At 59.7% G+C, this 189,630-nt stretch carries 155 protein-coding genes, 3 tRNA genes, 1 other RNA gene and 5 pseudogenes (1 of these 164 cut by a window edge); 66 read left to right on the plus strand and 98 right to left on the minus strand.

The window, feature by feature from the left end:
- Window positions 1–633 carry the 3' portion of an RNase adapter RapZ gene (rapZ, locus tag NPS56_RS06860; protein ID WP_083348227.1) on the plus strand. It extends 225 nt beyond the left edge of the window, so only the last 633 of its 858 coding nucleotides appear in the window; the start codon falls outside the window, past its left edge; its stop codon occupies window positions 631–633.
- A gap of 15 nt (window positions 634–648) precedes the next feature.
- Window positions 649–924 carry an HPr family phosphocarrier protein gene (locus NPS56_RS06865; RefSeq protein WP_046820553.1) on the plus strand — a complete coding sequence of 92 codons (276 nt, stop codon included), beginning with the start codon at window positions 649–651 and terminating at the stop codon, window positions 922–924.
- Window positions 925–1,010: 86 nt separating this feature from the next.
- Here NPS56_RS06865 and NPS56_RS06870 read toward each other — a convergent pair whose 3' ends face one another.
- The 6 genes from NPS56_RS06870 to pmbA all read right to left on the minus strand — a co-directional run bounded on the left by NPS56_RS06870 (window position 1,011) and on the right by pmbA (window position 6,377).
- On the minus strand, window positions 1,011–1,904 hold the full coding sequence (locus tag NPS56_RS06870) for a ZIP family metal transporter (protein WP_274074015.1): 894 nt from the start codon (window positions 1,902–1,904) through the stop codon (window positions 1,011–1,013).
- A gap of 30 nt (window positions 1,905–1,934) precedes the next feature.
- Window positions 1,935–2,546 (minus strand): superoxide dismutase, encoded by a 612-nt coding sequence (locus NPS56_RS06875; RefSeq protein WP_046820555.1) that lies wholly within the window; start codon window positions 2,544–2,546, stop codon window positions 1,935–1,937.
- Window positions 2,547–2,548: 2 nt separating this feature from the next.
- Window positions 2,549–2,989, minus strand: a complete 441-nt coding sequence (locus NPS56_RS06880) for a hypothetical protein (protein ID WP_274074016.1) — start codon at window positions 2,987–2,989, stop codon at window positions 2,549–2,551.
- A gap of 27 nt (window positions 2,990–3,016) precedes the next feature.
- A complete protein-coding gene (locus tag NPS56_RS06885) occupies window positions 3,017–4,393 on the minus strand; it encodes a class II fumarate hydratase (protein ID WP_274074017.1) in 1,377 nt (458 codons plus the stop codon).
- Window positions 4,374–4,781: a hypothetical protein gene (locus NPS56_RS06890; RefSeq protein WP_046820558.1), complete on the minus strand. Its 408-nt coding sequence runs from the start codon at window positions 4,779–4,781 to the stop codon at window positions 4,374–4,376. The genes NPS56_RS06885 and NPS56_RS06890 overlap by 20 nt, the downstream gene beginning before the upstream one ends.
- 249 nt (window positions 4,782–5,030) lie before the next feature.
- Complete coding sequence (pmbA, locus tag NPS56_RS06895; RefSeq protein ID WP_046820559.1) at window positions 5,031–6,377, minus strand: metalloprotease PmbA; 1,347 nt, start codon at window positions 6,375–6,377, stop codon at window positions 5,031–5,033.
- Window positions 6,378–6,485: 108 nt separating this feature from the next.
- Between pmbA and yjgA the strand changes: the two genes are divergently transcribed.
- Window positions 6,486–7,010, plus strand: coding sequence for a ribosome biogenesis factor YjgA (gene yjgA / locus NPS56_RS06900; protein WP_034148278.1), 525 nt, complete (start codon window positions 6,486–6,488; stop codon window positions 7,008–7,010).
- A 105-nt stretch (window positions 7,011–7,115) separates the two neighbouring features.
- Here the strand turns inward: yjgA and tldD are convergent, their stop codons facing one another.
- From tldD to mreB, 8 genes are all read right to left on the minus strand, one after another.
- The gene (tldD, locus tag NPS56_RS06905; protein WP_274074018.1) at window positions 7,116–8,558 is read right to left on the minus strand and encodes a metalloprotease TldD; all 1,443 of its coding nucleotides are present in this window, start codon (window positions 8,556–8,558) and stop codon (window positions 7,116–7,118) included.
- Between the two features lie 18 nt (window positions 8,559–8,576).
- Window positions 8,577–9,425: a carbon-nitrogen hydrolase family protein gene (locus NPS56_RS06910; RefSeq protein ID WP_274074137.1), complete on the minus strand. Its 849-nt coding sequence runs from the start codon at window positions 9,423–9,425 to the stop codon at window positions 8,577–8,579.
- A gap of 74 nt (window positions 9,426–9,499) precedes the next feature.
- Window positions 9,500–13,303, minus strand: a complete 3,804-nt coding sequence (locus NPS56_RS06915) for a YhdP family protein (RefSeq protein ID WP_274074019.1) — start codon at window positions 13,301–13,303, stop codon at window positions 9,500–9,502.
- Between the two features lie 75 nt (window positions 13,304–13,378).
- Window positions 13,379–14,836, minus strand: a complete 1,458-nt coding sequence (gene rng, locus NPS56_RS06920) for a ribonuclease G (RefSeq protein ID WP_020796631.1) — start codon at window positions 14,834–14,836, stop codon at window positions 13,379–13,381.
- Window positions 14,837–14,884: 48 nt separating this feature from the next.
- On the minus strand, window positions 14,885–15,481 hold the full coding sequence (locus NPS56_RS06925; RefSeq protein ID WP_274074020.1) for a Maf family protein: 597 nt from the start codon (window positions 15,479–15,481) through the stop codon (window positions 14,885–14,887).
- A 33-nt stretch (window positions 15,482–15,514) separates the two neighbouring features.
- Entirely contained in the window at window positions 15,515–16,006 is a 492-nt protein-coding gene (gene mreD, locus NPS56_RS06930) for a rod shape-determining protein MreD (protein WP_274074021.1), read from the minus strand.
- The gene (gene mreC, locus NPS56_RS06935) at window positions 16,006–17,103 is read right to left on the minus strand and encodes a rod shape-determining protein MreC (protein WP_274074138.1); all 1,098 of its coding nucleotides are present in this window, start codon (window positions 17,101–17,103) and stop codon (window positions 16,006–16,008) included. The genes mreD and mreC overlap by 1 nt, the downstream gene beginning before the upstream one ends.
- A gap of 141 nt (window positions 17,104–17,244) precedes the next feature.
- Window positions 17,245–18,282, minus strand: coding sequence for a rod shape-determining protein MreB (gene mreB, locus NPS56_RS06940; RefSeq protein WP_002555108.1), 1,038 nt, complete (start codon window positions 18,280–18,282; stop codon window positions 17,245–17,247).
- A 211-nt stretch (window positions 18,283–18,493) separates the two neighbouring features.
- Here mreB and gatC point away from each other — a divergent pair, with 211 nt between their 5' ends.
- The 7 genes from gatC (at window position 18,494) to NPS56_RS06975 (ending at window position 25,434) form a co-directional block, all read left to right on the plus strand.
- Window positions 18,494–18,781: an Asp-tRNA(Asn)/Glu-tRNA(Gln) amidotransferase subunit GatC gene (gene gatC, locus NPS56_RS06945; protein ID WP_003221657.1), complete on the plus strand. Its 288-nt coding sequence runs from the start codon at window positions 18,494–18,496 to the stop codon at window positions 18,779–18,781.
- A gap of 16 nt (window positions 18,782–18,797) precedes the next feature.
- On the plus strand, window positions 18,798–20,249 hold the full coding sequence (gene gatA, locus NPS56_RS06950; RefSeq protein WP_274074022.1) for an Asp-tRNA(Asn)/Glu-tRNA(Gln) amidotransferase subunit GatA: 1,452 nt from the start codon (window positions 18,798–18,800) through the stop codon (window positions 20,247–20,249).
- Window positions 20,250–20,259: 10 nt separating this feature from the next.
- Window positions 20,260–21,705 carry an Asp-tRNA(Asn)/Glu-tRNA(Gln) amidotransferase subunit GatB gene (gene gatB, locus NPS56_RS06955; RefSeq protein ID WP_274074023.1) on the plus strand — a complete coding sequence of 482 codons (1,446 nt, stop codon included), beginning with the start codon at window positions 20,260–20,262 and terminating at the stop codon, window positions 21,703–21,705.
- A 149-nt stretch (window positions 21,706–21,854) separates the two neighbouring features.
- Window positions 21,855–22,226: a septal ring lytic transglycosylase RlpA family protein gene (locus tag NPS56_RS06960; protein WP_274074024.1), complete on the plus strand. Its 372-nt coding sequence runs from the start codon at window positions 21,855–21,857 to the stop codon at window positions 22,224–22,226.
- Between the two features lie 50 nt (window positions 22,227–22,276).
- Window positions 22,277–23,338 carry a calcium/sodium antiporter gene (locus NPS56_RS06965; protein WP_274074025.1) on the plus strand — a complete coding sequence of 354 codons (1,062 nt, stop codon included), beginning with the start codon at window positions 22,277–22,279 and terminating at the stop codon, window positions 23,336–23,338.
- Window positions 23,335–23,706: a carboxymuconolactone decarboxylase family protein gene (locus tag NPS56_RS06970; RefSeq protein ID WP_274074026.1), complete on the plus strand. Its 372-nt coding sequence runs from the start codon at window positions 23,335–23,337 to the stop codon at window positions 23,704–23,706. Before NPS56_RS06965 ends, NPS56_RS06970 begins: the two co-directional genes overlap by 4 nt.
- 243 nt (window positions 23,707–23,949) lie before the next feature.
- On the plus strand, window positions 23,950–25,434 hold the full coding sequence (locus NPS56_RS06975) for a PhoPQ-activated pathogenicity-related family protein (RefSeq protein ID WP_274074027.1): 1,485 nt from the start codon (window positions 23,950–23,952) through the stop codon (window positions 25,432–25,434).
- Here NPS56_RS06975 and NPS56_RS06980 read toward each other — a convergent pair.
- The 9 genes from NPS56_RS06980 to NPS56_RS07020 all read right to left on the minus strand — a co-directional run bounded on the left by NPS56_RS06980 (window position 25,431) and on the right by NPS56_RS07020 (window position 36,916).
- Window positions 25,431–26,372 carry an AEC family transporter gene (locus NPS56_RS06980; protein WP_274074028.1) on the minus strand — a complete coding sequence of 314 codons (942 nt, stop codon included), beginning with the start codon at window positions 26,370–26,372 and terminating at the stop codon, window positions 25,431–25,433. The two genes, NPS56_RS06975 and NPS56_RS06980, sit on opposite strands and share 4 nt — an antisense overlap.
- A 185-nt stretch (window positions 26,373–26,557) precedes the next feature.
- The gene (garD, locus tag NPS56_RS06985; RefSeq protein ID WP_274074029.1) at window positions 26,558–28,111 is read right to left on the minus strand and encodes a galactarate dehydratase; all 1,554 of its coding nucleotides are present in this window, start codon (window positions 28,109–28,111) and stop codon (window positions 26,558–26,560) included.
- A gap of 11 nt (window positions 28,112–28,122) precedes the next feature.
- Complete coding sequence (locus NPS56_RS06990) at window positions 28,123–29,493, minus strand: MFS transporter (protein WP_274074030.1); 1,371 nt, start codon at window positions 29,491–29,493, stop codon at window positions 28,123–28,125.
- Window positions 29,494–29,642: 149 nt separating this feature from the next.
- On the minus strand, window positions 29,643–31,088 hold the full coding sequence (locus NPS56_RS06995) for an aldehyde dehydrogenase family protein (RefSeq protein WP_274074031.1): 1,446 nt from the start codon (window positions 31,086–31,088) through the stop codon (window positions 29,643–29,645).
- 61 nt (window positions 31,089–31,149) lie between these two features.
- A complete protein-coding gene (gene kdgD, locus NPS56_RS07000; protein WP_020796617.1) occupies window positions 31,150–32,061 on the minus strand; it encodes a 5-dehydro-4-deoxyglucarate dehydratase in 912 nt (303 codons plus the stop codon).
- 381 nt (window positions 32,062–32,442) lie between these two features.
- Complete coding sequence (locus tag NPS56_RS07005) at window positions 32,443–33,192, minus strand: FadR/GntR family transcriptional regulator (protein WP_274074032.1); 750 nt, start codon at window positions 33,190–33,192, stop codon at window positions 32,443–32,445.
- A 72-nt stretch (window positions 33,193–33,264) separates the two neighbouring features.
- A complete protein-coding gene (locus NPS56_RS07010; RefSeq protein ID WP_274074033.1) occupies window positions 33,265–34,992 on the minus strand; it encodes an ABC transporter ATP-binding protein/permease in 1,728 nt (575 codons plus the stop codon).
- Window positions 34,993–35,100: 108 nt separating this feature from the next.
- Entirely contained in the window at window positions 35,101–35,661 is a 561-nt protein-coding gene (locus NPS56_RS07015; RefSeq protein ID WP_008057484.1) for a response regulator transcription factor, read from the minus strand.
- Window positions 35,654–36,916, minus strand: coding sequence for an ATP-binding protein (locus NPS56_RS07020; RefSeq protein ID WP_274074034.1), 1,263 nt, complete (start codon window positions 36,914–36,916; stop codon window positions 35,654–35,656). The genes NPS56_RS07015 and NPS56_RS07020 overlap by 8 nt, the downstream gene beginning before the upstream one ends.
- A gap of 268 nt (window positions 36,917–37,184) precedes the next feature.
- Here NPS56_RS07020 and NPS56_RS07025 point away from each other — a divergent pair, with 268 nt between their 5' ends.
- The 10 genes from NPS56_RS07025 to NPS56_RS07070 all read left to right on the plus strand — a co-directional run bounded on the left by NPS56_RS07025 (window position 37,185) and on the right by NPS56_RS07070 (window position 50,648).
- Window positions 37,185–37,901 carry an SIMPL domain-containing protein gene (locus NPS56_RS07025; RefSeq protein WP_274074035.1) on the plus strand — a complete coding sequence of 239 codons (717 nt, stop codon included), beginning with the start codon at window positions 37,185–37,187 and terminating at the stop codon, window positions 37,899–37,901.
- A 555-nt stretch (window positions 37,902–38,456) separates the two neighbouring features.
- Window positions 38,457–40,082 carry an ABC transporter substrate-binding protein gene (locus NPS56_RS07030; protein WP_212625801.1) on the plus strand — a complete coding sequence of 542 codons (1,626 nt, stop codon included), beginning with the start codon at window positions 38,457–38,459 and terminating at the stop codon, window positions 40,080–40,082.
- A gap of 294 nt (window positions 40,083–40,376) precedes the next feature.
- The gene (locus tag NPS56_RS07035) at window positions 40,377–41,978 is read left to right on the plus strand and encodes an ABC transporter substrate-binding protein (RefSeq protein WP_274074036.1); all 1,602 of its coding nucleotides are present in this window, start codon (window positions 40,377–40,379) and stop codon (window positions 41,976–41,978) included.
- Window positions 41,979–42,151: 173 nt separating this feature from the next.
- Window positions 42,152–43,585, plus strand: a complete 1,434-nt coding sequence (locus tag NPS56_RS07040) for an OprD family porin (RefSeq protein WP_274074037.1) — start codon at window positions 42,152–42,154, stop codon at window positions 43,583–43,585.
- A 79-nt stretch (window positions 43,586–43,664) separates the two neighbouring features.
- A complete protein-coding gene (locus NPS56_RS07045) occupies window positions 43,665–45,260 on the plus strand; it encodes an ABC transporter substrate-binding protein (protein WP_274074038.1) in 1,596 nt (531 codons plus the stop codon).
- A 73-nt stretch (window positions 45,261–45,333) separates the two neighbouring features.
- Window positions 45,334–46,344: an ABC transporter permease subunit gene (locus tag NPS56_RS07050; RefSeq protein WP_274074039.1), complete on the plus strand. Its 1,011-nt coding sequence runs from the start codon at window positions 45,334–45,336 to the stop codon at window positions 46,342–46,344.
- Window positions 46,345–46,354: 10 nt separating this feature from the next.
- Complete coding sequence (locus NPS56_RS07055; RefSeq protein ID WP_274074040.1) at window positions 46,355–47,281, plus strand: ABC transporter permease subunit; 927 nt, start codon at window positions 46,355–46,357, stop codon at window positions 47,279–47,281.
- Between the two features lie 10 nt (window positions 47,282–47,291).
- Window positions 47,292–48,260, plus strand: a complete 969-nt coding sequence (locus NPS56_RS07060; protein ID WP_274074041.1) for an ABC transporter ATP-binding protein — start codon at window positions 47,292–47,294, stop codon at window positions 48,258–48,260.
- Window positions 48,260–49,240, plus strand: a complete 981-nt coding sequence (locus NPS56_RS07065; RefSeq protein ID WP_274074042.1) for a peptide ABC transporter ATP-binding protein — start codon at window positions 48,260–48,262, stop codon at window positions 49,238–49,240. The genes NPS56_RS07060 and NPS56_RS07065 overlap by 1 nt, the downstream gene beginning before the upstream one ends.
- Before the next feature lie 220 nt (window positions 49,241–49,460).
- Entirely contained in the window at window positions 49,461–50,648 is a 1,188-nt protein-coding gene (locus NPS56_RS07070; RefSeq protein WP_274074043.1) for a hypothetical protein, read from the plus strand.
- A gap of 134 nt (window positions 50,649–50,782) precedes the next feature.
- Here the strand turns inward: NPS56_RS07070 and NPS56_RS07075 are convergent, their stop codons facing one another.
- Window positions 50,783–51,040, minus strand: a complete 258-nt coding sequence (locus NPS56_RS07075; protein ID WP_274074044.1) for a hypothetical protein — start codon at window positions 51,038–51,040, stop codon at window positions 50,783–50,785.
- 324 nt (window positions 51,041–51,364) lie between these two features.
- Window positions 51,365–52,948, minus strand: coding sequence for a peptide chain release factor 3 (locus tag NPS56_RS07080; RefSeq protein ID WP_060541686.1), 1,584 nt, complete (start codon window positions 52,946–52,948; stop codon window positions 51,365–51,367).
- Window positions 52,949–53,388: 440 nt separating this feature from the next.
- Between NPS56_RS07080 and NPS56_RS07085 the strand changes: the two genes are divergently transcribed.
- From NPS56_RS07085 to NPS56_RS07105, 5 genes are all read left to right on the plus strand, one after another.
- On the plus strand, window positions 53,389–54,105 hold the full coding sequence (locus tag NPS56_RS07085) for an ABC transporter permease (protein ID WP_274074045.1): 717 nt from the start codon (window positions 53,389–53,391) through the stop codon (window positions 54,103–54,105).
- Between the two features lie 20 nt (window positions 54,106–54,125).
- Entirely contained in the window at window positions 54,126–55,019 is an 894-nt protein-coding gene (locus NPS56_RS07090) for a glycine betaine ABC transporter substrate-binding protein (protein WP_274074046.1), read from the plus strand.
- A gap of 12 nt (window positions 55,020–55,031) precedes the next feature.
- The gene (locus NPS56_RS07095) at window positions 55,032–55,685 is read left to right on the plus strand and encodes an ABC transporter permease (RefSeq protein WP_046820595.1); all 654 of its coding nucleotides are present in this window, start codon (window positions 55,032–55,034) and stop codon (window positions 55,683–55,685) included.
- The gene (locus NPS56_RS07100) at window positions 55,682–56,839 is read left to right on the plus strand and encodes a betaine/proline/choline family ABC transporter ATP-binding protein (RefSeq protein WP_274074047.1); all 1,158 of its coding nucleotides are present in this window, start codon (window positions 55,682–55,684) and stop codon (window positions 56,837–56,839) included. The genes NPS56_RS07095 and NPS56_RS07100 overlap by 4 nt, the downstream gene beginning before the upstream one ends.
- Before the next feature lie 657 nt (window positions 56,840–57,496).
- Window positions 57,497–58,660 (plus strand): type III PLP-dependent enzyme, encoded by a 1,164-nt coding sequence (locus tag NPS56_RS07105; protein ID WP_046820597.1) that lies wholly within the window; start codon window positions 57,497–57,499, stop codon window positions 58,658–58,660.
- A gap of 166 nt (window positions 58,661–58,826) precedes the next feature.
- Here the strand turns inward: NPS56_RS07105 and NPS56_RS07110 are convergent, their stop codons facing one another.
- Window positions 58,827–59,585, minus strand: a complete 759-nt coding sequence (locus NPS56_RS07110; RefSeq protein ID WP_274074048.1) for a tetratricopeptide repeat protein — start codon at window positions 59,583–59,585, stop codon at window positions 58,827–58,829.
- Window positions 59,582–60,262 carry a Fe2+-dependent dioxygenase gene (locus NPS56_RS07115; protein WP_274074049.1) on the minus strand — a complete coding sequence of 227 codons (681 nt, stop codon included), beginning with the start codon at window positions 60,260–60,262 and terminating at the stop codon, window positions 59,582–59,584. The genes NPS56_RS07110 and NPS56_RS07115 overlap by 4 nt, the downstream gene beginning before the upstream one ends.
- Before the next feature lie 208 nt (window positions 60,263–60,470).
- Between NPS56_RS07115 and NPS56_RS07120 the strand changes: the two genes are divergently transcribed.
- The gene (locus tag NPS56_RS07120) at window positions 60,471–62,789 is read left to right on the plus strand and encodes a TonB-dependent receptor (RefSeq protein ID WP_274074050.1); all 2,319 of its coding nucleotides are present in this window, start codon (window positions 60,471–60,473) and stop codon (window positions 62,787–62,789) included.
- Between the two features lie 281 nt (window positions 62,790–63,070).
- Window positions 63,071–65,599: a sulfite reductase flavoprotein subunit alpha gene (locus NPS56_RS07125; RefSeq protein ID WP_274074051.1), complete on the plus strand. Its 2,529-nt coding sequence runs from the start codon at window positions 63,071–63,073 to the stop codon at window positions 65,597–65,599.
- 110 nt (window positions 65,600–65,709) lie between these two features.
- On the opposite strand, the gene NPS56_RS07130 is transcribed toward NPS56_RS07125, so the two are convergent.
- From NPS56_RS07130 to ptsP, 4 genes are all read right to left on the minus strand, one after another.
- Window positions 65,710–67,251, minus strand: coding sequence for an alkaline phosphatase D family protein (locus NPS56_RS07130; RefSeq protein WP_274074052.1), 1,542 nt, complete (start codon window positions 67,249–67,251; stop codon window positions 65,710–65,712).
- Window positions 67,252–67,345: 94 nt separating this feature from the next.
- Window positions 67,346–69,085 carry a PTS fructose-like transporter subunit IIB gene (locus NPS56_RS07135; protein ID WP_274074053.1) on the minus strand — a complete coding sequence of 580 codons (1,740 nt, stop codon included), beginning with the start codon at window positions 69,083–69,085 and terminating at the stop codon, window positions 67,346–67,348.
- A gap of 11 nt (window positions 69,086–69,096) precedes the next feature.
- Window positions 69,097–70,038, minus strand: coding sequence for a 1-phosphofructokinase (gene pfkB, locus NPS56_RS07140; RefSeq protein WP_274074054.1), 942 nt, complete (start codon window positions 70,036–70,038; stop codon window positions 69,097–69,099).
- Complete coding sequence (ptsP, locus tag NPS56_RS07145) at window positions 70,038–72,899, minus strand: phosphoenolpyruvate--protein phosphotransferase (RefSeq protein ID WP_274074055.1); 2,862 nt, start codon at window positions 72,897–72,899, stop codon at window positions 70,038–70,040. The genes pfkB and ptsP overlap by 1 nt, the downstream gene beginning before the upstream one ends.
- A gap of 294 nt (window positions 72,900–73,193) precedes the next feature.
- On the opposite strand from ptsP, the gene cra reads away from it, so the two are divergent.
- Together cra and NPS56_RS07155 are read left to right on the plus strand one after the other, a co-directional pair.
- Window positions 73,194–74,189 carry a catabolite repressor/activator gene (gene cra, locus NPS56_RS07150; protein ID WP_274074056.1) on the plus strand — a complete coding sequence of 332 codons (996 nt, stop codon included), beginning with the start codon at window positions 73,194–73,196 and terminating at the stop codon, window positions 74,187–74,189.
- Window positions 74,190–74,192: 3 nt separating this feature from the next.
- Window positions 74,193–74,969 (plus strand): TatD family hydrolase, encoded by a 777-nt coding sequence (locus NPS56_RS07155; RefSeq protein ID WP_274074057.1) that lies wholly within the window; start codon window positions 74,193–74,195, stop codon window positions 74,967–74,969.
- On the opposite strand, the gene NPS56_RS07160 is transcribed toward NPS56_RS07155, so the two are convergent.
- From NPS56_RS07160 to NPS56_RS07180, 6 genes and pseudogenes are all read right to left on the minus strand, one after another.
- The gene (locus NPS56_RS07160) at window positions 74,970–75,359 is read right to left on the minus strand and encodes a hypothetical protein (RefSeq protein WP_274074058.1); all 390 of its coding nucleotides are present in this window, start codon (window positions 75,357–75,359) and stop codon (window positions 74,970–74,972) included.
- Between the two features lie 120 nt (window positions 75,360–75,479).
- Complete coding sequence (locus NPS56_RS31290) at window positions 75,480–76,409, minus strand: methyl-accepting chemotaxis protein (protein ID WP_406592381.1); 930 nt, start codon at window positions 76,407–76,409, stop codon at window positions 75,480–75,482.
- A pseudogene (locus NPS56_RS31295) lies at window positions 76,386–77,477 on the minus strand (methyl-accepting chemotaxis protein); the annotation flags it as partial. The gene NPS56_RS31290 and the pseudogene NPS56_RS31295, both read right to left, overlap by 24 nt.
- Window positions 77,478–77,855: 378 nt before the next feature.
- Window positions 77,856–78,692: a regulatory signaling modulator protein AmpE gene (gene ampE, locus NPS56_RS07170; RefSeq protein WP_274074060.1), complete on the minus strand. Its 837-nt coding sequence runs from the start codon at window positions 78,690–78,692 to the stop codon at window positions 77,856–77,858.
- On the minus strand, window positions 78,692–79,249 hold the full coding sequence (ampD, locus tag NPS56_RS07175) for a 1,6-anhydro-N-acetylmuramyl-L-alanine amidase AmpD (protein WP_274074061.1): 558 nt from the start codon (window positions 79,247–79,249) through the stop codon (window positions 78,692–78,694). The genes ampE and ampD overlap by 1 nt, the downstream gene beginning before the upstream one ends.
- Window positions 79,250–79,314: 65 nt before the next feature.
- Window positions 79,315–80,886 (minus strand): DUF1631 family protein, encoded by a 1,572-nt coding sequence (locus tag NPS56_RS07180; protein ID WP_274074062.1) that lies wholly within the window; start codon window positions 80,884–80,886, stop codon window positions 79,315–79,317.
- 221 nt (window positions 80,887–81,107) lie between these two features.
- Between NPS56_RS07180 and nadC the strand changes: the two genes are divergently transcribed.
- Window positions 81,108–81,956: a carboxylating nicotinate-nucleotide diphosphorylase gene (gene nadC / locus NPS56_RS07185; protein WP_274074063.1), complete on the plus strand. Its 849-nt coding sequence runs from the start codon at window positions 81,108–81,110 to the stop codon at window positions 81,954–81,956.
- An 87-nt stretch (window positions 81,957–82,043) separates the two neighbouring features.
- On the opposite strand, the gene NPS56_RS07190 is transcribed toward nadC, so the two are convergent.
- The 17 genes from NPS56_RS07190 to rlmE all read right to left on the minus strand — a co-directional run bounded on the left by NPS56_RS07190 (window position 82,044) and on the right by rlmE (window position 98,044).
- Window positions 82,044–82,349, minus strand: a complete 306-nt coding sequence (locus NPS56_RS07190; RefSeq protein WP_274074064.1) for a DUF6388 family protein — start codon at window positions 82,347–82,349, stop codon at window positions 82,044–82,046.
- Window positions 82,350–82,483: 134 nt separating this feature from the next.
- Window positions 82,484–82,559: transfer RNA gene (locus tag NPS56_RS07195), tRNA-Thr, on the minus strand.
- A 167-nt stretch (window positions 82,560–82,726) separates the two neighbouring features.
- Window positions 82,727–84,832, minus strand: a complete 2,106-nt coding sequence (gene pnp, locus NPS56_RS07200) for a polyribonucleotide nucleotidyltransferase (protein WP_007915263.1) — start codon at window positions 84,830–84,832, stop codon at window positions 82,727–82,729.
- 206 nt (window positions 84,833–85,038) lie between these two features.
- Entirely contained in the window at window positions 85,039–85,308 is a 270-nt protein-coding gene (rpsO, locus tag NPS56_RS07205) for a 30S ribosomal protein S15 (protein WP_046820615.1), read from the minus strand.
- 115 nt (window positions 85,309–85,423) lie between these two features.
- A complete protein-coding gene (truB, locus tag NPS56_RS07210; protein WP_274074065.1) occupies window positions 85,424–86,341 on the minus strand; it encodes a tRNA pseudouridine(55) synthase TruB in 918 nt (305 codons plus the stop codon).
- 3 nt (window positions 86,342–86,344) lie between these two features.
- Window positions 86,345–86,746, minus strand: coding sequence for a 30S ribosome-binding factor RbfA (gene rbfA / locus NPS56_RS07215; protein ID WP_008057429.1), 402 nt, complete (start codon window positions 86,744–86,746; stop codon window positions 86,345–86,347).
- Between the two features lie 159 nt (window positions 86,747–86,905).
- Window positions 86,906–89,431 carry a translation initiation factor IF-2 gene (gene infB, locus NPS56_RS07220; protein WP_274074066.1) on the minus strand — a complete coding sequence of 842 codons (2,526 nt, stop codon included), beginning with the start codon at window positions 89,429–89,431 and terminating at the stop codon, window positions 86,906–86,908.
- A 27-nt stretch (window positions 89,432–89,458) separates the two neighbouring features.
- Entirely contained in the window at window positions 89,459–90,940 is a 1,482-nt protein-coding gene (gene nusA, locus NPS56_RS07225; RefSeq protein ID WP_274074067.1) for a transcription termination factor NusA, read from the minus strand.
- Window positions 90,941–90,999: 59 nt separating this feature from the next.
- Entirely contained in the window at window positions 91,000–91,458 is a 459-nt protein-coding gene (rimP, locus tag NPS56_RS07230; RefSeq protein ID WP_007915250.1) for a ribosome maturation factor RimP, read from the minus strand.
- Between the two features lie 138 nt (window positions 91,459–91,596).
- Window positions 91,597–91,673 (minus strand) — tRNA-Met (locus NPS56_RS07235).
- A gap of 97 nt (window positions 91,674–91,770) precedes the next feature.
- Window positions 91,771–91,856, minus strand: a tRNA-Leu gene (locus NPS56_RS07240).
- Window positions 91,857–91,878: 22 nt separating this feature from the next.
- On the minus strand, window positions 91,879–92,262 hold the full coding sequence (secG, locus tag NPS56_RS07245; protein ID WP_017336473.1) for a preprotein translocase subunit SecG: 384 nt from the start codon (window positions 92,260–92,262) through the stop codon (window positions 91,879–91,881).
- Window positions 92,263–92,266: 4 nt separating this feature from the next.
- On the minus strand, window positions 92,267–93,022 hold the full coding sequence (gene tpiA / locus NPS56_RS07250) for a triose-phosphate isomerase (RefSeq protein ID WP_274074068.1): 756 nt from the start codon (window positions 93,020–93,022) through the stop codon (window positions 92,267–92,269).
- Window positions 93,023–93,088: 66 nt separating this feature from the next.
- Entirely contained in the window at window positions 93,089–94,426 is a 1,338-nt protein-coding gene (gene glmM, locus NPS56_RS07255; protein WP_274074069.1) for a phosphoglucosamine mutase, read from the minus strand.
- 16 nt (window positions 94,427–94,442) lie between these two features.
- The gene (folP, locus tag NPS56_RS07260; RefSeq protein WP_274074070.1) at window positions 94,443–95,294 is read right to left on the minus strand and encodes a dihydropteroate synthase; all 852 of its coding nucleotides are present in this window, start codon (window positions 95,292–95,294) and stop codon (window positions 94,443–94,445) included.
- 8 nt (window positions 95,295–95,302) lie between these two features.
- Window positions 95,303–97,213, minus strand: a complete 1,911-nt coding sequence (ftsH, locus tag NPS56_RS07265) for an ATP-dependent zinc metalloprotease FtsH (protein WP_020796530.1) — start codon at window positions 97,211–97,213, stop codon at window positions 95,303–95,305.
- A gap of 201 nt (window positions 97,214–97,414) precedes the next feature.
- Window positions 97,415–98,044 (minus strand): 23S rRNA (uridine(2552)-2'-O)-methyltransferase RlmE, encoded by a 630-nt coding sequence (gene rlmE / locus NPS56_RS07270; protein ID WP_274074071.1) that lies wholly within the window; start codon window positions 98,042–98,044, stop codon window positions 97,415–97,417.
- 101 nt (window positions 98,045–98,145) lie between these two features.
- Between rlmE and NPS56_RS07275 the strand changes: the two genes are divergently transcribed.
- Window positions 98,146–98,454 (plus strand): YhbY family RNA-binding protein, encoded by a 309-nt coding sequence (locus NPS56_RS07275; RefSeq protein WP_007942889.1) that lies wholly within the window; start codon window positions 98,146–98,148, stop codon window positions 98,452–98,454.
- Between the two features lie 9 nt (window positions 98,455–98,463).
- Here the strand turns inward: NPS56_RS07275 and NPS56_RS07280 are convergent, their stop codons facing one another.
- The 8 genes from NPS56_RS07280 to grpE form a co-directional block, all read right to left on the minus strand.
- The gene (locus NPS56_RS07280; protein ID WP_274074072.1) at window positions 98,464–98,868 is read right to left on the minus strand and encodes an MFS transporter; all 405 of its coding nucleotides are present in this window, start codon (window positions 98,866–98,868) and stop codon (window positions 98,464–98,466) included.
- Window positions 98,869–98,896: 28 nt separating this feature from the next.
- The gene (gene greA / locus NPS56_RS07285; protein WP_274074139.1) at window positions 98,897–99,373 is read right to left on the minus strand and encodes a transcription elongation factor GreA; all 477 of its coding nucleotides are present in this window, start codon (window positions 99,371–99,373) and stop codon (window positions 98,897–98,899) included.
- 2 nt (window positions 99,374–99,375) lie between these two features.
- Window positions 99,376–102,597, minus strand: coding sequence for a carbamoyl-phosphate synthase large subunit (carB, locus tag NPS56_RS07290; RefSeq protein WP_274074073.1), 3,222 nt, complete (start codon window positions 102,595–102,597; stop codon window positions 99,376–99,378).
- 118 nt (window positions 102,598–102,715) lie between these two features.
- Window positions 102,716–103,852, minus strand: a complete 1,137-nt coding sequence (gene carA, locus NPS56_RS07295) for a glutamine-hydrolyzing carbamoyl-phosphate synthase small subunit (RefSeq protein ID WP_046820625.1) — start codon at window positions 103,850–103,852, stop codon at window positions 102,716–102,718.
- Between the two features lie 259 nt (window positions 103,853–104,111).
- The gene (dapB, locus tag NPS56_RS07300; protein ID WP_274074074.1) at window positions 104,112–104,915 is read right to left on the minus strand and encodes a 4-hydroxy-tetrahydrodipicolinate reductase; all 804 of its coding nucleotides are present in this window, start codon (window positions 104,913–104,915) and stop codon (window positions 104,112–104,114) included.
- A 10-nt stretch (window positions 104,916–104,925) separates the two neighbouring features.
- Window positions 104,926–106,050: a molecular chaperone DnaJ gene (gene dnaJ / locus NPS56_RS07305; protein ID WP_274074075.1), complete on the minus strand. Its 1,125-nt coding sequence runs from the start codon at window positions 106,048–106,050 to the stop codon at window positions 104,926–104,928.
- A gap of 295 nt (window positions 106,051–106,345) precedes the next feature.
- Window positions 106,346–108,262: a molecular chaperone DnaK gene (dnaK, locus tag NPS56_RS07310; RefSeq protein WP_274074076.1), complete on the minus strand. Its 1,917-nt coding sequence runs from the start codon at window positions 108,260–108,262 to the stop codon at window positions 106,346–106,348.
- A gap of 102 nt (window positions 108,263–108,364) precedes the next feature.
- Window positions 108,365–108,931, minus strand: a complete 567-nt coding sequence (gene grpE, locus NPS56_RS07315; protein WP_274074077.1) for a nucleotide exchange factor GrpE — start codon at window positions 108,929–108,931, stop codon at window positions 108,365–108,367.
- Between the two features lie 240 nt (window positions 108,932–109,171).
- Between grpE and recN the strand changes: the two genes are divergently transcribed.
- Window positions 109,172–110,845, plus strand: coding sequence for a DNA repair protein RecN (gene recN, locus NPS56_RS07320; protein ID WP_274074078.1), 1,674 nt, complete (start codon window positions 109,172–109,174; stop codon window positions 110,843–110,845).
- A gap of 181 nt (window positions 110,846–111,026) precedes the next feature.
- Here recN and fur read toward each other — a convergent pair whose 3' ends face one another.
- Entirely contained in the window at window positions 111,027–111,431 is a 405-nt protein-coding gene (fur, locus tag NPS56_RS07325) for a ferric iron uptake transcriptional regulator (RefSeq protein ID WP_003197684.1), read from the minus strand.
- A 97-nt stretch (window positions 111,432–111,528) separates the two neighbouring features.
- On the opposite strand from fur, the gene NPS56_RS07330 reads away from it, so the two are divergent.
- Complete coding sequence (locus tag NPS56_RS07330) at window positions 111,529–112,056, plus strand: outer membrane protein assembly factor BamE (RefSeq protein ID WP_274074079.1); 528 nt, start codon at window positions 111,529–111,531, stop codon at window positions 112,054–112,056.
- A gap of 60 nt (window positions 112,057–112,116) precedes the next feature.
- Here NPS56_RS07330 and NPS56_RS07335 read toward each other — a convergent pair whose 3' ends face one another.
- Genes NPS56_RS07335 through NPS56_RS07345 form a run of 3 tightly spaced genes read right to left on the minus strand, consistent with a single transcriptional unit; the run spans window position 112,117 to window position 114,269 of the window.
- Window positions 112,117–112,431 (minus strand): RnfH family protein, encoded by a 315-nt coding sequence (locus NPS56_RS07335; protein WP_274074080.1) that lies wholly within the window; start codon window positions 112,429–112,431, stop codon window positions 112,117–112,119.
- On the minus strand, window positions 112,424–112,858 hold the full coding sequence (locus NPS56_RS07340; RefSeq protein ID WP_274074081.1) for a type II toxin-antitoxin system RatA family toxin: 435 nt from the start codon (window positions 112,856–112,858) through the stop codon (window positions 112,424–112,426). Before NPS56_RS07340 ends, NPS56_RS07335 begins: the two co-directional genes overlap by 8 nt.
- A 7-nt stretch (window positions 112,859–112,865) precedes the next feature.
- On the minus strand, window positions 112,866–114,269 hold the full coding sequence (locus tag NPS56_RS07345) for a sodium-dependent transporter (protein ID WP_274074082.1): 1,404 nt from the start codon (window positions 114,267–114,269) through the stop codon (window positions 112,866–112,868).
- Between the two features lie 118 nt (window positions 114,270–114,387).
- Here NPS56_RS07345 and smpB point away from each other — a divergent pair, with 118 nt between their 5' ends.
- A complete protein-coding gene (smpB, locus tag NPS56_RS07350; protein ID WP_008057382.1) occupies window positions 114,388–114,870 on the plus strand; it encodes an SsrA-binding protein SmpB in 483 nt (160 codons plus the stop codon).
- A 126-nt stretch (window positions 114,871–114,996) separates the two neighbouring features.
- On the opposite strand, the gene NPS56_RS07355 is transcribed toward smpB, so the two are convergent.
- Complete coding sequence (locus NPS56_RS07355; RefSeq protein WP_274074083.1) at window positions 114,997–115,764, minus strand: FCD domain-containing protein; 768 nt, start codon at window positions 115,762–115,764, stop codon at window positions 114,997–114,999.
- A 262-nt stretch (window positions 115,765–116,026) separates the two neighbouring features.
- Here NPS56_RS07355 and NPS56_RS07360 point away from each other — a divergent pair, with 262 nt between their 5' ends.
- From NPS56_RS07360 to NPS56_RS07405, 10 genes and pseudogenes are all read left to right on the plus strand, one after another.
- Window positions 116,027–117,721, plus strand: a complete 1,695-nt coding sequence (locus tag NPS56_RS07360) for a lactate permease LctP family transporter (protein ID WP_274074084.1) — start codon at window positions 116,027–116,029, stop codon at window positions 117,719–117,721.
- Between the two features lie 151 nt (window positions 117,722–117,872).
- A complete protein-coding gene (locus tag NPS56_RS07365) occupies window positions 117,873–118,697 on the plus strand; it encodes a (Fe-S)-binding protein (RefSeq protein ID WP_274074085.1) in 825 nt (274 codons plus the stop codon).
- Complete coding sequence (locus NPS56_RS07370) at window positions 118,694–120,148, plus strand: LutB/LldF family L-lactate oxidation iron-sulfur protein (RefSeq protein ID WP_274074086.1); 1,455 nt, start codon at window positions 118,694–118,696, stop codon at window positions 120,146–120,148. Before NPS56_RS07365 ends, NPS56_RS07370 begins: the two co-directional genes overlap by 4 nt.
- Complete coding sequence (locus NPS56_RS07375) at window positions 120,148–120,819, plus strand: LutC/YkgG family protein (RefSeq protein ID WP_274074087.1); 672 nt, start codon at window positions 120,148–120,150, stop codon at window positions 120,817–120,819. The genes NPS56_RS07370 and NPS56_RS07375 overlap by 1 nt, the downstream gene beginning before the upstream one ends.
- Window positions 120,816–123,629, plus strand: coding sequence for an FAD-binding and (Fe-S)-binding domain-containing protein (locus tag NPS56_RS07380; protein ID WP_274074088.1), 2,814 nt, complete (start codon window positions 120,816–120,818; stop codon window positions 123,627–123,629). The genes NPS56_RS07375 and NPS56_RS07380 overlap by 4 nt, the downstream gene beginning before the upstream one ends.
- Before the next feature lie 241 nt (window positions 123,630–123,870).
- Window positions 123,871–124,146 carry a hypothetical protein gene (locus tag NPS56_RS07385; RefSeq protein WP_274074089.1) on the plus strand — a complete coding sequence of 92 codons (276 nt, stop codon included), beginning with the start codon at window positions 123,871–123,873 and terminating at the stop codon, window positions 124,144–124,146.
- 95 nt (window positions 124,147–124,241) lie between these two features.
- Window positions 124,242–124,638, plus strand: a transfer-messenger RNA (tmRNA) gene (gene ssrA, locus NPS56_RS07390).
- 304 nt (window positions 124,639–124,942) lie between these two features.
- Window positions 124,943–126,077: pseudogene (locus NPS56_RS07395) on the plus strand (integrase domain-containing protein).
- A gap of 183 nt (window positions 126,078–126,260) precedes the next feature.
- Window positions 126,261–126,493, plus strand: a pseudogene (locus NPS56_RS07400) (transposase domain-containing protein); the annotation flags it as partial.
- A gap of 214 nt (window positions 126,494–126,707) precedes the next feature.
- Window positions 126,708–127,994 (plus strand): hypothetical protein, encoded by a 1,287-nt coding sequence (locus NPS56_RS07405; RefSeq protein WP_274074090.1) that lies wholly within the window; start codon window positions 126,708–126,710, stop codon window positions 127,992–127,994.
- Window positions 127,995–128,171: 177 nt separating this feature from the next.
- Here NPS56_RS07405 and tnpC read toward each other — a convergent pair whose 3' ends face one another.
- The 4 genes from tnpC to NPS56_RS07425 form a co-directional block, all read right to left on the minus strand.
- Window positions 128,172–129,698 (minus strand): IS66 family transposase, encoded by a 1,527-nt coding sequence (gene tnpC / locus NPS56_RS07410; protein ID WP_274074140.1) that lies wholly within the window; start codon window positions 129,696–129,698, stop codon window positions 128,172–128,174.
- An 83-nt stretch (window positions 129,699–129,781) separates the two neighbouring features.
- Window positions 129,782–130,117: an IS66 family insertion sequence element accessory protein TnpB gene (gene tnpB / locus NPS56_RS07415; RefSeq protein ID WP_017279403.1), complete on the minus strand. Its 336-nt coding sequence runs from the start codon at window positions 130,115–130,117 to the stop codon at window positions 129,782–129,784.
- Complete coding sequence (gene tnpA, locus NPS56_RS07420) at window positions 130,114–130,482, minus strand: IS66-like element accessory protein TnpA (RefSeq protein WP_130211361.1); 369 nt, start codon at window positions 130,480–130,482, stop codon at window positions 130,114–130,116. The genes tnpB and tnpA overlap by 4 nt, the downstream gene beginning before the upstream one ends.
- Window positions 130,483–130,826: 344 nt before the next feature.
- On the minus strand, window positions 130,827–134,975 hold the full coding sequence (locus NPS56_RS07425; protein WP_274074091.1) for an ATP-binding protein: 4,149 nt from the start codon (window positions 134,973–134,975) through the stop codon (window positions 130,827–130,829).
- A gap of 556 nt (window positions 134,976–135,531) precedes the next feature.
- Here NPS56_RS07425 and NPS56_RS07430 point away from each other — a divergent pair.
- The 5 genes from NPS56_RS07430 to NPS56_RS07450 are packed head-to-tail and all read left to right on the plus strand — an operon-like array spanning window position 135,532 to window position 140,164.
- The gene (locus tag NPS56_RS07430) at window positions 135,532–136,170 is read left to right on the plus strand and encodes a DUF2130 domain-containing protein (protein WP_274074092.1); all 639 of its coding nucleotides are present in this window, start codon (window positions 135,532–135,534) and stop codon (window positions 136,168–136,170) included.
- The gene (locus tag NPS56_RS07435) at window positions 136,167–136,940 is read left to right on the plus strand and encodes a DUF2130 domain-containing protein (protein WP_274074093.1); all 774 of its coding nucleotides are present in this window, start codon (window positions 136,167–136,169) and stop codon (window positions 136,938–136,940) included. The genes NPS56_RS07430 and NPS56_RS07435 overlap by 4 nt, the downstream gene beginning before the upstream one ends.
- Before the next feature lie 49 nt (window positions 136,941–136,989).
- Window positions 136,990–138,174, plus strand: coding sequence for an SIR2 family protein (locus NPS56_RS07440; protein WP_274074094.1), 1,185 nt, complete (start codon window positions 136,990–136,992; stop codon window positions 138,172–138,174).
- A complete protein-coding gene (locus tag NPS56_RS07445) occupies window positions 138,171–139,943 on the plus strand; it encodes an ATP-binding protein (RefSeq protein WP_122587948.1) in 1,773 nt (590 codons plus the stop codon). Before NPS56_RS07440 ends, NPS56_RS07445 begins: the two co-directional genes overlap by 4 nt.
- A gap of 8 nt (window positions 139,944–139,951) precedes the next feature.
- Complete coding sequence (locus NPS56_RS07450) at window positions 139,952–140,164, plus strand: KTSC domain-containing protein (RefSeq protein WP_122587949.1); 213 nt, start codon at window positions 139,952–139,954, stop codon at window positions 140,162–140,164.
- Between the two features lie 717 nt (window positions 140,165–140,881).
- On the opposite strand, the gene NPS56_RS07455 is transcribed toward NPS56_RS07450, so the two are convergent.
- The 3 genes from NPS56_RS07455 to NPS56_RS07465 form a co-directional block, all read right to left on the minus strand.
- Entirely contained in the window at window positions 140,882–141,433 is a 552-nt protein-coding gene (locus tag NPS56_RS07455) for a hypothetical protein (protein ID WP_274074095.1), read from the minus strand.
- A gap of 232 nt (window positions 141,434–141,665) precedes the next feature.
- Window positions 141,666–142,184: a transcriptional regulator gene (locus tag NPS56_RS07460; RefSeq protein WP_274074096.1), complete on the minus strand. Its 519-nt coding sequence runs from the start codon at window positions 142,182–142,184 to the stop codon at window positions 141,666–141,668.
- Window positions 142,185–142,193: 9 nt separating this feature from the next.
- Window positions 142,194–142,877, minus strand: a complete 684-nt coding sequence (locus NPS56_RS07465; RefSeq protein ID WP_274074097.1) for a hypothetical protein — start codon at window positions 142,875–142,877, stop codon at window positions 142,194–142,196.
- A 415-nt stretch (window positions 142,878–143,292) separates the two neighbouring features.
- Between NPS56_RS07465 and NPS56_RS07470 the strand changes: the two are divergent.
- Window positions 143,293–143,451 (plus strand): annotated as a pseudogene (locus tag NPS56_RS07470) (NAD(P)H-dependent oxidoreductase); the annotation flags it as partial.
- Between the two features lie 60 nt (window positions 143,452–143,511).
- On the opposite strand, the gene NPS56_RS07475 reads toward NPS56_RS07470, so the two are convergent.
- Window positions 143,512–144,282, minus strand: a complete 771-nt coding sequence (locus NPS56_RS07475) for an APH(3')-II family aminoglycoside O-phosphotransferase (RefSeq protein ID WP_274074098.1) — start codon at window positions 144,280–144,282, stop codon at window positions 143,512–143,514.
- Window positions 144,283–144,325: 43 nt separating this feature from the next.
- Here NPS56_RS07475 and NPS56_RS07480 point away from each other — a divergent pair, with 43 nt between their 5' ends.
- Entirely contained in the window at window positions 144,326–144,763 is a 438-nt protein-coding gene (locus NPS56_RS07480; protein ID WP_274074099.1) for an N-acetyltransferase, read from the plus strand.
- Window positions 144,764–144,779: 16 nt separating this feature from the next.
- Here NPS56_RS07480 and NPS56_RS07485 read toward each other — a convergent pair whose 3' ends face one another.
- Window positions 144,780–145,499, minus strand: a complete 720-nt coding sequence (locus NPS56_RS07485) for a hypothetical protein (RefSeq protein ID WP_274074100.1) — start codon at window positions 145,497–145,499, stop codon at window positions 144,780–144,782.
- A gap of 131 nt (window positions 145,500–145,630) precedes the next feature.
- Between NPS56_RS07485 and NPS56_RS07490 the strand changes: the two genes are divergently transcribed.
- On the plus strand, window positions 145,631–146,224 hold the full coding sequence (locus NPS56_RS07490) for a hypothetical protein (protein WP_274074101.1): 594 nt from the start codon (window positions 145,631–145,633) through the stop codon (window positions 146,222–146,224).
- Window positions 146,225–146,691: 467 nt separating this feature from the next.
- Window positions 146,692–146,958 (plus strand): DUF6124 family protein, encoded by a 267-nt coding sequence (locus NPS56_RS07495; protein WP_274074102.1) that lies wholly within the window; start codon window positions 146,692–146,694, stop codon window positions 146,956–146,958.
- 150 nt (window positions 146,959–147,108) lie between these two features.
- On the opposite strand, the gene NPS56_RS07500 is transcribed toward NPS56_RS07495, so the two are convergent.
- A complete protein-coding gene (locus NPS56_RS07500; protein WP_274074103.1) occupies window positions 147,109–147,942 on the minus strand; it encodes a phosphatase PAP2 family protein in 834 nt (277 codons plus the stop codon).
- A gap of 25 nt (window positions 147,943–147,967) precedes the next feature.
- Complete coding sequence (locus NPS56_RS07505; RefSeq protein ID WP_274074104.1) at window positions 147,968–148,639, minus strand: histidine phosphatase family protein; 672 nt, start codon at window positions 148,637–148,639, stop codon at window positions 147,968–147,970.
- Window positions 148,640–149,026: 387 nt separating this feature from the next.
- Here NPS56_RS07505 and NPS56_RS31300 point away from each other — a divergent pair.
- A pseudogene (locus NPS56_RS31300) lies at window positions 149,027–149,953 on the plus strand (methyl-accepting chemotaxis protein); the annotation flags it as partial.
- Between the two features lie 144 nt (window positions 149,954–150,097).
- Entirely contained in the window at window positions 150,098–150,811 is a 714-nt protein-coding gene (locus NPS56_RS31305; RefSeq protein ID WP_425313620.1) for a methyl-accepting chemotaxis protein, read from the plus strand.
- A gap of 85 nt (window positions 150,812–150,896) precedes the next feature.
- Here NPS56_RS31305 and NPS56_RS07515 read toward each other — a convergent pair whose 3' ends face one another.
- The 7 genes from NPS56_RS07515 to NPS56_RS07545 all read right to left on the minus strand — a co-directional run bounded on the left by NPS56_RS07515 (window position 150,897) and on the right by NPS56_RS07545 (window position 159,046).
- On the minus strand, window positions 150,897–152,360 hold the full coding sequence (locus NPS56_RS07515; protein WP_274074106.1) for an N-acyl-D-amino-acid deacylase family protein: 1,464 nt from the start codon (window positions 152,358–152,360) through the stop codon (window positions 150,897–150,899).
- A gap of 1 nt (window position 152,361) precedes the next feature.
- Window positions 152,362–153,222 carry a MurR/RpiR family transcriptional regulator gene (locus NPS56_RS07520; protein WP_274074107.1) on the minus strand — a complete coding sequence of 287 codons (861 nt, stop codon included), beginning with the start codon at window positions 153,220–153,222 and terminating at the stop codon, window positions 152,362–152,364.
- Between the two features lie 15 nt (window positions 153,223–153,237).
- On the minus strand, window positions 153,238–154,587 hold the full coding sequence (locus tag NPS56_RS07525) for a GntP family permease (RefSeq protein ID WP_274074108.1): 1,350 nt from the start codon (window positions 154,585–154,587) through the stop codon (window positions 153,238–153,240).
- A gap of 186 nt (window positions 154,588–154,773) precedes the next feature.
- Window positions 154,774–156,219, minus strand: a complete 1,446-nt coding sequence (locus NPS56_RS07530; RefSeq protein WP_274074109.1) for a SulP family inorganic anion transporter — start codon at window positions 156,217–156,219, stop codon at window positions 154,774–154,776.
- Between the two features lie 197 nt (window positions 156,220–156,416).
- Window positions 156,417–157,310: an NAD-dependent epimerase/dehydratase family protein gene (locus NPS56_RS07535; RefSeq protein ID WP_274074110.1), complete on the minus strand. Its 894-nt coding sequence runs from the start codon at window positions 157,308–157,310 to the stop codon at window positions 156,417–156,419.
- Window positions 157,311–157,413: 103 nt separating this feature from the next.
- Window positions 157,414–158,325: a LysR family transcriptional regulator gene (locus NPS56_RS07540; protein WP_274074111.1), complete on the minus strand. Its 912-nt coding sequence runs from the start codon at window positions 158,323–158,325 to the stop codon at window positions 157,414–157,416.
- Window positions 158,326–158,455: 130 nt separating this feature from the next.
- The gene (locus NPS56_RS07545) at window positions 158,456–159,046 is read right to left on the minus strand and encodes an NAD(P)H-dependent oxidoreductase (RefSeq protein ID WP_274074112.1); all 591 of its coding nucleotides are present in this window, start codon (window positions 159,044–159,046) and stop codon (window positions 158,456–158,458) included.
- 164 nt (window positions 159,047–159,210) lie between these two features.
- Here NPS56_RS07545 and NPS56_RS07550 point away from each other — a divergent pair, with 164 nt between their 5' ends.
- The gene (locus NPS56_RS07550) at window positions 159,211–159,525 is read left to right on the plus strand and encodes a putative quinol monooxygenase (protein ID WP_274074113.1); all 315 of its coding nucleotides are present in this window, start codon (window positions 159,211–159,213) and stop codon (window positions 159,523–159,525) included.
- Here the strand turns inward: NPS56_RS07550 and NPS56_RS07555 are convergent.
- The gene (locus NPS56_RS07555) at window positions 159,515–160,279 is read right to left on the minus strand and encodes a sulfite exporter TauE/SafE family protein (protein WP_274074114.1); all 765 of its coding nucleotides are present in this window, start codon (window positions 160,277–160,279) and stop codon (window positions 159,515–159,517) included. The two genes, NPS56_RS07550 and NPS56_RS07555, sit on opposite strands and share 11 nt — an antisense overlap.
- A gap of 205 nt (window positions 160,280–160,484) precedes the next feature.
- Here NPS56_RS07555 and NPS56_RS07560 point away from each other — a divergent pair, with 205 nt between their 5' ends.
- From NPS56_RS07560 to NPS56_RS07570, 3 genes are read left to right on the plus strand one after another with little or no spacing between them, the layout of a single operon-like run.
- On the plus strand, window positions 160,485–161,369 hold the full coding sequence (locus NPS56_RS07560; protein ID WP_274074115.1) for a LysR substrate-binding domain-containing protein: 885 nt from the start codon (window positions 160,485–160,487) through the stop codon (window positions 161,367–161,369).
- 46 nt (window positions 161,370–161,415) lie between these two features.
- Entirely contained in the window at window positions 161,416–161,991 is a 576-nt protein-coding gene (locus NPS56_RS07565) for an NAD(P)H-dependent oxidoreductase (protein ID WP_274074116.1), read from the plus strand.
- 59 nt (window positions 161,992–162,050) lie between these two features.
- Window positions 162,051–162,422 carry a MerR family transcriptional regulator gene (locus tag NPS56_RS07570; RefSeq protein WP_274074117.1) on the plus strand — a complete coding sequence of 124 codons (372 nt, stop codon included), beginning with the start codon at window positions 162,051–162,053 and terminating at the stop codon, window positions 162,420–162,422.
- Between the two features lie 30 nt (window positions 162,423–162,452).
- Here NPS56_RS07570 and NPS56_RS07575 read toward each other — a convergent pair whose 3' ends face one another.
- The 3 genes from NPS56_RS07575 to kynU form a co-directional block, all read right to left on the minus strand.
- Window positions 162,453–163,862 carry an amino acid permease gene (locus tag NPS56_RS07575; RefSeq protein ID WP_274074118.1) on the minus strand — a complete coding sequence of 470 codons (1,410 nt, stop codon included), beginning with the start codon at window positions 163,860–163,862 and terminating at the stop codon, window positions 162,453–162,455.
- 86 nt (window positions 163,863–163,948) lie between these two features.
- Window positions 163,949–165,262, minus strand: a complete 1,314-nt coding sequence (locus tag NPS56_RS07580; RefSeq protein ID WP_274074119.1) for an OprD family porin — start codon at window positions 165,260–165,262, stop codon at window positions 163,949–163,951.
- 102 nt (window positions 165,263–165,364) lie between these two features.
- The gene (gene kynU, locus NPS56_RS07585) at window positions 165,365–166,615 is read right to left on the minus strand and encodes a kynureninase (protein ID WP_274074120.1); all 1,251 of its coding nucleotides are present in this window, start codon (window positions 166,613–166,615) and stop codon (window positions 165,365–165,367) included.
- A 175-nt stretch (window positions 166,616–166,790) separates the two neighbouring features.
- Between kynU and NPS56_RS07590 the strand changes: the two genes are divergently transcribed.
- A complete protein-coding gene (locus tag NPS56_RS07590; protein ID WP_046820664.1) occupies window positions 166,791–167,264 on the plus strand; it encodes an Lrp/AsnC family transcriptional regulator in 474 nt (157 codons plus the stop codon).
- 120 nt (window positions 167,265–167,384) lie between these two features.
- Here the strand turns inward: NPS56_RS07590 and NPS56_RS07595 are convergent, their stop codons facing one another.
- The gene (locus NPS56_RS07595; RefSeq protein WP_274074121.1) at window positions 167,385–168,398 is read right to left on the minus strand and encodes an AraC family transcriptional regulator; all 1,014 of its coding nucleotides are present in this window, start codon (window positions 168,396–168,398) and stop codon (window positions 167,385–167,387) included.
- A 377-nt stretch (window positions 168,399–168,775) separates the two neighbouring features.
- Between NPS56_RS07595 and antA the strand changes: the two genes are divergently transcribed.
- Genes antA through NPS56_RS07615 form a run of 4 tightly spaced genes read left to right on the plus strand, consistent with a single transcriptional unit; the run spans window position 168,776 to window position 173,143 of the window.
- Window positions 168,776–170,167 carry an anthranilate 1,2-dioxygenase large subunit gene (gene antA / locus NPS56_RS07600; RefSeq protein ID WP_274074122.1) on the plus strand — a complete coding sequence of 464 codons (1,392 nt, stop codon included), beginning with the start codon at window positions 168,776–168,778 and terminating at the stop codon, window positions 170,165–170,167.
- Window positions 170,167–170,658 (plus strand): anthranilate 1,2-dioxygenase small subunit, encoded by a 492-nt coding sequence (gene antB / locus NPS56_RS07605; RefSeq protein WP_274074123.1) that lies wholly within the window; start codon window positions 170,167–170,169, stop codon window positions 170,656–170,658. Before antA ends, antB begins: the two co-directional genes overlap by 1 nt.
- Window positions 170,659–170,676: 18 nt before the next feature.
- The gene (antC, locus tag NPS56_RS07610) at window positions 170,677–171,696 is read left to right on the plus strand and encodes an anthranilate 1,2-dioxygenase electron transfer component AntC (RefSeq protein WP_274074124.1); all 1,020 of its coding nucleotides are present in this window, start codon (window positions 170,677–170,679) and stop codon (window positions 171,694–171,696) included.
- Window positions 171,697–171,739: 43 nt separating this feature from the next.
- Window positions 171,740–173,143: an amino acid permease gene (locus tag NPS56_RS07615; protein ID WP_274074125.1), complete on the plus strand. Its 1,404-nt coding sequence runs from the start codon at window positions 171,740–171,742 to the stop codon at window positions 173,141–173,143.
- A gap of 63 nt (window positions 173,144–173,206) precedes the next feature.
- Here NPS56_RS07615 and kynA read toward each other — a convergent pair whose 3' ends face one another.
- On the minus strand, window positions 173,207–174,061 hold the full coding sequence (kynA, locus tag NPS56_RS07620) for a tryptophan 2,3-dioxygenase (protein WP_274074126.1): 855 nt from the start codon (window positions 174,059–174,061) through the stop codon (window positions 173,207–173,209).
- Window positions 174,058–174,723 (minus strand): arylformamidase, encoded by a 666-nt coding sequence (kynB, locus tag NPS56_RS07625; RefSeq protein WP_274074127.1) that lies wholly within the window; start codon window positions 174,721–174,723, stop codon window positions 174,058–174,060. Before kynB ends, kynA begins: the two co-directional genes overlap by 4 nt.
- Before the next feature lie 264 nt (window positions 174,724–174,987).
- Between kynB and NPS56_RS07630 the strand changes: the two genes are divergently transcribed.
- A complete protein-coding gene (locus NPS56_RS07630; RefSeq protein WP_274074128.1) occupies window positions 174,988–175,332 on the plus strand; it encodes a cupin domain-containing protein in 345 nt (114 codons plus the stop codon).
- Between the two features lie 173 nt (window positions 175,333–175,505).
- Here the strand turns inward: NPS56_RS07630 and mmsB are convergent, their stop codons facing one another.
- Both mmsB and NPS56_RS07640 read right to left on the minus strand, forming a co-directional pair.
- The gene (mmsB, locus tag NPS56_RS07635; RefSeq protein ID WP_274074129.1) at window positions 175,506–176,393 is read right to left on the minus strand and encodes a 3-hydroxyisobutyrate dehydrogenase; all 888 of its coding nucleotides are present in this window, start codon (window positions 176,391–176,393) and stop codon (window positions 175,506–175,508) included.
- Window positions 176,394–176,403: 10 nt separating this feature from the next.
- A complete protein-coding gene (locus NPS56_RS07640; protein WP_274074130.1) occupies window positions 176,404–177,930 on the minus strand; it encodes a CoA-acylating methylmalonate-semialdehyde dehydrogenase in 1,527 nt (508 codons plus the stop codon).
- A 150-nt stretch (window positions 177,931–178,080) separates the two neighbouring features.
- Between NPS56_RS07640 and NPS56_RS07645 the strand changes: the two genes are divergently transcribed.
- Window positions 178,081–179,028 carry a LysR family transcriptional regulator gene (locus NPS56_RS07645; RefSeq protein ID WP_274074131.1) on the plus strand — a complete coding sequence of 316 codons (948 nt, stop codon included), beginning with the start codon at window positions 178,081–178,083 and terminating at the stop codon, window positions 179,026–179,028.
- A 31-nt stretch (window positions 179,029–179,059) separates the two neighbouring features.
- Here the strand turns inward: NPS56_RS07645 and NPS56_RS07650 are convergent, their stop codons facing one another.
- The 4 genes from NPS56_RS07650 to recC form a co-directional block, all read right to left on the minus strand.
- Window positions 179,060–180,070, minus strand: coding sequence for an acyltransferase family protein (locus NPS56_RS07650; RefSeq protein WP_274074132.1), 1,011 nt, complete (start codon window positions 180,068–180,070; stop codon window positions 179,060–179,062).
- A 223-nt stretch (window positions 180,071–180,293) separates the two neighbouring features.
- Window positions 180,294–182,393, minus strand: a complete 2,100-nt coding sequence (recD, locus tag NPS56_RS07655; protein WP_274074133.1) for an exodeoxyribonuclease V subunit alpha — start codon at window positions 182,391–182,393, stop codon at window positions 180,294–180,296.
- Window positions 182,390–186,082 (minus strand): exodeoxyribonuclease V subunit beta, encoded by a 3,693-nt coding sequence (gene recB / locus NPS56_RS07660; RefSeq protein ID WP_274074134.1) that lies wholly within the window; start codon window positions 186,080–186,082, stop codon window positions 182,390–182,392. The genes recD and recB overlap by 4 nt, the downstream gene beginning before the upstream one ends.
- The gene (gene recC, locus NPS56_RS07665) at window positions 186,079–189,531 is read right to left on the minus strand and encodes an exodeoxyribonuclease V subunit gamma (protein ID WP_274074135.1); all 3,453 of its coding nucleotides are present in this window, start codon (window positions 189,529–189,531) and stop codon (window positions 186,079–186,081) included. The genes recB and recC overlap by 4 nt, the downstream gene beginning before the upstream one ends.
- Window positions 189,532–189,630: the final 99 nt, after the last annotated feature.

A 189,630-nucleotide genomic window follows, 5' to 3' on the forward strand; every position in this document is an offset into this window, starting at 1 on the left:
GCCGAAGTGCGCAGCCGCCACATCCAGTGCGATGTCCTGTACCTGGATGCCGACGAGGAAACCCTGCTCAAGCGTTTCTCGGAAACCCGCCGCCGTCACCCGCTGAGCAATGCCAACCGCTCACTGGCCGAGGCGATCAACGACGAGACCACCCTGCTCGGGCCGATTGCCGACCTGGCCGACCTCAAGCTCAACACCACCAGCCTGAACCTGTACCAACTGCGCGATACCATCAAGCTGCGCCTGCTGAACCAGCCGGAACCCGGCACGGCATTCCTCGTGGAGTCGTTCGGGTTCAAGCGTGGCATGCCGGTCGACGCCGACCTGGTATTCGATGTGCGCTGCCTGCCCAATCCTTACTGGAAGCCGGAACTGCGCGAGCAGTCCGGGCTCGACCAACCGGTGGCCGATTACCTGGCGGCGCAACCCGATGTCGAGGAGATGTTCCAGGACATTTCTACGTACCTGCTCAAATGGCTGCCACGTTTTGCCGCCAGCAACCGCGCCTATGTCACTATTGCCATTGGCTGCACCGGCGGCCATCACCGCTCCGTCTACCTGACTGAACGTCTTGGCCAGGTCCTGCAGCAATCCCTGAAGAACGTCCAGGTTCGCCACCGCGACCTCAGCTAAAGGATTCACACCGCGATGCCTGCTCTGGAAATCGAAATCATCAACAAGCTGGGCCTGCATGCCCGCGCTTCGGCAAAATTCGTTGGAATCGCCGGTCAATTCAAGGATTGCACGATCAGGGTAGGACGCACGCCAGAGACCACCGTCGACGGTAAAAGCATCATGGCGATGATGATGCTGGCCGCCGGCAAGGGCACCAGGATTTACCTGAGCACGGAAGGCGAGCAGGAACAGGAAGCGCTGGATGCGCTGGTGAAGTTGATCAACAACTACTTCGACGAAGGCGAATAAAGGTCAAGATCAAAAGATCGCAGCCTGCGGCAGCTCCTACATGGGATCGTGTTTACCTGTAGGAGATGCCGCAGGCTGCGATCTTTTTAGGCCAACGCCGTATCCATCACCATCATCAGGCAAAACCCGATCAGCAGCCCAAGGCTTGCCAATTTGTCGTGACCATTGCGGCGCGACTCGGGAATCACTTCGTGGGTGACCACCAACAGCATCGCCCCCGCCGCCAGCGCCAACCCCAAAGGCAACAACAGTTCGGCCAGGCTCACCAGCCATGCGCACAACAGCGCGAACACTGGCTCCACCAACCCTGAAGCAGCACCGATCAGGAAAGCCTTGAACCGCGACATCCCGGCTCCCGCCAGCACCAGCGCGATCACCAACCCCTCCGGCACATCCTGCAGGGCAATGCCCATCGCCAGGCTGTCGGCGTCAGGCATGCCGCCACCGGCCGACACGCCGACCGCCATGCCTTCGGGGATGTTATGGGCAATGATGGCAAACACGAACAGCCAGATCCGTGGCGCAATGACCGGATGCTCCACGGTGCCGACGAGCATTTGCGGTGAAGCACCCGAGACCTGGCAATCCACCAGGAACAGACCGAAGGCGCCGAGCAGGATGCCAAGACACATCAGGCCGCTGGCAGCCCACGGACTCATGCCCAGGTTTTCTGCCGCGGCAATGCCCGGCATGATCAGCGAAAACGCTGTCGCCGCGAGCATGACGCCAGCACCAAAGCCCAGCAGGGAATCGCTGAGTGCCTGGGGCATGCGCCGGATCACCAGCACCGGCACAGCCCCGAGCGCCGTGCCCAGGGCGCAGATCGCACCGCCCTGCAACGCCCGCGACAGCCGCGGTTCAAGGTCCAGCCAGGCCAGCCCATGTGCAACCAGCAAGCTCATGCCCGCCAGCAGTAACAGCGATCCGAATGCGTAACGAAACATTCGTCCACTTCCGATCGCCAGCGTTTCAGTGCCCATAATCAGCCTTGGGTTGTTTTTATAAAGGACTCAGGCCAGTGCCGCTTGATAGCGCGCCGCAACTTCCGGCCAATTGATCACGTTGTAGAACGCGCTGATGTATTCCGGACGGCGATTCTGATACCGCAGGTAATAGGCGTGTTCCCACACATCCAGGCCGAGGATCGGCGTATTGCCGTTCATCAACGGGCTGTCCTGGTTGCCGCTGCTTTCCACGACCAGGGTCTTTTGTGGGGTTACGCTCAGCCACGCCCAGCCACTGCCGAAACGGGTCAACGCCGCCTTGGTGAAAGCGTCCTTGAAACTGTCGAGGCCACCCAGCTGCTCATCGATCGCCTTGGCCAGCGCGCCTTCAGGCTTGCCGCCGCCGTGCGGCGCCATGACTTCCCAGAACAATGAATGGTTGGCGTGGCCGCCGCCCTGGTTGATCACTGCCGCACGGAGCTTCTCCGGCAGTTGCTGCACGGCGGCCACCAGCTTTTCCACTGGCCACTCGGCGAACTCGGTGCCCTCGACCGCAGCGTTGAGGTTGTTGATATAGGTCTGGTGGTGTTTGGTGTAGTGGATTTCCATGGTCTGCGCATCGATGTGCGGTTCCAGGGCGTCGTAGGCATACGGCAAGGCAGGCAGGGTAAAAGCCATGTTCAGTGGACTCCATGATGGTGAGGCGCAGGGCGATGCGACGGTGAGGCAGTCTCGATGTGCAGCAACCGATGGGTGCGTGGATATTCACCGTGCTCGCTGATGAAATTCAGCAGTTCGACGTAGGTCTTGTTGCTCTGGCGCAGCGCCGCTTCACGCAGCGCTGGCGTCAGTCGCGGGTCCTGCACGGTCTGTAGCAGGCGCTGGTGGATGGCGCACAGGTACTCGGCGCTCTCCTCCGGCTGGTTCAGGCGCAAATGCAGGTCCGCCAGGTTGTGATGGGAGATCACGCAGGCCGCCACCGCTTCATCGGCATTTGCCCAGCGCTCGAACAGCACCTGGGCCAGGGCCAATGCCTGCAAGTAAGCCTCGCGGGCATCGACCAGCTCGCCCAACATGAAACAGCGATTTGCCCTTTCGATCGTGCGTTTCCAGTGTTCCATGGTGAGCCTCCAAAGCGGTGGTGGTGGTTACACGCCGCCAGCGGTGAGTTTTTCCGGGTTGAGCAACGTTTCCAGCTGGCTACGCGGAAGTTCGGTGTGCTCCAGTGCGACATCGATCACCGGGCGGCCCTGCTGATAAGCCTTCTTGGCGATTTCAGCGGCTTTCTGGTAGCCAATGATCGGGTTGAGTGCCGTCACCAGGATCGGGTTGCGCGAGAGCGCTTGCTTGATCCGGTCTTCGTTGACCTTGAAGCTGGCGATGGCCTTTTCCCCCAGCAGACGGCTGGAGTTGGCCAGCAATTCGATGCTGCCCAGCAGGTTCTGGGCGACGATGGGCAGCATCACGTTGAGCTCGAAATTGCCCGACTGACCGGCGATGGTGATCACCGTGTCGTTGCCGATTACCTGGGCGGCGACCATGGCGGTAGCCTCCGGGATCACCGGGTTGACCTTGCCGGGCATGATCGAAGACCCCGGCTGCAATGCTTCGAGCTCGATCTCACCCAGGCCAGCCAGAGGACCGGAGTTCATCCAGCGCAGGTCGTTGGCGATTTTCATCAGCGACACCGCGGTCGCCTTGAGCTGGCCGGAAACGGCAACGGCGGTGTCCTGGGAGCCGATCAAGGCAAACAGATCCACGCCCGGCGTAAATTGCACCTGGGTCAGCTTGCTCAGTTGTTGGCTGAAGCGCGCCGCGAATTCGGGATGCGCATTGACCCCGGTGCCCACTGCCGTACCGCCCTGGGCCAGGGATTGCAGGCTTGGCTGCAGGCCTTGCAAATGGCCGATGTTGGCCTTGAGTTGTTGCGCCCAACCATTGAGCACCTGGCTCATGCGCACCGGCATGGCATCCATCAGGTGGGTGCGCCCGGTCTTGACGTGGTGATGCACCTCTTGCGCCTTGCGCTCGATCACCTGAACCAGCCCGTTCAGGGCCGGCAACAACTGTTCGTGCAAGGCCAGCGCGGCACTGACGTGGATAGTGGTCGGGATGATGTCGTTGCTGCTCTGCCCGCAATTGACGTGATCGTTGGGGTTCACCGGCTCGCCGAGCAGGCGGCTGGCCAGGGTGGCGATCACTTCGTTGGCGTTCATGTTGGAGCTGGTGCCGGAACCGGTCTGGAACACATCCACCGGGAAGTGCTGCATGAAATCGCCTTCCAGCAAGCCTTGCGCAGCCTCGACGATGGCGATGCCCTGGGACTCGCTGATCTGCTTGAGCTCGATGTTGGCGCGCGCTGCTGCAGCCTTGGCCAGGATCAACGCGCGAATGAACTGCACCGGCATTGGCTTGCCGCTGATCGGGAAGTTATCCACTGCACGCTGAGTCTGTGCGCCATAGAGGGCGTCATGCGGGACCTGAAGCTCGCCCATGCTGTCGCGCTCAATACGTGTCTTGGTCATCTGAAAATCCTTGCACCAGTTCAGTTAAGGGAATCGAGGGTTGCAGCTCGCAGGTCGCCAGTTGCCAGGTGTAGCTCTGCCAGCGCTTGAGGCGGCATTTGCACAAGGCGAGGCGTTCGAGTTCGCGCAAAGGGCGCCAGGCCTGGTCGAGGCAGTAAGTGCGCCAGTGCCAGGGCAGCGCGACATCCGCAGCGGTGTCGAGCAGCAAACGGAAGGAGGTTTGGGCAATGGTCCAGGGCGAGGTTGCCGTGCAACAGGCCAGATACCGGCCTTCGGCCAGGTAATGATCGATCAGGCGCGGCTCGTCGGGATCCATCGCGCAACGGATCTGGCGACTCATCCAACGCCAGCTTTCGAGGTAAGGCTGCTCGTGCAAGGCAGAACTCATGATCCGGGGCTCATTCGGTAATGAGATTTATTATTAGATGATAATGAGAACCAACACAAGCTCGATAGCGCACGTAGAACTCACTGTGGGAGCGGGCTTGCTCGCGAAGAGGCCTGCACATTCAACATCTTCGTTGACTGGCGTGCCGCCTTCGCGAGCAAGCCCGCTCCCACATGGGATCTGTGTAAGGCATATAAAAAAAGGCGCGCCACCTGAGGGGTGGCGCGCCTTTTTGTGTAACGGCGAGGCTTAGCTGCCCGCCACCGTCATCCGCTCGATCAACACCGAACCGGTGCGAATGTTACTGCGCAGCTCCAGGTCATTACCCACGGCAACGATCTGCTTGAACATGTCGCGCATGTTGCCGGCGATGGTTACTTCCTGGACCGCGAACTGGATTTCGCCGTTCTCGACCCAGTAACCCGCCGCGCCACGGGAGTAATCGCCGGTCACCATGTTCAGGCCCTGGCCCATCAGTTCGGTCACCAGCAGGCCGCGGCCCATGCGACGCAGCAACGCAGCCTGGTCCTCATCACCGTGGGTGACGAACAGGTTGTGCACGCCGCCCGCGTTGGCGGTGCTCGGCATGCCAAGCTTGCGGCCGGAGTAGGTGCCGAGGATGTAGGACACCAGCTCGCCCTTTTCGACGAACGGTTTGGCGTAGGTTGCCAGGCCATCGCCGTCGAACGCAGCACTGCCCATGGCCCGCATCAGGTGCGGACGCTCGTCGATGGTCAGCCATTCCGGGAACAGCTTCTGCCCCAGGGTACCTTCGAGGAACGACGATTTGCGATACAGGCTGCCGCCGGAAATCGCCGACAGGAAACTGCCGAACAAACCACCGGCCAGCTCCGCGGAAAACAGCACCGGCACTTCGCAGGTCGGCACCGGACGCGCGCCCAGACGGCTCGCCGCGCGCTGGGCAGCACGTTGACCGATGCTCACCGGATCGGCCAGCAGGTTGCCCTGGCGGTTCACGTCGTACCAGTAATCGCGCTGCATCTGGCCATCGGCCTCGGCGATCATGACGCAGCTCAAGCTATGCCGGGTCGACGCATAACCGCCAACAAACCCGTGGCTATTGCCATAGACACGGCAGCCCTGATGGGTACTCAGGGTCGTACCATCGGCGTTCTTGATCCGGCTGTCAGCAGCAAAGGCTGCAGCTTCACAGGCCAGAGCCTGCTCGATCGCCTGTTCCGGAGTGATATCCCATTGGTGGAACAGGTCGAAGTCCTGCACGTCCTTGGCCATCAGCGCGGCATCCGCCAGGCCCGAGGCTTCGTCTTCCGAGGTGTGTTTGGCAATCGCCAGGGCAGCCGCTACGGTTTCACGAATCGCCTCAGGGCCACTGGCCGAGGTGCTGGCCGAGCCCTTGCGCTGACCGACGTACAGCGTGATGCCAAAACCCTGGTCGCGATTGAATTCGACGGTTTCGACTTCACGCTGACGAACCGTGGTCGACAGGCCTTGTTCCAGCGACACCGCCACTTCACAGGCACTGGCGCCCTGGCGCTTGGCTTCAGCGATGATCTGCTCGACCTGTTCTTGCAGTGCCGGCAACGCTTGTGGGCCGACGCTCTCAACTGCACTCATGCTGTTCTCCACTCAAATTCTGCTTTCGGTAACGGTCATCGAGCGACCGGGCCGGACAAGCGGCCCCCGACTGGTTATCATGGCGGCGTTTCTTTGCGGACGGCCACCATGGTTGATTCTTACGACGACTCCCTCGATACGGGAGAAAAAAGCAAATCCCAGGTTAAACGCGAGCTGCATGCTCTGGTTGACCTCGGCGAGCGCCTTACAACGCTCAAGCCTGACTTGCTGGCAAAGCTGCCGTTGACCGACGCCATGCGTCGGGCCCTGGCCGATGCGCCCAAGCACACCGCGAACATCGCGCGTAAACGGCACCTTCAGTTCATCGGCAAGCTGATGCGCGATCAGGACACTGACGCGATTCTGGTCTTGCTCGATCAACTCGATGCCTCCACCCGCCAGTACAACGAACGCTTCCATAACCTGGAACGTTGGCGCGATCGCCTGATCGCCGGCGACGATGCCGTACTGGAAAAATTCGTCGTCGACTACCCGGACGCGGACCGCCAGCAATTGCGTTCCCTGATCCGTCAGGCCCAGCACGAGGTTGCGCAAAACAAGCCTCCTGCTTCCAGCCGTAAAATCTTCAAGTACATCCGTGAGCTGGACGAGACTCAACGCGGTCTGCGTTAAGCCATCGCAACTCCTGTAGGAGCTGCCGCAGGCTGCGATCTTTTGATCTTCTAAAAAGCAAAAGATCGCAGCCTTCGGCAGCTCCTACAGGGGATGTATCAATCCCTATGCGCCCGTGCCACCCACGGTGATCGCATCAATTTTCAGCGTTGGCTGGCCGACACCCACCGGCACCGATTGCCCATCCTTGCCACACGTCCCCACGCCGCTGTCCAGTGCCAGGTCGTTACCGACCATCGACACCTTGCTCATGGCTTCAGGGCCGTTGCCGATCAACGTCGCGCCTTTGACCGGGGCGGTGATCTTGCCGTCCTCGATCAGGTACGCTTCGCTGGTGGAGAACACGAACTTGCCGCTGGTGATGTCCACCTGGCCACCGCCGAGGTTGGCGCAGTAGATGCCGCGTTTCACCGAGGCGATGATTTCTTCCGGATCGCTTTCGCCGGCCAGCATGTAGGTGTTGGTCATGCGCGGCATCGGCAGGTGCGCGTAGGATTCGCGACGACCGTTACCGGTGCGGGCCACGCCCATCAGGCGGGCGTTGAGCTTGTCCTGCATGTAGCCCTTGAGTACGCCGTTTTCGATCAGCGTGGTGCACTCGGTCGGCGTCCCTTCGTCGTCGACGCTCAAGGAACCGCGACGCCCGGCCAGGGTACCGTCATCGACGATGGTGCACAGCTTGGACGCAACCATCTCGCCCATGCGCCCGCTGTAGGCCGAACTGCCTTTGCGGTTGAAGTCGCCTTCCAGGCCGTGGCCGACCGCTTCGTGCAGCAACACGCCCGACCAGCCCGAACCCAGCACCACCGGCAAGGTACCGGCCGGCGCCGGAATGGCTTCCAGGTTGACCAAGGCCTGGCGCAGCGCCTCACGGGCATAGCTCATGGCGCGGTCTTCAGCGAGGAAATAACGGTAGTCGGTACGCCCGCCACCGCCGTGGCCACCGCGCTCGCGGCGGCCGTTCTGCTCGACGATCACGCTGACGTTGAAGCGCACCAGCGGCCGTACATCCGCCGCCAGGCCGCCGTCGGTGGACGCTACCAGGATCCGCTCCCAGACACCGGCCATGCTCACGGTGACCTGCTGGATGCGCGGATCGAGGGCTCGGGTGGCCGCATCGATGCGCTTGAGCAGATCGACTTTCTCGGCACGGGTCAGCACTTCCAGAGGATTGTCCGGCCCGTACAACTGCGCCACGTCCTGGCTGGTAAACGCTTGCACGGTGCCATTCTGCCCGGCTCGGGAGATCGACCGGGCAGCACGGGCCGCCGCGCCCAGGGCTTCCAGGGTGATGGCGTTGCTGTACGCAAAACCGGTCTTCTCACCGGATTGCGCGCGCACGCCAACCCCTTGGTCGAGGTTGAAGCTGCCTTCCTTGACGATGCCGTCTTCCAGCGCCCAGGACTCGGAAATCTGCCCCTGGAAATACAGGTCGGCGGCATCGATGCCTGGGCCGGCCAGGTCGCCAAGCACACCTTGCAGGCTTTCGATCGTTACGCCACCCGGCGCCAGGAGGTGTTCACTGACTGAGGACAACAACTCGCTCATATGCTTTACGCCTTAAATTCATCGTTCTGAGGCAGGTCGCTGGGCGCCCTGCGAGAAAAAGCGCCGGTGACTGGACACCGGCATCCGCGCCCGGATGGACGCCTGTTCGCTGCTATCGCGTTCGGCCAGCAGCACGGCCTCGCCTTGATCCTGTTGTGCCAGTACCCGCCCCCAGGGGTCGACAATGGCCGCGTGCCCCCAGGTTTCCCTCGACCCCGGATGCGTTCCACCCTGGGCGGCCGCGAGCACATAACACTGGGTTTCGATGGCTCGCGCACGAATCAGCACCTCCCAATGCGCCGCGCCGGTCACCGCGGTAAACGCCGATGGCACGGTAATCAACTCCGCCCCGGCAGCGCGTAATTCGCTATACAGCTCCGGGAAGCGCAGGTCATAACAGACCGTCAGGCCGACTCGCCCCACCGGTGTGTCCGCAACCACCACGCCACTGCCATAAGCATAGTCATCGGATTCGCGATAACGGCCGCGATTGTCCGCCACGTCCACGTCAAACAGGTGCAGCTTGTCGTAGCGCGCCACCGTCTCGCCGTGATCATTTACCAACAACGAGCAGGCATGCACCTTGGCCGTCGGTTGATCCACCGGCGGCAGCGGCAAGGTACCGGCCACTATCCATAACTTGAGGTCGCGGGCCGTCTGTTTCAACCACGGCAGGATCGGGCCTTCGCCCAGCGCCTCGGCGCGACCGATGTCGGCGACGTCGCGCCGGCCCATGGCGGCGAAGTTTTCCGGCAACACGGCCAGTTTCGCACCACCGGCGGCCGCCTGTTCCAGCAATTGGCGCGCCCGGGCCAGATTGGCCGGCACTTCGCTTTGGCTGACCATTTGAATTACCGCTACGGACATGGCCTTTTCCTGTTCGGATATCAACGCAGGGGGGGGTACGGCCATGCTACTCCATAGGCCAGGGCAGTGGTTTCTCAAAAAGCCTTGTCGAAGGTGATTTTCGGTTCTTTCCACGGCCCCTTGACCGTGTATTTCACGCTGGCAAAACGCGACACACGGTCACCGATCAACTTGTCGATCAGGAACAGCGCCCCGCCGATGGCCGGCGCGCCGACGATCAGTGCGGCAATGGGCAGGTTGTTGGTCACCGGCAAGGTCACCATCAGTTTTGCATCGATCTGATCGGCCACCATGTTCAGGGTACCGTTGAGCTCGATGGTGCTCGACGGGCCCGTCAGGCGGATAGGTTCGCGGGTCACGTACACACCGTTGGTCGCCACCAGCAGGCCCTTGACCCGGTCATAGCTCAGGCCTTTGCCGAACAGGTCGGAAAAGTCCAGGCGCAAGCGGCGGCCAATCGAGTTGAAGTTGAGCAGGCCAAACACCCGCAACGCCTGGGCACTGCCTTCGACCTCGACAAACTGGCCTTCATTGAGCGATGCATCGAGGGTGCCGGAGAAGCGCTTGGTGGCCAGCCATGCCGGCGAGCCGGGCCAGCGGCCGTCGACATCCATGTGGAATTCCTGGCTGGTGACGCTCGGCGCAAAGCCCCAGCCCTTGAGCACATCCGCAAGATTCTTGCCGCTGATCCGCCCCTTGTACCAGCTGGTGCTGGCGCCCGGCGCACCTTCCCAGCCGCCGCTGCCTTGCAGGAGGATGCCCTTGAGGCCCATGTCCAGCGAGTTGAGCGCTATACCCTTGGCCGTCGGACGCACTTTCAGCGACCAGGCACCGACCAGGTCGTTACCCTGGTACAGCTGGTTGATGGTGATATCCAGCGCCGGGATCTTTTTCGGGTCCACCGAGGCCAGGGGGTCCGGCGAGTTTTCATCGGCCAGCACCGTCGGGTCAGGTGCCGGCAGCCGCACGGTCTGCAGGTTGATCACCATCGGCGCGGCCTTGGCATCGGGGAGGCTGGCGTTGCCCTTGACCTGCTGGCTGTCGAGCTGCAAGGCCCAGGCGGAAGGTTTGCGTGTCAGCTGCACCGCTGCCTGGTCCAACGTTGTGCCGAAAGCGCGGAGCTTGCCGACCTTGACGTCCAATCCACTGAGCAACTGCTTGGCATTACCGCCTGGGTCTTGCCCGGCATACTTGTTCATCAGGTCCTGCCATGGGCCGATATCCAGCTCCGACAACGTGCCACGAATGCGCAGGCCCTTTGTGTCGGGCAACACGGCATTGCCATTGCCGAGGAACAACTCGCCACGGCCGTTGGCAAAGTTGCTGGCCGGTGCAGCAAACGTGAAGTTCGCCAGTTCACCGTAGTTTACCCAGTAGCGCCGCTCCTCGCCTTGCAGGGTCATGCGGAACGAGGTGTCGCGCCCGGCATCCGGCGCCAGGCCAAAGGGCGCCGGCAGATCGACGGCCACACCCCTGAGATTGGAATTGACCAGCAACTGGCTATCGGCGCCATTGAGGGTCAGTTGCAATTGATAGGGGATCACGCCGCTCACCGGCAACGGCTGGGTGACACTCAGCCAGTCCGTGAGTTTCTTCACTTCGACCTGCCCGGAAGCGGTGACCCGGGTGTTGAGCTTGCCCTCGCGACCCTCGGCGAAAATTTGCGCAGTCACCGGCTTGTCGAAGGCGCGCGCGCTGATGTTCTGCCCACTCAAGCCTTTGCTGCTGTCAAACCGGAAGTCACCCTTGAGCTGAGTCAGCTCAAGGGGCGGCTCGGGCAGTTTCAGGCGGGCCTTGGCCGTCTTGAAGTCGACCAGGATCTTCGGCGGCTCGCCCTTGGCCAGCGGAATATCCAGCTTGAGCTTGCCTTGCAGGTCGCCTTCGCCTTCCCAGCCAGCGAACGTTTCGGCCGTGCCAATCGGCGCTTCCTTGAGAATTTTCAGGCCATCGCCCAAGCCGCCAGCGAACGCGCCATCGAGAAATAGATGACTGTTCTGCCCGTCAGGCACGTGGGGAATATTGACGTAGATGTCGCGGACCTTGGTGTCGAGCAACTGCCCCTGGCTGGCCAGAACCCGCACGCCGCTGTCTTCTACGAACACATCACCGGTGACCTTGCTGACATGCGGCCAGCCAGGCTGAAACGCCAGTTCGGCATCGTGGACCTTGAAAAACAGGCTGATGCTGCGGGCCGTCTCCGCCGCGCCATGGTTCAACGAGCCCTGGTACTGGAAGAAACCCTCGTCCACCGCACCTTTGAGAATCGCCGTACGCAGCCATTCGTCCAGCGCCGGGCTGAGAACGGTCGGCAGGTATTTCGCGGTGTAGCGACCGTCGCCCTCCACCATGCCGACCCGCAGGTCCATGTAGTCTTCCTTCGTGTCATCGAAGAACAGGCGGATCAGGAAATCGCCGGCAATCTTGCCCTCTTCGCCCAACACCTTCAGGTACGGCGCGATCAGGGTGAAACTTTCCTTGTCGAGCTTCCAGGTCAAGGTGGCGTTGGCCTGGATGTATTGCCATGGCTTGGCGAAAATCGGGTCCAGGTGCAGCATGAAATCCTTGCTGTCCATGCGCAACTCGCCATGGCCAAGGTCCCCGCTGATGCTGCCCGAGACATTACGCGCCGCCGGCGCGCCGTGATACGCGTCAAAGCCGACCCGATCAAGGTTGGCCGCGAAGCTGAACCGGCTGTCGTCGGTGGCATTGGGTTTCACGTCGATCAGCACGTTGCGCAGTCCACCGGTGACCTTGAGCCGTTCGACCACCCTGGCAACACCTTCCGGCAAGGGCGCCAGGGCATTGAGCAGCGGTGTGAGCGGCGTCAGGTCGAGACGGTCGGCTTGCAGGTGCCAGAGATTCTGGGTGCTGTCCGCGGCCGTGGTCTGCTTCAATTGCAGGCGCGACTCCCAACGCGTTTCTGCAAGGTTCATGGCCAGGGAATCTACCGTGACCAGCATGCCCTCGGCGCTGCGCTGGAAATAACCGTTAAGCGCCAGGTTGTTGATCTGGATCGGCTTGCGCTCGGCATAGGCACCCTTGAGTTGCGGGGCATTCAAACGGATGGCGGCACTTTGCAGGGCGCCCTTGCCCCAGGTAACCCACAGCTCGCCACCGGCCTTGATCTCGGAGAAATTCCAATTCTGGGTCAGGGTTTCGGGCAACCATTTCGACCAGTCGCTTTGCGGCAGGCTCGCATAGGCTTCCACCTCGCCGTCCTTCCACTCGCTGGCGCGAATGCGGCTACGCAAACTCATGGCCAATGGCTGGCCATCGGGCAGGGTCAAGCGGGCATCGAGGCGCTGGCGGTAGGCGCCGGTTTTGAGACTCAAGCCGACGTACGTCAGGGTCAGCGGCGATTCCCCCCACGGCTGCAAAGTGACCTGGCTGTCGAGCACCGACAGCTGCTGGATCATCTGCATGCGATTGAGCAACTGCTCCGGGTCGAGGGGCTGATCGTCCTTTACCGGCAAACCTTCCAGCGCCCACTTGCCATCATCGCCTTGCTTGAGGCTGATCTTCAGGCCATTGAGTTCCAGGTTGGCGATGCGCACGTCACGTGCCAGCAGACTGGCCCACAGGTCCGGGATCGCCCGCACCTGCTCCAGGTGCAAGGCGTTGGCACCCTCGCCGACCGTCACGTCGTGAGCGGACAAAACAGGCGCGAAGCCGCTCCAACTGCCTTTCAACTCACCGATTTGCAGGGGCATGCCCAAGGCTTCGCTGGCCTTGGTTTCGACTTCGGCACGGTACTCGGCTACCAACGGCGCCAGTTCCCGGCCAAGGCTGACGTACAACGCCATCAACACCAAAACCAACGCGCACAGGCCCAGACCCCAGCGGGTCAGTGCGGCCAATATGCGTGTCAGACGCTCCATGTCAGTTGGCTCCCATGGCAAAAGTCTTGCAGAAAGCTGAGGCCAGCCGTTCAGGAAAATTCAAGACGCAGCAGTTCAGAGCAGCACGACGTCGTATTGTTCCTGGGAATACATGGTTTCGACCTGGAACCTGATGGTGCGCCCGATGAACACTTCAAGTTCGGCGACGTTGCCCGACTCTTCATCGAGCAGGCGGTCGACGACTCTCTGGTTCGCTAATACACGATAGCCTTCCGCTTGATAGGCGCGAGCCTCACGGAGGATTTCGCGGAAGATTTCATAGCAAATGGTTTCCGGCGTTTTCAGCTTGCCGCGCCCCTGGCAACTCGTGCACGGCTCGCACAGGACCTGCTCGAGGCTTTCGCGGGTGCGCTTGCGGGTCATCTGCACCAGGCCCAACTCGGTGATGCCGATGATGTTGGTCTTGGCGTGGTCACGCTCCAGTTGCTTCTCCAGCGTGCGCAGCACCTGGCGCTGGTGCTCTTCGTCTTCCATGTCGATGAAGTCGATGATGATGATGCCACCCAGGTTACGCAGCCTCAGCTGGCGTGCAATGGCGGTCGCCGCTTCGAGGTTGGTCTTGAAGATGGTTTCTTCAAGGTTGCGATGCCCGACGAACGCCCCGGTGTTGACGTCGATGGTGCTCATGGCTTCCGCCGGGTCGACCACCAGGTATCCGCCGGACTTCAGCGGGACTTTGCGCTCAAGGGCCTTCTGGATTTCGTCTTCGACGCCGTACAGGTCGAAAATCGGTCGCTCGCCCGGATAATGTTCCAGGCGATCGGCGATCTCCGGCATCAGTTCGGCGACGAACTGCGTGGTTTTCTGGAAGGTTTCCCGGGAATCGATGCGAATTTTCTCGATCTTCGGGCTCACCAGGTCCCGCAGCGTGCGTAGCGCCAGGCCAAGGTCTTCGTAAATAACGCTGGGGGCACTGATGGTCTTGATCTGCTCGCTGATCTGGTCCCACAACCGGCGCAGGTAGCGGATGTCCATGAGGATCTCATCGGCACCGGCGCCCTCGGCCGCCGTGCGCAGGATGAAACCGCCGGCTTCCTTGATGCCTTCCTTCGCCACGCAATCGGTCACCACTTGCTTGAGGCGATCGCGTTCGGCTTCGTCTTCGATCTTCAGCGAAATACCGACGTGCGCGGTGCGCGGCATGTACACCAGGTAACGCGAAGGGATCGACAGCTGCGTCGTCAGGCGCGCGCCTTTGGAGCCGATCGGGTCCTTGGTGACTTGCACCACCAGGCTCTGGCCTTCGTGCACCAGCGCACTGATGCTCTCGACCGCCGGCCCTTCACGCAGGGAGATTTCCGACGCATGAATGAACGCGGCGCGGTCCAGGCCGATATCGACAAACGCCGCCTGCATGCCCGGCAATACCCGCACCACCTTGCCCTTGTAGATGTTGCCGACGATCCCGCGCTTTTGCGTGCGCTCGACATGAACTTCTTGCAGGACACCGTTTTCGACCACCGCCACGCGCGATTCCATCGGCGTGATGTTGATCAGGATCTCTTCACTCATGGCAGGGTCTCGTTCAGGCATGTTCACGATAATGGCCGGATACAACGCTTAGCGCGCGTTATGGGGTTGCCAACAGGGTATGCCGAAATGGCCGAGCAGTTCCGCGGTTTCGCACAACGGCAGTCCAACCACCGCCGAGTAACTTCCAGTGAGCCCGGCGACAAACACCGCGCCCAGTCCTTGAATACCGTATCCACCGGCCTTGTCCCGGGGTTCGCCACTGGCCCAGTAGGCGGTCGCTTCATCAGGGCTGATAGCCCGAAAGCGGACCTGGCTGATGACCACCCGAGACTCACAGCGCTCGCCGTCGAGCAGCGCAATCGCGGTCAGGACCTGATGCTCGCGCCCGGACAACATCTTCAGCATGGCGCACGCGTCGGCTTCATCAACTGGTTTGCCAAGAATTTTTCCGTCGAGCACCACGGCGGTGTCGGCACCGAGCACGCAGCACGAGGCTGCAGGCGAGATCGCGCCGCGTCCGGCCTCGGCCTTGCCGCGCGCCAGGCGCTCGACATAGGCCGACGGGCTTTCATGGGTCAAAGGGGTTTCATCGATGTCCGCACTGACGGCGGTGAATGGCACGCCGATCTGCGTGAGCAACTCACGCCGACGCGGTGAGCCAGAGGCGAGGTACAGCTGTTTCATCAAGACCTCTCCCTGTCTGAATGCCGAGGCGAATTAATTGATTTTGTAGCGTCGACGCAATCCGCGCAAACCGAAGCTGATCCAGGGCCAGAGCAACGCGCTGACCAGTGCCGGCAATACCAGCGCCAGGGTCGGTTGACGGTTGCCGGTCAGGGCGCTGAGCCAGAGCTGTACCAGCTGGGCCAGGCCGAAGATCACCAGGATCACCAGGCTCTGTTGCCACATCGGGAACATGCGCAGGCGTTGTTGCAGCGCCAGCACCAGGTAGGTGATGAGCGTCAGGATCAACGCATTCTGGCCCAGCAGCGTGCCGTACAGCACATCCTCCGCCAGGCCCAGGCACCACGCGGTGACCATCCCGACTTTCTGCGGCAGCGCCAGCGCCCAGAACGCCAGCAGCAAGGCCAGCCACAGGGGGCGCAGGATCTCCATGAATTGCGGCAGCGGCGATACGCTGAGCAACATGCCGATGGCGAATGTCAGCCAGACGATCCAGCCGTTTCGGGAAGCTGTAACACCAACCATTATTCTCGTCCCCTGGTGGTAGCCGGCGCGGAGACAGGCGGTTTGGCCGCAGGCTTGGCGGCGGCGGGTTGCGCCGCCGGTGGCTTGGCGGGTGCAGTCGCGGCAGGCTTGGCCGGGGTGGTGGCAGCAGTCGGGGCGGCTGGAGCAGCGGGAGCGGCAACAGCCGCCGGAACAATCGCCGGCCTCGGCACAGTCGCCGGAATGATCGGCCCACCACCCTGCGCATCCAGGCTTTCCTGGGCCTGGGCAGCGTCGTTGGCGCGCTCTTCGGCGGTGCGGGTGTCGCTGAACACCAGCAGCAGGTAACGGCTGCGGTTCAAGGCGGCAGTCGGTACGGCGCGAACGATGGCGAACGGCTGGCCGGAATCGTGGATCACTTCCTTGACCGTCGCCACCGGGTAACCGGCCGGAAAACGCTGGCCGAGGCCGGAGCTGACCAGCAGGTCGCCTTCCTTGATATCGGCGGTATCGGCCACATGACGCAGTTCCAGGCGCTCCGGGTTGCCAGTGCCGCTGGCAATGGCGCGCAGGCCGTTGCGGTTGACCTGCACCGGAATACTGTGGGTGGAATCGGTCAGCAGCAGGACCCGGGACGTGTAGGGCATCAACTCGACCACCTGGCCCATCAGGCCACGGGCATCGAGTACCGGCTGACCAAGCACCACGCCGTCGCGCTCACCCTTGTTGATGATGATGCGATGGGTGAACGGGTTGGGGTCCATGCCGATCAGTTCGGCCACTTCGACCTTTTCGTTGACCAGTGCCGAAGAGTTGAGCAACTCGCGCAGCCGAACGTTCTGCTCGGTGAGGGAGGCAAGTTTTTGCATGCGCCCCTGCAACAGCAGGTTTTCGCTCTTGAGTTTTTCGTTTTCGGCGACGAGCTCGGTGCGGCTGCCAAACTGGCTGGCCACACCCTGCCATAGCCGCTGCGGCAGGTCGGTGATCCAGTAAGACTGCATCAGCACCAGCGACATCTGGCTACGCACTGGCTTGAACAGTGTGAAGCGGGCATCGACCACCATCAGCGCGACCGACAGCACGACCAGCACCAACAAGCGCACGCCCAGTGAGGGACCCTTGGTGAAAAGCGGTTTAATAAGCCGCTCCTCCCAGGCAAATGTTCTCTTTATTCATACGGCATCAAACCGGCCTGGATGCAGACGACAGAAGATAAACGCGAACAGGCAGCACTGCAAAGTGCCGCCTGCGCGCTCAACAGCATAGAGGCGATCCGGCATTTATTCGCTGGAGAGCAGGTCCATGGTGTGTTTATCCATCATTTCCAATGCACGGCCACCGCCGCGAGCAACGCAGGTCAACGGGTCTTCGGCGACGATCACCGGCAGGCCGGTTTCCTGGGCCAGCAACTTGTCGAGGTCACGCAGCAAGGCGCCACCACCGGTCAGCACCAGGCCACGCTCGGCGATGTCGGAAGCCAGTTCCGGCGGCGATTGCTCCAGGGCGCTTTTCACGGCCTGGACGATGGTCGCCAGCGACTCTTGCAGCGCTTCGAGCACTTCGTTGGAGTTCAGGGTGAATGCCCGTGGAACGCCTTCGGCCAGGTTGCGGCCACGAACGTCGACTTCGCGAACTTCGCCGCCCGGGTAGGCGGTACCGATTTCCTGCTTGATGCGCTCGGCCGTCGATTCACCGATCAGGCTGCCGTAGTTGCGGCGCACGTAGGTGATGATCGCTTCGTCGAAGCGGTCGCCGCCAACGCGTACGGATTCGGCATAGACCACACCGTTCAGGGAGATCAGCGCGATTTCGGTGGTACCACCACCGATATCCACGACCATCGAACCGCGGGCTTCTTCAACCGGCAGGCCGGCACCGATCGCGGCAGCCATCGGCTCTTCGATCAGGAATACTTCACGGGCACCGGCACCGAGTGCCGATTCACGGATGGCACGACGCTCAACCTGGGTGGATTTGCACGGAACGCAGATCAACACACGAGGGCTAGGCTGCAGGAAGCTGTTTTCATGAACCTTGTTGATAAAGTACTGCAGCATCTTTTCGCAGACGCTGAAGTCGGCGATCACGCCGTCTTTCATCGGACGAATGGCAGCAATGTTGCCCGGCGTACGGCCCAACATGCGCTTCGCTTCGGTGCCGACAGCAACGACACTTTTCTGGTTACCGTGCGTCCGAATGGCCACAACCGATGGCTCATTCAGGACGATACCGCGCTCACGCACGTAAATAAGGGTGTTGGCAGTGCCCAGGTCAATGGAAAGATCGCTGGAAAACATGCCACGCAGTTTCTTGAACATGGGAAAGGGACCCTAGGCAACGCGTGGGTAAAAAAGTGCGGCAAACTCTAACAACGACAGGGATTTTGGGCAAGGCGCCAATATGTTAAATTGACCGCTTTTATGTGCACCAAACCCCACAATCGCGGCCATATGACCGTAGAAGTGCGGTAGTGTTCCGACAATCTAACACACGGACGCCGTCCGTTTTGTTTTCCACTGGAGAATCCCAATGGCGCTTGAACGCTCCGACGTGGAAAAAATCGCTCATCTGGCCTGTCTGGGCCTCAATGATGCCGATCTTCCACACATCACTTCGGCCCTCAACAGCATTCTCGGGCTGGTCGACGAAATGCAGGCAGTCGATACCGACGGTATCGAACCGCTGGCCCACCCTCTGGAAGCCAGCCAGCGCCTGCGTGCGGACGTCGTGACCGAGACCAATCACCGCGAGGCCTACCAGTCCATCGCACCAGCGGTCGAAAACGGCCTGTACCTGGTTCCGAAAGTCATCGACTAAAGGGAAAGAGCCTGCAATGCATCAATTGACTCTGGCCGAGATCGCCCGCGGACTCGCCGATAAAAAGTTTTCCTCCGAAGAGCTGACCAAAGTCCTGCTGGCGCGCATCGCCCAGCTCGACCCGCAGCTCAACAGTTTCATCAGCCTCACCGAAGACCTGGCGCTCACGCAGGCGAAAGCCGCTGACGCACGCCGGGCCAACGGTGAGAGCGGCGCCCTGCTCGGCGCGCCGATCGCCCACAAGGACCTGTTCTGCACCCAGGGCATCCGCACCAGCTGTGGCTCGAAGATGCTCGACAACTTCAAGGCGCCGTACGACGCCACCGTTGTCGCCAAGCTGGCCGCTGCCGGGGCCGTGACCCTGGGCAAGACCAACATGGACGAATTCGCCATGGGTTCGGCCAACGAGTCGAGCTACTACGGCGCGGTGAAAAACCCGTGGAACCTGGAACACGTGCCCGGCGGTTCGTCCGGTGGCTCGGCCGCTGCGGTGGCCGCTCGTCTGTTGCCAGCCGCTACCGGTACCGACACCGGTGGCTCCATTCGTCAGCCCGCTGCGCTGACCAACCTGACGGGCCTGAAACCGACGTACGGTCGTGTTTCGCGCTGGGGCATGATCGCTTACGCCTCCAGCCTCGATCAGGGCGGTCCGTTGGCGCGCACGGCCGAAGACTGCGCAATATTGTTGCAAGGTATGGCCGGCTTCGATCCGAACGACTCCACCAGCATCGACGAGCCCGTGCCGGACTACAGCGCCAGCCTCAACGGTTCGCTGCAAGGCCTGCGCATCGGCGTGCCTAAAGAGTATTTCAGCGCCGGTCTCGACCCGCGCATCGCCGAGCTGATCCACAACAGCGTCAAGGAGCTGGAAAAGCTCGGTGCCGTGGTCAAGGAAATCAGCCTGCCGAACATGCAGCACGCGATCCCTGCGTACTACGTGATCGCCCCGGCGGAAGCCTCGTCCAACCTGTCGCGTTTCGACGGCGTGCGTTTCGGCTACCGCTGCGAAAACCCGGTCAACCTGATCGACCTGTACAAGCGCTCCCGTGGCGAAGGCTTCGGCCCGGAAGTGCAGCGCCGGATCATGGTCGGTGCCTACGCGCTGTCCGCCGGTTACTACGACGCCTACTACCTGAAGGCGCAGAAGATCCGTCGCCTGATCAAGAACGACTTCATGGCCGCCTTCAACGAGGTCGACATCATCCTCGGCCCAACCACGCCGAACCCGGCCTGGAAGCTCGGCGCCAAGAACAGTGATCCGGTCGCTGCCTACCTGGAAGACGTCTACACCATCACCGCCAACCTCGCCGGCCTGCCAGGCCTGTCGATGCCGGCCGGTTTTGTCGACGGCCTGCCGGTCGGCGTGCAACTGCTCGCTCCGTATTTCCAGGAAGGTCGCCTGTTGAACGTTGCCCACCAGTATCAGTTGAACACTGACTGGCACACCCGCACCCCAACCGGCTTCTGAGGAGACACACATGCAATGGGAAGTCGTGATCGGGCTGGAGATTCACACCCAGCTCACCACCCGGTCGAAAATCTTTTCCGGTAGTTCCACCACATTTGGTTCCGAGCCGAACACCCAGGCCAGCCTGATCGACCTGGGCATGCCCGGCGTGTTGCCGGTGTTGAACCAGGAAGCGGTGCGCATGGCGGTGATGTTCGGTCTGGCGATTGACGCCGAGATCGGCCAGCACAACGTGTTCGCCCGTAAAAACTACTTCTACCCTGACCTGCCCAAGGGCTACCAGATCAGCCAGATGGAACTGCCGATCGTCGGCAAGGGCCACCTGGACATCGCCCTTGAGGACGGCACGGTCAAACGCGTCGGCATCACCCGCGCGCACCTGGAAGAAGACGCCGGCAAGAGCCTGCACGAAGAATTCAGCGGCGCCAGCGGCATCGACCTGAACCGTGCCGGCACTCCGCTGCTGGAAATCGTTTCCGAGCCGGACATGCGCAGCGCCAAGGAAGCCGTGGCCTACGTCAAGGCGATCCACGCGCTGGTGCGCTACCTGGGCATCTGCGACGGCAACATGGCCGAAGGCTCGCTGCGTTGCGACTGCAACGTGTCGATCCGTCCGAAAGGCCAGGTCGAGTTCGGTACGCGCTGCGAGATCAAGAACGTCAACTCGTTCCGTTTCATCGAGAAGGCGATCAACAGCGAGATCCAACGCCAGATCGAGCTGATCGAAGACGGCGGCAAGGTGATCCAGCAGACTCGCCTGTACGACCCGAACAAGGACGAGACCCGTCCGATGCGCAGCAAAGAGGAAGCCAACGACTACCGTTACTTCCCCGATCCAGACCTGCTGCCAGTCGTGATCGAAAACACCTTCCTCGATGACGTGCGCGCCACCCTGCCGGAATTGCCACCGCAGAAACGCGAGCGTTTCCAGGAGCAGTTCGGCCTGTCGGTGTACGACGCCAGCGTCCTGGCCACCAGCCGCGAACAAGCCGACTACTTCGAGAAAGTCGCGAGCATTGGCGGCGACGCCAAGCTGGCGGCCAACTGGGTGATGGTCGAGTTGGGCAGCCTGCTCAACAAGCAAGGCCTGGACATCGATCAGTCGCCGGTTTCCGCCGAGCAACTGGGCGGCATGTTGCAGCGCATCAAGGACAACACCATCTCCGGCAAGATCGCCAAGGTGGTGTTCGAAGCCATGGCCAACGGCGAAGGCAGCGCGGACGAGATCATCGACAAGCGCGGCTTGAAGCAAGTGACCGACACCGGCGCCATTTCGGCAGTTCTGGACGAAATGCTCGCGGCCAACGCCGAGCAGGTCGAGCAATACCGCGCGGCAGACGAAGCCAAGCGCGGCAAGATGTTCGGTTTCTTCGTCGGCCAGGCCATGAAAGCCTCCAAAGGCAAGGCCAACCCGCAACAGGTGAACGAATTGCTTAAAAGCAAGCTCGAAGGCTGATCGGAATGGAGCCAGCCCAACACACTGGCTCCATTCCCCTGTGGGAGCGGGCTTGCTCGCGAATGCGGTTCGGCACTCAATACAAAGTTGACTGTCAGAATGCATTCGCGAGCAAGCCCGCTCCCACATTTGTTTCGGGAAACCTTCGAATGAAACGTCTGCTTGGCGCATGCGCCCTCCTGTCTCTACTCGCCGGTTGCGCCAGCAACGATGTTGTCGACCCCCACGGCTACGACAAAACCGGCGTTGCCTCTTACTACGGCGCCAAACACCAAGGCAAACGCACCGCCAGTGGCGAGCGCTTCAACAAGAATTCCCTGACCGCCGCCCATCGCCAGCTACCCTTCGGTACACGGGTGAAGGTCACCAACCTGAACAACGACAGATCCTGCGTGGTGCGCATCAACGACCGAGGCCCGCATACCCGTGGCCGCCTGATCGACCTGTCCCACGAAGCCGCCGAGCGCCTGGGCATGCTCAAGAGCGGCACCGCGCGGGTTCGCGTGCAAGCCCTCGACTGACCGACGGAGCCCCGACCATTTTCGGACTAGCCGATTTACCCCTGATCAGCGTGATCGAATTGCTCAGCGGGCTGGTGCTGCTGATTGCCGGCGCCGAACTGATGGTGCGCGCGGCCGTGCGCCTGGCGGCACGCCTGCATGTACGCCCGCTGATCATCGGCCTGACCATCGTCGCCCTTGGCAGCAGCGCACCGCAGATGGCGGTCAGCCTGCAAGCCACCCTGGCACATAACGCCGATATTGCCGTCGGCAGCGTGATCGGCAGCAGCATCTTCAACATCCTCGTGACCCTCGGGCTCTCCGCCCTGATCATACCGTTGCGGGTTTCCCGGCAACTGGTGCGCCTGGACATCCCGCTGATGATCGGCGCCAGCCTGCTGGTGTTCTTCCTGGCGTGGAATGAAGAGCTGACCCGTACCGACGGCGTCATGCTGCTGGTGGCACTGTTGTTGTACCTGGCCTTGTTGCTGCGCCAGTCGCGACATTCGGTGCGCCCGGTGTCGACTCATGGCCATACAGGGGAAGCGCCATGGTTCACCAGCCTGCTGATGATCGTCGCCGGCCTTGCGATGCTGGTGTACGCCGGGCATCTGCTGCTGGGGGCGGCAGTCGCGGTCGCCACCGACCTGGGGTTGTCGGAGCGGATCATCGGCCTGACCATCGTCGCCGTCGGCACCTCACTCCCGGAGCTGGCCACTTCCCTGATCGCCGCCTTGCGCGGTGAACGGGAAATTGCCGTGGGCAACGTGATCGGCAGCAATCTGTTCAACCTCCTGGGCGTGCTTGGCTTGACGGCGCTGATCGCGCCGTCGCCCTTGTCGGTATCGCCTAATGCGCTGGAATTCGACCTGCCGGTGATGCTCGGCGTCGCGGCGTTGTGCCTGCCGGTATTCTATTCCGGTTACCGGGTGACCCGCGCCGAAGGCCTGCTGTTTCTGGGCCTGTACCTGGCCTACGGCCTGCACGTGGTGTCGTTCACCACCGGCATGCCGCTGGCCGGCAAGCTTGAACACCTGATGCTGTTTTTTGTCCTGCCGGCACTGTTGGCGTTCCTGTTGTTCACGTCACTGCGCGCCTGGCGTCGCCAACACCAGAAGAGGGAATTGCCATGACCGAGAATAAAAAATCCGGCGTCGAAGTACGTCGCCAAGTGATGGGCGACAGCTTCGTCGACCGCGCCCTGGGCAACGCCACCGAGTTCACCCAGCCGCTGCAGGACTTCGTCAACGAACATGCCTGGGGCGGGGTGTGGAATCGCGAAGGCCTGCCGTTGAAAACCCGCAGCCTGATCACCCTGGCCGCGTTGACCGCGCTGAAGTGCCCGCAGGAATTGAAAGGTCATGTGCGCGGCGCGCTGAACAACGGCTGCACCGTGGAGGAGATTCGCGAGGCACTGCTGCATTGTGCGGTGTATGCCGGCGTGCCGGCGGCCATCGATGCGTTTCGCGCGGCGCAGGAAGTGATCGAGCAATATCAGTAACCCCCCTACCTGTTAAAACTTCGTTCGAGGGGACGGTGATTGATTTCGCCGTCCCGTCGAATGCATTCGACCGCCAGAACTCCAAGCCTACTTATATAAGTCACTTTCCATTACATATATCCAGAAAAACAACACCTACAAAATAACTTCCAATATCGATGACACGAAGACAATATTTTCCCGCGGCAAAAAAATTTCGCGATAACAATCATAAAATAAATTGAAACAAGCGAGACTAGTCCAATGCGATCCACACTTCGTGTCATTTTACCAAACATGTTATTAACTCTTGGATTGGCAAGCTTCACGGCACAAGCCGAAACGCTGGTCGACAAATGCTCTTCCCCCAACGACTTCAGCGAAATACTGAACTGCTATAAAAATCAGGAAGCCTCCAAACCATTACTCTACGTAGCAAAAGGCACCCAGGTCTTTCCTGGCGTAGAGAAGCGCAGCTTTGACCTGTCATCTCAACAGTGGTCGCCTGAAGGACTGGTCAGCCCGGAACAATGGAAACATAGTGTCGACATTTATATCCCACACAATGCCCTTCATGGACAGGCACTACTGGTGGCGAACAACGGAACCAACATACCCGCCGGCAACAAGGCTAAATCTGAACCTACAGATTTCACTCAAGCCATGGCCCTGGAAGTTGCACGCCAAACCAATACAATCGTCATCTCGCTCAGCAACATCCCCAATCAATATCTCACTTACGCCGATGACGGAGTTCCCCGCACAGAAGACTCAAGCGTCGCCCATAGTTGGAAATTATTTCTCGAAAGTCCTGAAACGCGCCCCTACATGTCTGCTCATGTTCCGATGATGGCGTCTCTGGTCAAGGCGATGGACCTTGCCCAGAAAGAACTGAAGCCATGGAACGTTGAACGATTTATTGCCAGTGGAGTGTCGAAACGCGCCTGGGCAGCCTGGCTGGCCGCTATTGCCGATGAGCGCGTCAACGCCGTCGTGCCATTTGTCATTGATGGACTCGGCACAGCCAAAGTGTTCGAACACACCTTTCAAACCTATGGCAAAAACTGGCCCCTGGCCTTCTATGACTATTACAGCGAAGGGGTGCTCCGTCTGCGCCACACCGAAAACTTCGAGAAACTGCTGAAAATCGTCGACCCCCTGGCTTATCTGGACAGTGCCTATGCCGAACGATTGGCCATTGCGAAATACATCGTCAACGCCAGCAGTGACGACTTTTTCACCCCTGACAATTCGGATATCTATTTCGATCGACTGCCTGGGCCGAAGAGCCTGCGGGTTGCCCCCAATTCCAGCCACAACGGCATCCGGCAATTCGTTGAAAGCTCACTGATTCCTGTGGTCAACCGGTGGCAGCAAGATCGCCCGTTACCCTCCGTGACGACAAGCGCAACAACCCATGGAACGGGCAAAGCCGTTTCGCTGCACTTTACCGAGGCGCCGGTTCAGGTCACTCAATGGACGGCCGTGAACCCGATGGCGCGAGACTTCCGGGATGCTTGCGGAATTCGTTATCAGCCACGGCATGTCACCCCTTCCACCCCATTGCATGCACAGGTACAGATAGAAACACCCGAACAGGGCTGGACAGCAACATTTGTCGAGGCGACCTTCGCCAATGGTTTTGTCGTCACCACACCGGTACAGGTCCTGCCTGATCGCTACCCGACCGCAGCACCTCCAGAGACCGGGCCACTGTGCAAAACCCTGCCCGAGATGGCCAGCCGCTAGATCCACCCACCCCACTGCAACAAAAAGATCCCGATGTTGGTGGTCACCGCCGCCATCAGCGTGGTGATCACGATGATCGCCGCCGCCAGTTCATGATTGCCATTGGCAGCCCGGGCCATGACAAAACTGGCGGCGGCGGTCGGGCTGCCGAAGTACAGGAACAGAATGCCCAGCTCTGCACCACGAAAACCCCAGAGCCACGCGCCGAGCGTCGCCAGGATCGGCAGACCGAGCATTTTCACCAGGCTTGAACTGAGCGCCATCGAGCCGCTTTTGCGCATGGCCGCCAGCGACAGCGTGCCGCCAATGCAGATCAACGCCAGCGGCAAGGTGGTTTGTGCCAGGTACTGGCCGGACGTCTCCAGCCAGCCCGGCAGGCTGATCTTGAAATAGGCAAAGGGCGCCGCCGTAATCACGCTGATGATCAGCGGATTGACCATCACGCTTTTGCAGATGCTCCACGGATCGGACTTGATCACCGGGCTGTAGACCGCCAGCACGATGGTCGACAGCGTGTTGTAGAACAGGATCACCAGCGCCGCCAGGATCGCCCCCAGGGAAATCCCGTAGTCGCCATACATGCTCGCGGCCAGTGCCAGGCCGATCACGCCGTTATTACCGCGAAACGCACCCTGGGTGTAGATCCCCCGGTCTTCGCGCGGGCACCTGAAGATCGCCCAGCCCCAGGCAATGGCGAAGCACACCAAGGTGGCGAGGGAGAAGTAGATCAGCAGTGCCGGTTGCAACGCGGCATGCAGATCGGCATGCAGGATGCCCAGGAACAGCAGCGCCGGCATGGTGACGTTGAACACCAGGGACGAGGCGGTATGGATGAAGTTGTCGTTGATCCAGTCGATGCGCTTGAGCAACACCCCGAGAAACAGCATGGCGAACACCGGTGCGGTGATGTTCAGGGTTTCGAGGAAAATTGCCAGCATGCCGGTGGGAACCTAGATGGTGTCGTTAGTTGGCTAATGATAAGCCACCAGGGACGTTGGCGTCTGGTAGATCGCTATCGCCAGCAGGCTGGCTCCCACAGGGGATCTTCTTTGTTGCACAAAATGTGCAATCACCGAAGATCACTGTGGGAGCCAGCCTGCTGGCGATGAACGATAACGCGGTTTCAGGTAATCGGCGCCGGGTTGAACAAGGTGATGTCGTTATGCAGCTTGTGCTTTTCAGCCCAGGTCTGCTGCTTGCCGCTGGCCACATCCAGGTAGTAGTGGAACAACTCCCAGCCAAGCTCCTCAATGGACGCGCGCCCGGTGGCAATGCGCCCGGCGTCGATGTCGATCAGGTCCGGCCAGCGCTGCGCCAGTTCGGTCCGGGTCGACACTTTCACCACCGGTGCCATGGCCAGTCCATAAGGCGTACCGCGCCCCGTGGTGAACACATGCAGGTTCATCCCCGCCGCCAGTTGCAACGTACCGCAGACAAAGTCACTGGCCGGGGTCGCGCAGAAGATCAGGCCTTTTTCCTTGAACCGCTCGCCAGGGCCGAGAACACCCGTGATAGCACTGCTGCCGGACTTGACGATCGAACCCAGGGACTTCTCGACGATGTTCGACAACCCGCCCTTCTTGTTACCCGGCGTGGTGTTGGCGCTGCGGTCCGCCTCACCCTTGGCCAGATAACGGTCGTACCAATCCATTTCCCGCACCAGTTCCTGCGCGACGTCCTCGGTTTTCGCGCGGGAGGTCAGCAGGTAGATCGCGTCGCGCACTTCGGTCACTTCGGAGAACATCACCGTCGCACCGGCACGCAGCAACAGGTCCGAGGCATAACCCAGGGCCGGGTTGGCAGTGATCCCGGAAAACGCATCACTGCCGCCACACTGCATGCCGAGGATCAGCTCCGACGCCGGCACGGTTTCCCGGCGGCGCTGGTCGAGTTTCTTCAGGCGGATTTCAGCCAGCTCCATGATCTGCTCGATCATCTCGGTAAAACCGTGGCTGGAATCCTGCAGGCGATACAGCCACGGCTCGCTTAGATCCACCGAGGCATCGCCCTCGTGCATCACCTGCCCAGCCTGCAATTTCTCGCAGCCCAGGCTGATCACCAGGGCTTCGCCGCCCAGGTTCGGGTTGCGCGCCAGGTTGCGCACGGTGCGGATCGGGATGTACGCGTCGGTGGCGGTGATTGCCACCCCACAGCCGTAGCTGTGGGTCAGCGCCACCACGTCATCGACGTGCGGGTACTTGGGCAGCAACTCGTCCTTGATGCGCTTGACCGCATGATCCAGCACACCCGTCACGCACTGCACCGTGGTGGTGATACCCAGGATGTTGCGCGTGCCGACCGTACCGTCGGCGTTGCGATAACCCTCGAACGTATAACCTTCCAGCGGTGCCTGCGCGGCCGGCACTTCGGTGGACAGCGGCAGGCTGTCCAGCGGCGGCGCAGTCGGCATGCGCAGTTGATCTTCCTTGACCCAACTGCCACGGGGAATCGGCTGCAGGGCGTAGCCGATGACCTGGCCGTAGCGAATCACCTGGCCACCCTCGGGAATGTCTTCAAGGGTGACCTTGTGGCTCTGTGGCACGAAGTCCACGGTGACCAGGCCATCCGGGAACTCGGTACCGGCCGGTACACCCTGGTCATTGACCACGATCACCACGTTGTCCCGCTCGTGCAGGCGGATGTAACGCGGCGAGTCGGAATGTTCAATCAACTGCATGACGCCGCTCCTCAGGAATGCGCTTGAGACAATTTACCGGATGCTTCAGGACCGTTTACCGGCGGCTCCTTGAGCACCACTCGCTTGATCGGACCGACGATGACCAGATAGCTGAACACCGCGACCAGTGCGTTGCAACCGACAAACACCAACGCCCACTTGAACGAACCGGTGGAGCTGATGATGTAACCGATGACGATTGGCGTGGTGATCGAGGCCAGGTTACCGAAGGTGTTGAACAGGCCACCGCTCAAACCGGCGATCTGCTTCGGTGAAGTATCGGACACCACGGCCCAACCCAATGCACCCACGCCTTTGCCGAAGAACGCCAGGGCCATGAAGCCCACGACCATCCATTCAACGTCCACGTAGTTGCAGGCGACGATGCTGCTGGACACCAGCAGGCCGGCGATGATCGGCGCCTTGCGGGCGAAGGTCAGGGAATGGCCCTTGCGCAGCAGATAGTCGGAAATCACCCCGCCGAGCACACCGCCGATGAAGCCGCAGATCGCCGGCAACGAGGCGATGAAACCAGCCTTGAGGATGGTCATGCCGCGCTCCTGCACCAGGTACACCGGGAACCAGGTCAGGAAGAAGTAGGTGATGCCGTTGATGCAGTATTGGCCCAGGTACACGCCGAGCATCATGCGGTTGGTCAGCAGTTGGCGGATGTAGTCCCACTTCGGGCCGTCAGTCTTCTTGCCTTTGCCCTTGTCCTGGTCCATGTCGACCATGCCGCCGTTGTCGGCGATGTGCTTGAACTCGGCATCATTGATCATCGGGTGCTGGCGTGGGCTGTAGATCACTTTCAGCCAGATGCCCGAAAAGATGATGCCGATCACGCCCATGACGATGAACACGTGCTGCCAGCCGAAGCTGTAGACGATCCAGCCCATCAGTGGCGCGAACAACACGGTGGCGAAGTATTGCGCCGAGTTGAAGATTGCCGAAGCGGTGCCGCGTTCAGCCGTCGGGAACCAGGCCGCGACGATGCGTGCGTTGCCGGGGAAGGATGGCGCTTCGGCCAGGCCCACCAGGAAGCGCAGCATGAACAGCGCAACCACCGCCGTGGACATGCCGAACTCGCCGACATACCCCTGCAACACGGTGAACAGCGACCAGGTGAAGATGCTCAAGGCATAGATTTTTTTCGAACCGAAACGGTCCAGCAGCCAGCCACCGGGAATTTGCCCGGCCACGTAGGCCCAACCGAATGCGGAGAAGATGTAGCCGAGGGTGACTGCGTCGATGCCGAGGTCTTTCTGCAGGCTGGAGCCGGCGATGGCGATTGTGGCGCGGTCGGCGTAGTTGATCGTGGTCACCAGAAACAGCATGAGCAGGATCAGATAGCGGACGTGAGTCGGCTTCTTGGTCGATTGCATGTAGATGTACTCCCACTGATTATTTTTATGCGGGGTGAATCTTTGGTTCACCCTGTAGGAGCTGACGAGTGAAACGAGGCTGCGATCTTTTGATCTTTAAAAGCAAAGATCGCAGCCTGCGGTAGCTCCTACAGGGGTATTGCGGTGTATCAGGAGCCGACGTAGGACGTTTTTACGACCGTGTAGAACTCTTGCGCATAGCGACCTTGCTCACGTGATCCATAGGATGAACCTTTACGCCCACCGAACGGAACGTGGTAATCCACGCCGGCGGTCGGCAGGTTGACCATCACCATCCCGGCCTGGGAGTGGCGCTTGAAGTGGTTGGCGTATTTCAACGAAGTCGTGGCGATGCCCGCGGACAAGCCGAATTCGGTGTCGTTGGCCATGGCCAGTGCGGCTTCGTAATCGGCCACGCGAACGATGTTGGCCACCGGGCCGAAGATCTCTTCGCGGCTGATGCGCATCGACGCTTCACTGTCGGCAAACAGCGTTGGCGCGAGGAAGTAGCCCTCGGTGTCGCAGGTCACCAGACCACCGCCGCTGACCAGGCGCGCACCTTCGGACTGGCCGATGTCGATGTACTTCATGTCCTGTTCGAGCTGGGCTTGCGAGACCACCGGACCGATGTCGGTGCCGGCTTTCAACGCGTGGCCGACCTTGATCGACTTCATGCGCTCGGCCATGGCTTCGACGAACTGGTCGTGGATCCCGGCGGTGACGATAAAGCGGCTCGATGCCGTGCAACGCTGGCCGGTGGAGTAGAACGCGCTCTGCACCGACAGCTCGACCGCTTGCTTGAGGTCGGCGTCGTCGAGAATGATCTGCGGGTTCTTGCCGCCCATTTCCAGCTGTACTTTGGCCTGGCGCGACACGCAGCTGACGGCGATCTGCCGACCGACGCCCACGGAACCGGTGAAGCTGATGCCATCGACTTTAGGGCTGTGCACCAGTGCATCGCCAACCACACGACCGCTGCCCATCACCAGGTTGAACACACCGGCCGGGAAGCCCGCACGGGAGATGATTTCAGCCAGGGCCCAGGCACAACCCGGCACCAGGTCGGCAGGCTTGAGTACCACGCAGTTACCATAGGCCAGGGCCGGGGCGATTTTCCACGCCGGGATGGCAATCGGGAAGTTCCACGGGGTGATCAGACCGACCACGCCCAGGGCTTCGCGGGTGACTTCCACGTTGACGCCAGGACGCACTGACGGCAGGTAGTCGCCGGACAGGCGCAGGCATTCACCGGCGAAGAACTTGAAGATGTTGCCGGCGCGGGTCACTTCGCCGATGGCTTCGGGCAGGGTCTTGCCCTCTTCCCGGGCCAGCAGGGTGCCGAGCTCTTCGCGACGGGCGAGGATTTCAGTGCCGACTTTATCCAGCGAGTCGTGACGCGCCTGGATACCGGACGTGGACCATGCCGGGAACGCGGCACGGGCAGCGTCGATGGCGGCGTTGACCTGGGCCAGGTCAGCCTTGGCGTAATCGCCGATGGCATCGGTCAGTTCGGACGGGTTGATGTTGGCCGAGTAATCGCCACCGGCAACCCATTCGCCATTGATGTAGTTATCGAAACGCTTTGCATCTGCCACTTTAAGATCTCCTCACGCAAAAGGCCGCTGATCGCTCAGCGGCCTTACTAAATCGGATGTATTACTGCGCACCCTGCTTGTCGATCAGCGCGGCGAGCATTTCGTACTCTTCGCCGGTCAGGTCGGTCAGCGGCGCACGCACAGGACCTGCGTCGTAGCCGGCAATTTTTGCCCCGGCCTTGACAATGCTCACTGCGTAACCGGCCTTGCGGTTACGGATGTCCAGGTACGGCAGGAAGAAGTCATCGATGATCTTGCCGACGGTGGCGTGATCTTCGCGAGCGATCGCGTGGTAGAAATCCATCGCGGTTTTCGGGATGAAGTTGAACACCGCCGAGGAGTAGACCGGCACGCCCAGCGCCTTGTAGGCCGCGGCATAGACTTCGGCGGTCGGCAGGCCACCCAGGTAGCTGAAGCGATCACCGAGGCGGCGACGGATCGACACCATCAACTCGATATCACCCAGGCCATCCTTGTAGCCGATCAGGTTCGGGCAGCGCTCGGCCAGACGTTCCAGCAGGGGCGCGTTCAGGCGGCAGACGTTACGGTTGTAGACCACCACGCCGATGTTGACCGACTTGCACACGGCTTCAACGTGGGCGGCAACGCCGTCCTGGCTGGCTTCGGTCAGGTAGTGCGGCAGCAGCAACAGGCCTTTGGCGCCAAGACGCTCGGCTTCCTGTGCGTACTCGATAGCCTGGCGGGTCGAACCGCCGACGCCGGCGAGGATTGGCACGCTGGTGGCGCAGGTGTCGACGGCAGTCTTGATGATTTCCGAATATTCGCTGGCCGCCAGGGAGAAGAACTCACCGGTGCCGCCTGCGGCGAACAGAGCCGAGGCGCCGTATGGGGCCAGCCATTCCAGACGCTTGATGTAGCCAGCGCGGTTGAAATCGCCCTGGGCATTGAAATCGGTGACCGGGAAAGACAGCAGACCGGAAGAGAGGATGGACTTCAGTTCTTGTGGATTCATTATTCGAACACCCTGGGTAGCGACGTTTGTGTGTGAGAAAACCGTTCAGCCTGCGCCGAAGTTGTAGGTCATCGTACAACTTAAAAAATAACCGTCAACTGCATTTCATCGCCAGGGGTGAAAATTGTTCGACAAGAAGAGCGCAAGCTCAGTTTTTCAAAGGCTTGCAGCGATAGGGAAAGCGGAGAGGAATGTGGCGTCTAGCGGGTTTGTAGGAGATACGTTGTCGGAAGATTAGCCCAAACAACCGAGAGATCTATGGGATGGCCGCTGGCCCTATCGCCAGCAGGCTAGCTCCCACATTGGAACGCGTACTCCTGTGGGAGCCAGCCTGCTGGCGATAGCGATAACCCAGACGATGGATGACACGAGGTAGATCGCTTACCCGCGCTGCGCCTCAGCCTCTTCATGGGCATGACGCAACCGCTCGCGGCTGTTGGTCAGGTGCAGGCGCATGGCGGCGCGCGCCGCGTCGGAGTCCTGGCGGGCGATGGCGTCGTAGATCTCTTCGTGCTCGCGGCTCAGGCGATTCATGTAGTGCTGCTGATCGTCATGGGCCAGGCGCGCGGAGTTCAGGCGGGTACGCGGAATGATGCTGGTACCCAAGTGGGTCATGATGTCGGTGAAGTAGCGGTTGCCGGTTGCCAGGGCAATCTGCAGGTGGAACTGGAAGTCCGAGGCCACGGCATCGCTGGCGTGGGAAACACTTTCGTTCAGCGCATCCAGTGCCGCGCGCATCAGCGCCAACTGCTCGGGGCTGCGGCGTTGCGCGGCGAGGCCGGCGGATTCCACTTCAAGGCTGATGCGCAGTTCCAGAATCGCCAGCACGTCACGCAGGGTGACCACAGTCGCCGGGTCGATGCGAAAACCGCTCGGGCTCGGGGTGTCGAGCACGAAGGTGCCTATGCCGTGACGGGTTTCCACCTGCCCCGCCGCCTGCAAACGGGAAATCGCTTCACGCACCACGGTGCGGCTGACGCCATGGGCATCCATGATCGCCGACTCGGTGGGCAACTTGTCGCCACGCTTGAGGTGACCGTCGCGGATCTGCTCGGACAGCACCGTCACCAGTTCCTGAGCGAGGCTGCGGCGCTTGCGAGGGAGGCGTGGTGCGGCGTTCGGGTTTTCCATGGTGAACATCTGTCTCGAAAAATTCGGCTGCTGAAACCGCATCATAGCGCAACGCGGTTGTACGATCACCCATCAGGCGGTCACGGTCTGGTCCACCAAATGCCCGTTCTCGATACGAACGTGCCGTGGGTGGAAACGCTTGAGGCTGCTGCGATGGCCGACGCTGACGATACTCAGGCCCGGCAACTCATCGATCAGTGCCTGGTACAGCGACGCCTCGTCTTCTTCATCCATCGCCGAAGTCGCTTCGTCCATGTACAGCCATTGCGGTGCATAAAGCAGTGCACGGGCGAAGGCCAGGCGTTGCTGCTCGCCCGGCGACAGCATGCGCTGCCAGTGATTGGCTTCGTCGAGTCGCGCCACCAGATGCGGCAAACGGCAGGTTTCCAGAACGTGCACGTAGCGCTCGTTGGGGTAGGTATCGCCGGCCTGTGGATAACTCAGCGCTTCGCGCAGCGTGCCAATCGGCAAGTAAGGCTTTTGCGGCAGGAACAGATAGCGCGCCGACGGCAAGCGAATACTGCCGTGCCCCGATGGCCACAGGTGCCCCATCGCCCGCAGCAAGGTCGACTTGCCGCTGCCGGAACGACCGCTGAGCATGACGCGCTCACCCTCCTCCACGGTCATGTCGGCACTGGTCAACAGGTGGCGACCGTCGGCCAGGTCGAGGCCGAGGTTGTGCACCTTCAAGGCCGAGCCCGCGTTCTGCACGTCAATGGCTGGCGCTCGTTGCTCGTTGTCGGTCATGGCCTGACGGAAGCTGAGCAGACGATCGCAGGTGGCGCGCCATGAGGCGAGGCTCTGGTACGCGGTGATGAACCAACTGAAGCTGTCCTGGACATTGCCGAACGCCGAGCTGATCTGCATCAGCTCACCCAGTTCGATCTTGCCGGAGAGATAACGTGGCGCGGCCACCATGAACGGGAAGATGATGGCGGCCTGCTCGTAGCCCGAAGTGAAGAAGGTCAGGCGCTTGGACACCTTCATGATGTCCCAGAAGTTGTGCCAGACCATCGAGAAACGCTGGGTCAGGCGGCGGTTCTCATTGGGCTCGCCGTTGTACAGCGCGATGCTTTCGGCATTTTCGCGAATCCGCACCATGGAGAAACGCAGGTCGGCTTCGAAGCGTTGTTGCCGGTTGTTCAGGCCGATCAGGCGGCGACCGATCAAATGCGTCAGCCAGCTACCCACCACGGCGTAGACCAGTACGCACCAGAACATGTAGCCGGGAATGGTCACCCCGAATACCTCGATGCTCCCTGACACACCCCAGAGGATGATCGAGAACGACACCAGGCTGACGACATTGCGCAACAGTCCGACGCCCAGGCTCAAGGTGTCGGAGGTGAAATTGTTGAGGTCTTCGGAAATGCGCTGGTCCGGGTTATCGGTGTAGCCGCCCTGCTCCAGCTGGTAGTAATTCTTGTTGCCCAGCCAGCGGGCGAAATGCTTTTCGGTGAGCCAGGCCCGCCAGCGAATCGTCAGCATCTGCGTCAGGTAGAGCCGGTACACCGCACCGACGATCGCCACCGCCGCAATCGCGCAGAAATACAGGATCAGTCGCCAGAACGCTTCCTCGTCCTTTTGCTGCAGGGCGTTGTAGAAATCCTTGTACCAGGTGTTGAACCACACCGAGATGCCCACGCTCATCAGCGACAACGCAATCACGGCGATCAGCAATGTCCAGGCCTTGACCTTTTCTTCGCTCTGCCAGTAAGGCGTGATCATCGCCCAGACTTTTCGAAAAAACTGCCCGCGCACAGCATCATTGACCGCGGAATATTCAGCGTTCTGATTCATGGATAAGGCTCGATAAGAAAAAATACATGCACGAACCGATCATAGATGATCGGTTCGGTTTGTCGCGAGGAGCGGCCCGCATTCGTTCAGCGTTGGTTCAGCGTTGGTTCAGCGTCGAACGGGACGCTTCTGCAGTTTGCGCTGCAGCGTGCGGCGGTGCATGCCCAGGGCGCGGGCGGTGGCGGAGATGTTGCCTTCGTGCTCGGTCAACACGCGCTGGATGTGTTCCCACTGCAGGCGGTCCACGGACATCGGGTTTTCCGGCACCAGGCTGTCGAGGTCGGCGTGTTCGGACAGCAGCGCCGCCAGCACGTCGTCGGCGTCGGCCGGCTTGCACAGGTAGTTGCAGGCGCCGCGCTTGATCGCCTCGACGGCCGTGGCGATGCTCGAATAACCGGTGAGGATCACCACGCGCATTTCCGGGTCCATTTCCAGCAACTTGGGCAGCAGCACCAGGCCCGAGTCGCCATCCATTTTCAGGTCCAGCGCGGCATAGTCCGGCAGATCGGCCTGGGCGATGGTCAGCCCTTCTTCGGCGGAACCGGCGGTGCTGACGCGAAAGCCACGGCGGGCCATGGCGCGGGCCATCACCCGGGTAAAGGTCGCGTCGTCGTCGACCAGCAGCAAATGCGGCAGTTCTTCGCCTTCAACTTGGATTTCGTCACTCATGTTCGTCTCCTCGGGCGCCATGGGGCAGGCGCAGCTCGGTGAGCGTGCCGCCTTCCTCATGACTGTAGAGTTTCACTGAGCCGCCGGCGCGTGTCACGCTGGCCTTGCTCAAAAACAGGCCCAGGCCGAAACCTTTGCCCTTGGTGGTAAAAAATGGCTTGCCGATCTGCTCGGCGATGGCCAGCGGCACGCCCGCACCGTGGTCGCGGATGCTGATGGTCAAGTCTTCGGCATTCCAGTCCAGGGTCACTTGCAGCCCTTCGGGACAGGCATCCGCCGCGTTGTTGAGTAAATTGAGCAACGCCTGGGTCAGGTCCGGCGGTGGTGCCATGCGCGGCACCGAGCCCTGGCCCAGGCGCTGGAAGCGATAACTGGCTTCCGGACGCATCAGGTGCCAGCGATTGAGCGCTTCGTCGAGCCAGTCGGTGACGTCCTGCATCTGCACGGCCAGCCGGCGATTGGCCTCCGCCGCCCGAACCAGCTGCTGCAAGGTCTCTTTGCACAACTTGACCTGATCCTGCAGCACTTTCAGGTCATCCTGCAGCATCGGGTCAGGATGATCCTGTTGCATCTCCTTGAGCAACACGCTCATGGTCGCCAGCGGCGTGCCCAGTTCATGGGCAGCGCCCGCCGCCTGGGTGGCGACGGCCAGCAGCTGCTGGTCGCGCAGGCCTTCTTCCCGGCGAATGGCCCGCAGCTCTTCCTGGCGACGCAGCTCTTCGGCCATGCGCGCGGCAAAGAACGTGATCACTGCCGCCGCCAGCGCGAAGCTCAACCACATCCCGTACACCTGCAGGTTTTCCCGGGCAATCGGGAAGGTTTGCAGCGGGTAGAAGCGCGCCAGCAGCAAGGTGTACATGGTCAGGGCGATACCCGACAAAATCACCGAATAACGCCATGGCAAGGTCACGGCTGCGATGGTCAGCGGCACCAGGTAATAAGAGACGAAGGGGTTGGTCGAGCCACCCGAGAAATACAGCAACGCACTGTGGATAAACAGGTCGCAGGCCAGTTGCACCGCGTATTCGAGCTCGGTGACCGGCCAGGTGGTGCGCAGCCGGATGGCCGTGAAAGCACACAGCAACATCGAGCAGCCGAGAGTCGCGGCCAATTGGAACCAGGGCAGTGGCAGCAGCTCGAACCAGTAGGCCAGGCCCACGGAACCAGCTTGAGCGGCCAATACCAGGGTGCGGATGAACGTCAGCCGCCAGAGATTCTGGCGTGTGGCGGAAGTGATTTGAACGGGGGCGAGCATGAGCTCTCCTGATGAGCGCTCCAGGCGGATCGACGGGAGTATAACCAAGCGCGGGGGCTGGCAGGCGAAAGTGCGGCAAACGGCCACACTCCCACACTCAAACGCATACCCCTGCAGGAGCGTGGCTTGCCCGCGATTGGCTGCGAAGCAGCCACCTGCAATCGTCTGTATAAAAGTTGTAAGTGCGCGAACCGGATCATCAAAGCTAGAGTCTGATGGTTTCACGCAGGCACGCACCAACAACCTGCGCACCCACCCAGGAGCCTTCATGCACACATTCCGCCGCAGCGCCGCCCTCCTCGCCCTGAGTGCCGGCACCCTCGCCGCCCTCCCGGCCATGGCCGCCGACGAGCTTCACTACAACCAGATTTCCCTGCGCGCCGAGGTCAGCCAGGAAGTGGCTCGCGACCTGATGATCGTGACCCTCTACACCGAAGATCAGAACACCGACCCGGCCAAACTCGCCGCGGACGTCAGCACCACCATGAACAAGGCCCTGGCCCAGGCCAAGCAAGTGAAGGACATCACCCTGCGCCAGGGCAGCCGCAACAGCTACCCGATCTACGACGCCAAGGGCCAGAAAATCACCGGCTGGCGCGAGCGTGCCGAACTGCGTCTGGAAAGCCCGGACTTCGCGGCCCTGTCCAAGCTGACCGGCGAACTGCTCGGCGACCTGAAAATGGGCGGCATGGATTTCGCCATCGCCACCCCCACCCGCAAGGCCAGCGAAGATGCCTTGCTGAAGGAGGCCGTGACGGCCTTCAAGGCCCGCGCCCAACTGGCCACTGACGCCCTGGGCGGCAAGGGTTACAAAATCGTCAACCTGAACTTCAACAGCAATGGTTACCCGCAACCGTACATGCGCGCACCGATGATGATGAAAGCCGCCAGCATGGACGCCGCTCCGGTGACCCCGGAAGTGGAAGCCGGCACCAGCCAGGTCAGCATGACGGCCGATGGCTCGATTGAAGTGCTGATGCCTTGATTCGATAACTGAATACAAAAAACGGCGATCACTCAGGTGACCGCCGTTTTTTTTCGAATTCAAACTGTAGGAGCTGCCGCAGGCTGCGATCTTTTGATCTTGTTCTATGCTCTCAAAGACATTTCAGCGGCGACCGCAAAGATCGCAGCCTGCGGCCGCTCCTACAGAGATGTCGTACAAATTGGAATGAAAAGTTGCACCTTGTACAACTCGCAACCCGCGACCAATACCAGTGCAACGATAACCACTCCCATTAAGTCCCACACCCCTCTCAAGGACTGGGTATAAATAGGTAACACCCCGCCCCACCCACGGGCAGCCCAAGGCTTTAACGCACCATAAAGGTGCGCCAGTTGCACTACAAAAACACCGCGCAAACGTTCAAATGCGCCAGGTTTTATACTAATGCGACATTAAGGTACGTTCGTGCCACTGTTTAATGCCTGTAGTCGCTCTGGATCTTGCATTGGGTATGGCCCCTGCATAAGTATCCGCAGGCACGACTCACGAGGTCGTCCTCAAAATCAAAAAATGACAACAAATCATGAGGCCACCATGCTTAAACAAGCGGTCATTCCGTTTTTATTAGGTGCCAGCTTGCTAGCTAGCGCACCGTTCGCCCAAGCTGCGACTAACCTGGTGTTCTGCTCCGAAGGGAGCCCGGCCGGTTTCGATCCAGGTCAATACACCACCGGAACCGACTTCGACGCCTCTGCCGAAACCATGTTCAACCGCCTGACCCAGTTCGAGCGCGGCGGTACCGCCGTCATTCCTGGCCTGGCGACCAGCTGGGACGTCTCCGATGACGGCCTGACCTACACCTTCCACCTGCGCGAAGGCGTCAAGTTCCACACCACCCCGTATTTCAAGCCGACTCGTGAGTTCAACGCGGACGACGTGCTGTTCACCTTCAATCGCATGATTAACAAGGATGACCCGTTCCGCAAAGCGTACCCGACTGAATTCCCGTACTTCACCGACATGGGGATGGACACCAACATCACCAAGATCGATAAAGTCGACGACAAAACCGTCAAGTTCACCCTGAAAGACGTCGATGCCGCGTTCATCCAGAACATGGCCATGAGCTTCGCCTCGATCCAGTCCGCCGAGTACGCCGCCCAACTGCTCAAAGAAGGCAAGGCCGCTGACATCAACCAGAAGCCGGTCGGCACTGGTCCGTTCGTGTTCAAGAGCTACCAGAAAGACTCCAACATCCGCTACACCGGGAACAAGGACTACTGGAAGCCGGACGACGTCAAGATCGACAACCTGATCTTCGCCATCACCACCGACCCGTCGGTACGCATCCAGAAGCTGAAGAAAAACGAGTGCCAGGTCACCCTGTTCCCTCGTCCAGCCGACCTGAAAGCGCTGCGCGAAGACAAGACCCTGAAGCTGCCTGACCAGGCTGGTTTCAACCTGGGTTACATCGCCTACAACGTGATGGACAAGGTCAAGGGCAGCAACGAGCCAAACCCGTTGGCCCAACTGAAAGTGCGTCAGGCACTGGACATGGCCGTCAACAAGCAACAGATCATCGACTCCGTGTACCAGGGCGCCGGCCAACTGGCCGTCAACGCCATGCCGCCGACCCAGTGGTCCTACGACACCACCATCAAGGATGCGCCGTACAACCCTGAGAAAGCCAAGGAGCTGCTCAAGGAAGCCGGTGTGAAAGAAGGCACCGAAATCGTTCTGTGGGCGATGCCGGTCCAGCGTCCATACAACCCGAACGCCAAGCTGATGGCAGAAATGCTGCAGTCCGACTGGGCGAAGGTCGGCCTCAAGGTCAAGATCCAGAGCTACGAGTGGGGCGAGTACATCAAGCGCTCCAAAGGTGGCGAGAACCAGGCGATGCTGATTGGCTGGAGCGGTGACAATGGTGATCCCGACAACTGGCTGAACGTGCTGTTCGGCTGCGACTCGCTGGAAGGCAACAACTTCTCCAAGTGGTGCGACAAGAAGTTCGACGACATCGTCAAACAAGCCAAGCGTACTTCAGACCAGGGCAAGCGCACCGAACTGTACAAACAGGCGCAACACGTCCTCAAAGATGCTGTTCCAATGACACCTATCGCTCACTCGACGGTGTTCCAACCCATGCGCGCCAATGTGCAGGACTTCAAGATCAGCCCGTTTGGCTTGAACTCCTTCTACGGCGTCAGCGTCAGCAAATAAGGTTCGGTAACGGCGACGTTTCTTGACGTCGCCGTTACGTTATCGACCGAGAAAGCAGGAATCCGCCCACCTCCAAATCGTCTGCTGCCTACAGCAGAGCATTAGGACGCGTCGCCTTTTCCTACGAGTCTTTAGGACTCTTCGTATTTACTGCCGGACCCACGGTTCATACCGTCGGGATTCGACCAGTTCATGCGTGGGTCATCGGTTTTGCTGCACGTCATGGATTGAGACCGATGAGGCCTCCCTTTACCCGGAGTTCTCATTGTCAAACACTGAACAAGAGAGAGCGTCATGCGCCATACCTTGGTTTTATCCGCATTGCTGGGCGCGGGCCTGTTGGCCGCCACGTCCATGAGCCAGGCTGCCTCCAATAGCCTGGTGTTCTGTTCCGAAGGCAGCCCCGCCGGCTTCGACACCGCGCAATACACCACCGCGACCGATAACGACGCCGCCGAACCGCTGTACAACCGCCTGGCCGAGTTCGAAAAAGGCTCGACCAATGTCGTACCGGGCCTGGCCACGAGTTGGGATATTTCCGAGGACGGCCTCAAGTACACTTTTCACCTGCGTCCCGGGGTGAAATTTCACACGACCAAGTACTTCACGCCGACCCGCGACTTCAACGCTGACGACGTGCTGTTCACCTTCAATCGCATGCTCGATCCGCAGCAACCGTTCCGTAAGGCCTATCCGACCGAATTCCCCTATTTCAACGGGATGAGCCTGAACAAGAATATCGCCAAGGTCGAAAAGACCGGGCCGCTGACCGTGGTCATGACGCTCAACAGCGTGGATGCCGCGTTCATCCAGAACATCGCCATGAGCTTCGCCGCGATTCTCTCCGCCGAGTACGCCGACAAGCTGCTCGCGGAAGGCAAGCCGAGCGACATCAACCAGAAGCCGATCGGCACCGGGCCGTTCGTGTTCAAGAGCTACCAGAAAGACTCAAACATCCGTTACACCGGCAACAAGCAATACTGGGCCCCTGACCGGGTCAAGCTCGACAATCTGATTTTCGCCATCAACACCGACGCCTCGGTGCGCGTGCAGAAGCTCAAGGCCAACGAGTGCCAGGTCACCCTGCACCCGCGCCCCGCCGACGTGACTGCGCTGAAAAACGACCCCGCGCTGCAGTTGATCGAAAAGCCCGGCTTCAACCTGGGTTACATCGCCTACAACGTACGGCACAAGCCCTTCGACCAGCTCGAAGTGCGCCAGGCGCTGGACATGGCGGTGAACAAGCAAAGCATTCTCAACGCCGTTTACCAGGGTGCGGGGCAACTGGCGGTCAACGCCATGCCGCCGACCCAATGGTCCTACGACGACAGTATCCAGGACGCCGCCTACAACCCGGAAAAAGCCAAGGAACTGCTCAAGGCTGCCGGCGTCAAGGAAGGCACCGAAATCACCCTGTGGGCCATGCCCGTACAGCGCCCCTACAACCCCAACGCCAAGTTGATGGCCGAGATGCTCCAGGCTGACTGGGCGAAGATCGGCCTCAAGGTCAAGATCGTCAGCTACGAATGGGGCGAGTACATCAAGCGCACCAAGAATGGCGAGCACGATATCAGCCTGATCGGCTGGACCGGCGACAACGGTGACCCGGACAACTGGCTCGGCACGCTGTACAGCTGCGACGCCATTGGCGGCAACAACTACTCCATGTGGTGTGATCCGGCTTACGACAAGCTGATCAAGCAGGCCAAGGTCGTGACCGACCGCGACCAGCGCACCGTGCTCTACAAACAGGCGCAGCAGTACCTCAAGCAGCAGGTACCGATCACGCCGGTCGCCCACTCGACGGTCAACCAGCCGTTGAGCGCCAAAGTCGAAGGGTTCAAGGTCAGCCCCTTCGGTCGCAACGTGTTCTCGGGTGTCGGCATCGAAAAATAAAACCGTGTAGCTGAAAACGCTGGGGGCGCATTGCGCCTCCACGCAAGCGTATTGCCGTCATTCGCCATTCTGGTCCACAGCAAACGTTTGCGATGTGTGCAAGTGTTCCAAAGCAAATAGCCGGATCACCAAAAAAGACCGGCATTAATAATAGAAAGTAAGGAGCTTCACCCATGAAACTGAGCAGCACTGCGATACTGGCCCTGGCCATTAGCAGCGTAACCGCCACGGCATACGCTGAAACCCAAAGCCAGGCGTATACCCCGGTTACCCTGAATGAAAAAAGCGCCCAGAGCGAAGCAACCGGCTTCCTGGAAGGCCAGTCGATCAGCGGCACGACCCGTAACTGGTACGCCAACGAACAACTGAAACGTGGGGCCAAATTTTCCTACAAGAAAGACGGCGTTTCGACCCCGACTGACCGCCGTATCAACTGGGTTCAAGGCACGATCGTCAAGTACAACTCGGGCTTCACCGAAGGTGCCCTCGGTTTCAGCACTGAAGTCGCGGCCTACAACGCCATCGCCCTGGACCAGGACCGCAAGGACCTGGCGTCCAACAACGGCGGCGCACCGGGCACTCGCCCAGGCGCGGGCAACAACCGTACCCTGACCGAAGAAGGCGGCGACGCCGTTGGCCAGTGGAGCAAGCTGGGCCTGGCCAACGTCAAGGCGCGTATTTCCAACACCACCCTGACTGCCGGTCGCCAGAACTTCAGCAGCCCGATGGTCGACGTCATCGGTAACCGTGCGCTGCCTTCGAGCTTCCAGGGTGTGGCGATCCACAGTGAAGAGCTGAACAACCTGCAATTCGACCTGGCCACCTTCGATCGCAACTCTCCGCGTACCGAAGAAAGCCAGCGCAAGTTCCGCACCGAATACGCCAACGGCATCGTTGAAACCGATCACGTCTACACCGGCGGCATCACCTACACCCCGTTCGCCAGCCTGACCACCAGCCTCTGGGCCACCCAGGCCGAAGACATCTGGAACCAGTACTACTTCGGCGCCACCCACGTACTGGGTGACAGCCAGGTCCTGAGCCTGACCACCGGCCTGAACTACTACAAGACCCAGGAAGAAGGCAAAGCACTGATCGGCGACATCGACAACGACACCTACTCCCTGTCATTCGGCCTGACTCATCAGGCGCACACCCTGACCTTCTCGTACCAGGAAGTGAACGGTAACGAGTACTTCGACTACCTGCACGAAACCAACGGCATCTACCTGGCCAACTCCCTGCTGTCGGACTTCAACGGCCCGAACGAGAAGTCGTTCCAGATCGCCTACGGCCTGAACATGGCCGAGTACGGCGTACCCGGCCTGAAGTTCAACATCTACCAGGCACGTGGCTGGGGCATCGACGGTACCCACTACACCGGCAACAAGGGCGTGGCGGACAAGGGCTACGACGGTATCCAGTCGCAAGACGGCGAACACCACTACGAATACGGCATCGGTGCAACCTACGCCGTGCAGAGCGGTCCGTTCAAGGCCACCACTATCCGTGGCACCTACACCGCTCACCGCGCCAGTGAAAACCAGGCTGATGGCAGCATCAACGAGTTCCGTCTGGTGACCACGGTTCCGTTCAACATCCTGTAAATGCACCCGCCGGATGGCTGATTCAGCGACGAATCAGCCGTCCGACTATTGTCCTTAAACCGATTGCAGAGGGTTCTTGATGAAAATGCTTCCCCTACGCGCGGCCATCGCGGCCGCCTTGCTGAGTGTCGCGGTGGGTGTATCGGCCAAGCCGCTGGTGGTCTGTACCGAAAACAGCCCCGAAGGCTTCGACATGGTCCAGTACACGACTGCAGTCACAGCCGATGCGGTGGCCGAAACCATCTTCAATCGCCTGGCGGACTTCAAACCAGGGACCACCGAGGTGATTCCGGCCCTGGCCGAATCCTGGGACATCAGTGAAGACGGCCTGACCTACACCTTCCACTTGCGCAAAGGCGTCAAGTTCCACACCACCGACTACTTCAAGCCGACCCGCGACATGAATGCCGACGACGTGGTCTGGAGCTTCCAGCGCCAGCTGGACCCGAACCATCCGTGGCACAAGCTCTCGAGCGTCGGTTTCCCGTACTTTGAAAGCATGGGCTTCAAAGAGCTGCTCAAGAGCGTCGAGAAGGTCGACGACAACACGGTCAAGTTCACCCTGACCCGCCGCGAAGCGCCGTTCCTGGCCGACATCGCCATGGCGTTCTCCTCGATCTACCCGGCCGAGTACGCCGACCAGCTGCTCAAGGCCAACAAGACCGGCGACCTCAACAGCAAGCCGATCGGCACCGGGCCGTTCGTCTTCCAGCGCTACAACAAGGACGCCCAGGTTCGCTTCAAGGCCAACCCGGACTACTTCCGTGGCAAGCCGCCGGCCGATTCGCTGATCCTGGCCATCGCCACCGACAACAACGTGCGCCTGCAGAAGCTCAAGGCCAACGAATGCCAGGTCGCGCTGTATCCGAAGCCGGATGACATCCCGAGCATCAAGAAAGACTCGAACCTGAAGGTCGAGGAAATGAACGCGATGACCGTCGCCTACATCGCCATCAACACCACGCACAAGTACTTGAGCGATGCGCGCGTGCGCAAGGCCATCGACATCGCGTTCGACAAGGAAGCCGCGGTCAACGCGCTGTTCGGCAAGGGCAATGCCACCGTGGCGGTCAACCCGTACCCGGACACCCTGCTGGGCTACAACCACACGCTGAAAAACCCGACCCGCGACCTGGACAAGGCGCGCGCCCTGCTCAAGGAAGCCGGCGTACCGGAAGGCACCACCTTCACCCTGTTCACCCGCAACGGTGGCGGCGCAACCAACCCGAACCCGATGCTTGCCGCGCAGATGATGCAGGCCGACCTGGCCAAGGTCGGGATCAAGATCGACATCCGCGTAATGGAATGGGGCGAGATGCTCAAGCGCGCGAAAAACGGCGAGCACGACATGGTTTCCGCCGGATGGGCGGGCGATAACGGCGACCCGGATAACTTCCTGACGCCTATGCTCAGTTGCGAGGCCGCGAAGAACGGCGAAAACTACGCTCGCTGGTGCAATGAAAAATTCCAGGCCCTGCTTGACCAGGCCCGTGAAAAAACCGACCCGGCCGAGCGTGCAGCGCTGTACGAACAGGCTCAGGTTATCTTTAACCAGGACCAGCCATGGATCAGCCTCGCACACACTAGAATGTTTACCGCAATGCGCAACAACGTAGAGGGCTACCAGATTAGCCCGCTCACCACCAATAACTTCGCCACCACCCAGGTGAAGTAGATAAGAAACTCCCGGCATTGCCGCACCCTGGCATGCCGGGCACGCCTAACCGGCTGATGAGGTACACCTTACGATGTTTAGTTTTATTGCCCGCCGACTGGGGTTACTGATCCCCACGTTCTTCGGCATCACCTTGCTGACATTCGCGTTGATTCGCATGATCCCTGGCGACCCCGTGGAAGTCATGATGGGCGAACGCAGAGTCGACCCGGAAATGCACGCTCAGGCAATGGAACGCCTAGGTCTGAACAAACCCCTGTATGCCCAGTACCTGGATTACATCGGCAAACTGGCCCACGGCGATCTCGGGGAATCCCTGCGTACCCGTGAAAGCGTCTGGAACGAGTTCACCTCCCTCTTCCCTGCGACCCTGGAACTGTCCATGGCCGCCCTGCTGTTCGCCGGCATCCTGGGCCTGCTGGCCGGGGTGATCGCGGCCCTCAAGCGAGGGTCCCTGTTCGACCATGGGGTGATGGGCATCTCCCTGGCGGGATACTCGATGCCGATCTTCTGGTGGGGCCTGATCCTGATCATGTTCTTCTCGGTGTCCCTGGGCTGGACCCCGGTGTCCGGGCGGATCGACCTGCTCTATGACATCGAGCCGCGCACCGGCTTCATGCTGATCGATACGCTGCTGGCCGATGACGTCGGCGCGTTCTTCGATGCCCTGCATCACCTGATCCTGCCGGCCATCGTGCTGGGCACCATCCCGCTGGCGGTAATTGCGCGGATGACCCGTTCGTCGATGCTCGAAGTGCTGCGTGAAGACTACATCCGTACCGCCCGCGCCAAAGGCCTGTCGCCGTCGCGCGTGGTGTTCGTGCACGGCCTGCGCAACGCGCTGATTCCGGTGCTGACCGTGGTCGGCCTGCAAGTCGGCACCCTGCTGGCCGGTGCGGTCCTGACCGAGACCATCTTCTCCTGGCCGGGCATCGGCAAATGGCTGATCGAAGCCATTGGTGCCCGTGACTACCCCGTCGTACAAAACGGCATCCTGTTAATCGCCTGCCTGGTGATTCTGGTCAACTTCGTAGTGGACATCCTCTACGGCTTTGCCAACCCACGCATCCGTCATCAGCGCTGAGGTCAATACCATGAGCACTCCAACATCCTCAGTAGCCACCACCACGTCCGCCGTGGATCAAAGCCTGCTGTATCCGTCGCCGTATAAAGAATTCTGGCAAGCGTTCTCCAGGAACAAAGGTGCCGTTGCCGGCCTGATGTTCATGCTGCTGGTGATTTTCTGCGCCATCTTCGCCCCGTGGGTTGCCCCCCATGACCCGAGCGAGCAGTACCGCGACTTCCTGCTCACCCCGCCAGCCTGGCTGGAAGGCGGGCAGATCCAGTTCCTGCTGGGGACCGATGAACTGGGTCGCGACCTGCTGTCGCGCCTGATCCAGGGTTCGCGCCTGTCGCTGCTGATCGGCTTGTCGTCGGTGGTGATGTCGCTGATACCGGGGATCCTGCTGGGCCTGTTCGCCGGCTTCTTCCCGAAAGCGGTCGGCCCGACCATCATGCGCCTGATGGACATCATGCTGGCCCTGCCGTCCCTGCTGCTGGCCGTGGCGATCGTCGCCATCCTCGGCCCTGGCCTGATCAACACCGTGATCGCCATCGCCGTGGTGTCCCTGCCGTCCTACGTGCGCCTGACCCGCGCCGCGGTGATGGGTGAACTGAACCGCGACTACGTGACCGCCGCGCGCCTGGCCGGTGCCGGCCTGCCACGCCTGATGTTCGTCACCGTGCTGCCCAACTGCATGGCGCCGCTGATCGTCCAGGCCACCCTGAGCTTCTCCTCGGCGATTCTCGATGCCGCCGCACTGGGCTTCCTCGGCCTTGGCGTTCAGCCGCCAACCCCTGAGTGGGGCACCATGCTGGCCTCGGCCCGTGACTACATCGAACGCGCCTGGTGGGTCGTGAGCCTGCCTGGTTTGACCATTTTGCTCAGCGTGCTGGCAATCAACTTGATGGGTGACGGCCTGCGCGACGCGCTGGACCCGAAACTCAAGAACGCCGCCTGAGGAGATTCCAATGTCACTGTTAGAAATCAAGAATCTCAACGTTCGCTTCGGCGACAAGAACGCCACGCCCGTGGTCGATGGCCTCGACCTGAAAGTGGACAAGGGCGAAGTGCTGGCCATCGTTGGCGAGTCGGGTTCGGGTAAATCCGTGACCATGATGGCGCTGATGGGCCTGATCGAACATCCCGGCATCGTCACCGCCGACTCGCTCAGCTTCGACGGCAAGGACATGCTCAAGCTCAGCAACCGTCAGCGTCGGCAGATCGTCGGCAAGGACCTGTCGATGGTCTTCCAGGACCCGATGACCGCGCTGAACCCGAGCTACACCGTCGGTTTCCAGATCGAAGAAGTGCTGCGCCTGCACTTGAAAATGTCCGGCAAGGCCGCGCGCAAGCGCGCCATCGAGTTGCTGGAAAAAGTGGAAATCCCGGGCGCGGCCAGCCGCATGGACGCCTACCCGCACCAACTGTCCGGTGGCATGAGCCAGCGCGTCGCGATCGCCATGGCGATTGCCGGCGAGCCGAAACTGCTGATCGCCGACGAACCGACCACAGCGCTGGACGTAACGATCCAGGCGCAGATCATGGATCTGCTGCTGGCGTTGCAGAAAGAGCAGAACATGGGCCTGGTGCTGATCACCCACGACCTCGCGGTCGTGGCCGAAACCGCCCAGCGCGTGTGCGTGATGTACGCCGGCCAAGCCGTCGAAGTCGGCCAGGTGCCGCAACTGTTCGACATTCCGGCGCACCCGTACAGCGAAGCGCTGCTCAAGGCGATTCCGGAACACAGCCTGGGCGCCTCGCGCCTGTCGACCCTGCCGGGCATCGTTCCCGGTCGCTACGACCGTCCGCAGGGCTGCCTGCTGTCGCCGCGCTGCCCGTACGTGCAGGACAACTGCCGTGTGCAGCGTCCGGCCCTTGACCCGAAAAGCAACAGCCTCGCCCGCTGCTTCTACCCGCTGAACCAGGAGGTGGCGTAATGGCCGTCGTACTTACCGCCCGCGACCTGACCCGTCACTACGAAGTGTCCCGTGGCCTGTTCAAGGGTCACGCTACCGTGCGCGCCCTCAACGGGGTGTCGTTCGAACTGGAAGCCGGCAAGACCCTCGCCGTGGTGGGTGAGTCGGGCTGTGGCAAGTCCACCCTGGCCCGTGCCCTGACCCTGATCGAGGAGCCGTCCTCCGGCTCCCTGAAAATCGCCGGCCAGGAAGTCGCCGGCGCCGACAAGGCCCAGCGCAAGCAACTGCGTAAAGACGTGCAGATGGTGTTCCAGAGCCCATACGCCTCGTTGAACCCACGGCAGAAAATCGGTGATCAGCTGGCAGAACCCTTGCTGATCAGCACCAACCTGTCGGCCACCGAACGTCGCGAAAAAGTCCAGGCGATGATGAAGCAGGTGGGCTTGCGTCCCGAGCACTACCAGCGCTATCCGCACATGTTCTCCGGCGGTCAGCGTCAGCGGATCGCCCTGGCCCGCGCCATGATGCTGCAACCGAAAGTGCTGGTGGCGGACGAACCGACCTCGGCGCTGGACGTGTCGATCCAGGCGCAGGTGCTCAACCTGTTCATGGACCTGCAGCAAGAGTTCAACACCGCCTACGTGTTCATCTCCCACAACCTGGCGGTGGTGCGTCACGTCGCCGACCACGTGATGGTGATGTACCTCGGCCGCCCGGTGGAAATGGGTCCCAAGGAAGACATCTACACCCGTCCCCTGCACCCGTACACCCAGGCGCTGTTGTCGGCCACGCCGACCATCCACCCGGACCCGGACAAACCGAAAATCAAGATCGTCGGCGAGTTGCCCAACCCGCTGAACCCGCCCGCCGGCTGCGCTTTCCACAAGCGCTGCCCTTACGCCACCGAGCGTTGCAGCACTGAAGAGCCGGCCTTGCGCCTGCTCGACAGTCGCCAGGTGGCTTGCCATTACGCCGAGCAATTCCTCGACGGCGCGGCGTAAATAACGCCTCGGTCACTGAGGCGCTTTAATCAGGCAAACCCCTTCTCTTTCGATTGCCATCAATCGAGGGAGGAGGGGTTTTTCTTTTGTTTGCACAAGTGCACTGTCTTTTCTGACAGTTACGCACGCCCAGCCGTTTTGTTTGAATCCCGTCGGAGAGTCACGCGACACAAGGCGTAGACCCGGAAACATTCAAACGACAGGGACAGGTGCAAGCATCATGGAAATTCAAACAACAATCGAAAACGCTGGTCAGCTAGACCCGGGATTTGGTGATTTTGGCCAGATCCGCCCCGACTTTCTGGCCGGCTCGGTCAGGGCCGTTGTGTTATCGGCTGAAGGTGCCCTGACCTACGCTACCCAGCAGGGAAAGGGTTTCACTCTGTACCGCACCGATTTTGACGGTATCAAGGACACGAACTTTGGTCATGACGGCAACACCGGTGAGTGGCAGTTTGTCCGCGGCAAACAGGCAACGCCGGTGCGCTTGCTACTGCAGGACGATTGCAAGATCCTGGTGATCGGCGAGACCCGGGAACCCGACGGTATCCGCCGGGCAGCACTGAGACGCTTTAATGCCAACGGCAGCCCTGACCTGGTCTTTGGCAGTGTCGTTGTTCCTGTGGCACAGCATGATTATTCCCAAGTGGAGTTGATCGACGGTTGTCTGCAGGCTGATGGAAAAGTGCTTGTGTCGTTCACCTATTACATCAGTGAATCCCAAGGGTCACTGCTGGTGCGCCTGCACGGTAATGGTGAACTCGATACCGGTTTCGGCACGAGGGGTTTTATCGAGATCGAAAACGGGGATGACTTCATCCGTGTTAACAGCGTTGTGATTCAAGGCGGAAAAATAGTTGTTGGCGGGACCACCCTATCCGGTCAGCTCTTTCTTGCACGTTATGATCTGCAAGGGAAGATCGATAGCCAATTTGGTGTCGATGGCTTTGCTTTCTTCGCAATAACGGATGGCTCACTCAGAATGCGTCAACTCATCGCACAGGCTGATGGCAAGCTGGTGTGTGCTGGCGGTCTGCTGGATACCATCGGCATGGTGATGAGATTTACCGCAGACGGTCTCCCCGACAAGGAGTGGAATGGCGGGCGTCCGGTATTGACCGACACCGGTCCTGAAACATTCTGGAGATCCTTGGCCCAGCAGCCGGATGGCAAGATTGTCGTGGTCGGTCACAATCGGGCACTGCATATCATCGCTGGCAGGTTGTTGCCCAATGGAGAGCATGACACCCGCTTCGGCCGGTCCGGGTCCGGGTGGGTTTCCTTTGGTCCTTCAGGAGGGTTGGCGTGGGATGTGAAGGTCCAGAGCGCTGCTCGAATTATCGTTGGCGCCGAGGCGTTCATCGACTTCGGTCATCACGGGCCAGTGGTCTACGGGCTTCAAGCCTGAGCCCAGAACTCCTGTAGGAGCGAGGTTGCTCGCGATGCACTCAAACACGCCGCATTCTTCCTGAAAGCACGTGTCATCGTTGACGTCCATCGCGAGCAAGCTCGCTCCTACAGGGGGGTTGTTTTGTCTGCCATTTACGTCTGGCTATCGCCTTCGTCCGAATCGTCGGAGTCCGGTTCATCGGTGGTCGAGTCATCATCGTTGTCGGCACCACCCTGCCCCTTGTCGCCCGGTTCCGATTCGGACTTGGCGATCATCAGCTCACCGTGGGTCCCCTGCCCGCTCGCCGCCTGGGTTTCATGATCCTCGCACTCGGCCCAGACCGCCGAACTGCCGAGGGCCAACATCACCAACACCTTCAACAGCAACACAACGCGTAGCAACCTGTTCATAGCCGAGTCCATCCTTTCGTAGAGTGCCTGTCTGGCGCTGATTAAATCTAGTCGCGATCAGCCCGGTTCTCCAGATAGGACGCTAACGGATGGGCGGAAATGCCATGAATGTAGAGACTGGTTTTGAATAAGGGTTATACCCAAACTCAATAACAACACTGTCCAGTGTGGGAGCGGGCTTGCTCGCGAAGAGTCCATCACACCCAATATCAATGTTGACTGACACTCCGCTTTCGCGAGCAAGCCCGCTCCCACATTGAACCGTGTGGTAACAAAAAACCCCGCAGCTTTCGCAACGGGGTTTTGGGTATTTCAACTTAACGCTTAGTGATGCTCGCGCGTCGCGCGGAATTTCACGTCCGGCCAGCGCTCTTCCATCAGGGCCAGGTTGACCCGGGTAGGCGCGAGGTAGGTCAGGTGACCGCCGCCGTCCAGTGCCAGGTTTTCCACGGCCTTGTTGGAGAATTCCTCAAGCTTCTTCTTGTCGCTGCATTCGATCCAGCGCGCGGAATAAACGGTGATTGGCTCGTAGGAGCACTCGACCTTGTATTCCTCCTTCAGGCGGCTGGCGACTACGTCGAACTGAAGCACACCGACGGCGCCGAGGATGATGTCGTTGCTGCGTTCCGGGAAGAACACCTGGGTCGCGCCTTCTTCGGCCAGCTGTTGCAGGCCCTGGCGCAGTTGCTTGGATTTCAGCGGGTCCTTCAGGCGTACGCGGCGGAACAGTTCCGGCGCGAAGTGCGGGATGCCGGTGAAGCCCAGGACTTCGCCTTCGCTGAAGGTGTCGCCGATCTGGATGGTGCCGTGGTTGTGCAGGCCGATGATGTCCCCGGCAAACGCTTCTTCCAGTTGCTCACGCTCGGAGGAGAAGAAGGTCAGCGCATCGCCGATGCGCACGTCCTTGCCGGTGCGCACGTGGCGCATCTTCATGCCTTTTTCGTACTTGCCGGAGCAGATGCGCATGAAGGCGATACGGTCGCGGTGTTTCGGGTCCATGTTCGCCTGGATCTTGAAGATGAAGCCCGAGAACTTCTCTTCCACCGGCTCCACGGTGCGCTCGTTGGCCACCCGGGCCAGTGGGCGCGGAGCCCAATCAACGACAGCGTCGAGGACGTGGTCGACACCGAAGTTGCCCAGTGCGGTACCGAAGAACACCGGGGTCAGCTGGCCATCGAGGAATTCCTGCTGGTTGAACTCGTGGCAGGCACCCTGCACCAGCTCCAGCTGCTCGATGAAACGCTCGTACTCGTCACCCAGGTGGGCGCGGGCTTCATCGGAATCGAGCTTCTCGATGATCTTGGTTTCGGTACGTTCGTGGCCGTGACCGGCGGTGTAGACGATGATGTAGTCGTCGGCGAGGTGATACACGCCTTTAAAATCACGGTAGCAGCCGATCGGCCAGGTGATCGGCGCGGCCTTGATCTTGAGGACCGCTTCGATTTCGTCGAGCAGTTCGATCGGGTCGCGGATGTCACGGTCGAGTTTGTTGATGAAGCTGACGATCGGCGTGTCACGCAGACGGCAGACGTCCATCAGGGCGATGGTCCGTGGCTCAACGCCCTTACCGCCGTCGAGGACCATCAAGGCCGAGTCCACTGCCGTCAGGGTGCGGTAGGTGTCTTCGGAAAAGTCTTCGTGGCCCGGGGTGTCGAGCAGGTTGATCATGTGCTCGCGATACGGGAACTGCATGACCGACGTGGTAATGGAAATACCCCGTTGTTTTTCCATTTCCATCCAGTCGGAGGTGGCATGGCGGTCGGATTTACGAGATTTCACCGTACCGGCTACCGCAATCGCCTTGCCCATCAGCAAGAGCTTCTCGGTGATGGTGGTCTTACCGGCATCGGGGTGGGAAATAATGGCGAAAGTGCGGCGTTTCGCGACTTCGGCGGCCTGTTTGGTCATGGGAAATCGCCTGGCAGGTGATTCAAAAAAGGGCGCAGATTATAGCCCAAGTTGAGTCAATAACCGAACCGTTGAGCACATCAGGGGTGGCCAAATGCTGCCGTAGATGGGAACCTTTTAAAGCACGGAGACGTCCACTCCCCCGTAACGACCACTCGTCGGGGGCCTGAAACACCCGCATTTCAGCCTGACGAGGCTGTGCTCATGGCTCGATAGCCGTGCGCTAGCCCTCTGTAGGAGCGAGCTTGCTCGCGATGGACGTCAACGATAACGCTGGGCACCTGTATGTACGCGTTGTCTGGACTTTTTTCGCGAGCAAGCTCGCTCCAACAGTGGAAAGCGCTTGGCATGAGCTGCATCTCGCGATCACTTTTTCGGCAGCCAGGAATGGCGTTGCCACACGGGGAAGTGTTCGCCGACTGAAAAAAAGGAGTCCGCCTGTGGCTATTCGCTATGGCAAAGGGCTGATAGGAGGCGCGCTGGTAATCGCCCTTCTGGCCCTGCTGATCCACTGGATCGGCATCAACACGATCGAACACTACCGCGACGATTTGTTGTTTTACCTGCAAGCTCATCTGATTCTCGTCCTCGCTTCCATGCTGGCCGCCCTCGTTGTGGGCATCCCCGCCGGCATCTTCCTCAGCCGCCCGAGCATGGTGGGCCGCGCCGAGCGCTTCATGCAGATCTTCAACATCGGCAACACCGTGCCGCCTCTCGCCGTACTGGCCATCGCCCTGGGCATCCTCGGCATCGGTAGCGGCCCCGCGATCTTCGCCCTGTTCCTCGCTTCACTGTTGCCCATCGTGCGCAACACCTACGAAGGCCTGAAAAACGTCCAGGGTTCGCTCAAGGAAGCCGCCGTCGGCATCGGCATGACCCCGTCTCAAGTGCTGTGGCGGGTCGAACTGCCGAATGCCGTGCCGATCATCATCGGTGGCGTGCGCGTGGCCCTGGCGATCAACGTGGGTACCGCGCCACTGGCGTTCCTGATCGGCGCGAACAGCCTGGGCAGCCTGATCTTCCCCGGCATCGCCCTGAACAACCAGCCGCAACTGCTGCTGGGCGCGGCCTGCACCGCCCTGCTGGCGTTGCTGCTCGATGGCCTGGTGACAATCGCCAGCCGTCTCTGGCTCGAACGCGGTTTGCGCCCGTCTTAAGCCTCGGCAAAGGAATCATCATGAAGACTTCAAGCTTTTTACTGGGCTGCGTCCTGCTGTTCGCAGGATTTGCCCAAGCCGCGGAAAAACCGTTGATCCGCATCGGCGCCCGGGTGTTCACCGAACAGACGCTGCTGGCCGAGATCACCTCCCAGTACCTGCGCACCAAGGGTTATGACGTGCAGGTGACCGGCGGCCTGGGCAGCAATCTGGCCCGCAGCGCCCACGAAAGCGGACAGCTGGACATGCTCTGGGAATACACCGGCGTGTCGCTGGTGGCCTACAACCATGTGACGGAAAAACTCGACAGCGAACAGTCCTACGCCCGGGTGAAAGAACTCGACGGGAAAAAAGGCCTGGTCTGGCTGACACCGTCGAAATTCAGCAACACCTATGCCCTCGCCCTGCCGAAAAACGTCGCGGATAAATACCCGCAGATCCACAGCATCAGCGATCTGAACAAGGTGCTGCGCGATGAAGCCAGGACCAACAATCTGGTGGCGCTGGACACCGAGTTCGCCAACCGTTCCGACGGTCTGGACGGCATGGTCAAGCTGTACGACATGAGCCTGACCCGTAAGAACATCCGCCAGATGGACGCCGGCCTGGTCTACACCGCCCTGCGCAACGGTCAAGTATTCGCCGGTCTGGTCTACACCACCGACGGTCGCTTGAACGCCTTCAAGCTCAAGCTGCTGGAAGACGACAAGCACTACTTCCCCGACTACACCGCCGCGCCCGTGGTGCGCCAGGCCTACCTCGATGCGCATCCGCAATTGGCCGAACAGCTCAAGCCGCTGGCTGAACTGTTCGACGACAACACCATGCGCGAGCTCAATGCACGGGTCGACGTGGATCACCAAAGTCCTTCGTCCGTTGCCGCAGATTTCCTGCGCCAGCATCCAATCAAATAAGGAGGAAAAGCCATGGAATTTCTCAACGCCTTTTCCCACCTCGACTGGGCACAGGTACTGCACCTGACCGGGCAACACATCACCCTGGTGGGCATCGCCGTGACCCTGGCGATCGTGGTCGGTGTGCCGCTGGGCGTGTTGATGACGCGTTTCCCGACGCTCGCCGGCCCGCTCCAGGCCAGCGCCACGGTGCTGCTGACCGTGCCGTCGATTGCCCTGTTCGGCCTGCTGCTGCCGTTCTACTCCAAGTTCGGCCAAGGCCTGGGCCCGATGCCGGCCATCACCGCGGTGTTCCTGTATTCGCTGCTGCCGATCATGCGTAACACCTACCTGGCCCTGACCAACGTCGAACCGGGCATCCGCGAAGCCGCGCGCGGCATCGGCATGACTTTCGGCCAACGCCTGCGCATGGTCGAACTGCCGATTGCCGTGCCAGTGATCCTCGCCGGTGTGCGCACCGCCGTGGTCATGAACATCGGCGTCATGACCATCGCCGCCACCATCGGCGCCGGCGGCCTCGGCGTACTCATCCTCGCTTCCATCAGCCGCAGCGACATGTCGATGCTGATCGTCGGCGCCGTGCTGGTCAGCCTCCTGGCCATCTTCGCCGACCTGCTTCTGCAATGGCTGCAACGCTCGCTGACTCCAAAAGGACTGCTCAAATGATCGAACTTCAAAACCTCAGCAAGACCTTCCAAAGCAACGGCAAAGACGTGAAAGCCGTGGACTCGGTGAGCCTGACCGTCAATGAAGGCGAGATTTGCGTGTTCCTCGGCCCTTCGGGCTGTGGCAAAAGCACCACGCTGAAAATGATCAACCGCCTGATCAAACCGACCTCGGGCAAGATCCTGATCAATGGCGAAGACACCACCGGCCTCGACGAAGTGACCCTGCGCCGTAACATCGGTTATGTGATCCAGCAGATCGGCCTGTTCCCCAACATGACCATCGAAGAAAACATCGTGGTGGTGCCCAAGCTGCTCGGCTGGGACAAACAGAAATGCCACGACCGCGCCCGCGAGTTGATGAGCATGATCAAGCTGGAACCCAAGCAGTACCTGCATCGCTACCCGCGGGAACTGTCCGGTGGCCAGCAACAGCGGATCGGCGTGATTCGCGCACTGGCCGCCGATGCACCGCTGTTGCTGATGGACGAACCGTTCGGCGCGGTCGACCCGATCAACCGCGAGATGATCCAGAACGAGTTCTTCGAGATGCAGCGAGCGCTGAACAAGACCGTGATCATGGTCAGCCACGACATCGACGAAGCCATCAAGCTGGGCGACAAGATCGCGATCTTCCGCGCCGGCAAACTGCTGCAGATCGACCATCCGGACACCCTGTTGGCGCACCCGGCGGACGATTTCGTCAGCAATTTCGTCGGCCAGGACAGCACCCTCAAGCGTCTGTTGCTGGTGAAAGCCGAAGATGCGGCGGACAACGCGCCGTCGGTAAGCCCGGAAACGCCGGTGGCCGATGCGCTGGAATTGATGGACGAGCATGACCGTCGCTACGTGGTGGTCACCTGTGCCGAGAACAAGGCGCTGGGTTATGTGCGTCGTCGCGACCTGCACCGACAGAGCGGCACTTGCGGACAGTATCTGCGTGAGTTCAACGCCACGGCGGCCTATGACGAGCATTTGCGCATCCTGTTGTCGCGCATGTATGAGTTCAATCGCTCGTGGTTGCCGGTGATGGATGCCGAGCGGGTGTTTTTGGGTGAGGTGACTCAGGAGTCGATTGCGGCTTATTTGAGTTCCGGTCGTTCCCGTGGGATGAAGACCAGCATCGTCTCGCCGGCTGAAGCAGTGGTCGCCTGATAACTCGAACCGCCCGGTAAACATGAAAAACTGTGGGAGCCAGCCTGCTGGCGATAGGTCAATCTCAGTCAACTCTGTTTTGATGATGAAATTGTCATCGCCAGCAGGCTGGCTCCCACAGGTTCAGTGTGATTGTTCAGTGATCTGCAGGGCGGCAAGAAATATCAACAGCAATGTTTGAAATTCTTGCCTTGTCAGACCTTCCTTATCAACCAAAATCCCCTTTCACCCCTTCTCTCGCCGCCAACGTCGCCGATGTTGACGCCTTCATACTTCCAGCAAATTGGCGCACAACAGCGTCGAACGTGCAGGTATTTTTAACACTTGAAAATTCTTGGGGAACATCTGTTCGTCATCTCGGTCCGCTACAAAGAGTGATATCCGTGACGCACGTCAGAAGCGTGCACAAACGCGACATTTTTTGTTGATCTCAAGCCCCTCACGCCCTAAAGTTCGCGCCGAACGTCCATGCTGGAAACGATCCATCCGGCTCAAGTACTGACGACGAGACAGCAAGGCCAAGGGAAAGCAGCGCTTCCCCATGGCCTTTTTGCTTTCGGCGACATGCCTTGGGAAGTAGGCGAACCAAAGTGGGGATACGGAGGACGTTCATTTGCACCCATTGATAATTTCAGTTTGCCAGTAGGAGTTCCCAGCATGTCGATCCAGGTCGAAGATTATTTCGCGCGCGAAACCTTTCAGAAAATGAAGGCGTTCGCCGACAAGCAAGAAACCCCGTTCGTGGTGATCGATACCGCGATGATCAGCCAGGCCTACGATGACCTGCGCGCCGGTTTCGAATTCGCCAAGGTCTACTACGCGGTCAAGGCCAACCCGGCCGTGGAAATCATCGACCTGCTCAAAGAGAAAGGCTCGAGCTTCGACATCGCCTCGATCTACGAGCTGGACAAAGTGCTGAGCCGCGGCGTCAGCGCCGACCAGATCAGCTACGGCAACACCATCAAGAAATCCAAGGACATCCGCTACTTCTACGAGAAGGGCGTGCGCCTGTATGCCACCGACTCCGAAGCCGACTTGCGCAACATCGCCAAGGCCGCACCGGGCTCGAAAGTCTACGTACGTATCCTGACCGAAGGCTCGACCACCGCCGACTGGCCTTTGTCGCGCAAATTCGGCTGCCAGACCGACATGGCCATGGACCTGCTGATCCTCGCCCGTGACCTGGGCCTGGTGCCGTACGGCATCTCCTTCCACGTTGGCTCGCAGCAGCGCGACATCAGCGTCTGGGACGCCGCGATCGCCAAGGTCAAGGTGATCTTCGAGCGCCTGAAGGAAGAAGACGGCATCGTCCTGAAGCTGATCAACATGGGCGGTGGCTTCCCGGCCAACTACATCACCCGCACCAACAGCCTGGAAACCTACGCTGAAGAAATCATTCGCTTCCTCAAGGAAGACTTCGGCGACGACCTGCCGGAAATCATCCTGGAGCCGGGCCGTTCGCTGATCGCCAACGCCGGCATCCTGGTCAGCGAAGTGGTGCTGGTCGCGCGTAAATCCCGTACCGCCGTCGAGCGTTGGGTGTACACGGACGTGGGCAAGTTCTCCGGCCTGATCGAAACCATGGACGAAGCCATCAAGTTCCCGATCTGGACCGAAAAGAAAGGCGAGATGGAAGAAGTCGTCATCGCCGGTCCTACCTGCGACAGCGCCGACATCATGTACGAGAACTACAAGTACGGCCTGCCGCTGAACCTGGCCATCGGTGATCGCCTGTACTGGCTGTCGACCGGTGCGTACACCACCAGCTACAGCGCCGTCGAATTCAATGGCTTCCCGCCGCTGAAGTCGTTCTACGTGTAAGACTGCACGCAGAAATCAAAAAGCCCATGACGTGTCATGGGCTTTTTTGTGGGTGATTACAAAATATCGACCCACCACAACCCTGTAGGAGCCGGCTTGCTGGCGATCCAGGCACCGCGGTTAACCAGATATACCGCGTGACCGTTAATCGCCAGCAAGCCGGCTCCTACAGGACCGAGGCGAGTTCGGTGCAGCGGCGGCGGTAATCGTTCGCCAGCATCTGGATGCGCGGATCCGTGGCGCTCATCAGCGCCCCGCTCGCCACCCGCAGAAAATTCAGATTCCCGGTGATCAGCGCCTTACGTAGCCAAACCAGCGCTTGATCGACATTCCCTTCATCAGCCAACACCGCCGCAAAGCTGAACTGCCCGCGAAAATCCCCACCCTCGGCCGAACGCCGATACCAGTCACGGGTCGCCGCCGGGTCCGCAGGGCACACCTGCCCTTCTTCCAGATATCGCCCCAGCAGATTCATCGACTTCGCGTGGCCCAGTTCAGCCGCGCGGCGATAGAGATTGAGCGCCTGCAGCTGATCCTCGACCACCCCACGCCCGGTCGCCAACAGGTTGGCGTAGTTGTACATCGCCCAATCCAGTCCGGCTTCAGCTGCAATCCGATAGTGCCTGGCGGCCTTCGCAGCATCCGCCTCGCAGCCCCACCCATGCTCATGACAACGCCCGAGCATGTTGCGCGCCATCAGATGTCCACGCCGGGCGGCGATGTCAAACCAGCGCACGGCCAGCGGCTGATCCTGGGCGATCCCCTGCCCGTCCAGCAGAATCTGCCCGAGCAACGCCTGGGCATCGAGGAGGTTTTCGCGGGCAGCCATCAAAATGGCTTGGGCAGCACGGGCCGGGCTTTCTTCGAGCATGGATTTGAGCGCATCGCCGTCGAAGACTTCCTCGCGACGCAATTGAAAACTCATACCTCGACCCAGCGACGCAACAGGTTGTGATAGGTACCGGTCAGGCGAATCAGCGAAGGGTGATCCGGCACGTCCTCGGTCAACTGCCGGATCGCCCCGTCCATCTCGAATAACAGGGCACGCTGGCTGTCTTCGCGCACCAGGCTCTGGGTCCAGAAGAACGAGGCGTAACGTGTACCTCGGGTAACCGCATTGACCTTGTGCAGGCTGGTGCCCGGGTACAACACCATGTCGCCCGCCGGCAACTTCACGCGCTGGGTGCCATAGGTGTCCTGGATTTCCAGTTCGCCGCCGTCGTAGTCCTCGGGCTCGCTGAAGAACAGCGTGGCGGAAAGGTCGGTGCGCACCCGTTCGATACTGCCCTTGGGCTGGCGCACGGCGTTGTCGATGTGGAAGTCGAAACTGCCGCCGGCCGTGTAACAGTTCAGCAACGGCGGAAACACCTTGTGCGGCAATGCCGCCGACATGAACTGCGGATTCTTCCACAGCCGCTCCAGCATGGCCGCGCCGATTTCCTTGGCCAGCGGATGACCTTCCGGCAGCTGCAGGTTGTGCTTGGCCTTGGCCGATTGATAGCCGGCGGTGATCTTGCCATCGGCCCAATCGGCCCGTTGCAAGGCCTCGCGAATGCGCTGCACTTCTTCTTTTTCGAACAAGCCGGGAATGTGCAGCAGCATGGGGCAAGCACCTGAAAGCAAAAGGGTGCCAATGGTATTGATTCTTATTGCCTGTGTAAAACCCGCCAGACGAATGAAATAGCAAAAACCGTAAGGTTAAATTGTAAAGAATGTAAATTCAGTGCGAATAGTAATGTTTCGCAATTGATACGAATACGTGTTTACCCTATATTCCGCCGCCTCAAATCCTTGGGGAGGGGAATAAAAAATGTCACGTCAGCACCCACAACTACCGGTCAGTTCACCGCGTCTGCTCACTTGCGCCATTGGCGTGGCAATCACGGCCGGCTCTGCGAGCCACATGGCTTTCGCCGCCGAAAAAACCGACGAGAAAGCGCCGAGCAACACCATTTCCCTTGGCGCTACCGCGATCACCGGCGAAGCCCAGGACGAGACCTCCTACAACGTCGAGAAAGCCTCCTCGCCCAAGTACACCGCGCCGCTGGTAGACACTCCGCGCTCGATCACCGTCATCCCGCAGCAGGTCCTCAAGGACACCGGCGCCCTGAACATGCAGGACGCACTGCGTACCGTTCCAGGCATCACCTTCGGTGCTGGCGAAGGCGGCAACCCACAGGGCGACCGTCCTTTCATCCGTGGCTTCGATGCCCAGGGGGACACCTACCTGGACGGCGTGCGCGATACCGGTTCGCAGAGCCGCGAAATCTTCGCCGTTGAATCGATCGAAGTGAGCAAGGGCCCGAACTCGGCCATTGGCGGTCGCGGCGCTGCCGGCGGCAGCATCAACCTGGTGAGCAAGAAAGCGCACCTGGGCGACTCGTTCGACGGTGGTTTTACCTGGGGTTCAGACCAGACCCAGCGCTACACCATGGACGGCAACTACCAGTTCTCCGACACCGCTGCCGGTCGTCTGAACCTGATGAGCCACGAAAGCAACGTCGCCGGCCGTGAAAGCGTCGACTACGATCGCTGGGGCGTCGCGCCATCGCTGGCCTTCGGCCTGGGCACCGACACCCGCGTCAACCTTGACTACTACCACCTGGAAAGCAACGACACGCCGGATTCGGGTATTCCCTACACCATCCCGGCCGGTGGCTCCGCTGCCCGTACCAAGTCCAATCCGGACAAGCCTTACGCCGGCGGCGACAGCAGCAACTTCTACGGCCTGACCGATCGTGACTTCCGCAAGGGCCGTACCGACACCGCGACCATCGCCGTCGAGCACGACCTGAACGACGCACTGACCGTCAAGAACACCCTGCGCCACGGCAGCAGCATGCAGGACTACATCCTGACCCAGCCGGACGACAGCAAGGGCAACGTCAACAACGGCACCGTCTGGCGTCGGGCCAACACCCGTGTCAGCAACACCGATACGACGACCAACCAGACCGACCTGTTTGGTGATGTCTACATCGCCGGCTTCAAGAACAGCTTCGCCACCGGTATCGAGTTGAGCCGCGAGGAAAGCAAGAAGTCCTCATACACCGTCAACACCGACACCACGCCGGGGACACCCGCAGCCACCACCACTTGCAACCCGGCAATCATCGGCACACCAAGTGGCTACAACTGCACCTCGCTGGCGAACCCGAACCCGAACGATCCATGGAACGGTTCGATCAGCCGCAACTACGCCGGCACCGACACCACGGGTAAAACCTACGCGCTTTACGTGTTCGACACCCTGACGTTGTCCGATCAGTGGCTGGTGAACATGGGCCTGCGCTACGACCATTTCGACACCGACTACAAGACCTACAACGCCGCCGGCACCACGACTTCCAAGGGCGATGACGTCAGCGAGTTCGTTACCGGTCAGTTCGGTGTGGTCTACAAACCCGCGGAAAACGGCAGCATCTATGCGTCCTACGCAACGTCCGCGACACCTCCGGGCTCCACGCTTGGCGAAGGTCAGGACGGCAACCCGCTGGGCGGCACTCCGGATCGTAACGGCAACCTGCTGAGCAGCGACATGGAGCCGGAAACCACCAAGAACTACGAAATCGGTACCAAGTGGGATCTGCTGAACGATCGTCTGTCCTTGACCGCGGATATCTTCCGCACCGAGAAAGACAACGCCCGTGTGCAGGTCGATACCACCTCGTACGAAAACGCCGGCAAGACCCGCGTGCAGGGTGTCGAGCTGTCGGCCACCGGCAAGCTCACCGACAAATGGCAAGTCTTCGCCGGTTACGCCTACATGGACAGCGAGCAGGTTGACGGTGGTCCGCTGGGTGCGGCCAACGATGGCAACGAACTGCCTAACACCCCGAAAAACAGCGCCAGCCTGTGGACGACCTACCAGGTCACGCCGAAGCTGACCATCGGTGGCGGTGCGTTCTATGTCGACGACGTGTTCGGCAGCGTGGCCAACACCACCATGGTCAACGACTATGTGCGTTACGACGCGATGGCCGCCTACAAGCTGACCAAGAACATCGACCTGCAACTGAACGTGCAGAACCTGACCGACGTCACCTATTACGACAAGGCGTTCTCCACGCACTTCGCCAACCAGGCGGCGGGCCGGACTGCGTTGCTGAGCACCAACTTCCACTTCTGATGACTCAAACCTGTAGGCGCTGCCTTTTAAAAGATCGCAGCCTCGTTGCACTCGACAGCTCCTACAGGGCAATGCGTACTCACCTGTAGGAGCTGCCGCAGGCTGCGATCTTTTGATTTTGTTTTTCAAGATCAAAGGATCGCAGCCTTCGGCAGCTCACAGGGGGCCAGCCCCGTTCATCCAGGTGAACGGGGCTTTTGTGTGCAAAGGGAATGTTTCTCGACAACCCACGGCATAATGCGCGCCGTGATGATTACTTTTGAACGAACAAGGCGAGCGACGTGTTGAAGAAAACCCTGTTCCAGTTGCACTGGTTTTTTGGCATCACTGCCGGACTGGTCCTGGCCCTGATGGGCATCACCGGTGCGACGGTCTCGTTTCAGGATGAGATCCTGTCCGCGCTGAACCCTTCCGTGTTGCAAGTCCAGAAGCAAGTCGCTGGCGTGCTGCCACCCGCCGATCTGGTGGAAAAGATCGAAGCGACGACGGGCATGAAAGTCGCAATGCTCTCGGTGGGCATCGACAGCGACACTGCCGCCAAAGTGTTCTTCACTCCGCCAGCGGGCGAGCGGCGCGGCCCCATGCGTTACTTCGACCCCTACACCGGTGAACTGCTGGGCGACGCCACCGGCCAGGGCTTCTTCGGCCTGATGCTGCAACTGCACCGCTTCCTCGCCATGGGCGATACCGGTCGGCAGATCACCGGTGCCTGCACCCTGATCCTGGTGTTCTTCTGCCTGTCCGGCCTATACCTGCGCTGGCCTCGCCAGTGGAAAAGCTGGCGCGCCTGGCTGACCCTCGACTGGAAGAAAAAAGGCCGCAGCTTCAACTGGGACCTGCACTCGATTGCCGGCACCTGGTGCCTGGTGTTTTACCTCCTGGCCGCGTTGACCGGGCTGTCCTGGTCCTACGAGTGGTACAACAAGGGCCTGACCCGATTGCTCTCCGATTCGCCACAGAACGAACGCGTGCGCGGCGGACGCGGCCCTGGGCCAAGCGGTCCGGCGCCGACGGCCGATTATTCGGCGATGTGGAGCAGCATCTACAGCGCCGCCGGTCCCGACCTTAGCTTCTACAACACGCGCATGCCCCCCGTGGCCGGGCAACCGGCGACCGTTTTCTACCTGTTGAAAAACTCGCCCCACGACCGTGCGCTGAACCAGATCAGCCTCGACCCGGTGACCGGCGCGATCAAACGCCATGACCGCTACAGCGACAAGAGCGTCAAAGCGCAACTGCTGACCAGCATCTATGCGCTGCACGTGGGCAGCTACTTCGGCATCGTCGGACGCATCATCCTGACGCTCACGGCCTTGAGCATGCCGCTGTTCTTCATCACCGGCTGGCTGCTGTACCTGGATCGCCGGCGCAAGAAACGCCAGATCAAGGACGCCCGCAAAGGCCTGGCCCAACCCGCCGGCGACACCCCGGCATGGCTGATCGGTTTCGCCAGCCAGAGTGGCTTTGCCGAGCAACTGGCCTGGCAGACTGCCGGCCAGTTGCAGGCTGCTGGCCTGCCAGTCAACGTGCAGCCGTTGGCCACTGTCAGCGAGCAGGATCTGCAGGGCTCAAGCAATGCGCTGTTCGTGGTCAGTACCTTTGGTGACGGCGAAGCGCCGGACAGCGCCCGCGGTTTCGAGCGCAAGGTGCTGGGCCGGGCGTTGAGCCTCGAGAGCCTGAACTACGCTGTGCTTGGGCTCGGCGACCGGCAGTATCAGCACTTCTGCGGGTTCGCCCACCGCCTGCACAACTGGCTGGGCGAGCACGGCGGCAAGACCTTGTTCGCACCGGTGGAAGTCGACAGTGGCGACCCCTATGCCTTGCGTCACTGGCAGCAGCAACTCGGCCAGCTGACCGGCCAGGCGCCGATCGACACCTGGCAGGCCCCGCGATACGACAACTGGACCCTGACCCGTCGCGAGCTGCTCAACCCGGACAGCAGCGGTTCCCCGGTGTACCTGCTTGGCCTGGCCGCCCCCACCACCAGCAGTTGGCTGGCCGGTGACCTGGTGGAAGTGCTGCCACGCAATTGCCCTTGGGCCATCGAACACTTCCTCGACGGCCTGGGGATCGACGGCCGCGCCACGATTGAACTCGATGGCTTGGCGCAAACCCTGGAGCAGGCCCTCGCCGGTCGCCAACTGCCCGAGAACCGTACGCACCTGGTCGGCTTGCATGCCCAGGCGCTGGTGGATGCGCTGGTGCCGTTGGCGATGCGCGAGTACTCCATCGCCTCGATTGCCGCCGATGGTGTCCTGGAGCTGATCGTGCGCCAGGAGCTGCATCCCGATGGCAGCCTTGGCGTCGGTTCCGGCTGGCTGACCGAACACGCCCCCGTGGGCGGCAGCATCAGCCTGCGGGTGCGGCGCAACAGCGGCTTCCACCTGCCCAATGAACCGGTGCCGATGATCCTGCTGGGCAACGGCACCGGCCTCGCCGGCTTGCGCAGCCTGCTCAAGGCGCGCATCGCCGATGGCCAACAGCGTCACTGGCTGTTGTTCGGCGAGCGCAATCGTGAGCACGACTACCTGTGTCGCGATGAGCTGCAAGAGTGGTTGATTGCCGGCGATCTCGAGCGCCTGGACCTGGCGTTTTCCCGGGACCAGGCCGAGAAGATCTACGTGCAGGATCGCCTGCGCGAATCGGCCAATGAGCTGAAGAAATGGCTGGCGGACGGTGCGGTGATCTACATCTGCGGCAGCCTGCAGGGCATGGCCTCAGGCGTCGATCAAGTGCTCAACGATGTACTCGGCGCTGCCGAGGTCGAGCGCCTGATCGAACAGGGCCGCTACCGCCGCGACGTCTACTGACCCCGCACGTCCTTGTAGGAGCTGCCGCAGGCTGCGATCTTTTGATTTTTTTTCAACATCAAAAGATCGCAGCCTGCGGCAGCTCCTACAGGAGGATGGGATTGGTGTTGTTACAGAGGTTGCAACTTCTGCTCGAACACCGCCACCCCCTCCAGATCCCGCAACACCACACTCAACTCCCCGCTCTGCCCGTCGATGTTCACCTCGCCAAAAAACTGGAATCCGCCAAACGGCGACATGTTGTGCACCGGTGGCGCTTTCTCGAACACCACTTCAGGACCGAAGGTTCTGTCCAGCGTATCCGGGCCGAAGCTCCCCGCATTCAGCGGCCCCGCGACAAACTCCCAGAACGGTTCGAAGTCCTGGAACGCGGCACGGTCCGGGTGATAGTGATGCGCCGCGCAATAGTGCACCTCCGCCGTCAGCCAGACAAAATTGCGCACCTGCTGCGCCCGCAGAAAACCCAGCAGCTCGGCGATTTCCAGCTCCCGCCCCTGAGCCGGTCCGGGGTCACCGTTGGCCACCGCTTCCCAGCGCGTCACGCCGGGGCTGACCTTGCCATCCGGTGCGCCGAGGCCAATCGACATGTCAGCGGCGATGACTTTCCATTGGGCCTTGGACGCTTTCAACGAAGCCTTCAGCCAGTCCAGTTGTTCGCGCCCAAGAAACGGCTTGGCATCGCCAAGGTTGGCGTCATTGGCCCCGCGATAACTGCGCATGTCGAGCACGAACACATCGAGCAACGGGCCGTAACTAAGTTGACGATAAATCCGTTTGCCGCCCTCGGCGGACTGCCAGCGCATCGGTGCATATTCAAGCCAGGCCTGACGTCCACGACTGACCAGGCTGTGGATATCTTTGTTGGCGTAGCGCACACCCAGTGCTGTGCCCGGAGACCAGTTGTTCACCACTTCGTGGTCATCCCATTGCCAGATCTGCGGGACTTCGGCGTTGAAGCGGCGGATGTTTTCGTCCATCAGGTTGTAGCGGTAATTGCCACGGAAATCGTCGAGGCTTTTGGCGACCCTGCTCTTCGCCTCGCTGGTAATGTTGCGCCACACCCGGCCGCCCTCGGTGAGGAGCTGCGCCGGTATCGGGCCGTCAGCATAGATGGTGTCGCCGCTGTGGATAAAAAAGTCCGGCAGGCGCAGGCGCATCGCTTCGTAGATGCGCATGCCGCCGATGTCTGGATTGATACCGTAGCCCTGGCCAGCAGTGTCGCCGCTCCAGACGAAACGAATGTCGCGCCGGGTCTGGGGCACGCTGCGCAGGTGGCCGAACCACGGCTCGCTGGCGACGCCGCTCTGGGCGTCTTCGAATTGCACGCGATAGAAAATCGCCTGGTCGGCGGGCAGGCCGGTGAGATCGACCCGCGCCGTGAAGTCGCTGCGGGCGTCTGTCAGCGCCGAGACGAAGCGCCGGGGGTTGGGAAAAAGACTGCGGGTGTCCCACTCCACCACCATGCGTGCGGGGCGATCGCAGCGGCTCCAGACGATCGCTTTATCGCCCTGCAAGTCGCCGGACTGCACGCCATCGGTGAGTTGCGGACGATCCTTGACCGACGCGATCACCGCCGGTGCCAGGCTCGGCATCAACAAACCGGCACCGAGCGCCTGGATGACACGCCGCCGACCGGAGTCGAATTCGCTCATGGTGTTCTCCCGGAAAAAAGATCGCAGCCTTCGGCAGCTCCTACAGGGGAATGCATTCCAATGTAGGAGCTGCCGAAGGCTGCGATCTTTTGATCTATGCCTTGACGGGCTCCAACGCCAACTCCACCCCCTCCGGCCGCTTGACCAGCGCATACACCACCGCCGTCAACAAACTCCCGGCAACAATCGCCAGCAGATACAGCAGCGCATGGTTGATCGCATTCGGAATCGCCAACACGAACAACCCGCCATGGGGCGCCATCAGCTTGCAGCCGAAGTACATCGACAACGCACCGGTCAGCGCACCGCCGGCAATGCTCGCCGGGATCACCCGCAGCGGGTCCTTCGCGGCAAACGGAATTGCGCCTTCGGAGATGAAGCACAGCCCCAGCACCAGCGCCGCCTTACCCGCCTCGCGTTCAGTCTGGGCGAACTTGCGCCGGGCGATGAAAGTGGCGATGCCCAGGCCGATCGGCGGCACCATGCCGGCGGCCATTGTCGCCGCCATCGGTGCATAACTCGACGACGCCAGCAACCCGACCGAAAACGCATAGGCAGCCTTGTTGATCGGCCCGCCGAGGTCGACGCACATCATGCCGCCCAGCAACACGCCGAGCAGAATCGCGTTGGTGGTGCCCATGCTGTCGAGGAAGTGCGTAAGCCCGGCGAGCATGCCCGCCACCGGTTTGCCGACCACGTAGATCATCACCAGGCCGGTGAACAGGCTCGCCAGCAACGGGATGATCAGGATCGGTTTCAGTGCCTCAAGACTCTGCGGCAACCGTGCATAACGATTGATCGCCTGCGCCGCGTAACCGGCGATAAAACCGGCGATGATCCCGCCGATGAACCCGGCGCCCAGGGTACTCGCCAGCAACCCGCCAATCATCCCCGGCGCCAGGCCCGGACGGTCGGCAATCGAGTAGGCGATATAACCCGCCAACAACGGCACCATCAGCTTGAACGCAGTCTCGCCGCCGATCTGCATCAGCGCCGCCGCCAGCGTCCCCTCTTCCTTGAACGCGGTAATGCCGAACACGAACGACAAGGCGATCATCAAGCCGCCCGCCACCACCATCGGCAACATGAACGACACGCCGGTCAGCAGGTGTTTGTAGACGCCGGTCTTCTCTTGCCTGGCTGGCCCCTTGGCACCGGTCGAGGCGGTTTCCTGCTTGCCTTCGGCCAGCGCTTTATTCAGCGTTGCCTCAGCCTGCTTGAGAGCAATGCCGGTGCCGCAACGGTAAATCTTCTTGCCGGCAAAACGATCGGTGGCGACTTCGATGTCCGCCGCCAGCAGTACCACATCGGCGTCGGCAATCGCGTCGCTGCTCAGCGGGTTGCGTGCGCCGACCGAGCCCTGGGTTTCCACCTGCAAGTCATAGCCCAGGCGCTTGGCCGCTTGCTGCAAGGCTTCGGCCGCCATGAAGGTGTGGGCGACACCGGTCGGACAGGCCGTCACGGCAACCAGTCGCGGCGCGTTCTTGACCACGGCCACCGGCTCGACCACGGCTTGAGGTGCGACATACACCTGAGCCTCTTCAGCGCCACGACGCAGCACCGCTTCGACATCTTGCAGCGCCTGGGCCGGGGTGCTCTGGAACAAGCGCTTGCCGACGAAGCGCGACATATCCACAGGCGCGCTGGTCACCAGCAACACCCATTCGGCCGCGTCGATCGTGGCCGCCGACAATTGCCGTTCGGGGTGCGCCGCATCGCTGATCTCGACACTGGTGCTCCAGCCCTGACGCTGGGCCGCCGCATCGAGCAAGCGGGCACACAGCACACTGGTGACCATGCCGTTCGGGCAGGCAGTAACAATGGCTAACTTCATGACCAACCCTCTTATTGTTCTGTCAGGGGGCGCACGCGCACACCCTGTTCGAGCTGCGCCAGTTGCGCCGCATCGCTGATACCGAAACCGATCTGGGTGACCGCCATCGCGGCGATCGCCGTGGCTGTGCGCAACGTCTGCTCCGGCGTGTCGGCGCTGACCAGGCCATGCAGCATGCCGGCCAGCAGCGAATCACCCGCTCCGACCGTGCTGGCGACACTGACTTTGGGGGGCGTGGCGTGCAACGCCGATCCGACACTGAACCAGTTCACGCCTTCAGCGCCGTGGGAGATCACCACATGTTCAATGCCTTGGCCGTGCAGACGGCTGGCGGCTTGCGCCTGGGCCATCACCGACACCACCTCGCCACCGAGCACTTCAGCCAGCTCCTCGGCATTGGGCTTGATCAACCATGGACCGGCCTTGAGCGCGGCACGCAAGGCCGGCCCACTGGTGTCGAGGGCCACCTTCAGGCCCAGGCCTTTCAAGCGCACGATCAACGCCTGCAACCACTGCGGGCTGATGCCCTGGGGCAGGCTGCCGGCCACCACGACCGCGTCATGCCCAGGTGCAATCCGCTCGAGTCGCTCGAGCAAGGCCTGCTGCGCCTCAGCACTGACCAGCGGTCCCGGCCCATTGAGGTCGGTGATGCGCCCATCGCTTTCCGCCAGTTTGATATTGCTGCGTGTCTCACCGGGAACCCGGATAAAGGCATCGACAAAACCGCGTTTGGAGAACAGGGTTTCAAACGCCTGCGGATTGTCTTCGCCGAGGAAGCCGCTGACCGTCAGTTGATGCCCCAGGTCTGCCAGCACTTGCGCCACGTTCACCCCTTTGCCGGCGGCGTGGGTGTGCATGGCGTCGCTGCGGTTGACCTGACCGGCCTCCAGGCGCGACAACTCGACCGTAAGGTCTAGCGCAGGGTTCAGGGTCAGGGTCAGAATCTTGGCCATTACAGGGCCTCCACTAATTCACGTACTTCATTGGCGCTGCCCACGAGCAGGGCTTGTTGGGCCAGCGTGCGGGCCTGGGCGAGACTGAGCTCGCGAATTCGCGCCTTGACCTCGGCAATGCTGCGCCCGCCGACACTGAGCTCATCCACACCCAGGCCGACCAGCACCGGCACCGCCAGCGGATCGGCCGCCAGCTCGCCGCACACGCCCACCCACTTGCCATGGGCATGGGCCGCGCGCACGGTGATGTCGATCAGTTGCAGCACCGCCGGATGCAAGCCATCCGCCTGGGCCGACAAGGTCGGATGGCCACGGTCGATGGCCAGGGTGTATTGCGTCAGGTCATTGGTGCCGACGCTGAAAAAATCGACTTCCCTGGCCAGCACCGGCGCCAGCAAGGCGGCCGATGGCACTTCGATCATGATCCCCAATTGCAGGTCCGCCACCGGTATTTCCAGGCGCAGGCGCTCGGTCATGTCCCGGGCCTGGCGCCACTCGTCGACGCTGCCGACCATCGGGAACATGATCCGCAGCGGACGGTTGTCGGCGGCGCGCAGCAAGGCGCGCAACTGCGCTTCCATGATCTGCGGCCGTTGCAGGGTCAAGCGAATGCCGCGCACGCCGAGGAACGGGTTTTCTTCCTTGGCGATCGGCCAATACGGCAGCGGTTTATCGCCGCCCACATCCAGAGTGCGCACCACCAGCGGCCGACCGGCCAGGCCATCGAGCACGCGGCGGTATTCGGCTTCCTGGGTCGCCTCGTCCGGCGCTTGCGGGTGGGCCATGAAAATCAGCTCGGTGCGCAGCAGACCGATGCCTTCGGCGCCCTGCTCCACCGCGCTGGTGACGCCGGCGCTTTCGCCGATGTTGGCGAACACTTCGACGGCGTGACCGTCGGTGGTCAACGCCGGTTGATGGCGTTGCTCGGCGGCGGCTTTCAGGCGTTGTTCGCGGGTGTCGCGCTCTACGGTGGCGCGTTGCAACGTGGCGGCATCAGCGTCTACATGCAGGCGACCGCGCTGGCCATCGATCAACAACGGCGTACCCGGCGCCAGCAGCAACACCGCGGCACCGGCGCCGACCAGCGCTGGAATCCCCAGGGCCCGTGCCACAATCGCGCTGTGGGCGGTGGCGCCACCCCGGGCGGTGAGAATGCCGGCGACCCGGGTCGGATCAAGCCGCGCCACGTCGGACGGACCGACTTCGTCCATCACCAGAATGTACGGTTGTTCAGGTTCACTCAGGGTTTCGACACCACTGAGTTGCGCCAGCACCCGTCGACCGATATCACGCAGGTCGGCGGCGCGCTCGGCGAGCAGGGCGTCCTGCAAGGATTCCTGTTGCCGGGCGGCGGCTTCGATCACCGACATCCACGCCGCTTCCGCGCTTTCGCCCTGCTTGAGACGGGTGTCGACTTCATCGGTCAATTCCGGATCGTCGAGCATTTCCTGGTGGGTGATGAAAATCTCGCGGATAGCCTTGGCCTTGCTGCGCTCGATCAAGCCGCCGATGTCCTGGCGAACGTGCGCCAACGCTTGCTTGAGACGCTCACGCTCGATGCCGGCGGATTCTCCGCGCAGCGGGTAATCGATGGTTTGCAGCACCTGGATATGCGCCGGGCCGATGGCGATTCCCGGGGCGGCCGCGATGGCCTGCACCAGACTGCCGGACGCCGGGGCGAGCAGCACCTGGGCCACCTCGACAATCTCTTCACGCGGCTGACTCATCGGTGGCAGCGGCTCGACTTCTTCACCAAGGCCTTCTTCGATGGCGGCCAACAAGGCGGGCAAGGCGTCGGCAGCAATGCCTGGCTCGGCGATGATTTCCAGCACCTGGCCACGACGGGCGCCGAGGCTGAGCAGTTTGCTCAGGCTCTTGACCGACACCGCGCTGTCCTGGCCATCGACGATGCGGACACGAATCTCACCCTCAAAACTCTTCGCCAGTTGCGCGAGGATTTTCGCCGGACGGGCATGCAGGCCGTGGGCGTTGGCCAGCGTTATGCGCGCGCTCGGCCAATCGGCTGGCAGCTCACCACCCAGCACTTCCAGCACGGCGCGGCAACTGGTGGCGCGGCCTAACTCATGGCCGCGACCTTCTATCAGCAACGCACACAGCCGTTCGAGCAACGCTTGATGGGCCTCGCCAAGACTGGCCAGACAAAATAAACCGTTCAGCGGTTGGCCGAGGTAACGCAGCGGTTTGTCCGGGGTGACGAACGCCAGGCCCGGGCGCTTGACCGTTTGCTCACTGTGCAGCCACCACAGGCCATCGCCCAGCGGCAGCGCTTCAACCTGCTGCAACACGGCGGAGAAACCGTTGCTGACGCAGTCGGCCTGACGCAGCAAACGCGCGCCGCGCCAGACCAACTCCTCGAAATCTTCGGCGGCAACGCCCAGGCCGATCATCTGCGCATCCAGCGCCAGCTCCTGCGGCGCCCCTTGCAGCAATTTCAGCAGGGCCTCGGCGGAACCGGCGCGGCGCAAGGCCTGGCCCAGATCAGTTTCACCGAGGGCACGGGTCAGCAGTTGCAACAGGCGCAGGTGTTCGTCGGACTTGGCGGCAATACCAATCGCCAGGTAGACAATCTGTCTGTCGCCCCAGTCCACGCCGTCGGGGAATTGCATCAGGCGTACGCCTGTGGAAAACACCTGATCGCGGGTTTCGGGCGTACCGTGGGGGATGGCAATACCTTGACCGAGAAAGGTCGAGCCCTGGGCTTCGCGTGCCTGCAAGCCGGCGAGGTAGCCCTCGTCAACCAGGCCATCGGCAACCAGGTGCCGGGCCAGCAGTTGCAGCGCGGCGGACTTATCCACAGCCGACTGGCCCATGGATATCTGCTCTATGGTGAGCTCGAGCATGCTTTCTCCTGTTGGCACCCTTGGGGCGCCAGGTATTGTTTTTGAATGATTCAGCTTAGGCCTTTGTCTTTAAACAATCTTTGGTGGTTTCGCGGCAGAACCGGCCAAAGCAGCCATTAATGTAGAAAATACGCTTGCTGAATCGTTTAATCTAGAGTGATTGGCACGTTACTCGATAATGTTGCATCGTTGAAGCCCAACTTGTCGGATGCGTTGTGACAAAGGTCGCCTGCCTGAATCGGGTAGGATTGGTGAAAATGTCGAGGCAACCTCGAGAAAACAAGGAATAGCGGGTTGAAACTCAGTGATATAGCCCAGCTGGCCGGTGTGTCTGTCACCACCGCCAGCTACGTCATCAATGGCAAGGCCGAACAGCAACGCATCAGCAGCGCTACCGTCGAGCGCGTGCGCGCGGTGGTCGAAGAACATGGCTTCACGCCTAATCCCCAGGCGGCCGGCCTGCGCAGTCGCCACACCCGAACCTTGGGCTTCATTCTGCCGGACCTGGAAAACCCCAGTTACGCGCGGATCGCCAAGCTCCTGGAACAAGGTGCCCGGGCGCGTGGCTATCAGCTGTTGATCGCCAGCTCCGACGATGCACCCGACAGTGAACGGCAACTGCTGCAACTGTTCCGCGCCCGTCGCTGTGATGCCCTGATCGTCGCCAGTTGCCTGCCGCCGGGCGACGACAGCTATCGCCTGCTGCAAGCCAAAGGCATTCCGATCATCGCCATCGACCGGGTCATGGAGCCCGAGTATTTCTGCTCGGTGATCAGCGACGACCGCGAGGCCAGCCTGCACCTGACCCGGAGCCTGCTTGATCCGCTGCCCAAACAGATCGCGCTGATCGGTGCCCGCCCCGAGTTGAGCATCAGCCAGGAACGGGCCGCCGGCTTCAAGGAGGCCTTGATCGGGTACGACGGCGAGGTCCTGATCGAACACGGTGATTCGTTCAGCCGTGAATGCGGCAAACAGTTGATGGAAGAATTGCTCCAGCGCGTAGGGCATTTGCCAGAAGCCCTGGTGACCACGTCCTATGTCCTGCTGCAGGGCGTGTTCGATGCATTGCACGACTTCCCGCTGAAAACCCGCCCGCTGCGCCTCGGCACATTTGGTGACACCCAGTTGCTTGATTTCCTGCCGCTGCCGGTGAATGCCATGGCGCAGCAACACCAGTTGATTGCCGACAAGGCACTCGCGCTCGCCCTGGCGGCCATCGAGCAATCCGATTACCAACCCGGTGTGCAGGCCATCGCGCGGACGTTCAAACAACGTATTCGCCAGGACTGAGCCATGGACCTGATCGACACCCACACTCACCTGGACTTCCCCGACTTCGACGCAGATCGTCAGGCGCTGATGGCCGAAAGCCGCGCACTCGGGGTGCGCCAGATGGTGGTGCTGGGGGTTTATCAGGGCAATTGGCAACGTGTCTGGGATCTGGTGCAAAGCGATGCCGACCTGCATGCGGCCTTCGGTTTGCACCCGGTGTATCTCGAGGATCATCGTCCCGAGCATCTCACCGAGCTGGGCGACTGGCTGACGCGATTGGCTGGCCATCGCCAGTTGTGTGCGGTGGGTGAGATCGGCCTGGACTACTTCATCGAAACCCTGGATCGCGAACGTCAGCAAGCGCTGTTCGACGCGCAACTGCAACTGGCGGTGGATTTCCACTTGCCCGCGCTGATTCATGTGCGCCGCAGTCATGCGGCCGTGATTGCCACGCTTAAACGCTTCAAGTTGAAACGCGCCGGGATCATCCATGCGTTCGCCGGCAGCCAGGAAGAAGCCCGCGAATACATCAAGCTCGGTTTCAAGCTCGGTCTCGGAGGCGCGGCGACCTGGCCCCAGGCACTGCGCATGCACCGGGTGCTCGCGCGGTTGCCACTGGAATCGGTGGTGCTGGAAACCGACTCGCCGGACATGGCACCGGCGATGTTCCCCGGCCAGCGCAACAGCCCGGCGCACTTGCCGGCGATCTGCACGGCGCTGGCGCAAATCATGTCGCTCGCCCCCGAACAACTGGCCGCCGCCAGCACCGCCAATGCCCGTGAACTGTTCAACTGGTGATCAGTCGACGTGGGCCTTGGCGGCCTCGAGAATCAGCGTCATGTGCTGACGTTGACGGGCAAATCGAAGGGCAACGAAGTAGACGAAAATCGCGCCCAGCGAAAAATTCAGCTGTTCCACGACGCTGAATATACCGATCCATTCCAGTACCAGCACCACCAGCAATGTGGTGCAAATCGTGACCAACAGGCTTGCCTTCAACATGGCTATCGAGTCCAGGGACTTGAAGCGCCTGATCTGTTTCGGGTCGCACAGTTGCAGGGTTTTCTGGCAGTGCGAACAGGTGAATGCTTCGTTGATTGCAATGGCATTGAGTTGCCAGGGTTTAAGCAACAGCGTGCGCTGGCAATGTGCACAGCGACCCTGGATTCCAAGTGTTGCAACAGCCATAACCGTGCCTCCTCCAAGCGGTCAGTGAAGTGGATACTCCTTCATTGAAGCCGAAAAACCAGAGCCCGGAGGAAAACAGGAGGTTTCCTCCAGGCATTGGGAAGAGGTACTACAGAGCTTTCAGACCCGGAACGCGCTGATCAGCTGTTTGAGCTCGACCACCTGCGCCGAAAGCGCTCGACTGGCATCCTCGGTCTGGTGCGCACCTTCGGCCGTGCGTTCTCCGGCACGGTTGATCTCGACGATGTTCTGGTCAATGTCATGGGCGACTGCGGTCTGCTGTTCCACAGCCGCGGCGATCTGCTGGTTCTGGTCGACGATCATGCCGACCGCCCCAAGGATATTTTCCAGGGCCTGCTGGACCTTTTCCGACTGCCCCACCGTGCCGCTGGCCATCTCATGGCTGACGCCCATCGCCTTGACCGCGGCCCCGACACCGCCGTGCAGCTTGGCGATCATCTGTTCGATCTCTTCGGTCGATTGCTGGGTGCGCTTGGCCAGCGTGCGGACTTCATCCGCCACCACCGCAAACCCGCGACCCTGCTCACCCGCCCTGGCAGCCTCGATGGCGGCATTGAGCGCCAGCAGGTTGGTCTGTTCGGCGATGCTCTTTATCACCTCCAGCACACGACTGATGGACTGACTGTCGCTGGCCAACTGGTTGATCACCTGCACCGATTGGTCGATTTCGCTGGCCAGTGCCGCGATGCTGCCCTGCTGCGACTGCACCAGCCCACGACCGCTCACCGTTTCGTCGTTGACGCTGTGGGCGCTGCTGACGGCGGCGGCCGCGCTGCGCGCCACCTCCAGGGAGGTGGCCGACATCTGGTTCATCGCCGTGGCGACCTGCTCGATCTGCGAGCGCTGCCCGGCCACGGCCTGGTTGCTTTGCGCCGAGACACTCTCGACTTGCCCGGCCTGGCGCTCGACTTCGCCGACGGTCTGCCCGACACGCTCGATCAAGTCATGGATCTTTTTCACGGTACCGTTGAACACCTCGCCCAACTCACCCAGTTCATCACGGCTGTGGGCATTGAAGGTGACCGTCATGTCGCCAGCCGCCACCTTGTCCATGACCGCGCCAAGGCGCTTGAGGGTGGTGCGGGTGGAGGCGTAGAAGGCGCCGTAAAGATAAAAGATCAGTACGAACACCACCGACAGCGCAACGGCCTGCAGGATCATGTGCGTGCGGTTCTGGTCCAGGCGCTGTTGCAGCTGGCTGCCGAGAAATTTCAAGGTGGCTTCATTGAGCTGGTAGGTCTGGCCCATCAGCGTCGAGACCTGATCGTAAAAGGCCAGCCACGGTGCATCGAGCGTGTCGGCCATCACCACTTGCTCTTCGAACAGTTCACTGGCCTTTTTCAACGAGGCCTTGCTGCTGTCAGCCGGGGTAGCCAGGGCTTCACGCGCGGCATTGCTGGAGCCCGTGGCATCCTGCAGCTTCAGGCCATACTCGGCCTGGAGCTTTTCGATTTGCGCGAGCAATTCATCGAAACGCGTACTCGACGACGAATTGAGAAACCCCTGGCCCAGCGAAGCGGAGCCCAATGCACGGCCTTCGCCGAGCATCTGGGTGATGCGCGGGGTGATGCTGGTGACGAGTTCGCTCAGCTGGCGCATGTCACTCTGGCTGTCGTGACTCAGGCCGGCCTGGCTGGCGATAATCTGGCCGAAGACCTGGGCATTGCCGACCAGTTTGCCGATAAGTGCACTTTTGCTTTGCAGGGATTTTTCCGTCTGCTGGGCCTTGAACGCGCTGATCATTTCATCGCGCTTGCCATCGAACAATGCGATCTGCTCGGGATCGGTGGCCATCGCCGTCAACCCCTGCAAGCGTGCCAGAACGCCTTGTTCCAGCGTATTGATCTGCGCCTCGAGATTCGCCGCCTTGCCGGATTGGCCCAGGGCGACGTTGATCTGCACAAGATTGTTCAGGGTCTCCAGATCACGCCGTAATGCGAGGCTGCTGCCCAACAGGTCCAGGCTCTGCAGTTCGACCCGGGTGCCCTGGAATTCGCGATAGGAGTCACGCACCAGGTAGAAGTTGGTGACCAGCATTGGCACCAGGAACAGTACGCTGATCAGGCTGAACTTCATGCCAAAACTCAGGCGGTTCATCAGCGCGACGGCGGGATAGAGCAAGCTCTTCACTGGAAGTCTCCCTTGGATTTCTTATTTTTATGGGTGGGCGCAGCGAGACAGCAGATAGCCACTATTCGGCGCTATCTCTGTATAGCGTAAATCAGGGGGATGTTTTGTAACTTAAGGTTAACGGTGCGCTCAAATTCTTGCTGCGCAGGCAGGGAACCGTGTACCAGGTTCTGCGCTGTGGGCAACCCGGTTAACCCTGTAGGAGCGAGCTTGCTCGCGAAAAACCTGAGAACACCGCAGGGTGTCAGGCTCCACGCGTCATCGTTGACCTTCATCGCTGGCAAGCCAGCTCCTACAGTGGGTCGGGTGCATCCGCGAGCATGCGGCGACTCGGTAAGCCGGCTCCTACGGCAACACAGTCCACAACGCAAACCCCGCATACCAGAGCACTGCCGCCCGCAGCAGCAACTCCCAGATACGGTCAAGATTGTGGATGCCCTCAGGCCCGACCACCGGGGCGGGGATTTCTCCGGCCACCAGTCCGACCCTTTCGATCAGTTGGGCGGCGCTGATGTTCCAGTTCAGCAGTTCGTGCAGCATCACCCGGCTGACCGCGACAAAGTTGCCGACCAGGGCAAGGCTGGCGGCCAACAGACGCACCGGCACCCAGTCGAATGCATGGCGCAGTTGCGCGGCGCGCTCGACCACGGCGGGGTTTTGCCCGTGTTCTTCGGCCAGGGCCAGCAATCGATAGCTCAGCGCGGCGACCGGCCCCAGCAGGAAGTACCAGAAAATGATCGCGAAAAAGCTCTGGTAGGCCTCCCACAGCAAATGCCCTTCGACCCGCTCCAGCAGTTGCTCGGCATTGTCGGCGCAGATGTCCAGGTCACGCTTGGCCACATGGGCCGCCGCTTGCAGGTCTTCGCGACGCCAGGCATCGCGGAAGGGACCGAGACCGGCCAGCAGATCACCGCGACCCAGGCTGTAGATCACCACCAGCAAATGCACCGGCAGCGCCAACAGGCCGTAGGCGACTGGGTCGAGCACCACCAGCAGCAAGCCCAGCAACGCCACCGGAAACAACACCAGCACCGCCAGGACCAGCCACGGACGGTTCACCAGGCGCGGGCCGAGTTCAAGCTTGTGCAGCTCGCGAATCCAGCCAGCGTCGCGTTGAACCCGATGGCGCAGGGCCGAAAATTTCTCGATCCACACCGCCAACAGCAACACCAGAAAACTCATTATCCTTCCTCTTGTGCCAGGGCTGCCCGATAGCGTGCCCAGTCGAACGCGGGCCCCGGATCAGTCTTGCGCCCGGGGGCGATGTCGCTGTGCCCGCAGATGCGTTGCGTGGTGATTGCCGGAAACGCCGCTTGCAGCTGGCGAGTCAGGGTCGTCAACGCTCGGTATTGCGCATCGTCGAATGGCAGATCATCCGTGCCTTCGAGTTCGATGCCTACGGAAAAATCGTTACAGGTTTCCCGCCCCTCGAAACTCGAAACACCCGCATGCCAGGCACGCTCAAGGCAAGAGACAAACTGAGTGACGGTCCCGTCACGCTCGATCAGAAAATGCGCAGACACCCGCAGGTCGGCAATCCCTTGAAAGTAGGGATGCTCCGTGACATCCAGACGATTCTGGAAAAACTCCTGCACCTTGCCAGTCTTGAACTGCGCTGGCGGCAGGCTGATGTTATGAATCACCAGCAGGGAAATTTCGCCCTCGGGGCGCGCATTGAAGTTGGGCGAGGGGCATAAATGCACACCCTTGCACCAACCGCTCGCGGGGTCCAGCTGCATACAGGTTCCTTCACGACGACTGTGTTGGCACCCAGTATGCCGCGATAGCCCACCGGGGGCGATCACTAGACGCGATTGAGGCGCTGCAGTTTTGCGATCACCGACGCCAGGGCGCGTTCAAACAATGCGCTATCCTCGAGCACGCGAGCAGTGTCGGCGGGACTTTCCCCAGCCGTAGGCAGAGTGAATGGCTCCAACACCTCGACCATCGCCGTCGCACCTGCTGAATGCCCTGGATGCTCGAACAATTGAACGTGCAAACGCTCCAGCTCGGTGAAAAACTTGCTCGTGGCAAACGGATCGAACGCCGAACTGCTCAGTCCCTCGCGCAATGACTTGAGCAACCCCGGGACCAGCGTCAACAAATGCTCTCGTGCATCGGGCAGGTCATGACGCTGGACGCTCCAGATCAATTGCACCATGGTCTGCACATCAGCCTGCCACGGCAGCGACAGATGGCCATGCTTGAGGCAGGTCATCAGCAAAACGTTGCTCCAGGCGTCTTGCACGAACCCCAGCACACTTTGTGGCAATTTCTCGCCCAGCAGCGCCTGATTCAAAGCCTGCTCGACTCGCTGGCGGGCCAAAGCGGTTCTGCCGCGACTTTCCTCGGCATCACGAATCCGCTGCTCAAGCAATTCCCTGCGACGGCGTTCGTCACGGGCGAACGCAAGGAATTCATTCAGCAGTTCAGAAAATATCGCCGGGTCGTCGACAAACTCGTCCAAAAAACGCTGCGCCACTTGCTCGATGCGCCGGTACAGACTGTCGCGCTCATGATCACCGGCCTCGGCCTCAGGAGAATTGGCAATGCTCGCGCGCACCTGCAACAACAGGTCCTGCAGCGCCGCCAGTACCGCGGGCACGATCTCATCAGCCTGCGGATCTGCTGGCGTGGCAACCGTACCGGCGCTGGCGTTATCCGTTGTGGAGATGGTCGGGGCGGGCGTGAGGCCAGGTAGCACACCGGTGGCGACCAGCAGTTGGTTGGCCTGGGCGTAAAGCTGGCCGGCGCCACTGAGCACATAGCGATCAAACAGCTTGAGGATAATCAGCTTGACCTTGATGTCCACGCCCAGGTGGCGTCCGGCCCCAAGGAAGCACTGGCAGAGCATCGTCGGCCCCAGGGGATTGTTTTGCTCGATCAGCGTCCTGCCCAGCAACGTACTGAGGCGGGCGGTGAGTTGGTCAAGGGCAAATCCGTCGCGATAGAGCACCTGATTGACCATCGCATCCAAAGCCTGGTTACGCTCCAGCCCGTCATCCGGCAGCGCCCCGCGGGTATCGGCAGACAATGACCGAGGCAGGGCCCTGTAAGCGAGGTCGCAGTGACCGAGGCTGATGAACGCCTCGAAGAATTGCTCGAAAAACAACCGCTCGATGCTTTTGCGCTTCAAGCGCAAATCGCGCATCGCCTCAAACAACAGGTTCTGCTCAACATCATCGAGTGCCCTGTCAGCCATTTCGAAGAGGCTATCGTCGGCATTATCGAACAGCGCCTGCAAGCCCTGCCTGAGCTGTTGAGTAGCCTTGTCGCGAACCTGCAGGACGATGACAGGCAGGCGGGCGAGTGGCGGGTGCGTCGTCTGGTCGGTAGCGACCCTGCGCAAAGGCACCACATTCCCGTCGTTGTGCATCCAGCCTCCTGAAATCTGCAGCCGTCAAAGTCGTGACGTCAAATCCAAGGCGAATTATCGGATAAAGGTCGCCCTAACGCCACCCCGAGGCTCGCTGCGCATGAAAAGAACAGTCTCACGGATGTCGATCAGGCACGGAATCGACCGGGAACAATGCGGATGCCTTGGGTTGCCCGGTAGCATGGCCCTATAATCGGACCACTTTGTTTGTGGAGTTGCTTATGCCGAATCTACGTCTCGCCGATTTGAACGCCGAAATCGAAGCCAACGTGCGCCGCGCGCTGCTCGAAGACATCGGCAGCGGCGACATCACCGCGCAACTGATCCCGGCCGAACGCCTGGCCAAAGCCACCATCATCACCCGCGACGCCGCCGTCATCTGTGGCACTGCCTGGGTCGATACCGTTTTCCGGCAGCTGGACCCACGGGTGGCGGTGCATTGGCAGGTCGCCGATGGCGAGCGCGTAAAGCCCAACCAGGTGTTGTTCCATCTCGAAGGGCCGGCCCGCTCGCTGCTGACGGGCGAACGTAGCGCGCTGAACTTCCTGCAAATGCTCTCTGGTGTCGCCACTCGCGCGCAGCAACTGGCAGACTTCGTTGCCGAAACCCGGGTGAAACTGCTCGACACCCGCAAGACCTTGCCGGGGCTGCGCCTGGCGCAAAAGTACGCGGTCACCTGCGGCGGTTGCCACAACCACCGCATCGGCCTGTATGACGCCTTCCTGATCAAGGAAAACCACATCGCCGCCAGCGGAGGCATCCCCCAGGCCATCGCTGCCGCGCACAAGATTGCACCGGGCAAGCCGGTAGAGATCGAAGTGGAAAGCCTGGATGAACTCAAGGAAGCCCTGGCGGCCGGGGCCGACATCATCATGCTCGACGAACTGAGCCTGGATGACATGCGCGAAGCCGTGCGCCTGAACGATGGCAAGGCAAAGCTGGAGGCCAGCGGCGGGATCAACGAAAGCACATTGCTGCCGATTGCCGAAACCGGGGTGGATTACATTTCGATTGGGGCGATGACCAAGGATGTGAAGGCTGTGGATCTGTCGATGCGACTGAGCCTCTGAGGAGCTGCGAGCCACAAGCGGCAAGTTACAAGCTTAAAGCGGTCCCGCTTTGACTTGTAGCTTGCGGCTTGAAGCTAGTAGCTCTCGTCAAACGACGAGATTGTTCATCTCGCAGTACTCATCCCACTCGACACCCAACACTTCAGCCGCTTCCTTATGCAGTTTCAGGCGCTCGGCCTCGTACTCTTCGGGGGTTGATGTGTATTTGAGCGTCAGTTCCCACGGCTGCAAGCCCTGGGCTTCGGCTTCATCCTCGAACGCCCACTGGATCTGGTCTTTCTGATCGTCGGCGGGCAGGTCCTTGATCTCGTCCATCAATTCTGGCGCATCCAACACGTATTTCTTCAGTGCTTCTACGTGCCTTGCTTCCTGGGACATCTCTTTAACGGTCATGGCGTTCTCTTAGATCGGGGGAATGGAAGATGGATCTGGATCATCAAGGATCTCTCTGACGCAAAAAAACCGCTTGAAACCCGGTTTTTCTGGCCTTCAGAACCATTCGGGATCATCTGAAAACAACGTGTCGCTGGTGCCCGAGACAGGAATCGAACCTGCGACCTTCGCGTTACGAGTGCGCTGCTCTACCGGCTGAGCTACACGGGCAGTGGGCTAAACCTAGCACTGACCATGGAGTCAGGCAACTTCGAACACGTTTAAAATCAAAAGATCGCAGCCTGCGGCAGCTCCTGCATAAGCTGCGATCTGCGCACAGCAAAACGCCCCGAACCAGTCGGGGCGTTTTGTTGTTCAGCGGTCAGACGCGGGAGTAATTAAACGCCCGAAGCCTTCGCTGCTGCTACGTCCTTGATGGACAGCTTGATACGGCCGCGGTTGTCCACGTCCAGTACCAGTACTTCCACTTCCTGACCTTCTTTCAGGATGTCGGTCACTTTCTCAACGCGAGCATCGCTCAGCATGGAGATGTGAACCAGACCGTCCTTGCCAGGCAGGATGTTGACGAATGCGCCGAAGTCGACGATGCGCTCAACCTTACCGACGTAGATCTTGCCGATTTCGGCTTCAGCGGTGATACCCAGGACGCGCTGACGAGCAGCTTCTGCAGCTTCCTTGGTTTCGCCGAAGATCTTGATCGAGCCGTCGTCTTCGATGTCGATCGAAGCCTTGGTCTCTTCACAGATCGCACGAATGGTCGCGCCGCCTTTACCGATGACGTCACGGATCTTGTCGGTGTCGATTTTCATCGCGATCATGGTCGGAGCGTTGGCCGACAGTTCGGTACGCGACTGGCCAATGATCTGGTTCATCTGGCCGAGGATGTTCAGGCGCGCTTCCAGGGCTTGGCCCAGAGCGATCTCCATGATCTCTTCGGTGATGCCCTTGATCTTGATGTCCATCTGCAGCGCGGTGACGCCTTTGGCGGTACCGGCTACCTTGAAGTCCATGTCGCCCAGGTGGTCTTCGTCACCCAGGATGTCGGTCAGGACGGCGAATTTCTCACCTTCTTTAACCAGGCCCATGGCGATACCGGCAACCGGCGCCTTCATCGGCACACCAGCGTCCATCAGGGCCAGGGAAGCGCCGCAAACGGAAGCCATCGAGCTCGAGCCGTTGGATTCGGTGATTTCCGACACTACACGGATGGTGTACGGGAACACGTCAGCGGCAGGCAGCATGGCCGAAACCGAACGACGGGCCAGACGGCCGTGACCGATTTCGCGACGACCAGCGCCACCCATGCGACCACACTCGCCCACCGAGAACGGAGGGAAGTTGTAGTGCAGCATGAACGGGTCTTTTTTCTCGCCTTCCAGGGTGTCCAGCAGCTGTGCGTCACGGGCGGTGCCCAGGGTCGCGACTACCAGGGCCTGGGTTTCGCCACGGGTGAACAGAGCCGAACCGTGGGTCTTTGGCAGAACGCCGACTTCGATGTTCAACGGACGTACAGTCTTAGTGTCGCGACCGTCGATACGTGGCTTGCCGTTTACGATGTTTTCGCGAACGGTGCGGTATTCGATCTCGCCGAAAGCCGCTTTGACTTCGCTGGAGGAAGGCTGGCCTTCTTCACCGGACAGCTTGGCAACGACCTGGTCCTTCAACTCGCCCAGGCGAGCGTAACGGTCGGCCTTGACGGTGATGGTGTAAGCCTGGGAGATCGCTTCGCCGAACTCGGCACGGATAGCGCCCAGCAGTTCGGTGGCTTCTGGCGCAGGTGCCCAGGTCCAGGTTGGCTTGGCAGCTTCAGCGGCCAATTCTTTAACAGCGTTGATCACAACCTGGAATTCGTCGTGAGCAAACAGTACCGCGCCCAGCATCTGGTCTTCGGTCAGCTCTTTGGCTTCCGATTCAACCATCAGCACGGCGTCCGAAGTACCGGCAACGACCATGTCCAGGCTAGAAGCAGCCTGCTGCTCGTAAGTCGGGTTCAGCAGGTAGCCGGTGCTTTCGTGGAAAGCAACGCGGGCTGCGCCGATCGGGCCATCGAAAGGAATGCCGGAGATGGCCAGGGCAGCCGAGGTACCGATCATCGCAGCGATGTCCGGATCGGTCTTCTTGCTGGTGGACACGACGGTGCAGACAACCTGCACTTCGTTCATGAAGCCTTCAGGGAACAGCGGACGGATCGGACGGTCGATCAGTCGGGAAGTCAGGGTTTCTTTCTCGGAAGGACGGCCTTCGCGCTTGAAGAAACCGCCAGGGATCTTACCGGCAGCGTAAGTCTTTTCCTGGTAATGAACAGACAGAGGGAAGAAGCCCTTGCCTGGATCGGCTTGCTTGGCACCAACGACGGTCACCAATACGCTGACGTCGTCGTCAACGGTGACCAATACTGCGCCGGAGGCCTGACGGGCGATACGGCCGGTCTCGAGGGTGACGGTCGACTGACCGAACTGGAACTTTTTGATTACCGGGTTCACGGTGTCCTACCTTCTTTTGTGGCTCTTGGGGAAACTGGGTTCTTGCGAAATTCTTGGGCAACGCCGGGAATCGGCCCGACCGGTTGTCCTGGGTGTCACACAGGCAAAACGGATATCCAGATAAAACTTGAGGCTGGGAGCCTGCCACGCGCCGGCGGAAAACCGCTGACGCACGACAGACAACCAACCTCTAGCGCAATCGCTTATTAGCGACGCAGACCCAGGCGACCGATCAGAGCGCTGTAACGGCTCACGTCTTTGCCTTTCAGGTAGTCCAGCAGCTTACGACGCTGGTTAACCATGCGGATCAGACCACGACGGGAGTGGTGGTCTTTACCGTTGGCCTTGAAGTGACCTTGCAGTTTGTTGATGTTGGCGGTCAGCAGTGCAACTTGCACTTCTGGCGAACCAGTGTCACCAACAGCTTGCTGGTAGTCAGCTACGATTTGAGCTTTTTCTTGAACGTCGAGAGCCATGTGGCAATCCTTTTATCAGGAAACTGTTTCAAAAACAGTTTCAACAGGCCAGGGACAAATCCCTGTATCTAAAAATGAGTAGTGACCGTGCCTGCTAACAGCCACACTCGTTCGGTCATTCTGACCGAATCAGTCGACGCGGCGCGATGCGCCCGTCTTCGCTCACTTCACCGATACCGATGAAGCGACCATTGTGATCCTGTACCCGTACCATGCCGAACTTCGGGGCATCCGGGGCGCGTACCGGCTGGCCGTTGAGCCAGTAGAACGCACTCGCTTCCGAGAACTGCAACAGTGGCCAATCCAGCAGGCCGCTGTCCGATGGCATCAGGAAGCGGTCGACCGCCTCGTTGCCGCCTTCGGCATGTACCGCTTCCAGCTCTTCGAGGGTAACGGTTTGCGCCAGGGTGAAAGGCCCGGCCTGGGTACGTCGCAGTTCTGCAACGTAAGCGCCACAACCGAGTTGCTCACCGATATCCTCCACCAGGGTGCGGATATAGGTGCCTTTGGTGCAATCCACCGCAAGCCGCGCAGTATCCCCTTCGAAGGCCAGCAATTCCAAGCGCGTAATAGTAACAGAACGCGCTTCGCGCTCCACTACTTCACCTGCACGGGCCAGCTTGTACAGGGGCTGCCCGTCACGCTTGAGGGCCGAGTACATCGGCGGTATCTGACTGATTTGCCCACGAAATTGCGGCAGTACGGCTTCGATATCGGCCTGACCAACGGTCACCGGGCGCTCCTGCAAAACCTCACCCTCGGCATCGGCCGTGGTGGTGGTCTTGCCCAGCTGCGCCAGGGTTTCGTAACCCTTGTCGGAATCGAGCAGGTACTGCGAGAACTTGGTGGCCTCACCGAAGCACAGCGGCAACACGCCAGTGGCCAGCGGATCGAGACTGCCGGTGTGCCCGGCCTTCTCGGCGTTGAGCAACCAGCGGACCTTCTGCAAGGCCGCGTTGGAGGTGAACCCCAGCGGTTTATCGAGCAGGATGATGCCACTGACGTTACGACGGATACGTTTGACCTGAGCCACCGATTACTCCTTGGTGTCTTCGGCTTGTGCCGCAACCGAGTGCTGGTTGTCTTCGGCTACTGCACGCTCGATCAAGGCCGACAGATGCGCACCGCGCACGACGCTTTCATCGTAGTGGAAGTGCAACTGCGGAACGCTGCGCAGCTTCATCTCGCGAGCCAGCTGCATGCGCAGGAAACCGGCGGCGGAGTTGAGCACCTTGATGCTTTGCGCGATGTCTTCGTGGCTGTCCTGGCCCATTACAGTGATGAAGATCTTCGCGTGACCGACGTCACGGCTGACTTCCACAGCGGTAATGGTGACCAGGCCGACGCGCGGGTCTTTGACTTCACGACGGATCAGTTGTGCCAGCTCGCGCTGCATCTGATCGCCGATACGTTGGGTACGGCTGTATTCTTTTGCCATGTCTTGTTACCTGTTACTGCCCCACGGTGAAACCCGTGTGGTCTGAAAGCGGCAAACGCCCGGCCTGACAAAAGCCAGACCGGGCGTTGCGTTTAGAGTCCGGGCGATGCGCCGCGCAATTGCATGCGGCTGGCCATCACGGCTCTTGAAGTGCGCGAGTTAGAGGCTGCGAGCAACCTGAACCTTCTCGAAGACTTCGATCTTGTCACCGACCTTGACGTCGTTGTAGCTCTTCACGCCGATACCGCATTCCATGCCGGCACGTACTTCCGACGCGTCATCCTTGAAGCGGCGCAGGGATTCCAGCTCGCCTTCGAAGATAACGATGTCTTCACGCAGTACACGGATTGGACGGTTACGGTGAACGACACCTTCGATCACCATGCAACCGGCGATCGCGCCAAACTTCGGCGAACGGAACACGTCACGCACTTCGGCGATACCCAGGATGTTCTCGCGAACATCGCTGCCGAGCATGCCGGTCAGGGCTTTCTTGACGTCTTCGATGATGTCGTAGATCACGTTGTAGTAACGCATATCCAGACCTTCCTGCTCGACGATCTTGCGCGCGCCAGCATCGGCACGCACGTTGAAGCCGAACAGTACAGCGTTGGAGGCCAGTGCCAGGTTGGCGTCGGATTCGGTGATACCACCGACACCGCCACCGACCACGCGCACTTGCACTTCGTCGTTACCCAGGCCGTTCAAGGCACCGTTCAACGCTTCCAACGAACCACGGACGTCGGATTTGAGGACGATGTTGAGCGTCTTCTTCTCTTCCTGGCCCATGTTTTCGAAGATGTTTTCCAGCTTGCCGGCGTGAGCACGGGCCAGCTTGACTTCGCGGAACTTGCCTTGACGGAACAGAGCCACTTCACGGGCTTTCTTCTCGTCGGCAACCACGCTCATCTCGTCGCCAGCGTCCGGGGTACCGTCCAGGCCGAGGATCTCGACAGGGATGGCCGGACCGGCTTCCTTGATTGGCTTGCCGTTCTCGTCGAGCATGGCACGTACACGGCCGTAGTTCGAACCGACCAGGACCATGTCGCCTTGACGCAGGGTACCGTCTTGAACCAGCACGGTAGCCACCGGGCCACGGCCCTTGTCCAGGCGGGACTCAACCACGACACCACGGCCAGGAGCCGATGGGGTAGCGGTCAGTTCCAGGACTTCGGCTTGCAACAGAACGGCTTCGAGCAGTTCGTCGACGCCAGTACCCATCTTCGCCGAAACCGGTACGAATGGAGTGTCACCACCCCACTCTTCCGAGGTCACGCCGTGTACCGACAGTTCGCTACGGATGCGATCGAGGTCAGCACCTGGCTTGTCGATCTTGTTCACCGCGACAACCAGCGGAACGCCAGCAGCCTTGGCGTGCTGAACAGCTTCGATGGTTTGCGGCATCACGCCGTCGTCCGCTGCAACCACCAGGATCACGATGTCGGTCGCCTTGGCACCACGGGCACGCATTGCGGTAAACGCGGCGTGACCAGGGGTGTCGAGGAACGTCACCATGCCACGGTCGGTTTCAACGTGGTACGCACCGATGTGCTGGGTGATACCACCGGCTTCGCCAGCAGCTACCTTGGCACGACGGATGTAGTCGAGCAGGGAAGTCTTACCGTGGTCAACGTGGCCCATTACGGTCACGACTGGTGCACGGGAAACAGCCTCGCCTTCAAACTTCAGGGACTCGGCCAGGGAATCTTCCAGGGCGGTGTCGCTGACCAGGGTCACTTTGTGGCCCAGCTCTTCGGCAACCAGCTGGGCAGTTTCCTGGTCCAGTACCTGGTTGATGGTCGCTGGGGTACCCAGTTTGAACATGAACTTGATGATTTCAGCAGCCTTCACCGACATCTGTTGGGCGAGATCGCCAACAGTGATGGTTTCGCCGATCTTCACTTCGCGCACGACAGGGCCGGTTGGGCTCTGGAAACCGTGGGCGTTGCGTTTCTTCAGCTTGGCCTTGCCGCGACCACCACGACGGAAGCCATCGCTTTCTTCGTCGGTAGTACGTGGGGCAACACGTGGCGCTGGCGCCTTTTCCTTGACCGAAGCACGATGCGGAGCGTTTTTGCGCTCGCCATCGCCACTACCGCGACGATTGCTGTCGTCGGCACGTGGTTTGTCCGGACGACGCTGTTCGTCACGCTTGCGGGCATCGGCTGCAGGTGCCGGAGCGGCTGCCACGACCGGTGCGCTTTCGCGCACAGGCTCGGCCACCGCAGCGGGCGCTGCAACGGGTTGGGCTGGAGCGGTCGGCGCAGCAGCAGGCTGGCGACGCGCTTCTTCTTCGGCGCGGCGCTTGGCTTCTTCTTCAGCCTTCTGACGTGCAGCATTTTCTACTGCGCGACGTTCATCCAGTTCACGCTTGCGCTCGGCTTCGATTTCTTCCGGGCTGCGCTGTACGAAGACTTTCTTCTTGCGTACTTCAACGCTGATGCTTTTGCTGCCAGCAACACGCAGGGTGCTGGTGGTTTTACGCTGCAGCGTAATCTTGCGTGGTTCTTCCACTTTCGCCTTGTGGCTGCTTTTCAAGTGAGTCAGCAACGATTGCTTCTCACTGTCAGTCACACTTTCTTCGGCGGCGGTGTGCGGCAGACCTGCCTCACGCATCTGCTGCAACAGGCGCTCTACCGGTGTTTTGACCTCATCGGCCAGTTGTTTCACCGTGACTTGCGTCATGCACTTCTCTCCTCAGGCCGCGCCTAATTACTCGAACCAGTGGGCTCGGGCGGCCATGATCAACTTGCCGGCACGATCATCGTCAATGCCGTCGATGTCGAGCAGGTCGTCAATAGACTGCTCGGCCAGGTCTTCGCGGGTAATTACGCCGCGCACCGCCAGTTCCATCGCCAAATCCTTGTCCATACCCTCAAGCGAGAGCAGGTCTTCGGCCGGATGGGCGTCTGCCAGCTTTTCCTCAGTAGCGATGGCTTTGGTCAACAAACGATCCTTGGCACGAGCGCGAAGCTCGTTGACGATTTCTTCGTCAAAGCCGTCGATGTTGAGCATTTCTTCCAACGGTACGTAGGCAATCTCTTCCAGGCTGGTGAAGCCTTCATCGACCAGCACCTGTGCCAGCTCTTCGTCGACTTCCAGCTCGTCGATGAAGTTGCGCAGGATGTCGCCGGTTTCTGCTTGCTGTTTAGCCTGGATGTCCGATTCGGTCATCACGTTCAGGGTCCAGCCAGTCAACTGGCTGGCCAGACGCACGTTCTGACCACCACGACCGATGGCCTGAGCCAGATTGTCTGCGCCGACGGCGATGTCCATTGCATGGGCATCTTCGTCAACGATAATTGCCGCAACCTCGGCCGGGGACATGGCGTTGATCACGAACTGAGCCGGGTTATCGTCCCACAGGACGATGTCCACACGCTCACCGCCCAACTCGCCCGACACTGCCTGGACGCGCGAACCGCGCATACCGATGCAAGCGCCCTGCGGGTCGATGCGTTTGTCCTTGGAGCGCACGGCGATCTTGGCGCGCGAACCCGGATCACGGGACGCAGCCATTACTTCGATCAGGCCTTCGGCAATTTCCGGCACTTCGATGCGGAACAACTCGATCAGCATTTCCGGCGCGGTACGCGACAGGATCAACTGTGGGCCGCGGTTCTCGGTGCGGATTTCCTTGAGCAGCGCACGCAAGCGCACGCCAACCCGGAAAGTTTCGCGAGAAATGATGTCTTCACGGGCCAGCAACGCTTCAGCGTTGTTACCCAGGTCGACGATCACGTTGTCGCGGGTGACTTTTTTCACGGTGCCGGAGATGATTTCACCCAGGCGCTCGCGGTAAGCGTCAACAACCTGGGCGCGCTCGGCTTCGCGAACCTTCTGCACGATGACTTGCTTGGCAGTCTGTGCAGCGATGCGGCCGAACTCGATCGATTCGATCTTCTCTTCTACAACGTCACCGACCTTGGCGCCAGGGTGCGTTTCAGCAACCTTGCTCGGCCAGGTTTCGATGGCCGGATCGTCCAGGTTTTCTTCTTCGACGACCGTCCAGCGACGGAAGGTTTCGTAAGCACCGGTGTGGCGGTTGATTTCCACACGCAGATCAACTTCGTCTTCAAAACGCTTTTTGGTAGCCGTGGCCAGAGCCAGCTCCAGCGCTTCAAAAATTACGCTTGCCGGTACACCCTTTTCATTGGATACCGACTCAACAACCAGCAGTACTTCTTTGCTCATCGTACGCCTCGCCTTTCGCAAGCCATTGGATCCGCGGGATCCGCAGTATCTGGCACGCCTCAGTCAAAACTGGGAATAATGTTGGCCTTGTCGATCATATCGATCGGCAACAGGAACTCATGGTCATCTACCTGCACCACGACGTCCTGCTCTTCTACACCGCGCAGAAGGCCCTGAAAGTTGCGTCGTCCTTCAAAAGGCGAGCGCAGCTTGATCTTCACTTGTTCACCGGCAAATTTTGCAAACTGCTCAAGAGTGAACAGCGGGCGTTCCATGCCTGGCGAGGAAACTTCGAGGGTGTATTCAACGGAGATCGGATCTTCAACATCCAGTACACCGCTGATCTGACGGCTGACGATGGCACAATCGTCCACCAGCACACCGCCCTCTTTATCGATATAAACGCGCAACATCGAGTGACGACCCTGAGCCGAAAACTCGATACCCCAGCATTCATAGCCTAGGGCCACGACCACCGGGGCCAGCAAGGCCTGCAACTCTTCTAGCTTGCTCGACACCTGAACCCCCTCGTGCATGTATGTGCATGCTGTGCAAAATAAAAAAATGGGCGAAACGCCCATCCTTGAAACGCCGTCGAACAGCGGCGCTGGAAGTGTCCAGCTAACAAAAAGCCCCTTAAAAGGGGCTCCTTAAACTGGTTGCGGGGGCCGGATTTGAACCGACGACCTTCGGGTTATGAGCCCGACGAGCTACCAGACTGCTCCACCCCGCGACAAAGCTGGGGCGGAAGTATACGACCGATCCCCTACAGGGTCAATGTAACCTTCCACCTGCAAGAAAGCCCGCAACAGCGGGCTCTCCTGACTAATTGGTACCGAGAAGGGGACTCGAACCCCTACACCCTATGGGCACAACCACCTCAAGGTTGCGTGTCTACCAATTCCACCACCTCGGCAATACTACGTTTGAAACCCTTCTTACTTCTGCTCTTGAGCTGGAGGTACGTCAGTCGCTGGAGTAGCCGACTTTTGCTCTTGAAGCACCGGGACATCATCAGAAGCCGGTTGTTGCTTTGGAACTTCCAACACTGCCGGGTTTGGCAAACCTACTTGAGTCAGCTGGTGAGCTTTCTCTTTAGCAAAGTAACCTAACCCTAAGCTGGTTATGAAGAAACCTGCGGCAAGTATAGCAGTAAACTTACTAAGAAAGGTAGAGGAACCTTGGCTTCCGAACACAGTATTTGAAGCACCTGCTCCGAAAGACGCGCCAGCGTCCGCACCTTTACCCTGCTGCAGCAAAACCAGAGCTACTACGCCCAATGCACCCAGCAGATGAAAAACGACTACGACTGTTTCCAGCATTTTTTCAGTTTCCCGCGGCGCGACAAATCGCACCGAACTCATCTGCATTCAGGGAAGCCCCACCAATGAGGCCCCCATCGATATCCGGCATGCCGAACAGTTCGACCGCATTGGCCGCCTTCACGCTGCCGCCGTATAGAAGCCGCACACCTTGTGCGATTTCAGAATTCTCTGCCGCCAACTGTGCGCGAATGGCTGCGTGCACATCCTGCGCCTGTTGCGGCGAAGCAGTCAGCCCGGTGCCAATGGCCCAGACCGGCTCGTAAGCGATTACTGCCTTGGCAAACACACCGACACCCAGCTCGTCGATGATGCTGCCCAGTTGCTGCGAGACAACTTCAAGGGTCTTGCCGGCTTCACGCTGCTCCAGGGTTTCCCCTATGCACAACACCGGAACCAGACCGCTTGCCTGTGCCGCTGCAAACTTGCGAATCAGCACTTCGTCCTGCTCGCCCATTATCTGGCGGCGTTCGGAGTGCCCGACAAGTACCAGGGAACAACCTGCATCCACCAACTGACTTGGCGAGACCTCACCGGTCAGTGCACCTTGTCCGGATTCCACCGCAGAATTCTGCGCGCCGATCGAAACCGACTTTCCTTTCAAGCCATCAACCACTTGGCTGATATGCAACAAAGGCGGGAATACCGCTACCTCAACACCGCTCGGCAAGGCCAAGTCACATAGGCCGTCGATCAGCTCAGCGACGCTGGCGCGGGTACCGTGCATCTTCCAGTTACCAGCTACCATAGGGCGACGCATGCTGTACCTCGTCGGTCAAAGTGGGCGCAGATGTTACCCAACACAATCGAGGCTGGCAAGCCGAATTCAGGCAGAAACTTCAGTAACCAGTTTTGCCAGCTCTTCGGCGTAGCCGCGAACCAGGGTTTCGTCTTCGCCTTCGACCATTACACGTACCAGCGGCTCTGTCCCGGACTTGCGCAACAGAACCCGCCCGCGACCCGCCATGGCCTGGGTAACACGCTCGCTGGCCTCCTTGACCGACGCATGCTCGAGCGGGTTTGCACCGCCACCGAAACGCACGTTGATCAACACCTGAGGACACTTGCGCAATGCCTGGCGTGCCTCTGCCAGGCCCTGGGAGCGAGTCTTCAATGCCATCAGCACCTGCAGCGCGGCAATGATTGCGTCACCGGTGGTGGTGTGATGGAAGCACACGATATGCCCCGAGTTCTCGCCACCCACCAGCCAGTTGCGTTCCAGCAGATCAGCGATCACATAACGGTCACCGACGTTGGCGCGCACGAAGGGAATCGCCAGGTCCGCCAGGGCGAGCTCCAGCCCCAGGTTACTCATCAATGTACCGACCACACCGCCTTGCAGCTTGTTCTGCTCATGCAGATCGCGAGCGATGATGTACAGCAGTTCGTCGCCGTCGACGATGGCACCGGTGTGATCGACCATCAGCACGCGATCGCCGTCACCGTCGAACGCGATACCCAGGTCGGCATGCTCGGCCAGCACGGCAGCCTGCAGCTGGCCCATGTGGGTCGAACCGCAGTTGTCGTTGATGTTCAGGCCATTGGGGTGCGCGGACAGGACCACGACCTCGGCACCCAGCTCGCGGAATACGCTCGGCGCGACCTTGTACGTGGCACCGTGGGCGCAGTCGATGACGACCTTCAGGCCGGCAAAGCTGGTGCCGGTCGGCACGCTGCTCTTGCAGAATTCGATGTAGCGACCGGAGGCGTCGTTGATTCGCGAGACCTTGCCGATCTTGCTCGACTCAACCACGGTCATCGGGGTATCGAGCAGCTCTTCGATCATGTGCTCGATTTCATCGGGAAGCTTGGTGCCCTTCCCGGAGAAAAACTTGATGCCATTGTCGTCGTGGGGATTGTGCGACGCACTGATCACGATGCCGGCTTCAGCATGGAAGGTACGCGTCAGGTACGCGATGGCCGGCGTCGGCATCGGGCCCAGGAGCATCACGTCGGCACCCGCCGACGTCAACCCGGCCTCGAGTGCCGATTCGAACATATACCCGGAAATCCGCGTGTCCTTGCCTACCAGCACCTTGCACGCGCCCATCTTGCGGAACGCCATGCCGGCAGCCCAGCCCAGCTTGAGCATGAAGTCAGGAGTGATCGGATAAACGCCGACCCGACCACGAATACCGTCGGTGCCAAAATATTTCTTAGTCATAATTACTCCATCTTTCTTATTCGGCTGATTCCACGGCGGTGATCATTTTCACCACATCAACTGTTTCAGCTACGTCATGGACACGCAATATACGCGCACCTTTGTGCGATGCCAGCGCCGCGAGGGCAAGACCGCCGTACAGGCGCTCCCCGACGGGACGATTCAACGCCTGACCGATCATGCTCTTGCGCGACACCCCAACCAACAGCGGGCGCCCCAAGGCATGCAAGGCTTCCATGTGCTTGAACAAGCTTAGATTGTGCTGCAGGTTTTTTGCGAAGCCAAAACCCGGATCGAGAATGATCCGCTCAGCCGGAATGCCCACCGCTGCGCATTGAGCCATGCGCTCGGCAAGAAACTGGCCCACCTCTTGGGTGACGTCCTGGTAGTGCGGGTTGTCCTGCATGTCACCCGGCTCCCCGAGCATGTGCATCAGGCACACGGGCAAGCCGGTAGCCGCCGCCGCATCCAGCGCTCCTTCGCGGCGCAACGAACGCACGTCATTGATCAAGCCGGCACCGAGTCGCGCTGTTTCGCGCATGACCGCGGGTGTGGAGGTATCAACCGAGATGATCACATCCAGCTCACGGTGGATCCGCTCGACGATCGGCGCCACGCGCTCCAGCTCTTCGAGCGGAGAAACCGCCCTGGCGCCCGGACGAGTGGACTCGCCGCCGACATCGATCAATGTGGCGCCAGCCGCGACCATGGCTTCGGCATGGCGCAACGCCGCATCGAGCTGGCTGAATTTGCCACCATCGGAGAAAGAATCGGGAGTGACATTGAGAATGCCCATGACATGCGTCTGGGCCAAATCAAGAACCCGGTTGCCGCAAGGCAACCGGGTCGAGGACTGAACAAAAGTCATTTCAAACCTTAAACGTCAGCAGCGGGACCGCCGATAGGTGTTTCCGGACGTTCGCCCTGCACCGCCGGAGGAGTGCCGGATGTACCGGTACCGCCCGACCAGTCGCGAGGTTCGCGAGGGGTGCGCCCAGCCATGATGTCGTCGATCTGCTCGGCATCGATGGTTTCATACTTCATCAGGGCATCGGCCATGGCGTCGAGTTTGTCACGGTTGTCCGTGAGAATCTGCTTGGCCGTGCCGTAGCACTGGTCGATGATGCTGCGCACTTCGGAGTCGATCAGCTTGGCTGTCTCACCGGAGAAACTTGCACTCTGGCCACCGCCGCCGCGACCGAGGAACACTTCGCCCTCTTCTTCGGCGTACATCAGCGGACCAAGCTTCTCGGAAAGGCCCCACTTGGTCACCATGTTCCGCGCAATCTGGCTGGCACGCATGATGTCGTTCGATGCACCGGTGGTGACGCCATCGAAGCCCAGGGTCATCTCTTCAGCGATACGGCCACCGTAGAGCGAGCAGATCTGGCTGATCAGTGCGCGCTTGGACAGGCTGTAGCGATCTTCTTCCGGCAGGAACATGGTTACACCCAGCGCACGACCGCGCGGGATGATCGAGACCTTGTACACCGGATCATGCTCAGGCACGACGCGACCGACAATGGCATGGCCGGCTTCGTGATAAGCGGTGTTCTGCTTTTCTTTCTCGGACATGACCATGGATTTGCGCTCGGCGCCCATCATGATCTTGTCTTTGGCCAGTTCGAACTCTTTCATCTCGACGATGCGCTTGCCGGCACGGGCAGCGAACAGCGACGCCTCGTTGACCAGGTTGGCCAGGTCGGCACCGGAGAAGCCAGGGGTACCACGAGCGATCACGGCCGGAGCGACGTCGTCACCCATTGGCACTTTGCGCATGTGGACCTTGAGAATCTGTTCGCGGCCACGGATATCCGGCAGACCGACCACGACCTGACGGTCGAAACGGCCTGGACGCAGCAACGCAGGGTCCAGTACGTCGGGACGGTTGGTCGCGGCAATCACGATGATGCCGTCGTTCATTTCGAAGCCGTCCATCTCCACCAGCAACTGGTTGAGAGTCTGCTCGCGCTCATCGTGACCACCGCCCATGCCGGCACCACGATGGCGACCGACGGCGTCGATTTCATCGATGAAGATGATGCATGGCGCGTGTTTCTTGGCCTGTTCGAACATATCGCGAACACGGCTGGCACCGACACCGACGAACATTTCGACGAAATCGGAACCGGAAATGGTAAAGAAAGGCACCTTGGCTTCGCCGGCAATCGCCTTGGCCAGCAAGGTTTTACCGGTACCCGGAGGACCGACCATCAGCACGCCGCGAGGAATGCGGCCACCCAGGCGCTGGAACTTGCCCGGATCACGCAGGAACTCGACCAACTCGCCGACTTCTTCCTTGGCTTCGTCGCAACCTGCAACGTCTGCCAGGGTGGTTTTCACCTGGTCTTCGGAGAGCAGGCGCGCCTTGCTCTTGCCGAAGCTCATCGGCCCGCCCTTGCCACCGGCACCGCCCTGCATCTGGCGCATGAAGAACATGAACACCGCGATGATCACCAGGATCGGGAAGCTCGCCACCAGGAGTTGAGTCCAGATGCTTTGCTGCTCAGGCTGCTTGCCTTCGACCACGACGTGGTTATCCACCAGGTCGCCGATCAGGCCGTTGTCCTGGATTGCCGGACGAATGGTCTTGAAGCTGTCGCCATCGTTGCGCTTGCCGGTAATCACGTAGCCATCAACCGCCACGCGCTCGACCTTGCCATCCTTGACCTGCTGGATGAAGTCGGAATAGTTGAGGGTCTGCGGCTCGTTAGGGCTGGAGAAGTTGTTCATCACCGTCACCAGGACAGCCGCGATGATCAACCACAGGATCAGATTCTTTGCCATATCGTTCAATTAACTACCCTCTGAAGCAAGCGCCGCGTTGGCGCGCGCTTCGCATGATATTCACCGGCCTAACTTACTACATTACCTACAACTCTGGCAGGCGCCGTCTGTAACCCTTTGTGAAACACTTTCTACACAATATTCGCTTATGCACGCGAGGCGAAATACGAAAAACCTATCACCCCGCCAAAAAACCTCGTTTTACTCACTGCGACCGCGATAGCCCCAAGCCAGCATGTATTGCTCGCGAGAGCTGCCACGCGAAGAGTCCGGCTTGAGCATCTGGATCTTGTCGAATTTCTTGCGAGCGTCCTTCAGGTAGACATCGAAACCTTCGCCCTGAAAGATCTTGATCACGAAATTACCACCAGGTTTGAGTATCCGCTCAGCCAAATCAAGTGCCAGCTCGCACAGGAACATGGCTTTGGGCATGTCCACTTCAGGCGTACCACTCATATTGGGGGCCATATCGGAAATCACAAGGTCCACCTGCGAATTACCGACGGCCTCAAGGATCCGGGCGAGCACTTCGTCCTGGGTGAAGTCACCCTGGATGAAAGTCACGTCCGGAATGCCGTCCATTTCCAGGATGTCCGAGGCGATCAGACGACCCTGGCCACCGATCAGCCGGCTGGTCACCTGCGACCAGCCACCGGGCGCCGCACCCAGGTCGACAACGCTCATGCCCGGACGGATCAGCTTGTACTTCTCCTGGATCTCCAGAAGCTTGTAACTCGCACGCGAGCGGTACCCGTCCTTCTGCGCCTGCTTCACATAGGGGTCATTGACATGTCTTTTCAGCCACTCAAGGCTTGTCTTGGAACGCGCCATCGGGCACCTCGATGATAAGGGTCGTGATTAGTTGGGCGGATCCACGAACCCTCGGGTAAAATGGCCGCCATTTTACAGAATCCAGACGAAAGGGTCAGATTATGCCGCTCACTCAAGAGCAGAAGAAACAGTACAAATCCATTGGCCACCATCTGAAACCAGTTTTGATTGTGGCTGACAACGGTTTGACTGAAGGTGTGTTAGCCGAACTCGAACGCGCATTGGCGGATCACGAGCTGATCAAGATCAAGCTCAACATCCTCGATCGCGAATCGCGCCTGGCATCCATTGCCGAGCTGTGCAAGGTTGGCAAAGCGGATCTGGTACAGGTCATCGGCAAGATGGCACTGATTTACCGCAAGAACTTCAGCGTCAACAAGCAGCTGTCGAACGTCCATCGCTTCAAGTGATGACAAGGGTCAAGGGTGTGCTTCGCGCACCCTGCCACTCCATCCGGGTACCGGCTGCATGATCAGCACCAGTCCCGAGAACCCCAGAACCATATAGCTGAACACCTGCCAGCGCTGCGCATCAGGCCAGCCGACAAGCACCGCGACAAACATCGCACACGCGCACAACGCGATCAGCAACACCTGCCCACGAAAATCCCGCCATAGACTGGCAAGGCCATTGGCCTGTACCAGCACCAAAGCCTGAAAGATCACGCACACGGCGGCAAACATCACCACCATGGTTTCGAACAAGCCGGCGATCTCATCGATCAGCAACGGTGCCAGGCCAATTCGGCCCAACACCGGCTGCAAGCCGAGATGTACCAGCCACAGGCCGCCGACCCACAACATCTGGGCCAGCTGCCAGAGCATGGCGCCCGCATGCAGCGGGCGCCTGGCTTCAGATGTGACGGACTTCGACAATCTCGTACTCGATAACGCCGCTTGGCGTTTTTACTGCAACCACATCACCCTCTTCCTTGCCGATCAAAGCACGGGCCAGGGGTGCGCCCACCGAAATCTTGCCGAGTTTGAAGTCTGCCTCGTCCTCTCCCACGATGTGGTAGGTGACGCGCTCATCCGTCTCGACGTTGGCGATTTCAACGGTGGTGCCGAAGATCACTTTGCCGGTGTGAGGAATGGTCGTGACATCGATGATGACCTGATTCTGGATCCGGCCTTCGATGTCACGGATCCGCGCCTCGACCATACCCTGCTGCTCGCGAGCAGCGTGGTATTCGGCGTTTTCCTTCAAGTCACCCAACTCACGGGCCGTACCGATGTCCTGGCTGAGCTTCGGACGAACGACCTTGGTCAGGTGAGTGTGTTCTTCTTCCAGGGCGCGAGCGCCCTGAACGGTCATCGGGTACTTGGTTATGCTCATGCCTTCAATCCTGCGTGTAGATCCTGCAAGCGGCGTACGGTCTTCTCGGGACCGAACTTCAGCGCTTCGCAGATCGCTTCGCCAGCAGCAATGGTCGTGGTGCAGTAGATCTTGTGCTGCAGCGCGTTGCGACGAATGGAATAGGAGTCAGCGATCGACTGACGGCCTTCAGTGGTGTTGATGATCAAGGTGACTTCGTCATTCTTGATCATGTCGACTACGTGCGGACGCCCTTCGGTCACCTTGTTCACGCGGCGCACTTTCAGGCCTGCCGCTTCGATCAGCTTGGCGGTACCGGCAGTGGCAACCACTTCGAAGCCCAAGTTGATCAGATCACGGGCCACGCCCGCAACCAGTGGCTTGTCGTCATCACGAACGCTGATGAACGCAGTACCGCCGGTCGGCAGCACTTCGCTGGCGCCCATCTGGGCCTTGGCGAATGCTTCACCGAAGGTGTCGCCCACGCCCATCACTTCACCGGTGGACTTCATCTCCGGGCCGAGGATCGGGTCAACGCCAGGGAATTTGGCGAATGGGAACACCGCCTCTTTCACACTGTAGAAGTTCGGGATGATTTCCTTGGTGAAACCCAGCTCTTTCAGGGTTTTACCGGCCATCACGCGTGCGGCGATCATCGCCAGGGAAACACCGATGCACTTGGACACGAACGGCACGGTACGCGAAGCACGCGGGTTGACTTCGATGACGTAGATGTCTTCGCCTTGCAGCGCCAACTGAACGTTCATCAGGCCGACCACGCCCAGCTCCAGGGCCATTTTCTTGACCTGTTCACGCATCTCGTCCTGGATGTGCGCCGGCAGCGAATACGGTGGCAGCGAGCATGCCGAGTCACCGGAGTGAACGCCGGCCTGTTCGATGTGCTGCATGATCGCGCCGATGACGACGTCTTTGCCGTCGCAGACCGCATCCACGTCCATTTCGATGGCGCAGTTGAGGAAGTGGTCCAGCAGCACCGGGCTGTCGTTGGACACTTGAACCGCTTCACGCAGGTAGCGCTTGAGTTCTTCTTCTTCGTAGACGATTTCCATCGCACGACCGCCCAATACGTAGGACGGACGCACCACCAGCGGGTAACCGATCTTGGCAGCAGCACGAATCGCTTCGTCTTCGCTGCGCACGGTGGCGTTTGGCGGCTGACGCAGGTTCAGGCGCTGAACCATCTGCTGGAAGCGCTCGCGGTCTTCGGCACGGTCGATGGCGTCAGGGCTGGTGCCGATGATCGGCACGCCTGCGGCTTCCAGCGCACGGGCCAGTTTCAGCGGGGTCTGGCCGCCGTACTGGACGATTACGCCTTTTGGCTTCTCGACGCGGACGATTTCCAGCACGTCTTCCAGGGTCACTGGTTCGAAGTACAGGCGATCGGAGGTGTCGTAGTCGGTGGAAACGGTTTCCGGGTTGCAGTTGACCATGATGGTCTCGTACCCGTCATCGCGCAGGGCCAGTGCCGCGTGTACGCAGCAGTAGTCGAACTCGATGCCCTGGCCGATACGGTTAGGACCGCCGCCCAGGATCATGATCTTGTCGCGGCCCGATGGCGCGGCTTCGCACTCTTCTTCGTACGTCGAATACAGGTACGCGGTATCGGTGGCGAACTCGGCGGCGCAGGTGTCGACGCGCTTGTAGACCGGGAAGATTTCCAGCTTGTGGCGGTGAGCACGCAGGCTCTTCTCGGTCACACCCAGCAGCTTGGCCAGGCGCATGTCGGAGAAGCCTTTGCGCTTGAGGCGGAACATCAGGTCGCGGTCGATGCTGGTCAGACCCAGGGTCTTGACCTTCTCTTCGTCCTTGATCAGGTCTTCCATCTGTACCAGGAACCACGGATCGATCATGGTCATGCCGAAGATGTCTTCAACACTCATGCCGGCGCGCATGGCGTCCGCCACGTACCAGATACGCTCGGCGCCCGGCACGGTCAGCTCGCGCTTGAGCACGCTCATGCTTTCCGGGTTGCTCAGGTCAACCTTCTCGTCCAGGCCGCAAACGCCTACTTCCAGGCCGCGCAGGGCTTTCTGCAGGGATTCCTGGAAAGTACGGCCGATGGCCATGACTTCACCGACCGACTTCATCTGAGTGGTGAGGCGCGCGTCAGCCTTGGCGAATTTCTCGAAGGCGAAACGTGGCAGCTTGGTCACGACGTAGTCGATGGACGGCTCGAAGGACGCCGGGGTCTTGCCGCCGGTGATGTCGTTCGACAGCTCGTCCAGGGTGTAGCCCACAGCCAGTTTGGCCGCGACCTTGGCAATCGGGAAGCCGGTGGCTTTCGAAGCCAGTGCCGACGAGCGGGATACACGCGGGTTCATCTCGATCACGACCATGCGGCCGGTGTTCGGGCAGATGCCGAACTGAACGTTGGAACCGCCGGTTTCCACGCCGATCTCACGCAGTACCGCCAGGGAGGCGTTACGCAGGATCTGGTATTCCTTGTCGGTCAGGGTCTGTGCCGGTGCCACGGTGATCGAGTCACCGGTGTGCACGCCCATCGGGTCGAAGTTTTCGATGGAGCAGACGATGATGCAGTTGTCCTTCTTATCGCGGACAACCTCCATCTCGTATTCTTTCCAGCCGATCAGCGATTCGTCGATCAGCAGCTCTTTGGTCGGCGACAGGTCCAGGCCGCGGGCGCAGATTTCTTCGAACTCTTCACGGTTGTAAGCGATACCGCCACCGGTGCCGCCCATGGTGAAGGACGGACGGATGATGCACGGGAAGCCAAGCTTCTCGAGGACCGCATTGGCCTCTTCCATGCTGTGGGCGATACCGGAACGCGGGCACGCCAGGCCGATGGACTTCATCGCCTTGTCGAAACGCGAACGGTCTTCAGCCTTGTCGATGGTGTCGGCGTTGGCACCGATCATCTCTACGCCGAACTTCTCCAGAACGCCTTCGCGCTCCAGGTCCAGGGCGCAGTTCAGAGCAGTCTGGCCGCCCATGGTCGGCAGCAGCGCGTCCGGACGCTCTTTTTCGATGATCTTGGCAACGGTCTGCCACTTGATCGGCTCGATGTAGGTTGCGTCGGCCATGGCCGGGTCGGTCATGATGGTGGCCGGGTTGGAGTTCACCAGGATGACGCGGTAGCCCTCCTCGCGCAGGGCTTTGCAGGCCTGGGCGCCGGAGTAGTCGAATTCGCAGGCCTGGCCGATCACGATCGGGCCAGCGCCGAGAATCAGGATGCTTTTAATGTCTGTACGTTTTGGCATGGGTTTGTCACTCAAATCCGCAGGTCAGTCGGCAAGCCGTCTTGTTCAATCTGTGAAGACCCGAGGGGGCCACCGGTGTCGGGGCCGCCCTCAGGCTTTGCAACATCAGGGCGAGCGATCAGCGTCGCTTGGCCATCTCGTTGATGAAGCGATCGAACAGGGGTGCTACGTCGTTCGGGCCAGGGCTGGCTTCCGGGTGACCCTGGAAGCTGAAGGCGCTCTTGTCGGTACGCTCGATCCCTTGCAGGGTGCCGTCGAACAGCGATTTGTGGATCGCACGAACGTTGGCCGGCAGGGTCGCTTCGTCTACCGCGAAACCGTGGTTCTGGCTGGTGATCATCACAACACCCGTGTCCAGGTCCTGGACCGGGTGGTTGGCACCGTGGTGGCCGTGGCCCATTTTCAGGGTCTTGGCGCCGGAGGCCAGGGCCAGCAGCTGGTGACCGAGGCAGATGCCGAATACCGGGATCTCGGTTTCCAGCACGTCCTTGATCGCCTGGATCGCGTAGTCGCAAGGCTCCGGATCACCAGGGCCGTTGGACAGGAACACGCCGTCCGGCTTCAGGGCCAGTACATCGGCGGCAGGCGTCTGGGCAGGCACCACGGTCACACGGCAGCCGCGCTCGACCAGCATGCGCAGGATGTTCACCTTGACGCCGTAGTCGTAGGCCACCACGTGGTACGGCAGCTCGGAGGCTTCGATGGTCGCGTGGCTGTCGGTTTTCAGATCCCAGACAGTCGAGCGCCACTCGTACTTCTCGGTGGTGCTGACGACCTTTGCCAGGTCCATGCCCTTGAGGCCAGGGAAACCCTGGGCAGCGGCGATGGCGGCTTCTTCGGAAATGTTGTCACCGGCCATGATGCAGCCGTTCTGCGCGCCTTTTTCACGCAGGATGCGCGTCAGGCGGCGGGTGTCGATACCGGCGATGGCCACAACGTTGTTGGCCTTCAGGTAGTCGGACAGGGACATGGTGTTACGCCAGTTGCTCGCCACCAGTGGCAGGTCACGGATGACCAGGCCAGCCGACCAGACGCGGTTGGACTCGGCGTCTTCCGGCGTGGTGCCGGTGTTGCCGATGTGCGGGTAAGTCAGGGTAACGATTTGTTGGGCGTAGGAAGGATCGGTAAGGATTTCCTGATAGCCGGTCATTGCGGTGTTGAACACCACCTCACCAACGGTTTGACCGTCGGCTCCAATGGCTTCGCCGCGAAAAATGCTGCCATCAGCAAGGGCGAGTATGGCTGGCTTAGTCAAGAAGACCTCCCGTAAATAAAGCCTGAAAGGGCGATCGCAGGTTGTAAAAAAGCGGAGTGACGTATGGACACGTCACCCCGCTTCTTCACTGAATTATTCTGCGCGCTTTTAGTGGACACACTAAAGCTGTAGCTTACAGAAAAAGGCCTTTTTGGTCTACCGCCAATGAGCCTTAAAGGCTGGAGAATGCGACAGGACGTCGCTTGGCGGGATAAAACCGGGCTCGAACGCTGTGCGCGAGCCCGATTTCGGGTGCATCTTAACGCAGGTCGAGCACGTCTTGCATGTCATAAAGACCAGGCTCGCGCCCATCCAGCCACAAAGCGGCACGGACCGCACCCTTGGCGAAGGTCATGCGGCTGGAGGCCTTGTGGGTGATCTCGACACGCTCGCCATCGGCGGCGAACAGCACGGTGTGATCACCGACGATGTCGCCAGCACGAACAGTGGCAAAACCGATCGTCTCGCGCTCGCGAGCACCGGTCTGGCCTTCACGACCGTAAACCGCGACTTTCTTCAGGTCGCGACCCAGGGCATCGGCAATCACCTCACCCATGCGCACGGCCGTACCGGATGGCGCATCGACTTTATGCCGATGGTGGGCTTCGGTGATCTCGATATCGACATCGTCACCCAGCACCCGAGCGGCGGTGTCGAGCAGCTTCAGGCACAGGTTTACACCGACACTGAAGTTGGCCGCGAAGACGATCGGGATTTCCTTGCCCGCCTCCGCCAGCAACTGCTTCTCTTCAACGCTGAAGCCGGTCGTGCCGATGATCATCGCCTTGTTGTGCTTACGGCAGAAGGCGAGGTTCTTCAGGGTCACCGTCGGGTGGGTGAAGTCGATCAGCACGTCGAACTCATCGACCACACGATCCAGATCACCCGACAGCGGCACGCCGATGCGACCGATGGCAGCCAGCTCGCCAGCGTCCGCGCCGACCAGCGTGCTGTCAGGACGATCCACTGCCGCCGTCAGGCCGGCACCCGGTGCCTGCTGCACGGCTTCGATCAGGGTTTTGCCCATGCGCCCGGCGGCGCCCATCACAGCTATACGTCGCATGCCTGTCTCCTTACAAATCGCCGAAGAAGCGTTTCACGCCTTCGAACCAGCCTGTGGTTTTCGGTGAATGACTGTTGTCGTCCGCCAGGGAGTTGCGGAACTCTTCGAGCATTTCACGCTGACGACGGCTCAGGTTGACCGGCGTCTCGACCGCCACACGGCACATCAAGTCACCCGCACCGCCGCCACGCACCGGCGCAACGCCCTTGCCACGCACGCGGAACTGCTTGCCGGTCTGGGTCCCTTCAGGGATTTTCAGCTTGACCCGACCATCGAGGGTCGGAATCTCCAGCTCGCCACCCAGCGCCGCATCGACGAAGCTGATGGGCACTTCACAGAACAGGTGCTTGCCGTCACGCTGGAAGATCGAGTGCTCGCGCACGTTGATCACCACGTACAGATCGCCGGTCGGCCCGCCCATGGCGCCCGCCTCGCCTTCGCCCGACAGGCGAATGCGGTCACCGGTATCGACACCGGCCGGCACTTTCACCGACAGGGTCTTGTACTCTTCGACACGACCTTCGCCGTGACAGGAGTCGCACGGGTCGGAGATGATCTTGCCCTGGCCATGGCAACGCGGGCAGGTTTGCTGCACCGAGAAGAAGCCTTGCTGCATGCGTACCTGGCCGATACCGCCGCAAGTCGGGCAGGTCACCGGCGAAGAACCTTTCTTGGCACCCGAGCCGTCGCACGGCTTGCAGTTGACCAGTGTCGGAACGCGGATATTCACGGTCGTACCGCGCACCGCCTCTTCCAGGTCCAGCTCCAGGGTGTAGCGCAAGTCACTGCCACGCTGGGCACCGCCACGGGAACCACCGCGACCGCCACCGAAGAAGTCGCTGAAGACATCGCCGAAGATGTCGGAGAAGTTCTGACCGCCGAAACCGGCACCGCCGCCACCCATGCTCGGGTCTACACCGGCATGGCCGTACTGGTCGTACGCCGCACGCTTGCTGGAGTCGGACAGCACTTCGTAGGCCTCGTTGGCCTCCTTGAACATCTCTTCCGATGCCTTGTCATCAGGATTACGGTCCGGGTGGTGTTTCATCGCCAGGCGACGGTAAGCCTTTTTCAGGTCCGCCTCGCTTGAGCCTCGTTCAACACCCAATATCTCGTAATAGTCACGCTTTGCCATAAGTCTCTGCACTCTTGAGGACGTTCGACAAAACCCTCCTGAGTCTGCCGAACTCATTGAGCCCCAATACAGGCCCGGACCCAACTCACGTCAATTCAACGATCCTGGTCTTTGATTCTTGCGGTACTTGCGGCGCGAAAAGCAGGAGCATTTCCGGCCATACCACCAACATCCGAACGTTGTCGCATGCTGTAAAAATTCACGTATTCCAGATACGCCAACGCGGGAGCAAGCTCCCGCGCGGCGACATCCTACCAGTCACCGCCGCAAGGCAGTCAACCGGCCGACCAACAACTTACTTGTGGTCTTTGACTTCTTCGAACTCGGCGTCGACCACGTCATCAGCCTTCTCGGCCGACTCACCTTGCGGTGCCGCGCCTTCAGCTGGCTGAGCCTGTTCGGCGTACATCTTCTGCGCCACTGGCGCGGAGACTTTCGACAGCTCTTCAACCTTGGCTTCGATAGCAGCCTTGTCGTCGCCTTTCACGGCGGCTTCCAAGGCAACCACGGCAGCTTCGATCGCAGTCTTCTCTTCAGCGCTTACCTTGTCGCCAGCATCGGCAACCATTTTGCGCGTCGAGTGAACCAGTGCATCGCCCTGGTTACGGGCAGCGGCCAGCTCTTCGAACTTGCGGTCTTCCTCGGCGTTGGCCTCGGCATCACGCACCATGCGCTCGATCTCTTCGTCGGACAGGCCGGAGTTGGCCTTGATCACGATCGACTGAGTCTTGCCGGTGGCCTTATCCTTGGCGCCTACGTGCAGGATGCCGTTGGCGTCGATGTCGAAGGTCACTTCGATTTGTGGCACGCCACGTGGTGCTGGTGGAATCTCGGCCAGGTCGAACTTGCCCAGGGACTTGTTCTGTGCAGCCTGCTTACGCTCACCTTGCAGCACGTGAATGGTCACGGCGCCCTGATTGTCGTCGGCAGTCGAGAACACTTGCGATTTCTTGGTAGGAATCGTGGTGTTTTTCTCGATCAGCGCGGTCATCACGCCACCCATGGTCTCGATACCCAGGGTCAGCGGGCTGACGTCCAGCAGCAGAACGTCTTTCACATCACCGGCCAGTACCGCGCCCTGGATGGCAGCACCCATGGCGACAGCTTCGTCCGGGTTCACGTCTTTACGTGCTTCTTTACCGAAGAACTCGGTCACCAGCTTCTGAACCAGTGGCATACGGGTCTGACCGCCGACCAGGATCACGTCGTTGATCGCGCCGATCTCGATACCGGAGTCTTTCAGCGCAATGCGGCAAGGCTCGATGGTGCGTTGAACCAGGTCTTCAACCAGCGATTCCAGCTTGGCGCGGGAGATCTTCACGTTCAGGTGCTTTGGACCGGTGGCGTCTGCAGTGATGTACGGCAGGTTGACGTCGGTCGACTGAGCGGAAGACAGCTCGATCTTGGCTTTTTCAGCGGCTTCTTTCAGGCGCTGCATCGCCAGCGGATCACCCTTGAGGTTCATGCCGCTTTCTTTCTTGAATTCGTCGACGAGGTAGTCGATCAGACGAATGTCGAAGTCTTCACCACCCAGGAAAGTGTCGCCGTTGGTGGCCAATACTTCGAACTGGTGCTCGCCATCGACTTCAGCGATCTCGATCACGGAAACGTCGAACGTACCGCCACCCAGGTCATAAACGATCACGGTGTGATCGCCCTTGGCCTTGTCCATACCGTAAGCCAGAGCGGCTGCGGTTGGTTCGTTGATGATACGTTTCACATCCAGACCGGCGATGCGGCCGGCGTCCTTGGTCGCTTGACGCTGGCTGTCGTTGAAGTAGGCCGGAACGGTGATCACCGCTTCGGTCACTGGCTCGCCGAGGTAGTCTTCGGCAGTCTTCTTCATTTTCTTGAGGATTTCAGCCGAGATTTGTGGCGGCGCCATTTTCTGGCCGTTCACTTCAACCCAGGCGTCGTTGTTGTCAGCCTTGACGATCTTGTAAGGGACCATCTGGATGTCTTTCTGTACCACTTCTTCTTCGAAGCGACGACCGATCAGACGCTTCACCGCATACAGGGTGTTGTGCGGATTGGTCACAGCCTGACGCTTGGCGGACTGGCCAACCAGGATTTCGCCATCGTTGGCGTACGCGATGATCGACGGCGTGGTACGCGCGCCTTCTGCGTTTTCAATAACTTTGGCCTTGCCGTTTTCCAGCACGGAGACGCAGGAGTTGGTAGTCCCCAGGTCGATACCGATAATTTTGCCCATGTTCACTCTCCCGAAACTTTGGATTTGGTTGCCGCAGCAGTGGTGGCTAACTGCGGTAGCACTTAAACGCTTGACTTCTAAATGGGGGCCTTGCGGCTAATTTCAAGCCTGCTCGTCAATCGAAGGCGAAACTGGCGCAGGGGCCTTGCTGACCACGACCATGGCCGGGCGCAGCAGGCGTCCATTGAGCTGATAACCCTTCTGGAACACCTTCAGAACACTGTTCGGCTCGAGGTCGGCGCTTTCCTGCATGGCCATTGCCTGATGCAGAACGGCGTTGAACGGTTCGCCGTGCGGATCGATCGCTTCCAGCTGATAACGTTTCAGGGTGTCCTGGAACATTTTCAGGGTCAGCTCGATCCCTTCGCGCATCGGACGGATGCTTTCGTCATCCGGGCTGGACAACTCCAGGCCGCGCTCCAGGCTGTCGATGATCGGCAGCAGGTCGCTGGCGAATTTTTCCAGCGCGAATTTGTGAGCCTTTTCCACATCCTGCTCGGCGCGACGGCGGACGTTCTGCAGATCGGCGGCTACACGCAAAGCCTGATCCTGCGCAGCTGCCAGTTGCTCTTCGAGCACTTGTACACGAGCCGCCAGGTCATCACCCGAAGCCTGGGAAGCCTGGTCGGCGTCTAGATTTTGCGTATCCACTGTCTGTTCGTCAGCCATAGAATTCTCCTTTCAATATCGTCCGCGAGCTCGACTCGCGCTTCTGTCCAGCTATATGGGGCCGCAAAATCCGGCTTCAAGGGGCTGGATGCGATTAACCCTACAAAAAGCTCTGCATTGTCATTCCCCGGCGCGCTAAGGATTTCGTCGGCTCAAGCGAAACGAGCTAACGAGGGGCATTGTCAGCCAGAAACAAAACACTGTATAAATAACCAGACCTAAAGCCTGGGAGCGGCCTTCATGCTGGTGCACCTGTCCGTACATAACTACGCCATCGTTGAACATCTCGATCTTGAACTGGATCGAGGAATGAGCGTGATCACAGGGGAAACCGGCGCCGGCAAGTCGATCATGCTCGACGCCCTGGGCCTGACCCTCGGCGATCGCGCCGACAGCGGCGTGGTCCGCCCCGGCGCAGACAAGGCCGACATCCTGGCCACCTTCGACCTGGTCGACATCCCGGAAGCCAGCGCCTGGCTCGCCGAGCGCGACCTCGAGAACGATGGCCCGTGCATCTTGCGCCGGGTCATCACCGCCGAAGGGCGTTCGCGTGGCTACATCAACGGCACGCCCTGCCCGCTGGGCGATCTCAAGGCCCTGGGTGAGCTGCTGATCGATATCCACAGCCAGCACGAACACCAGTCGCTGCTCAAGACCGACACCCATCGGCGCCTGCTCGACGAGTACGCCGGTGCCACGGACCTCGCCCGCCAGGTGCATCTGGCGGCCCAGCGCTGGCGCCAGACTCACCAGGAGCTTGAGCGACTGTCCAACTCCGGCGATGAGCAACGCGCCCGCCATCAGTTGCTCAGCTACCAGCTTGAAGAACTGGAAAACCTTGGCCTGGGCGACAACGAACTGGAAGAACTGGAACAGGAACACAAGAACCTGACAAACGCGGAAACCTTGCTGGGTATCTGCCGGCAAGTGGTCGAACAATGCAGCGAGAGTGATTCCGGCAATGTCCTCAACGCCCTGACGGCAAGCCTGAACCGCCTGTCGAGCGTGAACAGCTCGATTGGCGCGCTGGGCGAAGCCAGCAGCCTGCTGACCAGTGCGCAGATCCAGGTTGAAGAGGCCGTGGGTGAGCTGAACCGCTTCCTGGATAACTTCGACGCTGACCCGGCGCGCCTTCAATACCTGGAAGAACGCCTCGATGCGATCTACACCATGGCGCGCAAACACCGCATCCAGCCGACCGAAGTCGCCGAGATGCAGCAGCGCTTGCTGGATGAAATCGAAACCCTGAACGCCAACGATGAGTCCATCGAGCGACTGAGCGATGAGCTGGCGTCCTATGCCCGTCATTATCAGGAGAAGGCTCGGGAGTTAAGCGACCTGCGCCACCAAGCCTCCAGCAGCCTGGCCAGCGCGGTGGAACAGGAGATTCAGCGCCTGGGCATGCCCGGCGGGCGGTTTGCCATCGAGCTGCGACCGAACAACAGCAATGAATTGCTCCCGAACGGACTCGAGCAGGTAGAACTGTTGGTCAGCGCGAACCCCGGGCAGCCTTTGAAAGCGCTGGCGAAGGTGGCATCGGGCGGCGAACTGTCGCGAATCAGCCTGGCCATCCAGGTCATCACCGCGCAAACCTCCCGCGTTCCGACCCTGGTGTTCGACGAAGTGGACGTGGGCATCGGTGGCCCCACCGCGGAAATCGTCGGCCAGTTGCTGCGTCGTCTCGGCGAGCGCGGCCAAGTCCTGACCGTCACGCACTTGCCCCAGGTAGCGGCGCAGGGCCATCAGCATTTATTTGTGCACAAAGTTCGCGGCGCGGATGCCACTCGCACGGCCGTCTCCAAACTGAGCAAGAACGATCGCGTCGAAGAAGTGGCCCGGATGCTGGGCGGCATCGACCTGACCAAGGAATCCCTGGCTCACGCCAAGAAGATGGTCGTCACTGCAAAAATCTAAAGCGAACTGTAGGAGCTGCCGCAGGCTGCGATCTTTTGATCTTGCTTTTATAAGGTCAAAAGATCGCAGCCTGCGGCAGCTCCTACAGGCCTATCCAAACCTGCACAAGCAGCAGAAAGCACGAAGGCGACCCTGGGGTCGCCTTCGTTCGTTTCGCGAACCGTGGGTTCGCGCGACATGCTTACTTTTTCTTGCGCACGTACAACACAAGATTGTGATCAACCATCTCGAAGCCATACTTGTCGACGATGGCTTTCTGCAGGCGCTCGATTTCTTCGTCGAAGAATTCGATCACTTCGCTGGTTTCGACGTTGACCATATGGTCGTGATGCTTGCCGTCGTCCAGTTCGAAGACCGCGTGGCCTCCGTCGAAATTATGCCGCACCACAAGTCCAGCTGCCTCGAACTGGGTCAGTACACGGTAAACCGTGGCCAGACCGACGTCCTCGCCAGCCTCCATCAATGCCTTGTAGACATCCTCGGCACTCATGTGGCGCTGCTCGGCAGAGTCGAGCATTTGCAGAATCTTGACCCGTGGCAGGGTCACTTTGAGGCCGGCTTTGCGTAGTTCGCTATTTTCAACCATGGTCAGCTTTCTCGCGATGCTGCTTCGCAGCTTCTCTTAATGCGGGTATGATCGGCGTTTACGTTGTCCCAGCCAAGATAGTGGAAGTCGCCCACCGATGCAAAACACCAAGCTCTTGCTAACCAGTTTCACCTTTGTGGGACTGCTCGCACTCGCCGGTTGTTCATTCCCCGGGGTTTACAAAATCGACATCCAGCAGGGCAATGTCGTCACGCAGGACATGATAGACCAGTTACGCCCGGGAATGACCCGAAAGCAAGTACGGTTTATCATGGGCAACCCTCTGCTGACTGATACGTTCCATGCCGATCGCTGGGATTACTTGTATAGCCTGCAACCGGGTGGCGGTGAACGCCAACAGGAACGCATTAGCGTTATCTTCAACCCAAATGACCAGCTTGTCAGCCTTTCTGGCGACTTCATGCCCGGCATGAGCCGCGACGAAGCCATTCTGGGCAAGGACAGCGCCCCTGCCGTCACTGCGCCGGCAGAGAACGTCGAACAGCCGAAACCGGAAAAACCGGTCAAGCCAGGTTCGTTGCTTGATCAGATCCAGAAGGAAGTGGACGGTGTCGAAACCGTACCCGTTCCGACTCCAGAACCTCTGGAAACCTCGCCGCAATAATTTGCGACGTAAAAAAAACCCGGCATGTCCGGGTTTTTTAATGCCTGGCATTTACCCGGCTCACTGATTTCGCGCTTTAGCCTCGGCAGCCTTGGCCGCACGTAGTCGACGCACCTCCTTCGGATCCGCCAGCAATGGCCGGTAAATCTCGATGCGATCCCCCGGTTGCACCGGGCGACTGTCGGGATGGACGACCACCTTGCCGAAAATCCCCACCGGGCACTGCGACAGTTCCAGCTCCGGAAAAGCTTGAGCAATACCGGACTTCAGCAAGGCGGCGCGAACGGACGTGCCTGCCGGCACCTTCACCGGCAAGAGCACTTGGCGATCAACGGCGGCATAGACCACCTCGACCTCTATCATCGCCTCAACCATGCATTTGCTTGGCGCGCTGGCAGAACGCGTCCACCAGCGTATTGGCCGCCTGATTGAACAACGGCCCCAGGGTCGCGCGAATGATCGGGCCTGCGTAATCGAACGACAGGTCCAGGCTGATCTTGCAGGCTTTCTCGCCCAACGGCTTGAACACCCACACACCATGCAACTGAGTGAACGGCCCCTCTTCGAGATTCATCTCGATCGATTGGCCGGGCACCAGGGTGTTGCGCGTCACGAAATGCTGGCTGAGCCCGCCCTTGGCCACGCCAACGCTGGCTCGCATATGCTCGGCGGAGCTTTCCAGGACTTCGGCCGTTGAACACCAGGGCAGGAATTCCGGATACCGCGCCACGTCGTTGACCAGGTCATACAGCGCTTGCGCGGGGTACGGCAGCAAGGCCGAACGTGAAATGTGTGTCGTCATGTCAGCGTCACTTCCAGAGCTGGGCGGCAAACACTACGAGAATGCCGATGGGCGCCACATAGCGCATCAAGAACAAGGACAGGGCAAACAACATCGGGTTACGCATCGACAGTTCATCACGCACTGCGTCACGCCCCATTACCCAGCCTGCAAATACCACGAAACACAATCCACCCAGCGGCAGCATGATTCGCGAGGTGAAGAAATCGATCACGCCGAAGAAATCCAGGCCGCCCGCCGCACCCCATTGATAGAGGTGAAACAGCCCGCCTTCGTTCACGAAAAACTTGGCCTCCTTCCAGATATTGAAGGAAAACACGGTGCCCAGACCGACAAACCAGCAGGTAAACGCCAGCCAGAAGGTGACCCAGGCGCGACTGATCTTCGAGCGCTCGACCAAATAAGCCACCATGGGCTCGAGCAAGGATATGGCCGAACTCCAGGCTGCAATCGCGACCAGCACGAAGAACACTACGCCCATCAACTGGCCAAACGCTACGTTACCAAAGGCAAATGGCAGGCTGACAAACATCAGGCCAGGGCCTTCGCTCGGGTTCAGGCCGCCGGCAAACACAATCGGAAACAATGCCAGGCCGGCCACCAGGGACACGAAGGTATCCAGCAGCGCCACACCGACGACGGTCCCGGAAATCGACGAATGCTTGGGCATGTAGGCGCCGTAGATCATGATCGAACCGACCCCGACACTCAGGGAAAAGAACGCGTGCCCCATGGCCGGCAGCAAGCCGTCGAGGACTTTTTCCGGGTGGAAGTCGAACATGAAATGTACGCCCTCCATGAAATGCCCGGTGGTCATGCTGTAGCCCAGCAACACGAGGATCATCACGAACAGCAGCGGCATCATGATCCGCAGGCTGCGCTCAAGCCCCGCCACCACGCCCTTGGCGATGACTATCGCCGATAGCAGCATGAAAATCGTGTGCCAAAGTGTCAGGCGCCATGGATCGGCGATCACGTTGCCAAAGTACGCCCCCACCTGATCGGCCGTCGCGCCCTGGAAGTCGCCACGCCCCATGTCGATGATGTAGTCCAGCGACCAGCCGCCGACCACACTATAGAAAGACAGGATCAGCAACGCCGTGATCATTCCGGCAAACGCGCCCCAGGACCACTTGCCCGAATGCCCCGCTTCCAGCGCCAGCACCTTCAAGGCGTTGGCCGGGCTCTGCCGGGCGCGCCGGCCGATCAGGGTTTCGGCGAGCATGACCGGCACACCGATCAATGCGATACAGGCCAGGAACATCAGCACGAAGGCCCCGCCGCCATAGACCCCGACCATGTAGGGGAATTTCCAGATACTACCCAGGCCCACGGCCGAACCGGTCGCGGCGAGTATGAAGACCCAGCGGCTAGCCCAACTGCCGTGGACAGAAACCTTGTCTGTCGACATCGTTATTACGACCAAGCGTTCAAAAAAGAGGCCGCATTGTCCGGGATTCAATCAACCTGCTCAAGCACGCAGCAATCCCGTAGCCGACTCGCGCGCAACTCCCTATAATGCCGCCCCTATGGCTAAACAGAAGAAACACCCAACAGGGACCATCGCGCAAAATAAAAAGGCGCGACACGATTACTTCATCGAACATCGGTTCGAGGCTGGTCTGGTCCTGGCCGGCTGGGAAGTAAAAAGTCTGCGGGCAAGCAAGTTGCAACTGGTTGACAGTTACGTACTGCTCAAGGATGGCGAAGCCTGGCTGCTCGGCAGCCACATCACGCCCCTGACGACCGCCAGCACCCACGTCATCGCCGATCCGGTGCGCACGCGAAAATTGCTGCTCAACCGGCGCGAGCTGGAAAAGCTTGCCGCCGCCGTGCAGCAAAAAGGCTACGCCTGCGTGTGCCTGTCCTGGTACTGGAGCAAGCACATGGTCAAGTGCGAGATCGCTCTGGGCAAGGGCAAGAAGGAATACGACAAGCGCGATACCGAGCGCGAACGCGACGCCGGGCGCGAATTGCAGCGTGCGGTGCGCAACAAGGGCAAGGAAGATTAGTCTTTGCCCTAAGACCGCTTTCGCGAGCAAGCCCGCTCCCACAATGGATTTGTGAACGACACAAAACAAATGTGGGAGCGGGCTTGCTCGCGAATGCAATCGCAAAAACGACACAAAACCGTCTGACTACATCCCCTTGCGCCGCTCCGCCCGAGCCACGCGCTGTACTTCCTGACGCACCTCCTCCAGCACCTCCTGCACATACAGGATGTGTCGACTGGAGACTTCCCGCGCCTGTTCCGCCCTGCCTTCGATAATCGCCTGATACAACTCCCGGTGCTGGGTAATCAGCATGTCGCGGGTTTCGGAGCGCTGCTTGTACATGCCGCCGATGTTCGTCACTACGTTACGCTTGAGCAGATCGAACAGGCCACGAATGGTGTGCAGCAACACCGCGTTATGACTGGCTTCAGCAATCGCCAGGTGAAAACTTGCATCCGCCGCGCCCTCTTCCGCCCGACTGACTTCATCGTGACGCGAATAGCAGTCCTGCAATTGATTGAACGCCGCGGTCAGTCGCTCGCGGTCAACGTCGGTGGCGCGTAACGCCGCGTAATAGGCGCAAGACGCTTCCAGCGTGTGGCGAAACTCCAGCAGGTCGCGCTGGGCTTCGGGGTTGCTTTCCAGCAGATGCAACAGGGGATCACTGAAGGTAGTGCCCAGGGATTCGACCACGTAATTGCCGCCACCCTGACGACTGACCAACAGGCCCTTGGCGGTCAGCTTCTGAATGGCTTCGCGTAACGATGGACGAGAAACGCCAAATTGCTCGGCCAACGCGCGCTCGGCCGGCAAGCGCTCACCGGCCTTCAGCGTGCCCTCGAGGATCATCCCCTCGAGCTGCTCGACAATATCGTCAGACAAACGGCGCTGCCGGATCTGATCAAACGCCATAACTCATTTTCTCCAACAACCCGACGGTGCGCCGGGGCTCTATTCTGGCCTATCCATACGGCGCAGGCACCTGCCACGCGAGCATTTCCCGAACAGGCCAGATCCTGCGCAAAACCCTGCCTACGACAAAAGTTTTAGGGCGGCAAATTGACACACCGCTACAAGGCTTTTACCCTAGCCAACAGCGATTGTAAATTGGTATTACCAATTAACCAAGAACGCTGATCAGTGCCTGACCAACAACAATTAGGGGCCACCCCATATGCAAACCTGGCAACAGCTCTACAGCCCGCTCGGCAGCCTCGGCCTGTCCGCACTCGCAGCCGTCATTCCCATCGTGTTTTTCTTCCTCGCCCTGGCCGTGTTCCGTCTCAAAGGACACGTGGCGGGTAGCATCACCCTGGCCTTGTCGATCCTGGTGGCGATCCTTGCCTTCAAGATGCCCGTGGACATGGCGTTCGCCGCCGCCGGGTATGGCTTTGCCTATGGCCTGTGGCCGATCGCCTGGATCATCGTGGCGGCGGTATTCCTCTACAAACTGACGGTCAAGAGTGGCCAGTTCGAAGTGATCCGCAGCTCGGTGCTGTCGATCACCGACGACCAACGCCTGCAAGTGCTGCTGATCGGCTTCTGCTTCGGTGCGTTCCTCGAAGGCGCGGCCGGTTTCGGCGCACCGGTGGCGATCACCGCGGCGCTGCTGGTAGGGCTGGGCTTCAACCCGCTGTACGCCGCGGGCCTGTGCCTGATCGCAAACACCGCGCCAGTGGCCTTCGGTGCCCTCGGTATTCCGATCATCGTCGCCGGGCAAGTGACCGGCATCGACGCCTTCAAGATCGGCGCCATGACCGGTCGCCAGCTGCCGCTGCTGTCGCTGTTCGTGCCGTTCTGGCTGGTGTTCATGATGGATGGCCTGCGTGGCGTCCGTGAAACCTGGCCGGCAGCGCTAGTCGCAGGTTTGAGCTTCGCCGTGACCCAATACTTCACCTCCAACTTCATCGGCCCGGAACTGCCTGACATCACGTCGGCCCTGGCCAGCCTGATTTCCCTGACCCTGTTCCTCAAGGTCTGGCAGCCCAAACGCGCTGCCGGCCAGCACATCGTCGGTGCCGTATCGGCTTCCGTGGTCAGCGCCAGCGCCGGTGGCTTCGGCCAGAAACGCACTACCGTAGCTTCGCCTTACAGCCTGGGGGAAATTTTCAAAGCCTGGTCGCCGTTCCTGATCCTGACCGTGCTGGTCACCATCTGGACCCTCAAGCCGTTCAAGGCGATGTTTGCCGCTGGTGGCTCGATGTACAGCTTCGTGTTCAACTTCGCCATTCCGCACCTGGATCAGTTGGTGATCAAGGTCGCGCCGATCGTGGCCGCGCCGACCGCCCTCCCGGCCGTGTTCAAGCTTGACCCGATTTCCGCCACCGGCACCGCGATCTTCTTCTCGGCGCTGATCTCGATGCTGGTCCTGAAGATCAACCTCAGAACTGGTCTGACCACTTTGAAAGAGACCTTCTACGAACTGCGCTGGCCGATCCTGTCCATCGGCATGGTGCTGGCCTTTGCGTTCGTCACCAACTACTCGGGCATGTCCTCGACCATGGCTCTGGTCCTCGCCGGCACGGGCGCCGCCTTCCCGTTCTTCTCGCCGTTCCTCGGCTGGCTGGGCGTGTTCCTGACCGGTTCCGATACCTCGTCCAACGCGCTGTTCAGTTCGTTGCAGGCAACCACCGCCCACCAGATCGGCGTCAACGACACCTTGCTGGTGGCAGCGAACACCAGCGGCGGCGTGACCGGCAAGATGATCTCGCCACAATCGATCGCCGTGGCCTGCGCCGCGACTGGCCTGGTGGGCAAGGAATCGGACCTGTTCCGCTTCACCCTCAAGCACAGCCTGTTCTTTGCAACGATTGTCGGCCTGATCACCCTGGCCCAGGCCTACTGGTTCACCGGCATGCTGGTGCACTGAGTCCTACAGGCGACAAGGAAAAAACCGACGCCGGGCCACAACCCCGGCGTCAGCTATTCACCACCCGGTCTGCAAGGCTGCTGAAAGAATCTCTGTCTATATTCAGCGGCCTCAGCGGACGGATAACCGGGCCCACCCGGAGACACGCCTGATGAGCGAGCTTTTTTACAACGCTGTGCCGAATGCGACCCGCGTCGCCCCGCCACTGCCCGAGCCTCGGCAATACCCCAGCGAAAAACCGCAACGGGTGTACCTGTTCGGCACCTGCGTAGTGGATCTGTTCTACCCGCAAGCCGGAATGGACGCGATCCACTTGCTGGAACGCGAAGGCATCCGTGTCGAGTACCCGCAAGGGCAAAGCTGCTGCGGGCAACCGGCCTACACCTCGGGTTACACCGAGCAGGCCAGGACCGTGGCGCGCTCGCAACTGGCGCTGTTCGCCGGGGATTATCCGGTGGTGGTGCCTTCGGGTTCCTGCGCGGGCATGTTGCGCGAACACTATGCCGACTTGTTCAAGGACGAACCGGACACCTTGAAGCAGGTTCAGGCACTGGCCTCCAGGACCTACGAGCTGGCCGAGTTCCTGTTGTTTGTCTGCAAAGTGCAGTTCAAGGACAGCGGCACACCGGTGAAAGTAGCGCTGCACACCTCGTGTTCGGCCCGCCGGGAAATGAACACCCACCTGCACGGCCGCGAACTGTTGGCGCAACTGGGCAACGTGGAACGAGTCGAGCACAGTCACGAAAGCGAATGCTGTGGCTTCGGTGGGACTTTCAGCGTCCGAATGCCAGACATTTCCGGGGCGATGGTGGCCGACAAGACCCGCTCGCTGAAGGAATCCGGCGCGCACCAGGTACTCAGTGCCGATTGCGGGTGCCTGATGAATATCAACGGCTCGCTGGAGAAACAGAAAGAAGCGTTGCGCGGCCAACACCTGGCCAGTTTCCTCTGGCAGCGTACCGGGGGTGCCCAATGAGCGCCGCCGAGATTATTCCTACGGTTGCCGTAGAAGAAGACTTCCGCAGCCGGGCTCACGAGGCCTTGGGTGATGCGCAGTTGCGAGGCAACTTCCGCAAGGCGATGGATTCACTGATGACCAAACGGGCCGCGGCGTTCAGCGATGCCCATGAAAGAGAACACCTGCGCGCGCTGGGCAATGCTGTCCGCGCCCGAGCTTTATCGAAGTTGCCCGACCTGCTCGAGCAACTTGAACGAAACCTGACCCGCAACGGTGTGACAGTGCACTGGGCGGGAACGGTGGACGAAGCCAATGGCATCGTCCTCTCGATCATCCGCGCTCACGAGGGGCGGCAAGTGATCAAGGGCAAATCGATGGTCAGCGAAGAAATGGAGATGAACCACGTCCTCGCTGAACAGGGCATTGAATGCCTGGAATCGGACATGGGCGAGTACATCGTCCAGCTCGACCACGAGAAGCCTTCACACATAATCATGCCGGCGATCCACAAGAATGCCGGTCAGGTCGCGTCCTTGTTCCACGACAAACTTGGCGTGGAATACACCAAGGACGTTGACCAACTCATTCAGATCGGTCGCAGGGTCCTGCGGCAGAAATTCTTCGAAGCGGACATCGGCGTCTCCGGCGTCAACTTCGCCGTGGCCGAGACCGGCACCCTGCTGCTGGTGGAAAACGAAGGCAACGGTCGCATGACCACCACGGTGCCACCGGTGCACATCGCCGTCACCGGCATCGAAAAAGTCGTGGAGAACCTGCGCGACGTGGTGCCGCTGCTGTCGTTGCTGACCCGCTCGGCCCTGGGCATCCCGATCACCACCTACGTCAACATGATCTCCGGCCCGCGCAAGGCGCATGAGCTCGACGGCCCTCAGGAAGTTCACCTGGTATTGCTCGACAATGGTCGCAGCCAGGCCTTTGCCGACAGCGAACTGCGCCAGACCCTGAACTGCATCCGTTGCGGCGCCTGCATGAATCATTGCCCGGTCTACACTCGAATCGGCGGCCATGCCTACGGCGAGGTCTACCCCGGCCCTATCGGAAAAATCATCACCCCGCACATGGTTGGCCTGGCGAAAGTCCCGGACCACCCCAGTGCCTCTTCGTTGTGCGGTGCCTGCGGTGAGGTGTGCCCGGTAAAGATTCCGATTCCTTCACTGCTGCGTCGCCTGCGGGAGGAAAACGTCAAGGCGCCCGACAGCCCTCATCAAGTGATGCGCGGCCAGGGCAGCAAGTACTCGCGCAAGGAGCGGTTCATCTGGAACGCCTGGGCCAGGCTCAACAGCTCGCCGACGCTGTATCGCCTGTTCGTCCTGGCGGCGACTCGCCTGCGCGCCCTGACGCCGAAAAATGTCGGCCCGTGGACGCAAAACCACAGCGCGCCAAAACCCGCTGCCCGCTCACTGCATGACATGGCCCGCGAGCATCTGGCCAAACAGGGAGACCGTTGATGAGCGCCAAGCAAAACATCCTCGCCAAATTGCGTAAAAGTCTGACAGGCACCACGCCAGTGGCGGACGACTTCGATGTCGATCTGGTGACACAGCCCTACACTTACACCCCGGAACAACGCATCCCACAGCTGCGCAAATTGATGGAAGCGGTACACACGGAAATCCATCTGACGTCCGGCGAAGACTGGCCGGCGTTGTTGGCGAAACTGCTGCAGGAGCGCCAACTGCCCAGCCTGTTGATCGCCCCGACTACGCCGCATGGGCAACGCGTCACTCAACACTGGGCGACAAATCCCGGGCTGCCAACACTCAAGGCCTACAACCGTCCGGTTGAAGAATGGAAAGCCGAACTGTTCAACGACACCCCGGCGAGCCTGACCACCACCCTTGGCGCAATCGCCGCCACGGGCAGCCTGATTATCTGGCCGACGCGGGAAGAACCGCGCCTGATGAGCCTGGCGCCCCCGGTGCATTTCGCCCTGCTCAAGGCCAGTGAAATCCGCGACAATTTCTATCAGGTACAACAGGAATTCGAATGGGCCCAGGGCATGCCGACCAATGCCTTGCTCGTGTCCGGCCCGTCGAAAACCGCTGACATCGAGCAAGTCCTGGCCTACGGCGCCCACGGTCCGAAAGACCTGGTGGTGCTGATCCTGGAGGACCAATGAGTCTACCGGCCGCTTTCCTGCGCGATGCGCAGCAACTGATTCCCCAGGAACGACGTTTCGACGATCCGCTGTCGACGCTGGCCTTCGGCACCGATGCCAGCTTCTATCGCCTGATTCCACAACTGGTGATTCGCGTCGAGTCCGAAGAGGAAGTGGTGGCGCTGCTCAAACTGGCGCAACGCGATCGGGTGCCGGTGACCTTCCGCGCCGCCGGCACCAGCCTGTCCGGACAAGCCATCAGCGATTCGGTGTTGATCGTGCTGGGGGATAACTGGAACGGTCGCGAGATCCGTGGCCAAGGCACACAAATCCGCCTGCAACCGGGGGTGATCGGCGCGCAGGCCAATGCCTGGCTGGCACCGTTCGGGCGCAAGATCGGCCCGGACCCGGCCTCGATCAACGCCTGTAAAATCGGCGGCATCGTTGCCAACAATGCCAGCGGCATGTGCTGCGGCACGGCACAAAACACCTATCACACCCTGGCCGGCATTCGCCTGGTACTGGCCGACGGCAGCCGTCTCGATACCGAAGATGCTGCGAGTGTCGCGGCGTTTCGCGCCAGTCATGGCGACCTGCTGGAGCGTCTCGCGACCTTGGGCCGCGAGACCCGCGCCAATGCCGATCTGGCTGCGAAAATTCGCCACAAATACCGTCTGAAAAATACCACCGGCCTGTCACTCAACGCCCTGGTGGATTACGACGAGCCTGTGGATATCTTGAGCCACTTGCTGGTGGGCTCCGAAGGCACCCTCGGCTTTATCAGCGCAGTGACCTACGACACGGTGATCGATCATCCGAACAAGGCCTCGGCGCTGATCGTATTCCCCGATGTGGAAACCTGCTGCAACGCCGTCACCGTGCTTAAAAGCCAACCGGTGTCAGCGGTAGAGCTGCTGGACCGGCGCAGCCTGCGTTCGGTGCAGAACAAGCCGGGCATGCCCGCTTTCGTACAACAGCTGTCGAACAATGCCTGCGCCCTGCTGATCGAATCCCGCGCCGCATCGTCCTCGTTGCTGCAGGAACAACTGGCGCAGATCATGGCGTCGCTGTCCTCGTTCCCGGTAGAGAAACAAGTCGACTTCACCGAAGACCCGCTGGAAAACGCCCGGCTCTGGGCGATCCGCAAGGACACCTTCCCCGCCGTCGGCGCGGTGCGCAAAACCGGAACCACGGTGATTATCGAGGACGTGACCTTCCCGGTGGAACAACTGGCCATCGGCGTGAACCGACTGATCGAGTTGTTCGACAAACATCACTACGACGAAGCGATCCTTTTCGGACATGCACTGGAAGGCAATCTGCACTTCGTCTTCACCCAAGGCTTCAACAACCCGGAAGAAGTCGCACGCTATCAGGCGTTCATGGACGACGTGGCGCAACTGGTGGCGGTCGAGTTCGGCGGTTCACTGAAGGCCGAGCACGGCACCGGGCGCAACATGGCACCCTTCGTCGAACTGGAATGGGGCAGCGACGCCTATCAGTTGATGTGGCAGCTCAAGCGCCTGCTCGATCCCAACGGCATACTCAATCCGGACGTGGTTCTCAGCGAAGACCCGCAGATCCACCTCAAGCACTTGAAACCCTTACCCGCCGCCGACGAGATTGTGGATAAGTGCATCGAATGCGGTTTCTGCGAACCGGTCTGCCCATCCAAGGGCCTGACCTTGAGCCCGCGCCAGCGCATCGTCATCTGGCGGGACATCCAGGCGAAGAAACGCGCCGGGGTCGATACCCGCGAACTTGAAGCGGCCTTCGAATACCAGGGCATCGATACCTGCGCTGCCACCGGTCTTTGTGCCCAGCGTTGCCCTGTGGGAATCAACACCGGCGAGCTGGTGAAAAAGCTTCGTGGCCTACACGCATCTCATACGAAAACCGCCAACTGGCTTGAAGGCAATTTCGCCACGGCGCTGCAAGGTGCGCGTTTCACCCTGCACGTGGCCAATGGCGCACGGATGTTGCTGGGGGCGCCCCGCCTGGCAAAGTTGTCGGCGACCTTGACGCGCTTGTCCAAAGGTCAGGTCCCGCAATGGACCAACGCCATGCCGCAGCCGGAAAAAGCCATTCGCTTCAGCCCGACGGTGACCGACGAACGCCCGCGCGTGGTGTACCTGGCCGCGTGCGTCTCACGCGCGATGGGGCCGGCGGCGGGCGACAAGGAACAGATGTCGCTGTACGACAAGACCCGCGGCCTGCTGGAAAAAGCCGGTTATCAAGTGGTCTTCCCGGACAACCTGGACAACCTCTGCTGCGGCCAGCCGTTCGCCTCCAAGGGTTATGCCGAACAGGCCGAACACAAACGCCAGGAACTGATCGGCGCCCTGCTCCACGCCAGCCGTGGCGGACTCGACCCGATCTACTGCGACACCAGCCCCTGCACGCTGCGCCTGACCCAGGACCTGGGCGATGTGCGCCTGGACCTCTACGACCCGGTGCGCTTCATTCGTACGCACCTGATGGATCGACTGCAGTTCACACCGCAGGAAGCGCCCATCGCGGTGCATGTCACCTGCAGCACCCAGCACCTTGGCGAAAGCCAGGCGCTGATCGATCTGGCGCGCAAATGCAGCAACCACGTGGTCATCCCCGAAGGCATTCACTGCTGCGGATTCGCCGGCGACAAGGGCTTCACCACCCCCGAGCTGAACGCCCATTCGCTGCGCACGTTGAAGGATGCCGTGCAGTATTGCAGCGAAGGCATCTCCACCAGCCGCACCTGCGAAATCGGCTTGAGCCAGCATGGCGGAATCGATTACCACAGCCTGGTGTACCTGGTAGACCGCGTAACCCAAGCGCGCCCCACCCTGTAGAAGCAAGCTTGCTCGCGATGGACGTCAACGATAACGCGTGCTGTCTGGATAAACTCGTTACCCCAAGATCCATCGCGAGCTCGCTCCTACAAATTCTTACCCCACAAAATCGCAAAAAAAAACCGAATTCCTGCGCGCGGCTATAGTCATTTAGCTAGGCCCTCTAATCGGGCTTATAACCACCTCGGCTGGCAGCCCGATTCACCGGCAGCACCGAGCCCTCATGCGCAAGGAGATACCCATGAAGCACTCTGCAATGGCTGGATTGTTCATTTCTGCTGCACTGTTGGCATCGCCGGTGTTCGCAGCGGACGAAAATCTTTGTGACGGGAACATTGCCAAACTGAAAAACGCCATCACCACCGCGCCTGCCGTATCCGAGAGCTCCATGGATAACGCAAAAACTGCGCTGGAGGATGCGGAAAAGGCCAAGGCAGCCGGTAACGAGAAGGACTGCATCGAGATCTCCAGTCAGATGCTTGAGAAAATTCAGCAGCGCAGCCCTACGAAAAAGTGATCACAGACAAGGCCAACCTTCGGGTTGGCCTTCCGTGCCACATTGGCGTAGACTACACAGGCTTGTTGCTCATCGGATTCACGAGCAATGAGTTCGGGGCCGTTTAGGATTCGACGCCGGTTGCGAAACTTTAGGTGCATGCCGAGTTGGTAACAGAACTCGTAAATCCACTGTTGCAACTACTTATAGTTGCCAATGACGATAACTACGGCCAGGAATTCGCTCTCGCTGCGTAAGCAGCCTTAGCCCTGAGCTTCTGGTACCTTCGGGTCCAGCAATCACCAGGGGATGTCTGTAAACCCAAAGTGATTGTCATATAGAACAGAATCGCCGTGCAGTACGTTGTGGACGAAGCGGCTAAAACTTACACAACTCGCCCAAAGCACCCTGCCCGTCGGGTCGCTGAGGGTTAACTTAATAGACACGGCTACGCATGTAGTACCGACAGCGGAGTACTGGCGGACGGGGGTTCAAATCCCCCCGGCTCCACCACTTCATCATCTAAAGACGTCCACGGACGTCTTTTTTTGTGCCTGAAATCCAGTTAATACAGGAGTTTCAGCGCTTCCTGGGGCTTTGGAGGATTTCTGAGTTCCAGGCGCTTTGGTATCCCAGGTGGTATCCCGGAGCACCAAATGCTATTTTCAGGATACCAAAACGGTGCTGGAGGTAGCCCCATGCCTACTAACGCAACCGCCACTCCGATCGCCAGCTCAAGGCGGTCAAGGCAACTGGTAAAGACTTCGTCCTCAGCGACGGCGATGGCTTACAGCTTCGAGTACGCGCGATCGGCTCAATGATGTGGAATTCAATTACCGCGAGCCGTTGACCAGAAGCCGTATCAACATGGCGCTTGGCCATACCCCGACCTCTCTCTAGCCAACGCCCGGAAGAAAGCCGCAGAGGCGCGAGAGTTGCTCGCTTTGGGCACTGATCCCAAAACCCAGCGTGATGAGGTAAGGCAAGCCAAACTTGCTGAGACTGAACACACTTTCGAGAAGGTGGCCACTGCCTGGTTCGAACTGAAGAAAGACTCCGTAACCAAAGCCTACGCCGAAGACATTTGGAGATCGCTGACGCTGCATGTTTTCCCAAGCATGAAAGCAACGCCGTTCTCTCAAATCACTGCTCCGATGGTTATCAAGATCCTTCGCCCAATCGAGGCCAAAGGGAGCCTCGAAACCGTGAAACGATTGAGTCAACGACTCAACGAGATCATGACCTACGGGGTCAACTCCGGGCTGATATTTGCGAACCCCCTCAATGGAATTCGGGCGGTGTTCAAGAAACCCAAGAAAGAGAACATGGCTGCGCTGCCACCTGAGGAGCTTCCCGAGCTCATGATGGAAATCGCGAATGCCAGCATCAAGCGCACGACCCGCTGCCTGATCGAATGGCAGTTGCACACGATGACCCGCCCCGCCGAAGCAGCCACCACACGATGGGCAGATATCGACTTCGACAAGCGCATTTGGACCATTCCGCCAGAGCGCATGAAAAAGCGGCGCCCGCACACAATCCCCCTCACCGATCAGGCACTTTCGTTACTGGAAACGCTCAAGCAACTCAGTGGTAACAGAGAGTACGTGTTCCCCTCAGATAGAAACCCCCGCACCCATGCCAATAGCCAGACCGCCAACATGGCGTTGAAGCGCATGGGCTTTCAGGACCGTCTAGTCAGCCACGGCTTGCGCTCGATGGCGAGCACCATCCTGAATGAGCATGGCTGGGATCCGGAACTGATCGAGGTCGCGCTGGCGCATGTCGACAAGGACGAAGTTCGTAGCGCCTACAACAGGACTGACTACATCGAACGCCGGCGTCCGATGATGGCTTGGTGGAGTGAACATATCCAGAAGGCAGCCACTGGAAGCCTGTCGGCATCTGCCATCAATCAAACCAGGGACCGTAACGTGGTGCCGATACGCTGAGCATCACCGGCGACAATCCATGCCATCCCTGTCGTGGAGCATGGCAACAGAAATGACGACTGTCGCTAATTCTGCTACATGCCTGCGCCTCTTCCGCCAAGCCCCTGAGTATGGGAAGGCTCCGCATTCCCATACTCAGGGGCTCACGCTTAAAAGTTCTATCAGACAACGACGAGTTGCGCAGACAATAACCACATCGAAAATCAGATACGACCATAGACGCTAGGGCGCAAGAATTGGTTTTTCGTTGGGTCATTACGCAGCGGAAAACGGGCTGCAGCACCAATGAGTTTGATCCAGTCGGCCAAGTTCAACGGGCATGTTGCGTATGCATATTTTAAGGACCCCCTCACTCGCCTGCCGACGCAGCGGAGTGAAATCGGGGAGTTGTGCCGCATCGTTGGCAACCGGCTTAGCTACGCAAGACGGGATGCCCGGACGCTTACGGCGTGTTTCAGCCACAGCACCGTTGAGAGGGCGTTAAAGCTAGGCGTGACGGGTACGGCTATCTGGAATAACCAGCGATTGGTAGTGAGTTTTGACAAGGGGTCTCGTTCCATTAGAATTGCGCACCTCGCAAAGCCAGAACGACCAAATGGCATTTGATCCCCAAGGAAGGAATCTTCTCTAATGACCGGTGAAGTGGAACAGCAAACCACCGCGCAAAACCCACTACCCCAACCGCCAACGGAGATATCGAGACCTACCAGCTACCGGCAAGCACTGTCTGGACTGCTTGCCGACATCAAATGGTGGCTTCCCTTGGCCGCGACATTAATTTCAATTTCGCTTCTAACCAAGTATTTGTGGCTTATCCATCACCCAGAATTGATTCTGAGCTCTTTGGGAAACCCATCGAACCTCGTAGCGTGGTTGTTTTTTACTTTACTCGTTCTAGCTTCGCTGCTGGTTATCGTATCAGTGCCGTCGTTAGCCTTCATGATGTGTATTACGCAATGTTCGCCTGGAAGGGAGTTGGAAAAAACGCTCGCCTTTCGATTTAGCCTTATTGTCGGTGGAGGATACGGACTACTCTCGCTTAATCTACTGGGATCAACCTTTGGTATAACCGTCGCTCCTGACTACTTTTTCGTATTTGTCGCATTTGCTGCCGCTTGGGCAGCGTGGCATGTCCTCTGCAGCGAAGCGTCACTCAAGGAAAAAGTACTGGAGCTCTCGCCGGGGCCTCGTAAACCTTGGCGTAGAAAAGGCTATCGCACCGTTCGGCTTGGCTGGCTAGGTCTATTGCTCGCTTTTACTTCAATGAGCGGAGTGTTTCCGGCTCAACTGGGTATCATGGCTTGGCGCGGCGGAGAGAACGGCTGGGAAGCGCTTGGGGCGATCGGCGTCTGCTTGTTGATCATGTGTCTTTACCTAGCGCCTGTTATGTCTTTCTATTTATCGGAAGGCAACGTGCTGCAACGCACCGGTCGAGCCGCTCTTGCTCTGCTGGTATGCGTTTTTGCCAATGCCGTTTTACTTCCTGCAATTTTGGATTTGTGGGTCTATTCCGCAGGCAATCTGATCAAGATCAGGGACAATACCGAGTTGAGCTATGTCTTGGACGAAAAGGATTACCCAAAGGAGGTTTTTAATAAAAATCTCTGGCAGCTGGACGCCTACGGAGGGCCCAATGGTTTGTACAGCGTGAGGGCGTTCCGTCAGTTTCGCTTTGGGGACATATTGTTGATCTGCCCTGGCCGGCACAGAAATGTCAGTTTGAAGAAGATCGGTAGCTACGCGCATCTATGTATTACATTGTCTGACGCCAAGGTGAAAGTGGCGGCACCTGTTGTAAGCAAGGACATCGCAGTGCTTCCCAAGCCGGACTGTATTTTGGCGGCTCAAACGCCTACGCCCACACCGCTGTTGATTAAAAACACGGGTACATGCCTGTACCGAAGTCTTTATAAGTGAACGTACTCCGCCATGCGAATCAGGCGCGAGCCAGTACTCTGACGTTTGCTTTACTCAGGTATCTTTCGCCTGATCTCAAGCTGTTCTATCGCGACTGATGAAGCTACTGCTTCGGCTAGCTCTGGAGCAGCAAACGACTAGATAAGAGTAAGCGTCCGCCAAACACACCTTGTGTGATTAAACGGGCGCCCACCTGTGCGGCAACAACTCGGTTATCTCACTCGCACGCTGCGTCGGCAGGCGTGTAAGAACATCCTTCAAGTAAGCATACGGATCATGTCCGTTGAGCCGCGCCGACTGGATCAAACTCATGATCGCCGCCGCACGTTTACCGCTGCGTAACGAGCCCGCGAACAGCCAGTTCGAGCGCCCAAGAGCCCACGGCCGGATTTGATTCTCGTACCAGTTATTATCGATGGGCACAGCACCGTCATCGAGATAGCGCGTCAGCGCTATCCAGCGTTTGAGGCTGTAATCCAGGGCCTTGGCGATGGCCGAACCCTCAGGCACAAGCTGTCTTTGGGCGGTCATCCAGGTATGAAGTGCGTCGGCGATTGGCGCTGCTTTTTCCTGCCGTATTCGCTGTCGATCACCCGGTTCCAGCTCGCGGACTTCTCGTTCAACTTCGTACAAGGCCGCGATGTAGTGCAGCGCTTTTTCGGCGATCTGGCTCTTGTTGGTCGCATGCAAGTCGAAGAACTTTCGGCGGGCATGGGCCATGCAGCCGATCTCCGTAACGCCCAGTTCAAAGCCTGCCTTGTAGCCGGCAAAGTCATCGCAGACCAGCTTGCCGTTCCAACTGCCCAGGAAGGCTCGGGCATGTTCGCCAGCGCGGCTTGGGCTGAAGTCGTAAACGACCGCCGCCAGGTCGGAGAACTGACTGGTGGCATAGGCCCAGACATAAGCGCGATGAGTTTTTTTAGCGCCAGGCGTCAGCATTTGTACCGGCGTCTCGTCGGCGTGAACGATGCCGTGCGTCAGCACGGCTTCGCGCAGCGCATCGACTAGTGGTTGGAGTTGCACGCCGCAGTTGCCCACCCACTGCGCCAAGGTCGAACGGGCGATGGGCAGCCCGGCGCGACCGAAGATTTTTTCCTGACGATACAGCGGCAAATGATCAGCGAACTTGGCCACCATGACATGGGCCAGCAGGCCTGCGGTCGGTATGCCTTTGTCGATGACGTGCGCCGGTACCGGCGCCTGGATTAGCGTTTCGCACTGCTCGCAGGCCCATTTCCCACGGATGTGACGCTCGACGGTGAACACGCCGGGCGTGTAGTCGAGTTTTTCACTGGCATCTTCGCCGATGCGCTTGAGAGCACAGCCGCACTGGCAATGGCTGTTGTCCGGCTCGTGATGGATCAGCGTGCGAGGAAATTGCGGCGGCAGCGCTGCGCGCTTAGGTTGCTGGCGCACTTTGGCTTCGACGGGTGTCGGTTGCAGCGCCTCAAGCTCGGCTTCGATAGCGGCAATATCAGTATCGATCAAATCGTCGAGCAAGCTGGCCTGATCTGGACTTAGTTGCTCGCTGCGTTTGGCAAACTTGAAGCGCTTGAGCAGCGCGATCTCGTGGGCCAGCTTCTCGTTGACCGACTTTTGATGATTGATCTGCTTGTCCATCGTCTCGACGCGCTGGATCAACTGCGCCGCCAAAGCACGCAGTTCTTCAGGGTTTAATTGATCGAGATTCGGATGCGAAGTCATGCCGCCGATTTTGCCAGAGAGGGCTATGGGCGGCGATAGACTGATGCGCCAATTGCGCTGGCAAGCAGGCCATGGCAGGCGAGTTAGAGCACCGTGATGGCTCCTCCGGAACCGACGCGTTGCCAAGGTAAGCCGAGCACCAAGGCTTGAAGTTGCTCTGCATCCAGCTCGACTTCAGAGCCGTGCCGCACGCCAGGCCAAAAGAAACGTCCTTGATTTAAGCGCCGGGCAGCAAGCCAAATCCCCAAACCATCATGCACCAGCACTTTCATGCGATTGGCACGACGGTTGGCAAACAGATAAGCACAGTGCGGCTTCGCCGCACCGAACACCGCCACGACCCGCGCCAGCGCAGTTTCAGTGCCGGCGCGCATGTCCATGGGCTCGGTGGCGAGCCAGATGGAGTCGATGCGGATCATCGCAGCAGGTCTCGCAGGAAAGCAGAGCACGCCGCTGCATTTTCTGCCGGCCAACTCACCACGACTACGCCTTTTGAATGCGGCACTTCGATTCGGATCGTGGCAGGAAGGGCCTGATGCATCGGCAACGGCGGCGATGTCTTGACCGGGATGAAGGCGGTTTGAAGTGTCAGGCTTTTCTGCGCATGCACGCGTATCCATTTATGGACGAGGTTGGCGTTGAGGTTGTGGGTCAACGCGACATTGGCAATCGAGGTGTCAGGCTGCGCGCATTCGGCGATGACCTGGGCCTTGAAGGACTTTGAATAGGAACGGCGTTCTTGTGGCATAGGCGTCCGCTTAAAAAGGCTAAAAATGGTGTCCACTTAAATTTAGGTGGACACCATCGCCTCAAGCGACGGTGTCAGGAAGGTGTGTTGCCCGGACGGTTACCCGCGGCTCACCCGACCGACCACTTCGTGTCGATTGAGGCCTTAAACCTCAGCTGCGGTAATCGTATCGCAGGCTGGATTTAACACTAACGCTCCATCCAAAGTTTCGACGCCTAACTGACCGTCAGCCACCCGCAGCGGAGGGTAGCGACAGGCAGAAAACCGTTAAAAGCGGCCATTAAAATTGACCCGTCCCGTGGATATCTGCCAGGTCCGACAGATACCCATAGAGCCCCAAGTGTTTACATTCACAAAGTGCCATCGCAAATCGGGAAGACTCAGCAGTTATAAGACTGCGACTCCTCATGAACCACGACAAACCCATCCTGAGGAAGGTATTGCAGATAGGCGATCAGGTCGATTTGCGAGCCAGTATCGCCTCCAGAGTCAAAAAAGCCTCTATTCGCGAACCGCCGATATAGCAAACTCTGTCCAGTCTTCTCCAAATAGAAATCCAGCTCCGACTTACGAATGAACAACGCATTATTGCGGTAAGGGCCCGATGAGAATGCTATGAGTGCACCTGAAGCGTCTTGCCATCCGCGATGTTGATCCCAAATGAGGCCGAGTGTCTTGATCAGATCCTGGCAGGGTACATCCAGACTAAGTTGATCAGTTTCCGAGGTGAATTCGTACTCCCATTCACCGCCCCTGCTGAGAGTTACAGCGGTGCGTATAAGTCCATCGCAATGGGTGTTCGTCGTGCCTTCGTCCACCAACTGATTAAAAGCGGCGCCATCAGGGTACTCGGCCAAATAGCTTCTATAGCAGTTCGCACCGTCTGAAAATGCGCGGTCCAGTCGATCATAGGGGCGTGCTCCGAAAACCTCCTCTTTGGCAAACACAGATCTGTAAAAAAGATCAAAACCAAAATAAGGAGTGCTCCACGAGTCTTCCTCGTCTGATCTGTCATTTGCGCTTGAGCCGCGCTCCAGAGCTATCCACGCCACCCCATTGGCATCGGTACAAGATAGGCTGGACTCGTGAGTCGCGAAGTCATCAGTCGTCACCCACTTCTTGATGTCACGTTCTCGGGACGGAAAAGCGTATTCACGCCGGCGCAGAAGACTGTCTGGATACGTCGGTTCGGCAATTACATCTCTCATGTCGGTTAGATCGCGCTTACGCACCTCTACCGACCGGTAATATTCAGGTCCAGGCACAACGCCTTGAAATGACTCAAGAGAGGACACGTGGTCTGCAAGGATGCCGAGTAGCCGATGAAGTGAAATCCAGTAGTATTTTTTACCCAAGCGCTCGGCATAGGGGGCGCGGCCACGACCGGATCCGAATTCACTGTTCAGGGCGCGGTCGTAGTTAAGTGCGGAGTCCTGGAAGCCGGGATACCCAAGACGCAATGTCTCAGTCATGATCCAACAAGCAATGTTTTCCTTGGTTACCGCGGCAGTTTTTAGGTCAAACCCTGAGACCTTGCTCTCCACTTGGTAGCGCCAGAAATCAGGACCAATGTTTGATCCCCACAGCTTCATATCGGAAGGAAGGTGCTTCAGGTCAAGTAGGGGATTGGCATCCGATAGGGTTGGCCAAGTGTCGATGCGGGGGCTTTGGCTCGGAAAACGCAAGAGTCTTGCTTTAAGCGGCTCGCCGACTCCCTGATCCTTGAGCAACCCTGCGAGCATTCGAATCGAATCACGAATGATCACGTTCGGTCGGTCATACCCGCGCGAGACCAACACATTGAGGGCCGGAATGAATGAAGAGTGGTGCTCGTGTGCAATCAAACAGGCGCTGTATATGGCTTCAGCAACGCTCTCAAGGATGTAATCGTCGTCAGACGCCGCAAACGTTGTGGCTAGCTCGAAGGCGAGCTCGGTATCGGCCACCAACATACGTACCAACCCTTTCGCAGCCCGATCGCGGACGCGACGATCCGCGCAAGACGTCAGCCAGCCTAAAACGATGGTAGCTAACCGTCGGCTTTCACTTGGCCAACGGATGATGTCGGCGTTCAGGGAAGCATCCAGCAAGGACTTGACCGCCCCGTTGCTGCCATACGACTTGAATGCTGCACGCGATAGGTAAACGTCCCTGTTCACCAGAGGCTGGCGACGCAGGAAATTGTCCAGCCATCGTTCTGCGTTGAGGCTGTGGTTGGGCACCAAGCTGACTTTTACGAATACCTCGTACAATTCCTCCCAGAGCCCAGGTACTTTCAGAGCCGCAAAGATTTCATCTTTCAGATCATTATTTTCAAAGCTTTTCCGAGAGCGCCACGCCAAGCCGTGCACGAACAGACGATTGGCGAGTTCGGGCGCCAGTCCAATATCGCAGTTAACGATTTCAATTCCTGTTTTCTCGGGAAGAACCGCTGCTAAAACCTCCAGCAGACCTTTATCTTCAGGCGGCAGTGAAACCACCTGGGCGCCTAATTTTTTTACATCAAACTCGCCGGCCTCATCGGTGCACCGATCTATCAATGCCGTCGCACGAAGGACGTCGCCGTAACGCTCATATCCGAGCCTTACCGTCCAAGTGTCGTCAGGCCCTTCAGTCAGAATCACCAGCCCTTCGCGTTGAAGTTCGCGAATGAAAACTTCGGGTGAAAGTTCTGCCCCCATCACATCACGAAGACCGGTTGCGCACGATTCCCAAAGCCTGTCGCTGGCTGAAGCGCTGGTGAGCCGTTCCGCCAGGCTGAGCATCGATAGACGAACCAAATTTTTCGGACTTGCGAAGCCGAGGCGTTCTTTGACCGCGAAATTGCTATGTTTCAGGTGTCGCTCGAACAAAGCAGAAAAGCCCGGTAAAGATACGTCGAGGGTTGTGCTGCCCTCCTCCTTCAACGTTTTGCATGCCAAGTGAAGGAAAAGTGGATTGCTCAGCTCTTCCGAAAATAGCGGCGTTATCTCCGAGTCGAGCCCATAAAAAGCGGCAAACGCTTGAAGTGCATCCACACCTTGACCGTTAAATCCTCGGTGTTCAAATGCATAACCTGGAAACCTGGAGTCAGTGACCAAGTCTTTGTAGGTATCTCGGGTTGATACGCAAATTTTTACTCCATCGTACGGCCTGCACTGCTGTATCAATTCCGGCAGCTTTGCCTTCCAGCGGGCATCCGATCGACTCTCATTGAGCGCATCAATGAAAATAACGAACGGCAGACCTGTGTGCTCAGCGGATGCGCTCATGCATTGAAACAGCGCGTCGCGCCCAACCTGACCACTAAAGCCAAGCTTACTACGAATGATTTCCCACGGTTCTCCGCCGCCGAAGTCGTCACCGAACACTATGAGAGACATGCCACCTTCAGCGAAACGACGGTAAGCAGCGCTTACTATCGCGTGTGTTTTTCCGACACCTGCGGGCCCGACGAGCAGTAGAGAATGGGCACCTGTGACGTTGATATTCGGCGACGTCAGGACCTTATTAATGGAAAAACTGAGCTGAAAAAGCTCCCTTGCCGAGTCCATCGATCCAGCAGGAAACGTGCACATATACTCAGCGTTAAATTGCCGAAAGCTCGGGGTATCCTTGTCGGGACCATGCTTCTCAATGAAAGCTTGCTCCTGGCTATCCTTTGCCGTGAGCAAAATAGGTTGCAGTTGGCTGAGAATTTTCAACGCATGGACGATTGCTTGTCCGGGCGTTTCAACCTCCCGAACTTGGGTCAACAGAGTCGACAAACTCTGAAGAAGCTCTTCCGCTTTTGTTTTTTTGTCTGCATCAACCAAACTAAACACTTCACCCGAACGACCACGCAGCGATCTGAGTTCACTGATGATTGGCGAAAGAGTCTGACGTCGCCAGTCTGAAAAGTCGGCGGTGCCGCCGAAAAAATCTAGTACATCGTGTGCGTCGGTCACAACGTCCAGTTCACCTGAGTACCGTGGGCCGGCAAATTCGCGGGCTTGCTCCAGGCACTGATGTACATGGACCGGTGTGAGCACGGAGTCATCAAACCAGTAGCGCCGAATTCCGCCATGCGTGTCCAAGCGCTGGAGCTGCTCACGCATGATCGAGCTGCTGCACAGGGTGATTTTGAGACTTTTACCCTCAGCGTCCCTACGCTCCTCTAACTCCTTTTTCCATTCCTCAAATCGTTCGACCTCACCCTGCCCACGAGCGCCTCCTGCCACTCTTCCGGTCAAGTCGAAAGGAATGTAGATCCAATATTCTGTAAGGGTCGGATGATTCAAACAGGCCGCAGTGACCGATTTTGATATCTGTCCAAGTTCCTTGGAACCAAGCTGGAAAAAATACTTTGCTTGAACACCTAAGACAGCTCCACTTGGAGTCCGAAAGTACGCCTCCACCCCACCGTCACCGCCATCACCCCTCAGACTGTAGAAGCTTGAACCCTGGGAAACGTCGCAGCTGTAGCGAAAAAGCTGCACAGCTAACGCTTCAAAGCTGTCGTTTTTACTTTTCGGAGCGCTGCGAATGGTGGAGAAGTCAATCGTTGGCATTACTTAGCGTCCTTTAGGAGTATTTGGATCCTAAAATTATTTTACCGGGATTTTGTTCAAGGGCTCTACGTGCAGGAGGAATGTATAGAAATCACAGTTTTTCAGACTGATTTTTCTGCACGGCCCGAGCTGGTCCGATGCGAGCCATTTTTAACCATTTCCCGATATCAGCTTCACGCCCTGAGGAAGTCAGTCAACCTAAATCGAGGTTCTTCAGACGCGGTGAACTGCGCTTCCTCAAGGCATTCAAATAGATGGTTTCATCGTAGGGCGTCCTGGTCTGGCTGGCGGGCAATATTGATCTGGACTGTTAGTGCTCAGCAGAAACAGACCCAAGCACAGGCAGTGACTCACAGACAAAGCCGGGGACATGACTTGGCGCACCTTGATGGCACGCTGCCATGTGCTAGAGTCGCGAGGAAGGTATCGCGTTAGGGGACGGGGCAACGGTCGTCCTGATGTGCCGACACGCATGCAAGCGAAGCGTGCAGACCAGAAGCTGGAAGCCGGGCCTTAAGCGTCAGGAAAACTCAGGAAACTGCACGGAGGCGAAAACATGCATGAGATTATCTGTCCGCATTGTGCAAAGGCGTTCAAAATTGATGAGGCTGGATACGCAGATATCCTGAAGCAGGTTCGAGATAGCGATTTCGAGAAACAGCTGCATGAGCGACTTGAGCTGGCCGAACAAGAAAAGCGTAACGCCGTTGAACTCGCGATTGCAAAGGCCGCTAGCGAACTGCAGAACGCAGCGGCAACCAAGGATTCAGTAATTCAAGAACTGCGGTCCAGGATTAATACTGAAGAGGTTGCGCGAAAACTCGCCGTCAGTGAGGCGCTAAGTGCTGTAGAGAAAGAGCGTGACACGCTTGCTTACGAGCTCAAGCAAACACGCCGCGAACAAGAATCTGCCTCTAAGTTGGCTGAGGCGAAGCTTCTAAATGAATTGCAGAAGACCGCAGCGACCAAAGACTCTGAAATTCAAGAATTGAAATCCAAGCTCGAGTCTATAGAGATCGGCAAAAGGCTTGCGATTACAGAGGCCATTAGCTCTGTCGAGAAAGAGCGAGATAAGCTGCAAAGTGGCCTCGAAAAAGCCGAACTAGAAAAACAGCTTTCAGAAAAATCGCTGAAGGTAAATACGAAACGCAGATCAAAGATCGTGATGATGCTATCGAACGTCTCCGAGATATGAAGGCGCGCCTATCGACAAAGATGGTTGGTGAAACCCTCGAACAGCACTGTGAAACAGAGTTTAATCGTATTCGAGCCACAGCCTTTCCAAGGGCATACTTCGAAAAGGACAATGATGCACGAACCGGAAGCAAAGGAGACTATGTATTTCGTGATTGGGACGAAGCGAGTACAGAGATCGTTTCCATTATGTTCGAAATGAAGAACGAGGATGACCAAACTGCAACTAAAAAAAAGAATGAAGACTTCCTAAAAGAGCTTGACAAAGATCGCATTGAGAAAGGTTGCGAGTACGCTGTGCTTGTATCCCTTTTGGAACCTGAGAGCGAACTATACAACACAGGAATTGTTGATGTTTTTCACAGATTTCCAAAAATGTACATCGTCAGACCTCAGTTCTTCATTCCAATCATAACGCTGCTGCGAAATGCAGCAATGAACTCTCTACAGTATAAGTCTGAACTTGCGCTTATGAAGGCGCAAAACATCGATATCACAAATTTCGAATCTGAGCTTGAGACATTTAAATCAGCATTCGCAAAAAATTATGATCTGGCCTCAAAGCGATTTCAAACAGCAATTAGCGAAATTGACAAATCAATCGACCATCTCCAGAAGACTAAGGAAGCGTTGCTAGGGACCGACAGAAATCTTCGTCTGGCGAACGACAAAGCGCAGGATGTTACGATAAAAAAACTTAACCGCGATAACCCAACCATGGCTGCGAAATTTTCCGATCTTAAAAGCGGCGTAGCAGGCCAAAGAAAATAAATTTCTGCTATCAACCTAGGATCGTCGATTTAATATATTAGGTAAGAATATGGAAAATACCTCGCACAACCCCGATCAGCACATGTTTGGATTTCGCCAACTTGCTACAAATGGAAGAAAGAAAATAGGAATACTGATCGGTGCAGGGGCGCCTGTCAGCATCAACGTAGGTGAGGCAGGAAGCTGGAAGCCGTTGATACCAAATATCGCCGATCTTGAGAAAATTGTGTTAGACGAACTGTCTGAAAGTCAACGGGGAGTCTACAATCAAATAAAATCCTCATTTCCGGACTCAAACCTAGAGAAGGTCCTGTCACGCGTCAGAATGCTTGCAGAGGTTATTGGCGATGGGAAACTCTTTGATTTTGCGGAAAAAGATTTCTCCAGTTTATCCGAAGCAATATGCAATTCAATTCGGGAAGTAGTTGCGCAGGACTTACCGCTGGGTACAAATCCATACTCTGAACTTGTATCGTGGATTAACGGCATTAATAGAAAGTATGCAGTTGAAATTTTTACAACAAATTATGATCTTTTGATTGAAAATGCCTTGGAGCGGGCTCGAACACCTTATTTTGATGGATTCAGCGGATCCAAGAGTGCTTTTTTTGATCCTTCAAGCATTTCAAAAAATGATCTTCCGCCGCGTTGGGTAAGGCTTTGGAAGCTTCATGGCTCTATTGGCTGGGAGTCAAATGCTAATGGCGAGGTTGTACGCGTGCCGAATTCTAAAAACGCCAATATGGTTTATCCATCGCACATCAAGTACGATCAAACACAAGCTGCTCCATTTTCTTCTCTTTTTGAACGTCTGAAAAACTTCATCCTTGAGCCTGACACATTAATTTTAAGCACCGGATTTTCTTTTGCTGATGCCCACATTTCATCGCGGCTGCTTGAGTGCCTAATGGCCAACCCCACCGCCGCATTGTTTGCTTTTCAGTTTAATAGTCTGGCAGATGAAAAGGCCGCCAAGGAGTTGGCGCTAAAGTGCCCAGGGATAAGTGTTTTTTGTAGCGATGGCGCTGTGATTAATGGAGTGGAAGCAAAGTGGAAAATCGGTACCCCTCCAACCAAGAACTGGCATGAGATTCGAGCAGAATACTATAAAGACAACAAATTTTTGCTTGGAGACTTCCTGCGGTTAGCTCGTTTTCTAGCAACTGCTGGTAGCGACATCTCTCAAGATGCAGTTCCTCCTGTACCTCAGGAAGTACAAGAGGAGATGCTATGACAACTATCCAACCAACGTTTCTGGGGCTTGTAAGCGCCGTCTCGAGCTCTTCGGTGGCCGTTGACCTCGCTGCCTCTGTGGAGTCTGGAATTGTCGTGCTGGAAGGACGCAATTATCGAATCGGGCAAGTCGGAAGCTTCGTGAAAATCCCTTTAGGATATAACCACCTCTACGGAGTTATTTCTGAATCTAGCGAAACATCAACAGTCGACGCCGATTCAAAAATGTCTTCCGATAGAAAATGGATCAAAGTGGAGCTAGTGGGAGAATCCATCGGAGGAAATTTTGATCGAGGCATAAGCGAGTACCCAAGCATCGGCGATCATGTTCATTTTGTCGTCGAGAGCGATCTGAAATTAATTTTCAGAAAGCACTTAAATAGTCACTTCCAAGTTGGCCGCTTATCCAGTTCGGAAGGAATTGAAATAAGCTTGGATCTGGATAAGCTTGTCGCTCGCCATTCTGCAATTTTGGGATCTACCGGATCTGGGAAGTCAACCAGCACGGCAAGTATCCTTCGGTCGATGGTGATCAAGTCTGATGGATCACCCTTACCATCTGCGAGAGTTTTGCTGATAGACATTCACGGTGAATATGGCCCAGCACTCAGCGATGTCGCTAAGACCTTTTCAATCATGCCCTCAGGCGAGAATCAGCTATACATACCGTTTTGGTGCATCTCGCCAGATAAGCTTATTGATTTTCTTTGCAATAATCCAAACGATTCTCAGCGATCACTTTTCATGGATAAAACCGTTGATGAAAAGAGGCTTGGCATTGTTGAAAATGATATACCAAATGTAGATGTGGATAAAATAACAAGCAATACACCGCTGCCTTATAGATTAAAGAAGATATGGTATGACCTTTGTCATGAGGACGGTGTTAATTACAGCGATGCAGCTATGACTATCCCAGCATATTCTCCTGACGGAGAGGGGGCTTTTGACGACTTGATCGCCCCTAAATTTCTCCCTCCTGGGGCTGGCTCGTCACTACCAAAGAAGGGTGGAACTGGGGCAATGAAGAGGCAGCTTGATTTGATGAAGTCAAGGCTACTCGACACACAATACTCCTTCTTGCTGGAGCCAGGCGATTGGAATCCAGACAGTGGGGGCAAGATCAAAAAAGACTTAGATGGACTGCTGGAAGATTGGCTTGGGCATGATAAGCCCATAACGATATTTGATTTATCCGGAATGCCCTCGGCACGATTGACGCTTCTTTTGGGTGCAGTCCTCGATATTATCTTTGAGTCCGCCATTTGGGGGAGGAATGTTACTGAGGGGATGCGTGAGCGCCCCCTTCTTATCGTTCTTGAAGAAGCCCACCGTTATCTTGGGAAGTCTGAGAATGGACACTCAAAAGAAATGGTACAACGGATTGCTAAAGAAGGTCGAAAGTTTGGGGTTGGCGCCATGATCGTTAGCCAGCGTCCATCGGAGATAGATGAAACTATTTTATCTCAGTGCGGAACAATCATTTCTCTGCGCATAAATAACTCAACGGATCGTGGAATAGTCAAAGCAGCTATGTCCGATGGCTTAGCTGGGATTGTTGACTCACTACCCATCCTTAGAACTGGGGAGGCAATTATAGTTGGGGAAGCAGCGCAACTCCCAACCCGGTGTAGGTTCAACGTTTTGCCAGATGATAAATACCCTAATAGCGGAGACCCTAAAATTGGCGAAAAATGGAACTCTGCACGGAGCAACGAAGATTATTCCAGGCTCGTTAGAGCGTGGAGAAACCAAGATAGTGCACAATAGGAGAAATCATGGAACGTGTATCTGTTAGCTCTTCAAATATCGCTACTGTTGGACATGACGAGTCCTCGCAGACTCTCGAGGTGGAGTTCTTGAACGGAGCGGTGTACGAATATTACGACGTACCTGAACATGTCTACCAGGAGTTAATATCCGCATCTTCCGTCGGAAGTTATTTCGCGCAGCGGATAAAAAATGTATACGGCTTCTCCCGTGGTGGGTAAAGCCTTTACACGAAGCTTGGTTTTTTGGCTTGAGTTACGCGGATCACGCTGTGTTTGGAGTAGGTTCGCATCGCGATGCGAACCTACTCGGTGATTCATTGTTCTAGAACAATGAGCTTTATATTTGACGTAGCAAGAATGCGAACGAAGCTCCTTGCCTAGTTAAAATAATCCACGCTCAGCAAATGACATCGTGGATGAACACCATGGAAATACCTTAGCTATTTCGGATAGATGAAAATCTCCGTTGGCGCCAGCCCGGCCCTTCTTCCGCCCCCATGACCGTGATCTCGCCCCATCCATACGGTATCGACTCCGGTCTACGCCGAGGCACTGACGTAAGTGCGCATGTTCGTTCGCCGGTATGAATCAAAATCTGCCCGATCATGCACAGGGCAGGTATCCGCGTCTGAGTTGTATACATCGAAAGCGCAATGGATCGGCCTGGGTCCGTAGACATGCATAAGTGACCAGTTTTGGGAGATTGCTAACTGCCTGAAAGGAAAGCAAACGCCCCAAAGCGTTCGCTCGCGAAGGACGGCTAACGGCCAAGCGGACGCTCGATCCAGGGCTACTTCTTCCGGCCAAAAGCGCTCGACTAGGCCCGGACGCTACTCGTCGAAGTGCTCGGTCGAATGTTTTTTTAGGCCCTGAACCTATTCATTACTCTCCGCGCGGCGATTCCCGCTTGGCCAATGCATCTATTGATTGATTCAGTTATTTATTGCCGGTGACTTTTCTAGTTAAATCTCTCTCCTCCATCTCAGGAAGATGTTGGATTATACCCGACAACACATCAACAATTGCGTAGGCTCTTTGGTGAAAATTAGCAAGTTCGGCCACGGTGAAAGAAGCAAAGCTTTTCTTATATTTACTTCCTTCAGGAATACCACCAGATAGATTTGTACCGAAAATCTCTCCATCACTGCTTCGTGACCAACAGAAATGAGCGAATTTATTTCTAGTCGATCTAAGTGATGTAATCTGACCATTGATATCTAGGATTTTTTTAATCTGATCCTCGCTAATCAACTGATAGCCATATCGATACCTGTGTATATCACATGCCTCTTTGATGGCCTCTTGCCGCTTTGCCCCGGACATATGGTCCGTATAGGTGCGCGCTAAAAAAGCAGGGGTTACCAGAAGCCGAGAAAGTAACATGCCAAGTAAAAACTCAATATTCGACCATTCAACTGTGAGCTTTCCGATAGCCTGAAAGTGTTCATCAGTGAGCTCCGCGTATTGCGATGTATGGTTTAATGGCATAATTCCTACTGCGTCCTAGCTCGTGTTATTTGAATACCAGCGACCTTTATTGTCGCGATAGATTGTCATACAACGTTTTTTTGTTTTTCCGCAAGACATTTTCTAGCTAAGACGTGATCGCGAATAATGCGGCCCTGCTCAGGGAAACGCGACATGCATGACGACAAGCCCCGCTAACCCTATGAAACAGTCCACCGGGCGCTACAAGCCGTAGCCCGCTAGAAATGGACGGTTAAATCTTCCACTCCACAGCCTCCAATCGCCTTTGCCCAACGTAGTATGGACGATTCGTCAAATTCAAGATCAGCGCGACTGCCGCTGTAGTGAACTGCTCTCTGGTGCTAACCTGAACATCGCCGTAGCTCTTCGCCGAAAGCTGAAGCTGCGCGCAGAGGCTCACGACCCTCTCATTCTTAAACGATACCTTAATTTGATGCGCAAACTCGTTGCGCACCTTTCGAATCAACTCGCATTCCCTGTAGTCTATTTCGGATAAAAGGCCCAAGGCAAACGAGGCGGAGATGCGTGCGGAGAAAGTTCCAAGTGGCGCGTTGAAGCCGTCGAGCAGAGCCTTGGTTCCCTTGTTAGGAATGAGGAACGACTCAATGATTCGAGCGAGCTGCTCATCTAGCATCGCGGCAGCAGCCAATGCAGTCCCGCGCTCTGTCTCTTTGTTGAAGTCGGTGAGGAAGTCCATGAAGCCGCTAAGATGCGGATGAGTCTCCAATAGCGGAGGGGAAATATCGTTCATAGCAACTCCTCAGTAGCGCCGAAAAAAGTGGTAGATATCCGGGCGAGTTTTCAGAGCCAAGGCCATCACCGCCAGTGACTGAGTGAGAAGCGCATCGTCTCTTTCAGAGGCCTCAACGAAATCCGCATGACCAGCGCCGCCGTCTTGATACTTCGCGCCGTGAGCGAGGTTATTTCTCGCTCGGCGGAGTGCGAGAAAGAGATCCGCCGTGTTCTTAACAGAACCCATGTCCTTCCATCCCAGCACCCCATTTGCGAGCTTCACTTGCTTTTTGGGCGGGTGGTTTATCAAGACAGGGGCAATTCGCTGGACGACGACTTCACTCAGGAAGTCTGGACCAAGGTCGCGGGCGAACCCATCCCAGTCAGGATCAACCCTGTCATCGTTGCCAATTGCATACGTCCCAGACCGCTTCAGTGCACACTCAAATCTTGAGAAAACGACGAAGAAATCCATAGCCAGCTGAGGCAATTCCGCCTCAAGCGCCTGTTCGACCAAGTTCATATTTCCCCCAGCAAGGTTCGCAATCGCGATAAAGGAAGAGCTGACCAAACTAAGCGCCGCATAAAACCATGCGGGGAACATCAACCCCTCTATTTGGCGCAGAAACTGTTGTAGCACACATCGGTTTAAAGCGGAGATAGGTGCCGCATAAGGTGAACACAGCTCCTGGAAGCCTGAACGTCCGTTCATGGCCGGATTCTGCCTGTCGCCACCTTCCGATTCGGACCGATTGCTTCCTGTTGTCCCGACAGCTGTAAGAGGATCACTGCTTATCATGGATGCGAAGCAAGGTTTTCAGATCGAATACGAGCGGGGGTCAATGCTATTTCGTGAGGTATTCCAATTGGTATTCCAATCAAAATAAAAAACCAATATTAATTATAATAATCAATAATATAAGATACCGACTCAGATTACCCCGGCCCACCAAATACGAAGCAAGCCAAAACCCGCCCAGTGCGGGTTTTGTTGCATCTGGGTTTCGGTAATCCAAAGCTGATACGCCCCCCCCTGTAGGAGCGGGCTTGCCCGCGAAGAGGCCAACCAAACCACCGCAAAAACGGCGGCATGCACTTCACGCAGAGCCTGCGGGAAGGGAGTCAGCATGAATAATGTTCTGTTGATCAATGCCAGCCCCAATGGCCAGGTTTCCCATGCGAACCAGTTGGCACTGGAGTTGGTGCAATCCCTGCGCCAGCGCTATCCGCGGCTCGAACTGGTCGAACGTGACCTGGGCGCGCATCCACTGCCACCGCTCGGTATGGACTACGCCCGCGCCCGCCTGTCACTGGAGCCGCTGTTCAGCAACCTCGTTCGCAGCTCATCAGTAGAACTCGTCCAGCAAACAGTAAAACGCTATCCGTTGCTGATCGGGTTCCACACCATAGGCGTGGAAAAACGGCGCTACCCATGCCTGTCCAAGGTTGCGCTCTATGCTTCGGGCAGCCAGCGCAAGATCTTGGTAAATGTCACTGATGCCTAATCGGCCGCAGTCGATGTAGCCGGTAAAGCGAGTTCCTTCGACCATGAAATTCGGCAGGCAGGCGTCGCCGTGGGTGACCGCAAGATCATAGGTTTCAGGGAGCGTCGACAGCAGCTCTGCGAAAACATCCACAGCGGTCCGACCCAGCCGCTCATCGTCAAAGTCTGCCTCGTCAACGAGCCCGGCACTCACTCGACTCCGGGCGGCGGCTATGCGCTGCTCCAACGGGTGATCAAAGGGACATGCCTCGATTGGCACCTGGTGCAGAGTACGCAGTGCCATTGCCAGGATGCTGATGACTTGGGGTGGAGACAGATCGTTGGCACTGGCCAGATCCTGTCCGGGGACGGCACTCATGAGTAACCAATGTCGACTGTTTTCTGTCGTGGCATCAAGAACGGTTGGCGCAGGCAGGTCGAGCCGGTTCATCCAGCGAAGACGCTCAATCTCTTGCGGCAGCTCACTATGGACGCCAACGGGTTCGGACTTCACAAACAGGTGTTCGCCGCTGATGCAGCGAATGCGAGAAACCTCGGCACCTGACTCGCCGATGGTTTGTCGTTCAATGGGTGCACCACTGGATGTTTGGGACCATTGGGTGGGAATGTACATACTGTTACTTACCCTGTTCCGCCAGATAATTATGAGAGGCCTCATGATCCGCGACTTTCGAAACCTGGACCTGGAACCCGTATTGGACATCTGGCTACGGGCGTCAATCCAGGCGCATCACTTCATCGCTCCCGAATTCTGGCGCAACCAGCTTGATGCCATGCGCGAGGTCTACCTGCCCGGCGCCATGTCCAGAGTATTTGAGGCCGATGGGGTCGTCGCAGGATTTTGCTCTGTGTATGGCGACACGCTTGCGGCGCTTTTCGTATCGCCTGAGCATCAGGGGCACGGCATAGGTACGCAGCTTCTCGCGGACGCCAAGGCCTCCAGGTCAGCGCTACGGCTGACTGTATATTCGGCGAATGCGCCCAGCATCCATTTCTATGAGAGCCAGGGCTTTGTGGTTCTCAATGAACAACGGGATGAGCACACTGGCCACCTTGAGAAGGTGATGCGCTGGGGTGACCTGGTTCAGGACTAGGCACCACTTCTGCCCTTCAACTCAAACGAAAGTCGCTCAGGTCAATCGACACCATCACCCTCTCGCGCAGGGGTTGCCTGTCCTCGCCCCGCAGGTAGGCTCTGCGCCGGGAGGGAAAGCGAAAGCCCTGGGCTTCAACGTACTCGCCCACGTATTGGGCGGCTGCGAAGCCGCCGGCCACGTTGACGTGATAGTCATGTCGACGCAACAGGCCGTCGTCAGCGAAGTAAAAATCCTGGAAACGGCTGTGGCTGGCGATGTGTTCCGGGAACTCGACCCGCAGACCGCGCCAGGCTTCGGGGCCTTCCTGCCAGGGGGTGATTTCAGTGACGTTGAAACCCGCCATCGCCATGAAAAACGGCGTCGTCAGGTAGGTCCACATGGCGTACCCGCTGAAGTACGCACGGTGCAGCGGGTCCCAAGGTGTGTTCATGTCGTGCCCGGCGAATGACTCTCGCGGGTTCGATCGCTCGCGCACGATTTCGCCCTCGGTGGTTTCGATGGCGATGTAGTCGGCCCGGAATGCCGTGCGCCAGTGCGGGTTGCCGAACGGCGTCACGCTGGCGCTTTGCTGGTGCAGGCTGACGGTCATCTCGCGGGGCATCGTGTCTTGCACCACGCCCTTCATCGCCCATAACTCCCCGCCCGTGACGATGGTGGCGTTGAGCGTGGTGAACCCGTTCCAGCGCTCCAGCCCGCCATGGGCGTCGAGTACTTTTTTCAGCAAATCGTTCATGGGTCTTGTCCCTTTCGATGCTGGGCGGAATCAAAAGAATAGGTCACTGGCAGGTCGTGGGCGGATCTATGCTGATGACTTCCCTACAGGCTCGGGCCTCCACTGAACAGAAGCAGTCAGGAATGCAAAACATGAATATGCGGATTCTGGCCCTCCTGGCAGCGATGGTTTGCCTACCAGCACACGCCGCCAGCGAAGTCGACGCCTTCGATGCCGGCAATGGCAGGCCTTTCGACCAGACGCTGGAACTGCAGGGCATTGTTTTTCATGTGACGGATGAGTCGGTCGATGGCGGCCGGGCAATGCGCATCGCTCCCCAAGGGCTGGAAATCGATAATTCAGCCATGACTCACCCCTTGGCCGGCGACATCGCTCGGGCGGAGGTCGGAGACCTTGATCGGGATGGCTCTCCGGAAATTTACGTGTTCGTCAGGTCACCAGGGCGCGGATTGCCCGGCGAACTCGTCGCCTACGCCGCCAACCGTAAAAAATCCCTCAGTGCGATCTATCTGCCACCGGTCAGCGAAGACCCAGAGATCGCCGAGGGGTATCGCGGCGAGGATGAGTTTGCCGTGGTGGAAAACACCTTGGTGCAGCGGTTTGCGCTGTATGACAGTGCGGACGCCTCGGCGGGGCGGACCGGGAAAATGCGCGAGATTCAGTATCGGTTGATGCCTGGGGAGGCGGGATGGATTTTGCAGAGGCAGAAGGTGATGGCGTATTGAGCCATTTTCCGGTTTCGCCTGCCGGGCAACACATGAACTTTTCTTCACCCCGGGTTCAGGCAACTCCCTGTACATTTGCCCTCGCTCATTCAAGAAACTACGGTTTGCCCGCCCTCCCGCGGGCTTTTTTTTGTCTTGCGAAATGTCCTACTTTGAAACAACTCGCGAAGAAAAATCCCACAGGTCTTTCAGGTTGTCGGTCGGAAGGGGGCTTATTAATCTTTTGTCGTCACTGACTACTCAGTGATCGGGTGTGAGAACCCGGCAAGTAATAGCCATGCACTACCAGTATCCGCATAATTGCCGGCAGCTTGTCCGCTGCCTGTAGATGCGTAATGGCGGCTGTGTGCGGGCAGACTTTTGTCTGACCGGGTGGCTATGACCGGATTCTCACCTCGCACATAGCTGCCACCTCTTTGCTGTGTGAGAACGGCAAGTACTGGCACCCACGCAAGAGGTTAATCATCTTGGATAAGCTAACCCCCGATCCCCCCTTCGAAACCACCAAACCCTATCGCCCCAGCCCCTTCTTCACGATCCTCCCCGACATCAAATCCGAAAACCTCCTCGCCCACGCCTGCGAATCACTGGCTTCAGCCAGCGTCATGCTCAATGACTTCGCCACTTACCTTAATGGCCCCCAGCGCAACACCGCGCTGGGGATTGCGCAGATCGTCATGCTGGCGGAACTGGCTGTGAACAGGGCGCTGGATAATGTCGATCCGCAGGGCTAGGAAAGTAGACCGCGTTATCGTTCTTCGCGAGCAAGCCCGCTCCCACATTTAGTCTGTGGCGTATGCAAATTCTGCGGCCACCGAAAGACTATTGTGGGAGCGGGCTTGCTCGCGAAAGCAATTTGCCAGGCAATAAAAAAACAGAACATCTCACTCAAACTGCGGGCTACGCTCAACCCGCAATTTGCGACAATCCTTTTGCAGCACCGGCATCTCCAACCGCGCTCTTCCGTAAAACGCCAGCGCCGTCAGCAAACACGCCAGCCACACGAAGATCCCGGCCCAGAAGGTGTGGGACATGTAGTGCCAGCCCTGCACCACCCGCGTCGTGCCATAGACAAACCCCAGGGCCAGCGAGCCGTACATGATTGCCTTGGAATAGCGCCAGCGGTAACGGCGGGCAACAAAGTACAGCGCCAGCATGGTGAAACCACCGGAGGCATGCCCGCCCGGCCAGCAACGACCGTCACCGGCGACTTTCAACAAATCGAAATTCTCGTACCACTCCTTGTGCTCGATCCTCCCGCCGTACTGGGTGGTCTCGATCGGGCAATACACGCTGGTATGGCCCTTGAGGAAGTGGATGACGCCGGTGCTGATGGAGAACGCAAACACCACGTAGAGGAAATCCCGCCGATGTTTGCTGGCAAAACGTAGTACCGGCGCGACCTTGATCTTTTCCAGGACGGCGATGATCTTCGCGTGTTTTTCCGCCTTCAGGCGCGGCCAGAGAAACGACAGCAAGGCACCGATGATGGCGATCTCGCCGGTCCAGTTCGGAATGATCCGCGCCCATTTGTGGGTGATTTTTTCGAACAGGTGAACATGGTCCAGCGGGAATGTTTGCGTCACCGGGTCATAAAACAGATCGTTGAAGGCGATGTCGATCCGGGTCAGGTCGAACATCAGGAACACCACGACCGCGCAGGCCAGTGGGATACCGAAGTACACCCAGTAAAAACGCGAGCGTGAAGCCGTCAGCATGGTGTGTCCTGGTAACAGAGTGAATTCATTCGGTGGTCACCGAGTGCCAGTCCGAGGCCTCGATGAAACCGAGTATGTGCGGCGGTTGCAGCGCTTGGGCGGTAACGAAAAGCGAGGCGCCGTAACCAAGGGTCGAGATGGGCAACTTGAGATCCTTTTGCAGTTGCGCCATGCATTCGCTATGGGTCACCAGGATCAGGTTGCGCCCGGGGACCTTGTGCGTCAGGGCGTCGCGCAGCATCGTGCCCTTGCAGTTGATCAGCCAGTCGTCGCCAGCGCCGACCGTGTTGAACATGTACCCGCTGGTCTGCGCCGTACGCACCATCGGGCTGTTGTAGATGTCGGCCTTCCCCAGCCCAAGCTGCTCGAACTGCGCGCCGACCGCCACCGCAACGCTGCGCGAACGATCGGTAATGCCATCGTCGCCACTCAGGCAGGGCGCGCTGGAGTGATCGCAACGCTCGACATGGCGCACCAGCACGATCATGTCGCCCCTGGCCCAACCCGCCAACAGCGCCCGCGCGCCCTCCACGTTGCCATGCGCCAGGTCCGGCACGGCGTCAGGCCGTAACAGCAATACCGTCATGGCCAGCGCCAGCATCGCCGTGGCCAGCACCACGAGCGGATTGCGATAACGGGTAAAACGGCTCAGGTCGATCGAGCGGTTTATTCCGAACAGACTCAGTCTCAATTCCACAACAAGCCGCCTCGCAGCCCTTCATCAGGTGCCGTGAGAGTAAAGAGGCGGGCGTCGGCTGCCAGTGAAACCGATGTGAAAAAAAGCTTAAGCCCCTAGCAAAAGCTTGTTACAGCATCCGTCCGACAAAATCCTTTCAGCTCTCGCGATTGCTGCCGATACAGACCTGCAACCCACCTTGCTGGCGCCTAAGAACAACAATCTTCCAGCCAACCGACGATCAAGAAACACCACGTTCCTGGAGGAATTTTGATGAATAGCTGGTTCGGCAACATCAGCGTGAACCTGAAACTGGGCCTGGGCTTTGGCCTGGTCCTGGCCCTGACCTGCGTCCTCGCCCTGACCGGCTGGACCAGCCTGGGCAGCCTGATTGACCGCAGCAACTGGATGAGCGACATCACCCAGCTCAACGCCGGCCTGACCAAACTGCGCGTGGTGCGCCTGCAGTACATGCTGACCAACGGCGACGAAGCCACCGCGCAGAACGTACAGACCACCCTTCAGGCCTTTTCCGATCAGCAGCAGGCGCTGCTGGCGAAGTTCAAGAGCCCGGAAAACCTCAAGCTGCTCAAAGAACAAGGCAGCGTCATCGACGCCTACAAGACGTCCCTGGCCAAGATGCGCGACGCCTACCGTACCGGCAACAGCGCGCGCGACGTCATGGGCAGCAACGCCGAAACGGCGAGCACGCTGATCGACGATCTGAACAACCGCGTGCAACAACTGCCATCGAGTGATCAGCGCTTCGAACAGTTCCAGGCCATCACCGCGGCCAAGCAAGCGTTCCTGCTGGCCCGCTACGAAGTGCGTGGCTACACCGCCACCACCAATGCCGAGACCGAGCAAAAAGCCGTGGCGCAACTGGACGCCGCGATTGCCAGCCTGCAACAGCTCAACGTGCATTTCAGCGACATCCAGCCCCAGGCCCTGCGCCAACTGGAGACCGCGCTGGGCAACTACCGCAGCGCCTTGCAGGCCTATAAAGCGGCGAACAGCGAGGCTGTGCAGGCGCGCAAGGAAATGACCGACGAGGGCGCGGCCATCGTCAGCCTGAGCGAGCAGCTGTATCAGATCCAGCTCGACCGTCGTGACGCTGAAAGCGCCCAGGCGCGTACCCTGCAACTGATCAGCACCCTGCTGGCATTGCTGGTGGGCATTATTGCTGCCGTCATCATTACCCGGCAGATTACCGGTCCCCTGCGCGAGACCCTGGCCGTGGTCGATCGCATCGCCAGCGGCGACCTGTCCCAGGACGTCAGGGTCACGCGTCGCGATGAGCTGGGTGTCTTGCAACAAGGCATTGCGCGCATGGGCGTGACCCTGCGCGACCTGATCAGCGGTATCCGCGACGGCGTCACCCAGATCGCCAGCGCGGCCGAAGAACTGTCGGCCGTGACCGAGCAGACCAGCGCCGGGGTCAACAGCCAGAAAGTCGAGACCGACCAGGTCGCCACCGCCATGCACGAGATGACCGCCACTGTCCAGGAGGTCGCGCGCAATGCCGAGCAAGCCTCCCAGGCCGCCGCTGCGGCGGACGGTGAAGCACGCGCTGGGGACAAGGTTGTCGCTGAAGCCATCACCCAGATCGAACGCCTGGCCAGCGAGGTGGTGCGTTCCACCGAAGCCATGGGCCTGCTGCAACAGGAAAGCGACAAGATCGGCAGCGTCATGGACGTGATCAAGGCCGTGGCCGAACAAACCAACCTGCTGGCGCTCAACGCCGCCATTGAAGCGGCACGCGCCGGTGAAGCCGGACGCGGTTTTGCCGTGGTGGCCGACGAAGTGCGGGGCCTGGCCCAACGCACGCAGAAATCCACCGAGGAAATCGAAGGCCTGGTGGCCGCCCTGCAGAACGGCACCCAGCAAGTGGCGACCGTGATGAACAACAGCCGCACCCTGACCGACAGCAGCGTGGCCCTGACCCGCAAGGCCGGCGCCTCACTGGAAAACATCACCCGCACGGTGTCCAACATCCAGTCGATGAACCAGCAGATCGCGGCCGCGGCCGAACAGCAAAGCGCGGTGGCCGAAGAGATCAGCCGCAGCATCGTCAACGTGCGTGATGTGTCGGAACAGACCGCCGCGGCGAGTGATGAGACGGCGGCGTCCAGTGTTGAGTTGGCGCGGTTGGGGAATCAGTTGCAGATGATGGTCAGCCACTTCCGCGTCTGACGTTCAAGATCAAAAGATCGCAGCCTTCGGCAGCTCCTACAGGGGATCGTAGTTCCATGTAGGAGCTGCCGCAGGCTGCGATCTTTTAGCGGTGCTTGAACCCCGCACGCAAATCCCCTTCCCGCGCCAGGAACCGCCCTTCCCTGCGCCCGTTCGCCTGACCGTCCTGGTAGCTCAATACCCCGTTGACCCACACGCCATCGATGCCTTCGGCCGCCCGTTGCGGATCGTTGAAGTCGGCCACGTCGCGAATGGTCGCCGGGTCGAACAGCACCAGGTCGGCCCAGTGGCCTTCGCGGATCTCGCCCCTTTGCTTCAAGCCGAACCGCGCCGCCGACAAGCCGGTCATCTTGTGCACGGCGGTGTGCAGTGGAAAAAGGCCGACGTCACGGCTGAAATGGCCGAGCACCCGTGGGAAAGCGCCCCACAGGCGTGGATGGGGAAACGGGTCTTCGGGCAGGCCGTCGGAGCCGACCATCGACAGCGGGTGCGCGAGAATCCGTCGTACATCGTTCTCGTCCATCCCGTAGTACACCGCGCCAGCCGGTTGCAGCTGGCGGGCGGCATCGAGCAGGGACAGGTTCCACTCGGCGGCGATGTCCATCAGGTCGCGCCCGCCCATCTGCGGGTGCGGCGTCGACCAGGTGATGGTAATGCGATGGGCATCAGTGACCTGCTTGAGGTCCAGGGTCGAGGAGCTGGCGGCGTACGGGTAGCAATCGCAGCCCACCGGGTGGGTCTTCGCCGCCTGTTCAAGAGACGCCAGCAGTTGCGGGCTGCGCCCCCAGTTACCGGCACCGGCACATTTGAGGTGGGAAATGATCACCGGGGATTTTGCATGACGACCGATCTGGAACGCCTCGTCCATGGCCTCCAGCACCGGTTCGAATTCACTGCGCAGATGGGTGGTGTAGACCGCCCCGAACGCGGTCAGCTCTTCGGTCAGTTGCATGACTTCGTCGGTGGAAGCCGAGAACGCACTGGCGTAGGCAAGACCGGTGGACAAGCCCAGCGCGCCGGCCTCGAGACTGTCGCGCAGTTGCTCGCGCATCGCGGCAATTTCATCCGGCGTGGCGGTGCGGAACAGGTCGTCGAGGTGGTTGCTGCGCAACGCGGTGTGGCCCACCAGCGCGGCGACGTTGAGCGTGGTGTTCGCCGCCTCGACCGCCGCGCGGTAATCGCTGAACTTCGGATAAACAAAGGCCGCCGCGCTGCCGAGCAGGTTCATCGGGTCCGGTGGATCGCCGCGCAGGCTCACCGGCGACGCGCTGATCCCGCAATTGCCAACGATCACCGTGGTCACGCCCTGGCTGAGCTTGGGCAGCATCTGCGGCTGACGGATCACCACCGTGTCGTCGTGGGTGTGCACATCGATGAAGCCGGGCGCCAGCACGCGGCCGGCGGCGTCGATCTCATCGCTGGCACGGGCATCCTGCAAGTCGCCGATGCGCTCGATACGTCCGTTCAGGATCGCCACGTCGGCCAGGTAGCCAGGACTGTTGCTGCCGTCGATGACCAGGGCATTGCGAATCAGCGTGTCGTACATCATGTCAGTCTCCCAGCGGCAGGTGATCGTCGCCGCCGCGGTAATCGTCCAGGGCGAGTTTGATCCGCCGCAGGCGTTCTTGATTGTCTTGAGGATTGGCCAGTGCCAGCTCGGTGGCAAGCACATCGATGGCGAGCAACATGCCGTAGCGTGCCGCCGTCGGTTTGTAGATGAACGAGGTCTCGGCGCTTTGCAGCGGCAGCACGATGTCGGCCAGTTGCGCCAGCGGCGAATCTCCTCGGGTGATGGCCAGGATGCGCGCACCGTAGTTGCGGGCCAGTTCCACGGTTTCCAGCAGTTCGGGGGTGATGCCCGTCAGCGAACAGACGATGACCACCTGATCAGGACTGAGGCTGGCCGCCGTGATGCGCATCATCACCGCGTCGTGGCAGACCGCGATCGGGTAGCCAAGGCGCACCAGGCGCACCTGCAACTCATCGCTGCACAAGGTCGAGCAGCCACCCATGCCGAAAGCGTGAATCATCCGCGCCTTGCTCAGCAGTTTCACTGCATCGGCGAACCGCGACTCGTCAAAAGCCGACAGGTGCTGGCGCAGGGTCGACTCGATGTCGCCGACGATCTGCCCGTAGAACGCCGACTGCTCCGGCGTGCCCGCCGGGTCGAGGAAACGGCTGCCGACGCCACTGGCTTGGGCCAGTTGCAAGCGCAGGTCGCGCAAATCCTTGCAGCCGACCGTGCGGGCGAAACGCGACAGCGTGGCGGTGCTGACTTCTGCGCGCAGCGCCAGCTCATCGAGGCTGGCGGAGGCGGCAAAGCCCACATCGTCGAGCATCAGGCGGGCGATGCGTCCTTCGCCGGCGCTGAAGGAATCCTGGCGGGCGCGGATCTGGTAGAGGATGTCCATGGCAGGCGGCTCCGGCTAAATCAGGTAGGAAAGGCCCACGGTCAGGCCGAAGGCGACGAGCGAGATCAGGGTCTCCAGCACCGTCCAGGTCTTGAAGGTCTGGGTGACCGTCATATTGAAGTATTCCTTGATCAGCCAGAAGCCGCCGTCGTTGACGTGGGAAAAAATCACCGACCCCGCCCCCGTCGCCAGCACCAGCAACTCCGGATGCGGATAACCCATGGCGATGGCGACGGGTGCGACCACGCCCGAGGCGGTGGTCATGGCCACGGTGGCAGAACCGGTGGCGATGCGCATCAACGCCGCGAACAACCAACCCATCAGCAACGGCGACAGGTGAAATTCGTGGGCCAGGCCGACGATCTGGTCGGTCACGCCGGCGTCCACCAGGATCCGGTTCAGACCGCCGCCGGCGCCCACCAGCAAGGTGATGCTGGCGGTCGGCGCCAGGCATTCGTTGGTGAACTTGAGGATCGACTCGCGATTGAAACCCTGGGCCAGGCCGAGGGTCCAGAAGCTCAGCAAGGTCGCCAGCAGCAGCGCGATGACCGAGTTGCCGATGAACAGCAGGAACTGGTTGAGGCCGCTGCCCGGGGTGGAAATCAGGTTGGCCCAGCCGCCGATCAGCATCAGCACCACCGGCAACAGGATGGTCGCCATGGTCAGGCCGAAACTCGGCAGGCTGTCGCGCGGCTCACGCTCGAGGAACTGCCGTTCCAGCGGGTTTTCCGCCGGCAGCTGGATGCGCGGTACGATGAATTTGGCATACAGGGGGCCGGCGATGATCGCGGTCGGAATGCCGATCGCAATCGCATAGAGCAAGGTCTGCCCCACCGACGCCTGGTACACCTGCACCGCCAGCATCGCCGCCGGGTGCGGTGGCACCAGCGCATGCACCACCGACAGGCCGGCGACCATCGGCAGGCCGACCATCAGGATCGACACGCCGACCCGCCGCGCCACGGTGAAGGCAATCGGCACCAGCAGCACGAAACCGACCTCGAAGAACAACGGCAGCCCCACCAGGAAGGCGATGCAGACCATCGCCCAATGTGCGTTCTTCTCGCCGAAACGGTCAATCAGGGTGCGCGCCACCTGCTCGGCGCCGCCGGACTCGGCCATCATCTTGCCGAGCATGGTGCCCAGCGCCACCACCAGCGCGATATGCCCCAGGGTCTTGCCGACACCCGCCTCATAGGCCCCGACCACGCCGGACGGCGGCATGCCCGCCACCAGCGCCAGGCCGATGGAAATCAGGGTGATGACAATGAACGGATTGAGCCGGTAGCGGGCGATCAGCACGATCAGCGCGATGATGGCGACAGCGGCATACACCAGCAGCCAATAGCCGAAGGACGGGGTCATGCGGTACTCCTCGAGAGGGTCACGTCGAAAGTTTTGTGAAACTCTTAAAACATTTCGAGGAGTAACTTTCAAACGAGGTGAAAGTAATTTTCGTGCAGAGGTAAGGGATGTCGCTCAGGGATATGCCGTGTCGCAAATAATGAAAATCAGGCAGGCGGATTTTCATCACGCCTGCGCTGGTCGGTCTCAGTCGTGTTGCACCCGGGCACGTTTGAGCAGTTTCTTGCAGCGCTCGGACAGGCCCAGCACCCGCAGGTGTTTGCCGGCCTTGCTGTAGCGCTCGCGCAGGGTGTCGAGCGCGGCAATGGCCGAGTAATCGACGAAGCTCAAGTGGCGGCAATCGAGGGTCACTTGCGCCGGGTCGTTGGCCGGATCGAATTGATTGAGGAAAGGGGTGGTCGAGGCGAAGAACAGCGTGCCATGGACGCGGTAAAGCTTGCTGCCATCGTTTTCCAGGTGACTGTCGGCGTACAGCTGCCGGGCCTGCTGCCAGGCGAAATTGAGCGCCGCGATGATGATGCCGCACAACACCGCCGTGGCCAGGTCGGTGAACACCGTGATCACTGTCACCGCGATAATCACCAGTACATCGTTCATCGGCACCTTGTTCAGCACCCGCAGCGAAGCCCAGGCGAAGGTCTGCTGCGAGACCACGAACATCACCCCGACCAACGCCGCCAACGGAATACGCTCGATCAGCGGCGACAGGAACAGGATGAACAGCAGTATCGACACCCCGGCGACCACACCGGACAGCCGACCGCGGCCCCCGGAGCTCAGATTGATCACGGTCTGGCCGATCATCGCGCAACCGCCCATGCCGCCGAACAGACCGGACACCACGTTGGCCGCGCCCAGCGCCACGCATTCGCGATCGGGGTAGCCGCGACTCTCGGTGATTTCGTCGGTGAGGTTCAGGGTCAGCAACGTTTCCAGCAGGCCGACCATCGCCATCAGGATCGCGTAGGGCGCAATGATGCGCAGGGTTTCCAGGTTCCAGGGAATGTCTGGCAAAGCGAATGTCGGCAAGCCACCGGCGATGTGTGCCATGTCACCCAGGGTGCGGGTTGGCAGGCCGAGGAAGTAGACAGCCAGTCCTACCCCGAGGATCGCCACCAGCGCGGGCGGCACTGCGCGGGTCAGGCGTGGCAGCACATAGACGATCGCCATCGTCACCGCCACCAGGCCGATCATGTAGTACAACGGCGTACCGCTCAGCCAGGTCTCGCCACTCTTGAAGTGCTCCAGTTGCGCCAGGGCAATGATGATCGCCAGGCCGTTGACGAAACCGAGCATCACCGGATGCGGCACCATGCGCACCAGCTTGCCCAGCCGCAGCAGGCCGAACGCCGCCATGATCAAACCGCCCAGCAGCACCGTCGCCAGCAGGTACTGCACACCCTGCTGCACCACCAGCGCGACGATCACCACCGCCATCGACCCGGCAGCACCGGAGACCATGCCTGGCCGGCCACCGAACAGCGCGGTCAGGGTGCAAATGATGAACGCACCATACAGGCCCATCAGCGGATTGAGATGCGCCACCAGCGCGAAGGCAATGCATTCGGGCAACAGGGCGAAAGACGTCGTGAGCCCGGCCAGGGCATCGGCGCGTAGATGTTTTGGTTTCATGGGGGACCGCATGCAGGGAGTAGCAAGAAAGAGTGTGCGGATGTTACGGAATCGAGGGCGTTCCGGCCAGTTTATGCAACTTCAGAAACGCCTTCGCGAGCAAGCCCGCTCCCACATTAGACCGCGTCCGTCTGGACAATGCGGTCAAGTGTGGGAGCGGGCTTGCTCGCGAAGCAGCAACTCGGTCTAAAGCGAACTCACACCATCTCGTTACGAATCCACTCCAGCACCGACGTACGCTTCGGCACCCAGCCCAATATCTCCCGCGCACGGGTACCGCGAACCCGGCTGTTGGAGCCCAGGCCATAGTTGGCCATTTCATAACCCCACTCGGCTTCGGCGTCCTTCAGTGGCCAGTCTTGCGGCTGGCCCAGGTTCAACGCCTCGGCGATCGCCGTGGTCATGTCGATGAACGATGCTTCACCGCTTTCGACGAAGTAGAAAGTGCCAGGGACGTTTTTAGTCAGCGCCAACAGGTACAGCGCCACCACGTCTTCAATGTGCACGTTGGACCAGATGTTCTGCCCGGTGCCGACATGGTGGACCACGCCGCTTTTGCGCGCCTGTTTCAGCAACCGCGGCAACTGCACGCTGTCGCGATTGACGCCGAGGCTGTGGCCGTAGATCAGGGTGTTGCAGATGACGGCCGAGTTCACGCCATCCTTGGCCGCGGCGAGGATCAGGTTGTCGATGGCCACCCGCGCGGCCTTGTCCACAGTGGGTTCAGGCAACTTGTCTTCCTGGTAGACAACGTCGCTGGACTTGCCGCCCGAGGCGTCGCCGACGATGCTCGAACCGCTGGTGTGCAGGAACACTTTGTTGGAGCCGCGCAAGGCATCGAGCAAGGCTTCGACTGCACCGCGATGGTCGCTGCTGGCGGCGTTGATCACAGCGTCGGCGGCCCGGGCCTGTTCCGCCAACAGTGCGCTGTCATCCAGCGTACCGATGACTGGCGTGATGCCCAGCGCGTTCATTTCATCCGCCTGTTCGGCGTTGCGCACCAGGCCGGTAACCTTGTGACCGGCCTTGATCAGGCCGGTGGCGATGGAGCCGCCGATAAAACCGGCAGCGCCGGTAACGAATACGTTCATGGAGAAACTCCCTGCGTGGATAAGTGATGCAACGAGTATCCAGCAGCGATCCCTGGCGAAAAATCCCCGCTGACCCAATTCACTCTTGCGCTGCAATCACGAATCAGCCGCTGAAATCCGTGGACGCGTACACCGCCAGTTTGCTCTGGATGAAGTCGAGGAAACACTGGATGCGCAAGGCCAACTGCGAGTTTCGGTAGTACACCGCGTTGATCGGCTGGCGATAACCACTGTTGAATTCGGCGAGCAACACCTTCAACCGTCCGGCACGAATGTCCTCGATGGTCATGTAGTGCGACAGGCTGGCGATGCCCTGGCCTTCCAGCGCCAGGTGGCGGAGGGTTTCGCCGCTGGAAGCGCTGAGCGACGCCTGGATCGGCCAGCGATCGCCGTGCACGTAGCGCAGCGGCCATTGGTTGAGGCCTTCGTTCTGGGTGAAGCCCAGCAGGGTGTGTTCGGCCAGATCCGCCACGGCGGTCGGGGTGCCGTGTTTTTCCAGATACGCCGGGCTGGCGACGATGTGTATCGGACTGCATCCCAGGGAGCGTGCGTGCAGGGTCGAGTCGGCCAGGGTGCCGATGCGGATGGCGATGTCGGTGCTTTGCTCGAGCAGGTCGATGATCAGGTCGTTGCTGTTGAGCTCGAGCTGGATGTCCGGATAGAGCCGGCGGAATTCATCGAGGTAGGGCACGATGGCGTGCAGCATGAATGGCGACGCGGCGTTGATGCGCAAGCGCCCGGACGGGGTTTGCTGGCGTGAGGACAAGCGCTCCTCGAGTTCGTCCATCTGATCGAGAATCAGCTTGGCGTGTTCGAAGAAGTACTTGCCCTCCTCGGTCAGGTCCATGCGTCGCGTGGTGCGGTTGATCAGCGTGGTATCGAGCTTGGCCTCGAGCCGCGACAGCGTGCGGCTGACCGCCGACGGCGTTTGCCCGACCTGCTCGGCCGCCGCGGAAATCGACCCGCACTCGATCACGCAGACGAAAATCTGCAATTCATCGGATCTGGCTTTCACGAGTGTCCTCTTTGACGAAAATCGCTAAAAGATCGCAGCCTTCGGCAGCTCCTACAAGGTATTGCGTACACCTGTAGGAGCTGCCGAAGGCTGCGATCTTTTAGCCGCTGAGACCGATAGTAGCCGAGCGTTACGCCTTAAGGCCAAACACCTCTTTCAAATGCTGCTCATAACGCGCCACATCGGCTTCGATGTTCGGACGTTTCATCACGTCCACGCAGAGGAAGGTCGGCAAAGCGGTCATGCCGAGGAATTCGTTGGCCTTGTGGAACGGGAAGTACACCGCGTCCACGCCCTTGGCCTCGAAGAAGTCGGTCGGGTCGTCGAAGGCTTGCTGCGGCGCGTTCCACGTCAGCGACAGCATGTACTGCTTGCCGTGGATCAGGCCGCCACTGCCGTATTTCTGCGAGGCGTCGGAACGGGTGCGGCCGTCGCTGGCGTAGAGGCTACCGTGACCTTCGGTGAAGACTTCGTCGATGTACTTCTTCACGGTCCATGGCGCGCCCATCCACCAGCCGGGCATCTGGTAGATGATCACGTCGGCCCAGAGGAATTTGGCGACTTCTTCGGCGACGTCGTAACCCTCGTCGATAAATGTGGCTTTGACATCTACCCCACCGCGATCCAGCACGCTCAGCGCGGCTTCATGCAAGGTGGTGTTGTAGCGGCCATCGGAGTGGGCGAATTGTTTGCCGCCATTGAGCAACAGGACTTTTTTCATGGGAGGTCTCGGGAAGGGTCAGGAGTCGGATGGCGGCAGAATAAAGACCTGGCTCGCGCGGAGTAAGCGGCCATTGTGCAAAATTCATTTGACCCACACGCAAGAATCAATCGGTGATTGTTGCCTTAGACTAGGGCCGATTCTGAAATGAGGAGTGTTTTCTGATGAGTGAAATGCAAGGTTTCATCCTGCACGCCAAGACCCGCCCGGAAAAATCCGACGCCTTCGAAGCGTTTTTCAGCGGCTATGTGGAAGCCAGTCGCGCCGAGCCCGGCTGCATCGAGTACCACATGCTGCGCGACAAGCAGGACCCGACCCTGTTTATCTTCTACGAGATCTGGCAGTCCCAGGCACACCTCGACGTGCACTCGAACCTGCCGCACATGAAACAGTTTCTCGAACAGCGCGATGAATACCTGGAGCGGGATTTCGAGATCCGCGCCATTGACATGCTCAGCCCGTCATCCGCTAGCCGCTGATCAACAAATGGCCGCCAAGCAAGCCGAGGCCAATGAAGAACACACGCTTGAACAACACGGCGCTGATCCGCTGGCGCAGCCACTGCCCCAGCCACATGCCGAGCACCGCAGGGATCAGCGCCAACAACGATGCACTCAACTCGCCACCGCCGAGAGCGCCGCGCCATAGCAGGCCGGCGGCGAGGGCCAGGGTGGAGACGGTGAACGACAGGCCCAGCGCCTGCACCAGTTCATCCTTGCTCAAGCCCAGCGCCTGCAGGTACGGCACCGCCGGAATCACGAAAACGCCGGTGGCCGAGGTGATAACCCCCGTCAGCACGCCGCACAGCGGACCCAGCCAACGCTCATTGCGGACGCCTACACGCAAGGTCGGCAGGAACAACCCGCTCAGCGCATAGAGCAACAACGCCGCCCCCAATCCGCGCACCACCCAGTGGCCGCCAGCCATGCCGATCCACAGCGTGCCCGCGCCGGTGCCGATGAAAATGGCCAGCAGCATCGGCCACAGCCGCTTGATCAAGCCGTGCAGATGGCCGCCGAAGGCCAGTTGCCAGACGTTGGTCAGGGTCGCGGGAATGATCAACAGCGCGGCAGCCTGTGATGGGGCCATAGCCAGACCGAGCAAGCCCATGGCGATGGTTGGCAGGCCAAGACCGATGACCCCTTTGATCATACCGGCCAGCAGGAAGGTGGCAATGACCAGCAATGACAGGGTAAATCCGAGATTTTGGTAGAACGAGGCGAGTGTGTTCATGGGGCTATCCTGAGCCTGGATTGGCCGGATGAAAATCTGCCATATACTGAGGGTGCCTCTTGTTTTGACAGAGGCTGGAGCATTTTTTGTGGCTAATGACGCCTTCGCGGGCAAGCCCGCTCCTACAGGTTTCACGCATGCCCTTGTAGGAGCGGGCTTGCCCGCGAAGGGGCCCTTCCAGACGACACATATCAAAAGGCTGACGATGCACTTCGACCTGACCGACCTGCGCCTCTACCTGAGCATTCTCGACAGCGGCAACATCACCGCCGGCGCCGCGCGCAGCCATCTGTCACTGGCCGCCGCGAGCGCACGAATCCGCGCGATGGAAGCATCACTCGGTACTGAGTTCCTGGAGCGCGGCCGTCGCGGCGTAACCCCTACGCCTGCCGGCAAAGCCCTCGCCCAGCACGCCCGTGTCCTGCTGCAACAGGCCGAACGCATGCAGCAGGACCTGGCTGACTATGCCAAGGGTGTCAAAGGCCAGGTGCGCTTGTTGTGCAACACCACGGCGATCACCGAATACCTGCCGGAGCTGCTCGCCGACTTCCTGCGCGAGCACCCCAACCTCGACATCGACCTGCAGGAATTGCCCAGCACGCGCATCACCCACGCCTTGCGCCAGGGTGCGGCCGACCTGGGCATCATCTCCGACGCGGTAGACACCCACTCGCTCGAAACCCTGCCCTTTCGCAACGATCCGCTGGTGCTGATCATGCCGCCCGGGCATCCCTTGGCAGGCGGCGAACCGCCGAATTTCAGTGATACGTTGCAGTTCGATTACGTGGGACTCACTGCCAACAGCGCACTTGCGGTGTACCTCGAAGAACAGGCGTTGCACGCGGGCATGCGCATGCAGATCCGTATCCGCGCGGAGGGTTTCGATGGCGTGATGCGCATGGTCGCTCGCGGCGCGGGGTTGGCGATCGTACCCTTGGCGGCAGTCGAACGCTGGCCGGGGATCGCCCCTTTCAACTGCATCGCCCTGCAGGAAGCCTGGGCCCGGCGCACCCTGCAGCTCTGCGCCCGGGATTTCGCCACACTGCCCGGTTATGCCAAGGCCTTGCTGCATGCCTTGACTCTCCCCTGAGGGGCAGAGTCTACCCTCGAGGTTTTCATCTTCGAGGACAGCGGTTATGGGCAAACGAATCCTGGTGATCCTGGGGCATCCGTCGAGCAACAGTTTTTGCGCGGCCATCGCCGAGCGCTACACGCAATCGGCGTTGCGGGCCGGGCATGACGTGCGCCAGCTGTCACTCGGAAAAATAGACTTCGACCCCATCTTGCGCGAAGGCTATCAACAGATTCAGCCACTGGAAGCGGACTTGCGCCAGGCCCAGGCAGACATCCTGTGGGCCGAACATCTGACGTTGGTCTATCCGATCTGGTGGGGCGGGATTCCGGCCTTGCTCAAGGGCTTTTTCGATCGGGTGTTCCTGCCCGGCTTCGCCTTCAAGTACCGCGAAGGCAAGGCCTTTCCCGACAAACTGCTGCTCGGGCGCAGCGCCCATTTGCTGGTGACCATGGATACACCGCCCTGGTACTACCGCTGGATACATCGCATGCCCGGGCTGCACCAGATACGCAAGACCACCCTGCAATTTTGCGGAATCAAGCCAACCGCAACCCTCACGTTCGGGCCCGTTCTCGGGGCCAGCGCAGCGCGACGACAGACATGGCTCGAACAGGTGCAGGCTATCGCCGCCCATTGAATGTCCCGGATAATGCCCGGGCCCTTCGGGGGCATTCGAGGCACTAAAAAGGGATTTTCATGTACATCGGTCAAGTCGCGCGACTCTCGGGAAGCACCGTCAAGAGTATCCGTCACTATGAAGCCATCGGCTTGATACCCCCGGTGCAGCGCCAGGGCAAATACCGCACCTACTCCCGGCAACACGTCGAGCTGCTGATGTTCATCAAGTGCGCCCAACAGCTGGGCTTCAAGCTCAAGGAAATGCAAGTGTTGCTGGAACAACACCGGGGCGAGGCCTTTCCATGGGAACGTGCACGAGTGGCCATCGCGCAGAAAAAGCGCGAGCTGATGAACGACATCGACGCCCTCCAACAACGTCACCGCGCGCTGGAGACCTTCGAGGCAAGCCTGCAGGAGGCTCAGGACCAGTGCCAGCTCGACAGTCTTTGATAACCATCGGCCGGCAGCGGCATTTCCCGACTAAACCTTGGGCACTGGACTCAGTTCCCCGGCAGCCCTGGGCTTCCTGAAAAACACGCCATAGACCACCGTCAGCAGCACCAGGAACGGCACACCGAACACCAGGGTCATCTTGAAGGCCTCGGTGAAGTAGGTAGTGATCATCACCGCACCCATCAGCACCAAGCCCAACAACGTGCTGTAGGGGAACAGGCGCATGCGAAACGACAGTTTTCGCTCGCCGTGGCGCTGGTGATAACGACGGAAACAATAGTGGGTCAGGAAGATCATGAACCAGGTGAAGATGGCGCCGAACATCGAGATCGCCATCATCAAGGTGAACGAACTTTCCGGGTACAGGATGTTGAGCAACGTCGCCAGGGCAATGCCCGAGCTCGACAGCAACAGGGCGTTCAGCGGAATCCCGGTCTTGCTCAGTTTGCCCATGGACTTGGGTGCGTAGCCGCCACGGGACAGGCTGAACATCATGCGCGTGGTGATGTACAACTGACTGTTCATCGCCGACAGCGCGGCGATCAGGATCACGAAATTCATCACCCCGGTGGCGCCGGGAATGCCGATGGCCTGCATCACCGTGACGAACGGGCTCTGGGCATGACCGGCCTGGACCCACGGCACGATCGCCAGCATCAGGGCGAGGGTCAGGAGGTAGAACACCACCAGGCGCACGATAGTCGCGCGAAAGGCTTTCTTCACCGCTTGCTCCGGGTCCTGCGCCTCACCGGCAGCCACCGCGATCATCTCAACGCTCAGGTAGCTGAAGATCGACACGATCACCGCGACCCACATGCCTTGCAGGCCATTGGGGAAAAAGCCGCCGTGGGCGGTGTAGTTGTGCACGCCGTATTCCGGGTTGCCGGAACCGAACACCACGTACACCGCGAGGATGATGAAGCCGACAATCGCGCCGATCTTGATGGTCGAGAACCAGTACTCGAAGGTACCGAATGTCTTCACGCTAATGGCGTTGAGCACGATCAGCACACTGGAGAACGAGACGATCCACACCCACTCCGGCACGTTGGCAAACCAGTACTTCATGTACATCGCCACCGCCGTCACTTCCGTGCCGACCGCCAGCACGATCGCCGCCCAATAGGCATAGCGCACCAGGAACCCGGCCAGCGGGCTGACATAGAATTCGGCGTAGGCGCCGAACGAGCCGGAGGTCGAATGGGCCACGGTCATTTCCGCCAGGCAGCCCATCAACAGCAGCGTGATGATCGCGCCGATGGCGTAGCTGAGCAGCACGCTCGGCCCGGCATACCCGATCGCGTAGGCACTGCCCATGAACAATCCGGTGCCGATCGCACCGCCAATGGCGATCATGCTCATCTGCCCGGACGTCAGCTGACGCCGCAGGCCCTGCTCACGGTTGGATATCGTTTCAAAACCGGTGTTATCGGTCATTTTTATGTCCTCTGAATATTGTCTTTCTTGAAGAGCACGTCTTGGTTTTTACCGGTGGGGATCAGCCACGCACAGCAGGAGAGGGATCAGAAAATACTCAGTGGATATTCGATGATGATGCGCACTTCGTTGTTGTCCGTGGTATCGGCCCTCGCCACTTGCGCAGTCGAGCGCACACTGGCCTGGCGCACCCGCAGCGACAGGTCCCTGGCCTTGCCCGACTGCACGACGTAGCGCGCTTCGATGTCGCGCTCCCAGCGCTTGCCGTCATCGCCGTAGCGTCCATAAGCGCCGTTGGGGCCACCGTCGTAATGGCTGTCGTCGATATGATCGCCACTGACGTAACGCGACATGAAGCTCAGGCCAGGCACGCCAAACGGCGCCATGTCCAGGTCATAACGCAGTTGCCATGAGCGTTCGTTGGGGGCGTTGAAATCGAGCACCTGCACCGAGTTGGAGAGGAAAATCGAAGTGCCCGGCTGCTGGTCGAAACCCAGGTAATCGAACGGCTCATTGCCATCGACCTGTTGATACGCCAGGGTCAATCGATGGGCGCCGAACTTGTACCCGCTGGCCAGCGACCAGGTGGTGTTGTCGATCCTGCCGGCCAGGCTCTGGCCGTCGTCGTTGGTGCGATAAATATTGAAATCCAGGTTCAGCGACTGGCCTTCACCCAGGGCAAAGGTGTAGTTGCCGTTGGCGTAGTACTGCCGCCAGATGTCGGTGAATTGCGAACCGTACAGGCTGACGCTCAGTTGATCGCTCAGGGCGTAGCTGCCGCCCAGATAATCGACGCTGCGGGTTTCCACGCCAGCGTACAGCGCTTTCAGCGCGCCATCGGCGTTGGTCGAATTGCTGTCGTTGCCGGCGGTGAAATGACCGATGTCCAGTTGCAGGGCCTTGAGCTCATTGCTGGTCAGCTGGAAGCCGGTGGCCACGCTGGTAAACAGGCGCGCATTGCCGGTGCCGAACACCGGGTTGAGCGGTGTCAGGTTGCCGTACTTGAGTTCGGTGCGGGATATCCGCGCCTTCACCGCGCCACCCGCTTCGGAGTACTCATCCTCGGGATGGCCATTGGAATCGACCGGCAGCAAACCCGTGCCCGTGCGTCCCTTGCCACTGTCGAGCTTGATGCCCAGTTGCGCGTAGGCATCGACCCCGAACCCCACCGTGCCCTGGGTGTAGCCGGAGCGGTAATCGAGCATGATCCCGTGGGCCCATTCATCCCGGTAATTCTGACCACCTGGGTTGTTGAGGTTGTTGCGGTAGAAATAGAAGTTACGGTTGGTCAGGGTCAGGCTGCTGTCTTCGACGAATCCATTGCCGGCGGCGGCGTAGGCCATTTGCCCGAGGCAACTGCCGAGGGCGAGCGACAAGGCGGGCCAGGGGGAGAGTCTCATTCTGCGTGTTCCTTGTTATTGTGATTGCACAGAACTGTTTATCGAGGACGACCGAAGCCCTGCTGCCAGGAAACCCGGCAACAGGGGTGAATATCGGCGGTATCAGGTGACGCTGTGGCGAACCTGGAATTGCGCTTGCGCCCAGGTTTTTTGATCGAGAATTTCGCCGAGGATCTGCACCGCGTCCCAGACCTCGGTGAAGGTCGTGTACAGCGGGGTGAAACCGAAGCGCATGATGCGCGGCTCGCGGTAATCACCGATGACGCCCCGCTCGATCAGGGCCTGGATCACCGCATAACCTTCAGGGTGTTCGAAGCTGACGTGACTGCCGCGCTTGGCGTGCTCACGGGGCGTGATCAACTTCAGTTCGTGTGCCGCGCAACGCTGCTCGACCAGTTCGATGAACAGGTCCGTCAGGGCCAGGGATTTGCGACGCAGGCTGGCCATGTCGGTCTGGGCGAACACGTCCAGGCCGCACTCGACCATCGCCAACGAAGTGATCGGCTGGGTGCCGCACAGGTAGCGGGCGATGCCGCTGCTTGGCTCGTAGCGCGACTCCATGGCGAACTGCCGCGAATGACCGAACCAACCCGACAGCGGCTGCGCCACCAGATCGCACAACTGCGGATTGACCCAGACAAACGCTTGCGAACCCGGACCGCCATTGAGGTACTTATAGGTGCAGCCGATGGCGTAGTCGGCGCCCGCCTGATGCAGGTCGACCGGCACCGCGCCGGCGGAATGCGCCAGGTCCCAGATGGCCAGCGCCCCACACTCGTGGGCCAGCGTGGTCAGGGCCTGCATGTCGTGCATATAGCCGGTCTTGTAATTGACGTGGGTGAGCATCACCACCGCCGTATCCTGGTCGATCGCTTGCGGCAGCTCTTCAGGGCTGTCGACCAGGCGCAGGGTGTAACCCTGCTGCAGCATGTCGGCCAGGCCTTCGGCGATGTACAGGTCGGTGGGGAAGTTACTGCTTTCGGTGACAATTACCCGTCGCGTCGGCGACCTTGTGGCCTGCACACGCAGCGCGGCACTGAGCACCTTGAACAGGTTGATCGAGGTCGTGTCGGTCACCACCACTTCACCGTCTCGGGCGCCGATCAGCCCGGCCAGGCGATTGCCCAGACGCTCGGAAAGGTCGCGCCAACCGGCACTGTTCCAGCTGCGGATCAGGCCATTGCCCCACTCCTGGGCAATCACCTCCTGAGCCCGCGCCAATGCCGCGACCGGCCGTGCGCCCAGGGAATTGCCATCGAGATAAATCACACCGTCGGGTAGCGCAAACTGCTGGCGTAGCGGCGCGAGAGTGTCCTGGGCATCGAGCGTCAGGCAATCGTTTCTTGTTGTCATCGGGTGTCCTGTTCTTTGAAGGTCGTCGCGTTTTTCCGGGCGTTGTCTGGCCCTTTTCTGTGGAGAGATAATGAACGATGCTTTGCAGAATTTTCGTGCAAAGTAAGCGGCCATAGGGTAGTTGTTTCGCATAAAATTCGAATACAACTCCTATAAACGCGGATTTACACCAGCCATGAATCTCGACTCGACAGACCTGCGAATACTCCATCAACTGCAACAGGATGGCCGTATCAGCAACCAGGAACTGGCAGAGAAAGTCGCCCTGTCGCCGTCGGCCTGCCTGCGCCGGTTGCGCCTGCTGGAAAGCGAGGGAGTCATCAGCGGTTATCGCGCCGTGCTGAATGCCGAGCGGCTGGGGATCGAACTGGAAGCCATCGTCCATGTGTCGTTGCGACAGGACGTCGAGGACTGGCACGAGACCTTTATCAAGAAGGTCCAGTCGTGGCCGGAAGTGGTCACCGCGTACGTGATCACGGGCGCGAGCAACTATGTGCTGCGGGTCCAGGCGCGCAACCTCAAGCACTTCTCCGATTTCATCGTCAACCACTTGAACCGCACGGCGGGGGTCACCGATATCCGCTCGGAAATCGTCCTGCAGAAAATCAAGGAGCGCGAAGCGTTGCTGGACCTGGTGGTGCGCAAGTAAGGGAGCAACGCACTGCTAAACCTGTGGGAGCGGGCTTGCTCGCGAAGAGGAAGTGTCAGATGACATCAATGTTCACTGGACCACCGCATTCGCGAGCAAGCCCGCTCACACAGGGTTCGCTCAGAAACCGCGCATGCGCCGGGCTTCATTGCGCTGCAAGGTCATGCTCGGGGACTCGTCGAACAGCTTGCGGTACTCGGCGGAAAAACGCCCCAGGTGGGTGAACCCCCAGCCCATGGCGATCGCGGAAATATTGCGCGCCGAGCCGTGCTCGAGAATCTCCTGGCGCACGCCGTTCAGCCGGTATTTCTTCAGGTAGACCATCGGCGACAGCGCGAAGTACTTCTTGAACGCCTCGAACAGCTTGAAGCGCGAAACCCCGGCGGCGAGCTCGATGTCCTCCAGGTGCAGGGCCTCGCGAGCATTGTCGTGAATGTATTGCCGCGCCCGGATCAGGTAGTGCGGCAACTTCACGCCCAGCACCTCGCGCAACTCTTCTGAGTAGTTGTTCGGCTGGGCGAGGATCAGGCCTTTGATCAGCGAGCTCTCAATGTCCCGGGTAAAGGCCACCTGCTCGTAGAGTTCGCTGCTGCGTTCCAGCTCGGCGATGAAATAGCGCGCCATGCGCCACCACGAAGCCGACGCGCCGTCGACCGCATCCATCACCGGTTCGAAGCGCAAGGGTTCATCCAGCGGTCGCTGCAGCAAGCCTTGCAGGGATTCACTCATGGCAACGCGGGTGATCACCACCTGGACCTTGCGGCAATCGCCGGAGATCGCCAGCAGCTGGTTTTCATTCGGCGAAATGATCACACCCTGGTCGCGGTCGGACTTCACCACGCTGCCGTTCTTGCTCAACTCCTGCTCGCCCACCAGGGGCAGGCTCAGGCTGTAGCTGCTGAAGTGCTCGGCGTCTTCGATATCGATGGTGACATCGGTGCCGTATTCGATGGTGCCCAGGGTCGTGGCCATCGACTTGAACATGTTGGCGCTGTGGTGGAAGCGGATCCGCTCGGGCGTCGTGCTCACGAGTCGATGTGGCCCGCAAATACCGGACATCCAGTTTCTCGCGGCCTCGAGATCATCGCTGTCGACACGAATGTCGCGACACTGCGGATCGTTTTTGCTGTTCATCACGGTGCACCCACGGGCTATTTTTCAGCGCGCTCTGACGGCGCGTCTCAGGCGTGGAGAAGGCAAGTTCCAAGCCACAAAACCCCGGTGCCAACTTAGTGGATAGCAATCCTCGACTAGGCGGATAACGCAGCCGGTGATCGCTCCCCAACAGGCACTCGAGGTTGTGCAAAACAGTACCTGATTGCTGCAGACAGGGGCAGCCGTTCATCGTTTGGCGCGCGGTTTGGGTAGTCGCTGCACAGCTTGATACCCCGCGCGTGTTACCCCACAAATTATACGGACTGCCTTCGCCGACAAACCGGATAGACCCCCACCCGCCCCGTTCCCTCTAATGCGCACACCGATTAGCCCCAATAAAAAACAGGTGCACACCCATGAGTGGCGAAAAAAACGTCGAGCAGTGGAAAGCGTTTATCCAGGGTTGCCTGGACTTCCGTCCGGCAGAAGGCGTGTTCCGCATCGCCCGGGACATTTTCACCGAGCCGCAGTTGTTCGATCTGGAAATGGAACTGATCTTCGAGAAGAACTGGATCTACGCCTGCCACGAAAGCGAGCTGGCCAATAACCACGACTTCGTCACGATGCGCGCCGGCCGCCAGCCGATGATCATTACCCGCGACGGCAACGGGCAGCTCAACGCCCTGATCAACGCCTGCCAGCATCGCGGCACGACCCTGACCCGGGTCGGCAAGGGTAACCAGTCGACCTTCACCTGCCCGTTCCATGCCTGGTGCTACAAGAGCGACGGGCGCCTGGTGAAGGTCAAGGCGCCTGGCGAGTATCCGGAAGGCTTCGACAAGGCCACCCGTGGCCTGAAAAAGGCGCGCATCGAGAGCTACAAGGGTTTCGTGTTCATCAGCCTCGATGTTCACGCCGACAACAGCCTGGAAGACTTCCTCGGCGACGCCAGGGTGTTCTTCGACATGATGGTTGCCCAGTCACCCACCGGTGAGCTGGAAGTGCTGCCCGGCAAGTCGGCCTACACCTACGACGGTAACTGGAAACTGCAGAACGAAAACGGCCTCGACGGCTATCACGTCAGCACCGTGCACTATAACTACGTGGCCACGGTGCAGCATCGCCAGCAGGTCAATAGCGAGAACGGCAGCGGCAACGGCAGCACCCTGGACTACAGCAAGCTCGGTGCAGGCGATGCCAATACCGATGACGGCTGGTTCGCCTTCAACAACGGCCACAGCGTGTTGTTCAGCGACATGCCGAACCCGACGGTACGCTCGGGCTACGCCACCATCATGCCCCGCCTGGTCGAAGAACATGGCCAGGAAAAGGCCGAATGGATGATGCATCGCCTGCGTAACCTGAACGTCTACCCGAGCCTGTTTTTCCTCGACCAGATCAGCTCGCAACTGCGCATCATCCGCCCGGTGGCCTGGAACAAGACCGAGATCATCAGCCAGTGCATCGGGGTTAAAAACGAGTCGGACGCCGACCGCGAAAACCGCATTCGCCAGTTCGAGGACTTCTTCAACGTGTCGGGCCTCGGCACGCCGGACGACCTGGTGGAATTCCGTGAAGCCCAGCGCGGTTTCCAGGCACGCCTGGAGCGCTGGAGCGACATTTCCCGTGGCAGTCATCGCTGGGCCACCGGCGCCACGCCCAACAGCGAGGCGATCGGCATCGCCCCGGCCATGACCGGCACCGAATTCACCCACGAAGGGCTCTACGTCAACCAGCACAGCAACTGGCAGAAATTCCTGCTCGATGGCCTGGACGCGAAATCCCTGAAACTCCGTGAGGTGCAATGATGAATGCGCAATTGCAGTACCAGATCGAACAGTTTTTCTACCGCAAATCCGAACTGTGCGACGCCCAGGACTGGGACGCCTACCTCCAGCTGTTCGACGAGCAGAGTGAATTCCACCTGCCGCAATGGGATTCGGAGCACGTCTACACCCGCGACCCCAAGCGCGAAATGTCGCTGATCTACTACCCCAACCGCTCAGGCCTGGAAGATCGCGTGTTCCGCCTGCGCACGGGCAAGTCCGCGTCCTCGACGCCGATGCCGCGCACCCTGCATCTGATCAACAACGTGCGCATCGACGAACTCGAGGGCGGTGAACTGGAGGTGCGCCTGAACTGGCACACGCTGTTCTATCGCCTGGCCACGTCGGAGCAGTTCTATGGCCGCGCCACCTACCGGCTCAAGCCCCACGCCGACAGCTGGCTGATCAGCCGCAAGCATGTGCTGCTGCTCAACGACACCATCAACTCGGTACTCGACTTCTACCACCTCTGAATCCCTGGAGACCGAGGCATGAATCACAAAGTAGCGTTCAGCTTTGCCGACGGCAAAACCCTGTTCTTTCCCGTACAACCCAACGAGATCCTGCTCGACGCCGCCCTGCGCAACGGCATCAACATTCCCCTGGATTGCCGCGAAGGCGTCTGCGGCACCTGCCAGGGGCGCTGTGAATCCGGCGACTACAGCCAGGATTACGTGGACGAGGAAGCGCTCTCGAGCCTGGACCTGCAACAGCGCAAGATGCTCACCTGCCAGACGCGGGTCAAATCCGACGCGGCGTTCTATTTCGACTTCGCCTCCACCCTGTGCAACGCCTCGGGTCCAGATCAACTCAGCGCAACGGTGACCGACGTCAGGCAGATTTCTGCCAGCACCGCGATCCTGCACCTGGCCCTGGATACGACAACCCCGCTGGATTTTCTCCCGGGGCAATACGCCCGGTTGTCGATTCCGGGCACCGAGAGCAAGCGTTCCTACTCGTTTGCCAATCGGCCGAGCGAGCACAATCAACTGCAATTTTTGATTCGCCTGTTGCCCGACGGGGTGATGAGCAACTACATCCGTGAACGCTGCCAGGTGGGCGACGAAATCATGCTCGAGGCACCGCTGGGCGCGTTCTATCTGCGGCAGGTGGCCAAACCGCTGATCCTGGTGGCGGGTGGCACTGGGCTGTCGGCGCTGCTGGGCATGCTCGACGACCTCGCCGAACGCGGTTGCGCGCAGCCAGTGCACCTGTACTACGGCGTGCGCGACGCTGCCGACCTGTGCGAACGCGCACGGATCGAGGCCTATGCCGAACGCCTTCCGGGGTTTCGCTACACCGAAGTGGTCAGCGATCCATCGCCTCAGTGGACGGGCAAGCGCGGCTACATTGCCGAGCATTTCGACCTCAGTGAATTGCGCGACGCGCCGGTCGACATGTACGTCTGCGGCCCGCCGCCGATGGTCGAGTCGATCAAGGACTGGTTACAAAGCCAGGCACTGGACAGCGTTCACCTGTATTACGAAAAGTTCACCGAGAGTAATATCTGATCTTTCAAATCAGGCCTGACAACAATAACCAGAAGGGAACGAGATGGCGGATGAAATCTTGCAACAGGGCTCGCTCAAGCGGGGGTTGAAGAACCGGCACATTCAATTGATCGCCCTGGGTGGGGCGATTGGCACTGGGCTGTTCCTGGGCTCGGCAGGTGTGCTCAAGTCGGCCGGGCCGTCGATGATCCTCGGTTATGCGATTGCCGGGTTCATCGCTTTCCTGATCATGCGCCAGTTGGGCGAGATGATCGTCGAGGAGCCGGTGGCCGGTTCCTTCAGTCATTTCGCCCACAAGTACTGGAGCGGTTATGCCGGCTTCCTGTCCGGCTGGAACTACTGGGTGCTGTACGTGCTGGTGGGCATGGCCGAACTGACGGCCGTGGGCAAGTACGTGCAGTTCTGGTGGCCGGAGATCCCGACCTGGGTCAGCGCCGCGGTGTTCTTCGTCCTGGTCAACCTGATCAACACGATGAACGTCAAAGTCTTCGGCGAGATGGAGTTCTGGTTCGCGATCATCAAGGTCGTGGCGATCATCGGCATGATCGTCCTGGGCTGCTACATGCTGTTCAGCGGCACGGGCGGCCCGCAGGCGTCGGTCAGCAACCTGTGGAGCCACGGCGGTTTCTTCCCCAACGGCACCACCGGCTTGCTGATGTCGATGGCGTTCATCATGTTCTCCTTCGGTGGCCTGGAACTGGTCGGCATCACGGCCGCTGAAGCCAGCGAACCGAGGAAGGTGATCCCCAAGGCGATCAACCAGGTGGTTTATCGCGTGTTGATCTTCTACGTCGGCGCACTCACCGTGCTGCTGTCGCTGTACCCTTGGGATCAACTGCTGCAGACCCTCGGTGCGTCCGGCGATGCCTACAGCGGCAGCCCGTTCGTACAGATCTTCTCGCTGATCGGCAGCGAAACCGCCGCGCATATCCTCAACTTCGTGGTGCTCACCGCAGCGCTCTCGGTCTACAACAGCGGCGTCTACTGCAACAGCCGCATGCTCTACGGCCTGGCCGAACAGGGCGACGCACCCAAATCACTGATGAAACTGAACAAACAGGGCGTGCCTCTGCGGGCGCTGGGCATCTCGGCACTGATCACGATGCTGTCGGTGCTGGTCAACTACCTGGCGCCCCATGAAGCGCTGGAGTTGCTGTTCGCCCTGGTGGTCGCCTCGTTGATGATCAACTGGACGCTGATCAGCCTGACCCACCTGAAATTTCGCAAGATCATGGGCCAGCAAGGCATAGTGCCCGGCTTCAAGTCGTTCTGGTTTCCCTACAGCAACTACCTGTGCCTGGCCTTCATGGCCATGATCATCTGCGTGATGTGGATGATTCCGGGCATCCGCGCGTCGGTCATCGCCATCCCGGTGTGGGTGGCGATCATCTACCTGTTCTACCGGGTGCGCGTGGCGCGCGATCGCGGCTTGCCCGTCGCGCAATAATCCAATGCGCAACAAAAAGCCCCGGTATTCATTGAATGCCGGGGCTTTTTAATGCCTGTCAGGTCAAAGGGTCGAACGCACCCGCCACAATTCCGGGAACAGCACGGTATCGAGCATCTTGCGCAGGTAACCCACTCCTTCAGTGCCACCCGTGCCAGGCTGGAAGCCGATGATCCGCTCGACCGTGGTGACATGGCGGAAGCGCCACTGACGGAACGAATCTTCGAGGTCGATGAATTTCTCGGCCAGTTGATAGAGGTCCCAATAACGCGTCGGATCCTTGTAGACCACCCGCCAGGCCGCTTCGACCGAGGCGTCATGCTGCGTCGGGGCGCTCGGGTCACGCTCGAAACGCTGCGGGTCGATCGCCAGCCCGGCGTTGGCCATCAAGCGAATGGCTTCGTCATACAGCGAAGGCGTGGCGATGGCTTTTTCGAGTTCCTGCAACAGCTCCGGCCGATGGGCGTGGGGGCGCAACAGCGTCGCGCTCTTGTTACCCAGGATGAACTCGATTTCACGGTACTGGAACGACTGGAAGCCCGACGATTGCCCCAGGAAAGGCCTGATGGAGTGGTACTCGGTAGGCGTCATGGTGGCCAGCACCGTCCACGCATGTACCAACTGATCAAAGATCCGCGAGACCCGCGCCAGCATCTTGAAGGCCGGCGCCAGCTCACCCAGCCGAACGTGTTCGCGGGCGGCCTTGAGCTCGTGCAGCATCAGCTTCATCCACAGCTCGGAGGTCTGGTGCTGGATGATGAACAGCATCTCGTTATGGTCCGGCGACAACGGGTGCTGGGCGCTGAGAATACGCCCCAGGTCCAGGTAGTCGCCGTAGCTCATGGAGTCGGAAAAATTCAGCTCGGCGTTATGCCACTCCGCTGTCTGATTGGCAGGCGAATACGGACATTGGCTCATTGAACAGGCTCCTGATGTAGCGATGAATTCAGTGGACGCAAGATCGCCCTGACCGGGCTGGCGTCGAGGTTGGCAAATCGCAGTGGCAGCGCGATCAACTCGTAATCCCCTTCCGGGACGTCATCGAGCACGATGCCCTCCAGAATGGCCATGCCGTGACGCGCCACGGCGTTGTGCGCATCCATGGTCTTGGATTGCTGCGGATCCAGCGACGGCGTGTCGATACCGATCAGGCGCACGCCGAGACTGGCGAGCAGGTCGACGGTGTCTTTGCCGACCGCGGTGAATTCGGGGTCCCAGGTGGTCTGCGGCGCCTGTTGATAAGTACGCAGCAGCACGCGTTCGGGCAGGTTTGCCAAGCGACCTTGCAGTTGCCCGGGTTGCACCAGCGCGTCGCTATCCAGGCAATGCAGTACCCGGCAAGGCCCGATATAGACGTCGAGAGGCACATCGCCGATGGCCGCGCCGTCCTTGCTGTAGTGCAGCGGCGCGTCGACATGGGCGCCAGTGTGCGGCGACAGCGTGATGCGCCCGACATTCACCGGGCATTCAGGCCCCAGGGTCCAGACGCGTTCTTCCTGAAACGGCGTATCGCCCGGCCAGGTCGGTGTTGCGGTACTCAAGGGCGGGCTGATGTCCCACCACGACATTGTTTTTTTCATAACACAGCTCTCGGCCTTTTCCGAAGTGAATGATACGAGCGATGCCTGTGCATGTTCTTGCAAAAAACTTCGAAAAAGCCTGGGGCTTTCGCACAAACTGCCAGATATCGGTGATTTATGGAGTGGAAATATCAATGGCGCCACAGTCGCTGGCAGGCGTCGAGCCGCTGCGTTTCTGGATACCTCGATGTCGAGCACAGACAACTGGCGCCCGGGCAGGCCCTATAGGGTGCGACTTCAGTTCTCCCCAACGCCGGAGTCATCATGACCGCACCGATCACCGTTCTTCGCGACACCCACCCGCTGCCCGTACTCGATGCCTGCAAATGGGAAAAACTCGAAGGCGACCCGCACACCGTCAACCTCAACGCCTACACCAGCGAAGACGGCAGCAAGATCATGGGCACCTGGATCTGCACGCCGGGCAAGTGGTACGTGGAATACGTGAAGTGGGAATACTGCGATTTCCGCGAGGGCTACTGCATCATCACCCCTGAGGGAAAAGAGCCGATCCACCTGCGTGCCGGTGACATTTTTGTCGTTGAGCCGGGGATGAAAGGCACCTGGGAAGTGGTGGAAACCGTGCGCAAGTATTTCGTGTTTGCCTGATGCAAAAAAACCGGGAGATCACGCAATGTGATTTCCCGGTAAATGTCGATGCGCTTCTCTGTAGGAGCGAGCTTGCTCGCGAAAAACCTGAGAGCACCGCGGGGAGCCAGGCTTCCAGCGTTATCGTTGACGACCATCGCGAGCAAGCTCGCTCCTACAGGTTTTCAGCATGATTATTGCGGCTTGCGATAGCTGTTGATGATCGCCGAGAAGTCACTGCCGCCTTCCCCACGCAAACTCATCGCCTGATACAACTGTTGCGCCACCGCGCCCATTACCACCGGCTGGTGCGCCTGACGGGCCGCTTCAGTGGCCAGCCCCAGGTCCTTGAGCATCAGCTCGGCGCCAAAGCCCCCGGTATAGCCGCGCGAGGCCGGGGCCGTTTCGACGATGCCCGGCCACGGGTTGTACATCTCCGAACTCCAGCAACGCCCGGTGGAGCTGTTGATGATGCCCGCCAGCACCTTGGTGTCGATACCCAACGCATCACCCAGGGCCATGGCTTCGCTGACGCCGACCATGGAAATGCCCAGCAGCAGGTTGTTGCAGATCTTGGCGATTTGCCCGGTGCCGACTTCGCCGCAATGGACGATGTTGCGGCCCATCTGCGCCAGCACCGGTTGCAGGGTCGCGAACAGTTCCGGGGTCGCGCCGACCATGAACGTCAAGGTCCCTGCCGCGGCGCCACCGGTGCCACCGGAAACCGGCGCATCGGCCATGGCCACGCCCTGTTTGGCAGCGGCGGCGGCCACGTCACGGGCGGTCTGCGGATCGATGGTGCTGCAATCCACGGCTGGCACACCCTTGCCGATACCGGCGAGCACACCGTCTTCGCCCAGCCAGACGCTGCGCACATGCACGGCAGCCGGCAGCATGGTGATCACCAGTTCCGCGCCTTCTGCCGCCTCACGGGCCGAGGCGCTGATGCTGCCGCCCAGTTGCTCAAGCTCCGCCAGCACGGTTTTGTTCAGGTCGACCAGGCGCAGTGCATGGCCGGCCTTGATCAGGTTGCGCGCCATCGGCGCGCCCATGTTGCCGAGACCGATAAAAGCGATGTTCATGTCCGGCTCCTTAACGCAAGTTGATGGTGGTGTTCACACCGTCGTTGACGCTGTCGTCATCGAACCAGCGGCTGGTGACGGTCTTGGTCTGAGTGTAGAACTGCACCACTTGCTTGCCATACGGGCCGAGGTCGCCGAGCTTGGAACCACGGGAACCGGTGAAGCTGAAGAACGGCACTGGCACCGGGATCGGGATGTTGATGCCGACCTGGCCGACGTCGATTTCGTTCTGGAACTTGCGCGCCGCCGCACCGGATTGGGTGAACAGGCCGGTGCCGTTGCCGAACGGGTTGGCGTTGACCAGGGCGATGGCCTCGTCGAGGGTATTCACTTCCAGCACCACCAGCACCGGGCCGAAGATTTCCTGGGTGTAGATCTGCATGTCGGTGGTCACGCCGGAGAACAGGGTCGGGCCGACAAAGTTGCCCTTCTCGTAACCGGGAACCGTGATTTCGCGACCATCGAGCTCGAGTTTCGCGCCTTCCTTGATGCCGCTTTCGATCAGATCAAGAATTCGCTGTTTGGCTTTTTTGGAGATCACCGGGCCGACGTCGGTGCCCGGCTCGCTGCCGGCATTCACCGTCAGTTTCTGCGCCAGCGCCTTCAGGTCAGGCAGCCATTGCTTGGCCGCGCCCACCAGCACGACTACCGAGGTGGCCATGCAGCGTTGACCGGCTGCGCCAAAACCGGCGCCCACCAGCGCATTCAGCGCCTGTTCGCGATTGGCATCGGGCAGGACCACGGCGTGGTTCTTCGCGCCCATCATCGATTGCACGCGTTTGCCGTGCTTGCCGGCCAGGTCGTAGACGTGGGTGCCGACCGCCGTCGAACCGACGAAGGAAACGGCCTTGATGTCCTTGTGGGTGCAGAGCGCATCCACCACGTCCTTGCCACCATGCACGACGTTGAGCACGCCGGCCGGAACGCCGGCCTCGATGGCCAGCTCTACCAGCAGCATGGTCGACATCGGGTCCTGCTCGGACGGTTTGAGCACGAAGGTGTTGCCGCAGGCGATGGCCATCGGGAACATCCACAGCGGAATCATCGCCGGGAAGTTGAACGGGGTAATGCCGGCGCACACGCCGATCGGCTGACGCAGGGTGTAGGTATCGACACCGCCTGCGACGTTTTCAGCGAATTCGCCCATTTGCAGGCTGCCGATGGAGCAGGCGTGCTCGACCACTTCCAGGCCACGGAAAATGTCGCCCTCAGCGTCGGCAATGGTTTTGCCCTGCTCGGCGCTCAGGACCACGGCGATGCGCTTGGAGTGTTCACGGATCAACGCCTGGAGCTTGAGCATGATGCGCATCCGCGCGCCGATCGGCGTCAGCTTCCAGGTCTGGAAGGCGCGATGGGCTGCACTGATGGCCGCGTCGACTTCTTGAGCGGTGGCAAACGGCACCTTGGCCAGCACCTGTTGGGTGGCCGGGTTGATGATGTCGTGCCATTCGGTGGTCTGGGATTCGACCCACTCGCCGTCGATCAACAGCTTGACCTTTTGTACGGTAGTTTCGTTGGGCGTGAGCGAAGCGTTCATGTGGGTCTCCGGATGCTTGTTTTTATCTTGGGAGCCAAGGCGAGAAAGTCGCCTTGAGATGAGGCGTATGCCGCGAATTGGTGATCGGACTGTTTTTGGAGTATAGATGTGCAAACTTCTAATAAGAACGCACATAAAAGCCGGTCCAACATGCAAAAAAACATCACCTCTCTAGGCTCGCTGAACTGGGATGACCTCAAGTTTTTCCTCGAAGTCGCCCGCACCCGCAAGGCCAGCACCGCGGCCAAGCGCCTGGCCGTTGACTACACCACCGTGTCGCGGCGCATCAGTTCACTGGAAGCTTCGCTGGGCACCTTGCTGTTCGAGAAATCCCGGACCAGCGGTTTTGTCCTGACCGCCGAAGGCCAGCGTTTGCTGGGGTACGCCGAGTCGATCGAAAGCACGCTGCACATGGCCTGCGAGCAGGTGTCGGGCTCCGGGGTGGCGTTGTCCGGCCACGTGCGCATGGGCTGCACCGAAGGGTTCGGCAGCTTTTTCATTACCCCGCAACTGAGCCATTTCGTCGACGCCTATCCGGCGATCTCGGTGGACATCCTCCCGCTGCCGCACTTCATCAGCCTGTCCAAGCGCGAAGCCGACATCGTCATCGCCCTGGAACGCCCGGAACACGGGCCTTACGTATGCTGCAAACTGACCGACTACCGCCTGCAGCTGTACGCGACCCAGGAATACCTCGACAAACACCCGGCCATCCGCCGCCCGGCCGACCTGGGCAAGCATTCGTTCATCAGTTATGTCGACGACCTGGCGTTCAGCTCCGAGCTGCTGTACCTGGCCAACGTACTCCCCGGCGCCAGCGCCAATCTGCGCAGTACCAGCGTGATCGCGCAGTTCGTGGCCGCGCAGCAAGGGCGATCGCTGGCCATCCTGCCGTGTTTCCTCGCCGCCCAGGACCCACGGTTGCTGGCGGTGTTGCCGCAGGAGATCAACATCACCCGGCAGTTCTGGATGTACTGCCGCGAGGACCTGCGCAAGCTCAAGCGGATCACCCTGTTGTGGGATTACATCCGCGCGGTGACTGAGCAGAACCAGGCGCTGTTGATGGGGGACAGTCGGCAAATGCTGTTTGCCGACTGAGGTTCTTCAAGGAATCAGGTAGCGCCAACCTTTAAGTTGGAACGGGTTGGCCAGCGACTTTCCTGGACAATGTCTTACCAAAAGCAATCCACCACTTTTCATAATAGAAAGTCGAGATATGCGCGGTCATGAAAATGGCGGCGAACAACAACGGACGCTTCAAATATTTTATGACGGTATCTCCGCTACCCAGCCAGGTATGTGCCAGCAGTGGATGAACAACGTAGAGCGCGTAGGAAATGGTGGCGATATAAAACAGAACGCGATTATTCAGAACCTGGGCAACAATGCGTGTCTGGCCATTGACTAACGTGCTCCCCACCATGGCGGCGGCAATATAGGGGCGCAGGTAGTTCATGAAGCCGCCGTCAGGATGACTGGAAACAACAAAAAGGAGGAACAAAACTATTTGCACAACCCATATTGGTTGCGGAAGTTTCACAAAGGTGCTGCCCACTCTTTTGTGGTATATCAGTGCAAGTAAACAGCCAGAAAGTATTTCATCAATGCGGTAATAGGTGTTGATCACGACATGGGCATCATTCATGACCCGGTAGGTCGTGACGGCGATGGCGAATACAGGAATCATCACCATCCACTTTTTCCGCATCATGACTACCAGCAAAGCGATGGCAACATAAAACTGGACCTCCATGCACAAACTCCATAGATGCCCGTTTACATTGCCAAGCCACATGGGCGGCCAGTTGGCATAGAACAGAAAGTTTGCGAGGTAGTAATCCGGAGGGCTGCTCATGATCGGCAAGACAATTGCCATGTACAACCAGGCAAGAGGCACAATCCGAAAGAACCTGCGAATCAAGAAATCAATGACGCTGTCGTTCTTGAGCAGGAAACTTGTTATCAGGAAACCCGACAGGGTAAAAAATATAGCCATGCCCATAACCCCTGCAGCGGAATTCAATTGCAGGATCTTTGGGCCGAGTGGTAGCAGGTGACACGCCAGGACAAGCAATATACTTATGCCGCGCCATCCATCAAGTACATTTAATCGAGAGTGTGCTACGGAACCATCACTCATATTGGCATTCGCTCTTTGGATATGAAAACCCAATAGTCGCAGCGCTGAAAATCTCATGAAGCCAGACCATTCAAGCCTGAGTCTAGGTCAGCTTTTGCACTTTACACTTCACACCATGATAAAATTTTGTCGCGAGCAATTGGTTAAATCACTGTTTTTTTGACGGTACTTTCATGGCGTGAAGTGAATCGTCCACTTTTTGGCAGATGCGCTGCGAGCGCTATCAGTCGATCCCCTCCTTGAGCTCCAGCATCAACCCACTCAAGCGTTTGACCCGGCGTCGCACCGCTTCTTCGAAGACGCCGGCCCGAGGTTCGATCAAGGTGAACCAGTCCTTGGCCCGGGTGATGCCGGTGTAGATCAGCTCCTTGGTGAGCACCGGGTTCAGGGCATCGGGCAGGATCAAGGCGGTGTGGGCGAATTCCGAGCCCTGGGATTTGTGCACGGTCATGGCGTACACGGTTTCGACATCATTGAGACGACTGGGCAGTACAAATCGCACGCCGCCCTGGCCGTCGTTCCTCGGGAACGCGACCCGCAGCACAAGCTTCCCGGCCTCGGGGCCCTCGCGTTCGGGAAGCTTGAGGGCGATGCCGATGTCGCCATTCATCAGGCCCAGGCCGTAATCGTTGCGGGTCATCAGCACCGGCCGGCCTTCGTACCACTGCTGGTCGCTGTCGATCAGCCGCGCCTTGAGCAAGGCGTCGGTCACCCGCTGGTTCAAGCCTTCGACGCCCCACGGCCCTTTGCGCACGGCGCATAACAACTGGAACGCGTCGAACGCCTGCAGGACCTGCCGAGCCCAATCGGTCCAGCGCGGGTCTTCCAGTGGGCAATCCAGCGGTGGGCGCTGATTGCGCAGCAGGCTCAAGTAATACCGGTATCCTTGCGGCCCCTCACCATGACCTTCGAGCAACAGGCGCTCCAGTGCCCGATCCTGTTCATTTTTGAGCGACAGGCAGAACACATCGTCGTGGCTGCGCGCCGCCAGCAATTTGCGGGCTTGCGCGGGCTGTTGCTGGTTCACCCAGCGGGCCAGCTGACCAATGCCGCTTCCTTCGCCGAAGCGCCGCGAGTGGCGCAACATCACCACTTGCTGGGCGAGCGGATGGGAACCCTGGGTGTCTTCCTGCAACCCACTCGCTTCGAGGCTCTCGCCACTGACGGCCTGCAGCCATTGGCGAGTCTGCGGGCTGTACCAACCCGCCTCGGCGTCGCGACACAGATCGCCCAGCACGGCACCGGCCTCCACCGATGCCAACTGGTCCTTGTCACCCAGCAGCACCAGGCGGGCATGGGCCGGCAGCGCATCGAGCAGGTTGGCCATCATTTCCAGGTCGATCATCGACGCTTCGTCCACCACCAGCACATCCAGCGGCAAGTGATTGCCGGCGTGGTGACGGAAATGTCGGGTCCCCGGGCGGCTGCCGAGCAGGCGGTGCACGGTGGTGACATCGGAGGGGATTTTTTCGCGGATGGCTTCCGTGACTTTCAGCGTCCGCACTTGCGCACTGATGGATTCGGTCAGCCGCGCCGCGGCCTTGCCGGTTGGCGCGGCCAGGCGAATGCGCAGCGGCTTGCCCGCCTCTACCGCCGGCGCCTGGAGCAACGCGAGCAAGCGCACCACCGTGGTGGTCTTGCCGGTGCCCGGACCGCCGGTGACGATACTGAACGCGCTGCGAGTGGCGAGGGCGCAGGCCAGTTTCTGCCAGTCGATGACCTCACCGGGCCTGGCCGGGCCAAACAGACCGGTCAGGCGTTGCAACAGATCCTGGGGGGCGTCTTCCTGCCCCGCCAGACGCTCACGCAACGCATTGTCGATGCGTCGCTCGTAGGCCCAGTAGCGCCGCAGGTACAGGCGTTTGCCGGCCAACACCAGGGGCCGCTGCTGCACGTTGTCGCGCTCGTCCGCGGCCAGGGCAACCAGGCTGCTGGATGCCAGCACCTTGCACCAATGGGCGCCATCCAGGGTTTCCAGCAGCTGCGAAGGCAGCAACATCGCACCACCTTGCGGGTCGCCTTCCGGAGGCAGCGACAGGGCGAAGTCCGGCTCCTTGAGCGTCTCGAACAGGTCCAGGCAGACATGCCCGTGGCCCAACTGGTGACTGGTCAATGCCGCCGCCAGCAGCACCAGCGGGTCATCGGCCGGTGCCAGCTCGTGAAGAAAGCCGACGAAGGCCTTGTCCAGTGCGCGCAACCAGCCACGCTCGACCCAGCGCGAGAGCAGCAGCAACAGGTCTTCGGCACGACTCAATGGGCTGAGTTGCGCCAGGCTCTCGGCAGTCAGCGGCGTCGCCAGCACATCGGCGAAGGTACGGTTCATAGCAGTACTCCCTGTTCCCAGGCCGGTTCGACCCTGGGCTGCGGTTTGCCTTGGAACAGGCGGTCCAGTTGCTCGATCAGCGCCCGGGGCGGACGGGCGAAATACACGCCCTGGTTCGGCGCACGCGTGCCCCGCAGGAACAGGTACAGCGCACCGCCGACATGCCGGTCGTAATCGTAATCGGCCAGCCGCGCCTTGAGCTGGCGATGCAGGGCCAGCAGGTACAGCACGTATTGCAGGTCGTAGCGGTTGTCGAGGATCGACTGCTCCATGGCCTGTTCGGTATAGGCCGCGTCGTCAACTCCGAGCCAGTTGGATTTGTAGTCGGCGACGTAGTAGCGGCCATCATGCTCGAACGTCAGGTCGATGAAGCCCTTGAACATGCCATTGAGCAACACAGGTTCCGCGGCCACCCGCGGCACACCGTTGTGGGTGTATTGGCAGACCAGGGCATCGAGCTTGAGCACATCGACCTTGTGGCTGGCGAACCAGAATTCCATCTCGACCTGGTACTGGGTCAACTGCGCGAAAATCACCGGTGCCTGGTCGCTAGCCACAGGCAACGGCGACTTGAGCAGGTGCTGCAACCATTCACTCAGCGTGGTGATCCAGCCTTCCCAGCCTCGGCGATTGCAGCGCCGGCCAATCGCATCCTCCACCGCCTGCGGGGTGGCGGCAAACCCTTCGCCACCGGCCCATTCGAGCAAGCCATGGAGAAAGGTGCCCGGGTTCGGGCCACGGGGGAATCGATGGATATCGGCACCGCCCGCCACCATCTCGCGGGGGGCGTGTGGGTCGAGACGTTCGTCGTCGAAGAGTTTCTGTGCCTGCGGACTTTCCGGCGCCTGATCACTGCCGATGCTCAGGCTGTCGCCAATACGCAAGGCGCTGTAGGAGGCAATCCACCAGTTTTCACTGGCCTTGCGTTGCACCGTCAACGGCGCCAGCAACGCCGCGGTGTTCTGCGGGGGATGGTAAGACTCGAGGGTGGCCTCGGGCATTTCGCCGTAGCCGATCGCCGGACAGCCCTGTTGCAGGTCCCGTAACCAGGCCTGCAAACCCGCCGACTCGTTCAGGCAGGCACCGCCGCCCAACAGATACCCCAGCGCCGACAGGTGCAGCACCGAGCTGTTGTTGTTGCCGCGCTTGAGATCCGCCACGCCCAACCAGCAGGCGTGTTGCGCCCGGGTCAGGGCCACGTACAGCAGGCGCAGGTCTTCGGCCAGACGCTCGTCATCGGCCTGGGCAATCAGTTCGGGCGTGGGGCTCAGGGTTACCTGGGCCTTGCCCGTGGCGTCGTGGTAATGCAATGGCAGGCGGCTGCCATCCACCGGTTTCGCTGAGCAAATGAACGGCAGGAATACCAACGGGTACTCAAGCCCCTTGGACTTGTGGATGGTCACGACCTTGACCAGTTGCTCGTCGCTTTCCAGGCGCAGGATCTGCTCTTCACCGGCCTGGCCCGACAACGCCAGGTGCTCGGACAAATGCCGGATCAAGGCCTGCTCGCCGTCCAGTTCGGCGGCTGCCTGTTGCAGCAACTCGGACAGGTGCAACAGGTTGGTCAGCACTCGCTCGCCATCGCTGCGCGCCATCAATGCCTGGGGCAGCTTGAAGTCATGCAGCAAGCGGCGCAGCATCGGCAACACGCCCTGCTTGCGCCACAGCTCGCGATAACGGCGGAACTGCATGACCCGGGATTCCCAGGCCAGTTCGTCCTGGTTCAACTGCTCCAGTTCGGACAATGACAGGTTCAGCGTGATGCTGGCCAATGCCGCCCGCAGCGGCCGCTCGACGTCCGGCTCGGCGCAGGCCTTGAGCCAGGTGAGTACATCGTGGGCTTCCTGCGCGGCGAACACCGAGTCCTTGTCCGACAGATAAACGCTGCGCACGCCGCGGGCAGAGAGCTCGGCACGCACCGCCTGGGCCTCCTTGCCGTCACGCACAAGGATGGCAATGTCCGCCGGCATCAGGCCTTTGAGCACCTGGTCGTCACGCACGAACCCCGCCAGGCCTTGTTGCCCGCCATTGAGCAAGGCAGTGATTTCACTGGCACAGGCGGCGGCCAGTTGTTGCCGATAGACCGCGCCGGACATCGGCTGCTCGGCCGCCAGGTGCCAGATGTTCAACGCCGGGACTGCCTGCTGATTGATGCGCAGGACTTCCTTGCGCCCCTGGGACTCGACGGGCAGGAACGGCACCGGGTTGTCGCCATTTTTTTCCCGGAACAGAAAGGCCCCACGCCCCGACTCGCGGGACTCGGCACAGTCGAATACATGGTTCACGGCACTGACCATGCCATGGCTCGAACGGAAGTTGGTGCCCAGGGTGTGCAGGCGGCCCGTGGTGGCCTGGCGGGCGCGCAGGTAGGTGTAGATGTCGGCGCCGCGGAAGGCGTAGATCGCCTGCTTCGGGTCACCGATCAGGAACAGTCCGCTGTCGGGGCTGTTGTCTTCAATGCGGTAGATGCTCTCGAAGATCCGGTACTGCACCGGGTCGGTGTCCTGGAATTCGTCGATCAACGCCACCGGGAACTGCTCGCGGATCAAGGTCGCCAGGCGCTCGCCGCCGTCGCTTTGCAGCGCCGCGTCCAGGCGCAGCAACATGTCGTCGAAACCCATTTCAGCACGGCGGCGCTTTTCCTCTTCGAAGCGCGCGCCTACCCAGTGGGCAGCGTGTTGCAGCACAGCGGCATCGGGTGTCGGCAAACCATCGAGGCAGGCCTTTAGCCCGGGCATGGCGTCCAGGCCTGGATGGTCCGGCGCGGGGCCCTTCTTCCAGGCTTCCGCCATGCCGTCGGGGGTCAGGCGGGTGAAGCCGGTGCCGATGTCCAGTTGCTCGAGGGCCTCGTCTTCGGCCCAGGCTTTGATTTTCTCGAACCAGGGCTCGAAATACCGTGCCTGCATCTTGCGCCCGTCGACACTCTTGCTGGCGACACCTTCGTGACACAGGGCCAGCAGCTCGTCGGCCCACTGGCGCCACGGCATCTTGAGCTCAAGCAGGGCGACTCGGCGCTCCTGCAGACATTCGTTGATCAGTTGCGCCGGCTCAACACCGGCGAGAGTGTCACGCGCGCTGGCGAACAGCCCGCGGATCCGCGGCAACAAGGCCGCCGGTCCGCCCCAATTGCCGCGCACCCAGTTCAACGCATCGCCCTGCATCGGATAACAGAACAGCCGCCAGTAATCGCGCAGCACTTCACCGAGCAGATCGCTGTGGTCGGTTTCCAGGGTCTGGGTAAACAGGCTGCCGCTGTCGAAAGCGTGCTCGCGCAACATACGCTGACACCAACTGTGGATGGTCGACACCGCCGCCTCATCCATCCATTGCGCGGCGATGTCCAGGCGATTGGCGCACCCGGGCCACTGATCGGGTGCGTACTCTTCGCGCAGCTGGTTGATCAGCGCGTCTGGGGCCGGCGTTTCCTCGCGGAAAAACCGCGCGGCTTCGGCCAGGCGCGTGCGAATGCGTTCGCGCAGCTCTTTGGTGGCGGCATCGGTAAAGGTCACCACGAGGATTTGCGGCGGCAGCAGTTCACGGCCGAAACCACAAGGCTCTCCACCGTGGCCAAGGACCAGGCGCAGGTACAGCGCGGAAATGGTGAAGGTCTTGCCGGTCCCGGCACTGGCCTCGATCAGTTGACTGCCACGCAGCGGGAACGCCAGGGCCAAGGGGGTCTGGGTGGTCATGGGCGGGGCTCCTCGCTGGACACTGAACGCCAAGGGGCCTCAAGCAGCGGTCGATACAGGGCGTCACACCAATCGGCGAACGTTTCGTCGGCGACCAGGGCGTCGTAATCGGCGAATTGACGCGCGAGCGCCACGCTTTCGCGGCGCTCGCCGTCGGTGGTCAAGCCATCACCTTCGTAGGCCTTGCGCGCGGCGGCCTGGGCTTTGAGCGCGTCGGTCTGGCCGAGCCAGGCAAAGGCGGTCTTGACCGCGATCGGCAGGGGTTGGCGCATGCCCGCTTGCCAGGCCTGCAACAGATCGCCCAGGGTTCGCAAAGCACGCTCCCGGGCAATCGGCTCGAGTATCAGGCTGTCGTCACTGGCCACCAGGGCCGTGGTCATCGCCATGCCGCTGGCGCACGCCACCAGGTGGTTGACCCACGGCCGCGTCAGCCGATGCCATTTTCGCGACTTGATCGAACCGATGCTGTTGGGGATCGTCGTGACCGACAGCAAGCCGCCGTCGGCACGTTGGTGCAGGCCACTGAGCCAACCCTCGATGCGCAGGCCATCCACTTGCAAATTGACTGGCAGGGCGCTGGTCAGGGGCGTTGGCCATAAGGCCAGAAGCTGTTGATAACGCGCGAGCAAATCCGGCAAGGGTTCGATCAACTCCCGTTGCAGGCATTCGCCAAACCCCGCCATGGGCAGCAGCCCGCTGTTTTGCAGGCGACTGGCCTGCGCCTCCAGCACCCGTTCGGAGTTATCCAGGTCTGCCAGTGCGGCGCCGAGCAAACTGTCGCTCAGGCTATAGCGTTGCAAGGCATCGAGGACAAAGGGCTCTTCATCGGCCAAAGGCACTTCGGCGGCCTCGAAGAACACCTTCAGGCGCTGACTGAAGAAATGACGCACCGGGTTGCGCAGGAAATCCTGTAGTTGTCCCAGACTCAGCGGTTCCTCCTGGACGTGGGCATCCAGTAGCTCGCTGACAGGCGCCTGCCCGCTGGCTTGATGGAGCACCTGCCACTCGCTGGCATAGCTGAACAAGGCATCGCCCTGGTGGAAGTAACGGGCGCTGAAGGGTTGCAGCGGGTGCTCCTGGGTCAGGGCTTCGAGTAGGTCCTCCTCGGCATCGACCAATCGCCAACCGCTGGCCAGATGGTCCCGAAGCTGGCCGATGAGCACCGATGCCGGGCGCTCGCTGTTATCGCGGATGCTGCGACCGACCCAACTGACATAGAGCTGCTCGCGCGCCGACAGCAATGCTTCCAGCAGCAAATAGCGGTCATCCTCACGTCGCGAGCGATCGCCGGGGCGGTAGTCGCTGCCCATGAGGTCGAAATCCAGCGGCGGCTGTGCCCGCGGGTAGTCGCCATCGTTCATCCCCAGCAGGCACACCAGCTTGAACGGGATCGCGCGCATGGGCATCAAGGTGCAGAAGTTGACCGCACCGGCCAGAAAGCGCTGAGACAAGCGCCCCTGATCGAGACCGGCGAGCCAGGCTTCACGGACGACGGTCAGGGTCAGCTCGTCGTGCAAGCCAACTGACTCACAGTTTTCGAGCCAGGTTTCGCGCAAGGTTTCCAGCTGCGTGAGCAAATACTCGTCGTGCTCGTTGCTGGCCTGGAAGAACAGTGCCACCAATGCCTGCAAACGCAGGCTCCATTGCTGCGGCGATGCCGGTCGAGTGAGTTCGTGGTGGGCGATTTCCAGGGCATCCAGCAGCGCAACCAGTGGGCCGATGAGCGCGGCATCCAGGCCACCGATCTCGTCGTAGGGTTCGATGCCGCCACAGGCGCCGGAACTGCCAACGGCGTAGCCAAGCAACATCCGCCGCAGGCCAAAACGCCAACTGTTCTGCTCCAGTGCCTCAGGCAGGCCCAGGCCGGCACGCTGCTCGGCATTCATCCCCCAGCGGATTCCTGCCCCTTCGATCCAGCGGTGCAGGGTTGGCAGGTCACGCTCCTCTACGCCGAAGCGCTCCCTTAGCGCAGGGACGTCGAGCAGGTCGAGAATCTCGCTCACCGGGAAACGGCTGTCTGGCAGCTTGAGCAGATGTTCGACCGCGATCAGCAACGGATCACGGCCGCGCTGGCCCTGGTCGGCGAGAGTGAAGGGTATGAAGCGCGGATCGTGGCGCTCCAGCTGGCCGAACACCGCGCGAATGTGCGGGGCATAGGCATCGATGTCCGGGACCATGACAATCACGTCCCTGGGCCGCAATAGCGGATCGGCGCTGAAGCGCGCGAGCAACTGATCGTGCAGGATCTCCACTTCGCGCTGGGCGCTGTGGGCAACGTGGAAGCGGATCGACGAGTCTTTCTTCAAGTCCACGGCCGGCCAGCATTCACGGGTTTCACCCAGCGGACGCAACTCAAGGATGTCGTCCTGCAACTGGTTGAGCATGTGCAGTGGCTGGCTGTCACTGAACAGGTCGATGCGACCGTCACGAAACGCCGAACGATAGCTGTTGGGATCGTCGTAGCTGTCGAGCAGGTTGATGTAGTCCCGCCCCTGCTTGCCCCATGCCGCGAGTAACGGATGGGCGTGTTGATGCAGGGTTTGCGGGTCGAGCACGCCCGGCATGCCGCTCTTGCGCGCCTGCCGTTTGTATTGATGGCGCAGCAGGTCCTTGTCGGCGACGATGTCCGCCCAATGGTGACGACAGGGATTGTGCACGCACAGCAGCACCTGGCTGAATCTAGCCAGACCGGCCAGGGCTTCCAGGGCTTGAGCGGGCAGGGAGGAAATGCCGAATACAATGACCCGTGACGGTAATCCGGTAGGAGCCACGTCGAGGCTGTTGATGCGTTCGATAAACCGCTGATGCACGCCGGCCCGGCTTTGCGCCATCCCTGCTGCACCGACATCCAGCAACAGTGCACGCCACAACTCCGCCTGCCAGGCATTGGCCGCGGTCAGCGGCTTGGCTTCGCCCCTGCCGTTGCGTAACTGGTGACGACCTTCGGCCCAGTCTTCGAGCCAATCGGCGCGGTACACCTGGTACTGGTCGAACAGATCTGCCAGGCGCTCAGCCAATTGATAGCGTTTGCGCAAATCGGTGTCATGGGTGAGAAAGCGCTGTAGCGGCTCGAAGTGCGGCTGATCGATCAACTGCGGCAGCAGGCGCATCAGGCGCCAGGTCAGGGGGGCTTTATCCAGCAGCGACTTGGCCGGAATGTCGTCGCGCCCCAGGACCATCCGATAGAGCTGCCACATGAAACTGCCAGGCAATTGCACGTCGATGGCGGCGGCGATCCCGCAGCCGCCCATGTCGTCATCCTCAGCGTCTTCGGCCAGTGCCAGCTTCAGCCACTGGGCAATGCCGTTGCTCTGCACCAGGGCGATTTCATTTTCCAGGGGAGCCAGCGGGTAGCGCCGCATCCAGCTCACTACCAGGCTGCGTAACTCGTCCAGGCGATTGCCATGAACCACCATAAAACCAGCACTGAGGGACGTTGCGTCCGGCATAAAGGCTTCCTTGGAAAGCGCAAATCGAGGGAGGACTTTAGCATTGAAGGCGACTTGCTTCATGGTAGGAGCGAGCTTGCTCCTACAGGAAAAGCGGGC

The organism is Pseudomonas putida (assembly GCF_028682635.1).
In the GTDB taxonomy this organism is placed as follows: domain Bacteria; phylum Pseudomonadota; class Gammaproteobacteria; order Pseudomonadales; family Pseudomonadaceae; genus Aquipseudomonas; species Aquipseudomonas putida_AE.

Excerpts from the sequence above, each read along its gene's own strand:
- NPS56_RS07365 (WP_274074085.1), top strand. The coding sequence starts at position 117,873 with ATGAGCGAGCTTTTTTACAACGCTGTGCCGAATGCGACCCGCGTCGCC.
- NPS56_RS07455 (WP_274074095.1), bottom strand. The coding sequence starts at position 141,433 with ATGCCATTAAACCATACATCGCAATACGCGGAGCTCACTGATGAACAC.
- NPS56_RS07355 (WP_274074083.1), bottom strand. The coding sequence starts at position 115,764 with ATGGCGTTTGATCAGATCCGGCAGCGCCGTTTGTCTGACGATATTGTC.
- NPS56_RS07280 (WP_274074072.1), bottom strand. The coding sequence starts at position 98,868 with ATGCTCTGGCAGCTGGCCCAGATGTTGTGGGTCGGCGGCCTGTGGCTG.
- dnaJ (WP_274074075.1), bottom strand. The coding sequence starts at position 106,050 with ATGGCAAAGCGTGACTATTACGAGATATTGGGTGTTGAACGAGGCTCA.
- NPS56_RS07550 (WP_274074113.1), top strand. The coding sequence starts at position 159,211 with ATGAGTGAAATGCAAGGTTTCATCCTGCACGCCAAGACCCGCCCGGAA.
- NPS56_RS07650 (WP_274074132.1), bottom strand. The coding sequence starts at position 180,070 with ATGAGTGATGGTTCCGTAGCACACTCTCGATTAAATGTACTTGATGGA.
- kynB (WP_274074127.1), bottom strand. The coding sequence starts at position 174,723 with ATGAAAAAAACAATGTCGTGGTGGGACATCAGCCCGCCCTTGAGTACC.
- nusA (WP_274074067.1), bottom strand. The coding sequence starts at position 90,940 with ATGAGCAAAGAAGTACTGCTGGTTGTTGAGTCGGTATCCAATGAAAAG.
- NPS56_RS07480 (WP_274074099.1), top strand. The coding sequence starts at position 144,326 with ATGATCCGCGACTTTCGAAACCTGGACCTGGAACCCGTATTGGACATC.
- NPS56_RS07565 (WP_274074116.1), top strand. The coding sequence starts at position 161,416 with ATGGGCAAACGAATCCTGGTGATCCTGGGGCATCCGTCGAGCAACAGT.
- tnpC (WP_274074140.1), bottom strand. The coding sequence starts at position 129,698 with ATGACTTCGCATCCGAATCTCGATCAATTAAACCCTGAAGAACTGCGT.
- NPS56_RS07330 (WP_274074079.1), top strand. The coding sequence starts at position 111,529 with ATGCAAAACACCAAGCTCTTGCTAACCAGTTTCACCTTTGTGGGACTG.
- pmbA (WP_046820559.1), bottom strand. The coding sequence starts at position 6,377 with ATGAGTGCAGTTGAGAGCGTCGGCCCACAAGCGTTGCCGGCACTGCAA.
- kynU (WP_274074120.1), bottom strand. The coding sequence starts at position 166,615 with ATGACAACAAGAAACGATTGCCTGACGCTCGATGCCCAGGACACTCTC.
- NPS56_RS07025 (WP_274074035.1), top strand. The coding sequence starts at position 37,185 with ATGCACACATTCCGCCGCAGCGCCGCCCTCCTCGCCCTGAGTGCCGGC.
- NPS56_RS07345 (WP_274074082.1), bottom strand. The coding sequence starts at position 114,269 with ATGTCGACAGACAAGGTTTCTGTCCACGGCAGTTGGGCTAGCCGCTGG.
- rlmE (WP_274074071.1), bottom strand. The coding sequence starts at position 98,044 with ATGGCGCGTTCCAAGACAAGCCTTGAGTGGCTGAAAAGACATGTCAAT.
- ampD (WP_274074061.1), bottom strand. The coding sequence starts at position 79,249 with ATGCAGCTGGACCCCGCGAGCGGTTGGTGCAAGGGTGTGCATTTATGC.
- NPS56_RS06870 (WP_274074015.1), bottom strand. The coding sequence starts at position 1,904 with ATGGGCACTGAAACGCTGGCGATCGGAAGTGGACGAATGTTTCGTTAC.
- NPS56_RS07040 (WP_274074037.1), top strand. The coding sequence starts at position 42,152 with ATGAAACTGAGCAGCACTGCGATACTGGCCCTGGCCATTAGCAGCGTA.
- tldD (WP_274074018.1), bottom strand. The coding sequence starts at position 8,558 with ATGAGCGAGTTGTTGTCCTCAGTCAGTGAACACCTCCTGGCGCCGGGT.
- NPS56_RS06910 (WP_274074137.1), bottom strand. The coding sequence starts at position 9,425 with ATGTCCGTAGCGGTAATTCAAATGGTCAGCCAAAGCGAAGTGCCGGCC.
- gatA (WP_274074022.1), top strand. The coding sequence starts at position 18,798 with ATGCATCAATTGACTCTGGCCGAGATCGCCCGCGGACTCGCCGATAAA.
- NPS56_RS07590 (WP_046820664.1), top strand. The coding sequence starts at position 166,791 with ATGAATCTCGACTCGACAGACCTGCGAATACTCCATCAACTGCAACAG.
- NPS56_RS07515 (WP_274074106.1), bottom strand. The coding sequence starts at position 152,360 with ATGATGTACGACACGCTGATTCGCAATGCCCTGGTCATCGACGGCAGC.
- NPS56_RS07445 (WP_122587948.1), top strand. The coding sequence starts at position 138,171 with ATGACAACTATCCAACCAACGTTTCTGGGGCTTGTAAGCGCCGTCTCG.
- ftsH (WP_020796530.1), bottom strand. The coding sequence starts at position 97,213 with ATGGCAAAGAATCTGATCCTGTGGTTGATCATCGCGGCTGTCCTGGTG.
- gatC (WP_003221657.1), top strand. The coding sequence starts at position 18,494 with ATGGCGCTTGAACGCTCCGACGTGGAAAAAATCGCTCATCTGGCCTGT.
- NPS56_RS06960 (WP_274074024.1), top strand. The coding sequence starts at position 21,855 with ATGAAACGTCTGCTTGGCGCATGCGCCCTCCTGTCTCTACTCGCCGGT.
- garD (WP_274074029.1), bottom strand. The coding sequence starts at position 28,111 with ATGCAGTTGATTGAACATTCCGACTCGCCGCGTTACATCCGCCTGCAC.
- NPS56_RS07630 (WP_274074128.1), top strand. The coding sequence starts at position 174,988 with ATGACCGCACCGATCACCGTTCTTCGCGACACCCACCCGCTGCCCGTA.
- ampE (WP_274074060.1), bottom strand. The coding sequence starts at position 78,692 with ATGAGTTTTCTGGTGTTGCTGTTGGCGGTGTGGATCGAGAAATTTTCG.
- tpiA (WP_274074068.1), bottom strand. The coding sequence starts at position 93,022 with ATGCGTCGCCCTATGGTAGCTGGTAACTGGAAGATGCACGGTACCCGC.
- NPS56_RS07575 (WP_274074118.1), bottom strand. The coding sequence starts at position 163,862 with ATGACCGATAACACCGGTTTTGAAACGATATCCAACCGTGAGCAGGGC.
- NPS56_RS07095 (WP_046820595.1), top strand. The coding sequence starts at position 55,032 with ATGGAATTTCTCAACGCCTTTTCCCACCTCGACTGGGCACAGGTACTG.
- antB (WP_274074123.1), top strand. The coding sequence starts at position 170,167 with ATGAATGCGCAATTGCAGTACCAGATCGAACAGTTTTTCTACCGCAAA.
- NPS56_RS07050 (WP_274074039.1), top strand. The coding sequence starts at position 45,334 with ATGTTTAGTTTTATTGCCCGCCGACTGGGGTTACTGATCCCCACGTTC.
- NPS56_RS07570 (WP_274074117.1), top strand. The coding sequence starts at position 162,051 with ATGTACATCGGTCAAGTCGCGCGACTCTCGGGAAGCACCGTCAAGAGT.
- NPS56_RS07135 (WP_274074053.1), bottom strand. The coding sequence starts at position 69,085 with ATGAAGTTAGCCATTGTTACTGCCTGCCCGAACGGCATGGTCACCAGT.
- grpE (WP_274074077.1), bottom strand. The coding sequence starts at position 108,931 with ATGGCTGACGAACAGACAGTGGATACGCAAAATCTAGACGCCGACCAG.
- NPS56_RS07155 (WP_274074057.1), top strand. The coding sequence starts at position 74,193 with ATGGACCTGATCGACACCCACACTCACCTGGACTTCCCCGACTTCGAC.
- dapB (WP_274074074.1), bottom strand. The coding sequence starts at position 104,915 with ATGCGACGTATAGCTGTGATGGGCGCCGCCGGGCGCATGGGCAAAACC.
- NPS56_RS07430 (WP_274074092.1), top strand. The coding sequence starts at position 135,532 with ATGCATGAGATTATCTGTCCGCATTGTGCAAAGGCGTTCAAAATTGAT.
- NPS56_RS06980 (WP_274074028.1), bottom strand. The coding sequence starts at position 26,372 with ATGCTGGCAATTTTCCTCGAAACCCTGAACATCACCGCACCGGTGTTC.
- NPS56_RS07485 (WP_274074100.1), bottom strand. The coding sequence starts at position 145,499 with ATGAACGATTTGCTGAAAAAAGTACTCGACGCCCATGGCGGGCTGGAG.
- fur (WP_003197684.1), bottom strand. The coding sequence starts at position 111,431 with ATGGTTGAAAATAGCGAACTACGCAAAGCCGGCCTCAAAGTGACCCTG.
- NPS56_RS07405 (WP_274074090.1), top strand. The coding sequence starts at position 126,708 with ATGACCGGTGAAGTGGAACAGCAAACCACCGCGCAAAACCCACTACCC.
- recD (WP_274074133.1), bottom strand. The coding sequence starts at position 182,393 with ATGAACCGTACCTTCGCCGATGTGCTGGCGACGCCGCTGACTGCCGAG.
- NPS56_RS07105 (WP_046820597.1), top strand. The coding sequence starts at position 57,497 with ATGTCGATCCAGGTCGAAGATTATTTCGCGCGCGAAACCTTTCAGAAA.
- NPS56_RS31290 (WP_406592381.1), bottom strand. The coding sequence starts at position 76,409 with ATGACGGTCACCTTCAATGCCCACAGCCGTGATGAACTGGGTGAGTTG.
- NPS56_RS07130 (WP_274074052.1), bottom strand. The coding sequence starts at position 67,251 with ATGAGCGAATTCGACTCCGGTCGGCGGCGTGTCATCCAGGCGCTCGGT.
- NPS56_RS07500 (WP_274074103.1), bottom strand. The coding sequence starts at position 147,942 with ATGCTGACGGCTTCACGCTCGCGTTTTTACTGGGTGTACTTCGGTATC.
- NPS56_RS07360 (WP_274074084.1), top strand. The coding sequence starts at position 116,027 with ATGCAAACCTGGCAACAGCTCTACAGCCCGCTCGGCAGCCTCGGCCTG.
- rpsO (WP_046820615.1), bottom strand. The coding sequence starts at position 85,308 with ATGGCTCTCGACGTTCAAGAAAAAGCTCAAATCGTAGCTGACTACCAG.
- NPS56_RS07640 (WP_274074130.1), bottom strand. The coding sequence starts at position 177,930 with ATGAACGCTTCGCTCACGCCCAACGAAACTACCGTACAAAAGGTCAAG.
- NPS56_RS07160 (WP_274074058.1), bottom strand. The coding sequence starts at position 75,359 with ATGGCTGTTGCAACACTTGGAATCCAGGGTCGCTGTGCACATTGCCAG.
- NPS56_RS07545 (WP_274074112.1), bottom strand. The coding sequence starts at position 159,046 with ATGAAAAAAGTCCTGTTGCTCAATGGCGGCAAACAATTCGCCCACTCC.
- ptsP (WP_274074055.1), bottom strand. The coding sequence starts at position 72,899 with ATGCTCGAGCTCACCATAGAGCAGATATCCATGGGCCAGTCGGCTGTG.
- NPS56_RS07440 (WP_274074094.1), top strand. The coding sequence starts at position 136,990 with ATGGAAAATACCTCGCACAACCCCGATCAGCACATGTTTGGATTTCGC.
- NPS56_RS07475 (WP_274074098.1), bottom strand. The coding sequence starts at position 144,282 with ATGTACATTCCCACCCAATGGTCCCAAACATCCAGTGGTGCACCCATT.
- NPS56_RS07525 (WP_274074108.1), bottom strand. The coding sequence starts at position 154,587 with ATGACCCCGTCCTTCGGCTATTGGCTGCTGGTGTATGCCGCTGTCGCC.
- recN (WP_274074078.1), top strand. The coding sequence starts at position 109,172 with ATGCTGGTGCACCTGTCCGTACATAACTACGCCATCGTTGAACATCTC.
- NPS56_RS07370 (WP_274074086.1), top strand. The coding sequence starts at position 118,694 with ATGAGCGCCGCCGAGATTATTCCTACGGTTGCCGTAGAAGAAGACTTC.
- tnpB (WP_017279403.1), bottom strand. The coding sequence starts at position 130,117 with ATGATCCGCATCGACTCCATCTGGCTCGCCACCGAGCCCATGGACATG.
- nadC (WP_274074063.1), top strand. The coding sequence starts at position 81,108 with ATGCCGAATCTACGTCTCGCCGATTTGAACGCCGAAATCGAAGCCAAC.
- NPS56_RS07425 (WP_274074091.1), bottom strand. The coding sequence starts at position 134,975 with ATGCCAACGATTGACTTCTCCACCATTCGCAGCGCTCCGAAAAGTAAA.
- NPS56_RS07055 (WP_274074040.1), top strand. The coding sequence starts at position 46,355 with ATGAGCACTCCAACATCCTCAGTAGCCACCACCACGTCCGCCGTGGAT.
- NPS56_RS07030 (WP_212625801.1), top strand. The coding sequence starts at position 38,457 with ATGCTTAAACAAGCGGTCATTCCGTTTTTATTAGGTGCCAGCTTGCTA.
- carB (WP_274074073.1), bottom strand. The coding sequence starts at position 102,597 with ATGCCAAAACGTACAGACATTAAAAGCATCCTGATTCTCGGCGCTGGC.
- NPS56_RS07450 (WP_122587949.1), top strand. The coding sequence starts at position 139,952 with ATGGAACGTGTATCTGTTAGCTCTTCAAATATCGCTACTGTTGGACAT.
- NPS56_RS06890 (WP_046820558.1), bottom strand. The coding sequence starts at position 4,781 with ATGAGTTCTGCCTTGCACGAGCAGCCTTACCTCGAAAGCTGGCGTTGG.
- NPS56_RS07045 (WP_274074038.1), top strand. The coding sequence starts at position 43,665 with ATGAAAATGCTTCCCCTACGCGCGGCCATCGCGGCCGCCTTGCTGAGT.
- NPS56_RS07005 (WP_274074032.1), bottom strand. The coding sequence starts at position 33,192 with ATGGAAAACCCGAACGCCGCACCACGCCTCCCTCGCAAGCGCCGCAGC.
- NPS56_RS07535 (WP_274074110.1), bottom strand. The coding sequence starts at position 157,310 with ATGAACGTATTCGTTACCGGCGCTGCCGGTTTTATCGGCGGCTCCATC.
- NPS56_RS07190 (WP_274074064.1), bottom strand. The coding sequence starts at position 82,349 with ATGACCGTTAAAGAGATGTCCCAGGAAGCAAGGCACGTAGAAGCACTG.
- NPS56_RS07015 (WP_008057484.1), bottom strand. The coding sequence starts at position 35,661 with ATGAGTGACGAAATCCAAGTTGAAGGCGAAGAACTGCCGCATTTGCTG.
- mreD (WP_274074021.1), bottom strand. The coding sequence starts at position 16,006 with ATGGTTGGTGTTACAGCTTCCCGAAACGGCTGGATCGTCTGGCTGACA.
- NPS56_RS06970 (WP_274074026.1), top strand. The coding sequence starts at position 23,335 with ATGACCGAGAATAAAAAATCCGGCGTCGAAGTACGTCGCCAAGTGATG.
- NPS56_RS07020 (WP_274074034.1), bottom strand. The coding sequence starts at position 36,916 with ATGCTCGCCCCCGTTCAAATCACTTCCGCCACACGCCAGAATCTCTGG.
- NPS56_RS06885 (WP_274074017.1), bottom strand. The coding sequence starts at position 4,393 with ATGACCAAGACACGTATTGAGCGCGACAGCATGGGCGAGCTTCAGGTC.
- NPS56_RS07460 (WP_274074096.1), bottom strand. The coding sequence starts at position 142,184 with ATGAACGATATTTCCCCTCCGCTATTGGAGACTCATCCGCATCTTAGC.
- pfkB (WP_274074054.1), bottom strand. The coding sequence starts at position 70,038 with ATGGCCAAGATTCTGACCCTGACCCTGAACCCTGCGCTAGACCTTACG.
- NPS56_RS07100 (WP_274074047.1), top strand. The coding sequence starts at position 55,682 with ATGATCGAACTTCAAAACCTCAGCAAGACCTTCCAAAGCAACGGCAAA.
- NPS56_RS07120 (WP_274074050.1), top strand. The coding sequence starts at position 60,471 with ATGTCACGTCAGCACCCACAACTACCGGTCAGTTCACCGCGTCTGCTC.
- NPS56_RS07380 (WP_274074088.1), top strand. The coding sequence starts at position 120,816 with ATGAGTCTACCGGCCGCTTTCCTGCGCGATGCGCAGCAACTGATTCCC.
- NPS56_RS07615 (WP_274074125.1), top strand. The coding sequence starts at position 171,740 with ATGGCGGATGAAATCTTGCAACAGGGCTCGCTCAAGCGGGGGTTGAAG.
- folP (WP_274074070.1), bottom strand. The coding sequence starts at position 95,294 with ATGACTTTTGTTCAGTCCTCGACCCGGTTGCCTTGCGGCAACCGGGTT.
- recC (WP_274074135.1), bottom strand. The coding sequence starts at position 189,531 with ATGCCGGACGCAACGTCCCTCAGTGCTGGTTTTATGGTGGTTCATGGC.
- NPS56_RS07560 (WP_274074115.1), top strand. The coding sequence starts at position 160,485 with ATGCACTTCGACCTGACCGACCTGCGCCTCTACCTGAGCATTCTCGAC.
- NPS56_RS07580 (WP_274074119.1), bottom strand. The coding sequence starts at position 165,262 with ATGAGACTCTCCCCCTGGCCCGCCTTGTCGCTCGCCCTCGGCAGTTGC.
- NPS56_RS06875 (WP_046820555.1), bottom strand. The coding sequence starts at position 2,546 with ATGGCTTTTACCCTGCCTGCCTTGCCGTATGCCTACGACGCCCTGGAA.
- NPS56_RS07335 (WP_274074080.1), bottom strand. The coding sequence starts at position 112,431 with ATGGTTGAGGCGATGATAGAGGTCGAGGTGGTCTATGCCGCCGTTGAT.
- NPS56_RS07435 (WP_274074093.1), top strand. The coding sequence starts at position 136,167 with ATGAAGGCGCGCCTATCGACAAAGATGGTTGGTGAAACCCTCGAACAG.
- antC (WP_274074124.1), top strand. The coding sequence starts at position 170,677 with ATGAATCACAAAGTAGCGTTCAGCTTTGCCGACGGCAAAACCCTGTTC.
- NPS56_RS07465 (WP_274074097.1), bottom strand. The coding sequence starts at position 142,877 with ATGAACGGACGTTCAGGCTTCCAGGAGCTGTGTTCACCTTATGCGGCA.
- NPS56_RS06915 (WP_274074019.1), bottom strand. The coding sequence starts at position 13,303 with ATGGAGCGTCTGACACGCATATTGGCCGCACTGACCCGCTGGGGTCTG.
- NPS56_RS07340 (WP_274074081.1), bottom strand. The coding sequence starts at position 112,858 with ATGACGACACACATTTCACGTTCGGCCTTGCTGCCGTACCCCGCGCAA.
- NPS56_RS07090 (WP_274074046.1), top strand. The coding sequence starts at position 54,126 with ATGAAGACTTCAAGCTTTTTACTGGGCTGCGTCCTGCTGTTCGCAGGA.
- NPS56_RS07520 (WP_274074107.1), bottom strand. The coding sequence starts at position 153,222 with ATGGACATCCTCTACCAGATCCGCGCCCGCCAGGATTCCTTCAGCGCC.
- gatB (WP_274074023.1), top strand. The coding sequence starts at position 20,260 with ATGCAATGGGAAGTCGTGATCGGGCTGGAGATTCACACCCAGCTCACC.
- NPS56_RS07375 (WP_274074087.1), top strand. The coding sequence starts at position 120,148 with ATGAGCGCCAAGCAAAACATCCTCGCCAAATTGCGTAAAAGTCTGACA.
- NPS56_RS07555 (WP_274074114.1), bottom strand. The coding sequence starts at position 160,279 with ATGAACACACTCGCCTCGTTCTACCAAAATCTCGGATTTACCCTGTCA.
- NPS56_RS07180 (WP_274074062.1), bottom strand. The coding sequence starts at position 80,886 with ATGCACAACGACGGGAATGTGGTGCCTTTGCGCAGGGTCGCTACCGAC.
- yjgA (WP_034148278.1), top strand. The coding sequence starts at position 6,486 with ATGGTTGATTCTTACGACGACTCCCTCGATACGGGAGAAAAAAGCAAA.
- NPS56_RS31305 (WP_425313620.1), top strand. The coding sequence starts at position 150,098 with ATGCACGAGATGACCGCCACTGTCCAGGAGGTCGCGCGCAATGCCGAG.
- kdgD (WP_020796617.1), bottom strand. The coding sequence starts at position 32,061 with ATGAATCCACAAGAACTGAAGTCCATCCTCTCTTCCGGTCTGCTGTCT.
- NPS56_RS07070 (WP_274074043.1), top strand. The coding sequence starts at position 49,461 with ATGGAAATTCAAACAACAATCGAAAACGCTGGTCAGCTAGACCCGGGA.
- NPS56_RS06865 (WP_046820553.1), top strand. The coding sequence starts at position 649 with ATGCCTGCTCTGGAAATCGAAATCATCAACAAGCTGGGCCTGCATGCC.
- kynA (WP_274074126.1), bottom strand. The coding sequence starts at position 174,061 with ATGAGCCAATGTCCGTATTCGCCTGCCAATCAGACAGCGGAGTGGCAT.
- NPS56_RS07645 (WP_274074131.1), top strand. The coding sequence starts at position 178,081 with ATGCAAAAAAACATCACCTCTCTAGGCTCGCTGAACTGGGATGACCTC.
- NPS56_RS07080 (WP_060541686.1), bottom strand. The coding sequence starts at position 52,948 with ATGACCAAACAGGCCGCCGAAGTCGCGAAACGCCGCACTTTCGCCATT.
- recB (WP_274074134.1), bottom strand. The coding sequence starts at position 186,082 with ATGACCACCCAGACCCCCTTGGCCCTGGCGTTCCCGCTGCGTGGCAGT.
- NPS56_RS07530 (WP_274074109.1), bottom strand. The coding sequence starts at position 156,219 with ATGAAACCAAAACATCTACGCGCCGATGCCCTGGCCGGGCTCACGACG.
- mmsB (WP_274074129.1), bottom strand. The coding sequence starts at position 176,393 with ATGAACATCGCTTTTATCGGTCTCGGCAACATGGGCGCGCCGATGGCG.
- NPS56_RS07065 (WP_274074042.1), top strand. The coding sequence starts at position 48,260 with ATGGCCGTCGTACTTACCGCCCGCGACCTGACCCGTCACTACGAAGTG.
- antA (WP_274074122.1), top strand. The coding sequence starts at position 168,776 with ATGAGTGGCGAAAAAAACGTCGAGCAGTGGAAAGCGTTTATCCAGGGT.
- dnaK (WP_274074076.1), bottom strand. The coding sequence starts at position 108,262 with ATGGGCAAAATTATCGGTATCGACCTGGGGACTACCAACTCCTGCGTC.
- NPS56_RS07115 (WP_274074049.1), bottom strand. The coding sequence starts at position 60,262 with ATGCTGCTGCACATTCCCGGCTTGTTCGAAAAAGAAGAAGTGCAGCGC.
- NPS56_RS07035 (WP_274074036.1), top strand. The coding sequence starts at position 40,377 with ATGCGCCATACCTTGGTTTTATCCGCATTGCTGGGCGCGGGCCTGTTG.
- secG (WP_017336473.1), bottom strand. The coding sequence starts at position 92,262 with ATGCTGGAAACAGTCGTAGTCGTTTTTCATCTGCTGGGTGCATTGGGC.
- glmM (WP_274074069.1), bottom strand. The coding sequence starts at position 94,426 with ATGACTAAGAAATATTTTGGCACCGACGGTATTCGTGGTCGGGTCGGC.
- NPS56_RS07385 (WP_274074089.1), top strand. The coding sequence starts at position 123,871 with ATGAAGCACTCTGCAATGGCTGGATTGTTCATTTCTGCTGCACTGTTG.
- NPS56_RS06975 (WP_274074027.1), top strand. The coding sequence starts at position 23,950 with ATGCGATCCACACTTCGTGTCATTTTACCAAACATGTTATTAACTCTT.
- NPS56_RS06880 (WP_274074016.1), bottom strand. The coding sequence starts at position 2,989 with ATGGAACACTGGAAACGCACGATCGAAAGGGCAAATCGCTGTTTCATG.
- infB (WP_274074066.1), bottom strand. The coding sequence starts at position 89,431 with ATGACGCAAGTCACGGTGAAACAACTGGCCGATGAGGTCAAAACACCG.
- smpB (WP_008057382.1), top strand. The coding sequence starts at position 114,388 with ATGGCTAAACAGAAGAAACACCCAACAGGGACCATCGCGCAAAATAAA.
- NPS56_RS07275 (WP_007942889.1), top strand. The coding sequence starts at position 98,146 with ATGCCGCTCACTCAAGAGCAGAAGAAACAGTACAAATCCATTGGCCAC.
- NPS56_RS06925 (WP_274074020.1), bottom strand. The coding sequence starts at position 15,481 with ATGAAACAGCTGTACCTCGCCTCTGGCTCACCGCGTCGGCGTGAGTTG.
- NPS56_RS07060 (WP_274074041.1), top strand. The coding sequence starts at position 47,292 with ATGTCACTGTTAGAAATCAAGAATCTCAACGTTCGCTTCGGCGACAAG.
- rbfA (WP_008057429.1), bottom strand. The coding sequence starts at position 86,746 with ATGGCAAAAGAATACAGCCGTACCCAACGTATCGGCGATCAGATGCAG.
- NPS56_RS07110 (WP_274074048.1), bottom strand. The coding sequence starts at position 59,585 with ATGAGTTTTCAATTGCGTCGCGAGGAAGTCTTCGACGGCGATGCGCTC.
- NPS56_RS07595 (WP_274074121.1), bottom strand. The coding sequence starts at position 168,398 with ATGAACAGCAAAAACGATCCGCAGTGTCGCGACATTCGTGTCGACAGC.
- NPS56_RS07075 (WP_274074044.1), bottom strand. The coding sequence starts at position 51,040 with ATGAACAGGTTGCTACGCGTTGTGTTGCTGTTGAAGGTGTTGGTGATG.
- NPS56_RS07490 (WP_274074101.1), top strand. The coding sequence starts at position 145,631 with ATGAATATGCGGATTCTGGCCCTCCTGGCAGCGATGGTTTGCCTACCA.
- mreB (WP_002555108.1), bottom strand. The coding sequence starts at position 18,282 with ATGTTCAAGAAACTGCGTGGCATGTTTTCCAGCGATCTTTCCATTGAC.
- NPS56_RS06990 (WP_274074030.1), bottom strand. The coding sequence starts at position 29,493 with ATGCAATCGACCAAGAAGCCGACTCACGTCCGCTATCTGATCCTGCTC.
- NPS56_RS07010 (WP_274074033.1), bottom strand. The coding sequence starts at position 34,992 with ATGAATCAGAACGCTGAATATTCCGCGGTCAATGATGCTGTGCGCGGG.
- rng (WP_020796631.1), bottom strand. The coding sequence starts at position 14,836 with ATGAGTGAAGAGATCCTGATCAACATCACGCCGATGGAATCGCGCGTG.